Origin of the sequence: Aurantiacibacter spongiae (assembly GCF_003815535.1) — a bacterium.
Lineage (GTDB): Bacteria > Pseudomonadota > Alphaproteobacteria > Sphingomonadales > Sphingomonadaceae > Alteraurantiacibacter > Alteraurantiacibacter spongiae.
Genome location: NZ_RPFZ01000001.1, coordinates 560245 through 788184, shown reverse-complemented (window position 1 = coordinate 788184; position 227940 = coordinate 560245). Strand labels below are relative to the sequence as shown.

Annotated in this window: 220 protein-coding genes, 2 tRNA genes, 4 pseudogenes and 1 riboswitch (2 of these 227 cut by a window edge); of the genes and pseudogenes, 125 read left to right on the top strand and 101 right to left on the bottom strand. The window is 66.7% G+C overall.

From position 1 onward, the window contains the following. From EG799_RS03945 to EG799_RS03930, 4 genes are all read right to left on the bottom strand, one after another. Positions 1 to 453 carry the beginning of a GNAT family N-acetyltransferase gene (locus EG799_RS03945; RefSeq protein WP_234029003.1) on the bottom strand. It extends 717 nt beyond the left edge of the window, so 453 of the gene's 1170 nt are visible here — the first part of the coding sequence; the start codon lies at positions 451 to 453; the stop codon falls past the left edge of the window. A gap of 212 nt (positions 454 to 665) precedes the next feature. Further along, positions 666 to 2813, bottom strand: a complete 2148-nt coding sequence (locus tag EG799_RS03940) for a sodium-translocating pyrophosphatase (RefSeq protein ID WP_123878749.1) — start codon at positions 2811 to 2813, stop codon at positions 666 to 668. Positions 2814 to 2915: 102 nt separating this feature from the next. Then, positions 2916 to 3806, bottom strand: a complete 891-nt coding sequence (thiL, locus tag EG799_RS03935; RefSeq protein ID WP_123878747.1) for a thiamine-phosphate kinase — start codon at positions 3804 to 3806, stop codon at positions 2916 to 2918. A gap of 34 nt (positions 3807 to 3840) precedes the next feature. After that, entirely contained in the window at positions 3841 to 4542 is a 702-nt protein-coding gene (locus tag EG799_RS03930; RefSeq protein ID WP_123878745.1) for an extensin-like domain-containing protein, read from the bottom strand. Positions 4543 to 4731: 189 nt separating this feature from the next. Here EG799_RS03930 and EG799_RS03925 point away from each other — a divergent pair, with 189 nt between their 5' ends. The 3 genes from EG799_RS03925 to EG799_RS03915 all read left to right on the top strand — a co-directional run bounded on the left by EG799_RS03925 (position 4732) and on the right by EG799_RS03915 (position 8711). Next, positions 4732 to 5892, top strand: a complete 1161-nt coding sequence (locus EG799_RS03925) for a phosphoserine transaminase (protein WP_123878743.1) — start codon at positions 4732 to 4734, stop codon at positions 5890 to 5892. Between the two features lie 96 nt (positions 5893 to 5988). Then, entirely contained in the window at positions 5989 to 7572 is a 1584-nt protein-coding gene (gene serA, locus EG799_RS03920; protein ID WP_123878741.1) for a phosphoglycerate dehydrogenase, read from the top strand. A gap of 29 nt (positions 7573 to 7601) precedes the next feature. Then, entirely contained in the window at positions 7602 to 8711 is a 1110-nt protein-coding gene (locus EG799_RS03915) for an ATP phosphoribosyltransferase regulatory subunit (protein WP_123878739.1), read from the top strand. Here the strand turns inward: EG799_RS03915 and EG799_RS03910 are convergent. The 3 genes from EG799_RS03910 to EG799_RS03900 form a co-directional block, all read right to left on the bottom strand. Continuing rightward, complete coding sequence (locus EG799_RS03910; protein ID WP_123878737.1) at positions 8708 to 9823, bottom strand: DUF5694 domain-containing protein; 1116 nt, start codon at positions 9821 to 9823, stop codon at positions 8708 to 8710. The genes EG799_RS03915 and EG799_RS03910 overlap by 4 nt on opposite strands. A gap of 43 nt (positions 9824 to 9866) precedes the next feature. Next, positions 9867 to 10694, bottom strand: a complete 828-nt coding sequence (locus EG799_RS03905; RefSeq protein WP_123878735.1) for an aldo/keto reductase — start codon at positions 10692 to 10694, stop codon at positions 9867 to 9869. Positions 10695 to 10785: 91 nt separating this feature from the next. Next, positions 10786 to 11604: an aldo/keto reductase gene (locus EG799_RS03900; protein WP_123878733.1), complete on the bottom strand. Its 819-nt coding sequence runs from the start codon at positions 11602 to 11604 to the stop codon at positions 10786 to 10788. A 178-nt stretch (positions 11605 to 11782) separates the two neighbouring features. Between EG799_RS03900 and EG799_RS03895 the strand changes: the two genes are divergently transcribed. Both EG799_RS03895 and EG799_RS03890 read left to right on the top strand, forming a co-directional pair. Beyond that, a complete protein-coding gene (locus EG799_RS03895; protein ID WP_123878731.1) occupies positions 11783 to 13075 on the top strand; it encodes an adenylosuccinate synthase in 1293 nt (430 codons plus the stop codon). Between the two features lie 74 nt (positions 13076 to 13149). Beyond that, positions 13150 to 14118, top strand: a complete 969-nt coding sequence (locus EG799_RS03890; RefSeq protein WP_123878729.1) for a helix-turn-helix domain-containing protein — start codon at positions 13150 to 13152, stop codon at positions 14116 to 14118. A gap of 24 nt (positions 14119 to 14142) precedes the next feature. On the opposite strand, the gene EG799_RS03885 is transcribed toward EG799_RS03890, so the two are convergent. Further along, positions 14143 to 15123, bottom strand: a complete 981-nt coding sequence (locus EG799_RS03885; RefSeq protein WP_123878727.1) for an asparaginase — start codon at positions 15121 to 15123, stop codon at positions 14143 to 14145. A 102-nt stretch (positions 15124 to 15225) separates the two neighbouring features. Here EG799_RS03885 and EG799_RS03880 point away from each other — a divergent pair. Next, positions 15226 to 15301 (top strand) — tRNA-Val (locus EG799_RS03880). Between the two features lie 171 nt (positions 15302 to 15472). Here EG799_RS03880 and EG799_RS03875 read toward each other — a convergent pair. Continuing rightward, on the bottom strand, positions 15473 to 16102 hold the full coding sequence (locus EG799_RS03875) for a TlpA family protein disulfide reductase (protein WP_234029002.1): 630 nt from the start codon (positions 16100 to 16102) through the stop codon (positions 15473 to 15475). A 19-nt stretch (positions 16103 to 16121) separates the two neighbouring features. Here EG799_RS03875 and argH point away from each other — a divergent pair, with 19 nt between their 5' ends. From argH to EG799_RS03855, 4 genes are read left to right on the top strand one after another with little or no spacing between them, the layout of a single operon-like run. Further along, positions 16122 to 17498, top strand: coding sequence for an argininosuccinate lyase (argH, locus tag EG799_RS03870; protein WP_123878723.1), 1377 nt, complete (start codon positions 16122 to 16124; stop codon positions 17496 to 17498). Next, a complete protein-coding gene (locus EG799_RS03865) occupies positions 17495 to 17737 on the top strand; it encodes a hypothetical protein (protein ID WP_123878721.1) in 243 nt (80 codons plus the stop codon). The genes argH and EG799_RS03865 overlap by 4 nt, the downstream gene beginning before the upstream one ends. A 7-nt stretch (positions 17738 to 17744) precedes the next feature. Then, the gene (gene lysA, locus EG799_RS03860) at positions 17745 to 19007 is read left to right on the top strand and encodes a diaminopimelate decarboxylase (protein ID WP_123878719.1); all 1263 of its coding nucleotides are present in this window, start codon (positions 17745 to 17747) and stop codon (positions 19005 to 19007) included. Positions 19008 to 19012: 5 nt separating this feature from the next. Continuing rightward, a complete protein-coding gene (locus EG799_RS03855; protein ID WP_234029001.1) occupies positions 19013 to 19792 on the top strand; it encodes a precorrin-2 dehydrogenase/sirohydrochlorin ferrochelatase family protein in 780 nt (259 codons plus the stop codon). Between the two features lie 36 nt (positions 19793 to 19828). Here EG799_RS03855 and ruvX read toward each other — a convergent pair whose 3' ends face one another. The 7 genes from ruvX to pyrE form a co-directional block, all read right to left on the bottom strand. Continuing rightward, positions 19829 to 20335, bottom strand: a complete 507-nt coding sequence (ruvX, locus tag EG799_RS03850) for a Holliday junction resolvase RuvX (protein WP_181950870.1) — start codon at positions 20333 to 20335, stop codon at positions 19829 to 19831. Next, positions 20308 to 21519: a DUF3089 domain-containing protein gene (locus tag EG799_RS03845; protein ID WP_234029000.1), complete on the bottom strand. Its 1212-nt coding sequence runs from the start codon at positions 21517 to 21519 to the stop codon at positions 20308 to 20310. The genes ruvX and EG799_RS03845 overlap by 28 nt, the downstream gene beginning before the upstream one ends. 28 nt (positions 21520 to 21547) lie before the next feature. Next, entirely contained in the window at positions 21548 to 22699 is a 1152-nt protein-coding gene (locus tag EG799_RS03840) for an AI-2E family transporter (protein ID WP_123878715.1), read from the bottom strand. Beyond that, positions 22696 to 23571 carry a signal peptidase I gene (gene lepB / locus EG799_RS03835; RefSeq protein ID WP_123878713.1) on the bottom strand — a complete coding sequence of 292 codons (876 nt, stop codon included), beginning with the start codon at positions 23569 to 23571 and terminating at the stop codon, positions 22696 to 22698. Before lepB ends, EG799_RS03840 begins: the two co-directional genes overlap by 4 nt. Positions 23572 to 23589: 18 nt before the next feature. Next, entirely contained in the window at positions 23590 to 23991 is a 402-nt protein-coding gene (acpS, locus tag EG799_RS03830) for a holo-ACP synthase (RefSeq protein WP_123878711.1), read from the bottom strand. 16 nt (positions 23992 to 24007) lie between these two features. Then, complete coding sequence (locus EG799_RS03825; RefSeq protein WP_123878709.1) at positions 24008 to 24736, bottom strand: pyridoxine 5'-phosphate synthase; 729 nt, start codon at positions 24734 to 24736, stop codon at positions 24008 to 24010. A 116-nt stretch (positions 24737 to 24852) separates the two neighbouring features. Continuing rightward, the gene (gene pyrE / locus EG799_RS03820) at positions 24853 to 25434 is read right to left on the bottom strand and encodes an orotate phosphoribosyltransferase (RefSeq protein ID WP_123878707.1); all 582 of its coding nucleotides are present in this window, start codon (positions 25432 to 25434) and stop codon (positions 24853 to 24855) included. A 199-nt stretch (positions 25435 to 25633) separates the two neighbouring features. Here pyrE and coxB point away from each other — a divergent pair, with 199 nt between their 5' ends. From coxB to EG799_RS03775, 10 genes are all read left to right on the top strand, one after another. Further along, on the top strand, positions 25634 to 26770 hold the full coding sequence (coxB, locus tag EG799_RS03815; RefSeq protein WP_123878705.1) for a cytochrome c oxidase subunit II: 1137 nt from the start codon (positions 25634 to 25636) through the stop codon (positions 26768 to 26770). 63 nt (positions 26771 to 26833) lie between these two features. Further along, on the top strand, positions 26834 to 28549 hold the full coding sequence (gene ctaD, locus EG799_RS03810) for a cytochrome c oxidase subunit I (RefSeq protein WP_123878703.1): 1716 nt from the start codon (positions 26834 to 26836) through the stop codon (positions 28547 to 28549). A 106-nt stretch (positions 28550 to 28655) separates the two neighbouring features. Further along, the gene (locus EG799_RS03805) at positions 28656 to 29567 is read left to right on the top strand and encodes a heme o synthase (RefSeq protein WP_123878701.1); all 912 of its coding nucleotides are present in this window, start codon (positions 28656 to 28658) and stop codon (positions 29565 to 29567) included. Beyond that, positions 29564 to 29689, top strand: a complete 126-nt coding sequence (locus EG799_RS14260; RefSeq protein WP_267900626.1) for a hypothetical protein — start codon at positions 29564 to 29566, stop codon at positions 29687 to 29689. The genes EG799_RS03805 and EG799_RS14260 overlap by 4 nt, the downstream gene beginning before the upstream one ends. After that, complete coding sequence (locus EG799_RS03800; protein WP_123878699.1) at positions 29689 to 30285, top strand: cytochrome c oxidase assembly protein; 597 nt, start codon at positions 29689 to 29691, stop codon at positions 30283 to 30285. Before EG799_RS14260 ends, EG799_RS03800 begins: the two co-directional genes overlap by 1 nt. 63 nt (positions 30286 to 30348) lie before the next feature. After that, on the top strand, positions 30349 to 31179 hold the full coding sequence (locus EG799_RS03795; RefSeq protein ID WP_123878697.1) for a cytochrome c oxidase subunit 3: 831 nt from the start codon (positions 30349 to 30351) through the stop codon (positions 31177 to 31179). Between the two features lie 4 nt (positions 31180 to 31183). Continuing rightward, positions 31184 to 31546, top strand: coding sequence for a DUF983 domain-containing protein (locus EG799_RS03790; protein ID WP_234028999.1), 363 nt, complete (start codon positions 31184 to 31186; stop codon positions 31544 to 31546). After that, complete coding sequence (locus tag EG799_RS03785; RefSeq protein ID WP_123878694.1) at positions 31546 to 32130, top strand: SURF1 family protein; 585 nt, start codon at positions 31546 to 31548, stop codon at positions 32128 to 32130. The genes EG799_RS03790 and EG799_RS03785 overlap by 1 nt, the downstream gene beginning before the upstream one ends. A gap of 130 nt (positions 32131 to 32260) precedes the next feature. Beyond that, positions 32261 to 33661 carry a threonine synthase gene (gene thrC, locus EG799_RS03780; protein WP_123878692.1) on the top strand — a complete coding sequence of 467 codons (1401 nt, stop codon included), beginning with the start codon at positions 32261 to 32263 and terminating at the stop codon, positions 33659 to 33661. Positions 33662 to 33685: 24 nt separating this feature from the next. Beyond that, the gene (locus EG799_RS03775) at positions 33686 to 34594 is read left to right on the top strand and encodes a class I SAM-dependent methyltransferase (protein ID WP_123878690.1); all 909 of its coding nucleotides are present in this window, start codon (positions 33686 to 33688) and stop codon (positions 34592 to 34594) included. Between the two features lie 6 nt (positions 34595 to 34600). Here EG799_RS03775 and EG799_RS03770 read toward each other — a convergent pair whose 3' ends face one another. After that, positions 34601 to 35389 carry a DUF1499 domain-containing protein gene (locus EG799_RS03770; RefSeq protein ID WP_158611004.1) on the bottom strand — a complete coding sequence of 263 codons (789 nt, stop codon included), beginning with the start codon at positions 35387 to 35389 and terminating at the stop codon, positions 34601 to 34603. A gap of 100 nt (positions 35390 to 35489) precedes the next feature. Between EG799_RS03770 and EG799_RS03765 the strand changes: the two genes are divergently transcribed. The 6 genes from EG799_RS03765 (at position 35490) to EG799_RS03740 (ending at position 38395) form a co-directional block, all read left to right on the top strand. Next, positions 35490 to 35858 carry a dihydroneopterin aldolase gene (locus EG799_RS03765; RefSeq protein WP_123878686.1) on the top strand — a complete coding sequence of 123 codons (369 nt, stop codon included), beginning with the start codon at positions 35490 to 35492 and terminating at the stop codon, positions 35856 to 35858. Next, the gene (locus tag EG799_RS03760) at positions 35858 to 36175 is read left to right on the top strand and encodes a Rossmann fold domain-containing protein (protein WP_123878684.1); all 318 of its coding nucleotides are present in this window, start codon (positions 35858 to 35860) and stop codon (positions 36173 to 36175) included. Before EG799_RS03765 ends, EG799_RS03760 begins: the two co-directional genes overlap by 1 nt. Positions 36176 to 36203: 28 nt before the next feature. Beyond that, positions 36204 to 37205 carry a GTP 3',8-cyclase MoaA gene (gene moaA, locus EG799_RS03755; protein ID WP_123878682.1) on the top strand — a complete coding sequence of 334 codons (1002 nt, stop codon included), beginning with the start codon at positions 36204 to 36206 and terminating at the stop codon, positions 37203 to 37205. A gap of 1 nt (position 37206) precedes the next feature. Next, positions 37207 to 37446, top strand: coding sequence for a MoaD/ThiS family protein (locus EG799_RS03750; RefSeq protein WP_123878680.1), 240 nt, complete (start codon positions 37207 to 37209; stop codon positions 37444 to 37446). Position 37447: 1 nt separating this feature from the next. Continuing rightward, positions 37448 to 37897 (top strand): molybdenum cofactor biosynthesis protein MoaE, encoded by a 450-nt coding sequence (locus EG799_RS03745; protein WP_123878678.1) that lies wholly within the window; start codon positions 37448 to 37450, stop codon positions 37895 to 37897. Between the two features lie 63 nt (positions 37898 to 37960). Continuing rightward, a complete protein-coding gene (locus tag EG799_RS03740) occupies positions 37961 to 38395 on the top strand; it encodes a hypothetical protein (RefSeq protein ID WP_123878676.1) in 435 nt (144 codons plus the stop codon). 31 nt (positions 38396 to 38426) lie between these two features. Here EG799_RS03740 and EG799_RS03735 read toward each other — a convergent pair whose 3' ends face one another. Beyond that, positions 38427 to 39110, bottom strand: coding sequence for a Crp/Fnr family transcriptional regulator (locus EG799_RS03735; RefSeq protein ID WP_123878674.1), 684 nt, complete (start codon positions 39108 to 39110; stop codon positions 38427 to 38429). Between the two features lie 10 nt (positions 39111 to 39120). Beyond that, complete coding sequence (locus EG799_RS03730; protein ID WP_123878672.1) at positions 39121 to 39624, bottom strand: hypothetical protein; 504 nt, start codon at positions 39622 to 39624, stop codon at positions 39121 to 39123. A 205-nt stretch (positions 39625 to 39829) separates the two neighbouring features. Between EG799_RS03730 and rplU the strand changes: the two genes are divergently transcribed. The 3 genes from rplU (at position 39830) to EG799_RS03715 (ending at position 41435) form a co-directional block, all read left to right on the top strand. Next, positions 39830 to 40348 (top strand): 50S ribosomal protein L21, encoded by a 519-nt coding sequence (rplU, locus tag EG799_RS03725; protein ID WP_123878670.1) that lies wholly within the window; start codon positions 39830 to 39832, stop codon positions 40346 to 40348. Positions 40349 to 40412: 64 nt separating this feature from the next. Beyond that, positions 40413 to 40682, top strand: a complete 270-nt coding sequence (gene rpmA, locus EG799_RS03720; RefSeq protein WP_123878668.1) for a 50S ribosomal protein L27 — start codon at positions 40413 to 40415, stop codon at positions 40680 to 40682. A 165-nt stretch (positions 40683 to 40847) separates the two neighbouring features. Further along, positions 40848 to 41435: a GNAT family N-acetyltransferase gene (locus tag EG799_RS03715; RefSeq protein WP_181950869.1), complete on the top strand. Its 588-nt coding sequence runs from the start codon at positions 40848 to 40850 to the stop codon at positions 41433 to 41435. A 10-nt stretch (positions 41436 to 41445) separates the two neighbouring features. Here the strand turns inward: EG799_RS03715 and EG799_RS03710 are convergent, their stop codons facing one another. Continuing rightward, positions 41446 to 42327 carry a metal-dependent hydrolase gene (locus EG799_RS03710; RefSeq protein WP_123878666.1) on the bottom strand — a complete coding sequence of 294 codons (882 nt, stop codon included), beginning with the start codon at positions 42325 to 42327 and terminating at the stop codon, positions 41446 to 41448. Positions 42328 to 42379: 52 nt separating this feature from the next. On the opposite strand from EG799_RS03710, the gene EG799_RS03705 reads away from it, so the two are divergent. Then, positions 42380 to 42988, top strand: a complete 609-nt coding sequence (locus EG799_RS03705) for a TetR family transcriptional regulator (RefSeq protein WP_123878664.1) — start codon at positions 42380 to 42382, stop codon at positions 42986 to 42988. Between the two features lie 244 nt (positions 42989 to 43232). On the opposite strand, the gene ygfZ is transcribed toward EG799_RS03705, so the two are convergent. Further along, positions 43233 to 43967 carry a CAF17-like 4Fe-4S cluster assembly/insertion protein YgfZ gene (gene ygfZ, locus EG799_RS03700; protein WP_123878662.1) on the bottom strand — a complete coding sequence of 245 codons (735 nt, stop codon included), beginning with the start codon at positions 43965 to 43967 and terminating at the stop codon, positions 43233 to 43235. Positions 43968 to 44182: 215 nt separating this feature from the next. On the opposite strand from ygfZ, the gene pyrC reads away from it, so the two are divergent. Beyond that, positions 44183 to 45220, top strand: a complete 1038-nt coding sequence (pyrC, locus tag EG799_RS03695; RefSeq protein WP_123878660.1) for a dihydroorotase — start codon at positions 44183 to 44185, stop codon at positions 45218 to 45220. Here the strand turns inward: pyrC and rarD are convergent. From rarD to EG799_RS03680, 3 genes are all read right to left on the bottom strand, one after another. Then, positions 45217 to 46143 (bottom strand): EamA family transporter RarD, encoded by a 927-nt coding sequence (gene rarD / locus EG799_RS03690; RefSeq protein WP_123878658.1) that lies wholly within the window; start codon positions 46141 to 46143, stop codon positions 45217 to 45219. The two genes, pyrC and rarD, sit on opposite strands and share 4 nt — an antisense overlap. Before the next feature lie 243 nt (positions 46144 to 46386). Then, positions 46387 to 47805: a succinylglutamate-semialdehyde dehydrogenase gene (astD, locus tag EG799_RS03685; RefSeq protein WP_181950868.1), complete on the bottom strand. Its 1419-nt coding sequence runs from the start codon at positions 47803 to 47805 to the stop codon at positions 46387 to 46389. Positions 47806 to 47891: 86 nt separating this feature from the next. Then, on the bottom strand, positions 47892 to 49298 hold the full coding sequence (locus tag EG799_RS03680) for a protein adenylyltransferase SelO family protein (protein ID WP_123878654.1): 1407 nt from the start codon (positions 49296 to 49298) through the stop codon (positions 47892 to 47894). A 68-nt stretch (positions 49299 to 49366) separates the two neighbouring features. Between EG799_RS03680 and EG799_RS03675 the strand changes: the two genes are divergently transcribed. The 5 genes from EG799_RS03675 to EG799_RS03655 all read left to right on the top strand — a co-directional run bounded on the left by EG799_RS03675 (position 49367) and on the right by EG799_RS03655 (position 55094). Beyond that, positions 49367 to 50275 (top strand): alpha/beta fold hydrolase, encoded by a 909-nt coding sequence (locus EG799_RS03675; protein ID WP_123878652.1) that lies wholly within the window; start codon positions 49367 to 49369, stop codon positions 50273 to 50275. Continuing rightward, positions 50272 to 51438, top strand: coding sequence for a glycosyltransferase family 4 protein (locus tag EG799_RS03670; protein WP_123878650.1), 1167 nt, complete (start codon positions 50272 to 50274; stop codon positions 51436 to 51438). The genes EG799_RS03675 and EG799_RS03670 overlap by 4 nt, the downstream gene beginning before the upstream one ends. 110 nt (positions 51439 to 51548) lie before the next feature. Continuing rightward, the gene (locus EG799_RS03665) at positions 51549 to 52322 is read left to right on the top strand and encodes a tetratricopeptide repeat protein (RefSeq protein WP_123878648.1); all 774 of its coding nucleotides are present in this window, start codon (positions 51549 to 51551) and stop codon (positions 52320 to 52322) included. An 11-nt stretch (positions 52323 to 52333) separates the two neighbouring features. Then, positions 52334 to 53683, top strand: coding sequence for a PQQ-like beta-propeller repeat protein (locus EG799_RS03660; protein ID WP_123878646.1), 1350 nt, complete (start codon positions 52334 to 52336; stop codon positions 53681 to 53683). Between the two features lie 52 nt (positions 53684 to 53735). Then, the gene (locus EG799_RS03655) at positions 53736 to 55094 is read left to right on the top strand and encodes a methyltransferase family protein (RefSeq protein ID WP_234028998.1); all 1359 of its coding nucleotides are present in this window, start codon (positions 53736 to 53738) and stop codon (positions 55092 to 55094) included. Positions 55095 to 55097: 3 nt separating this feature from the next. Here EG799_RS03655 and ubiA read toward each other — a convergent pair whose 3' ends face one another. After that, a complete protein-coding gene (gene ubiA, locus EG799_RS03650; protein WP_123878644.1) occupies positions 55098 to 56024 on the bottom strand; it encodes a 4-hydroxybenzoate octaprenyltransferase in 927 nt (308 codons plus the stop codon). Positions 56025 to 56063: 39 nt separating this feature from the next. On the opposite strand from ubiA, the gene EG799_RS03645 reads away from it, so the two are divergent. Continuing rightward, complete coding sequence (locus EG799_RS03645; RefSeq protein ID WP_123878642.1) at positions 56064 to 56810, top strand: 16S rRNA (uracil(1498)-N(3))-methyltransferase; 747 nt, start codon at positions 56064 to 56066, stop codon at positions 56808 to 56810. 63 nt (positions 56811 to 56873) lie between these two features. Continuing rightward, positions 56874 to 58259, top strand: coding sequence for a glutamate--cysteine ligase (locus EG799_RS03640; protein WP_123878640.1), 1386 nt, complete (start codon positions 56874 to 56876; stop codon positions 58257 to 58259). Between the two features lie 10 nt (positions 58260 to 58269). Here the strand turns inward: EG799_RS03640 and EG799_RS03635 are convergent, their stop codons facing one another. Further along, positions 58270 to 58659 (bottom strand): VOC family protein, encoded by a 390-nt coding sequence (locus EG799_RS03635; RefSeq protein ID WP_123878638.1) that lies wholly within the window; start codon positions 58657 to 58659, stop codon positions 58270 to 58272. Positions 58660 to 58794: 135 nt separating this feature from the next. Between EG799_RS03635 and soxR the strand changes: the two genes are divergently transcribed. Beyond that, the gene (soxR, locus tag EG799_RS03630; protein WP_123878636.1) at positions 58795 to 59235 is read left to right on the top strand and encodes a redox-sensitive transcriptional activator SoxR; all 441 of its coding nucleotides are present in this window, start codon (positions 58795 to 58797) and stop codon (positions 59233 to 59235) included. Between the two features lie 9 nt (positions 59236 to 59244). On the opposite strand, the gene EG799_RS03625 is transcribed toward soxR, so the two are convergent. The 5 genes from EG799_RS03625 to EG799_RS03605 form a co-directional block, all read right to left on the bottom strand. Next, the gene (locus tag EG799_RS03625) at positions 59245 to 59733 is read right to left on the bottom strand and encodes a hypothetical protein (protein ID WP_123878635.1); all 489 of its coding nucleotides are present in this window, start codon (positions 59731 to 59733) and stop codon (positions 59245 to 59247) included. A 79-nt stretch (positions 59734 to 59812) separates the two neighbouring features. Next, positions 59813 to 63238: an AAA family ATPase gene (locus EG799_RS03620; protein ID WP_123878633.1), complete on the bottom strand. Its 3426-nt coding sequence runs from the start codon at positions 63236 to 63238 to the stop codon at positions 59813 to 59815. 18 nt (positions 63239 to 63256) lie between these two features. Continuing rightward, positions 63257 to 64033: a thioredoxin domain-containing protein gene (locus tag EG799_RS03615; RefSeq protein ID WP_234028997.1), complete on the bottom strand. Its 777-nt coding sequence runs from the start codon at positions 64031 to 64033 to the stop codon at positions 63257 to 63259. A 155-nt stretch (positions 64034 to 64188) separates the two neighbouring features. Next, complete coding sequence (locus EG799_RS03610; protein WP_123878631.1) at positions 64189 to 64899, bottom strand: DsbA family protein; 711 nt, start codon at positions 64897 to 64899, stop codon at positions 64189 to 64191. After that, positions 64896 to 65459 carry a DUF721 domain-containing protein gene (locus EG799_RS03605; protein ID WP_123878629.1) on the bottom strand — a complete coding sequence of 188 codons (564 nt, stop codon included), beginning with the start codon at positions 65457 to 65459 and terminating at the stop codon, positions 64896 to 64898. The genes EG799_RS03610 and EG799_RS03605 overlap by 4 nt, the downstream gene beginning before the upstream one ends. A gap of 29 nt (positions 65460 to 65488) precedes the next feature. Here EG799_RS03605 and EG799_RS03600 point away from each other — a divergent pair, with 29 nt between their 5' ends. Continuing rightward, positions 65489 to 66526, top strand: coding sequence for an A/G-specific adenine glycosylase (locus EG799_RS03600; protein ID WP_123878627.1), 1038 nt, complete (start codon positions 65489 to 65491; stop codon positions 66524 to 66526). On the opposite strand, the gene EG799_RS03595 is transcribed toward EG799_RS03600, so the two are convergent. Further along, a complete protein-coding gene (locus tag EG799_RS03595; protein ID WP_123878625.1) occupies positions 66523 to 66744 on the bottom strand; it encodes a hypothetical protein in 222 nt (73 codons plus the stop codon). The two genes, EG799_RS03600 and EG799_RS03595, sit on opposite strands and share 4 nt — an antisense overlap. A 103-nt stretch (positions 66745 to 66847) precedes the next feature. On the opposite strand from EG799_RS03595, the gene EG799_RS03590 reads away from it, so the two are divergent. Genes EG799_RS03590 through EG799_RS03580 form a run of 3 tightly spaced genes read left to right on the top strand, consistent with a single transcriptional unit; the run spans position 66848 to position 69716 of the window. Beyond that, a complete protein-coding gene (locus tag EG799_RS03590; protein ID WP_123878623.1) occupies positions 66848 to 68173 on the top strand; it encodes a serine hydrolase domain-containing protein in 1326 nt (441 codons plus the stop codon). Between the two features lie 23 nt (positions 68174 to 68196). Continuing rightward, positions 68197 to 69030, top strand: coding sequence for an NAD(+) diphosphatase (nudC, locus tag EG799_RS03585; RefSeq protein ID WP_123878621.1), 834 nt, complete (start codon positions 68197 to 68199; stop codon positions 69028 to 69030). Continuing rightward, positions 69027 to 69716 carry a DsbA family oxidoreductase gene (locus EG799_RS03580; protein WP_123878619.1) on the top strand — a complete coding sequence of 230 codons (690 nt, stop codon included), beginning with the start codon at positions 69027 to 69029 and terminating at the stop codon, positions 69714 to 69716. The genes nudC and EG799_RS03580 overlap by 4 nt, the downstream gene beginning before the upstream one ends. Before the next feature lie 3 nt (positions 69717 to 69719). Here EG799_RS03580 and EG799_RS03575 read toward each other — a convergent pair whose 3' ends face one another. From EG799_RS03575 to EG799_RS03560, 4 genes are all read right to left on the bottom strand, one after another. Further along, on the bottom strand, positions 69720 to 69968 hold the full coding sequence (locus EG799_RS03575) for a hypothetical protein (protein ID WP_123878617.1): 249 nt from the start codon (positions 69966 to 69968) through the stop codon (positions 69720 to 69722). A gap of 139 nt (positions 69969 to 70107) precedes the next feature. Next, positions 70108 to 70518: a DUF4168 domain-containing protein gene (locus tag EG799_RS03570; RefSeq protein WP_123878615.1), complete on the bottom strand. Its 411-nt coding sequence runs from the start codon at positions 70516 to 70518 to the stop codon at positions 70108 to 70110. A gap of 30 nt (positions 70519 to 70548) precedes the next feature. Then, on the bottom strand, positions 70549 to 70899 hold the full coding sequence (locus EG799_RS03565; protein ID WP_123878613.1) for a hypothetical protein: 351 nt from the start codon (positions 70897 to 70899) through the stop codon (positions 70549 to 70551). An 88-nt stretch (positions 70900 to 70987) separates the two neighbouring features. Further along, positions 70988 to 71377 (bottom strand): DUF1489 family protein, encoded by a 390-nt coding sequence (locus EG799_RS03560; RefSeq protein ID WP_123882696.1) that lies wholly within the window; start codon positions 71375 to 71377, stop codon positions 70988 to 70990. Positions 71378 to 71822: 445 nt separating this feature from the next. On the opposite strand from EG799_RS03560, the gene EG799_RS14315 reads away from it, so the two are divergent. Then, positions 71823 to 72245: an endonuclease/exonuclease/phosphatase family protein gene (locus tag EG799_RS14315; protein ID WP_325051122.1), complete on the top strand. Its 423-nt coding sequence runs from the start codon at positions 71823 to 71825 to the stop codon at positions 72243 to 72245. A 176-nt stretch (positions 72246 to 72421) separates the two neighbouring features. On the opposite strand, the gene mgtE is transcribed toward EG799_RS14315, so the two are convergent. Further along, on the bottom strand, positions 72422 to 73840 hold the full coding sequence (gene mgtE / locus EG799_RS03550; protein WP_123878609.1) for a magnesium transporter: 1419 nt from the start codon (positions 73838 to 73840) through the stop codon (positions 72422 to 72424). A 123-nt stretch (positions 73841 to 73963) separates the two neighbouring features. On the opposite strand from mgtE, the gene EG799_RS03545 reads away from it, so the two are divergent. After that, the gene (locus tag EG799_RS03545) at positions 73964 to 74428 is read left to right on the top strand and encodes a peptidylprolyl isomerase (protein WP_123878607.1); all 465 of its coding nucleotides are present in this window, start codon (positions 73964 to 73966) and stop codon (positions 74426 to 74428) included. Between the two features lie 30 nt (positions 74429 to 74458). Here EG799_RS03545 and EG799_RS03540 read toward each other — a convergent pair whose 3' ends face one another. From EG799_RS03540 to EG799_RS03480, 13 genes are all read right to left on the bottom strand, one after another. Continuing rightward, entirely contained in the window at positions 74459 to 75202 is a 744-nt protein-coding gene (locus EG799_RS03540; RefSeq protein WP_123878605.1) for an EcsC family protein, read from the bottom strand. A gap of 56 nt (positions 75203 to 75258) precedes the next feature. After that, positions 75259 to 76137, bottom strand: coding sequence for a LysR substrate-binding domain-containing protein (locus tag EG799_RS03535; RefSeq protein WP_123878603.1), 879 nt, complete (start codon positions 76135 to 76137; stop codon positions 75259 to 75261). Positions 76138 to 76238: 101 nt separating this feature from the next. Then, a complete protein-coding gene (locus tag EG799_RS03530) occupies positions 76239 to 77189 on the bottom strand; it encodes a hemolysin family protein (RefSeq protein ID WP_123878601.1) in 951 nt (316 codons plus the stop codon). A 10-nt stretch (positions 77190 to 77199) separates the two neighbouring features. Further along, positions 77200 to 77712 carry an rRNA maturation RNase YbeY gene (gene ybeY, locus EG799_RS03525; RefSeq protein WP_123878600.1) on the bottom strand — a complete coding sequence of 171 codons (513 nt, stop codon included), beginning with the start codon at positions 77710 to 77712 and terminating at the stop codon, positions 77200 to 77202. A 12-nt stretch (positions 77713 to 77724) separates the two neighbouring features. Beyond that, positions 77725 to 78765, bottom strand: coding sequence for a PhoH family protein (locus EG799_RS03520; protein WP_181950867.1), 1041 nt, complete (start codon positions 78763 to 78765; stop codon positions 77725 to 77727). A 363-nt stretch (positions 78766 to 79128) separates the two neighbouring features. Then, positions 79129 to 80457: a tRNA (N6-isopentenyl adenosine(37)-C2)-methylthiotransferase MiaB gene (gene miaB / locus EG799_RS03515; RefSeq protein WP_123878598.1), complete on the bottom strand. Its 1329-nt coding sequence runs from the start codon at positions 80455 to 80457 to the stop codon at positions 79129 to 79131. 41 nt (positions 80458 to 80498) lie between these two features. Then, positions 80499 to 81353 carry a lysophospholipid acyltransferase family protein gene (locus EG799_RS03510; protein ID WP_234028996.1) on the bottom strand — a complete coding sequence of 285 codons (855 nt, stop codon included), beginning with the start codon at positions 81351 to 81353 and terminating at the stop codon, positions 80499 to 80501. Positions 81354 to 81358: 5 nt separating this feature from the next. Continuing rightward, positions 81359 to 81793, bottom strand: a complete 435-nt coding sequence (locus EG799_RS03505) for a Fur family transcriptional regulator (RefSeq protein ID WP_123882687.1) — start codon at positions 81791 to 81793, stop codon at positions 81359 to 81361. 115 nt (positions 81794 to 81908) lie between these two features. Next, complete coding sequence (locus EG799_RS03500) at positions 81909 to 82346, bottom strand: MucR family transcriptional regulator (RefSeq protein ID WP_123878596.1); 438 nt, start codon at positions 82344 to 82346, stop codon at positions 81909 to 81911. A gap of 171 nt (positions 82347 to 82517) precedes the next feature. Next, the gene (locus EG799_RS03495) at positions 82518 to 82976 is read right to left on the bottom strand and encodes a GNAT family N-acetyltransferase (protein WP_123878594.1); all 459 of its coding nucleotides are present in this window, start codon (positions 82974 to 82976) and stop codon (positions 82518 to 82520) included. Further along, positions 82973 to 83596, bottom strand: a complete 624-nt coding sequence (gene tsaB, locus EG799_RS03490; protein WP_123878592.1) for a tRNA (adenosine(37)-N6)-threonylcarbamoyltransferase complex dimerization subunit type 1 TsaB — start codon at positions 83594 to 83596, stop codon at positions 82973 to 82975. The genes EG799_RS03495 and tsaB overlap by 4 nt, the downstream gene beginning before the upstream one ends. Before the next feature lie 17 nt (positions 83597 to 83613). Then, entirely contained in the window at positions 83614 to 84210 is a 597-nt protein-coding gene (locus EG799_RS03485) for a malonic semialdehyde reductase (RefSeq protein WP_123878590.1), read from the bottom strand. 61 nt (positions 84211 to 84271) lie between these two features. Beyond that, complete coding sequence (locus EG799_RS03480; protein WP_123878588.1) at positions 84272 to 84853, bottom strand: NifU family protein; 582 nt, start codon at positions 84851 to 84853, stop codon at positions 84272 to 84274. A gap of 117 nt (positions 84854 to 84970) precedes the next feature. Here EG799_RS03480 and EG799_RS03475 point away from each other — a divergent pair, with 117 nt between their 5' ends. The 8 genes from EG799_RS03475 to EG799_RS03440 all read left to right on the top strand — a co-directional run bounded on the left by EG799_RS03475 (position 84971) and on the right by EG799_RS03440 (position 100567). Next, the gene (locus tag EG799_RS03475) at positions 84971 to 87895 is read left to right on the top strand and encodes a M16 family metallopeptidase (protein WP_123878586.1); all 2925 of its coding nucleotides are present in this window, start codon (positions 84971 to 84973) and stop codon (positions 87893 to 87895) included. Positions 87896 to 88031: 136 nt separating this feature from the next. Next, positions 88032 to 89411, top strand: a complete 1380-nt coding sequence (locus tag EG799_RS03470) for a class II 3-deoxy-7-phosphoheptulonate synthase (RefSeq protein WP_123878584.1) — start codon at positions 88032 to 88034, stop codon at positions 89409 to 89411. Positions 89412 to 89498: 87 nt separating this feature from the next. After that, positions 89499 to 90755, top strand: coding sequence for an ergothioneine biosynthesis protein EgtB (egtB, locus tag EG799_RS03465; protein WP_123878582.1), 1257 nt, complete (start codon positions 89499 to 89501; stop codon positions 90753 to 90755). 14 nt (positions 90756 to 90769) lie between these two features. Beyond that, complete coding sequence (egtD, locus tag EG799_RS03460; RefSeq protein WP_123878580.1) at positions 90770 to 91756, top strand: L-histidine N(alpha)-methyltransferase; 987 nt, start codon at positions 90770 to 90772, stop codon at positions 91754 to 91756. Beyond that, the gene (locus EG799_RS03455; RefSeq protein ID WP_234028995.1) at positions 91753 to 92688 is read left to right on the top strand and encodes a DUF5996 family protein; all 936 of its coding nucleotides are present in this window, start codon (positions 91753 to 91755) and stop codon (positions 92686 to 92688) included. Before egtD ends, EG799_RS03455 begins: the two co-directional genes overlap by 4 nt. Before the next feature lie 56 nt (positions 92689 to 92744). Next, positions 92745 to 93419 carry a retropepsin-like aspartic protease family protein gene (locus EG799_RS03450; RefSeq protein WP_123878578.1) on the top strand — a complete coding sequence of 225 codons (675 nt, stop codon included), beginning with the start codon at positions 92745 to 92747 and terminating at the stop codon, positions 93417 to 93419. 58 nt (positions 93420 to 93477) lie between these two features. Beyond that, entirely contained in the window at positions 93478 to 94707 is a 1230-nt protein-coding gene (locus EG799_RS03445) for a lipopolysaccharide biosynthesis protein (protein WP_123878576.1), read from the top strand. Between the two features lie 262 nt (positions 94708 to 94969). Next, positions 94970 to 100567: a beta strand repeat-containing protein gene (locus tag EG799_RS03440; RefSeq protein ID WP_123878574.1), complete on the top strand. Its 5598-nt coding sequence runs from the start codon at positions 94970 to 94972 to the stop codon at positions 100565 to 100567. A gap of 4001 nt (positions 100568 to 104568) precedes the next feature. On the opposite strand, the gene EG799_RS03435 is transcribed toward EG799_RS03440, so the two are convergent. From EG799_RS03435 to EG799_RS03420, 5 genes are all read right to left on the bottom strand, one after another. Further along, positions 104569 to 105666, bottom strand: coding sequence for an AraC family transcriptional regulator (locus EG799_RS03435; protein ID WP_123878572.1), 1098 nt, complete (start codon positions 105664 to 105666; stop codon positions 104569 to 104571). Positions 105667 to 105721: 55 nt separating this feature from the next. Then, a complete protein-coding gene (locus EG799_RS03430; protein ID WP_325051095.1) occupies positions 105722 to 106270 on the bottom strand; it encodes an acyl-CoA thioesterase in 549 nt (182 codons plus the stop codon). Positions 106271 to 106278: 8 nt separating this feature from the next. Continuing rightward, entirely contained in the window at positions 106279 to 106536 is a 258-nt protein-coding gene (locus EG799_RS14310; protein ID WP_325051094.1) for an acyl-CoA thioesterase domain-containing protein, read from the bottom strand. 114 nt (positions 106537 to 106650) lie between these two features. Continuing rightward, entirely contained in the window at positions 106651 to 109410 is a 2760-nt protein-coding gene (locus EG799_RS03425; RefSeq protein WP_123878570.1) for a TonB-dependent receptor, read from the bottom strand. A 205-nt stretch (positions 109411 to 109615) separates the two neighbouring features. Further along, positions 109616 to 110848, bottom strand: coding sequence for a serine hydrolase domain-containing protein (locus EG799_RS03420; RefSeq protein WP_123878568.1), 1233 nt, complete (start codon positions 110846 to 110848; stop codon positions 109616 to 109618). A gap of 167 nt (positions 110849 to 111015) precedes the next feature. Between EG799_RS03420 and EG799_RS03415 the strand changes: the two genes are divergently transcribed. Further along, a complete protein-coding gene (locus EG799_RS03415) occupies positions 111016 to 112752 on the top strand; it encodes a class I adenylate-forming enzyme family protein (protein WP_123878566.1) in 1737 nt (578 codons plus the stop codon). A gap of 9 nt (positions 112753 to 112761) precedes the next feature. Here EG799_RS03415 and EG799_RS03410 read toward each other — a convergent pair whose 3' ends face one another. Next, the gene (locus tag EG799_RS03410) at positions 112762 to 113844 is read right to left on the bottom strand and encodes a Zn-dependent alcohol dehydrogenase (protein WP_123878564.1); all 1083 of its coding nucleotides are present in this window, start codon (positions 113842 to 113844) and stop codon (positions 112762 to 112764) included. 167 nt (positions 113845 to 114011) lie between these two features. Between EG799_RS03410 and EG799_RS03405 the strand changes: the two genes are divergently transcribed. From EG799_RS03405 to EG799_RS03390, 4 genes are read left to right on the top strand one after another with little or no spacing between them, the layout of a single operon-like run. Further along, on the top strand, positions 114012 to 115322 hold the full coding sequence (locus EG799_RS03405; protein ID WP_123878562.1) for an acyl-CoA dehydrogenase family protein: 1311 nt from the start codon (positions 114012 to 114014) through the stop codon (positions 115320 to 115322). After that, positions 115319 to 116527: a thiolase family protein gene (locus EG799_RS03400; protein WP_123878560.1), complete on the top strand. Its 1209-nt coding sequence runs from the start codon at positions 115319 to 115321 to the stop codon at positions 116525 to 116527. The genes EG799_RS03405 and EG799_RS03400 overlap by 4 nt, the downstream gene beginning before the upstream one ends. 15 nt (positions 116528 to 116542) lie before the next feature. Continuing rightward, complete coding sequence (locus tag EG799_RS03395; RefSeq protein ID WP_123878558.1) at positions 116543 to 117739, top strand: acyl-CoA dehydrogenase family protein; 1197 nt, start codon at positions 116543 to 116545, stop codon at positions 117737 to 117739. A 4-nt stretch (positions 117740 to 117743) separates the two neighbouring features. Beyond that, positions 117744 to 118829: an acyl-CoA dehydrogenase family protein gene (locus tag EG799_RS03390; protein WP_123878556.1), complete on the top strand. Its 1086-nt coding sequence runs from the start codon at positions 117744 to 117746 to the stop codon at positions 118827 to 118829. Here the strand turns inward: EG799_RS03390 and EG799_RS14305 are convergent. From EG799_RS14305 to EG799_RS03355, 8 genes and pseudogenes are all read right to left on the bottom strand, one after another. Continuing rightward, complete coding sequence (locus EG799_RS14305; RefSeq protein ID WP_325051121.1) at positions 118826 to 119269, bottom strand: class I adenylate-forming enzyme family protein; 444 nt, start codon at positions 119267 to 119269, stop codon at positions 118826 to 118828. The genes EG799_RS03390 and EG799_RS14305 overlap by 4 nt on opposite strands. Before the next feature lie 45 nt (positions 119270 to 119314). Continuing rightward, a pseudogene (locus tag EG799_RS03385) lies at positions 119315 to 120330 on the bottom strand (class I adenylate-forming enzyme family protein); the annotation flags it as partial. Positions 120331 to 120340: 10 nt separating this feature from the next. Next, positions 120341 to 121477 (bottom strand): acyl-CoA dehydrogenase family protein, encoded by a 1137-nt coding sequence (locus tag EG799_RS03380; protein ID WP_123878554.1) that lies wholly within the window; start codon positions 121475 to 121477, stop codon positions 120341 to 120343. Between the two features lies 1 nt (position 121478). Further along, positions 121479 to 122670, bottom strand: a pseudogene (locus EG799_RS03375) (acyl-CoA dehydrogenase family protein). After that, a complete protein-coding gene (locus EG799_RS03370) occupies positions 122663 to 124714 on the bottom strand; it encodes a 3-hydroxyacyl-CoA dehydrogenase NAD-binding domain-containing protein (protein ID WP_123878552.1) in 2052 nt (683 codons plus the stop codon). Before EG799_RS03370 ends, EG799_RS03375 begins: the two are co-directional and overlap by 8 nt. 113 nt (positions 124715 to 124827) lie before the next feature. Further along, on the bottom strand, positions 124828 to 125631 hold the full coding sequence (locus EG799_RS03365; RefSeq protein WP_123878550.1) for an SDR family NAD(P)-dependent oxidoreductase: 804 nt from the start codon (positions 125629 to 125631) through the stop codon (positions 124828 to 124830). Beyond that, positions 125628 to 126404 carry an SDR family NAD(P)-dependent oxidoreductase gene (locus EG799_RS03360; protein WP_123878548.1) on the bottom strand — a complete coding sequence of 259 codons (777 nt, stop codon included), beginning with the start codon at positions 126402 to 126404 and terminating at the stop codon, positions 125628 to 125630. Before EG799_RS03360 ends, EG799_RS03365 begins: the two co-directional genes overlap by 4 nt. 37 nt (positions 126405 to 126441) lie before the next feature. Next, the gene (locus EG799_RS03355; RefSeq protein WP_123878546.1) at positions 126442 to 127488 is read right to left on the bottom strand and encodes a phosphotransferase family protein; all 1047 of its coding nucleotides are present in this window, start codon (positions 127486 to 127488) and stop codon (positions 126442 to 126444) included. 102 nt (positions 127489 to 127590) lie between these two features. Between EG799_RS03355 and EG799_RS03350 the strand changes: the two genes are divergently transcribed. From EG799_RS03350 to EG799_RS03325, 6 genes are all read left to right on the top strand, one after another. Next, positions 127591 to 128859 (top strand): TetR/AcrR family transcriptional regulator, encoded by a 1269-nt coding sequence (locus EG799_RS03350; RefSeq protein ID WP_123878544.1) that lies wholly within the window; start codon positions 127591 to 127593, stop codon positions 128857 to 128859. A gap of 85 nt (positions 128860 to 128944) precedes the next feature. Beyond that, entirely contained in the window at positions 128945 to 129775 is an 831-nt protein-coding gene (locus EG799_RS03345; protein WP_158611002.1) for a tyrosine-protein phosphatase, read from the top strand. Next, a complete protein-coding gene (locus EG799_RS03340; protein ID WP_123878541.1) occupies positions 129776 to 130777 on the top strand; it encodes an NADPH:quinone oxidoreductase family protein in 1002 nt (333 codons plus the stop codon). A gap of 17 nt (positions 130778 to 130794) precedes the next feature. Beyond that, positions 130795 to 131727 carry a hypothetical protein gene (locus EG799_RS03335; protein ID WP_123878539.1) on the top strand — a complete coding sequence of 311 codons (933 nt, stop codon included), beginning with the start codon at positions 130795 to 130797 and terminating at the stop codon, positions 131725 to 131727. Next, complete coding sequence (locus tag EG799_RS03330) at positions 131720 to 132595, top strand: crotonase/enoyl-CoA hydratase family protein (protein ID WP_123878537.1); 876 nt, start codon at positions 131720 to 131722, stop codon at positions 132593 to 132595. Before EG799_RS03335 ends, EG799_RS03330 begins: the two co-directional genes overlap by 8 nt. 169 nt (positions 132596 to 132764) lie before the next feature. After that, positions 132765 to 134060, top strand: coding sequence for a spinster family MFS transporter (locus tag EG799_RS03325; RefSeq protein WP_123878535.1), 1296 nt, complete (start codon positions 132765 to 132767; stop codon positions 134058 to 134060). 18 nt (positions 134061 to 134078) lie between these two features. On the opposite strand, the gene EG799_RS03320 is transcribed toward EG799_RS03325, so the two are convergent. Both EG799_RS03320 and yghU read right to left on the bottom strand, forming a co-directional pair. After that, positions 134079 to 134153 (bottom strand) — tRNA-Gln (locus EG799_RS03320). Between the two features lie 58 nt (positions 134154 to 134211). Continuing rightward, positions 134212 to 135084 (bottom strand): glutathione-dependent disulfide-bond oxidoreductase, encoded by an 873-nt coding sequence (gene yghU / locus EG799_RS03315; protein ID WP_123878533.1) that lies wholly within the window; start codon positions 135082 to 135084, stop codon positions 134212 to 134214. A 136-nt stretch (positions 135085 to 135220) separates the two neighbouring features. Here yghU and EG799_RS03310 point away from each other — a divergent pair, with 136 nt between their 5' ends. The 6 genes from EG799_RS03310 (at position 135221) to EG799_RS03285 (ending at position 143435) form a co-directional block, all read left to right on the top strand. Continuing rightward, complete coding sequence (locus EG799_RS03310; protein ID WP_123878531.1) at positions 135221 to 136240, top strand: DNA topoisomerase IB; 1020 nt, start codon at positions 135221 to 135223, stop codon at positions 136238 to 136240. 112 nt (positions 136241 to 136352) lie between these two features. Then, the gene (locus tag EG799_RS03305; RefSeq protein WP_123878529.1) at positions 136353 to 136802 is read left to right on the top strand and encodes a peptidase associated/transthyretin-like domain-containing protein; all 450 of its coding nucleotides are present in this window, start codon (positions 136353 to 136355) and stop codon (positions 136800 to 136802) included. 93 nt (positions 136803 to 136895) lie between these two features. Then, positions 136896 to 138566 (top strand): dipeptidyl-peptidase 3 family protein, encoded by a 1671-nt coding sequence (locus EG799_RS03300; protein ID WP_123878527.1) that lies wholly within the window; start codon positions 136896 to 136898, stop codon positions 138564 to 138566. Between the two features lie 135 nt (positions 138567 to 138701). After that, on the top strand, positions 138702 to 139145 hold the full coding sequence (locus EG799_RS03295; RefSeq protein WP_123878525.1) for a YdgH/BhsA/McbA family protein: 444 nt from the start codon (positions 138702 to 138704) through the stop codon (positions 139143 to 139145). Between the two features lie 135 nt (positions 139146 to 139280). Next, on the top strand, positions 139281 to 140918 hold the full coding sequence (locus EG799_RS03290; protein ID WP_158611001.1) for a winged helix-turn-helix domain-containing protein: 1638 nt from the start codon (positions 139281 to 139283) through the stop codon (positions 140916 to 140918). A 60-nt stretch (positions 140919 to 140978) separates the two neighbouring features. Further along, positions 140979 to 143435, top strand: a complete 2457-nt coding sequence (locus EG799_RS03285; RefSeq protein WP_123878521.1) for a glycosyl hydrolase 115 family protein — start codon at positions 140979 to 140981, stop codon at positions 143433 to 143435. Between the two features lie 17 nt (positions 143436 to 143452). Here the strand turns inward: EG799_RS03285 and EG799_RS03280 are convergent, their stop codons facing one another. The 4 genes from EG799_RS03280 to EG799_RS03265 all read right to left on the bottom strand — a co-directional run bounded on the left by EG799_RS03280 (position 143453) and on the right by EG799_RS03265 (position 147874). Then, a complete protein-coding gene (locus tag EG799_RS03280; RefSeq protein WP_123878520.1) occupies positions 143453 to 145207 on the bottom strand; it encodes a DUF885 domain-containing protein in 1755 nt (584 codons plus the stop codon). Positions 145208 to 145232: 25 nt separating this feature from the next. Then, complete coding sequence (locus tag EG799_RS03275) at positions 145233 to 146327, bottom strand: branched-chain amino acid aminotransferase (protein WP_123878518.1); 1095 nt, start codon at positions 146325 to 146327, stop codon at positions 145233 to 145235. Positions 146328 to 146756: 429 nt separating this feature from the next. Continuing rightward, positions 146757 to 147353: a hypothetical protein gene (locus EG799_RS03270; protein WP_123878516.1), complete on the bottom strand. Its 597-nt coding sequence runs from the start codon at positions 147351 to 147353 to the stop codon at positions 146757 to 146759. After that, positions 147350 to 147874: a hypothetical protein gene (locus EG799_RS03265; protein ID WP_123878514.1), complete on the bottom strand. Its 525-nt coding sequence runs from the start codon at positions 147872 to 147874 to the stop codon at positions 147350 to 147352. The genes EG799_RS03270 and EG799_RS03265 overlap by 4 nt, the downstream gene beginning before the upstream one ends. A gap of 52 nt (positions 147875 to 147926) precedes the next feature. On the opposite strand from EG799_RS03265, the gene EG799_RS03260 reads away from it, so the two are divergent. From EG799_RS03260 to EG799_RS03235, 6 genes are all read left to right on the top strand, one after another. Further along, a complete protein-coding gene (locus EG799_RS03260) occupies positions 147927 to 148694 on the top strand; it encodes a TlyA family RNA methyltransferase (RefSeq protein ID WP_123878513.1) in 768 nt (255 codons plus the stop codon). 259 nt (positions 148695 to 148953) lie between these two features. Next, complete coding sequence (locus EG799_RS03255) at positions 148954 to 149505, top strand: TspO/MBR family protein (RefSeq protein WP_123878510.1); 552 nt, start codon at positions 148954 to 148956, stop codon at positions 149503 to 149505. Positions 149506 to 149542: 37 nt separating this feature from the next. Further along, a complete protein-coding gene (locus EG799_RS03250) occupies positions 149543 to 149791 on the top strand; it encodes an accessory factor UbiK family protein (protein WP_123878509.1) in 249 nt (82 codons plus the stop codon). A gap of 39 nt (positions 149792 to 149830) precedes the next feature. After that, positions 149831 to 150430 carry a DNA repair protein RecO gene (gene recO / locus EG799_RS03245; protein ID WP_123878507.1) on the top strand — a complete coding sequence of 200 codons (600 nt, stop codon included), beginning with the start codon at positions 149831 to 149833 and terminating at the stop codon, positions 150428 to 150430. 15 nt (positions 150431 to 150445) lie between these two features. Then, positions 150446 to 151504 (top strand): 3-isopropylmalate dehydrogenase, encoded by a 1059-nt coding sequence (gene leuB, locus EG799_RS03240; protein ID WP_123878505.1) that lies wholly within the window; start codon positions 150446 to 150448, stop codon positions 151502 to 151504. Positions 151505 to 151545: 41 nt separating this feature from the next. Next, positions 151546 to 152706 carry a glycosyltransferase family 2 protein gene (locus tag EG799_RS03235; RefSeq protein ID WP_123878503.1) on the top strand — a complete coding sequence of 387 codons (1161 nt, stop codon included), beginning with the start codon at positions 151546 to 151548 and terminating at the stop codon, positions 152704 to 152706. A 16-nt stretch (positions 152707 to 152722) separates the two neighbouring features. On the opposite strand, the gene EG799_RS03230 is transcribed toward EG799_RS03235, so the two are convergent. Beyond that, on the bottom strand, positions 152723 to 153997 hold the full coding sequence (locus EG799_RS03230) for a phospholipid carrier-dependent glycosyltransferase (RefSeq protein WP_123878501.1): 1275 nt from the start codon (positions 153995 to 153997) through the stop codon (positions 152723 to 152725). A gap of 75 nt (positions 153998 to 154072) precedes the next feature. On the opposite strand from EG799_RS03230, the gene EG799_RS03225 reads away from it, so the two are divergent. Together EG799_RS03225 and apaG are read left to right on the top strand one after the other, a co-directional pair. Then, entirely contained in the window at positions 154073 to 155278 is a 1206-nt protein-coding gene (locus EG799_RS03225) for a trans-sulfuration enzyme family protein (RefSeq protein WP_123878499.1), read from the top strand. Positions 155279 to 155376: 98 nt separating this feature from the next. Then, positions 155377 to 155778, top strand: a complete 402-nt coding sequence (gene apaG / locus EG799_RS03220) for a Co2+/Mg2+ efflux protein ApaG (RefSeq protein WP_123882682.1) — start codon at positions 155377 to 155379, stop codon at positions 155776 to 155778. 63 nt (positions 155779 to 155841) lie between these two features. Here apaG and EG799_RS03215 read toward each other — a convergent pair whose 3' ends face one another. After that, a complete protein-coding gene (locus EG799_RS03215; protein ID WP_123878497.1) occupies positions 155842 to 158460 on the bottom strand; it encodes a M14 family zinc carboxypeptidase in 2619 nt (872 codons plus the stop codon). Positions 158461 to 158576: 116 nt separating this feature from the next. Here EG799_RS03215 and EG799_RS03210 point away from each other — a divergent pair, with 116 nt between their 5' ends. From EG799_RS03210 to EG799_RS03030, 37 genes are all read left to right on the top strand, one after another. After that, complete coding sequence (locus EG799_RS03210; RefSeq protein ID WP_123878495.1) at positions 158577 to 159368, top strand: LysR family transcriptional regulator; 792 nt, start codon at positions 158577 to 158579, stop codon at positions 159366 to 159368. A gap of 61 nt (positions 159369 to 159429) precedes the next feature. Beyond that, entirely contained in the window at positions 159430 to 160689 is a 1260-nt protein-coding gene (locus EG799_RS03205) for a PPC domain-containing protein (protein WP_123878493.1), read from the top strand. A 432-nt stretch (positions 160690 to 161121) separates the two neighbouring features. Then, complete coding sequence (gene rpsL / locus EG799_RS03200) at positions 161122 to 161493, top strand: 30S ribosomal protein S12 (RefSeq protein ID WP_123878491.1); 372 nt, start codon at positions 161122 to 161124, stop codon at positions 161491 to 161493. A gap of 137 nt (positions 161494 to 161630) precedes the next feature. After that, entirely contained in the window at positions 161631 to 162101 is a 471-nt protein-coding gene (rpsG, locus tag EG799_RS03195; RefSeq protein WP_123878489.1) for a 30S ribosomal protein S7, read from the top strand. 157 nt (positions 162102 to 162258) lie between these two features. After that, entirely contained in the window at positions 162259 to 164352 is a 2094-nt protein-coding gene (gene fusA / locus EG799_RS03190) for an elongation factor G (RefSeq protein WP_123878487.1), read from the top strand. Between the two features lie 92 nt (positions 164353 to 164444). Further along, complete coding sequence (gene tuf, locus EG799_RS03185) at positions 164445 to 165635, top strand: elongation factor Tu (protein ID WP_123878485.1); 1191 nt, start codon at positions 164445 to 164447, stop codon at positions 165633 to 165635. Positions 165636 to 165941: 306 nt separating this feature from the next. Then, on the top strand, positions 165942 to 166253 hold the full coding sequence (gene rpsJ / locus EG799_RS03180; protein ID WP_010234663.1) for a 30S ribosomal protein S10: 312 nt from the start codon (positions 165942 to 165944) through the stop codon (positions 166251 to 166253). Positions 166254 to 166431: 178 nt separating this feature from the next. After that, the gene (gene rplC / locus EG799_RS03175) at positions 166432 to 167286 is read left to right on the top strand and encodes a 50S ribosomal protein L3 (RefSeq protein WP_123878483.1); all 855 of its coding nucleotides are present in this window, start codon (positions 166432 to 166434) and stop codon (positions 167284 to 167286) included. Positions 167287 to 167288: 2 nt separating this feature from the next. After that, positions 167289 to 167915 carry a 50S ribosomal protein L4 gene (gene rplD, locus EG799_RS03170; protein ID WP_123878482.1) on the top strand — a complete coding sequence of 209 codons (627 nt, stop codon included), beginning with the start codon at positions 167289 to 167291 and terminating at the stop codon, positions 167913 to 167915. Then, positions 167908 to 168222, top strand: a complete 315-nt coding sequence (locus EG799_RS03165; protein WP_123878480.1) for a 50S ribosomal protein L23 — start codon at positions 167908 to 167910, stop codon at positions 168220 to 168222. Before rplD ends, EG799_RS03165 begins: the two co-directional genes overlap by 8 nt. A 4-nt stretch (positions 168223 to 168226) precedes the next feature. Beyond that, positions 168227 to 169063 (top strand): 50S ribosomal protein L2, encoded by an 837-nt coding sequence (rplB, locus tag EG799_RS03160; RefSeq protein WP_123878478.1) that lies wholly within the window; start codon positions 168227 to 168229, stop codon positions 169061 to 169063. A gap of 6 nt (positions 169064 to 169069) precedes the next feature. Next, positions 169070 to 169345 carry a 30S ribosomal protein S19 gene (rpsS, locus tag EG799_RS03155; RefSeq protein ID WP_123878476.1) on the top strand — a complete coding sequence of 92 codons (276 nt, stop codon included), beginning with the start codon at positions 169070 to 169072 and terminating at the stop codon, positions 169343 to 169345. Continuing rightward, positions 169345 to 169725, top strand: a complete 381-nt coding sequence (rplV, locus tag EG799_RS03150; protein ID WP_123878474.1) for a 50S ribosomal protein L22 — start codon at positions 169345 to 169347, stop codon at positions 169723 to 169725. The genes rpsS and rplV overlap by 1 nt, the downstream gene beginning before the upstream one ends. A gap of 1 nt (position 169726) precedes the next feature. Next, complete coding sequence (gene rpsC / locus EG799_RS03145) at positions 169727 to 170422, top strand: 30S ribosomal protein S3 (protein WP_123878472.1); 696 nt, start codon at positions 169727 to 169729, stop codon at positions 170420 to 170422. Between the two features lie 11 nt (positions 170423 to 170433). Further along, positions 170434 to 170871 (top strand): 50S ribosomal protein L16, encoded by a 438-nt coding sequence (gene rplP / locus EG799_RS03140; protein WP_123878470.1) that lies wholly within the window; start codon positions 170434 to 170436, stop codon positions 170869 to 170871. Continuing rightward, positions 170871 to 171098: a 50S ribosomal protein L29 gene (gene rpmC / locus EG799_RS03135; protein WP_325051093.1), complete on the top strand. Its 228-nt coding sequence runs from the start codon at positions 170871 to 170873 to the stop codon at positions 171096 to 171098. The genes rplP and rpmC overlap by 1 nt, the downstream gene beginning before the upstream one ends. Positions 171099 to 171108: 10 nt before the next feature. Beyond that, positions 171109 to 171405 (top strand): 30S ribosomal protein S17, encoded by a 297-nt coding sequence (gene rpsQ, locus EG799_RS03130; protein WP_123878468.1) that lies wholly within the window; start codon positions 171109 to 171111, stop codon positions 171403 to 171405. A gap of 80 nt (positions 171406 to 171485) precedes the next feature. Next, entirely contained in the window at positions 171486 to 171854 is a 369-nt protein-coding gene (rplN, locus tag EG799_RS03125; RefSeq protein WP_123878466.1) for a 50S ribosomal protein L14, read from the top strand. Beyond that, positions 171854 to 172174 carry a 50S ribosomal protein L24 gene (rplX, locus tag EG799_RS03120; RefSeq protein WP_123878463.1) on the top strand — a complete coding sequence of 107 codons (321 nt, stop codon included), beginning with the start codon at positions 171854 to 171856 and terminating at the stop codon, positions 172172 to 172174. The genes rplN and rplX overlap by 1 nt, the downstream gene beginning before the upstream one ends. After that, a complete protein-coding gene (gene rplE, locus EG799_RS03115) occupies positions 172167 to 172769 on the top strand; it encodes a 50S ribosomal protein L5 (RefSeq protein ID WP_123878461.1) in 603 nt (200 codons plus the stop codon). Before rplX ends, rplE begins: the two co-directional genes overlap by 8 nt. 25 nt (positions 172770 to 172794) lie before the next feature. After that, positions 172795 to 173100: a 30S ribosomal protein S14 gene (gene rpsN / locus EG799_RS03110; RefSeq protein WP_123878459.1), complete on the top strand. Its 306-nt coding sequence runs from the start codon at positions 172795 to 172797 to the stop codon at positions 173098 to 173100. A gap of 11 nt (positions 173101 to 173111) precedes the next feature. Beyond that, positions 173112 to 173507, top strand: a complete 396-nt coding sequence (gene rpsH, locus EG799_RS03105; protein WP_123878457.1) for a 30S ribosomal protein S8 — start codon at positions 173112 to 173114, stop codon at positions 173505 to 173507. After that, positions 173507 to 174040 carry a 50S ribosomal protein L6 gene (gene rplF, locus EG799_RS03100; protein ID WP_123878455.1) on the top strand — a complete coding sequence of 178 codons (534 nt, stop codon included), beginning with the start codon at positions 173507 to 173509 and terminating at the stop codon, positions 174038 to 174040. The genes rpsH and rplF overlap by 1 nt, the downstream gene beginning before the upstream one ends. Before the next feature lies 1 nt (position 174041). Beyond that, positions 174042 to 174386, top strand: coding sequence for a 50S ribosomal protein L18 (gene rplR / locus EG799_RS03095; RefSeq protein WP_123878451.1), 345 nt, complete (start codon positions 174042 to 174044; stop codon positions 174384 to 174386). Next, complete coding sequence (gene rpsE, locus EG799_RS14180) at positions 174386 to 175252, top strand: 30S ribosomal protein S5 (protein ID WP_234029178.1); 867 nt, start codon at positions 174386 to 174388, stop codon at positions 175250 to 175252. Before rplR ends, rpsE begins: the two co-directional genes overlap by 1 nt. 4 nt (positions 175253 to 175256) lie before the next feature. Then, complete coding sequence (gene rpmD, locus EG799_RS03085; RefSeq protein ID WP_123878449.1) at positions 175257 to 175442, top strand: 50S ribosomal protein L30; 186 nt, start codon at positions 175257 to 175259, stop codon at positions 175440 to 175442. A gap of 104 nt (positions 175443 to 175546) precedes the next feature. Next, the gene (gene rplO / locus EG799_RS03080; RefSeq protein ID WP_123878447.1) at positions 175547 to 176032 is read left to right on the top strand and encodes a 50S ribosomal protein L15; all 486 of its coding nucleotides are present in this window, start codon (positions 175547 to 175549) and stop codon (positions 176030 to 176032) included. Between the two features lie 100 nt (positions 176033 to 176132). After that, positions 176133 to 177497 carry a preprotein translocase subunit SecY gene (secY, locus tag EG799_RS03075; protein ID WP_123878445.1) on the top strand — a complete coding sequence of 455 codons (1365 nt, stop codon included), beginning with the start codon at positions 176133 to 176135 and terminating at the stop codon, positions 177495 to 177497. Positions 177498 to 177544: 47 nt separating this feature from the next. Beyond that, entirely contained in the window at positions 177545 to 178195 is a 651-nt protein-coding gene (locus EG799_RS03070; protein ID WP_123878443.1) for an adenylate kinase, read from the top strand. Positions 178196 to 178236: 41 nt separating this feature from the next. Next, complete coding sequence (locus tag EG799_RS03065; protein ID WP_123878441.1) at positions 178237 to 178821, top strand: ATPase; 585 nt, start codon at positions 178237 to 178239, stop codon at positions 178819 to 178821. A 295-nt stretch (positions 178822 to 179116) separates the two neighbouring features. Further along, positions 179117 to 179485 carry a 30S ribosomal protein S13 gene (gene rpsM, locus EG799_RS03060; RefSeq protein WP_123878439.1) on the top strand — a complete coding sequence of 123 codons (369 nt, stop codon included), beginning with the start codon at positions 179117 to 179119 and terminating at the stop codon, positions 179483 to 179485. A 66-nt stretch (positions 179486 to 179551) separates the two neighbouring features. Further along, a complete protein-coding gene (gene rpsK / locus EG799_RS03055; protein WP_047003266.1) occupies positions 179552 to 179941 on the top strand; it encodes a 30S ribosomal protein S11 in 390 nt (129 codons plus the stop codon). 119 nt (positions 179942 to 180060) lie between these two features. After that, entirely contained in the window at positions 180061 to 181116 is a 1056-nt protein-coding gene (locus EG799_RS03050; protein ID WP_123878438.1) for a DNA-directed RNA polymerase subunit alpha, read from the top strand. A gap of 81 nt (positions 181117 to 181197) precedes the next feature. Beyond that, a complete protein-coding gene (gene rplQ, locus EG799_RS03045; RefSeq protein ID WP_123878436.1) occupies positions 181198 to 181617 on the top strand; it encodes a 50S ribosomal protein L17 in 420 nt (139 codons plus the stop codon). Positions 181618 to 181687: 70 nt separating this feature from the next. After that, entirely contained in the window at positions 181688 to 183100 is a 1413-nt protein-coding gene (locus EG799_RS03040) for a serine hydrolase domain-containing protein (RefSeq protein ID WP_325051092.1), read from the top strand. A 127-nt stretch (positions 183101 to 183227) separates the two neighbouring features. Next, positions 183228 to 183827, top strand: a complete 600-nt coding sequence (locus tag EG799_RS03035; RefSeq protein WP_123878434.1) for a hypothetical protein — start codon at positions 183228 to 183230, stop codon at positions 183825 to 183827. 100 nt (positions 183828 to 183927) lie between these two features. Beyond that, positions 183928 to 184761 (top strand): hypothetical protein, encoded by an 834-nt coding sequence (locus tag EG799_RS03030; protein WP_234028994.1) that lies wholly within the window; start codon positions 183928 to 183930, stop codon positions 184759 to 184761. A 6-nt stretch (positions 184762 to 184767) separates the two neighbouring features. Here the strand turns inward: EG799_RS03030 and EG799_RS03025 are convergent, their stop codons facing one another. The 12 genes from EG799_RS03025 to EG799_RS02970 all read right to left on the bottom strand — a co-directional run bounded on the left by EG799_RS03025 (position 184768) and on the right by EG799_RS02970 (position 198666). Then, positions 184768 to 185391 carry a trimeric intracellular cation channel family protein gene (locus EG799_RS03025; RefSeq protein ID WP_407641235.1) on the bottom strand — a complete coding sequence of 208 codons (624 nt, stop codon included), beginning with the start codon at positions 185389 to 185391 and terminating at the stop codon, positions 184768 to 184770. Continuing rightward, on the bottom strand, positions 185391 to 186110 hold the full coding sequence (locus EG799_RS03020; protein ID WP_123878432.1) for a PepSY domain-containing protein: 720 nt from the start codon (positions 186108 to 186110) through the stop codon (positions 185391 to 185393). The genes EG799_RS03025 and EG799_RS03020 overlap by 1 nt, the downstream gene beginning before the upstream one ends. Positions 186111 to 186143: 33 nt before the next feature. After that, a complete protein-coding gene (locus EG799_RS03015; protein WP_123878430.1) occupies positions 186144 to 186575 on the bottom strand; it encodes a VOC family protein in 432 nt (143 codons plus the stop codon). Beyond that, positions 186572 to 187390, bottom strand: a complete 819-nt coding sequence (locus EG799_RS03010; protein ID WP_123878428.1) for a hypothetical protein — start codon at positions 187388 to 187390, stop codon at positions 186572 to 186574. The genes EG799_RS03015 and EG799_RS03010 overlap by 4 nt, the downstream gene beginning before the upstream one ends. Further along, positions 187390 to 188802 (bottom strand): dihydrolipoyl dehydrogenase, encoded by a 1413-nt coding sequence (lpdA, locus tag EG799_RS03005; protein ID WP_123878426.1) that lies wholly within the window; start codon positions 188800 to 188802, stop codon positions 187390 to 187392. The genes EG799_RS03010 and lpdA overlap by 1 nt, the downstream gene beginning before the upstream one ends. Positions 188803 to 188895: 93 nt before the next feature. Next, entirely contained in the window at positions 188896 to 190164 is a 1269-nt protein-coding gene (gene odhB / locus EG799_RS03000; RefSeq protein WP_123878424.1) for a 2-oxoglutarate dehydrogenase complex dihydrolipoyllysine-residue succinyltransferase, read from the bottom strand. A 22-nt stretch (positions 190165 to 190186) separates the two neighbouring features. Then, the gene (locus EG799_RS02995; protein WP_123878422.1) at positions 190187 to 193042 is read right to left on the bottom strand and encodes a 2-oxoglutarate dehydrogenase E1 component; all 2856 of its coding nucleotides are present in this window, start codon (positions 193040 to 193042) and stop codon (positions 190187 to 190189) included. A gap of 30 nt (positions 193043 to 193072) precedes the next feature. Next, complete coding sequence (sucD, locus tag EG799_RS02990) at positions 193073 to 193963, bottom strand: succinate--CoA ligase subunit alpha (RefSeq protein WP_123878420.1); 891 nt, start codon at positions 193961 to 193963, stop codon at positions 193073 to 193075. 262 nt (positions 193964 to 194225) lie between these two features. Then, a complete protein-coding gene (gene mdh / locus EG799_RS02985) occupies positions 194226 to 195188 on the bottom strand; it encodes a malate dehydrogenase (protein ID WP_123878418.1) in 963 nt (320 codons plus the stop codon). A 276-nt stretch (positions 195189 to 195464) separates the two neighbouring features. Beyond that, complete coding sequence (locus EG799_RS02980; protein WP_148085428.1) at positions 195465 to 197024, bottom strand: EAL domain-containing protein; 1560 nt, start codon at positions 197022 to 197024, stop codon at positions 195465 to 195467. Between the two features lie 104 nt (positions 197025 to 197128). Further along, entirely contained in the window at positions 197129 to 197482 is a 354-nt protein-coding gene (locus EG799_RS02975; protein WP_234028992.1) for a hypothetical protein, read from the bottom strand. Between the two features lie 101 nt (positions 197483 to 197583). After that, positions 197584 to 198666, bottom strand: a complete 1083-nt coding sequence (locus EG799_RS02970) for a cell wall hydrolase (protein ID WP_234028991.1) — start codon at positions 198664 to 198666, stop codon at positions 197584 to 197586. 116 nt (positions 198667 to 198782) lie between these two features. Next, positions 198783 to 198985: riboswitch (cobalamin riboswitch) on the top strand. Positions 198986 to 199077: 92 nt separating this feature from the next. Here EG799_RS02970 and EG799_RS02965 point away from each other — a divergent pair. Genes EG799_RS02965 through EG799_RS02945 form a run of 5 tightly spaced genes read left to right on the top strand, consistent with a single transcriptional unit; the run spans position 199078 to position 203835 of the window. Next, positions 199078 to 201003, top strand: a complete 1926-nt coding sequence (locus EG799_RS02965; RefSeq protein ID WP_123878412.1) for a TonB-dependent receptor plug domain-containing protein — start codon at positions 199078 to 199080, stop codon at positions 201001 to 201003. Further along, positions 201000 to 201827, top strand: a complete 828-nt coding sequence (locus EG799_RS02960) for an ABC transporter substrate-binding protein (RefSeq protein WP_234028990.1) — start codon at positions 201000 to 201002, stop codon at positions 201825 to 201827. Before EG799_RS02965 ends, EG799_RS02960 begins: the two co-directional genes overlap by 4 nt. After that, positions 201824 to 202786 (top strand): FecCD family ABC transporter permease, encoded by a 963-nt coding sequence (locus EG799_RS02955; protein ID WP_123878410.1) that lies wholly within the window; start codon positions 201824 to 201826, stop codon positions 202784 to 202786. The genes EG799_RS02960 and EG799_RS02955 overlap by 4 nt, the downstream gene beginning before the upstream one ends. After that, positions 202783 to 203541, top strand: a complete 759-nt coding sequence (locus EG799_RS02950; protein ID WP_234028989.1) for an ABC transporter ATP-binding protein — start codon at positions 202783 to 202785, stop codon at positions 203539 to 203541. Before EG799_RS02955 ends, EG799_RS02950 begins: the two co-directional genes overlap by 4 nt. A 3-nt stretch (positions 203542 to 203544) precedes the next feature. Next, positions 203545 to 203835, top strand: coding sequence for a GCN5-related N-acetyltransferase (locus EG799_RS02945; protein ID WP_234028988.1), 291 nt, complete (start codon positions 203545 to 203547; stop codon positions 203833 to 203835). 58 nt (positions 203836 to 203893) lie between these two features. Here the strand turns inward: EG799_RS02945 and EG799_RS02940 are convergent, their stop codons facing one another. From EG799_RS02940 to EG799_RS02920, 5 genes are all read right to left on the bottom strand, one after another. Continuing rightward, positions 203894 to 206113 carry a M3 family metallopeptidase gene (locus EG799_RS02940; RefSeq protein ID WP_123878408.1) on the bottom strand — a complete coding sequence of 740 codons (2220 nt, stop codon included), beginning with the start codon at positions 206111 to 206113 and terminating at the stop codon, positions 203894 to 203896. A gap of 132 nt (positions 206114 to 206245) precedes the next feature. Next, positions 206246 to 206929: a hypothetical protein gene (locus EG799_RS02935; protein ID WP_234028987.1), complete on the bottom strand. Its 684-nt coding sequence runs from the start codon at positions 206927 to 206929 to the stop codon at positions 206246 to 206248. 58 nt (positions 206930 to 206987) lie between these two features. Then, positions 206988 to 207857 carry a lysozyme gene (locus EG799_RS02930; RefSeq protein WP_234028986.1) on the bottom strand — a complete coding sequence of 290 codons (870 nt, stop codon included), beginning with the start codon at positions 207855 to 207857 and terminating at the stop codon, positions 206988 to 206990. A gap of 210 nt (positions 207858 to 208067) precedes the next feature. Next, positions 208068 to 208601 carry an RNA 2',3'-cyclic phosphodiesterase gene (thpR, locus tag EG799_RS02925; protein ID WP_123878406.1) on the bottom strand — a complete coding sequence of 178 codons (534 nt, stop codon included), beginning with the start codon at positions 208599 to 208601 and terminating at the stop codon, positions 208068 to 208070. A gap of 58 nt (positions 208602 to 208659) precedes the next feature. Continuing rightward, positions 208660 to 209808, bottom strand: coding sequence for a GGDEF domain-containing protein (locus tag EG799_RS02920; protein ID WP_123878404.1), 1149 nt, complete (start codon positions 209806 to 209808; stop codon positions 208660 to 208662). A gap of 126 nt (positions 209809 to 209934) precedes the next feature. Between EG799_RS02920 and EG799_RS02915 the strand changes: the two genes are divergently transcribed. Continuing rightward, positions 209935 to 210963, top strand: coding sequence for a hypothetical protein (locus tag EG799_RS02915; RefSeq protein ID WP_123878402.1), 1029 nt, complete (start codon positions 209935 to 209937; stop codon positions 210961 to 210963). Positions 210964 to 211089: 126 nt separating this feature from the next. On the opposite strand, the pseudogene EG799_RS14355 reads toward EG799_RS02915, so the two are convergent. Both EG799_RS14355 and EG799_RS14300 read right to left on the bottom strand, forming a co-directional pair. Further along, positions 211090 to 211152 (bottom strand): annotated as a pseudogene (locus EG799_RS14355) (hypothetical protein); the annotation flags it as partial. Between the two features lie 433 nt (positions 211153 to 211585). Next, positions 211586 to 212209, bottom strand: coding sequence for a hypothetical protein (locus EG799_RS14300; RefSeq protein WP_158611000.1), 624 nt, complete (start codon positions 212207 to 212209; stop codon positions 211586 to 211588). A gap of 185 nt (positions 212210 to 212394) precedes the next feature. Between EG799_RS14300 and uvrA the strand changes: the two genes are divergently transcribed. The 3 genes from uvrA to EG799_RS02890 all read left to right on the top strand — a co-directional run bounded on the left by uvrA (position 212395) and on the right by EG799_RS02890 (position 217419). Next, positions 212395 to 215313: an excinuclease ABC subunit UvrA gene (gene uvrA / locus EG799_RS02900; RefSeq protein ID WP_123878398.1), complete on the top strand. Its 2919-nt coding sequence runs from the start codon at positions 212395 to 212397 to the stop codon at positions 215311 to 215313. 163 nt (positions 215314 to 215476) lie between these two features. Further along, a complete protein-coding gene (locus EG799_RS02895) occupies positions 215477 to 216766 on the top strand; it encodes an AAA family ATPase (protein WP_123878396.1) in 1290 nt (429 codons plus the stop codon). Beyond that, positions 216766 to 217419, top strand: a complete 654-nt coding sequence (locus tag EG799_RS02890) for an RloB family protein (RefSeq protein WP_123878394.1) — start codon at positions 216766 to 216768, stop codon at positions 217417 to 217419. The genes EG799_RS02895 and EG799_RS02890 overlap by 1 nt, the downstream gene beginning before the upstream one ends. 94 nt (positions 217420 to 217513) lie before the next feature. Here EG799_RS02890 and EG799_RS02885 read toward each other — a convergent pair. Further along, a pseudogene (locus EG799_RS02885) lies at positions 217514 to 217732 on the bottom strand (hypothetical protein). Between the two features lie 323 nt (positions 217733 to 218055). Between EG799_RS02885 and EG799_RS02880 the strand changes: the two are divergent. Next, positions 218056 to 219042 (top strand): hypothetical protein, encoded by a 987-nt coding sequence (locus tag EG799_RS02880; protein ID WP_123878391.1) that lies wholly within the window; start codon positions 218056 to 218058, stop codon positions 219040 to 219042. Here EG799_RS02880 and EG799_RS02875 read toward each other — a convergent pair. The 9 genes from EG799_RS02875 to EG799_RS02835 all read right to left on the bottom strand — a co-directional run. Beyond that, positions 219032 to 219622 carry a septal ring lytic transglycosylase RlpA family protein gene (locus tag EG799_RS02875; RefSeq protein ID WP_123878389.1) on the bottom strand — a complete coding sequence of 197 codons (591 nt, stop codon included), beginning with the start codon at positions 219620 to 219622 and terminating at the stop codon, positions 219032 to 219034. The two genes, EG799_RS02880 and EG799_RS02875, sit on opposite strands and share 11 nt — an antisense overlap. A 708-nt stretch (positions 219623 to 220330) precedes the next feature. Next, a complete protein-coding gene (locus tag EG799_RS02870; protein WP_123878387.1) occupies positions 220331 to 221548 on the bottom strand; it encodes an argininosuccinate synthase in 1218 nt (405 codons plus the stop codon). 68 nt (positions 221549 to 221616) lie between these two features. Next, positions 221617 to 222168 (bottom strand): hypothetical protein, encoded by a 552-nt coding sequence (locus tag EG799_RS02865; protein ID WP_234028985.1) that lies wholly within the window; start codon positions 222166 to 222168, stop codon positions 221617 to 221619. Further along, positions 222165 to 223544: an MATE family efflux transporter gene (locus EG799_RS02860; RefSeq protein ID WP_234028984.1), complete on the bottom strand. Its 1380-nt coding sequence runs from the start codon at positions 223542 to 223544 to the stop codon at positions 222165 to 222167. Before EG799_RS02860 ends, EG799_RS02865 begins: the two co-directional genes overlap by 4 nt. A gap of 46 nt (positions 223545 to 223590) precedes the next feature. Continuing rightward, entirely contained in the window at positions 223591 to 224856 is a 1266-nt protein-coding gene (locus EG799_RS02855; RefSeq protein WP_181950866.1) for an SAM-dependent methyltransferase, read from the bottom strand. A 2-nt stretch (positions 224857 to 224858) separates the two neighbouring features. Next, positions 224859 to 226166: an SAM-dependent methyltransferase gene (locus EG799_RS02850; RefSeq protein WP_123878385.1), complete on the bottom strand. Its 1308-nt coding sequence runs from the start codon at positions 226164 to 226166 to the stop codon at positions 224859 to 224861. A gap of 114 nt (positions 226167 to 226280) precedes the next feature. Then, a complete protein-coding gene (locus EG799_RS02845; protein WP_123878383.1) occupies positions 226281 to 227024 on the bottom strand; it encodes a molybdopterin-dependent oxidoreductase in 744 nt (247 codons plus the stop codon). Beyond that, positions 227011 to 227721 carry a cytochrome b/b6 domain-containing protein gene (locus tag EG799_RS02840; RefSeq protein WP_123878381.1) on the bottom strand — a complete coding sequence of 237 codons (711 nt, stop codon included), beginning with the start codon at positions 227719 to 227721 and terminating at the stop codon, positions 227011 to 227013. Before EG799_RS02840 ends, EG799_RS02845 begins: the two co-directional genes overlap by 14 nt. Next, positions 227718 to 227940, bottom strand: the end of a protein-coding gene (locus EG799_RS02835) for an SDR family oxidoreductase (RefSeq protein ID WP_123878379.1). Its footprint extends 533 nt past the window's final position; 223 of the gene's 756 nt are visible here — the last part of the coding sequence; its start codon lies off the right edge, out of view — the gene reads right to left on this strand; its stop codon occupies positions 227718 to 227720. The genes EG799_RS02840 and EG799_RS02835 overlap by 4 nt, the downstream gene beginning before the upstream one ends.

Here is a 227940-nt window from a genome sequence, read left to right as displayed (position 1 = left end):
GGGGCGCATCCGCGTTGCCTTGTCGCACCAGACGAGCAGCTCGCGCCAGAACAGCCGCTCGAACCCGCGCGCCACGAGCGGCAGGCCGAGAAAGCAGTTGGCGTGGCACCAGTTGCGAAGATGCGGCATCGGATAGCCGTAATAGCGCGCCTCGCGCTTCACCGGCATCAGCCCGGCGATCTGACCGTCCACCTCCAGCACCAGCAGCCGGATGCGGGCGGCCGGATCGAAGGCGCGCAGCGAGGGCAGCAGGAACCAGCTTTCGTAGAACGGGTTGGGCTCGACCGCCCATTCCGCCAGCGCATCCCACGCGGCAATGCGATCCGGCCGGTCGAAATCGCGCCAGTCACGCGCCGTCAGCGTCACTGCCGGACCGGCTATCCGGGCGGGCATGGCCGGTCCGGCACGGCCGGCGCGCGCATCGGCGGCGGGGCGGGACATGAACTGGGTCACGGCGTCGTCGTCTTAACCTTCGGTCGGCTGCTGGTCGGGTCTGACGGGCGGAAATCTAGGGCGGGGGCGCCCAAGGAAGGCTTAAGCGGCGTGGTAAAGAAAGCCCTGCCCGAACGGATCCGGGCAGGGCGAGTACCGCCTAAGCGGTTGTTATCGAACGGATGGACGGTCTTCTGCGGAAAGACCTTACCCGGCTCGATTTATGGGGTCGGTCACGCGGCAAGCGAGGCGAGCAGCAGCAGCGCGACGATATTGGTGATCTTGATCATCGGATTGACGGCGGGGCCGGCGGTATCCTTGTAGGGATCGCCCACCGTGTCCCCCGTCACAGCGGCATGGTGGGCATCGCTGCCCTTGCCGCCGTGATTGCCGTCTTCGATGTACTTCTTGGCATTGTCCCACGCGCCGCCGCCCGCCGTCATGCTGAGGGCGACGAACAGGCCGCCCACGATCACGCCCAGCAACAGCGCGCCGAGCGCAGCGAAGCCGTTGGCCGTGCCCGCCACGACGCTGATGACGAAGTAGACGACGATGGGTGCCAGCACCGGCAGCAGGCTGGGAACGATCATCTCCTTGATCGCGGCCTTGGTGACGAGGTCCACCGTGCGGGCGTAATTGGGTCGGCTGGTCCCTGCCATGATGCCCTTGTCGCCGGCGAACTGGTCGCGCACGTCCTTCACCACGTCGCCCGCCGCGCGGCCCACCGCCGTCATGCCCATCGCCCCGAACAGGTAGGGCAGCAGCGCGCCGAGCAGCAGCCCGACGATGACGTAGGGGTTCTCGAGACTGAAATCGACGTCGGTACCGGGGAAGAACTCGGCGAGGTCGGTGGTGTAGGCGGCGAACAGCACCAGCGCGGCGAGGCCGGCGGAGCCGATGGCGTAACCCTTGGTCACCGCCTTGGTGGTGTTGCCGACCGCATCGAGCGCATCGGTCTTTTCCCGAACGCTTTCGTCCAGCCCCGCCATTTCCGCGATGCCGCCGGCATTATCGGTGACGGGACCGTAGGCGTCGAGCGCCACGACCATGCCCGCCAGCGCCAGCATCGACGTTGCCGCATAGGCGATCCCCATCAGGCCGGCGAGCTGGTAGCTCACGACGATGGCGGTCACGATGGCGAGCGTGGGCAGGGCGGTGGATTCGAGACTGATCGCCAGGCCCTGGATCACGTTCGTGCCGTGGCCCGTCTCCGAAGCCTTGGCAATGCTCTTTACCGGGCGGAACGTCGTGCCGGTATAGTATTCGGTGATCCAGATGATGATGCCGGTCAGCGCCAGTCCGATGACCGCGCACCAGAACAGGTCCATGCCGGTAAAGGGCAGGAGCGAGGCCGTGCCTTCCTCCGCGATCGGCGCGGTGGCATCGACGTTGCCGAGGTTCTCCCCCCCGATCACCGCGCCCATGTCGCCGAGCGCGAGCTGCATGACGAGGTAGATCAGGGGGACGGACAGGACGGCGGTGACGATGAAGCCCTTGTACATCGCCCCCATCACGTTCGTGCCCTTGCCGAGCCGCACGAAATAAGTGCCGATGATGCTGGTGACGATGCACGCCCCGCCGATCATCAGCGGCAGCGCCATCATCGGTAGCAGCAGGTCTCCCAGACCCGTGAGCAGCAGGGCGGTGAGCACCATCGTCGCGCCGACGGTGACGACGTAGGTTTCGAACAGGTCGGCGGCCATGCCAGCGCAATCGCCGACATTGTCGCCCACATTGTCCGCGATGACAGCCGGGTTGCGCGGGTCGTCCTCCGGAATCCCGGCCTCGACCTTGCCGACGAGATCGGCGCCGACGTCCGCCGCCTTGGTGAAGATGCCGCCGCCGAGGCGGGCGAAGATGGAGATGAGCGAGGCTCCGAAGGCAAGGGCCACCAGCGCGTCGATCACCGTGCGATCGTTGGCTGCGAGGCCCATCGGGCCGATGAGAACGTAGAAAAACACCGCGATGGCGAGCAGCGCCAGGCCCGCCACCAGCATTCCGGTGATCGCTCCTGCGCGAAAGGCGAGGGTGAGCCCCTGCTGCAAGCCCTTCGTCGCCGCCGCGGCGGTTCTGAGGTTGGAGCGCACCGAGATGTTCATGCCGATGAAGCCGGCGACGCCCGACAGGATCGCGCCGAGCACGAAGCCTACCGCGCTCACCCAGCCCAGGAACACGAAAACCAGCACCGCGACGACGATGCCGACAAGGCCGATGGTGGTGTACTGCCGCTTCAGATAGGCCTGCGCGCCCTCCTGGATGGCGCCGGCGATCTCGCGCATCTTGTCGTTGCCGGAATCGGCACCCAGAACCTGGCGACTGGTGATGAAGCCGTAGACGACGGCCACAAGTCCCAGGACAATAGCGATAAGCACAAGGTTCATGACCCGCTATCCCCTCTTTTCCCATTTTTCGGCCCGGTATTTTCCGGGTCCGCGCAGGGAAGGCTAGCAAAGCCGGGGCGTTCTACAAGAACTAAGCTTGATTTATCCGCGATGATCGTAGCCGAGGCCCGCACGGTTGGCGATCGGTTCCCCATCGACGAACAGCGGTACGAAACCGCGCGGTTCGACGCGGCCGATAGGAGTGGCGGGCACCGGCGGCTTCGCGATACTGGCGGGCAGGGTGAACAGCAGTTCGTAATCGTCGCCCCAGGTCAGGCAATCGTAGCGTCTTGCAGGTGCGGCGACCGGCGCGGCCGCGCTCTGGACGGCGAGGGTGACGCCGCTCGCCTCGGCGAGGCGGAACGCATCGAGCAGCAGGCCGTCCGACACGTCCATCATCGCGGTGACATGCGGGGCGAGCGCGCGGCCCTGGGCTAGGCGAGGCCGGGGACGGCGATAGGCGGAGCTGTCGCCACCGCCGCCGCCGCCCTTGCCCTCCTCACGCAGCGCCTCGAACCCGAGCATTGCCGCGCCCAGCGTGCCGGTTACGAACAGCCCGTCGCCCACCTGCGCGCCGGACCTCGCGGGCACGGGGCGGTGGGTCGCGCGCCCGATGGCAGTCAGGCCGAGCGCGCGTGCGCCCGTGCCCGCCACGGTATCGCCGCCCAGCAACGGCGTATCGAACGCCGCCAGCGCCTCGTGCAACCCCGCCACGAAGCGCGCGTCTCCGGCGCCCAGCATGTGTCCGACGAGCACGCCGAGCGGTTCGGCGCCCTTGGAGGCAAGGTCGGACAGGTTCGTCGCCACCAGCCTGAACGCGACGTCCGCCATGTCCTGCGAGGGGAGATAGTGCGTGCCTTCCACCAGCATGTCGTGCGTCAGCACGAGCGTGGTATCGCCGATATCGAGCACGGCGGCATCGTCGGCCAGTCCCCGCGCGCCGGGATGGAGCGGCAGGGTGCGCAGGGCGGCGATGAAGTCGGCTTCGGTCATGGGTGGCCAGCCCTACAGCGAATCGCCGCGCGCGTCAGCGGCAGTAGGATTCGCCGTCGATCACGCCTTCGACATGCAGGTGATCGTGATGCGCGGCATTGTAGTCCGGGCCCAGCACGGTGTCGAAGCGCTTGCAGGCGCTTTGCTGGACGAGGCGCAGGAACCGGCGTTCCTCGCGGCTGCCGTTCCAGCCGGTCAGCACGTCGACATGGCGCCCGTCCTCCAGCTCGAACCCGCCGATGTCGATGGCCGCGGCGCTGGCATGGGCGCTGCGCCGACCGGTGCCCGCGACGTTGCGGCACGAATAGCTGCCCATGGTTCGCACGCTGGCGAGCGGGGAACCGAACACCGCGCGCGCGGCGCGATCCACGCCGTAGCGTACCCATGCGGCGAAGGCGGTGGAGACGGGGCAGGTGACCGGGCCGAGATTGCTGACAGCGAACTGTCCCCGGTCGCCGGCAAGCGCGCGCATCTGCACGGTACCCAGGTTGGTGCAGCCATCGGAAATGTAGCGATCGGGAAGGGGCGAGAAATCCGCGCCGGCCCGGCCCAGATCGGTCAGGCACTGATTCAGCGCCGGGCGGGCGAGAGCGGCGCTCTGCATGCCTTCGCCGCGGGAAGCGGGGGACGGATCACTGCGATCACCGCCCCCCGACGATCCGGGTACCAGCGAACAGCCTGCCAGGGCGAACGCGGATGCGAGACTGATCGACATGGTTAGGATCGGACTGCGCATCGTGGTTAAATATCATGCACCGGCATTGGTTAACAATCCGTTACCGTCCTCGATCGAAGGCCGGCCGGGCGCACCGGTTACGCGCGCAACCGCATTAGCGTTTGACTCGGGCGTGGAGAGCCCTAGGTGCCGCGTCGGGCCACGCGGTCCCAACGCCGCGCGTGCTCTCTGCAAGGAGAGAATACAGCTATGACTACCCAGCCGATGCTCAAGCCGGAGCGCCCCTTCTTTTCATCCGGACCGACCGCCAAGCCGCCCGTCTGGGCGCCTGACAGGATCGACACGCGCTCGCTCGGCCGCTCGCATCGCAGCAAGTACGCCAAGGGCCGGCTGAAATATGCCATCGACCTGTCGAAGGAATTGCTCGGCGTGCCCGAGGATTACCTCGTCGGCATCATGCCCGCTTCCGACACCGGCGCGCTCGAATGCGCGATGTGGACGATGCTGGGCGCGCGGCCCGCGACCATCGCGGCGTGGGAAAGCTTCGGCAATGTGTGGATCCAGGACGCGGTCAAGCAGCTCAAGCTGTCCGACTGCCAGGTGCTCGATGCCGACTACGGGGAAATACCCGATCTGTCGCAGGTGCCGCAGGACAACGACGTCGTGTTCACCTGGAACGGCACGACCAGCGGTGCGCGCATTCCCGATACGGACTGGCTCGCCGCCGACCGGGCCGGCCTTGCCATCAACGATGCCACCAGCGCCGTCTTCGCACAGGAGATGGACTGGCCCCGGCTCGATGTGACAACCTATAGCTGGCAGAAGGTGATGGGGTCCGAAGCGCAGCACGGCATGATGATCCTCAGCCCGAAGGCGGTGGAGCGGGTCGAGAGCTACGATCCACCCTGGCCACTGCCCAAGCTGTTCCGCATCAAGAAGGGCGGCTCGATCAATACCGGTATCTTCGAAGGCGCGACGATCAACACGCCGTCCATGCTGGCGACCGAGGATTACATCCTGGCGCTGGAATGGGCGAAGTCGATCGGCGGTCGCCAGGCGATGTTCGAGCGGGCCGATGCCAATGCGAAGATCGTCACCGACTGGATCGAGGCGACGCCGTGGCTGAGGAACATGGTCGCCGATCCGGCGCTGCGCACCAATACCGGCGTGTGCATGGTCTTCACCGGCGACTGGTACGAAAGTCTTTCGGCCGAAGACCAGGCGGCGGTTCCCAGGAAGATCACCGCGAAGCTGGAGGAGCTGGACGTGGGATACGATTTCAACGGCTACCGCGACGCGCCCCCCTCCCTCAGGATCTGGTGCGGCGGATCGGTCGAGCAGGAGGACATCCGCCGCCTGCTGCCGTGGATCGAATGGGCCTACGAAAACCTCAAGAGCGGCTCGCTGTAAGCGGCGCCCATCCGGCGAACCCCGGTATCGCGCGCCTCCGGCCAAGACCCCTCTGATCAGATCCCGGCCTTCGGCGGGATGACGAAAGCGAACATCATGACCAAACCCAAGGTACTCATCAGCGACAAGATGGACCCCAACGCCGCCCGCATCTTCGAGGAGCGCGGCTGCGAGGTCGATGTCATCACCGGCAAGACGCCGGAAGAGCTGAAGGCGACGATAGGCCAGTATGACGGCCTCGCCATCCGTTCCTCGACCAAGGTGACGGCCGACATCCTGGAGGCGGCGGACAACCTCAAGGTGATCGGCCGCGCCGGGATCGGCGTCGACAATGTCGACATTCCGGCTGCCTCTGCGAAGGGCGTGGTGGTGATGAACACCCCGTTCGGCAATTCCATCACCACCGCCGAACACGCGATCGCCCTCATCATGGCACTGGCTCGCCAGATCCCTGCGGCCAACGCGCGCACGCAGGCCGGCGAATGGCCCAAGAGCGACTTCATGGGCGTGGAGGTCACGGGCAAGGTGCTGGGGCTGATCGGTGCCGGCAATATCGGCGCGATCGTCGCCAGCCGAGCACTTGGCCTGCGCATGAAGGTGGTCGCCTACGATCCTTTCCTGACGCCGGAACGCGCCATCGAGCTGGGCGTGGAAAAGGTCGATCTGGGCGAATTGCTCGAACGCGCGGACTTCATCACGCTGCACACCCCGCTGACCGACGAGACGCGCAACATCCTCTCGCGCGAGCGGCTGGCGCAGACCAAGCCGGGCGTGCGCATCGTCAACTGCGCGCGCGGCGGACTGGTGGACGAGGCGGCGCTCAAGGACATGCTGGAAAGCGGGCATGTGGCAGGCGCTGCGCTGGACGTGTTCGCCCAGGAACCGGCGAAGGACAGCCCGCTGTTCGGCGCGCCGAACTTCATCTGCACCCCGCATCTGGGTGCCTCGACAACGGAGGCGCAGGTCAATGTCGCGCTTCAGGTGGCCGAGCAGATGAGCGACTATCTGGTCGATGGCGGCGTCACCAACGCTCTCAACATGCCCTCGCTGAGCGCGGAGGAAGCGCCCAAGCTCAAGCCGTACATGGCGCTGGCGGAAAACCTCGGCTCACTGGTGGGGCAGCTGGCGCACGGTGACTTGCCCAAGATCAGCGTGGAGACCGAGGGCGCGGCTGCGGACCTCAACCAGAAGCCCATCGTGGGCGCCGTTCTGGCGGGCCTGATGAAGCGTTATTCGCAAAGCGTGAACATGGTCAACGCGCCCTATCTGGCGAAGGAGCGCGGGATCGAGGTGCGCGAGATCCGCAATTCGCAGCGCGGCGTCTACCAGACGCTCGTACGCGTCACCGTGGCCACCAGCCAGGGCGATCGCAGCGTGGCCGGCACGCTGTTCGGCAACGGCCAGCCGCGTCTCGTCGAGATCTTCGGCATCGGCATCGAGGCGGAGCTGGCGGGCGAGATGCTCTACATCGTCAACGACGACGTGCCCGGCTTCATCGGCCGGGTCGGGTCGCTGATGGGCGAACACGGTATCAATATCGGCACCTTCCATCTCGGTCGCCGCGCGACCGGCGGGGAGGCGGTGATGTTGCTGAGCGTCGACCAGAAGATCCCGCAGGACGTGATCGAGGCGGCCTGTGCGCTGGACGGCGTCAAGGTCGTGCGCGGCCTGAGTTTCTAGTTGCGCCGATCTGGGATAACCGCCGCGCCATGACCGAAACGCAAGACCTCCTCCCCGAAGGTCTCGAGGATCGCCTGCCGCAATCCGCCGCCGCCGCGACGCGGATCGAGCGGGCGATGCTGGAGGCGCTGCGCGCTCACGGCTACGACCGCGTGCGGCCGCCGCTGGTGGAGTTCGAGGCGAGCATGGCGCGGCGGATGGACGGGCTGAGCACGCGCGGCATGTTCCGCTTCGTCGATCCCGCCAGCCTGCGCACGCTGGCGCTGCGCAGCGACATGACCGTGCAGGTCGGGCGCATCGCTGCCACCGGCCTCGTCGATGCGGCTCGCCCGCTGCGCCTCAGCTACGCGGGGCAGGTCGCGCGCATCACCGGGCGGAAGCTGGAACCCCGGCGCGAAAACCTGCAGGTGGGCGCGGAACTGATCGGTCGCGATACGGTCGTGGCGGCGGGGGAGGTGGTGGAACTCGCCATTGCCGCGCTCGAGGCTGCCGGGGCGAAGGGCATCGGCGTCGATTTCACCCTGCCCGACCTGGTCGATACGCTCGCCGACGGCCCCTGGCCGCTCGACGCCGCGGCGCGCGAGCGGGTGCGGCGCGAACTCGATACGAAGGATGCCGGCGGTCTGGTCGAGGCGGGCGGGGAGGCCTACCTTCCACTCATCCACGCCGCCGGCCCGTTCGACGATGCGGCCAGGCGGCTGTCTGCCATCGACGACACCGGCGTATTGGGCTCCCGCATCGCCGCGTTGCGCCAGATCGCCGCGCGGGTGGAGGGCCGGGCGCGCCTGACCCTCGATCCCAGCGAGCGCCACGGCTTCGAATATCAGAGCTGGTTCGGCTTCACGCTCTATGTCGACGGCGTGCGCGGAGAGGTGGGGCGCGGCGGCACCTATTGCATCGGCGGAACCGACGAACCCGCGACCGGCTTTTCGCTCTACCCCGAGGAGTTGATCGAATCGGTGAAGGCCGAAGAAACGCTCGGCGAGCGGATATTCCTGCCGCTCGACCACGACCGCGCTGCCGCCGACAGGCTGCGTGACGAAGGCTGGCGCACGATCGCCGCGCTTGATGAAGACGACGATCCACAGGCGCTGGGATGCACGCACCGGCTCGCCGCGAACGGACCGGAGGCGCTCTAGTCGGCGGCGCCGAGTACAGAACCGAGGTCGGCGGTTTCGACGTCGCTCATCATGGCCAGATACCGCTCGTAATACGGTGCGTGCGATACGCCGACAATGGCGAGCACCCGCTCCCCCGGCTCGGTGATCTCGCGCAGATTGGCCACCATGCGGAGGTTTCGCGTTTCCCAGTAGGCCAGATAGCGGCGGCCGCCGTTCCCGGGCTGCCGGGCGCGGGCGGCCGCGGCGAAATCGGTTCGCATGGCGAGCCGCGCCTGTTCGTCCGAGTTGAGATTGCGATACCAGTCGAGGACCGGCAGTTCGCCGAAGATGACGGCCCGTTCCCATGCTTCGAGCTGCCAGATGCGGTCCTCCAGGGCCGACGACTGCCACGCCGCCTGCACTTCTGCCGCGTACAGCTCGTCATCATCGGTATTCGCCGCCCGGTCGCCGGTATGATCGTCGACCGGGTGGATGCGTTGCAGACCCAGCCGCCGCGCCAGGGCGACGCCGACCACTTCGGTCTCGTTCATGCGATCGCCGCGCCGGACAAGGAAATCCGCCAGCGGTTGCGTCAGCACGGCGTCGGCGTGCCGTTCGGCTTCGGGCAGATAGAGCCATTGCAGATGCACCGATGCGGGCTCGCCGATGGCAAGGAACAGGACGGCGAGGCGGCGGGTTTCGGAAGGCGAGCGGGTCTGCTGCGCCAGCAGCGCCAGCGCCGCTTCCTCCGCCCCGGCTCCGTCCAGCCCGACCGCCTCGCGCGCTGCGGCCGGGTCGGGGCAGTAGTCTTCCGCCGTCCCGGGATAGGCGAAGGCGTAGGCACGAAGGTAGTCGCATTGCGGCCCGGATAGCTGCTCGACAGTGATCCTGCCGGGCACCCAGTCTTGCAGGCGACCGAGCAGCGGGTCGAACCGCGATCTGTCGAAATCCGCCGGGAGCGAGGAAAGATGCGAACTGCCCAGAACGAGCACTTGTGACAGGTCCCCCCGCTCCCGCGCCGCCGCATCGACGATATCGACCGGGTCGCCGTCCTGCGCCGCGGCGCTCGCTGCAAGACAGGCGACGATGCCGATGAACAGCGACTTGGCGGACCGAACCGTGAAACACCTCCGTTTCCGAACGGGTGTCATGGCAGGCTAATACGGTCAAGCCGGAGCGTGCCTGTTCGGGATGTCAGTTGGTGTCGTCGGGATGTTCGCCCATGCGCCCGTTCTCGCTGTCGAGATCGTCGATTGCGGCAACCTGCTCGTCTGTCAGCGAGAGGTCGAGCGCGGCGAGGTTGGCCTCCATGTGGTCCCGGCTGCTGGCCTTCGGAATGGGGGCAAGGCCGTGGTGCAGATGCCAGGCCAGTATGACCGCGGCGCGCGGCGCGCCGGTATCCTCCGCGATGGTCGCAATCGCCTTGTTTTCGAGCAGTTCGCCCTGTCCCAGCGGCGACCAGCTCTGCGTGACGATGCCCATCTCCTGATGCACCGCGCGCAGTTCGCGCTGCTGGAACCGCGGATGCAGTTCGATCTGGTTGACGACCGGCGGCTTGCCCGTCGCATCGGCCAGCCTTTTCAGGTCGTCCTCGCGAAAGTTCGACACCCCGATGGAGCGCGTGCGCCCCTCGCGCTGCATCTCGATCAGGGCCTTCCAGGTATCCACGAACATCTCCCGGTCCGGACATGGCCAGTGGATCAGCGTCATGTCCACGCTATCCGTCCCGAGCCGATCGAGGCTTTCGCCCAGCGCCCCCAGCGCAGAGGCGTAGCCCTGGTCGGTGTTCCAGATCTTCGTGGTCAGCCAGACATGCTCGTCCGTCGCCGCTTGCCGGGCGAGGCCCCTGCCCACGCCTTCCTCGTTGCCGTAGATCGAGGCGGTGTCGATCAGGCGATATCCCGCCTCGACCGCGCGCGTGACGATATCGGCCGCCTCGCCATCCGGTATCTTCCAGGTGCCGAAGCCCAGTTGCGGCATTTCGCGCTTGTCGCTGAGGGTTAGGGTCGGTTGCGGGGGCATGGTGTCTCCTGTCGGTCTGCAAGCGAAAACGCGCGCGGCGCCTATCGTATCCGCGCACGTTCGCCGGTCGGTCGGGATCTGGTGAGGTGGATCAGCCTCCGAAGCTGCCCGGTTCCGGCCCCATCCGGCCATGGGGATCGTCCAGCGCGTCGATCGCGGCCATCTGGTCTTCGGTCAGCACCGTGTCGAGGGCGCGGAAATTGGCCGCGATATGCGCCCTGCTGCTGGCCTTGGGAATGGGGGCGAGGCCGTGTTGCAGATGCCAGGCCAGGATCACGGCGGAGGCCGGTGCGCCCTTCGCCTCGGCGATGGCGTTGATCGCGTCGGCCTGCAGCCCCTCGCCCTGTCCCAGCGGCGACCAGCTCTGCGTGATGATGCCCATGTCCTCGTGAACCTTGCGCAGGTCACGCTGCTGGAAGGACGGGTGCAGTTCGATCTGGTTGATCGCCGGTGTCACGCCGGTCGCGTCCACGATGCGGGCGAGATCCTCCTCGCGGAAATTGGATACGCCGATGGAATGGGCCTTGCCCTGGTCGCGCGCCTCGATCAGCGCCTTCCACGTCTCGACGAACTTGTCCTGCCCGGGACAGGGCCAGTGGATCAGCAGCATGTCGACATGATCGCGGCCGAGCCTCTCCAGGCTTGCGCCCAGCGCCGACAGCGCCTCGTCGTAACCGTGGTCGTCGTTCCACACCTTCGTCTGCAGGAAGATGTCGCTCCATTCCCCGATTCCCTTGCCGACGCCTTCCTCGTTTTCGTACACCGCGGCGGTGTCGATCAGCCAGTAGCCCACGTCTATGGCGGTTTTGACGGGTTCGACGGCATCATCGCCCTTCAGCTTGAAGGTACCGAAGCCCAGCTGCGGAATCCGGCGATCGTCGTTGAGGGTGAGAGTCGGGTAATCGGTCAAAGTTCAATCTCCTTTGGTCGATCAACGGGCGGGCAGGGCGATCTTTCCGGCGCAATTCTTTCCGAACGCCACCCGCCGGGCGTAACGCCCCAGCCGCCGTCCTTGCCGCCGCCATTGCCCTTGCGCCGCGCAGCGCCTAGGGCGCGTGCCGGTTCTCGACGCGATAAGGATCAGCGCATTGGCCAACGTCACCGTGATCGGCGCCCAGTGGGGCGACGAGGGCAAGGGCAAGATCGTCGACTGGCTGGCGACCCGGGCCGATGCCGTCGTCCGGTTCCAGGGCGGGCACAATGCCGGCCACACGCTGGTGGTGGACGGCACCACCTACAAGCTTAGCCTGCTGCCGAGCGGTATCGTCACCGGCACGCTCAGCCTGATCGGCAACGGCGTGGTGCTCGATCCGTGGGCGCTGAAGGCCGAGATCGAGCGGCTCGAGGGGCAGGGCGTGGCCATCAGCGCGACAAATTTCGGCATCGCCGACAATTGCGCCCTTATCCTTCCGCTCCACGGCGAACTGGACGGCCTGCGCGAAGGCGCGGCGGGCAAGGGCAAGATCGGCACGACGAAGCGCGGCATCGGTCCGGCTTACGAGGACAAGGTCGGGCGCCGCGCCATTCGGGTGTGCGACCTTGCCCATCTGGACGATCTCGAAGCCCAGCTGGACCGGTTGTGCGCCCATCACAACGCGTTGCGGGCCGGCTTCGGCGTCGATCCGGTCGACCGGGCGGCGCTGGTCGCCATGCTGCGCGAGATCGCGCCGTTCGTGCTGCAATTCGCGCAGCCGGTGTGGAAGCGCCTGCGCGACGTGCGGGCCGATGGCGCGCGCATCCTGTTCGAGGGCGCGCAGGGCGTGCTGCTCGACGTCGATCACGGCACCTACCCCTTCGTCACCAGCTCCAACACCGTCAGCGGCTCCGTCGCGGCGGGAAGCGGGCTGGGACCGAAGGCGGCGGGCTTCGTGCTCGGCATCGTCAAGGCCTATACCACGCGGGTCGGCAGCGGCCCGTTTCCCACCGAGCTGGAGGACGAGATCGGCCAGCGGCTCGGCGAGCGGGGGCACGAATTCGGCACCGTCACGGCGCGCAAGCGGCGGTGTGGCTGGTTCGATGCGGTACTGGTGCGCCAGTCCTGTGCGATCAGCGGCGTCACCGGCATCGCGCTGACCAAGCTCGACGTGCTCGACGGCTTCGACACGGTAAAGATCTGCACCGGCTACCGGCTCGATGGAAGGGAAATTGACTATCTGCCGTCCAGCACCGTCGAACAGGCGCGGCTGGAACCGGTCTACGAGGAAATGGAGGGCTGGCAGGAGAGCACGGAGGGCGCGCGCAGCTGGGCCGAGCTGCCGGCGCAGGCGATCAAGTATATCCGCCGGATCGAGGAGTTGATCGAGTGCCCTGCCGCCAGCGTCTCGACCAGTCCCGAACGCGACGACACGATCCTCGTGCGCAATCCCTTCGCGGAGACGTGATCGGTTCGCGGGTCTTGACCTGATCTCTCTTTGTTCTACTCTCGTTCCGGTTGGCGATTCGAGAGGAGCAGGGCATGAGTGCGGCGGATTTCTCCTATGGCATGGCCGCGGACAGCGCCGGCCTGCCGTTGTCCGTTTCCATCTATGCCGACCGCGACCCCGTCCTGGACGAGATGCGGGAAGATGTGGAGCAGGCCGGGTTCGACCTGCGGGAAATCGGACCGCTGGCCATGCTGCTCGACGATCACGCGCGACCCCTTGGCGAGCTGGTGGTGATCGATTGTCAGACGCTGGACGGGCATGGCATGGCGGCGCTGTCGCGGCTGGACATGCGGGTGGCCCATGCCGGGGCGCGGCTGATCGTGGCGACATCCATCGACATGCTCGACACCGTGTTCGGCTGCTGCCTCGAATCCGATCCGCAGATCATCGTCGACCCGCGCCGCGCCGACCGTGTCATCGCCCTGGGCCGGGCGCTGGCCGACCGCCCGATCCGCCGCGTGCGCGAACTGGACGAAGATGACCGGCTGACCCTGCTGCGCCTGACGGAGCAGGTCGCTTCCATCGCGCAGCGCCTCGATCGCTTCGGCACGACTGCCGGACGCGGGGCCGATGGCGGGGCGTTTCGTTTCGAAAGTCCGAAGACCGGTTATCGCGCGCAAGGGGATGGCCACGTTCGCAAGTCCCGGCCGCCGCTTCCCGAACCCGCTCTGGTTCGCCAGATCATCGCCCAGCGCCGGGCTAGAACCAGGTTCTTCGATGAGGACCTGTTCGCGGATCCGGCGTGGGACATGCTGCTCGACCTGACCGCGGCGCGGGCCGAACACGCGCGTGTATCCGTGACCTCGCTCTGCATCGCTTCGGGTGTTCCTCCGACGACGGCGCTGCGCTGGATCGGCCAGATGACCCAGGCGGGTCTGTTCGACAGGGTTGAGGACGACACCGACCGCCGCCGTGCCTTCATCCGCCTGTCCGATAGCGCGGCGGACGCCATGGCGCGCTACTTCGCCGCTGTAGGGGCCGCCGCGCCGGCGATGGCGTGATCGCCAGCCGGGGAATCAAGCCCGTCAGCGACGGTCGAAGGCGGCCTGGATGTCCGCCGGATCGGTCACGCCCGAAGCGATGAGCAGTTGCAGCAGGATGCGCGCCTTCGCGGGGCCGAGCGCCCGGGCGGCGACGAAGCGGCTGGCATCGTCCTGCGGTTCGCGGTCGACCAGCCCCTCATCGACCCGCGTCGCGCGCACGACCGGCACGCCCGCCGCGGCGGCTTTCGTCAGCGCCGTTCGCACGGCATCGGGCATGTTGCCCGACCCGAAGCCTGCGAGCACGAGGCCCGCCGCGCCGGCGTTGCGCAATCGCTCGACCTCCGCGGCCCCCATCGCGGCGTAGGCGAACAGGACCGGCACGTAGGGAAACGAATTCGGAAAGACGAAGCGCGCCGGCTCGCCGCTACGGTGCGGCGGTTGCAGCCAGTCGAGCGCGGACGGCGTCGCCAGCGCGACAGGTCCGCGCGGGAAACCGGCAAAGGCGCTGGTCCCCCCGGTGCGGGCCTTGCGCGCGTCGCGGGCCGACAGGACCTGATCGCCCATCACCAGCAGCACGCCTCGCCCGGAGGCTTGCGGATCTGCGGCGACGCGCACGGCGTTGGCGAAATTGCGCAGGCCGTCGCTCCCCACCGCGTCCGCCGCCCGCATGGCGCCCACCAGCACGACGGGTTTCTCCGTCGGCAAGGTGAGGTCGAGAAGAAAGGCGGTTTCCTCCGCCGTGTCCGTGCCGTGGGTGACGATGACGGCGTCTATGGCCGGATCGTTCATCGCTTCGTGCAGCGCCGCGTGCAGCTCACGCCACAGCTCGACGGAGATGTCCTCCGATCCGATATTGGCGATCTGCCGCCCGGTCAGGCACGCCGGAACGCCCAGCTGCGCAAAGGCGGCGAGGAAGTCGGCGATGTCGATCTGGCCGGGGCGGTAATCGGCCCGCACGGCCGAACCGGCTTCACCGGCGATGGTGCCGCCGGTGGCGAGGACAAGGATGGAAGCGTCACGCATTTGCCGCCGCCCCTAGCGCCGCGCGCCACGCAGCGCCAGTCGCACACAGACCCTTTCCTCCCGGCGGCACTTGGGTTAGAGGCCGCGCGGCCTGAAGGATCAGGGCGGTTAGCTCAGTTGGTAGAGCATCTCGTTTACACCGAGAGGGTCGGCGGTTCGAGCCCGTCACCGCCCACCAGTTTCGACTGCACGAGACAGTCCGGGGGACTGTTTCGGGTCGAAACTCCCGAGCGAAGCGAAGGGGACTGCACGAGACAGTCCGGGGGACTGTTTCGGGTCGAAACTCCCGAGCGAAGCGACGAGCCGCACCCCTCGCACCGCCAGGTCCCTCGAAGCGACCCGCGAGCGCTCAGTTCGCGTCGATGTCGTCCTCCTCGATATCGGCGGCGACATCGGTCGCGGCGGCTTCCAGCACCAGCTCGCGCGCCTCCTCGCTCGCCCAGTCATAGCCGCCGATGACCCGCCATACCTCGCGCCCGTCGCTGTCGTAGAGGATGGTGAGCGGCAGCACCGGGCCGCCGCCGTAGGCGCTCGCCAGCGCGTTCTGCGCGTCGATCCATTGCGGAAGGTTCTCCAGGCCACGCTCGGCGAAGAACGGCTCTACCGCGGCCGCCCCGCGAAAGTCCTCGCTCACGGTCAGCACCCGCACCGATTCGCCCAGATCGCCGGCCAGGTCGTCGAGCAGCGGCATCTCGACGACGCAGGGGGCGCACCATGTGGCCCACAGGTTGAGCAGCACCGGCTCGCCCAGCCCGCCGCCAAGATCCAGTCTCTCCCCGGCCGGGTTCGTTACCGTCACCTGCGGCATCTCTTCCCCGGCGAAGCTGCGATCGAGCGTGCCGGTCAGTTCGACAGCTGGGCTTGTCCGCTCCGCAGTCGCGCTTTCTTGCGCCGCTTCGCCGTCCTCTCTATCGCAGGCCCCCAGCAGGCCAAGCGAGACGCAGGCCAGGGCGAGCGGGACGATACGCGGTTTGAGCAAGAACGAATCCTCCAATGCGATGTGGGGCGGCAGATTTGCCGAAGGCCCCTCCGCCATAATGCGCGAGATCAACGCTTCTATCCCGTTCGACAAGGTTTTGTGGGCGCAGGACATCGCCGCGAGCAAGGCGCATGTCGCCATGCTGGCGGCCTGCGACATCGTGAGCGAGGCCGATGCGGAAGCGATCATCGGCGGGCTGGAGCGCATCGCGGAGGAATACGAAACGCAAGGGGTGCCGGAAGACTGGGATCTGGAGGACATCCACATGACCGTGGAAGCGCGCCTCGCCGACCTGATCGGACCGGTCGCGGGCCGCCTGCACACCGCGCGCAGCCGCAACGACCAGGTGGCGACCGATTTCCGCCTGTGGGTGCGCGCCGCAATGGACGAGGCGGTTGCGGGACTGGAGGGGTTGCAGCGTGCGCTCGTCACCCGCGCCGGCGAACATTCCGGCTCCATCATGCCGGGGTTCACCCATCTGCAGACGGCGCAGCCGGTGACGCTCGGCCATCACCTGATGGCCTATGTCGAGATGGCGGCGCGCGACGTCTCGCGCTTTCGCGATGCGCGCGAGCGGCTCAATCGCTGTCCGCTCGGCAGTGCGGCGCTGGCGGGAACGGGCTTTCCCATCGACCGGGAGATGACGGCGCAGGCGCTCGGTTTCGCCGGGCCGACCGCCAACAGCCTCGATTCGGTTTCCGACCGGGACTTCGCGCTCGATTACCTCGCCGCCGCCGCGCAATGCGCGCTGCACCTTTCGCGGCTGGCGGAAGAGTTCGTGATCTGGGCGAGCCAGCCCTTCGGGTTCGTGCGGATGCCCGATGCGCTGAGCACCGGCAGTTCGATCATGCCGCAGAAGAAGAACCCCGACGCGGCGGAACTCGTGCGCGGTCACGCGGGCCGGATAATCGGTTGCCAGACCGCCCTGACGGTGACCATGAAGGGCCTTCCGCTCGCCTATTCGAAGGACATGCAGGACGACAAGCCGCCGGTGTTCGAGGCGGCCGGCCTGCTGCGCCTGTGCATCGCCGCGATCACCGGGATGGTCGAAGGGGCGACCTTCCAGACAGGGCGCATGCGCGCCGCCGCCGAACTGGGATACGCGACCGCCACCGACCTTGCCGACTGGCTGGTGCGGGAAGCGGACATACCCTTTCGCGAAGCTCACCACATCACCGGCGCGGCGGTGAGGCTGGCGGAAGGCCGGGGCGCGGCGCTTGGCGAATTGTCGCTGGCGGACCTGCAGGCCATCGATGCGCGCATCGACGAGCGGGTATTCGCCGCGCTGTCGGTCGAATCGTCGGTCGCGGCGCGTGCCAGCCACGGCGGCACGGCCCCGGCAGAGGTGGAAAAGCGCGTGCACGAGGCGCGCGGGCGACTGGAGATGGACGCATGACGAAAGCGATTGCCGCGCTGGGGCTGGCCCTCGTCCTGACGGGCTGCGCGCAGGAGGCCGAGCTCGTACCCGCGCCGGGCGAGACGCTGCCGCCGCCGCCCTACGGGGCTGCCGATCCGCTGACCGCCGAGGACCTGCTCGAGCTCGACCCGCTCGCCGCGCCCGAGCGCAACGTCGAACTGCGCCGCGAAAGCGAGGAGCGCGAGGAAGACCCGTTCGACCTGCCGCCCCCGAAATAGGTGCGCGATGGATCATTTCCATATCCGCGATGGCCAGATGCATGTCGAGGACGTGCCGCTTTCCCGCCTGGCTGCAGAGGTCGGGACGCCGCTCTACGTCTATTCGCGCGCCACGTTCGAACGCCATGCGCGCGTCTTTCGCGAAGGGCTGGCGGGTCTGGACCGGCCGCCGCAGCTCGCCTTCGCCGTCAAGGCCAACCCCAACCTGGCCGTTCTGGGGCTTCTCCGGCGCGAGGGATACGGTGCCGACGTCGTCTCGGGCGGAGAGCTGGCGCGGGCGCTGAAGGCGGGAATGCCGGCTCCGGATATCGTCTTTTCCGGGGTCGGCAAGACGACGTCCGAATTGCAGCAGGGGCTGGACGCCGGCATCGGCCAGTTCAACATCGAATCGGGCGAGGAAGGGCGCGAGCTGGCCGCCATCGCCGCCGCGCGCGGGCAGGTGGCGCACTGTGCGCTGCGGGTGAACCCCGATGTCGATGCCGGCACACACGACAAGATCTCGACCGGCAGGGCGGATACCAAGTTCGGCGTGCCCATCGGCCACGCGCCTCAACTGTTTGCCGAACTCTCCCGGCTGCCCGGTCTCGACCTGCGCGGGCTGGCCGTGCATATCGGCAGCCAGCTGTCCGAGCTCGATCCGCTCGAGGCAGCCTTCGCCAAGCTGGGCGACATGCTCGCCAAGCTGCGCGGGGCGGGGCACGCGATCACGCACATGGACCTGGGGGGCGGTCTCGGGGTGCCCTACCGCCGGGGAGAGACGCTCCCCGAACCGGCGCAGTACGGCGCGATGGTGGCGCGCGCGACGCGCGGCTGGGACGTGCAGCTGATGTTCGAGCCGGGGCGCGTTATCGCGGGCAATGCCGGCGTGCTGCTGACCCGCGTCATTCGCGTCAAGCGCGGTCTTCACAACCCCTTCGTGATCGTCGATGCCGCGATGAACGATCTCGCCCGCCCGGCGCTCTACGGCGCGTGGCACGATTTCGACGCGGTGAGCCCGACCGGCGAGCGGATGCTGGCGAACATCGTCGGCCCCATCTGCGAGACGGGCGACACCTTCGCCACCGATCGCGAGATCGACGCGCTCGGCCAGGATGATCTCGCCGTGTTCCGCACCGCCGGCGCCTATGGCGCGACGATGGCGTCGAGCTACAACAGCCGCGGCTTCGTGGCCGAGGTGATGGTGGACGGGGCGGACTATGCCGTCGTCGCCGAGCGCATCGCGCCCGATGCCATCGCCGATGCCGAACGCGTGCCGGACTTCCTGCGCTAGACCCCGTGCGCTCTCTTCCCCTCTTCCATCGCATCGCCGGTCAACCGGTGGTGGTGCTCGGCGAGGGGGCGATGGCCGAGCCGAAGCGGCGGCTGGTGGCCCGGGCCGGCGGGCGCGTCGTGACCGACATGCAGAGCGGGATCGACGAGGGTGCGCGGCTGGCCTTCGTCGCGCACGACGATGCCGCGATGTGCGAGGCGGACGCCATCCGGCTGCGCTGCGCCGGCCTGCTGGTGAACGTCGTCGATCGGCCCGATCTGTGCGACTTCACCACGCCGAGCCTGCTGGAGCGCGACCCGGTGCTGATCGCCATCGGTACGAGCGGCGCCTCGGCGGGGCTGGCCAAGCAGTTGCGGTTGCGGCTCGAAACGCTGCTTCCCGCCGATGTCGGACACCTGGCGCAAGCGCTCGAGGCCGCGCGCGGTGCGATCAGATCCCGCTTTCCGCAAATGTCCGCGCGCCGCCGAGCGCTGGACGATGCGCTGGCGGCGGGCGGCCCGCTCGATCCGCTCATGGCCGGCAGCGCCGACCGTATCGGCGAGTGGCTCGGCGGCGCCGCGGAGCCGGAGGGCGAGGGCGTTCACGACTTTACCCTCTCCAGCGACGACCCCGACGACCTGACGCTGCGCCAGGCGCGCCTGCTGGGGGCGGCGGATGCGGTGCTGGCCGATCCGGGCGTGCCCCCCGCCATCCTCGCCCGCGCGCGGGCCGACGCCGCCAGGCTCACCCTGCCTTATCGCGACGAGATGCCGGCGGGGCTGGTGGTCGTGTTGCGCTTGGCGTGACGGGGACCGCGCCTGCCGCACGGATCCTCGACGGCGTCAGAACAGGCCGCCGGCCAGTCGGTCTATCGCGCCCTGCAGGATGATGGCGGCGGCGTGGCTGTCGATCCGCTTGGCCCGTTTTCTCCGGCTGGTATCGGTAGCGATCATGTCGCGCTCCGCCGCGGTGGTGGACCAGCGTTCGTCCCACAGCAGAACCGGCAGGCCGGTGACGGCGATGTTGCGGGCGAACGCGCGGCTCGCCTGCGCCCGCGGACCGGCGCTGCCATCCATATTGAGCGGCAGGCCGATGACGATGCCGCGCACCCGCCGATGGGCGCACAGCGTTTCGATAGCCGCCCGGTCGCGGGCGAACTTGCCCCTCGGCAGGGTCTTGCCCGCGGTCGCGAAGGACCAACCCGCGTCGCAGAAGGCGGTGCCGATGGTCCTGGTGCCAAGATCAAGGCCGAGCAGCGCGCCGCCATCGGGCAGCGCGCCCCGGAAAGCCGCCGCATCCTCGGTGACGACGCCGCCCTCGCTCACGGGGCGGGCCGGCTCTTGCTCCATGCGCGAACGCGGCGCACCACGTCGGCCTGAAGGTCCGCCCAGAACAGCGGAATGTCATAGACGTGGTAATTGTTTCCCGGGAGCGCATAGGGGCCGAGGTCGGGCGGATCGCCGATCAGCAGCAGGCCGATATCGTTGCAGCGCGCGCCTACCGCGCCCTTGACCAGCTCTCCGCTCGACAGGTCGTCCTCCGGCACCAGCGTTCCGCTGTTGGCACCGGCGGGTGCGGAACCGTTGAGCGTGCCGCTGATCGGGTTGACGCACAGGATCGGGCTGCCGCCGCGCGCCTGGCCGTCGAGGCCGGGGGTTGCCGCGTAGCGCGTGAAGAACTGACCCGGCTCGGCCGGCTCGGCGAAGCTCGCCCAGCTCATCACGCACCCGCCCTGGTCCGCCTCGGTGCAGGCGGGAAGGCCGAGCGCGGGCAGATCGTGGTCCAGCGAGACGGGCCAGCCGATCGGATAGGCCATGGCGACCCGCGATTCCAGCGGCGTGCCTGCCACCTTGTCGCGCATCAGGCGCGTTACGTGATAACCGCCCTGGCTGTGTCCGGCGAGGACGATTGGCATGTCCGCGGGTATCGAATCGAGGAAGAAATCGAAGGCTTGCGATACGTCGGCATAGGCAGCGTCGAGCGCCTGCTGCGCCTCGGGCGCGTCGGTCAGGAAGGCGCCGAAGGTGGCCTGGCGGTAGCGCGGCGCCCAGATCTCGCTCGCCTGGTTGAAGGCGCTCGCCATGCCGCGCACCATCAGCCGGGCGCGCGATTGCGATTCCGCGTCATCGAGCGGCGCGTTCCAGTTGCTGCGTTGCAGGTAGCTCGTCGGATGGACGAAGAAGACGGCGAATGCGGGCGGCTCGCTGCCGGGCGGTGACGATGCCCGGTTCGAAGACGAGGGCGAGCGTGAAGGCGCGGGGGAGGGCGACGTCGAGGCCGACGGTGCCGGTGACGGCGATGCGGAAACGAACGGTCCGTCCCCGCGCGCTTCGGGAACGGCGAAGGCGGGTTGCCAGCGCGCCGGGTCGTTCGCGGCCCCCATGCCCGGGCGGCTGAACCACATGGCGGGATCCTGGTAGGCGTTGCTGGCGAGCGGATCCTGCTCGACGAACTCGCTGCTCGGCACCAGCGCGATGGCCGTCAGGTCGTCCGAGAACAGGCGCAGCGCGAACAGCACGCCCAGCGCCAGCACGATCAGGGCGACGATCGTATAGAGAAACTTACGCAGACGCCTTCTCCTGCTTCAGGCGAGGGCCTTCCACTAGATGATCGGAGGCGGGCGATCGCGGATCGTCCTCCCGCTCTTTGTCCTTCGATCGCTGTTCGAGGGCGACCTTGATCATCGCCAGCAGCGGATCGGCGAGCAGCAGGCCGAGGATGCCGAACAGGATGCCCATCACCAGCTGCATTGCCAGGACCAGCGCCGGAGCGAGGTCGACCGTCTTTCGCGCGATCATCGGGACCACGACGTACCCGTCGAAATTCTGAATGAAGAGATAGACGACGATCGTGTAGATGCCCATCTGCGTGCCGCCCGAAAATCCGACCAGCACCATCAGCGCGCCCGACACGATCGCACCGATATTGGGGATGAAGGCGAGCAGGCCGGTCAGCGTGGCGAGGAGGGCCGCCATCGGGATCTGGTCGCCGGTGACGAGGCCGTAGGCCATCAGCGCGACGTAGGTGAATACGCCCTCGAACACCATGCCGACCAGCCGGCCGAACAGCAGGCGGCGCATCGAATAGGCCATCTTGCTCACGGTATCGTGGAAATCCGCCCGGCGCGCGCGCGGCAGCATCCAGGCGACGCCGCGTTCGTAGAGGCGCGGTTCGAGCGCGACGTAGATACCCACGATCACGATCAGCAGAACCGTGGTCAGTCCCCCGAGAATGCCGCCGAGCGCGCGCGTGACGGTGCCGAACCCGCTGATTGCCTGGCCGATCATCCCCTCCACGCTGTCGAGGCTGATGGAAAAGCCCTGTTCGCGCAGCCAGGCGAAGAACGAGCCCGCCTGACCGGCGATGATCGTGGGAAATTGCGCGGCTTCCTGCGATACCGAGGAGCCGGCGTAATAGCCGAGCCAGACGAGAAAGGCGATCGCGAACAGCAGCACCAGCGCGATGCGCGGTCCCCGGCCGATAGGCAGGACGCGGCGCAGCAGGCGCGCGCCGCCGTCGACCAGCGCGGCGAAGACCATCGCGCCGAAGATCACCAGCAGGCTCTGCGAGATGTAGACCGCCAGGGCCAGCAGCCCGATGACCGCCGCCCAGACGAACGCGCGCCACGCCTCGAAGCGCAATTCCGGACTCGATATGCGCGTCGGGCTCGCACCCATCTCGTCGCCCTCCGGCGCGTCGCGCAGCTCGCTCATTCCGGCTCTCCCCTGATTTCCGGGCGCAGGCTGTCCCACGCGCGGCCCGGGCGCAAGCTTTTGATCCAGGTCAGTGGGTTCCAGCTCGCCTGCCCGTCGAGCGAGAAGGTGATGAACTCGGCCCGTCCGCCGATATCCGCGATGGGAACGGGGCCGCCCAGCCCGTTGCCGCCGTCGAGCCGCGAAGGCGCGCGGCTGTCCGCCGAATGATCGCGGTTGTCGCCCATGAGGAACACATGGCCGTCGGGGATGGTGACCGGCCCGTAATTGTCCAGCCCCTGCGTTTCGTGGTCGATGATGAGGTAGCTTGCCCCGTTGGGCAGCGTCTCGCGATAGGTCGGCGGTTCGTAGACCTCGGTTCCGTCCTCCAGCCGCGTGCGGTACGGCTCGAAGATGTCGAGGCACGGGTGCATCTCGCCGAATTGACCGACACAGCTGTTATCGTTGTCGACCGGCAGGCGCACCGGCGGCTCGACCTCCTGCGGAACGGGCTTGCCGTTCAGCACGATCTGCCCGTTCACCACCGCGATCGTGTCGCCCGGCAGACCGACGACCCGCTTGATGTAATCCTCCGCCCGGTCCGGCGGCACGGGAACGACGATATCGCCGTATTCGGGCGTGCCGGGCGCGATGCGCCAGCCGGCGCGCGGCAGGATGTGGAAGCTCGCCGAGACCCAGCTCCAGCCGTAGGGATATTTGCTCACCACCAGCCGGTCCCCCACCAGCAGGTTGGGCACCATGCTGGCGCTGGGAATGTAGAACGGCTTGGCGATGAAGGTGTGGAAGGCCAGCACGGCCAGCAGCATCCAGGCCAGGCCGCGCAGTTCCGCCCACCAGTTGACGGGCGCTTTTTCCTTGGTTTCGTCGGCCATGCGGGGAACGGGTCTTTGCTACGCGGGGTGCGCTTCGAGGATCACGAAGGCCTGCGCCCATGGATGATCGTCGGTGAGGGTGAGGTGAACGGTGACTACGTGGCCGGGCGGAGTGAGTTCCTCCAGCCGCGCCTTCGCGCCGCCGGTCAGAGCCAGGGTGGGCGCGCCCGTCGGGGCGTTCACGACGCCGATGTCCTTCATGAACACGCCCGCCTTGAACCCGGTGCCGACCGCCTTGCTGAACGCCTCCTTCGCCGCGAAACGCTTCGCGTAGGTGCCCGCCCGCGTGTGCGGCCGCCGGGCGACCTTGGCGTTCTCGACGTCGGTGAAGACGCGGTTCGTGAAGCGCGTGCCGAAACGCTCGAGCGAGGCGGCGATGCGCTCGATGTTGCACAGGTCGGAGCCGAGACCGATGATCATGCGACCGGTTCGCCCATCAGCGCGCCTCGTCCATCAGGTCGCGCATCCGCAGCACCGCCGCCTCCAGCCCAACGAACACCGCCTCGCCTATCAGATAGTGCCCGATATTGAGTTCGGCGAGCTGTGGAATGGCGGCGACGGGCTGCACGTTCTCGTAGGTGAGGCCGTGGCCGGCATGCGGCTCGATCCCGTTCTTCGCGGCGAGCGCGGCCATGTCGGCAAGGCGCCTCAGTTCGACGCCGATCTGTTCGCCCGCCGCATGCGCGTATTCGCCCGTATGGAGTTCGACCACCGGCGCGCCGAGCCGGATGGCGGCGTCGATCTGCCGCTCCTCGGGGGCGATGAACAGGCTGACCCTGATGCCCGCATCGCCGAGCCGCGTGACGATGGGGGCAAGCTGGTTGTGCAGCCCCGCGGCATCCAGCCCGCCCTCGGTGGTGCGCTCCTCGCGCTTTTCGGGAACGATGCAGACGGCGTGCGGCTTGTGCGCGAGGGCGATGGCCAGCATCTCCTCCGTCGCGGCCATCTCAAGGTTGAGCGGCAGGTCGGTAGCAGACTGGATGCGTTCGAGGTCGTCGTCGCGGATGTGCCGCCGGTCCTCGCGCAGATGCGCGGTGATGCCGTCCCCGCCGCAGGCCGCGACGATCTCGGCCGCGCGCACGGGATCGGGGTGATCGCCACCGCGCGCGTTGCGAATGGTGGCGACGTGGTCGATATTGACGCCGAGGCGAAGCTTGGAAATCATCGCGCACGCCCCTAGGGCAAGCCTTGCGGCAATTCCAGACGCAAGCCGCGGCGTTCTTGCGGGAACTGGCGAAACGACCGTTCGCCGGGACGCCCAGCCGCCCGTTGCAGGCAATGTCAGACCGCGCGGCTTCCCGGTTTGGTCACGGGAATCATCTCCAGCTCGGAGGGAACTTCGCCTTCGGCATAGGTGGGAAAGTCGAGGCTCACGAGCGGATAGAACGGCACGCCGAGATCGGCGCTGCCGCCGCTGCGGTCGACCAAGGCCACCTCGGCCAGCACCTCGCCACCCTCGCGGGCCACGGCGGCGATGGCCTCGCGGCTGGACAGGCCCGTCGTCACCACGTCCTCCACCATCAGCACTTTCGCGCCCGGTGCGAGCGAAAACCCCCGGCGAAGATGGAACTCGCCCTCGGGCCGTTCGAGAAACATCGCGTCCAGCCCCAGGGCGCGGCCCATCTCGTGCCCGATCACGAGCCCACCCATCGCCGGGCTGACGACCGCGTCGAGCGCCCCGCGAATATCGTCCGGGATCCGGGCCGCGAGCGCCGTCGCAAGCCGCGATGCGCGTGCCGGGTTCATCAGCACCCGCGCGCATTGCAGGTAATGTGCGCTGTGCCGGCCCGAGGAGAGGCGGAAATGCCCCTCCAGCAACGCTCCGCTGGCGCGGAATTCGTCCAGTACCTCGTCGCTTGTCATCAACGCCTCGTGATCCGTTCGATTCGCCGGTTGCCGCGCGCCCGGCCCGATAGCAGAGCGCCACCCGCGGCGGAAAAAAGTCCCTAGGGGCGCTTGAGAGATGGGGCAAGTCGGCGTATAGGCGCGCCCAACGCCCTTGGATAAGGGGGTCGCTTTGGGCCCTTCGTGCCCCGGACAGACACGGAAAGCATCGCTCACCATGAAACTCGGCGCTAACGCCCGCACCCCACTCTCGTTCCTGACGTTGCTGCTCGCGGCGCTGTGCCTGCTGGCCGTGCCGCAGGCCGGTTTCGCGCAGGCGACCGCGGTACAGGACGAATCGGCGGCGAACGTGGCCGACGAAAGCCTGCCGCAGGAAGCCCAGGTCGAAGGGTCGGTATCGGCCGATGCGACGGTCAAGGAGAAGTCCCCCTCCTTCGACTATTACGGTCCCGACATGGTGAAGGGGCAGCCTGAATCGGGCGCCTTCGGCTTCCAGTCGCAACATACCGACGATGGCCTGTTCGCGCTGCGCATGCACAACGCCCTGCTTCTGCCGATCATCGTGGGTATCAGCGTGCTGGTGCTGTTCCTGCTGATGTGGGTGATGTTCCGCTACAACCGCCGCGCCAACACCGTCCCCTCGCGCACCGCCCACAACACGCTGATCGAGGTGCTGTGGACGGTGATCCCGGTGCTGATCCTGGTGGTCATCGCGGTTCCCTCGATCACGCTGCTGGCGCGCCAGTACAAGAGCCCGCCGGACGACGCGATCACCATCAAGGCGAACGGCTACCAGTGGTACTGGGGCTTCGAATATGTCGACAATGGCGGGTTCGAGGTCATCTCGAACATGAAGGACGAAAGCCAGGCGCTGGCCGATGGCGAGCCGCCGCAGCTGGCCGCCGACAACCGCATGGTCGTGCCGGTCGGCGTGCCCCTTCGCATCCAGACCTTCGGGGCCGACGTCATCCACTCGTTCGGCGTGCCCTCGCTGTGGTTCAAGCTCGACGCCGTGCCCGGCCGCATCAACGAACGCCTGCTGACGATCAACGAGCCGGGCATCTATTACGGCCAGTGCATGGAACTGTGCGGCGCGCGTCACGCCTACATGCCGATCGTCATCGAGGCGCGTCCGCTCGACGAATACAACGCCTGGGTCCGCACGCAGCCGGGCGGCATGACCGTGGCCGAGGCGCGCGCCGCCGAGGCTGCCGCCAACGCGCCCGCCACGGCGGAACCGGCGGGCGAGGAGATCGACGCCGAGAGCTCCGGCATACAGGAGCCGGAAAGCAGCGTGCTCGACGCGCCGGGGGCGGGTGAACCGCCGACGCAGGATACCTCGCCGACGACTTGAATACCGCGCGATGCGCGACGACCTTACCGAACATTGACTGATTGAGTGAGTGAAAGCAGACCGATGGCCACGACCGCAGACCAGTTCCAGGCCCACGCCGAAGAGCATCATCACGATGCGGACCACAAGCCGTCCTTCTTCGCGCGCTGGTTCATGTCCACCAACCACAAGGACATCGGCACGCTGTACCTGATCTTCGCGATCATCGCGGGTATCGTGGGCGGGGCGATATCCGGCGCGATGCGCGCCGAACTGCACTATCCCGGCATCCAGCATCTCGGCATGCTGGTGAACTTCCTCGGCGGCGACGGATCTTCCTTCGATCAGCAGGGCCACATGTGGAACGTGCTGATCACCGCGCACGGCCTCATCATGGTGTTCTTCATGGTCATGCCGGCCATGATCGGCGGTTTCGGCAACTGGTTCGTGCCGCTGATGATCGGCGCGCCGGACATGGCGTTTCCGCGGATGAACAACGTGTCGTTCTGGCTGACGGTCGTGGGTTTCTGCTCGCTGCTGTTCTCCATGTTCGTGCCCGGCGGAACGGGCATGGGCGCGGGCACCGGCTGGACGGTCTACGCGCCGCTATCGACAACCGGCTCGGTCGGGCCGGCGGTCGACTTCGCCATCTTCGCGCTGCACCTGGCCGGTGCCGGCTCGATCCTGGGGGCCACCAACTTCATCACCACCATCTTCAACATGCGCGCGCCGGGCATGACGCTGCACAAGATGCCGCTGTTCGTGTGGTCGGTGCTCGTCACCGCGTTCCTGCTGCTGCTGGCGCTGCCGGTGCTGGCCGCGGCCATCACGATGCTGCTGACGGATCGCAATTTCGGCACGACCTTCTTCGACCCGGCGGGCGGCGGCGATCCGGTGCTCTACCAGCACCTGTTCTGGTTCTTCGGGCACCCGGAAGTGTACATCATGATCCTGCCGGGCTTCGGCATGATCAGCCAGATCGTGGCGACCTTCAGCCGCAAGCCGGTGTTCGGCTATCTCGGCATGGCCTATGCCATGGTCGCGATCGGCGTGGTCGGCTTCATCGTGTGGGCGCACCACATGTATACGGTCGGCCTCGACGTGAACACGAAGATGTACTTCACCGCCGCGACGATGGTGATCGCGGTGCCCACCGGCATCAAGATCTTCAGCTGGATCGCGACGATGTGGGGCGGCAGCATCGAGTTCAAGTCGCCGATGGTCTGGGCGCTGGGCTTCATCTTCCTGTTCACCGTGGGTGGCGTCACCGGCGTGGTGCTGGCCAATGGCGGCATCGACGACAATCTGCACGACACCTACTACGTGGTCGCGCACTTCCACTACGTGCTGTCGATGGGCGCGGTGTTCTCGATCTTCGCGGGGTTCTACTACTGGTTCCCGAAGATGAGCGGGCGCTGGCACTCCGAATTCCTCAGCCACGTGCATTTCTGGATGTTCTTCATCGGCGTGAACGTGATCTTCTTCCCGATGCACTTCCTGGGCCTGCAGGGCATGGCGCGCCGTTATCCGGACTACACGCCCGCCTACCAGTACTGGAACGAGATCGCGAGCTGGGGCTACGTCATCATGGCCGCCTCGATGGTCGTGTTCTTCGTCAACATCGCCTACGCGCTGGTGGCCGGCAAGCGGGCGCCTGGCAATTACTGGGGCGAGGGCGCGACGACGCTGGAATGGAGCCTGTCCAGCCCGCCGCCGTTCCACCAGTTCGAGACGCTACCGGTCATCGAGGAGCATCACTCGCATCACAACGCCATCCGCGAGGCGCCAAGGACCGCCTGACGCCGTGCCGCATTCCTCCTCTCGCCGTGGCGGCGGGGGGAGGGCGGCACGCTCGGTTGCGCGGGCCGGACGAGCCCCTTCCGCCGGTGCGGAACGCCAGAGACCAATGACGACACTTGCCCCCACCTCCCTTGCCCTGCCCGCAGACTGGCGCGATTTCCTCTCGCTGACCAAGCCGCGGGTGATGAGCCTGGTGGTCTTCACCGGCCTCGCCGGCCTGCTGGCCGCGCCCGGTGCGATCCATCCTGTGCTCGGCTTCACCGCGATCCTGTGCATCGCCATGGGCGCGGGCGGGGCGGCGGCGCTCAACCAGTGGTGGGAAGCCGATCTCGACGCGCGGATGAAGCGCACGGCCAAACGGCCGCTCCCCTCGGGCCGGATGCGGCGCGAGGATGCGCGCGATTTCGGCCTGTTCCTGTCGGGCGCTTCGGTCATGGTGATGGGGCTGGCGATCCACTGGCTTGCGGCCATCGTGCTGGCCGTGTCGATCGCCTATTACGCGGTGGTCTATACCATCTGGCTCAAGCCGCGCACGCCGCAGAACATCGTCATCGGCGGCGGCGCGGGGGCGTTTCCGCCGCTGATCGGGTGGATCGCCGTGACGGGCGACATCACGCTGATGCCGGTGCTGCTGTTCGCCATCATCTTCATCTGGACGCCCCCGCATTTCTGGGCGCTAGCGCTGTTCGTGAAGACCGATTACGCCGCTGCCGACATCCCGATGATGCCGGTCGTTGCGGGGGAGCGGTCCACCCGCCGGCAGGTGCTGGGCTATTCGCTGCTGCTGTTCGCCACCGCCCTGCTGCCCTGGGCGATCGGCGGCACCGGCGCTATCTACGGCCTTTCCGCGATAGCGCTGTCGGCGATCTTCGTCGCCCTCGCCGTGCCCGTGGGCCTGCGCGAGCGGACCGGGGACGGCGACGGCAGCCAGCCGGAAAAGCGCCTGTTCAAATGGTCGATCCTCTACCTCTTCGTCCTGTTCGGGATGCTCGTGGTCGATCGCATGGTGCTGTCGTGACGCCCGAAGAGGAAGCCGAGTTCAAGCGCCGGCGGGCGACGCGCAACAAGGTCATCGCGCTCGCCCTGTTCGGCCTGGTGATCCTGTTCTACCTCATCACCATCGTCAGGATGGGCGACTGATGGCGAACGCGAGCACACTCGACACGCGCAACCGGCGGACCATGATCTTCGCCTTCCTGGCGGCGCTCGGCATGCTTGGCCTCGGCTATGCCGCGGTGCCGCTGTACCAGCTGTTCTGCCAGGTCACGGGTTTCGGCGGCACGACCCAGCGCGCCAGCGAGGCGGAGGCGGAAACCGCCGCCGCCCTGGCCGCGAGCGCGGGGGGCAGGACCTATTCGATCCGCTTCGATGCGAATGTCGGGCGCGACATGCCGTGGACCTTCCGGCCGGTGCAGGTGACCGATACGATCACCATCGGCCAGCGCGACCTGGCGACCTTCACGGCGAAGAACAATTCCTCGCAACCCGTCACCGGCAACGCCACCTTCAACGTGGAGCCGGAACAGGCGGGCAGGTATTTCAACAAGATCCAGTGTTTCTGCTTCACCGAGCAAACGTTGCAGCCGGGGCAGGAGGTACGCATGCCCGTCCTCTATTACGTCGATCCCGCGGCGCTGGACGATCCCAACATGGACGGCGTGGAGCAGATCACGCTCAGCTACACCTTCCACCGCGCAATCGAGGACGATACCGAGGCGGACACCCCCGCCAGCTAGGCTCTGGACCCCGCGCCTGCGGGGCTCTAAGGGCTGGACCAACCAAGGATTCAGGATACCGACATGGCCGGCGCCAAGAACCACGACTACCACATTCTCGCCCCCGACATCTGGCCCGTGGTCGGCGCCCTGTCCGCGCTGACCTTCACCAGCGGGATGGTGATGTTCATGCATTCCGATTTCTTCGGCGATGCCTGGCATGTCGTCCTCGGCCTGGGCGTCGCCGGCCTGATCGCCACCTTTTTCGGCTGGTTCTCGAAGATCGTTAACGAGGCACAGCGCGGCGATCATACCCCCGTGGTGCAGCTGCACATGCGCTACGGCATGATCCTGTTCATCGCGTCCGAGGTGATGTTCTTCGTCGGCTGGTTCTGGAGCTGGTTCGATTTCTCGCTGTTCCCCAGCGTCATCTCCGACGTGATCGGCGGCATCTGGCCGCCCGAATCGATCGAGGCGGTGATGGATCCGCTCGATCTGCCGCTCCTCAACACGATGATCCTGCTGTGTTCGGGCACCACCGTCACCTGGGCGCATCACTCGCTGGTCCACGGCGATCGCGACGGTCTGAAGAAGGGCCTTTGGCTGACCATCGGGCTGGGCATTCTGTTCAGCGCAATCCAGGCCTACGAATACGCCCACGCCCCGTTCGATTTCGGCGGCAACACCTATTCCAGCGCCTTCTACATGGCGACGGGGTTTCACGGCTTTCACGTGCTGGTGGGCACGATCTTCCTGATCGTCTGCCTGCGCCGCGCCTATGCCGGCCACTTCACCCCGCGCCAGCACTTCGGGTTCGAGGCTGCCGCGTGGTACTGGCACTTCGTCGACGTCGTGTGGCTGTTCCTGTTCATCGTCGTCTATGTCTGGGGCGGCTGGGGCGCCGAAGTCCACTAGGCCGGTGCCCGGCGATCCGGAAACCAGAGAGGGGCAGCCCGCCACGCGCGAAGCTGCCCTTTTCGGTCTGTGCCCGCGCTGCGGCGCGAAGACGCTGTTCGACGGCCTCCTCGCCTTCGCCCCGCGCTGCCGCGCATGCGGCCTCGACTTCGACAGATTCAACGTGGGCGACGGGCCGGCGGCTTTCCTTACGCTGGGCATCGGCACCGTCATCGTCGCCCTGGCGTTATGGTTGCAACTGGCGGTCGAGCCGCCGTGGTGGGTCCACGTCCTCATCTGGCTGCCGCTGACCGTGGCCAGCGTGATCGGCGGCCTGCGCGTAACGAAGGCGTGGCTGCTGGCGAGCGAATACAGGCGCGGCGCGTGATGGCGAAGCAGCGCCGCCGCATCCCCGTCCTGCCGACGATCCTGGTCGTCGCCGCGGCCATCGTCATGGTCGGGCTGGGTGTCTGGCAGTTGCAGCGGCGGGAGGAGAAGGAAGCGCTGATCGCCGCGTCCCGGGCCGCGCTCGCCAGCCCGCGTCCCGTTTCGTGGCAGGCCCTCCTGACCGATCCCGAAGCGGTGCGATATCGCCGGACCGAACTGCCCTGTACCCGGGTGACGGACGAACAGGCCATTGCCGGGCGCAACCGGTCGGGAGAACCGGGCTGGGCACACCGCGTGCGCTGCGCTGTTCCCGGCGGCGATCTCAGCGTGCCGGTCGACATCGGCTGGTCGCGGCGCCCCGATCCGGTCGGCTTCGCGGGCGGCCTCGTCTCCGGCACCGTTGCGCCGGGCGGCCGTGTCGTGGCCGATACCGCGCCCACCGGCCTCGAGCCGCTCGCCCGGCCCGATCCGGCGGACCTGCCCAACAACCACCTGGCTTATGCCGGTCAGTGGTTCTTTTTCGCGCTGACCGCGCTGGTCATCTACGGGCTGACCCTGCGCCGCCGGTGGCGCGAGGGGGACTGACGCGGCCCGGCCCCGCGATGGCTGCCCCGGTAGCCCGGTCGCCGTTCGGCGCGAATGCCGGCGCGGGCAGGCTGAGGTCGCCCATCCGCGCTTGTGCGCAGCGCGAGCGCCCGCTACCCCGCAGCGCGTCATGCATTATGTCTCCACTCGCGGAAGGGCGCGACATCTCGGCTTCGAAGGGGTGACGCTTGCCGGTCTCGCCAGCGACGGCGGGCTGTACGTGCCCGGTCACTGGCCGCGCTTCGGCGAGGACGAGATCGCCGGGATGGCCGGTCTGCCCTACGCCGAACTGGCGGCGCGGGTGATGCGTCCCTTCGTCGAGGGCAGCCTGACCGCGGACGAATTGCGCGACCTGTGCGGCCGGGCCTATGGCCGCTTCAGCCACGACGCCGTGACCCCGCTCGTCCAGCTTGACCAGAGGCAATGGCTGCTCGAGCTGTTTCACGGACCCACGCTCGCCTTCAAGGACGTGGCGCTGCAACTGCTCGGCCAGCTGTTCGAGCATTTCGTGGCGAAGAGCGACGATCACCTTACCATCGTCGGCGCGACCAGCGGCGATACCGGCAGCGCGGCGATCGACGCGGTGGCGGGGCGCGAGCGGATCGACATCGTGATGCTCCACCCAAAAGGCAGGGTCAGCGACGTTCAGCGCCGGCAGATGACCACGGTGCGCGCGCCCAACGTCCACAACGTCGCCATCGACGGCAGCTTCGACGACGCGCAGGCGATCGTGAAGCGCATGTTCGTCGATCGCGGCATGAATTCGCGGTTCCACATCAGCGCGGTCAACTCGATCAACTGGGCGCGGCTGATGGCGCAGATCGTCTATTACTTCGCCGCCGCGCTGCAACTGGGCGCGCCGAACCGCCGCGTGGCGTTCAGCGTGCCGACGGGCAATTTCGGCGATGTGTTCGCCGGCTACGTCGCTGCCCAGATGGGCCTTCCGATCGAGCGGCTGATCGTGGCGACGAACGTCAACGACATCCTCCACCGCGCGCTGTCGAGCGGTGACTATTCGGCCAGCGACGTGACCCCCACCGCCTCGCCCAGCATGGATATCCAGGTGAGTTCGAATTTCGAGCGGCTGCTGTTCGATGCCGGGGGCCGCGACGGGCTGGCGCTGGCGGACCAGATGCACGGCTTCGACGCGGTGCGCGCTATGCAGCTGACCGAGGAACAGCGCCGCGCCGCCGCCGCCCTGTTCCTCAGCGCGCGGGCCGACGCCGACGACATGGGCCGGGCGATGGCATGGGCGCATGAATGCTGCGGAGAGGTGATCGACCCGCATACCGCCATCGGCCTTCACGCCGCGCGGCAGGCGGACCTCGATGACGGGGTGCCCGTCGTGACGCTCGCCACCGCGCATCCGGCGAAGTTTCCCGACGCGGTGGAGCGCGCCACCGGCCTGCGTCCGCCGCTGCCTGCGCGCGTCGGCGACCTGTTCGAGCGCAGCGAGGCGTTCGCGGAACTGCCCGGCACCTACGAGGCGGTGCGCGATTTCGTCGCCGAACGGGCGACCCCGTCCTCGTGATCGATCCGGCCGCGAGCAGGACCGATGGCTGAACTGACGCGCGATCCCGTCGTCATGGAGGGCAGGCCCTGGGCCGATTACGGGCTGGTCGATAGCGGTCACGGGCGCAAGCTCGAACGCTACGGCGCCTACCGCTTCGTTCGTCCCGAACCGCAGGCGCTGTGGTCCCCGCGCCTGCCCGAAAGCGAATGGCGCGCGCATGGCGAATTCGTTCCCGGCAGCGACGAGGACGGCGGCGGGCGCTGGCAGTTTTCCCGCGCCGTTCCCGAAGCGGGCTGGCCGCTCGCCTGGCACGACGTGCGTTTCACCGCGCAATGCACACCCTTCCGCCATCTCGGGTTCTTCCCCGACATGGCGCCGGTATGGGACTGGATGCGCGCCCGCCTGGGCGGGGCTGGCGAAGCGGGCGGGGCGCGCCGCCCGGCGCTCAACCTGTTCGGCTATACCGGCGTTGGCAGCCTCGCGCTGAGCGCCTGCGGGCCGGTCGCCCATGTCGACGCGAGCAAGAAGTCGGTCGCCCAGGCGCGCGATAACGCCGCGCTGTCGGGCATGGACGACAGGCCCGTTCGCTGGCTGGTGGACGATGCCGCCAAGTTCGCCGCGCGAGAGGTGCGGCGGGGCAATCTCTACGACGGCATCATCCTCGATCCGCCCAAGTTCGGTCGCGGTCCGAAGAACGAGACCTGGCGGCTGGAGGAAGGCCTGCCACCGCTCATCGCCGACTGCCGGCGATTGCTCGATGCCGACAGCCGCTTCCTGTTCCTCACCGTCTACGCCGTGCGGATGAGTTCGCTCGCCATCGGCGGCCTGCTGGCGGAAGCCTTTGCCGACATGCCCGGCGTGGTCGAGCACGGCGAGCTGGCCGTGCGTGAGGAAGGGGAGGGCGGACGCCTGCTGCCGACCGCCATCTTCGCCCGCTGGTCCCCCGCCTGATCGCGCTCAGCCGGCCCGTTGCAGGGCGTGGAGGAATTCCTGCACGCGCGCGGCGTTGTAGCCCAGGTCGCTCACGCCGACGCGGCTGACGGAGCGCATGTCCACCCGGCTCGATCCGTCGGCGATGGGCGTCACTTCCACGATCACGTCGTCCATGAAGCGGATGTATCCGGCATAGGCGGTCGCCTCCATGTGCCCCGTCGGCACGTCGTAATAGGCGATGGTCCAGCCGCGATCCTCCGCCAGCGCGCGCGCCTGCGCGAGCACCTGTTCGGGCGGACGGTCGATGACGACGGGCTCGATCATCGGATAGTTCTGGCGGTGGGCGGCGCGCCATTCCTCCATGCTGTCGAACGGGGTGAGGTTGTCGGGACGCAGGGCCAGCGCGACGAATTGCGGCGGATCGTCCACGTCGGTGGTGATGTCGTGCATCGCGGGGGCGCTGGTGCCCGGCTGGATCACGGCGAAATACATGACGATCAGCAGGCCGAGCGAAAGCACCAGCCCCGCCGCCGCCTGCCATACCGGGCGCACCTTGCGCCAGTAACCGATGACAAGCGCGATGGCCGCGACCACCGCCGTCACCAGCGCCGGGAACAGCAGCTTCATGAAGGTGATGAAGCCCCCCAGCTTGTCGACGATGCCGTAACGCGCCAGCGTCAGCGCGACGATGGCCACCACGATGAACAGCAGCGCCCCGCCCAGAGCGAAGGCGCCCATCCACTTGACCACCGGCGAACGCGGCTTCCCGTGCGTTTCTCCGGCGTCGCGGTCGTGTTCGGTCGTTTCTGCCATGCTGCATCGCTCCATCGCTGGTTCGCCGCTGCCCTAGCGTATTGCGCGTCGTCCACAAACGATTGCCTTTGCGCGTTCCCGCTGCAATCAGGATCGTCGCATGGCCGACAGCCTCTATCTCGAACTCGCCGATTTCGTCCACGACGTGCATACCGGCATCTATTCGGAAGAGACGGGCAAGCCGCAACCGCTGCGCTTCACCGTGCGCGCCCGCATGAAGCCGCTGCATCGCTTCGACCCCGAGACGCCGCTGTCCGAATCGAAGAACTACATGGACCTGAAATTCGCGTGTTCCGATGCGCTGGGCGACAGGCACTACAAGCTGATCGAATCGGTGGCGGACCACGTCTGTGAAACGCTGTTCGTGCAGGATGCCCGGATCGAGCAGGTCGAGGTGAAGATCGTGAAGCTGGCCCTGTCCGAGGCGGGAGAGGGCATCGGCATCACCCTGACGCGGGACCGGCCCTGATGGGCGCGGCGCCGGGCGGACAGGACGTATGGGAAGCGCGCGGCCTGCCCGCCGCGCCGCTCGATGCGCTCGCCGCCTTCACCGCCGAACACCTGCCCGCACTGCGCCGACACGGCGGCATCGTGCTGTTCGATCCGGCCGACCATACGCACGACGCCTGGCGCGAGGCGGTGATCGGGGAGCTGGCGCGAGAGGCCGCGCCAGCCCGCGTCAACGCCATCGTGGGAACCGATGAGGAGGGCATTCGGCGGACCGTCGCCTTTCTCGATTCCGCCCCCGGCGTAACCGGACAGGTGCTGGTGGTGGATGGCAATTGATGCGCGCCGCCCCTAGGTTGCATCCTGCATGACCTGTTCCTCTCCCCTCGTCGATGCGTTCGATCGCCGCATATCCTACCTGCGACTGTCGGTGACGGATCGCTGCGACCTGCGCTGCACCTACTGCATGCCCGAACGCATGACCTTCCTGCCCAGGAAGGAGGTGCTGAGCCTGGAGGAACTGCATCGCCTGTCGCTCGCCTTCATCGCGTGCGGCGTCACCAAGATCAGGCTGACGGGCGGGGAGCCGCTGGTCAGGCGCGACATGATGGACTTGGTGCGTGCGCTGGGCCGACAGCTGGGCAGCGGGCTGGAGGAACTCACCCTCACCACCAACGGCACGCGGCTCGCCGCCTTTGCAGGCGATCTGGCGGCCGCGGGCGTGCGGCGCGTGAACGTGTCGCTCGATACGCTCGACGGCGAGCTGTTCTGCCGGCTTTCGCGGCGCGACCGGCTGGACGACGTGCTGCACGGCATCGCCGAGGCGCAGGCGGCGGGGCTGAAGGTGAAGATCAACACCGTGGCGCTGAAGGGGCTGAACGAGGGCGAGATACCGCGCATCATGGAATGGGCGCACGGGCGCGGCCACGACATGACGCTGATCGAGGTGATGCCGCTGGGCGAGGTCGACGGGGAACGGGTCGATCACTACCTGCCCCTGCCCGCCGTGCGCGACAGGCTGGCCGAACGTTTCACGCTGACCGATCTGCCCGACGATACCGGCGGGCCGGCGCGCTATGTCCGGGTTGCGGAGACGGGCGGCAGGCTGGGCCTGATAACCCCGCTTACCAACAATTTCTGCGCCGGCTGCAATCGCATCCGCGTGACCGCGACGGGTCAGCTTTTCGCCTGCCTCGGCGGGGCGGAGCAGGTCGATCTCAGGTCTGCGCTACGCTCCGACGCGCCCGATGCCCGGCTCGCCGACGCGCTCGATACCGCGATGCGGATCAAGCCCGAGCGCCATCACTTCCGCATCGCGGAAGGCGAGGCTCCGGCGCAGCCCCGGCACATGTCGATGACCGGCGGCTGACATGGTCACGGTCTTGTTCATCGGCCGGCTCGCGGACACTGCCGGCGGGTCGGAGCGCGCGGTGGGCGCGCCGCTTCTCTGGGCGGATCTCGACCGCGCCTTCGGGGCGGAACTGGCCGCCGCTCTGCGCGACGAACGGGTGAAGGTGGCGCTGGACGGGGCGGTGCTTGCCGACCGCACCGCGCTCGACGCGGGCGAGGGGGCGGAGGTCGCCTTCCTGCCCCCCGTGTCGGGCGGCTGACATGAAGCGCGATGTCGCCCTGCTCGACACGGGCTTTTCCCCCGGCAAGGCTCTGGGCCTGTTCGCGAAGGCGCATCCGGAGGCCGGGGCCATCGCCAGCTTCGTGGGCAAGGTGCGCCCCGACGGGGACGTGAAGGTGCTCGAACTCAGCCATTACGCGCCGCTGACCCTGCCGGGAATGGACGCGCTGGCCGGGGAGGTGGAGGCGCGCTGGACGCTCGACGGGCTGCTGATGCATCACCGCATCGGCTTCATGCGACCGGGCGCACCCATCGTGCTCGTCGCCGCGGCCGCCCGCCACCGCCGCGACGCCTTCGAGGCGATCGATTTCGCGATGGACCACCTCAAGTCGCGCAGCTGGTTCTGGAAGCGGGAGAAGCGCGCCGATGGCTGGCACTGGATCGAGCCGCGCGCCGCCGATCGCGAAGACGCCGCGCGCTGGGACGTTTGAGCCAGATCAAAGCCGGATGCGGCGAATCGCGGCATACCTTCCCCATCAGGAAGGAGAATTCTCATGGCCGAAAAACTGACCCGCCGGCAGATTGCCGAAGCCGCCACGATCAGCGCGCAGGCACCTCGCCAGCTCCGCAACGCGCCGGTCGATCGCACGTTCGAACTGCCCGGCATTCTCTACGCGGCGACCGTCGGCCTATTTCTCGGCTATGTCGCCATCATGGGGTGGGGCTTCGCCCATCCGGAAATGATCCTGCCGGTAGCGATCTTCGCGATCTTCATCGTCGCCGGGTTTGGCGTACCGGCGATCTGGACACGGTTGGCGCCCGACTCCCCGGCAAGGGCGAAGAGCTGGAGCCGTTTCGTCGCCGAGGGGATCGACACGGCGACCGGCCCGCTGGATGCGAAGGCCGCCAGCGTGCAGGTCGTCATCCTGCCGGTCCTGATCTTCGGATGGGGGGTGGCTGTCGTCTCCATCGCCGCACTCGCCCGGTAACGGTTGCCGGGCGGAGCGGCTGACCGTCCCGTCAGATCGTCTCGCCCAGCCGCGCGGGGTCGATCAGCTCGATCCCGCGCGAACCCGTGCGGCGAAGCGCCCCGTCCCGCTCCAGCCGGGTCAGGGCGCGGCTTACGGTTTCGATGGTGAGCCCCAGCATGTTCGCCATCTCGCCCCGCGTCAGCGGCAGGTCGAACGCGGCTGCCGGGTGACAGGGGGAATCGCTGGCGCCTTCTGCCAGGGCCAGCACCAGCGCCCCCACCTTCGCCACGGCGCTGCGGTTGCTGCCAAGCGCGAGCAGAGCGCGCGCCGCGTGCAGATCTTCCTGCGATCGGCGCAACAGGGCTTCCGCCAGGGCGGGGTGCGCCCTCAGCGCGGACTCCATGTCGCGCCTGGCGAACACGCACAGCCGGCTGTCGGTGAGCGCGACGACATCGTGACCGGCGAATGGCGCGAACAGCTCGCCCGTGAATCCCGCGGGGTGGATCAGCGCCAGGATGCGCTCGTTGCCGTCCGCGTCGTGATGCGTCACCTTGAGGGCGCCGTCCAGCAGCGTGGCGCAGGCCGCATCCGCGTCGCCGGCGGCGAACAGCACCTCGCCCCGCGACAGGCGGCGGGTGCGTCCGGCGCGGGCGAGGGCATCGCGCTCCGCCTCGGTCAGCACCGAACAAGCGGCGCGGTCGCGCACCGGACACGTGGCGCAGGCCAGCGTCACGCGGGCCGCCTCACCGGTCGAGCCGCGCCGCCAGCGCCTCGACCGTGGCGTTCTCCTGCGCGACGAGGGCGTCGATCTCCGCGTGGACAGGGGCGATGCGCGACAGGTCGGTGCCCGAAGTCGCCGCCTCGACGTAGAGGCGATCGAGATCGGCCATCGCCACCAGCGCCTGGCTGCGCCGCGTCTCGAGAGTGCCGAGCGCGACCTGCGCCACCGCCCAGCTCTCGCTTCCCGTAGCGCCGGCGGCATTGACGCGGGCGCGCGCGGTCGGCTCGATCTCCAGGAAGGCGCGGTGCGCCGCGCGCGCGTCGGCAGCGAGCGATTCGAGCCGGTCGAGCGTGGCGGACCGGGGCGGATCGGGCGTGATCGCGGGGGCGGGCGGGGCGTCGAACGCGCCCCCCTCGCGCTCGACGTCGCGGATCGCGAGCGAGGGGTAGGGCCGCTCCGGCCCGGCGCAGGCCGACAGCAGCGCGGCGACGACGAGCAGGGGTGGCAGGAAGCGCGCTTGCATCATACCCCCGTGTCCCTACATCCGGGACGGAGCGCTTTCCAGCGCGGTCTGACCCGGTCGGCGGCCATCTTGCCGTTGACAGCCCCGCGCGACTGGCCTAACGGCAGCGCTCTTTCCGGTGCCCTGTGGGCGCCTTTTTGTCATTGCCGCGGGCAGGCCATCGGGTCGGTTCGCCGGGAAGACACCAGTAGAAACGGATTTGAGCACCATGTTCGCAGTAGTGCGCACGGGCGGCAAGCAGTATCGCGTCGCCGAAGGAGACAAGATCGCGGTCGAGAAGCTGGCGGGCGACGCCGGCGACACGGTGGAGCTGGGCGATGTCCTGCTCGCCGGAGAGGGCGCGGATCTCGCCGACGTGGCGAAGGTGACGGTTTCGGCCGAGATCATCGCCCAGGCCAAGAGCGAGAAGGTCGTCGTCTTCAAGAAGCGTCGCCGGCACAACTATCGCCGCAAGAACGGCCATCGGCAGCAGATGACGCTGCTGCGCATCACCGCGGTCGGCGAAGGCAAGGCTCCGGCGAAGAAGGCTGCCGCCAGGCAGGCGGACGACGCCGACACGGCTGCCGAAATTAAGGACCTGGCGAAGAAGGCCGCGGCGCCCAAGGGGGAAGCCAAGAAGGCCGCGCCGAAGAAGGGCACCAAGGCTACCGAGGAAAAGGCGACCACCACCGCCAGGAAGGCCGCGCCCAAGAAGAAGGCCGCCACCAGTAAGGCCGACGGCGAATAAGCCGGCGGCATTGTGATTTTCCCCGGCCCGTCCGGGTAGCGAAGACGAAACGGAGTACGACGCAATGGCACATAAGAAAGCTGGCGGTTCATCGCGGAACGGTCGCGATTCGGCCGGTCGTCGCCTCGGCGTGAAGAAGTTCGGCAGCGAGCACGTGCTGGCGGGCAACATCATCGTGCGCCAGCGCGGCACCAAGTATTATCCGGGCGCCAATGTCGGCATGGGCAAGGACCACACGCTGTTCGCGCTGGTCGAGGGTCAGGTGCGATTCCACGACGGCAAGCTCGGCCGCAAATACGTCTCGGTCGACGGCATGGCGATCGCCGCCGAATAACCGGACGATCCGATAAAGGGGTCGTCCTGCGGGATGGCCCCTTCCGGTCCTCGATACCGGAAAGCTGGAAGGAGATGGGGCCGCCCCCGTCTCCTTTTTTGCACTCTCCTTCGCAAGATGCCCGTCACATGGCGGCGCTATACGCTTGAGCGAGGAGAGCATGCGATGTTTATGAGAACCCCGAGGCTGCTGCTACGGCCCGCCTGGTCCGAGGACGTGGGCGAGCTGACGGCGGCGATTGCGCACGAATCGGTCGCCCGCATGCTCGCGCGTCTGCCCTGGCCCTATGACGAGGCCGATGCCCACGCCTTCGTGGCGCAGCGGCGCAATCCTCATCTTCCCAGCCTTGTCGTCACCGTGCCCGGGGCGCGCGGTGCGATCGTCGGCGGGGTCGGTCTGCATGACGAGGCGGGCGAGGCGCATGTCGGCTACTGGGTCACGCCCCCCGCATGGGGCTGCGGCATCGCGACCGAAGCGCTGCGGGGTATGGCGGATCTGGCGAAGCTGTGCGGCCATGCCCGCCTCGTCGCCCGGCACGCTATCGACAACCCGGCATCGGGCCGCGTGCTGCGCAACGCCGGCTTTCGTCCGACGGGCCGGACGACGTGCTACAGCAGCCCGGGGCGGGGCGGGAATCCGGTGGCGGCGCCCGAATACGCGCTCGATCTGAGCGCTACCGGCAACCACGAAGCCGGGCAGGACCGAGGCGATCCGGCGAAACCGCGAGGGCGGATGGTGCCGGCGGCGGCGTGAGGCAGGCGCTTCAGCTCGCCGCCGGTTCCATCCGCGCATCGGCAAAACCGCTTCGCGCGAAGCCTTCGTCGTAGCCGGCGATCAGGGCGCGATCGTCGACGTCCCACGGATGGAATCCCGGGCGGAAGAAGGCGAGCCATGCAGGAAACACCCGGCGCAGCAGGCCGGGCCGCGCGACCAGATAGCGCAGCAGCGCCGCCTTGGCGCGCCAACCCGTCAAGCCGTCCTGTTCCAGCAGCGCCAGTGCATCCTGGGACCGGTTCTTGAGGAAGCGGACGCTCGTGCGCAGCATGATGAGCGAGCGAACGCTCCATCGCTTGAAAGCGCTCCAATCGCGCGTGGCGTGAAGCCAGGTGTCGTAGGCGACGCCCTTGTGCTCGATCTCCTCGGCCGCGTGCCATAGCCACAACGCGCGATCCTCCATCGCGTCGGTGGCAATGGAATCGGGGTTGGCGAGAAATTCATGCGCGAACATCGCCGTGAAATGTTCGAGCGCCATGGTGATCGCCAGCTGCACGATGGCCGGCTGGTCGTAGACCTGCTGCACCAGCCGCTCCACCCGCGCGTCGATCGTCGCGGTGTCGTAACCCGCTTCGGCCGCCATCCGGTTGAAGACGAGGTGTTCGCGCGAATGGTTGACCTCCTGCCTGATGAACAGGCGGATTTCCTCGCGCAGCCGCTCCGGCGTGCCCTCGCGATGCGCCTTCACCGCCTCGATGAACATCGCCTCCCCGCGCGGGAAACTGAGCGAGAGGGCGGTGAAGAAAGCGGTGCCGACGATGTCGGTGGTCGAGCGGGCCTTGCCGCGTTGCACGGCGAGATCGCGCGAACCGTTGCGCCCGAAGCGCCGATCGCGCACGGTTATGGGGGGAGTGGTGGTCGCAGTGGTCATGGCGGTATTCCGATGTTACTGTCAGACATGTAAATAGGGGTTGCTTACATTCATGTCAACAAGGAAGCGCCTGTCTCCGGAGGAAAGCCGCGCCGCCGCTCTGGAGGCCGCCCGCGCGTTGCTGATAGAGCAGGGTCCGCAAAGCGTCACGCTGAAGGCCGTGGCGGGGCGGATCGGGCGCACCCACGCCAATCTGCTTCATCACTTCGGATCGGCCGCGGGTTTGCAGAAGGCGCTTGCCGCCCATCTGGCGCAGACCGTGTGCGACGCCATCGGCGATGCCGTGCGTGCCACGCGGGCCGGCATCGGCTCCCCGCGCGAGGTGGTCGACCTGACCTTCGATGCCTTCGGACGGGAGGGCGCGGGCGCGCTGGCGAGCTGGATGCTCGCATCGGGCAACGAGGACGCGCTCGACCCGGTCGTCGAGACGATCCACCAGCTGATCGACGACATCATCCCCGAGGAAGCCGATCACGATTCGCGTCCGCAGGCCGACCGCGCAATTCACGAGATCACCTTCACCCTCGTGCTGATGGCATTGGGCGACGCGCTCCTGGGCGACATGCTGGCCGATTCGCTCGCCGTCGCGCGCTCCAGCGCGCGCGAGCGGGCGGAGGCGATGCTGGTCGCGGCCTTCGTGGAAGCCCGGGAAGGCGCGTGAGGCACGAACCGGCTATCCGGGCAGGCGGACCAGCGGCGATATTCGCGATATTCGCGAGCGGGGTGGCCTGACCTGGGCATCGGAGACCGTGACTTGCGTGTGCACGATGTCGATGAACCGCGGGCCGACCTGATCGCGGCCGCGTCCTTGCCGGCGCGGGCAAGTTTCGAAAAACACCTTGCGGGGTCGGACGGTGTCGTCGGAACGCCGACTTGTCCCGGTAATCGGTCGCGACGGGGGCCGACTATTCCTCTGCCGGTTCGAGCGACATCCATCCGGGCGCCAGCTTCGCCGGAATATCCGCGACGCGCAGGTGATCGACGGCGTAGCCGCGCTCGGGGTAGGCGGCCTTGCGACGCTTCTCATCGCTGCGATCGTAAGGCACGACGAGCAGCCTGCGGTTGACCTTCTGCCGCCAGTTCATGCGGGCGGTGTTCTCCTGCCCGATATAGCAGCCCTTGGAGAAGCTGACGCCGTTGAGATCGACCGCGTTCGTTTCGAGCCACAATATGTCGGCCATTTCGTCCGCGCCTTCGGGCACGCCTGCGGCGAGGCGATGGTCGAGCCAGGCCCCGTCGCCCGCCGCCACGCTGTCGTCCAGCGGCGCGATCCTGCGCCAGCCGAGCGCGGGCAGGCGCGGGTCTGCGGCGAAGCCCTCCCGTTGTGTCGGCGACCAGTAGGCGGCCAGCGTCTCGTCGCGGGCGATGTCCAGCTTGCGGCGCAGGCGGTAGAGCGAAAGACGCCTGGCGAGTTCGTCGGCATGGGCCGCCTCGCATTCCAGCAGCATCGCCTCGCCCTCGCGCCAGACCAGCATGTCCGTCATCGTCTTGCCCTGCGGGGTCAGCAGGGCGGCATAGGCGGGCAGGTCTCCGGTCACGTCATTGGTCAGCAGTCCTTGCAAAAAGGCGGCGGCGTCCTCTCCCTCGGCGGCGGGGGCAACGCGGATGACGGCGCGGTTGGCGAGGCGGGTGGCTGGCATGGTAGAGAAGGTGGCGCGTGGCCCGGGCGAATCAAGTCCTGTCCTACGGGCATGGTCTGTGTCATGGGGCGCGCCATGTCCTCCTGTCGCGCATCCCTTCGATACGGCCGCAAGGCGCCTCCGCGCTCTCCGCACGGCGCGGGCGCGCTTTCGCTTCAGGACACTGTCACACCTGTCACACCTTGCCCCCCGCCGCCCGAACCGACGATGCCCGCATGACCGAAACGCTCACCATCCGCCGCCCCGACGACTGGCATGTCCACCTGCGCGACGGGGCCATGCTGCAAGCGGTCACGCGGCACACGGCGCGCCAGTTCGCCAGGGCCATCGTCATGCCCAACCTCTCGCCCCCCGTGACCAGCGTCGCGGCGGCCCGGGCCTATCGCGAGCGGATCGTGGCGGCGGTGCCCGAAGGCATGGCGTTCGAACCGCTGATGACCTGCTATCTCACCGACGATACGGAGCCGGCACAGGTGCGACGCGGCTTCGCCGACGGCGTGTTCACCGCCGCCAAGCTCTACCCCGCCGGTGCGACGACCAACTCCGCCAATGGCGTGACCGACATCGGCAACATCCGTGCCGTGCTGGAAACGATGGCCGAGATCGGCATGGTGCTGTGCGTCCACGGCGAGGTGACGGATGACGACGTCGACATCTTCGATCGTGAAGCGGTGTTCATCGAGCGTGTGCTTTCCCCGCTCATCGCCGACCTGCCGCAGCTCAAAGTGGTGTTCGAGCATCTGACGAGCGCCGATGGCGTCGCCTTCGTGGAAGGGGCCGGGGTTAACGTGGCGGCCACGATCACGCCGCAGCATCTGCACATCAACCGCAATGCCATGCTGGTCGGCGGGATACGCCCCCATGCCTACTGCCTTCCGGTCGCGAAGCGCGAGGCGCACCGTCTCGCCTTGCGCCGAGCGGCGACGAGCGGATCGACGAAGTTCTTCCTCGGTACCGACAGCGCGCCCCATCCGCGCGAAGCCAAGGAATCGGCCTGCGGCTGCGCCGGCATCTTCAACGCCCCGTTTGCGCTCGAAAGCTACCTGGCCGTGTTCGAGGCCGACGACGCGCTCGAGCGGTTCGAAGGGTTCGCCTCCGAACACGGCCCGCGCTTCTACGGCCTGCCGCTGAACGAAGGGCGGGTGACGTTCCGGCGCGAGCCGGTATCGGTGCCCGAGACGCTCGATGCGGGCGGCACGGCGCTCGTGCCGTTCCACGCGGGCGAGACGCTCGGCTGGCGGCTGGACGGCTAGACCTGCGTGCCCTGCAACGCCTCCATCGCCTGGGGGCGGCGGCGGGCGTTGCGCCAGAGATCCCAGGTAAACAGCGCGATCGCCGCCCAGATCAGCACGAAGCAGACGAGCTGCGCCAGCTTCAGCTCCTCCCCGAACACCGTCAGACCGATGATGAAGATCAGCGTCGGCGAGATGAACTGGAGGAAGCCCACCACAGTGTAGGGCAGCGCGCGCGCGGCGGTGGCGAACAGGATCAGCGGAATCGCGGTGTAGGGTCCGCCAAGCACGATGCCCACGCTCTCCCAGAAGTCGCGGCCCAGCGTGATGCCCGGCCCGGCGATCTCCAGCCAGGCGAAATAGACGAGGACGACCGGCGAGAGGATGATCGCCTCCACCGTCAATCCGACGATGGGGCCGGCATCGACGGTCTTCCTGAGAAGCCCGTAGACCCCGAAGGACGTCGCCAGCGTAATGGTGATCCAGAGGGTCGTGAGCGCCCCGGTCGCCAGCGCGCCGACACCGATCGCGGCCAGGGTGACGGCGACCTTCTGCCGCCCCGTCAGCCGCTCTTTCAGGAACACGCGCGCGAGCAGCATCATGTTCAACGGCAGGACGTAATAGCCGAGGCTGGCGGCGTAGACGTATTCTTGCTGGATCGACCAGACATAGACCAGCCAGTTGACCGCGATAAGCGTGGCCGTCGCGGTCAGCGTCCGCAGCGTGCGCCAGTTGCCGAAGACGCTGCGCAACTCTCCCGCCCGGCCCGTCAGCCAGACGACCGCCAGGCAGATCGGCATGGTCAGGAGAGTACGCCAGGCGACGTATTCGACGGGCGGCACCTTGTGGACCAGCAGCAGGTAGACGGGCATCGAGCCCCAGATCGCATGAGTGCCCAGGCCATAGAGCAGCGCCCTGCCGCGACCGATTTCGGATTGTCTCATCGGCAGCGCGCTAGGCGGGAAGAACCTTGCCAGCAAGCCTTACGTGATGTTGCGGTTCGTTCAGCTTCATGCCGCTATACATGAACCAACAGCTCACGAAAAGAGGAGCGACGACATACTCGAAATCGGTGCGGTCTTCCCTGTTGGATCGCCATCGGTGCGCGGCTTTCCGGGTCGTGTTCTTGAGAGCCGCGTGGAAGGCGCCCGGACCACGGTTCGGGCGCCTTTTTTCCCTTTCCCGGGTCAGGAGCCCCGGAAACCCACCCCGACGCTGGCGCGCGGCTGTTCCATTTCGGTGCTCGTCACGGGATATGCGCAGTAATCCGCAGCGTAGTAGGCCGCCGGCCGGTGATTGCCCGAATAGCCGACCCCGCCGAAGGGCGCGGCGGAGGACGCCCCGTTGGTCGGCCGGTTCCAGTTGACGATACCGGCGCGGATATTGGCCCAGAACCGGCTGTATTGCTGAGGTGAGCCGCCGATGAGCGAAGCCGACAGGCCGAACCGGGTCGCGTTGGCCTCGGCGATGGCCTCGTCGAAATCGTCCATGCGGATAACCTGCAACAGCGGTCCGAACAGCTCCACGTCCGGCCTCTCGGACATGGCCGTCGTATCGATGATGGCGGGGCGCAGGAACGGCAGGTCGTCGTCAGGTCGCTTCATGTGGCTGATCGCCTTGCCACCGTTCGACATCAGGTAGACGAAGCTTTCCACCAGCTGATCGGCGGTGGAGTTGTCGATGACCGGCCCCATGAACGGCTGCGGCTCGTCGAACGGTGCGCCTACGATGATGCGATCGGCCAGCTTCTTAACCGCCTCGACCGCCTCGTCGTACATGGAGGATTTCACGATCAGCCGCCGACCTGCCGTGCAGCGCTGTCCAGCGGTGGTGAAGGCGGACTGGATGATGAGCGCGGCCGCGTCCTCGATCTTCGGGGTATCCCACAGGACGATCGGGTTGTTGCCGCCCATCTCCAGCGCGACGATCTTTCCCGGATCGGTGGCGAGCTTGCGGTTGATCGCGATGCCGACCTGCGCGCTGCCGGTGAACAGAACCCCGTCCACCCCGTCATGCGCGACCAGCGCCTTGCCCTCGTCGGGCCCGCCGATCAGGATCTGCACGATGGCCGAGGGGATGCCGGCGCGCTGGAACAGCGAAATCAGTTTTTCGCCCACCGCCGGGGTTTTTTCCGACGGTTTGAGGATGATCGCATTGCCCGCGATCAGGGCGGGAATGATATGGCCGTTGGGCAGGTGCGCGGGGAAATTGTACGGCCCCAGCACCGCCATGACCCCGTGCGGCTTGTGGCGCAGCGCCGCGGTGCCCTGCAACGCGCTGTCGAGCTTTCGCTGGCCGGTTCGGTCGGCATAGGCCCGCACGGAAATTTCCACCTTGCCGATCACCGCCTCGACCTCGGTGCGCGCTTCCCACAGCGGCTTGCCCGTCTCCCTCGCGATCAGCGTGGCGAACTCCTCCTGGTCCTTGCGGACCTCGTTGGCGAAGCGTCGCACCAGCTCGATCCGCTTGGCGAGCGGCTGCGCCGCCCAGGCGGGCCAGGCGCGGCGGGCGCGGTCGACCGTCTCGTCCACATCGCCGTGGGGTGCGCGCCACAATTCGGTGCCGGTGGCCGGTTCGTATGAGATCAGTTCCTGGGTCTTGGACAAGCGGTTCGGACCTTCGTTAATGGTTTCTCTCTGACGCCCTTAGAGGCAGTAGGCATTCCGCGCAAAACCGGCGTTACCGGAAAAGGTTAAGACGGGCTGGACAGGCCGCGCGGGCGAGGCGGTTTCCCGAGCGCCTGCCCCAAGTGCCTGATCGCAGCGATCTTCTGGTCGAGCGGTTCCCAATCGTCGCGCCGGTCGATGGCGTCCCAGATGGTTTCGACCTCGTCAATCAGCAGGGATACCGGGGCCGCGTCCGACCATTCGGATTGGTGATCATCTCCGGGCGCATGATCGGCGAGCGCCTCTGCCAGAAATCCGCCCGCGTTATGGCCACCGCGATGGCGAGCGAAGAATTCGTCGGGCCCGATACCCTCCTGCCGCATTGTCCGCTCGCCCGCCTCGACCAGCTCGGCATCCGCTTCAGGCCCGCGCGACGCGACGCCGAGGCGCCAGCAGAAGCGCCGCGTCATGGCTTCGCCGTAGAGCGGGCCGAACCGCTCCAGCGCGGCGATCAGCGGCGCCGACTCCGCAAGCGGGCGCAGGGCGATGGCCAACTGGCCGAGGTTCCAGCGGATCGCCTCGGGCTGGCGGCCGAAGGCGTAGAGGCCGGTATGATCGAAATAGGCCGCGGTGAAACCCGGTTCCCACCGGGGCAGCCAGCGCCACGGACCGTAATCGAAGCTTTCCCCGGTGATGTTCATGTTGTCGGTGTTGAGCACACCGTGGACGAAGCCTGCGACCATGTAGCTGGCCGCGAGGTCGGCCAGTCGCTCGCTCGCCTGATGCATGAGCACGATGGCCGGATTGTCGCGATCGGGTGCATCGGGCGGCGGTGGCGGGCCGGGGTAGGTGGTGATGCAATAGTCGACCAGCGCCCGAAGATGGTCCTCTTCGCCCAGCGCGGTGAGCCGCTGAAAGCTGCCGATACGGATGTGGCCGTGACTTAGCCGGACCAGCACGGCGGAGCGGGTGGGGCTGGGTTCGTCGCTGCGCTGCAGTTCCTCACCCGTCTCGATGACGGACAAGGTCTTCGAAGTGTTGACGCCCAGCGCCTCCAGCATTTCGGTCGCGAGGATCTCGCGAACCGCGCCTTTCAGCGTGAGCCGCCCGTCGCCTGCGCGGCTGTAGGGCGTGGTGCCGCTTCCCTTCGTCCCGCAGTCGAGCAGACGGTCCGCACCGTCGCGCATCTGCGCGAACAGGAAGCCGCGACCGTCGCCGAGGTCGGGGTTGTAGGTGCGAAACTGATGCCCGTGATAGCGCAGGGCGAGCGGTTGCGGGAGATTTTCGGGAAGCGGTTCGAACTGCCCGAAATGGCGCACCCACGCCTCGTCAGAGAGTGCCGCGAGACCGATCGCCCCGGCCCAGCGCGCGTTGCGGAAGCGCAGCGTCGTTTTGGGAAACGATGCCGCCGAGACCGGATCGGCAAGGAATCGCGCGACCTTGGTGATTTGGGGATCGGCGCGGTACGGGGCGGGTTGCGGTTCTTCGCGCATCCTATCAATAGTGGCCCGCGAACCGCCCCGCCGCAAGGCCGGGGTCTTGCAAACACAAGGGGTTGCTCGTGGGCGAAGCCGCCTATTCCGACGAAAGCTGGCAGAGCGCGGACGGGCTGACGCTGCACTACCGCGATTATCCGGGCCGGGATGACCGTCCGCCGATCCTGTGTATTCCGGGCCTGACGCGCAACGCCCGCGATTTCGAGCCGGTGGCGGATGCCTTCGCCGGCGAGTGGCGCGTCATCGCCTGTGAACTGCGCGGCCGCGGGGACAGCGATTACGCGCGCGATTCGGCAAGCTACACGCCCGCGCATTATGTCGAGGACATTGCCGCCCTGTTCGACGCGGCGGGGCTGGACCGCGTGGTGGCGATCGGCACGTCGCTGGGCGGGCTGGTCACGATGATGACCGCTGCGGGCGACCCCCGCCGCTTCGCCGCCGTCGTGCTCAACGACGTCGGTCCGCATATCGAGGAGGACGGGCTTGCCCGCATCCGCGATCAGGTCGGGCAGGGGCGCAGCTATCCGACCTGGATCCACGCGGCCTGGTCGCTGAAGGAAGCCTCGGACAAGACGCATCCGGATTACGAGATCGCCGACTGGCTGCGGCTCGCCAAGCGCCTGATGTGCGTGGGCGGCAACGGACGCATCGCCTACGATTACGACATGAAGATCGCCGATCCCTTCGCGCGCGATGGCGACGGCGACGGTGACGACGAAGGTGGCGATCGTGCCGCCGCCGCGAGCGGGGCGGCAACGGACATATGGCCGGTGTTCCGTGCCCTGCGCGGTCGGCCGGTGCTGGCCCTGCGCGGCGAATTGTCCGATCTCGTTTCGCCCGCCACCTTTCGGCGGATGCAGGAGGAAATGCCCGACATGGATGCCGTGACCGTACCGCGTGTCGGCCATGCCCCCACGCTGGAGGAACCGGTGGCGCAGGACGCCATCGCCCGCCTGCTGGCGCGCGTCGCATGAGCGGCAGGCGCACCCGCCCCAGGATCCTCCACCTGCATTCGACCTTCGACGCGGGCGGCAAGGAGCTGCGCACCGTTCGCCTGATCAATGCCTGGGGGAAGGAGGTCGATCACGCCATCGTCAGCGGCGATCTGGAAAAGCGGGGCGCGGCGCACATGATCGGCAAGGGGCCGAAGATATCCTGGCCCCGGTTCCCGGCGCTTCAGGGCAAGCCGACGCCCGGCAGGCTGAAGGCGCTGGCGCAGGCGATGGCGGGATACGATCTCATCTGCACCTACAACTGGGGCGCGATCGACGCGGCGATGGCGCATACGGTGTTCGCCGATGCTTTCAGCCTCGCCCCGCTCGTCCATCATGAGGATGGCTTCAACGAGGACGAGGCGAAGCGGCTGAAACGAAGGCGCAACTGGTATCGCCGTATCGCGCTGGGCCGGGCGGCGGCGCTGGTGGTGCCTTCCAGGACGCTGGAGGACATCGCTCTCAGGGTCTGGGACCAGCCGCGCAGCCGCGTGCGCCTGATTCCCAATGGCATCGACACCCGTGCCTTCGCCGCGCCACCCAAACGCGACGTCTTTCCCGGCCTGCTCAAGCACAAGGACGAGTTCTGGATAGGATCGCTCGCGGGCCTGCGCGCGGTCAAGCAGCAGGGCGTGCTCGTGCGCGCGATGGAATGGCAGGACGAGGACTGGCACCTCGTCATTGCCGGCGACGGGCCAGAGCGCGGCGCGCTTCTGGCCGAGGCCGAGGCGCGGGGCGTGGAAGACCGCGTGCATCTGCCCGGCTTCGTCGCGGAACCGCAGAAGGCGGTCGGCCTGTTCGACATCTTCGCGCTCTCCAGTCAGTCGGAGCAGTTTCCCATTTCCGTGGTTGAGGCGATGGCGGCGGGTCTTCCCGTCGTGGCCCCGCGGGTGGGCGACATCGCCAGCATGGTGGCGAGCGACAACGGCCCCTTTCTGGTCGATCCCGGCAACGAGCGCGAGCTGGCGCGGGCTCTCACCCGGCTCGCCTCCGACCCGGAGGCCCGCAGGCGTATCGGCAGGGCCAACCGCGACAAGGCCCGCGAGGAGTTCGACGAGCGCCGCATGATCGAACGCTACCGGGCCCTCTACTGGGGCCTGATGCAGAAGTATCCGCGCGAGGCGGCGCCGGCCGGCAAGGCTTAAGCGGGCGTTCACGGGCGCGGGGACAGGCACGCCGACAGGAATTGAAAAGCCGCGCCCATCCGCTATGGACGCAGCCGCAATCCTGCCTGACCAGACGCTAGACGAGATCCGTGGCCCTTCAACCCACTCCCCCCAACCCACCCGCCAAGCGCGATGCCGAACAGGACATGTTCATGCGCGAGGTGGACGAGGCCGTCCGCCACGACGAGGTGGGCAATTTCGCCAGGAAATACGGATGGCCCCTCGGCATCGCCCTTGTCGTCGCGCTGGCCGCTTTCGGCGGCTGGCTGTTCTGGCAGGATCGCAGCGAAGGCGATCTCGAGGGGCGTTCCGAACAGATCGTGCAGGCGATCGACGAACTGGACGCCGGCAATCCCGATCAGGCCGATCGGGAACTGGCCGCTCTGGCGGATGGAGAGGGCGGCGCAGCCGTCACCGCCACCATGCTGCGTGCGGGGATCGCCGCCGAGGCGGGACGCGGCGAGGACGCGGCGCGGATGTACGATGCGGTGGCCGGTAACGGCGACGTGCCGGAGGAACTGCGCAATGTCGCGGCGATCCGCTCTGTCACCGCGCGTTTCGATCAGCTCGATCCGCAGGAAGTCATCGATCGGCTCGGCCCGCTGGCGAGCGCCGGCAATGATTTCTTCGGCAGCGCCGGGGAACTGGTCGCTCACGCCTATCTGAAGCAGGGCAAGGAAGATCAGGCCGGCCCGCTTTTCGCGCAGCTGGCAAAGGACGAGGACGTGCCCGAAACGATTCGTTTCCGCGCGCGCCAGATGGCCGGATCGCTCGGCTATGATGCGATCGATGACGTCGACGCGCTGCTGGAGGATTTCCGCGAACAGCAACCGCGTGGCGGCTCCGCGCAGCTGGTCGAATGAGAACTGGACCCATGACGAAAATCACACGCTTTCCCCGCATCCTTCTCGCCGCCGCAATGCCGGCCCTTGCGCTGGGCGCATGCAGTGGGGGTATCTTCGGCGGCGGGGGCGGCAAGGAATCGACGCCCACGCTGGGCGAACGCGAACCGATCCTGTCGCGCATCGCGACCGAAATCGTCGCCGACCCGGCCCTGGCGGACGTGGCGGTGGTGCTCCCGACGCCGGAAACGAACGCCGCCTGGCCGCAGGCCGGTGGCAACGCGGCCAAGGTCGCCGGGCACCTCACCTTGTCGGCGACACCCGCTCGCGCCTGGAGCGCGCGGATCGAGGGGACGACGAAGACCCGCCGCCTCGCCGCCGCGCCCGTCGTGGCCGACGGCAAGCTGTTCGTCGTCGATACCGCCGCTGTCGTTCATGCCTTCGATGCAGCCACCGGCGCGCGGTTATGGCAGCACCGGATCGAGGTATCGGGCGACTTGCGCGATGCCACGTTCGGCGGCGGGGCGAGCTATTCGGACGGGCGCGTCTACGTCACCAACGGCGTGGGCGACGTGGTCGCGCTCGATGCCGGTAGCGGTGCGGAAATCTGGCGCGTCAAGCCCGCCGGTCCGCTGCGCGGCGCGCCCACCGTCGCCTTCAACGACGTGTTCGTGATGACGCAGGACAACCAGATCTTCGCCCTTTCGGCCGAGGATGGCGGCATCGTCTGGCAGAAGGCCGCCGCGTCGGGGCAGTCCGGCGTCTTCGGCGTCGCCGCGCCTGCCGCCGGCCAGGGCACCGTGATCGCCGGCTATTCGAGCGGCGAACTGGTTGCCTACCGTTACGAGAACGGCCGCGAATTGTGGTCCGACGCGCTGGCGCGGACCTCCATATCGACTCAGGTCGGAACGCTGACGGACGTCGATGCCGATCCGATCATCGACAATGGCCGCGTCTATGCGCTCGGCCAGGGCGGTCGCATGGCGGCTTACGAATTGCTGACCGGACAGCGAATCTGGGAACTGACGCTGGCTGGCATCTCCACGCCCACCGTGGTCGGTGAATGGGTCTTCACCCTGACCGACGACGCGCGCATCCTCGCCATTCAGCGCAATACCGGACGCATCCGCTGGATGACGCAGCTCCAGCAATGGCGCAACGAGGACAAGAAGACGGGGCTCGTCTTCTGGACAGGACCGGTGCTGGCCAGCAACCGGTTGTGGATCGCCAGCAGCCGCGGAGCGGTGAAATCGGTCGACGTGATGACCGGCGACGTCGCCGACTTCGCCGAACTTGACGACGGCGTCTCGCTGCCCCCTGTCGTGGCGAACGGCACGCTCTACATCCTCGACGACGGCGGCAACATCACCGCCTGGCGCTGAGACGGGCGCGGGCGTTACCGCGGTCTTAACCCCCGGGGGTTAGGGCACGTGCGTGACAAGCGCGCGCGATCCTGCCGAATCGGGGCCACCGGCCAGCGATGTCAGTGCGACGGTCGGCCTGGTCGGCCTCGCTACGCTGCTCTCCTGGATCCTGTTCGCCCGAAGCTGGCCCGACATCGCCGCCGCCTTTGGCTATATGGAAACGCGTGGCCGGCTATCGGGGCCCAATTCCGCCCTGCTGGCGATGATCCTTGCCGGGCTGGCAATGGCCGCCTGGTCGGTTCTCGTCGAAAAGGTCCATCGCAACCCCTCCACCGGCCTCGACTGGAACCGGCGGGCACCGCTGTCCGATACGCTGGGCATATCGACCACCAAGATTGCCGGCCTGTGGGCGACCTGGGCGGCGATCGGCGCCTTCTACGCCATCGCCCGCTGGTACTGGGACGGCCCGTATCTGTTCGCCATGCAGGTGATTGGTGCGGCGGCGGTGCCGCTGTTCGTGCTGAGCGTGCCCTATGTCGTCTGGATCGACCGCGTCATGCGCGAGCCGCGCGATGCGGCGTGGCATTTCGGTGCCATGCTGCTGGGGCGCGGCGGCTGGGACGGCGCCCGGGTGAAGAAGCACTGGCGCGCCTGGGCGATCAAGGGGTTTTTCACCGCTTTCATGGTCTCCATCCTGCCGCCCGGTTTCGCGACCGTGGTGGAGGCCGACCTGGTGTCCATCGCCGGCGACCCGGTGCGCGTGGGGGGAACGCTGTTCGCCCTCCTATTCGTGATCGACGTGCAGATCGGCACGGTCGGCTACCTTCTCACCATGCGCCCGCTCGACGCGCATATCCGCTCGGGCAATCCCTTCCTCGGCGGCTGGCTGGCGGCGCTGATGTGCTATCCGCCCTTCGTCTATGGCCTGATGGGACAGGGCGGGGCGATCCAGTACGAATACAACACCGCCGACTGGGCCTACTGGCTCGGCGGCCATACCGCGCTGCTGTGGCTTTGGGCTGCCCTGCTGGCGGGGCTGACCGCTATCTACGCCTGGGCGACGGTGGCCTTCGGCATCCGCTTTTCCAATCTCACCTACCGCGGGGTCGTCACCAACGGTCCCTACCGTTACTCGCGCCATCCTGCCTATCTGTCGAAGAACCTGTTCTGGTGGCTGAGCGCCATGCCCTTCCTGGTGACGAGCGGGTCCGTCACGGACGCGGTACGCAACACGGTGTTCCTCGCGCTTGTAAGCGGGATTTACTACTGGCGCGCCCGGACGGAAGAGGCGCACCTGCTCTTCGAGGACGGCAAGTATCGCGCCTATTACGACTGGATGCAAGAAAACGGCGTAGTGACGGCGCGTCTCGCTCGCCTTTTCTCGCGCGCGGCGCCGCGCCGCGCCTGGCAGACCGAACCGGCGGAGTAGCTTTCACGCCGCCGCATTGCCGACGACAAAGCACGCGGCTGCAACCAGCGCTCCGGCAAAGCGGTTGGAGCGGAAGCGGTGCAGCGGATTGGCCGGATCGCTGCCGTCCAGCGTCGCCACCTGCCAGAACAGGTGCCCGGCCGCCGGCAGGATGGCGAGAAGCGCGAGCGCGTCCCTGCGCAGCAGCCAGAAGGCCAGCGCCCACAACAGCACCGACGCGGTGTAGAACAGCGCCACGCCGGCCCTGACCCGTCCGCCCAGTCGCAGCGCGCTCGATCGGATACCGACCAGCGCATCGTCCTCCCGGTCCTGCATGGCGTAGATGGTGTCGTATCCCACGCACCAGAAGAACGCCCCGGCGTAGAGCGCGCCGACCACGTCCCACCGGTCCGCCCTCAGCGTGGTCCACCCGGTCAGCGCTCCCCAGGTGAAAACGAGGCCGAGCCACGCCTGCGGCCACCAGGTTATGCGCTTCATGTAGGGGTAGGCCGCGACCAAGGCGAGGCTCGCCAGGGCAACGACCTGCGCCTGCCAGCGTAGCTGGAACAGGACGACCAGGCCGACGAGGCTGAGGGCGAAAAGCCACAGCCAGGCGGCCTTTCTGCTCACACGGCCGCTTGCCACCGGACGGCTTGCGGTGCGTGCCACCTTCCGGTCCAGCTCGGCATCGACGATGTCGTTGTAGACGCAGCCCGCCCCGCGCATGGCCACTGCGCCCAGGAGCAACCAGAGGACGAGCGCGTGTTGCAGACCCGCACCCGTCAGCCACACGCCCCACGCGCATGGCCAGAACAAGAGCCACCAGCCGATCGGCCGGTCGAACCGCGCCAGCAGCGCGAAATCGCGAAACGGCTGCGGCAGGCGCCCGGCCAGGCTGCGATGCTGGCTGTCGGGCGTGACTGTCTCGTTTCCGGCGGTTTCGGGCGGCATGGCTTGCCTGTTAGCGGCGATGCCCCCAAGTGCCTAGCCATGCCCGCCACCCCCGCCTGGCCCCCGCGCTCCACGCCGCGCCTGTTCATCGAGGATCGGTTGGCGCCCGGTGCGCGGATCGAACTCGACAAGGCGCAGACCCGCTACCTCACCACGGTCATGCGGCGGCAGGAGGGCGATCCGGTCCGGGTGTTCGACGATGCGACCGGCGATTACGTGGCGCGAATCGTCCAGGCGGGCGGGGCGCGCTGCACGCTGGAGGTCGAAGAGAAGCTGGCCGGGCGCGAACAGGTGCCCGATCTGTGGCTGTGCGCCGCGCCCGTTCACAAGGACAATTTCGCGCTGGTCGCGGAAAAGGCGTCCGAACTGGGCGTTCGGCGCCTGCTGCCGGTCGTCACGCAGCGGTGCCAGCACGCCCGCGTCAACGAGGACCGTCTGCGCAAGCGGATGATCGAGGCGGCGGAACAATGCGAGCGCAGCGCCCTGCCGAAACTCGGCGCGACGCAGAAGCTGGCCGCCTTGCTGGGCCGCTGGCCGGCGGATCGTACGCTGTTCGTCTGCGACGAGACCGGCGGTGCGCCCGCCGCGCGGGCGTTTGCCGACATATCTGGCCCCGCGGCTATCCTGATCGGTCCCGAAGGCGGTTTCGCGCCCGAGGAACGCGAGGCCATCCTCGCTTTGCCGCAATCGCGCGGCATTGCGCTCGGTCCGCGGATCCTGCGCGCCGAAACCGCCGCCATCGCCGCGGTTTCGCTCTGGATGGGCGCCGCCGGCGACTGGACCTGACCGGCGCCAGGCCATGAAGATTGCGGGTGGCGGAATGAAACCGATGCGCTATGCGCGGGCTCCATGAGCACGCGCAAGGCAAGCGAAAGGGAAGAGCCGCGGATAGAAAGCCGCGAGCAATTGGTTGCGCCGATGGCCGACGGGGCAAAGCCGCGCGAGGCATGGCGCATCGGGACCGAACACGAAAAGCTCGTCTATCGCAGCGAGGATCACCACGCCCCATCCTACCGCGAGGAGGGGGGGATCCGTGACATTCTGCTGTCGATGCAGCAATTCGGCTGGGAGCCGGTGATAGAGGATGGCCCCGACGGCACGCCCGATGTCATCGCCATGACCGGGCAGGACGGCACGATCAGCCTGGAACCCGCCGGGCAGCTCGAACTGTCGGGCGCGCCGCTGGAAAACCTTCACCAGACCTGCGCCGAGACGGGGCGCCACCTCGAACAGGTGAAGAGCATCGGGCGCGAATGGGACATCGGCTTTCTCGGTCTCGGCATGTGGCCGGACAAGGCGCGGTGCGATCTGCCCGTCATGCCGAAGCAGCGCTATGCCATCATGATGAACCACATGCCGCGCGTCGGTACGCTGGGCCTCGACATGATGCTGCGCACCTGTACCATTCAGGTTAATCTGGACTACTCGTCAGAGGCGGATATGGCGAAGAAGTTTCGCACCGGCCTCGCCCTGCAACCGCTTGCCACGGCCCTGTTCGCCAATTCGCCGTTCACCGAGGGCAAGCCCAACGGCTTCCTCTCCTACCGCAGCCATATCTGGTCCGACACCGACCCGCAACGCACCGGCATGTTGCCGTTCGTGTTCGACGGTGATTTCGGCTACGAACGCTATGTCGACTACATGCTCGACGTGCCGATGTATTTCGTCTTCCGCGACGGCAAGTACATCGATGCCGCCGGGCAGAGTTTCCGCGATTTCCTGAAAGGTGAGCTGCCGGCGCTGCCAGGCGAGCTGCCCACCCCCAGCGACTGGGTCGACCACCTATCCACCGCCTTTCCCGAGGTCCGGCTCAAGAGCTTCCTGGAAATGCGCGGTGCCGATGGCGGGCCGTGGAACCGCATCTGCGCGTTGCCGGCGTTCTGGGTGGGCCTGCTCTACGACGATGGCGCGCTCGATGCCGCGTGGGATCTCGTCAAGGGATGGAGCATGGAAGAGCGCGAACACCTGCGCAATGCCGTACCCGCACAGGCGCTCGACGCACCGCTCCCGCGCGGGGGAACCCTGCGCGATCTGGCCCGGCACGTTCTCGACATCGCTCATCGCGGGCTCGTCGCGCGCGACCGTCGCAACACCATGGGCGACAATGAAAGCGGCTTCCTCGAACCGCTGATGGAGATCGTGGAAAGCGGCAAGGTGCCGGCCCAGCGCCTGCTCGATAAGTATCACGGACCGTGGAACGGCGACATTTCACGCATTTACGAAGAAAGCTTCTGACCGGTTCGGGTCAGGCATAGCTGACCACCTCGAACTCGATCCCGTCCCAGTCGAGGAAGTAGAATGTGCGCGGGCCGGGCGCGTAGCGGCCCTGTCCGAAGGGCCGAAGGCCGGCATCGCGCACCACGCGTTCCGCAGCGTCGAGATCGTCGACCTGCAGGCCGACATGGTTCATCGGACGGCCCTTGCGCTGTCCCGAATGGTCCGCCCCGTCCGACCACAGCGCCAGGTAGTCGTCATGAGTTCCGACATGCGCGAATTCACCGCGTACGCCGTGGGCATCGCGCAGGCGCAAGCGCCATCCGAGGAGGCGTTCGAACAGCGCGATCGACCGGTCGAGGTCGCTCACGGTCAGGTTCACATGTTCGATACGGCCCCGCGGCCCGGTGGGATCAGTCATCAGCTGGTCCTTCCAAATCGTTGCTTCGAAAGATGATTCACCCGCCCTCCAGGTGCCGGCGCGAATCATCGTTTGCCCATGGTGCAACCTCAAGCTAAGTTGAGGTCAAGCATACGTGAAAAGCGGACAGCATGGATGGCCCTGGCCAGCTTCATCTCGATCGGTGATCTTTCGCGTCGTACCGGCGTTGCCGTCTCCGCCCTCCGGTTCTACGAGGAAAAAGGGTTGCTTCAGCCGATCCGCACCAGCGGCAATCAGCGTCGCTACCTGCGCGGCGACATCCGGCGGGTCAGTTTCATTCTCATCGCGCAGAAGCTGGGTCTGGGTCTCGCCGAGATCGAGGAGAAGCTTGCCGACCTGCCGGAAAGACGCAATCCGACGCTGGCGGACTGGCAGAAGATCAGCCGCGCCATGCGCGCACGGATCGACGAACGCATCACGCTTCTGAACCGCACACGCAACCAGCTCGATCAGTGCATCGGCTGCGGTTGCCTCAGCCTTCAGAAATGTCAGCTCTACAACAAGGATGACCGGCTCGGCCTCAAAGGACCGGGCCCGCGCGCGGTGCTCGACTAGGGCGCGCCTCTAGACCTCCCGCCCCGGGGTGACCCGTTTAACCACCCGGCGCAGGGTCAGGTAGGTGACGCTGACCGTTGTCGCCAGGAGGGCGATGACCAGCACGCTGGCGGCGAACAGCCCGTTGTAGAGCGTGGAGTACCAGTCGGTCGGCAGCTTCTCGAACTTGCCCACCGGCATGACGAAGGCAAGCAGCACCAGCAGGCTGATCATCAGCGAACAGGTGGCGAGCTTGGCGATGACGTCGACGCATCGGTACGTGACGGTGTCGAAATCCGCGTCGAGCTTGGGCAGCATGCCGATCAGCGTAAGCATCAGCGCCAGCGTGGTCGCCGAGGCGGTCGCCGTCGCCGAACCGAGATAGAGACCCGCGTTGGCGAGCGCCTTCAGCAGGTCGGCGGCTTCGGCAGCGCCGTAGATCGATCCGATGGCAGTGCGCGCCCCCCATCCGATCAGGCAAGTCAGAACGAATATGGCAATCGGTGTCTTTTTCGGCATCACGCGTCATACGCACATGCCCGGGAACCGGGTCCGGCGACTTGATCAAGATTAACGAATATTCCGCCGAGCAAGACGGCTACTCGGCTGCGAGCAATTCCTCCGCCCCGCCCAGGTCGACGCTGACGAGGCGGGACACGCCGCGCTCCACCATCGTGACACCGAACAGCCGGTGCATCCGGCTCATCGTGACGGCGTTGTGCGTGACGATCAGATAGCGCGTCTTCGTATCGCGGTTCATCGCGTCGAGCAGATCGCAGAAGCGTTCGATATTGGCATCGTCCAGCGGTGCATCGACTTCGTCCAGCACGCAGATTGGTGCCGGATTGGTAAGAAACAACCCGAAGATAAGTGCCGTAGCGGTTAGCGCCTGTTCGCCTCCCGAAAGCAGGCTGAGCGATTGCAGCCGCTTGCCGGGAGGTTGTGCGAAGATTTCGAGGCCGGCCTCCAGGGGATCGTCCGAATCGACCAGTGCCAGATGCGCCTGCCCCCCGTCGAACAGCCGCGCAAAAAGGCGCCGGAAATGATCGTTCACCTCCTCGAATGCGGCGCGCAGCCGTTCGCGGCCCTCGCGGTTGAGATTGCCGATGGACCCGCGCAACCGACTGACCGCCTCGGCCAGTTCGGCCTGCTCGGCGGCGCTGGCACCGTGTTCCTCCTCGATCCTGGCCAGTTCGTCCGCGGCGACCAGGTTGACCGGCCCGATCCGTTCCCGGCTGGCGACAAGCCGGTCCATTTCCTCGCTCTCGAGGCCGGCATTGCGCACCGCCCCTTCTTCGAAGCCGAAGGTGCCGGGCAGCATTGAGGGCGGGGTCCGGAAGCGTTCGCCCGATATGCGGGCCATTTCCTCGCGCCGGGTTTCCTCGTTTTCCGCTCGCGTCGCCAGCGCGGCGCGGCGCTCCCGGGCGGTGGAAAGTGCTTCGTTGAGCTCCGCGAGCGCCTCGTCCGCTTCGCGCGCCAGCACGCTCGCCTGCGCAACGGCGGTTTCGGCCTTCGCCAGTTCGTCGCCCAGGCGCGCGCGGGTCGCTTCGCCGTCTTCGATCTCGCGCATCAGGCCAGCAGGCCTGGCGGCAATGACGGCGCGTTCCCCGGCGATCTCCTCGAAGCGGGCGGACATTCCCGCAAGGCGCCGGGCGGCGTCCCCGGCGCGGCCTTGCCACCCCTTGATGTCCGCGCGTTGCGTCGCCACCCGTTCGCGCGCGACGGCGAGTGCCTGATCATGCGCGGCGAGCGTAGCGGCGGCGGACTGAACCGCCTCGCGCATGGCCTCGTTCCTGTTCCTGGCGGTTTCCAGCGCGGCCCGGCCAGCTTCGGGATCGGGTAGCTCGCCGCGCCTCGCTTCCGCCGTTGCCAATTCCTCCGTGGCAGTCGCGCGCCGGGTGGCGAGATCGGCTTCGGCAAGATCCAGTTCCTCGCGCCGCGTCGCCAGCCGGTCGCGCCGCGCTTCCGCCTGATCGAGCGTGCGCAGCGCCTGCCGTTCGGCCTCCGCCGCCTCGTTCACTGCCCGCTCGCGCGCGACCAGATCGCGCTGCGAGTCCGAAAGAGCGTTCTGCGCTGCTTCCTGCTCTCCTGCCGCCTGCTCTGCGGCCGAGCGCAAGGTCGGCAAGGCCTTCTCCAGTTCGACCAGGCGGTTGTCGCGTTCCAGCCGGGCCGCCTCCGCCGCCCCCTCGCCGCGCGCGACGAAACCGTCCCAGCGGCGCAGCAGCCCGTCGGTCGTCACCAGCCATTCGCCGGGTGCGAGGCTGCGCCCGTCATCGACATCCGCGACATGCACCAGCGCCAGCCGGGCGGCGAGTTGCGGGGGCGCGTCGCGCAGGTGATCGGCCAGGGTATCGGCGACGGGAGAGGGTGGCGGCGCGCCGGTCCAGAAGCGGCCGTCTTCCGCATCCTCAGGCGAGCCGAGCACAGCCTTCGCATCGCGCCCCAGCACTGCGGCGAGAGCGCGCTCGTACCCGGGCCGGGCGGCGACGGAATCGAGCGCCTGCGACCGGCCACCGCGTCCCGCCTGCTGTTTCGCGCGCGCCTGTCGGTCGCGGTCGAGCGCCTGGAATTCGCGTTCGACACCCGCCAGTTCGGCGCGCGCGGCGGATAGCGCGGACGCGGCCTCGTCGCGGGCGGCGGCGAGGTCTTGCCGGCGTGCGCGTTCGCTTTCGAGTTGCCCACGCAGGGCGGCGAGGCGAGCACCGGCCTCCTGCACCGCCCCCACGGCTATCGTCACATCCTCGTCCGGATCGGTTTCACCCAGCAGGGCTTCGCGCTGCCCGGCGATACGGCGGGCCTCGCCCTCCAGCCGGTCGAGCCGCATCCGGGCCTGCGCGATTTCGGCTTCGGCCACGCGCCACTCGGCCTCGACGCCGGCATTGTCCGCCGTCGCGCGGGCCAGCGCCAGCTCCGCCGCGCGACCGGCACGTTCGGCCGCCTCGACCTGCGCCGCGATCCCGGGCCGCGCGTCCTCGTCGGCCTCCAGCGCCTTCGCTCCCTCGGCGAGCGAGCGCTCGAGCGCGGCGAGGGCATCGGCGGCGTCGCGCGTCATCCGGTCGGCATCGACCTTGTCCTCCTCCAGCCGGGCCTTCTGCCGGTCGAGATCGGCAAGCCGCTCCTCCGCCGCCTCGAGCTGGCTGGCGAGCGCGGCCATGCGGTGCCCGTGCGCGCTGGCATCGTCCCGTCGGTCCGCCAGGTCGTCGCGCAACTGCGCGAGATCTTGCGCCAGGGCATGCTGGGCGCGCTGCGCTTCCTTGGCCTTGTCCTGCGCCGCGGCCACTTCGGTATCCGCCGCCTTCGCCTCGGCCCGCGCCGCTTCCGCCGCAGCCGCGGCATCGCGCCAACGGGCGTAGAGCAGCCGTGCTTCGGCCACGCGGATCTGATCGGACAGGGCGGTGTAGCGCTCCGCCTGCCGGGCCTGCCGCCGCAGCGAGGCCATCTGGCTGTCGAGGCCCGCCATCAGGTCTTCCAGGCGCGCGAGGTTCGCTTCCGTCTGGCGAAGCTTGCTCTCCGCGTCGCGGCGGCGAACGTGGAGGCCCGCAATACCCGCCGCCTCTTCCAGCATCATGCGCCGTTCGGCGGGTTTGGCGGCGATCACCTGCGCGATCTTGCCCTGGCTGACCAGCGCGGGCGAATGCGCGCCGGTCGCCGCGTCGGCGAAGATCAGCGAGACGTCCTTCGCCCGCACGTCGCGCCCATTGACCCGGTAGGCGCTGCCCGCGCCGCGTTCTATCCGGCGGGTAACGTCGAGCGGTTCGCCCTCGTCATCGACCGCATGCAGCACGACCTCGGCGAAGTCGCGCGGCGGCCGATTGGCGGTGCCGGCGAAGATCACGTCTTCCATCCCGCCCGAGCGCAAGGACTTGGGCGAGTTTTCCGCCATCACCCAGCGGATCGCCTCGAGCAGGTTGGACTTGCCGCACCCGTTCGGCCCGACGACGCCCGTCAGGCCGGGTTCGATGCGCAGATCGGCGGGTTCGACGAAGCTCTTGAAGCCGCTCAGCCTAAGCTTGCGGATCTCCATCGCCGGCCCGCCGCCGCCTCAGCTATCCCGCGCGCCGGCGCGTTGCAGGGCGGCCTCCACCTGCGTCCAGGTGCTGGTGCCGGGGGTGGTCTCCAGCTCTCGCCCGTTGAGGAAGAAGGTCGGCGTCCCGCCCACGTTCTGCGCGTCGGCGGCGTTCTGCGTCACCTCCGCCAGCCGGTCGGCAGCGGCGGTATCGCTGAGGCAGGCCTGCGCCTGGTCCCGGCTGATGCCGCGGGCCGCGAACCAGTCCAGCGTACCCGAAACCTCGGCCAGGGCGGGCAGGCGGCGTTCGGGCGGCAGGCTGTTCGCCTGTTCCAGCGCCGCCTGGTTGTCGGTCTGGAAGACATAGGCGCGCTCGTCATGCAGCTTCGCCCAGATCTGGTCGGCCAGCGGAACGGCGGCGGTCGGGTCCGCGCATTCGAGCATCCGGGTGAGCACCAGATCGGGAACGCCGTGGATGAGGAAGCTGCGCAGTTCGTAGCTGACCCGGCCGGTGTCCACGTAGTCCTGCATCAGGGGCGTGGATCCCTCGGCGCTGAAGGCGGCGCAGCCCGGGCAGGTCAGCGAACCGTATTCGACCAGCTTGATCGGCGCATCGGGGTTGCCGACCAGCCAGCCGCCTTCCTCAGTCCGCGAGACGGTATCGGTCCATGCCTGGCCCGCCGGGGCCGGTACGGCGGCGACGGGATCGCCCGAAACCGCGTCGGCGGTGGCGGCGTCGTCCGCGCAGGCGGCGAGGGCCAGCACGAGCGGGGCGGCGAGGGCGGCGGTAAGGATGCGGCGCGTATTCATCATGTCACTCGTGTTCCGTTGCAGTCTGACGGGCCCCGGCGCCCGAACCTGCCGTGCCGGTCGATTAGACCGCCGGGGCAGGCGTTTGGGAAGCGCCGGGGGCCGGGAAACGGCGCTTTTGCACAGGCTTTTCCCCTTTTGCAAAGGGATCGGCGGGTTCAGTCGCCGACGGCGGAGAGCTCGGCGCTGAATGGCATCGGTGAACCGAGCGCGTTTTCCAGCGCCGGCCAGCCATACACCCCGTCGAGCAGCTTGCCGTTCAGGACGAAGCTGGGCGTTCCCTGCACGCCGTATTCGGCCGCGTTCGCCGCCGATTCGTCCACGATCGCCTGCGCCCGCGCGCTGTCCGACAGGCACTGATCGATCTCGCTGGCGGAATACCCCCGCCTCTCCATCAGTTCGTCGAGATCGAGATCGGCCGCAATCGCCTTCATCCGCGAGGCGATCGGGCCGGAATACCAGCGGTTCCTCTGCGCCTGCGTGGCGGCGCGTGCCTTGCCCATCCATTCGTCCTGGGAGAGGAGCAGCGCCCGGTGATTGTCGAAGAACCTGTCGTCCGGGCCACACTCGGCAAGCAGGATGGCGGCAACGTCGATGACGTGGTGAACCTGCTGGCGCACCTCGATATTGGCGCGCCCTTCATGGATCAGCAGGTACCGCAGCCCCGCCTCCGATTCGCGGGCGAAGGCGGCACAGTGCGGGCAGGTATAGCTGTTGAATTCGATCAGTTCGATGGGCGCTTCGGGATTGCCGACACGGTATCCCTTGGCCGTCGTCTCGTACTCGGCATTCCAGTTCTGCGCCGCTGCGGGGCCGGCCGCGAAGGGCGCGGCTGCCATCAGTGCGGCGGTGACGATCCGCTTCATCATTGCTTGTCCTCTTTCGACGCGATCGACTGCGCCAGCGATTGCAGCACGGCGCGCAATTCCGGGTCCCCGATATCGCGCAGGCTTTCCCCCAATTCCATCGGAATCGGCTTGAGCGAAGGCGGCGCCTCGCGCTTCGCCACAGCAGGATCGGCCTTAACCGCGCCTTGCCGCATCTTGACCTTCGCCACCGCCTTGTAGCCGAAGAATCGGTTCACCCGCTCGATTATCTCGGGAATGACGTGCTGGATCAGCGGCGCGTGGGCGGGTAGCACGACAAGCTGGAGAATGCCGTCGCTCTTCTCGCCCGGCGGAAAGCGGATGCTTTCGGGCGCGCAAACGCGGGCATGGCGCGCGCCCACGATTTCCGGCCAGCGGGTGACGACGCTCGACTGCACGAATCCGAAGCGGCGAAAGGCCGCGCGCCCGATTTGCGGGACCAGGTCCGCCACGGGGCGCGCAGGTCCGCCGCGCGGGCGTTCGTAGGGTCTCGCCCTGCCTTTCGCGCCCTTTCCGGTGGCGGCGCGCGTCTTCCCCGGTTTCGCTGCATCGTCGCGTTCCATGTCGTCGCCGCCCATGCCATAGCGCGGGCATGGAGGATAGGGTCGCTCCGCTGCTTCTCGACTGGTATGCGCGCCATGCCCGCGACCTGCCCTGGCGCACCCCGCCCGGTATCGGGGAACGCCCCGATCCCTACCGCGTATGGTTGTCGGAAGTCATGCTGCAACAGACCACGACGGCGGCGGTCGCCCCGTATTTCGCGAAGTTCACCCTGCGCTGGCCAACGGTCGAGGCGCTGGCGGCGGCGGACGAGGCGGACATCATGGCCGAATGGGCGGGGCTGGGGTATTATTCGCGTGCTCGCAATCTGGTGAAGGCGGCGCGGGCCGTGGCGGAGCGCGGCGGCTTTCCCGATACCGAGCGCGAATTGCGCGAATTGCCGGGGCTTGGTGCCTATACCGCCGCAGCGGTCGCCGCCATCGCTTTCGATCGGCGGGCGGTGGTGGTCGATGCGAATGTCGAGCGTGTGGTGGCCCGGCTGTTCGCCATCGAGGATCCGCTACCCGGCGCGCGCAAGGCAATCCGCGAGGCAACCGATGCGATCACGCCGGCGGAGCGGGCCGGCGATTTCGCGCAAGGCATGATGGATCTGGGCGCAACGATCTGCACCGCGCGCGATGCGCGGTGCCTGCTGTGTCCGCTCTCGGCCCTGTGTCGCGGGCGAGCGGAAGGCGATCCACTGCGCCTTCCGGTCAAGCCGGCGAAGAAGGCGAAGCCGCGCCGCAGCGGAACTGCCTTCTGGATCGAGCGCGACGGCGCGGTGTGGCTGGTGCGCCGGGCGGGGCGCGGAATGCTCGGCGGAATGCGCGCCCTGCCCGACGATGGCTGGAGCGCCCGGCGCGACGGGGAAGACGACCCCCCGGTCGCCGGCGCCTGGAAGGCGGGCGGCGTCGTGCGTCACGGTTTCACCCATTTCGATCTCGAACTCGGGGTGGCGATCCATGCCGGGGACGGGGTTCCCACGGGCGAGGGCGAATGGTGGCCGGTCGGGCAACTGGAAGAGGCCGGACTGCCCACCCTGTTCGCCAGGGCGGCGCAGCTCGTGCTGGCGATGCGCGAGGGTGTCTAGAACACCCCTCCGCCCAGCAGCAGCCGGATCACCGCAATGGCCAGGATCACGAGGTTGAAATTGCGTCCGCTGCGCTTGCTCGACAGCTGACCCAGGACGATGCCGACGGCGATGACCGGCAGCGCCAGCCAGTTGCCGATGCCAAGAAACGGAATCTGCGACGGGATGACGATGATCAGCGACAGCAGCCCGGTGAGGATCGAGAGGACGTTCAGCATGTGTATGCGTTAGGTAAGACACGGCAAGCGTGCAAGCCGCGCCTTGTTCACCCTTTGCGCGCCGGTTAAGTCGCAGAATGAAACGAAATCAGACGAGAACGTTATGACCTCCGCCATTTCCCACGCCTTGTCCCGCCGTTCGCTCATCCGGGGCGGCGCGCTGCTGGGGGCGGGCGCGATTGCCGGATTGCCGCTGGCCGGCGCCGCGCTGGCGCAGGACGCTTCGGGGCGCTGGCCGGCGGTGGCGCGCATGGTTGGTGCCTATGTCGACAACCGCCGCGTGTCGGGCATGGTCGCGACGATGGGTTTCGGGCAGGCGCGCGCGGACACGATCGCGCGCGGGACGAAGACCTTTGCCGGAGACGATCCGGTCGGCCCGGACAGCCTGTTCCGCATCTATTCGATGACCAAGCCGATCACCGGCATGGCGGCGATGATGTGCATCGACGACGGGTTGATGGCGCTCGACCAGCCCCTGTACGAGATCATCCCCGCCTTTCGCACGATGCGCGTGCAGAAGCGCTATGACGGGCCGATCACGGCGGATAATCTGGAACCGGCACGGCGCCCCATCACCATCCGCCACCTGCTGACGCACACCGCCGGCCTTGCCTACGGTATCATCCAGAGCGGACCCATCCGCGAGGCTTATAGCCGTCGCGGGCTGGTGCCGGGGCAGGTAAGCCGGCTGGAACTGGCACAGGCGATCATGGGCGGCACCCCGACCGACAGCCTCGCCGATTTCGCGCAAGGCGTCGCGGAGATGCCGCTCGTCTACCAGCCCGGCACCAGATGGAGCTATTCGGTCGCGCTCGACGTGATGGGCCGGGTGATCGAGGTCGTCTCCGGCCAGGACTTCGACGCCTTCCTGCGGCAGCGCATCTTCGATCCGGCGGGCATGACAAGCACCTGGTTCCGCGTGCCGCGTGGCGAGGCGGGGCGGCTGACGGGCAATTACTTCCTCATGGGCGGCTTTCCCATCCCGCTCGACATGCCCCGCAATTCGGTCTTCCTCGACGAGCCGGCCTTTCCCGCGGGCGGGGCGGGGCTGGTCTCCTCCCCTTCGGATTACGACCGCTTCCTCAGAATGCTGGCGGGTTACGGGGAAATCGACGGGCGCCGCGTGATGAGCGAGGCGGCGGTGCGCATGGGCACGCGCGACCTGTTCCCTGATACGCTCGCGACCAATGGCGGCTTTACGAGCAACGGGCTGACCTTCGGCTTCGGTGCCGGCGGCCTCGTCGGCAAGGGCGACGCGGAAGGGCTGTACGGCTGGTTCGGCGCGGCGGGAACGAGCGGCCTCGTCAACATGCGCCGCGCGCTGCGACACAATCTGATGACGCAGTACATGCCCGCGGAAGCCTACCCGACGCAGAGCGAATTTCCGCAGGCCGTCGCCCGCGACGCGGCCCGGCTCTTGCAGTCTTGAACATTCCCTTCACCGCGGCCGGTATGGACCGGGACGATCACGCGCGCGCCAGTCCGGAGGCGCTCGCCCGTTACGCCGCGAGAAGCGACGCGCGCGTGCTTGCGATGGATGGCCTCGCCCCGCTGCTGGGCGCGGACGGCCGGTTGCGGCGCGATCCGATGGGTGGGGAGGGCGGCGATCTCGCCTTCCTGGGTCTCGAAAACGGGGCGCCGCTGTTCGTCGCGCTGCCTGATCTCGCCGAGCAGGACCGCTGGGCCGGACGGCAGGCGATGGGGCACCTTTCGCCTGCCGAGCTTGCGCTGTTCGGCGGCGCGCGCGCCCTGGTAGACTGGCACGCCCGTCATGGTTTCTGCGCCAATTGCGGCGGCGCGACCCGTCTTGCCAAGGGCGGGTGGGAACGCGATTGCGAACGCTGCGGAGCGATGCACTTTCCCCGCACCGATCCGGTCGCGATAATGCTGGTGGAGCAAGATGGTGCGCTGCTGCTGGGACGACAGGAGCGGTTTCCGCCGCGCAGCTATTCCGCGCTCGCCGGCTTCGTGGAGCCGGGTGAGAGCCTGGAGGAAGCCGTTGCGCGCGAAGTGATGGAGGAAGCGGGCATCGCCGTTCGCGACGTCAGCTACGTCGCCAGCCAGCCCTGGCCGTTCCCCTCGCAATTGATGCTGGGATGTCATGCCCTTGCGGACAGCCGCGAACTGACGATCGACACCACCGAACTGGAGGACGCGCGCTGGTTTACCCGGGCCGAGGTCGCCGAGGCGGTGGAGCGCGGACAGGACGCGACCGGCTTCGTCCCCCCGCCGCGCATCGCCATCGCCCATTCCCTGCTACGCCGCTGGCTGGAGACGCATTCGTGAAAACGCCCGTCATCATCGATATCTGGTCCGACGTCATGTGCCCCTGGTGCGTCATCGGCTACCGTGCGTTGATCCGTGGCATCGAGCAGGGCGACCTGGCTATCGAACCGACGATCCGCTGGATGCCGTTCGAACTCAACCCGGATACCCCGCCGCAGGGCTGGTCGCAGGCCGATCACGTGCGCGAGGTTTACGGGCGCGGGCCGGACGATCTTGAGCGGATGCGTGGCGAGATCGCCGAAGTCGCGAGGCAACTGGGCTTCCCGATGGACTATGCGGGGAAGGGCGAGGCGCCCGAACCGATGATGCGCAACAGCTTCGCCGCGCACTGCCTTTTGCGTCATGCGCTCCGGACCGGCGGACCGGACGCGCAGACGCGGCTGGCCGAGGCGCTGTTCGCGGCGCACTTTCAGCAGCGCCTCGATGTGGCGGACACGAGCGTGCTGCTCGACATCGCGCAGGATGCCGGGATCGAGCGGACCGAAGCCGCTGCGGCGCTGGAGGACGAGACGCTCGCCGCCACCGTCCGCGCGGAAGAGGAAAAAGGCCGGAACAGCGGGATCACCGCCGTTCCGACCTTCATCGTCAATGGCAAATATGTGGTGCAGGGCGCGCAGGCGCCCGCCGCCTATGCCGAGGCGTTGCGGCAGGTCGTCGATCTGGAAACCGGCGACACTACCTGCTGACGATCAGGCGTCGTCACGCGAGTTCTGGATCGCCTCGCGGGTTTTCGGTCCCTTCTTCGCATCCTGCGCGGGATTGTCGCTCCCGACCTCCGGCTCCCGGTTGTCGGGGTCGGTCGCACGATTGGCTTCGCCGCGGGTGCCCACGTCCTTGGGAACCTGGCCGCCCGAGCGGCTCTGCTGCGAAGGGGTTGCGGTTTCGCTCATCGAATCGATCAGGTCGTTGTCCGGATGGCGGCTCTGGCGTTCGGGCATGTGTCTTTCTCCTTTGCGAAATCAACGGGACAGACCGGCGCCCGTTCCATCGCGCAGCCGGGCGACGCGCATGCGAAAACGCGCCCCGCCGCATGTCGGCGAGGCGCGCCTCTGTCCTGTTTCTCGAATCAGCGAGGGGTCACTCGGCCTGCGTCGCTCCGGCGCGGGCCATGATCTCGGCCTGCACACGCTGTTGCAGTTCGGGCTGCTGCCCGATCGCCTGCGCCAGCGACATGAACCGCTGCGGGTCCATACCCTTGCCGCCGATCGCGTTCATGACTATCGCAATCTTCTCGTCGTCGGGCAGCGAATCGTCGATCTCCAGGTTCTGCATGTCCATCGCGATGGTCACGAAGGTCGCCACCTCCTCGTCGGAGACGCTCGCCGGATCCACCGGAGAGGGTGCAAGCTGTGCGTCGAGACCGGACATACCCGCGCCGGAACCGTCTTCTTCAACGGGGGCGGTGGTGGACGAATCCTGCGCCCGGGCCGCCGGCGACAGCGCCAGCGTGCCGAGAGCAAGACACGAAGTAGCAAGCAAAGCCTTCATCGCGCGACCTTTCCGAATAGAGTGCGGGCGTCAGCCTTGCGCCTGGCCGAGCTGGTTGACAAGCTCCGCCTGCGCGCGCTGCTGCAATTCGGGACTGGCGTTGATCGCCTGGGCCACGGCGCTGAACCGGGCAAGTTCGAAACCGGCATCCTGGATGACCTGAATCATCGCCGCCTGCTTCTGCTGGTCGGTCATCGTCGTATCGTTCTCCATCGCCTTGCCCTGCATGACGACGGTGACGAACTTCGCGATCTCCGCGTCGGTCACGCTGGACGGATCGGCCGCGGGCGGCGCCTGAGCGGGGGTTTCCTGCGCGGCGACCGGGGCGGCAAGCGCGAGCGGCGCGACGGCGGCGAGGGCAATGGCGGCAAATGTCTTCATGTATTCAAGCCTTTCGTGGGCGCCGTTTGTGGCGACCCGCGTTCGTGTGAGTAAAGATGATCGGATTACGCTGACCTTTACAGCATCCTCAGATCAAACCCAACCGTTGCAGTTTTCCGGCGAGCCGACCGGGAATCACGTCGCCCGGATCCTCGCCCTCCTCCAGATCGCGCGGCGGTTCTCCCTTCAGGTAGCGCCAGCCCTGATGCGCCCGCTTGGGACGCGGCGTGACGCGGATCAGGCGCGGCTCCAGCTCGATGAACCAGCGCCCGTTGTCCTGCTGGCGAAAGCCGGTGATCGGACTGCGCGCGACGAGGTTGTGCTCGTGTATCCAGAACAGCGACCCGCCGACGCATTCCTCCCAGCGGGTCGGACGATAGCGCGTGTTCACGTCGATGCGCTGGCGATTGTCGAACCATTTCTGGATGTCGCCATAGGTTTGCGCACCGAACGCGATCTTGGTCAGGTTGAGCGGCATGATGGCGTGCAAGATGGGGAGCGGGCGGCCGATTGCGAGTGAGGGGGGCGTATCCATGCCGTCGCGGGCGACGGGACCATCGTCGCGCTTACCATCAAGCAACGGAACACAGTCGCGCCAAGCGTCTTGAATCATGACATAGGTTAGGGAGCGGAACAGGCAAGCTCGTGAAGAAGTTTGGAATCGTCCTTGCGCTTGTCGCGGCGCTGATGCTCGTCGCCGTTCTGATATCGCTCGTTCCCAGCGATGCGTGGTTCATCCGAACCGTCGATCTGGTGCGCGAACCGTTCTCCTACGCGGCGGCCATCCTGCTATTTGTTTCGCTGCTGGCCAGAGGATGGCAACGCTGGACCTTTATTGCCATGTTTGCGCCACCCCCGGCCCCACGCATTCGGGATGGTCTTCGCGACCGATCTGCCGGTTCTCAAATCGGCGATGATCGACAATACCTATCGCGATACGCCTGCGCTCTACGCGACCCTGCGGCCCGGCGGCTCGCCACCGCTCGAATTCATCGGCCTCCACCCGAAGCCGCCTCTGCCCCGGTGGAATACCCAAGCTGCGCGACGAGAATATCGTCAATGCCGGCATCCAGACTCCGGACCGCCTGCCCGATGCGTTCGTCATGGGCGATTTCAACGACGTGCGCTGGTCCCGCACCACCACGACGTTCCGCGAAATGGGAGACTGGCCCGATCCGCGGCTCGGGCGCGGGACCTTCCCGACCTTTCCTTCGGACCATCTGTGGCTGGGCTGGCCGCTCGATCAGATCATGGTGAAAGGCGCGCTGGACCTGCGATCCTTCGAGGTGTTGCCGGATGATGGTTCAGATCACCGCGCGATGCTCGCCGTTCTCTGCGCGCCCTGAAGCCGGGGCGCGACTGCGCGCTTTCCTACACCCGGCCGCGCACGCACACCGCCCGCCATGCACGATCGTCCCTTCCACCCGGGATATTCCGCCGATTTCCCCGCTTCGCCGGGCACGGCGGTTTTGCGCCTCAGGACACTGTCACACCTGTCACACCTTGTCCGGAAAGCGGACCGTCAGGCGTTGACCAGCCCGCTTGCGACGGCAAGCCCGAGAAAGGCGAAGAAGCCCATCGAATCGGTGATCATGGTGACGAACACGCTCGAAGCCACGGCCGGGTCCTGGTTCATCCGGTCGAACGCGACAGGCACCAACACGCCGGCCATGCCCGAGATGATGATGTTGACCACCATGGCCGCCGCGATCACGCCGCCCAGCGCGGGCGAGAAGATGGCCCCCACCGCCAGGCCGATCAGCACGGCGATGGTCGCACCGTTCATCAGCGCCACGCGCAGTTCGCGCCACAGGATGCGGCGGGTGTTGGACCTGGTCAGCTGGTTCATGGCGATGGCGCGCACGGTCACCGCCATGGTCTGCGTTCCGGCATTGCCGCCGATGCTGGCGACGATGGGCATGAGGACGGCGAGAGCGACGAGCTGCTCGATCGCGGCGCCGAAGGCCGCGATGATGGCGCTGGCGACGACGGCGGTGCCGAGGTTCGCGATCAGCCAGCGCACCCGGGCCGAGTACGCGTCGCGTAGCGGCTCGTTGATGTCGCCTTCGCCCGCGCCCGAAAGCAGCAGCGTGTCCTCGCCCGCTTCCTCCGAGATGATGTGAACGATGTCGTCCACCGTCAGTTGTCCGACCAGCCGGCCGCTTTCGTCGGTGACGGCAGCGGAAATGAGCGCGTACTTCTGGAACCGCAGCGCCACCTCTTCCTGGTCCATGTCGACCGGAATCAGCGTCTGGTCGCGCTTCATCACGTCGGTCAGGGCAACGTGGCGCGGGGTGCGCATGATCCATGACAGCTGGCAGGTGCCGATGGGATGGAAGCGCGCGTCGACCACGAACACCTCCCAGAACTCGGTCGGCAGGTCGTCCGCCTGGCGCAGATAGTCAATGAGGTCGCCCACCGTCAGATGCTCTGGTACCGCCACCAGTTCCCGCTGCATGAGCCGGCCCGCGCTCTCCTCCGGAAAGGCGAGCGCGGCGGTGATGACGGCGCGGTTCTCCGGATCGAGCTCGGCGAGGATGGAGCGCTGATGCGGCTCGTCGAGATCCTCGATCAGCTGGACGGCATCGTCGGTGTCGAGCTGTCCCGCGATGTCGGCGACGGCGCCGGGGGCGAGATCCTCGACCATGTCCTCGCGTACGTAGTCGTTGAGCTCGGCGATGACCTCGCTGCTCATGAGGTCGGTGATGGCAGCCGCGAGGTGGCGGCGCTCGTCCCGGTCCAGCAGTTCGAACAGGTCGGCGATGTCGGCGGGGTGCAGCGGCTCGACCAGTTCGTAGGTCCGCCCGGTATCCCCCTCTTCCAGAGAGCTGCGCACGTCGTCGACGAAATCGGGCTTCAGCCGGTTCTCCTCGTCCAGTTCCGCCCCGCTTTCGCGCACCTCGACGGGCTCTTCGCGTTCCTGGAGATCGGTATCGGCCATGCCGCCCGCTCTATCCCCGGCGCGGGTAAAAGCAAGCGGGCGCGCGGAAGGCTTGGCGTGACATTGCGCCTCTCCGGCCTATATCGGCCCCATCCGGAACCAACCGAACAGGAGACCTACCGTATGGCCGATCAGAAACTGACCTTCACCCTCGATTGCGGAGACGGCAAGGGTGGCGACGTCGTGATCAAGCTGCGCGACGATCTCGCGCCCAATCACGTCGCGCGCATCACCGAACTGGCGAAGGACGGCTTCTACGACGGCGTGACCTTCCATCGCGTGATCGCAGGATTCATGGCGCAGGGCGGCGATCCGACCGGCACCGGCATGAGCGGATCGGACAAGCCGAACCTGAAGCAGGAATTCAGCGACGCTCCGCACACTCGCGGGGTCTGCTCGATGGCTCGTACGCAGGATCCCGACAGCGCCAATTCGCAGTTCTTCATCTGCCTTGACGACGCGCGCTTTCTCGACCGCCAGTACACCGTCTGGGGCGAGGTGGAGAGTGGCATGGACCATGTCGACGCGCTGCCGAAGGGCGAGCCGCCGGCCAATCCCGGCAAGATCACCAAGGCCAGCGTGGGCTGATGGGCAGGGGCGCCGCACCGGCGCCCCTTTCTACGCGGAAGCGTCGATCACGTCTTCGTGCCGCTTGAGCCACCGCGCCTGGTAGCCGAAACGGGCCGCCTTCGACACGTCGCTCTGGAAAGACGAGTTGACCGCCGCCCCGACCGCAGAACCGATGACGGGTACGACCATTCCCAACCGGTTGCGAAGCGAGGCAAGGGCGAGCGCGCGAGAAACGCGCTCCACGACCTGATCAACCAGCGGCTTGGCCGCGTTCGGGTCGACATGGCGCAGCGAACCGTCCTCGGCGATACTCGCCTCCAGTGCGTCCATGCGCCGCCGCCGCTCCTCGCGATCGTTGAGGGTGGCCAGTTCGAGGATCTGCATGCGGAACATCCGCTCCTCGGCTCCCCTGTCGCTGAAGCCGTAGGCGACCCCGGTATCGCGCACGTTGCGCAGGGCGATGGCGATGGTGCCGGGGATATCGAGCGACGCGGTCAGGGCACCGCCGAAACCGGCAGCGGCGCCGGATGCGCCATTCACCGTGCGTGCGATCCGTTCGATCCGCTTCGCCGCGCTCCGGGCCGCATCCGCATCGGCCGGATCGTGGTTCAGCTCGGTCAGCGGCGGAGCGCCCACCGCCGTATCGATCCCCTCGACGATTTTCTGCACCGGCCACTTCGGCACTGCGCCGGCGAGCGCCGAGCCAACAGGATGGGTCAGCCGCTCGATGCCCCGCCCGAGCCATGACGGTTTGCTCCGGCGATAGCGTTGCTGGTCGCGGCGAATATCCATAGCCTGTCTCCTCTCGTATGACGTGAGGGTGAAATGGGTGGTTGCCCGGAGCGTTCCTATAGGCCGGCGCCCTGGAGCCAATCATGGAAGATCCGTACGGGACGTGCCTCCAGATCTCCGGGTCGACAGATGAAGTAATAGGAATACGGGCTTTCCACGCGCACGTCGAAAAGACGGGCGAGCCGCTGATCGTTGTTCCGCGCCAGGTGATCGTCGTGCATGATGGCGATGCCGATACCCTGCGCCGCCGCCTCGAGGATGAGCTGTCCGGAATCGTAATGATCAACGGCCGAGGGCTGCAGGTGCGCCATGCCGACAGCCCGCTTCCACGCATCGAAGCTCTTGGGCATGTCGGTGTGGACGAGGAAGGTCTGCTTCGACAGCGCCTCGCGGTCGGGATCGACACCCAGATCGTCCACCAGCTTCCGGTTGGCGATGGCGTGGACCGTGTTCTGATCGAGTTGCAGCGAGTGAAAGGCCGGGTCGGGCCGATCGGTCAGCGTGATCGCTGCATCGAGCGTGTCGCCCACCCTGTCGACCAGATGCGGCCCGGTGTCGATGTCGAGATGGAGCCGCGGATGGGCGCTGCGCAGTTCGTTGAGGCGCGGAAACAGACGCTGCGTTCCGAACAACGGCATGACTCCGAGCCGGAGGCGCAGGGTCTGGAGGTTCTCGCTCTGCGATTCGACCGCCGCGGCCAACGCTTCCAGATGCGGGGCTACCGATTCGTAGAACGCACGGCCCTCATCGGTCAGGCGCATGGTCTGGCCGCTGCGACTGAAGAGCTTGCGACCGGTGAACTCCTCGAGATTGCTGATCCGGCGCGACAGGGCGGAGGGGCTTAGACCGAGTTCGCCTGCCGCGGCGCGGGCAGACCCGAGCCGAACCACTCGAATGAAGGCCTCAAGGGCACGAAGGGGAGGAAGACGGCGCATGAATTACCGGGTTTGTCGCCGGGCGGAACGACGGTGTCGAGCGAAAAGCGAGCCTGTCACTGTCCATGCTGCAACGCAACACAGAACCGTGCGGTTCCGCTTCAAGCCTCGTCGTCCGGTTCCTCTGACCGCGGTCGATGCAGGCGCAAACGGGTTACGTGGGTCTCGTCGCCGGCGGTGACCTCCATGCGCCAGCCGCTCGGATGGGTCAGGACGGTGCCGGCCTGCGGGACTTCCTCGGCCAGCACGAAGGCAAGACCGCCAAGCGTATCGACCGGTTCCTCGATCTCCGCCAGCTGCGGGTCGCCGACCTTCTCGGCCACGTCGTCGAGTTCGGCGCGGGCATCGGCATCCCAGACGCCCTCGGCGATCTCGACCAGCTGGTCGATCGGCGCCTCGTCGTGCTCGTCCTCGATCTCGCCGACGATCTCCTCGACCAGATCCTCGATAGTGATGATGCCGTCGGTGCCGGAAAACTCGTCCACCACGACGGCGAGATGGGTGCGGCGTGCGCGCATGTCCGCCAGAACGTCCAGCGCGCCGCGCGCCTGCGGCACGTACAGCGGCTGCCGCATCAACACCGTCCAGTCCTGCGGCGGGGGATCGTCGCTGGCGAGATAGGCGAACACGTCCTTGATGTGCATCATGCCGATTACGTCGTCGAGCTGTTCGCGATAGACGGGCATGCGCGAATGACCGTGTTCCGCGAACAGCGCGACCATTTCGTCCCATCCGATCGCGGCGTTGATGGCGACGATTTCCTTGCGCGGGATGGCGACATCGTCGGCATCGTGTTCGCTGAAATGCAGCAGGTTGCGCAGCATCGTCAGTTCCACGGCGGACATGTCGTCCGTCGCCGGGTCGTGCGGGCCGGCGTTGCGCGCGGCTTCGCCCTCATGCTCGTCGATGGCTTCCTCCAGCTGCGCGCGCAGGCTGGTGTCGCCCGGTTCCTCGAACAGGCCGCGGATCACGTTCCACAATCCGCCGCCGCTGCTACTACTGCCGTCGCCGTCGGTACTGGACGAGCCGTCCGGTTTGTCGCTGTCGGGCATCGCCCCTTGTCTATCCCTTGTCATGGTCGGTGTCGCGGTCGGTCGCGCTATATGGGTCCGCTACCCCCATGGACGCAAGCGCCTTCACTTCGAGCCGCTCCATTGCCTCGGCATCGGTCTCGCCGGTCTCGTGATCGTGGCCAGCGAGGTGGAGAAAGCCGTGCACCACGAGGTGCGCGGCATGGTCGGCCAGCGCGATGCCCTTTGCCGCCGCTTCGCGCGCGCAGGTCTCATACGCGAGCGCGATGTCGCCGAGCATCTGGGGCGGACCTTCATGCGGGTCCAGATGAATCAGATCGACGCGCTCGACCATGGGGAAGCTGAGCACGTTGGTCGGCCTGTCCTTGTCACGCCATTCGCGGTTCAGGTCGCGGACCCTTTTGTCGGAGGTGAACAGCAGGCTGGCGACAAGGCGCGGATTGGCGAGTTCGGGCGCGACCGCAGCCGCTGCGGCGGCCGCGCGTTCCGCAAGATCGGACCAGTCGCCGTCCGGCCAGCCCTCGATGTCGATTTCCAGGTCCACGATCAGCAGGCGTCAGGGCTGGGCATTCTCGCCCTCGTAAGCCTCCACGATCCGGCCCACGATCGGGTGGCGAACCACGTCGGCGGCGGTGAAGCGGGTCACGCCGATGCCGTCCACGCCCTCCAGCCGGCCGACGGCATCGGCGAGGCCGCTCATCCGGTCGCCGCCGGGAATGTCCACCTGTTTCGGATCTCCGCAAATCACCATCCGGCTGTTCTGGCCGAAGCGGGTGAGGAACATCTTCATCTGTTCCTTCGTGGTGTTCTGCGCCTCGTCCAGGATGACGAAGGCATCGGACAGGGTGCGCCCGCGCATGAAGGCGATGGGCGCGATCTCGATCTCGCCGCTGGCGATCCGGCGGTCCACCTGTTCGGGCGGCATGCAGTCGTAGAGCGCGTCGTAGAGCGGGCGCAGATACGGATCGACCTTTTCCTTCATGTCGCCGGGCAGGAAGCCCAGCCGCTCCCCCGCTTCGACCGCCGGGCGCGACAGGATCAGGCGTTGCACGCTGCCGGTAATGAGCTGGCTTACCGCCTGTGCCACGGCGAGGTAGGTCTTGCCCGTCCCGGCCGGGCCGAGCGCGAAGATCACGTCGGTCTTGGCCAGCAGGTGCATGTAATCGGCCTGATGCGCGCTGCGCGGGGCGATGGTCTTCTTGCGCGTGCGGATCATGATCGGCGGGGTTTTCGCGTCGCCGGTTATGATCCCTTCCAGCGTCGGTTCGTTCGACATGGCGATGAGCGTTTCGATCTCGCCCGCATCCATGTCCTGACCGGTCAGCAGCCGTTCGTGCATCTTGAGCAGCACCTCGCGCGCCCGTGCGACCTCGTCTTCCGGGCCTTCTATGGAAACGGTGTTCCCCCGTGCCGCGATGAACACGCCGAGGCGGTTTTCCAGCTGGACGAGGTTGGCGTCGAATTCGCCGAACAGGGCGCCGAGCACGGCTTCCTCGTCGAAGGCGACTTCCGTGCGGGCGCGCTGCGAGGCGATGTTGCGTTCGGGCGCGTAGGGGGCGGACCGGTGCTGTCCGTCACGGGTCTTGTTGCGAGCCAATCGAGTCCTTTCGTTCGAGCGTCGATCCCAAAGATAAGTCCTCGGCCCATGCTGGCAAGTCGCCCTGCCGCGAGCGCGGGGGATACTGGCGCAAGGCGGGGCCGGCCGGTCTGCCCGCCTTGGAAAGGGTGACGAAGTTGACAGTGGCGTCAATTTCCAAGAGGACCAAAAACTTATGGTATATCAGTAGCTTAAAGGCTATTCCGGGTGCGAAGTTGACGATTACGGCCGTGCGGGGAAAAAAAGCGCGGCCAGGGCGGACGGGGCGTGTCTGCATCGCTCTGCCCGGCCCGGGCGGCGTAGGAAAGTGAAACGGGTGTCGCAGCGATCCGGAAACCGCCGCGGTGGCGATACGCTTGCCTGTCAGACGCGCACTGCGCGCAGCGAGTTCGGGCCGGCATCCGCCAGCCTGACGCGCACGATGTCACCGATGGCCGCATCGCCTTCGAAGAAGACCGATTGCAGCCAGGGCGACTTGCCGAGCCATTGGCCGTCGCGCTTGCCTCGCCGCTCCACCAGCACATCGCATGTCCTGCCCACGCTCGCTTCGTTGAAGGCCAACTGATCGCGGTTGAGGCGGGCCTGAAGCCGCTGCAGCCGCTCGTCCATCACCTCTCTCGCGACCTGGGCGTCCATCGTGGCGGCAGGCGTGCCGGGGCGGGGCGAATATTTGAAACTGAACGCCTGCGCGTAGCCGACTGCGTCCACCAGTTTCAGCGTGTCTTCGAATTCGGCTTCCGTCTCTCCCGGAAAGCCGACGATGAAATCGCCGCTGAGCGCGATGTCGGGACGCGCGGCGCGGAACCGGTCGAGCAGGTTCAGATAGCCTTCGGCGGTGTGGCTGCGGTTCATCGCCTTGAGCACGCGGTCGTTGCCGCTCTGCACCGGCAGGTGGAGATAGGGCATCAGCTTGTCCACCTCGCCATGCGCGGCGATCAGCGCGTCGGTCATGTCCGCCGGATGGCTGGTGGTGTAGCGTATCCGCGCCAGATCGGACAGCTTCGCCAGTTCGCGCACCAGTCCGTCCAGGCCTACCGCGTGACCCGCACCGTCCTCCCCGCTCCAGGCATTGACGTTCTGACCCAGCAGCGTGATCTCGCGCGCCCCGGCATCGACCAGCCGCTTCGCCTCTTCCACCAGATCGGCGAAGGGGCGGGAGATTTCCGCCCCGCGCGTATAGGGCACCACACAATAGGTGCAGAACTTGTCGCACCCTTCCTGCACCGTGAGGAACGCTATCGGCGCGACCTTGCGACGGCGGGGCAGGGCGGCGAACTTGGCGTCTTCCGGCATGTCGGTGTCGGTGCTGCGCCGGCCGGCCAGCGCATGGTCCAGCATGGCGGGCAGGCGGTGATAGGCCTGCGGGCCGACGACCATGCCCACCGCCGGGGCGCGCGCCATGATCTCCTCGCCCTCCGCCTGCGCCACGCAGCCGGCGACCGCGATCATCGGTTCCCTGCCGGCCTCGCGCCCGCGCTTGACCAGCCGGCCGATGTCGGAATAGACCTTCTCCGTCGCCTTCTCGCGGATGTGGCAGGTATTGAGCACCACCAGATCCGCTTCCTCGCCATCGGGGGCAGGGGCGATGCCCTGTTCGGCCAGCAGTTCGGCCATGCGCTCGCCATCGTAGACGTTCATCTGGCAGCCGAAGCTCTTGACCCTGTAGGTCCGGGGTTTCTCGCGTTTGTGCATGGGCGCGCCCGTTAGCTGATTTCCAGGCGCCTTTGAACCCTTCAGGACGGTTCGCCACCCTTTGGCGTGTAGCGCACCGGATCGACCGCATGGCGATATTCGCGCAACGGTTTGCCCAGCGTTTCCAGCAATTTCGCCTCGATAGCCTCGCGCGCCCGCGCGCCGATCGCCTTGCGGCCGCGATAATCTTCTGGCGAGAACGGTTCGAGATAATGGATCGTCACCGGGAAGCTGCCCCGGCGCGACAGGATGCGCCTGGCGTTATCCACCCCGCTTTCATTGCCCGTCCAGCCGATCTCCTCGGCCACGTCGCCGTAATCGATCAGCACCGGCTGCACCATCACGCCCGGCGGCGGTGGTTCGAGCAGCTTGAGCATGGAGGTCTTGAACGGCAGCAGCGATTGCCCGTCCGTCGTGGTGCCTTCGGGAAAGATGGTGACGGACCAGTTGTCGGCCATCGCTTCGCGCACGGCGTTGATCTGGCTGGCGACGTCCATGCGCGCCTCGCGCTTGACGTAGACGGTGCGGTTCAGCCCTGCCAGCCAGCCGACCAGCGGCGCCCTTTCCAGTTCGGCCTTGGCGACGAAGGCGGTCCCGCTTGCCCCGGCCTCGGCCAGGATATCGAGCCAGCTCAGGTGATTGGACAGGAAGACCACATCGCGCCGCAGGGGCGTGCCGATCTTGCGCACCCGCGCGCCGCATATGCGCGCCGCCCAGCCGAGAAACAGCTTGGGAAACGGCGAGCCGTAGGCGAACAGCCGATAGACGTAATGCGCCGGCACGCAGGTGAGGATCGCCAGCAGCAGCAGGATCGAGCGCCCCGTCAGCCGCAACCACCCTGCCGGGGTCAGCGGCGGACTGTCGCCGGCGTCGATGGCGGCACGCTCCGGCGTCACGCGGCCTAGCCCTTGCTGTCGCGCTCGCGGTCCATCCGCACGGCATACAACTCCATGCGGTGATCGACGAGGCGGTATCCCAGCTTCTCGGCGATCTGCCGTTGCAGCGCTTCGAGTTCCGGATCGACGAATTCGACGACCTTGCCCGTCTCGACGTCGATCAGGTGATCGTGATGCGCCTCGGGCGCGGCCTCGTACCGGGCGCGGCCGTCGCCGAAATCGTGCCGGTCGAGTATGCCCGCTTCCTCGAACAGGCGCACGGTTCGATAGACGGTGGCGATGGAGATTTTCGGATCGATCGCGCTGGCGCGCTCGTGCAGCTTTTCCACGTCGGGATGGTCGTCGCTTTCCGACAGGACCTTGGCGATGATGCGCCGCTGCTCGGTAATGCGCAGGCCGCGTTCGGCGCACAGGGCTTCGAGGTCTATTCGCTGATGCACTGTCGTCCCCATCGAAAAAAGGTGGCTGTTGCCGAAACGCAAAACGCCCCGTCAGCCATAGGGCGACGGGGCGCGTTGCTCAAGCACCGCCCCGGGGCGGCACCGGAAGGGTTGTTCAGCCCTCCGCCTTGCGCCGCCCGCGTTTCTGGCCGGGCTTGCGACCAAGACCGATCTTCTTGGCCAGTTCGCGCCGCTTCTCGGCGTAATCGGGCGCGACCATCGGGTAGTCGGCGGGCAGGTTCCAGCGGTCTCGATATTCCTCCGGCGTCATCCCGTGATCGGTCATCAGGTGACGCTTGAGCATCTTCATCTTCTTGCCGTCTTCCAGGCACACGAGGTGGTCGTTCTTCACCGATGCACGCACGGTGACGGCGGGTTCGGGGCGTTCCTCTTCCCGCGCGGCGGTGCCGAGGCCGGACAACGCCCCGTGGACCTTCTCGATCAGCGAGGGAAGGGCGTCCACGTCGACATTGTTATTGGAAACATGCGCGGTGACGATATCGGCGGTCAGCGTAATCATCATCTCGTTCATGTCGTTTTCGGAAGTGTCCATCAAAGCCTCTGATAAATTGTATTGACCCGTTATTGTCCGGACTTCGATAGGACCGAACTCGATTGCATCTGGACCTGAAACACCGGTGTCACAAGAGGGAAGGCGTCGCCTGTCGCAAATAAAGCATTATCGAACACGAAACGGGCTGACAATGACCGATTGAAGAACCGATCAAACGTCCGTCTTGGCAAAAGTAATGGCATCGACCGGTCCGCCAATCGCCCCCCGGTAATAGCCGCGTCGCCTGCCGACCGGCTCGAAACCGAAGCGGCGATAAAGGCGCTCCGCCGGGTTGCCGTCCCGCATTTCGAGGAACAGGCGCGTGCAGCCGCGGCCCGCCGCCTCGGCGATGAAGCGGTGCATGAGGCCGCTGGCGATGCCGGCACCGCGCGCGTCGGGACGGACCGCGATCAGAAGCAATTCCTCCTCGTCCGCGGCGTGTCGGGTGAGGGCGAACCCGGTAGCGCGCGACGGATCGAAGGCAGCGCCATCGGTAATGCCGGCGAGCAGATAGTGCGTGCTGGGCATGATCAGCGCGTCGGACACCTGCCGCCGGTTCCACGCCTCGCCGTAGCGATGCTCGAAGCTCGCTTCCATCACGGCCATGATCGCATCGACCGGATCGCTCATGCGCGGGCCTTGGGCGGGATTGCGTCGGGCCCGCGTCCGTAGATCGGGGCGAGATCGCGCGTAAGGTGATCCTCGCCCAGCGCGAGACAATGCCGCGCGTCGGGCAGCAGATCGAGCGTGGTGCGCTCGCCGCCGGTCAGGCGGGCCAGCTCGGCGGCGCGGTTCCCGGCGACGAGATGGTGGCGACAGGCCTCGCCCGCCGCTTCGGGAGCGAGCGAGCGCGCCGCGTCCTGTGCGGATGCGTCGCCGCCGAAGTTCTGCACGAAGAATTCGCCGTGACCCCCGTTCATGCACACGCTGACGGGCTGGCCCGGCCGCTCCGCCCGCGCCATCGCGGCGACGAGCGCCAGCGTCGGATAGCCCAGCACCGCGATGCGCCAGGCCAGCCCCAGCGCCCGCGCCGCCGCGAGGCCGATGCGCACGCCGGTGAAGCTGCCTGGCCCGAGCGATACGAGGATCCGGTCGGCGCGCCCCTTGTCCGGCAGTTCGGCGATCATCGGGACAAGCCGTTCGGCATGACCGCGGCCGAGTATCGCGAACCGCCCGTCCACGAGCATGCGCCCGTCGAACAGGGCGACCGAACAGGCCTCCGTCGCGCAATCTATGGCAAGGGTCTTCACCCGACCCCCCTAGCGGGTCAGGTCAGGCGATTGAAGCGGTCGAATTCGGGCCGAGGGCTACGATCGAAGATGGTCGAACGGTCGCCATAGCCGATGGAACACAACCAGTCGGCCCGGTAGTTGGGCTGATCGGCGAAGAATTCCCTCGTCGTGCCGTCCTGGTCGAAACCCGACATCGGCCCGCAATCGAGACCGAGCGCGCGCGCCGCGATCATCAGATAGGCGCCCTGCAAAGCGGAATTGCGAAAGGCGCTCTCGCGCCGGGCATCACGGTCCCCCTCGAACCAGCTCCTGGCATCGGCATGCGGGAACAGCCAGGGCAGATGCTCGTGGAAATCGAGATCGTACCCGATGATGACGCACACCGGCGCGGTCAGGATCTTGTCCCTGTTGCCTTCCGAGGCGTGCTTCGCCAGCCGTTCCTTCGCGTCCTGCGACTTGCACCACACGAACCGCGCGGGCTGCTGGTTGGCGGAGGTCGGGCCCATCTTGGCGAGTTCGTAGATTGCCTTGATCTGGTCGTCCGTCACCTCCTTGTCGTGCCAGCCATTGAAGCTGCGCGCGTCGCGGAAGATGAGGTCGAGAGCGTCTGCGGAAAGCGTGTCGGTCGTCATGAAAGCCTTTCGTCGGGGCGGGTCACTGGGGCGGGCCGTCTTCGGGCGCGGCGGCGCAAGGTCAGGCGGCGCGCACTTCCTTCACCTCGGGAACGTAGTGCTTGAGCAGCCCCTCGATGCCGTGCTTCAGCGTGGCGGTGGAACTCGGACAGCCAGAGCACGCACCCTGCATGGCGAGGAACACCACCCCGTCGCGAAAACCGCGATAGCGGATGTCGCCGCCGTCGCTGGCGACGGCCGGGCGCACGCGCGTCTCGATCAGATCCTTGATCTGGACGACGATATCCTCCGTCCCCTCATCGTCGCCGATGTCGCTTTCGGCCACCTCGGGCGGGACGGCGATGCCGTTGCCCTGCGGGCCGGCGAAAAGCGGCGCTTCGGACACGAAATGGTCGAGCAGCACGGCGACGACCTGCGGCTTCAGCGTGGGCCATTCGCTGGCCGACGCGGCCGTGACGGAGACGAAATCGCCGCCGAAGAACACGCCCGTCACCTCTCCCGTATCGAACAGCGCCTGCGCCAGCGGGCTCGCCTCGGCCTCCTCCGGCGTGGCGAAATCGCGGGTGCCGGACGGCATGACCTGCCGGCCGGGCAGGAATTTCAGGGTCGCGGGATTGGGCGTGGTCTCGGTTTCTATGAACATGACCGCCGATGTAGGGTCGGGGCGGGCCGCCGGCAAGGCGGGGTTGGCGGTGCCGGGCAAAGCCTTTCTTGCCCGCCATTCACTGTCCCTTCATTCCCCGCTGCCCTAAGGGGCACCATGACATTCTTTTCGCGCGCGGCCTGCGCCTTTCTTCCGCTTTTCCTCCTTGCGCCCGTTCCGGCGCTCGCGCAGTCCCCCTGCACCCTGCAGGCGACCCCGGCGGACACGCCGCAATACGCGATGCCGGACGACCCGTGGATCTACCGCGGGACGGACATTCCCGTGGACGAGAAATGGCTGTTCGGCGAGCTCCCCAACGGAGTGCGTTATGCCGTGCGGCAGAACAACGTGCCGCCGTGCCAGATGAGCCTGCGCATCGCCATAGACGCCGGATCGCTGAACGAGGGCGACGACGAGCGCGGCTTCGCCCACCTGGTCGAGCACCTCACCTTCCGCCAGTCGCGCGATTTCGGGCCGGGGGAGGCAATCCCGCATTTCCAGCGGCTGGGTGCGTCGCTCGGCAGCGATACGAACGCCATCACCAGCCCGACGCAGACGGTCTACAAGCTCGATCTGCCCAACGCCAACCGCGCCACGCTGGATGAAAGCATCGGCCTGTTCGCCGGCATGGTGATCGCGCCGACCCTGTCGAGCGACAATCTCGCTGCGGACGTGCCCATCGTGCTGTCGGAACGGCGCGAGCAGGCCGGTCCGTCGCGCCGCATCCAGGACCAGACGACGCAGATCCTCTATGCCGGGCAGCGCCTTGCCGAACGCCTCCCCATCGGCACGGTCGATTCGCTCGAAGGCGCGACGCAGGGATCGGTGCGCGCGTTTCACGACCGCTGGTATCGCCCTGAAAATGCCGTCGTCGTGCTGGTCGGCGATGCCGACGAGAAGGTGCTGGCGGCCATGGTCGAGAAGCACTTTGCCGACTGGCAGGTGGACGGGTCGGTCACGCCCGCGCCCGATTTCGGCGACCCCGTCGCCCCCGCCGGGGCAGACCCCGCCAATCCCGTGGGCGAGGTATCGGTGATCGTCGAGCCGGGGCAGCCGCGCGGCTTCACCTATGCCGTGCTGCGTCCGTGGGTGCAGATCGTCGACAACCTCGAATACAATCGTCAGAACCTGCTGCGTTCGGTCGCGGCGGCGGTGGTCAATCGCCGTCTGGAAACCCAGGCGCGCAGCGGCGGCAGCTATCTCTACGCGCAGATCGGGCAGGACAAGATCAGCCGCAGCGTGGACGGCACCTTCGTCCAGTTCGCGCCCATCAGCGAGGACTGGGAGGCCGCCCTTGCCGAAGTGCGCGGAGTGATCGCGGATGCGTTGCAGCAACCGCCCAGCCAGGCCGAGATCGACCAGGCCGTCGCGCAGTTCGACGTGGCCTTCGTCGATTCGGTCGAGCAGTCGCGCATCCAGGCGGGCAGCGCGCTCGCCGACCAGGTGGTGCAGGCCGTCGACATTCGCGAGGCCATCGCCAGTCCCGAGACGTTTCTTGACGTGTTCCGCTCCATCGCCCCGCGCTTCACCCCGGAACAGGTGCTGGAAGCGACGCGCGAACTGTTCAGCGGGGAGGTGATCCGCGCCGCCTATCTGACTCCCGAACCGGGCGAGGCGGACGTGGCGCAGTTGCGCGCCGCCTTGCAGACCCCCGTCACCGCCAGCGCGCTCGCCCGTGACGATGCCGAGGCGATCGACTTCGCCGATCTGCCGGCCATCGGCGCGCCCGCTTCGCCAGCCGTGATCGAGCCGCTGGGCGTGTTCGACATCGAGCGGCTCACCTTTCCCAACGGCGTGCGTGCGCTGATCTGGGATCGCAACAACGAACCCGGCCGCGTCACCGTGCGCGTGCGCTTCGGCGCGGGGTGGCAGGGCTTCGCGCCGGACGAGGGCGTGTATGCGCAGATGGGTCCGCTGGCGCTGGTCAATTCCGGCGTCGGGCCGCTCGACCAGAACGATCTCGACCGTATCGCGGCCGGCAGCAAGCTGGGCTTCGAATTCTCGATCGACGACGGCACCTTCGTCTTCCAGGGGCTGACGCGGCAGGAGGATCTGGAAAACCAGCTTTACCTGTTCGCGGCGAAACTGGCGATGCCCGGCTGGGACGCCGCCCCGTTCGAGCGGGCGAAGGCCAGTGCGAAGATCGCCTATAACAGCTATGCCCGCGATCCGGGCGGGGTGCTCAACCGCGATCTGGACTGGCTGCTGCGCGATCGCGATCCGCGCTTCGCCACCGCCACCCCGGCACAGCTCGATGCCGCCACGCCGGACCAGTTCCGCGAGGTCTGGAGCCGCCTTCTGAGCCAGGGACCGGTGGAGGTCGACGTGTTCGGCGACATCGACCGGCAGGCGACGATCGATGCGCTGTCGCGTACGTTCGGTGCGCTCGACCAGCGCGAGCCTCTGCCCGCATCCGTCACGAGCCGCCAGATGGCCTTCCCCGAAGATACGAGCGAGCCGGTCACGCTCACCTTCGATGGCGATACCGACCAGGGCGCCGCCGTGGTCGCCTGGGAAACGGGCGCGGGTTCGGCCGGACTTCCGGAAAGCCGCAAGCTCTATCTGCTTTCGCAGATCTTCTCCAACCGCCTGATCGACGGACTGCGCGAACGGGCCGGTGCCGCCTATTCGCCGATGGTCAGCTCGAGCTGGCCGCTCGACGTCGATAGCGGGGGGCTGACCTTCGCCCTGGTGCAGATCGACCCGTCATTGCTGCCCGCCTTCTACGACGAGGCGGCGGAAATTGCCGCAGACCTCGCCGCGAACGGGCCGAGCCCGGACGAGCTGGCGCTCGTGCAGGAGCCGATCCGCCAGTATTTGAACCGGGCGCAGACCGGGCATACGTTCTGGCTCAACCAGCTGGAGGGCGCGGCCTTCGATGCGAACCGGGTGACGAACATCCGCACCATCTGGTCCGACTATGACGAGGCGAGCGTCGCGGAAATGCAGGCGCTGGCGAAAAAATACTTCGCCGGAACGCAGCCGCTGCGGGTATCGGTCGTTCCCGCCGAGGGGGCCGGGACGGCGGCGGCGGGGCGCTGAGCGCGGGCACGGACGTTTCGCAAGTAACCTTTGGCTTTGCAGAAGCGAGGCTGTAGCGTCCGGCCTTTCCCCGCATTCATCGGTTTACTGGCCTTCACCGCGGGGGAGGGCCGTTGACGGAACGGTATGGGTTGACGTGGCACAGGATTGGACACCGCAGAGCTGGCAGCACGATCGCTTCATCGCCAGGCATCTCCCGCAATACGAGGACGCGGACGCGCTGGCCGAGGTGGAAGCGACGCTGGCCGGTTTCCCTCCGCTGGTTTTCGCCGGAGAGGCGCGTAACCTGAAGGCCCAGCTGGCCGAGGTCGCGGCCGGCGACGCCTTTCTGCTTCAGGGCGGCGACTGCGCCGAAAGCTTCGCCGAATTCTCTCCCAATTCGATCCGCGACACCTTCCGCGTCATCCTGCAGATGGCTGCCGTCCTGACCTTCGCCAGCAAGATGCCGGTGGTAAAGGTGGGCCGCATGGCGGGCCAGTTCGCCAAGCCGAGAAGCGCGCAGACCGAAACGCGCGGCGAGGTGACGCTGCCCAGCTATTTCGGCGACAACGTCAACGGCATCGACTTCACGCCCGAAGCGCGGCGCAACGATCCCGCGCGCATGGTGCGCGCCTACAGCCAGGCGGCGGCGACGCTCAACCTGCTGCGCGCCTTTGCCGGCGGAGGGTATGCCAACCTGCGGCAGGTGCATCGCTGGACGCTCGATTTCATGGGCCGTTCACCGTGGTTCGAGCGCTTCCAGTCCATCGCCGACCGCATCGGCGAAGCCCTGGATTTCATGGAGGCGTGCGGCGTCGATATCGAGAACGATCCGCATCTCAAGGCGACCAGCTTCTATACCAGCCACGAGGCGCTGTTGCTGCCCTACGAACAGGCCATGACGCGGCAGGATTCGCTGACCGGCGACTGGTTCGACACCAGCGCGCACATGCTGTGGATCGGGGACCGTACCCGGTTCGAGAACAGCGCGCATGTCGAGTTCCTGCGCGGGGTGAACAATCCCGTCGGGGTGAAATGCGGGCCGAGCCTCGAACCCGATGTGCTGCTCGGCCTGCTCGACACGCTCAACCCGTCGCGAGAGGCGGGGCGCATTACCCTCATCAGCCGTTTCGGGCACGAGAAGGTCGAGGCTGGCCTGCCGCCGCTGGTGCGCGCGGTGACGCGCGAAGGGCATCCGGTGGTGTGGAGCTGCGACCCCATGCACGGCAATGTCGTCAAGTCCGAAAGCGGTTACAAGACGCGCCCCTTCGACCGCATCCTGTCCGAAGTGCGCGGCTTCTTCGCCGTCCACCGGGCGGAAGGCACCCATGCCGGCGGCATCCATGTCGAAATGACGGGGCAGGACGTGACCGAATGTACCGGCGGGGCCGTGGCGATTACCGACGAAGGGCTGGCCGACCGCTATCACACCCATTGCGACCCCCGGCTCAACGCCGCGCAATCGCTCGAACTTTCGTTCCTGCTCGCCGAAATGCTCAACCTCGAACTGGCGGAGGGGAGCAAGGCGGCGGCCTGACCGGCCGGGCCATTGCCGCTTTGACGGGAACCCGAAGGCCTGCCATTGGTCGGTTCGGCACACACCGCTCGCCAGGGGAGAGGCCCGTTGTCTCGCACCGAAGCCCGAACAACACTCGCCCTTCCCGACCGGGGAGAACCGCTCGCCGACCGGTTCCGCGCCACCCGTTCGCTGACCGAGAGCCTTCTGGAACCGCTGAGCGAGGCGGATGCGATCATCCAGTCGATGGAGGATGCCAGCCCGGCCAAATGGCATGCCGCGCACACCACCTGGTTCTGGGAAACCTTCCTGCTGCGCGATCACCTGCCCGGATACCGACTGTTCGACGAAGTCTATCCGTTTCTCTTCAACTCCTATTACGAAGCCGAGGGGGATCGCATCGCGCGCGGTCGGCGCGGCCTGATCTCGCGCCCGTCGCTGGCCGAGATCCTTGGCTGGCGCGCGCATGTGAACGAGGCGATGGACAAGCTCCTGCCCGACCCGGCCCATGCCGATCTCATCCGTCTCGGCATCGCGCACGAGGAGCAGCATATCGAATTGCTGCTGACCGACATCAAGCACGGTTTTTCCATGAACGCCCTCGGTCCCGCAATGTGGGATGCCCCCGCGTGCCGCCAGCCGGCGCAGTGCGAAGGCTGGCTGGAACATCCCGGCGGCATTGCCCGCATCGGCCACCAGTCGGATGGCTTCGCCTTCGACAACGAAGGCCCGGCGCACCGCGCGCTGCTCGAACCCTTCGCGCTGTCGCGGCGGCTGGTGACGAACGGGGAGTGGGACGATTTCATTTCCGACGGCGGATATGACGATCATCGCCTGTGGCTGTCCGATGGCTGGGAATGGGTGAAACGCGAAGGGATCGCCGCGCCCCTCTACTGGCGCGAGGGAGAGCAGTTCACCCATGCCGGCTGGCGCGAGCGCGATCCGGATGCGCCCGTCGCCCATATCAGCTATTTCGAGGCGGATGCCTTCGCCAGCTGGGCGGGCGCGCGGTTGCCGACGGAGTTCGAATGGGAGGCCATCGCCCGCGGGCAGGACCACCCCGGTTTCGACAGTCTCGCCGGCAACCAGCTGAACGAGGCCGCACCGCCCCTGCCTGCCGGCACGGGGGAGCTGTTCGGGGATTGCTGGCAATTCACGCAGTCGGCCTACCTGCCCTATCCTCGCTTCCGCCCGGCCAAGGGCGCGGTGGGCGAGTACAACGGCAAGTTCATGGCGGGGCAATGGGTGCTGAAAGGCGCCAGTTGCGCCACGGTGCGCGGTCATTCGCGGCCCAGCTACCGCAATTTCTTCTATCCGCAGCAACGCTGGCAATTCACCGGGCTGCGGCTCGCCCAGGATCGGTAGGACAGGGACCGTCAATGGCCAATTCGGAAGGTATCAAGCTCGTCGACCTGGACGAGGACGGAATCGACCGCGCGTTTCGCGACGGCGTGCTGGAGGGGCTGTCGCAGCCGCAGAAGGCAATACCGGCACGCTGGCTCTACGATGATGCCGGTTCGCAGCTGTTCGAGGACATCACCGCCGTTCCGGAATACTATCCGACCCGCGCGGAACGCGAGATTCTGGAGGAACGGGGCGAGGACTTTGCCCGGCTGATCGGTCCGGGACGCGCGGTGGTGGAATTCGGATCGGGGTCTTCGGTCAAGACGCCGCTCGTGCTCCGGGCGATCGAGCCCGGTGCCTATGTCCCGCTCGACATCGCCGGGGATTTCCTGCGCGCCGCCGCCGCCGACCTGTCGGCGAAGTTTCCCGGCCTGCCGGTCTACCCGGTCGAGGCCGACTTCACCCGCAAGGTCGAACTGCCCGCCGAAGTCGCGGGAATGAACAAGCTGGGCTTCTTTCCCGGCTCCACCATAGGCAATATGGTTCCGCGCACCGCGGTCGATCTGCTGCGTTCGATGCGCGATACGCTGGGCGACGGGGCGATGCTGCTGATTGGCATGGATCTCATCAAGGATGTCGCCACGCTGGAGGCGGCCTACGACGATGCGGGCGGGGTGACGGCCGATTTCAACCGCAATCTTCTAACCCGCATCAACCGTGAACTGGAGGGCACGATTCCGGTCGAGGCGTTCCGGCACGAGGCGCGGTGGAGCGACCTGTATGCGCGGGTCGAGATGCATCTGGTCGCCGAAGAGGATGTCGCCTTCTCGGTTTGCGGACGCGGTTTCGCCATGAAGAGCGGCGAAAGCATCCATACCGAAAACAGCCACAAATTCGATCGGCGCAGTGCCAATACCCTGCTGCTGGCAGGGCGCTGGACGCCGGTGGAGCGCTGGACCGACGCGGAGGGGCGCTTCTCCCTCATCCTGGCGCGTGCCGCCACGCCTCGCGGCGCACCGTGACACCCTGGCCGGCTCTCGATTACGTAGCCGACAGGCATACGATCGAGACGTGCCACATGATGCTCCAGCTGATCGGCAAACTGCCGACCCGGCTGCTACCCTGGGAAAACCACGGCTGGCACGTCGCGCTGCGTGTCGTACCTCGCGGGTTCGTCACGCGGCCCATGCCGGCGGAGGACGGGCGGCAGTTCACGGCGGGGCTGGACATGCGGGAGGGCGCGATCGTCGTCGAATGTTCCGATTCCAGCCGCTTTGCCATCTCCCTGGCCGGGCGCAGCGTCGCGGCGGTGCATTGCGACCTGGCGGACGGTCTCGACCGCCTGGCGCTGCCCGCGCCGGTGCATGGTGGTCCGAACGAGATCGAAGCCGCGATACCCTTCGCGCGCGATACGATGGAGCGCGAATGGAATGCCGACGCGGCCCGGCGCCTGCACGGGGCCTTCATATCGGCCGATGGCGTGTTCACGACGTTCCGCTCGCTCTTTCTTGGCAAGTCCTCTCCCAGCCACCTGTTCTGGGGCGCCTTCGACATCGCCGTGACGCGCTTTTCCGGACGCCGCGCGCCGGTCCATCCGGGCGGGTTTCCCAACCTGCCCGACGCCGTCACCCGGGACGCTTACAGTCACGAGGTCATCAGCGCCGGTTTCTGCCCCGGCGGCAACGGCATGACCGAGGCGGCCTTCTATACCTATGCCTATCCTTCACCCGCGGGGATCGCCGCGACGACGGTGCGCCCGGCGCACGCCCGCTGGCACGAGGGGCTGGGCGAATTCGTCCTGCCCTACGCCGCGGTAGCGACTTCGAACGATCCGGCAGAAGCGCTGATGGCGTTCCTGCAATCGACCTACGGCGCCTGTGCCGAGATGCTGGACTGGCCCGCCGACCTCACAATCTCCGCGCCCGCCATCGGCTCCCCGGCGCAAGAGGTTTGAGGACAGCGAAAATCCATTCATCGCCAAGTCGATCCGCCGCGCCTATATAACCGGACATGGACTTCGCACCCGTCTGGGACCAGCTGGCGCATTCGATCCGGGAGATTCCGCGCTCCGGACTGCTGATGGCAGCCATCGCCGCGATGGCGATGGGTATCCTCGGCAGCTTCCTGCTGCCGCGCGTGCCCGCCCTGGGCAGGTTGCTGAGGCTCGGCAGCACGCTCGGGCTGATGGCCGTGCTGCTGCTCGTCGTGCTGCAACTCTCGCGCCTCGATCCGCGCTTTTCGCTCGCAGTGCCCGAACTCGGCTTGCCGGAACAGGTGGTCGAGGGCGGGGAGACGCGCATCCCCCTCTCGCGCGACGGGCATTACTGGCTGGAGGCGGAGGTCAACGGTCACCGCACCAGCTTCCTTGTCGATACCGGCGCGACGCTGACCGCCGTATCCGATCGTACCGCGGCCGCCGCCGGGCTCGAAGCGCGCGAGAGCGGCCTGCCCATCCGCCTGCAGACGGCGAACGGCGCGGTGGCGGCGAAGATGACGAATATCGACGAACTGCGTTTCGGCAATGTCGCGGCGCGCGGTCTGGATGCGGTAATCGCGCCGGGGCTGGGCGATACGAACGTGCTCGGGATGAACCTGCTCAGCCGCCTCGCTTCGGTTCGCATCGAGCAGGGCGAGCTGATTCTCGTGCCCAACAACCCGCAACCCACGCTGGACATCGCCGACTGACGCTGCGACCGGTGGCGGCGCTTTACAAGGGCCGCCCCTAGCGGGCAGGGGCAAACGCATGATCCGCCGCGCTCTCACCAACACCGGCTGGCTGATGGGCGCGCGCGGAGTGAACGCGGTACTCAGCCTGATCTACCTGGCGATGGCGACGCGTGCACTGGGCGTGCAGGGTTTCGGCACCTTCGTCATCATCTTCACCTTCGCGCAGCTGATCGTCGGCTTTACCTCGTTCCAGACATGGCAGGCGATCATCCGCTGGGGTCAGGGGGAGGAGGGACGGCGCAGCGCTACCGGTTATGCGCTCGCTCTCGACACGCTGACGATAGTCACAGGGACGCTGGTGGCGGGGCTGGTACTCGGTTTCGCGGGGGAGTGGCTGCCCATTCCGCGGGGGCTGCGATGGGAAAGCTTCTGGTTCACCCTCGCCTATCTGCTTGCCATCCGCTCCACCCCCACCGGACTGCTGCGCCTGCATGACCGGTACGGCCGCGGGGCGATCGCCGATTCGACCATGTCGATAGTGCGCGTCGCCGGGGCGGGGCTGCTGATCCTGACCGCGCCGACGATAGAAGGGTTCCTTCTGGTGTGGGCTGTCGCCGAACTCGCGACGGCGGGAATGTACTGGCTGCTGGCCGCGCGGACCGAAGCGATATTCTGGCAGCGATTTTCCCTCACTCGCCTGCCGCAGGCGGAGCCGGACGCATGGCGTTTCGTCGCGGGAACGAGCCTGACCGCCATGCTGTCCATCTCCAGCCGGCAGTTGCTCGTCCTGCTGGTCGGCACTTTCGGCGGGGCGGCGATGGCCGGCATCTACCGCGTGGCGGCACAGTTGGGAGAAGGCTTGCTGCGCCTTGCCCAGGCGCTGTTGCGCGCCGTCTATCCCGAGCTGGTGCGCAACCCAAAGCAGGCGCGGCTCCTCGCGGCGCGCATCACCCGCATCGCCATGCTGACGGGTGCGGCCACTGTGGCGCTCGCCTGGCTGGGGGGCGAATGGCTGATCCGGGCGATCGCGGGGGAAACCTATCTTTCGGCCTGGTGGCCGATGCTCATTCTGTCGGCGGCGGCGGCGATGGAACTGGCGGGGGCGAGCCTCGAGGCGCTGCTGGTCGCGCGGGGCAGGGCCATCACCAACTTCGTGCTGCGCGGCGTGCCGACTGTAGCCGCCCTTTGCGCCCTGCCCTGGCTGGTCGGGCATTATGGCGCGACGGGCGCGGCGCTGGCGGTCCTGGGATCAAGCGTGCTGAGTGTGAGCGGATTCATCCTTGCCAATCGCCGCGCGGCGGCCTGACAGGACTAGTCCGCACCCGCTTCGCGGCACGCACAGGCAGCGCGACGGTTCCCGGGCGCGGGTGCGAACATGCGTTTTTGAGACGGAATCGAAAGCGCCCCGGCCCCGGCGGATTAGGATTCGAACCACGGCCTTAAGGGGTTGGGGGGAATCTGGATCAATGCGCAATCGTCTGTCGCTTCGTGCCGCACTGGCTTGCTCGTGCGCTTTCATTCCTTTGTCAGGGGCGCAGGCCCAGGATACCGGCGCGTCGGGACCGACGATGGATGTGCTGACAGGCACGATCGAGGTATCGCGGCAAGTCCTCGTCCCGCCTCCCGAACTGCCCGATTACCTGTTCGGTGACATGATCAGCCTGCGCGAAAGCGGTTACGGCGAGGCGCAGCCATTGCGCGACGTCCGCAATGACGGCGAGATCGTCGCCTCTCTCAAGGCTCTCGGCATCCTGACGCAGACGTCCGCCGCGTTCGACCCCTCGAACCCAGATGCCTCGACCTTCCTTCACACGCGGGCAAGCGGAATCGAGACCAATGCCGCACCGGTCGTCACGATCGTCAACGACGCAAGGATCACCGTCGATTCGCAGGTGAGCCTCGCAATCGCGGGCTCGACGGCGATCTCCTCCATTGCCGGCGCCGATCTGTCGGCGCTCGCCATAGCCAACGCCTTCGGCATTCGGCGCGGATCGCTTTACGATCCGTCATACGCCTTCGTCAGGGATGGCGAGGAGCTCTACCCGGTCCAGGTCGCCACCATCAACGCCGGCAACATCAGCGTTTCTACCGCTGCTGCCGCCACGCTGGGACAGGTCGACCTGGTTGCCCGGGTCGGAACCACCGCCGTCGATACTGGCGCACGGACGCGCGCCTTCGGTATCGCCGGTCATTCCCGCTTCGACGATTTCGTCCTCAACAACGGCTCGATCACGGTGACCGGCGAGGCCATTGCCCGGCGCGGATCCGGCTCGAACACCGCGCTGGACGGCGGGGCGTCGGATGCGAGTGTCAGCGCCGATGCAAGGGTAATCGGCGTCGACGGACTTGGCGGAAACGACTACCTCGACAATTCGGGACTGATCACGGCCGCGTCCCGGGCAAGCGTCGAGAGCGTCTACGTGGCGCTTGCCATCGGCCAGTATTCCGGCTCCGCGGCCAGCCTCGACCCCGTCGCCCTGGCGGTCGGGATGGCCGGGGGCAGGGGCAACGATACCCTGTCGAACGGCGGGATCGTCAGCGTCAGCGCCGCGACCTCCCGGACAAATACGCGCGGCAGCGTCTCGCTGTTCGATCTTTCCATCATCGACGCAGCTGTCAGTTCGGCGCCCGCGGCGACCGAGGACCGCGCGGTGCAGGCGCAGGCCATCGTCCTGGACGGCGGGGCGGGCGCGGACAGGGTTACTGCCGGGGAAGGTTCGCTCTCTCAATTCACCGCGGACGCCGACGCTCTTTCCGTTTCGGTAGACGCCGGATTTGCCGGTATCCCGGCTTCGCTGACCGTTCTCGGCAACCCGCAGGAACGCCTGTTCGATTTCGACACGCGCGCAGCCGCGATGGGGGCGGGTTTTGCGGGCGGGCTCGGTGCGGACGAGCTGCTGAACGGCGGCACGCTCGAAGGCAGCGTCCACGCCTCGGCCAACCAGACGGGAATCAGCGTCAGCCTGCCCGGCGCGCTGATGGGCGGACTGGGCGACGTGCTGGGGGCCATCCCCGATTTCAGCACCGTCGGCGCGGCAGCTATCGCCGACGCTCGGTTCACCGCCATGACGGGCGACGGGGGTAACGACATCGTCGCCAATACCGGCGCCATCGACGTCGCCGGGAAGGCGGAAGCGCTGGCGATAGCTGCCTCGATCGCCATACCCGACGTCCCCGGCGACGTGCCTTCCACCGGTCTTGCCGCGGTCGACGCAAGCGTCGCGGCGCGCATCGCCGGGGAAGGACTGGCCGGGGGCACTGGCGACGACAGCGTCGTGAATGGCGGCCCCCTTTCGCTAGCCGGCGCAGCCGAGGCCGAGGCCTGGAACGCCAGTTTCAACGCGATGGTCCAGAAGTCCGGATCGCTCAACGCGGTCTTCATGCGCGGGGACGCCAGCGCAACGGGTGCCATGCTGGGACTGGACGGTGGGACCGGCGACGACAGCGTTACGAATGACGCCGTAATCGCGATGAACGGCACCGCCAGCGCGTCGCAGAACGGCCTTTCGGTCGCCTTCAATGCGGGCAATTACGGCGGCGCCAACGCCACTGCCCTGCAACTCGGCGCCGACGCGGACTTCGCATTTACGGGTATGGCCGGCGGCGAGGGCAGCGATGTCCTGACGAATACCGGCGAGCTCGACCTGACGAGCGCCGCGACCGCGGAAGCGAACAGCCTGACCCTCAACGGCACGGCGAGCAACGGCATCTCCGTTTCCGGGGTGGCCCTGCAGGCCGGGGCGCGCGCGGGCGCCGCGTCCTGGGGCATGGCCGGCGGTTCGCCGGGCGGTGCCTCGATCGGGGAGGAGGATTACCTCCTCAACGCTGGCGGGCTGACCAGTTCGGCGCGGGCGGATGCCGCGACCCGTTCGCTCGCCATCGTGCTCGCGGGGAGCAAGGGCGGGGCGAGCGGCGGTATTGCCGGGAGCGACATGTCCGCCGATGCGCGCTCGCAGGCAATCGGTCTTTACGCCAACGCGGGAAGCTCGCGCATTGTGAACGATGGGATCGTGCTGACCCAGGCGGGGGCCGGATCCGTCGTGGAAGGGCTGGGCCTCAACCTCGCGTTGGATACCGCAGGGGGCGGGGCGGGAACGGCGAACGTCGCGAGCAGCCGCTCCCACGCCGCAACCGGTGCCACCGCAATCCAGCTGGACGGGGAGGGGAGCATAGGCGGTGCCGGCTCGATCACCGCGCTCTCCAACGCGACGGCGAAACTGGATGCGGTGCAGTTCGCGGCGGCGCTGGGGCAGGGTCCGGCCATTGCAGCGACGCTGACCGATGCCTCGAGCGTAGCCGAGGCCGACGCCGCCGGCATCCGAGCGGCTTCGGCCTCCCCGACCTCGATCGACCAGGGCGCCACGTCCGCTCTTGCCAACGCGATCGCCGACAGCTCCGCGATGGATTTCGGCGTATCCTATTCCGCCCAGACCGCTGCCGTCTCCGCAACGCTGGGTCGCAGCGAGACGAGCGCGCGGGCCGACGGGCGCGGGGTGATATCGGCTGGCCAGCCGGTCGATTACCGGCAGGGCAGGCAGACCACTGTTCGTGCAGGGGCGCGGGCGACACAGTTTTCCGGTGCCTTCTCGCTCAACGTATCCAATATGACGAGCATCGGGGCGTCGCTGCTCGACGCTTCCACGATCTCTGCGGCGACGGGGGCGGGCATCGACTTCGGGGATGGGAGCGACACCGTCGCGCTGTCCGCGCGCACGGACGTCGCCGCCGATGCGAAGACGCGATCGAGCGTTCTTCGGGCGGGGATGGGCTACAGCCAGTCGGCCATGGCGGGGCAGGTCTCGGCAGCGCGGATCGGGGCCAGTGCGGATGCGTCCGCCACGGGGGTCGCCACCGGCGGCGGCGATGACAGATTGACGGCAGATGCGCTCGCCGATCTGGTCATCGACAGCCACGCGGACAGTGGTTTCACACTGATCGATGCGAAGATCAACGCCTCGACCGGCGGGTTCGCCGGATCGGTGACGCTGGCTGATTCGAGCAACCGCGCGCTCGCAAGCGGTGGCGGCTACAGCCTCGGGGCCGGCGACGACACGCTCGCCAGCGCCGCCTACGCCAGCGCCCGCGCGGACGCCGTGGCCGAGACGCTGGGGATCAGCGCCTCGGTCGATTTCTCGACGCAGGGCGCGGCGGCAGGGCTGGTCCTGATGCGTGCCGGGACCGACGCCGACGCGCTCGCCATCTCCGCCAGCGGCGGGGCGGGCAGCGATACGCTCGCCCTGTACGGTGTCGTGGCGGACGCGTCGGCCCGGTCGAGCGGCACCTCGGCCACCCTATCGCTTGCCATTGCCGCCGAAGGCGCGAGCCTGTCGCTTACCGGAATCGATCTCGGAGTGGATGCTACGGCCACGGCCGTCGGCATCGCCGGTGACGAATGGATGTCGGAGGGGGAGGCGCCCTCGCCCGGGGATGATGACGATATCATCACGACGGTCGCTGACTCCGCCGCGCTCGCCGATGCCCATGCCAGCGGGCTGGCTGTCGCCCTGTCGGTGCCGGTCAGTTACGTTCCGCTCGGCGCGGCGCTGATCGACGCGAACGTCGCCGCGCAGGCGGTGGCCACGGGCATCGACGCGGGCGGTGGCAACGACGCGGTAACGCTGGATGGCGGCATCGCCGCCCTGGCTGGCGCGACATCTTCCGGAACGAGCATCGCCTTTACCCTGGCGGGTGCGTCGCTCGGCGATCTGTCCGTTACCGCCGGTGCCGATGCCGCCGCCGTACGTCTCGGCAGCGGGAACGACACCTTGCTCGCCACCGGCGTGGTGAACAGCGGGGCAACGGCTACCCTGTCGGGACTGTCCATCGCCGCCAACCTGGGCGGCGGGGCGATCTCCGCGTTCGATCAGATCGCGGACGCGGCGACTATCGGTATCGATGCGGGGGAGGGCGACGACGCAGTACTCGTCGATACGATCTCCACCGCCGCCCTGACCCGTTCGGGCGCCGGCAATTTCGCGATCAACCTGGTCGGCGCTGCCTTGCCCGACACGGCCGTCAGCCTGCGCAGCCGCAGCGGCGGTGTTGCTGGTGGCGGCGGCAACGACACGATCGGGATCACCGGCGGGATGGAATCCTCGTCCCTCGCGCAGTCGGACAGCCTGACCGTGTCGGCCACGCTCGCGGGGGCAGCCGCCGCCGCGAGCGGCGTGACGCTCGAATCCGCTGCGTTCGGGGTCGATGGCGGCGATGGCAACGACAGCGTCGAAGTAAGCGGCGGGATCGTCGCGGCGAGGGCAGACATGACGGGCGCCAGTGCCGCCGCGTCGCTGGCAGGGTACAGTTCGAGCCGCTTCGATGCGGTGGCCTCGGCACGGAGCGTCGGCGTCGAAGGGGGCATGGGCGACGACTATCTGTCATCCACCGGATATCTGCAGACCAACGCCGACGCTCTCGTCGGGGGCGAGAACATCGCGATCGGCCTGCTCGGCGAGGGCCGGGGGGCCATGACCATGAACGCGGTGGCCGATGCGACCGGTCTTCGGGGCGGCGAGGGCGCTGATCTGTTTGCGCAGACGGGCTTCCTAACGACCACGGCAACGGCTGGATCGTCTTCCCGCTCGCTTGCGATCCAGCTCGCCGGCAACCAGCCTTCCTCGGCCCAGGCTCGCAACACCGCCGTGGCGGTCGGGGTGGATGGCGGCGAAGGCAACGACGTCGCATCGCTGCGCGTTGTCGGAGTTTCGGCGACGGCCACGGGATCGGCTTCGGGAATGCGCTTCCAGCTCGCCGGAAATGCGCGTTCGAACTTCGACGTCGCGGCAGACGCCCGGGCCATCGGCGTGGACATGGGGCTGGACGACGATTTCCTCCGCGTCGGACTGGTCCAGGCTATTGCCACCAGCGATGTCGCCACCGCCGACGGCGGTTACCAGCTCGTCGGCAACCAGAACTCCGATGTTCGCATCGCATCGCATCGCGGGCGGAGGCGAGTGCGGTGCGGCTCGGCTCGGGGAACGACACGCTCGACATGCCCTACGGCCTGGCGCTGCGCGCAAACGCGACGGCCAGGGGCGGGGCGTCGAATTCCTCCATGCAGCTTGCCGGCAGGACGGGGGTGCAATCCGAAATCGCGACGTTCGCCATCGCTACCGGCCTCGATGCGGGCAGCGGCGAGGATGTGCTCTCGCTATCCGGAGCCGATGTGAGCGCGCTCGCCTCCAATGCCTTCCTCTCCTCGAGCGTCCAGGGCATCGGTTCGGGAGAGGCCAGCCAGCGTCTCGTCGCGCGCGCCGTGGGTCTGGGCGTAACGACGGGGTCGGGGGAAGACCGGCTCTACGCACAGGACGCGATTACCGCCTTGGCAACCGCTCAGACGACGCAGGACGGGTCGAACATCTCGGTAATCGGGGCAAGTTCCACCGACCCGCAACTGGGGTCCAGCGCGTCCGCCACGGGGCTTGACCTCGGTTCGGGCACAGACCGGGCCAGCGTCGACGAGGTCAGCGTTACCGCCCTCGCCGAAAACGCGTCCACCAATTCCAGTACGACGATCGCCGGCGCTTCGGCGGGCACGCTGCGTTCCGGGACCCAAAGCGAAGCGCTCGGCGTCTCGGCGGGACAGGGCAACGATGCCCTGCTGGTTCGCGGCACCTTGCAGGTCAACGCCTCGGCGAAGCAGAATGCCGGACAAGCCTCGCTCACCGTGCTGGGAAGCGGCAGCACCGCGATGGTGTTGTCGGGCCGGGCGTCGGCGCTGGGCGTCGATGGCGGAACCGGCGACGATTTCGTCATGCTCGACGGTGACGTGTCGGTGAAGGCCTATGGCGAGGCGGTCACGCAATCGGGCAGCACCCTCGCCCTCGGCGGTGTCTCCAGCCGCTTCGGCCTGGAAGGCACTGCCGAGGCGACGGGTTTCCGCGATACGGGCGGATACAACATCGCGATGGCGAACGGATTGCTCAGTGTTCTGTCCGATACCTATGTCCGGCCCAGCGGTTCGCTCGCTTCGGGTGCCGGCGCCTCGGCTTTCGATGCGCGGTCTTCGGTCACCAGCATTGCCCGGGGCATGATCGCCTCGGGTGGCGAAGCCTCGATCCTTGCCGCGAACGGCGGCCTCTCGGTAACGGCGCACAATTCGCTGATCGGCACGAACCAGTCCTCTCAGGGGATCGGTCAGCAGGAAGGTCGCGGCTATGCAGAGGGCAGCGCGAACGCCACTGGTCTGGAAACGGGCGACGGCCAGGACCTGCTGGGACTTGGCGGGGCGGGGACGGTTACGGCGGATAACGAGGTGCGCGCCTATTCCAGCGCGACGCAGGGGTTCATCTATTCCACCGGCAACATGACGGCGAGCGCCGTCGCAACGGGCTCGGCGGCCGGAATGGTCGGCAACGGCGGATCGGATGACTTCGTTCTTAGTGCCGGGCTTCAGGTGGAAACCAAGGGGGAGGCGCATGGCAGCGCCTCGGTCAACGGAAGCCTGCTGGCGACCTTCAGCGGATTGAAGACGACTGCCTTTTCGGTGGCGTCGGCGGATTACGGCCATCAGAACGCGATCGGCATCGACGCGGGAACCGGCGACGACCGGGTCCTGCTCAACGCCGATCTGACCGCGCTGACCACCGGCACCGCGCGCAGTTTCGCCTATGCCGACGGCGATGGCCTGGTCAATGCGCCGGGACGCACGGAGGCCTATGCCTCTATCTCCGGGGTCGGCACGACGGGCGTGGACCTGGGCGACGGCGCGAACACGCTCGTCAACAACGAACTGCTCACCGCACACGCCTCCCCCGACATCGACATCACCTCCGATGCCGATGGCGACGGGGCCTCGAGCGCGACCGCGGTGATCTTCACCTATGCCAACGCCATCGCGGCGCATGGCGTATTCGGCGGGGACGGCGGCAACCGGGTGTTCAACGGCGCTGCGGGTCACATCACGGGCTATGCGCAGCCCTACGTCAAGCTTTACGCACACGGGGGGCACCGCGATGCCAGTCCGACCGTCGCGGCGCGATCCTTCGTTCGGACCGAAGCGAATGACCTGCGCGCTTACGGTGTCGCGACCGGTTCGGCCGCGGATCTGGTGGTCAACGACGGATTGATTCGCGGCGATCTCACCGTATCCCACGACATCACGATCCGCGCGCAATCCTCGGGCCTTGCCGCGGCGACGCTTGACCTGGGCTTTTCCAGTAACGGCATCGCCTATGGTGTGGCGATGGGCGGCGGAAACGACGTGCTGGTGAACGATGGCGATATTGTCGCCAGCGCGACGCCGATCTTCAGCATGGACATATACCGCGAACCTTCCTCGAAGATGGGCGACGAGTATTTCTCCGCCAACCTGCGTTTCCTCGCCTACGGGGTGGACATGGGCGATGGTGACGATCTGCTGATCAATAGCGGGACCATCACGGCCGGCGTGGCGCGCGATCGCTATGCGGGTTACGGCACGGTGGCCGTTGGCGACTTCCTTCGGACCGACAGTGCCGCGATCGACATGGGATTCGGCGACGATACACTTGTCCTGCTCGATGGCTCGGTGATCAACGGCGATGTTCGGCTCGGCGATGGCAGCGACACGTTCTATCTTTCGGGCCATTCGACGCTCGAATCGGGCACCGTTTACGGAGGACAGCCGAACTTCGATGTGCGTGACGACACGGTCTATTTCGACGGAGAGGGCAGCTTCACTCTCGCCGATTACCCTCTGGAGCCGATCATGCGGGGCTTCGACCGGGGATACAAGACGGGCGCGGGGACGTTCGCCGTGCAGAACCTCGGCACGTTCCGCGAATTGAACCTGTTCGAAGGCACCCTTTACACAAACCGGTACAGTTTCGATCGCGGGGGTGTCCTGCGCACCCTGCTCGATCCCGCCAGCGGGATGGCTGGAAATCTGGAAGTCATCGGCAATGTTACGCTTACCGGCAATCTCGAAGCCTACGCTCTGCCGGGCATCTACGGCAACGGCCAGCGTTTCGACGTCGTCGCCACGCCCGAATTCGGAATCGTCAAGGGTGCCTTCACCACGATCACGCTGCCCGAACCCACACAATTGCTGAGCTTCGGGTGGGAACAGCACAGCAAGGTCTTCAGTATCGTCGCGCATGTGAAGCCGCTGCGCTCGAGCGCAGACCTGTCGCCGCTGGATGCCTCGCTTGCGAATTTCCTCGACGGAGTCGCGACCTACACGACGGGCGAGCTGCGCAACCGCATCATGACGTGGCAGATGGCACCGACCGGCACCGATTTCACGGCCGACATCCGGGCGCTGAATCCCATGAACTACGTGGCGCTCTCCTCGCCGGCGGCGGGTGCCTCGTCGGCGATCGACGCCGCCATCGCCGATCGCCAGTCGCGACTGTCACCGGCTTTTGCGAACGGCCCGCGAACCCCGAACCTGCGCGAACAGAGCGCCCCGGCGGGCGGGGGTGCGATAGCCTTCTGGCAGGCGACCCCGTCGAGCGTCTCGGGCCTGGTCGAGGGAAGCGGCGCCAGCGGCCTCGAATTCCGCCGGGACGGCTCGCTGTTCGGTATCGCCATGCAACAATCGGCCGATCTGGCGCGCAAGTCCGCCCGGCCCGACTTGCAATTCGCGCTCTATGGCAGCCTTCCGGCCCCCGGAGATACGCGTCTCGCTTTCGGCGCAAGCCTCGGCACCACTCACGGTATCGCCGCCGCCCCGTTCGGAGCGAGCGAGATCAGCGCACGGGATCGGTCGGTCGGTCTTTCCTGGACCGGTGCGTTCGATGCGCTGGGAGGAACGGCGGCGTGGTCAGCCGGTCTTTCCTACCGCGCGTTCCGGCAGGATGCAGCCCGCTTCGAGGCGGGCGGTATAGAGATGAACGTGAGCGGTTTCGATCAGGATCGGATGCAGGGAAGTCTCGGCATACGACAGGGCTGGACTCTCGATGGCGGACACGATTTCCATTTCGCGCCCTATCTGTCCGCTCGCGTGCAGCAACGCGTGTTCCTGCGCGGCGGCGCGGCGCGGATTGACCTTGCCGATCTCGATTCCGCGATGCGTCTCCCCACGGATCAGGAACAGGCCGTCCGCACCAGCGGCGTCGTCGGTGCGGGAATAGGTCTTGCGAGGGGCGATCGCTTCCGCATCGATGCGGGGATCGAACGCGACCTGGCCCTGCCGCCCGGTTGGGGCGATACTGCAAGCCTTGGTATCACCTTCGACTGGTAGACCGGATCAGACAGGCGGGCGAGCGCGAAAGGTTGCGCCCCAGCGCTGGACCCGGCGTTCGGCGATGAGCGTGCCCTTCAACAGGTCGGACTTCTCGTTCCGGGCGAATGCGCGCGGGCTGATTCCGAAGCGCTGGGTGAACACCGTGGTGAAATAGGAAGCGCTGGAAAACCCCAGATCGAGTGCGAGATCGGTAATCCGCGTTTCGGGATACATCGACAGTCTTCGCCGCGCTTCCAGCAACCGCTGCGCGGTGATGACCGACTGGATACCCAGACCCGCTTCCTTGAATGAGCGATAGAGGCTGGCCCGCGACATGCCGTTGACGCGGGCGATCTTGGCAGGGTCGATGTCGGGATCGTCGAGATTGCTGCCGATGTAGTCGAGTACCCGGGCAACCACGTCAGTGTGCGGCTTGTCGCCGAGCATGACTTCCCTTGCATCCAGCACACCTGCAAGGATCACGATAAGCGCATCGCCCACCGCCATGCCGGCCGCGTCGTGCCGCACGAGCGACAGCACGTAATCGCGCAGAACCGCGCCGCCGCTGTCCGCAAGAACCTCCCCGTGCAGGCCGCTCAGCACCGTTCCGTGCAGCTCCAGCCGGCGGCGCGGCACGTTGACGACGGTGAGATGGTCGTCCGGCGTCAGCAGGCGTACGGCCTGCGTGCGGTCCATCAGCACGATTTCGCCCGCCGCCATCGTCCGTTCGCGATCGAGGAAGCGACCCGACCAGGCGCCGCTCATGCTGAAGGCGAAACAGATGTCGTCCAGACCATCGCTTCTCGCCCGTTCGGCGTCGCGGTCGAACAGGGAGGAGGTGTGCTGACCGGAGTGCATGAACACTTCGCCGAAGGCGCGCGCGGCCAGCTGCGCTGCGAAGGGGCGTTCGTCTCCCTCCCGGCGGCGCACGTCGAAAATGTCGGAGATAACGGTGCGATAGGTGTCGAAAGCCAGTTGCGCAGAAGGGTAGTCGGCGCTGTCGTACCGGGCCACGTTGGGCTTCTGCATCGCATTCTCCCGGTTGCGCGAACGCGGGACGTCCGGCGTCGGCGCAGGGTAGCGGGTTTCGAACCGATGCGTAAGCCCGACGACAGAATGCATCCATCCGTGTTTCCTCCTGGGGCAACCGGACGGGCGGCCTTGCGTCGAAAGTCGGTCAACGCGGCCGGCGCCGCATCAGATTTTCCTGTGCCACGGTTGCGACCAGACCGCCTCCGGTGTCGAAGAAATGACCGCGGTTAAGCCCGCGCGCACCGCCCGCCCACGGGCTTTCGGTGGCGTAGAGGTGCCAGCGCGAAAAGTCCGGCGAGGCGTGAAACCACATCGCGTGGTCTAGACTTGCGACCTGCATGCTCGCATCGCCGGGCCTCACACCATGCGGCAGAAGCGCGTTGCGCAGGAACAGCATGTCGGAGGCGTAGGTCAGCGCGGCGCGCTGCATTCGCGGGTCGGTGGGACTATCCTCGCGGCTGCGCATCCAGCAGCCCGATCTGGGGGCGTGGGGCAGGTCGGCGAAAAGCGAGCGTATATCGAGCGGAGCGACCTCGACCGGCCTGTCGGACAGGCGACCGATGATGGGAAGGGCGGAGAAATCTTCCTGCCGGGCGATCCATTCCTGCATCGCGGCCAGCGCGCTTTCGGCAGTGTCGGCAGGCGGCGGCTCGACGGAGTGGGTGAAGCCATCCTCGATTACGTGCGAGGACACCGTCATCGTCAGGATGGGCGTGTCCCCTGCGACGCCTCGATACGCTTTTTCGCGAAGCTGCGCCCCTCGACGAGGGTAGTCACGTCATAACGGGTCGGCGCGGCGGTCGCACCCGGTTCGAGGAAGTAGGCGTGCAGCGAATGCGGGGCTCGCTGTCCGCTCTCGGCGAGTTCGGCCGCCAGCAGCGCCTGCGCCAGTGCGTGCCCCCCGAACATGCGCGGTCCGATGCCGGGGCCGGGCGGTCCGATCCAGCTCGCATCGTCCACGCGTTCGAGATCGAGTAACTCGGCGAAAGTGATTTCAGGTCTCCGGATGGCAGGAAAAAGGGGGCCGGAGCGCTGACCCCGACCCCCCTTTGTCGGATATTCGTTCGCTTTGGCTCAGAACCGCCCGCGCACGGTCACGCCATAGGTCCGCGGTTCGGCAAGATAGGCCGAATAGGTCTGCTGCGGCGCGACGAAAGGCGTATTGAAGGCCACCTGCGTGTAGTCTTCGTCAAGCAGGTTGTTCGCCCACAGTTCGATCCCCCAGGCGCGGTCCGGCCCGGTCAGGCCGATGCGGCCGTTGATCAGCGCGTAGGCCTTCTGTTCCTTGCCGTAGAGCAGGTCGGAGCCGGTATTGTAGTCGCTCGTCATGCGGGCGTTGAAGAACACCAGTCCGCTGAGGCCCGAATTGCCGATCGGCGGCGTCCAGCTGATAGAGGTGGTGGCTGCGATCTCGGGCGCATTCGAGAGGTTGTCACCCGGCAACAAGCGTAGCGCAGGGTCGAGCGGCGTTCCGTTGTCGCCGCCGATCAGATTGTCCTCGTAACTGGTATCCGCATAGGTCAGGCCAACGGTCGCGGTCAGATCGGGCATCGGGGTGATCGTCGTTTCGAATTCCACACCCTGCGCGATGACGCCGGGCTGCACATCGTCGGGCGAACAATCGCCCGTCGCCGCGCTCGCGTCCATGTCCGCCCCGCCCAGGTCCGATCCGCAGGAATTGATGTTCTGCACCAGGAAGACCGAGCCATTGAACGTGTTTAGCTGGAAGTTCGTGAATTCCTGGCGGAACGCGGCAACACTGGCCGAGAAACGGCGGGTGGAATACTTGAAGCCCAGCTCGAACGCATCGACCGTTTCTTCCTCGAACTGCAGGTTGGCAGGGTCGATCGCGTTGACGTTGAACAGAACCGGGTTTGCCAGGGCCGAGCGGTCGAGATTGTAGCCGCCGGCCTTGTAGCCCCGCGAATAGCTGGCGTAGAACAGCGTCTCGGGTGTCGGCTGGTAGGACAGCACGGCGGTTCCGGTCAGCTGATCCTCGTCGCGCGAATCGGTCAGCGTTACGCCATCGAGCTCGGACGTCGAATTGCCCTGGCACGACAGCGCCAGCAGGCCGCCTGCCAGGCCCGCAAGCGAGGGCACCTGCAACAGCGGTGACAGCAGCGCCCGGTTGGCCGGACAGAAAACGTTGTCATTGCCGAAGGCGGCGCTGAAATCCTTGGTCTCGTTCGTGTAACGCAGGCCTAGCGTCAGATCGAGCTTGTCGGTCAGATGGACGATGTTGTGCGTGAACAGGGCGAAATTCTTGCTTTCCTGGTCATACACATCGCCGGTGCTGCCACGATCCGTGACCTGCGCCAGGTTGTTGATACCGGCGATGATCAGCGGCGTCGCCGCTCCGAACGCGCCCGCCCCGCCATTGGCGAATTGCAGTGCGGCGATGTTGGGACCGAAGCAATTGCCCGCCGCCGGGTTCACCAGCAGGGGATTGATGGCCAGCGCGATGCGGCAGTTGGCGAAGGTACCATACTGCGTTCCGAACCGCAGGTTGTCCTGCACGCGCAGTTGCTCGTCGGCGTAATAGCCTCCGACCAGCCAGTCGAGACGATCGTTGAAGAGAGTGCCGTTCAGCCGGAGTTCCTGCGTGAAGGTATCGAACGCGCGGGCGCCGCCGAATTCGTTGGGCGCGCGGTAGAGGAGATCGACCTGGGTGTAATCGGTATCCGATCCCTGGAAGTTGGAATATTCGCGATAGGCCGTGATCGAGGACAGGCTGACATTCCCGAAATCCCAGTTCAGTTCGCCCGAGATGCCGTAATCCTCCGTCTCGCCTTCGTAGCTGCGACCCGCCGTCACGAAGATGTCGCGGTCGAAGGTGCTCTGGGAGAGCGCACGCGGATCCTGGCCTAGACCGAGCAGGACCGGGATGATCGGATTGCTCGTGCTCGTGAGCGCGGGGCCGCTGGGATATTCGAAGGAATCGAGCCCGGGGCTGATCCTCGCCAAGGGGGCAAAATCGGGCTGGACGAAAGTCGCCGCGCAGCACGCTTCCTCTTTCTTCGAATAGTCGGCCACCAGGCGGAAGCTGACGTCCGGGTTGGGTTCGAACAGGGCCTGAGCGCGGATCAGGTAGCGGTCGCGATTGTTGATGTCGGTATCGTTCACGACGTCGTGGTAAAAGCCGTCGCGCTTGAAATAGACGCCGTCGACCCGCGTGGCGATGGTGTCGCCCAGCGGGAGGTTCACGCCGGCCTCGACGCGGACCGCATCGTAATTGCCGTAGGTAAAGGCGCCGTAGCCCGACAGGTCGAATTCGGGCGGCGCGGTGTAGATGCTGATAAGGCCGGCAGAGGAGTTGCGTCCGCCCAGCGTTCCTTGCGGTCCGCGCAGGATCTCCACCCGGTCTACCGGGCCCAGTTCGCTCAACGCATTGCCGGAGCGCGACCGGTACACGCCATCGATGAACACCGCGACCGAGCTTTCGAGACCCGGATTGTCGCCCACCGTGCCGATGCCGCGAATACGCGCGGAGCCATTCGCCTCATTACCCGTCGATGAAACGAGGAGCGACGGGGCGAGCTGATTGAGCTCGCGGATGTCGGTGGTGCCCGATTGCTCGAGCAGTTCGCCCGATACGGCGGACACGGCAATGGGAACGTCCGCCAGCGACTGCGCGCGGCCCTGCGCGGTGACGACGATCACGCCCGGCTCCTGCGTCTGGGGAACGGGCGGCTCCTCGGGTTCCTCGATATCGCCCTGTTCGGCCAGATTGCCCTGTTGCGCGGGAGTCTGCTGGGCGTGGGCGGCGGCCGGGACGCAGGCAAGCGCGCCGGCAAGGGCACCATAGGCAATGGACTGGCGGAATACCGATTTCATGAAACTCTCCGTCGACAACCGTTTTTATGCGGAGAGTATGCCCGTCGTGGTTCCCTGCGATCGTCTTCCCGCTGCCAGGCGGGGCAAGGATATCCAGTAGTGACAACCTCTCCTGCTTCTGCTTTTTGTGAATCCTTGTGCGTTCTCGATCCCCGTTACGCAAGCAATTTGAAAGACCGGTATCCTTTTCCGGACAGATCGCTTGTCAAGCGTGGCTTTCCGACAACGCCGCGTAGATCATGGTCTTCAACTGGCGGCGCAGCGGGTAGATGTTCGAAGGGTAGAGCTGCGTCATGAACACCATCGTCACGCGCTCGACCGGATCGACGAAGAATGCGGTCGAGAACGCCCCGCCCCAGTAATACTCGCCGCGGCTGGCCGGCATCAGCGTCGCCACCGGATCGATCACGCAGGCAAATCCGAGGCCGAAACCGGTTCCCGCATTGCTTGCCTCGGAAAACAGCGCGTCGCTCACCGCCGTCAGGTCCGCTCCCCCGGGAAGGTGGTTCGCAGTCATCAGTGCCAGGGTCTTGGGCGCTATGATGCGCCGGCCGTCCAGGGCGCCGCGCTGGAGGAGCATCGTGCAGAAGCGATGGTAGTCCTCGATCGAACTCGCCAGTCCGCCGCCGCCGCTGTGAAAGCCGGCGGGCGTGAAATGGGCGCTATGCGTCCCGCGTTCGATCAGGCTGGGCTTTCCGTTCGGCGACCACGCCCAGTTATCGCTCAGCCGCGCGCGCGACCCATCGGGCAGGTCGAATCCCGTATCGTCCATGCCGAGCGGTCCGAAGATGTGATCGCGAAAATAATCTCCCAGCTTCTGCCCGCTCAACCGCTCCACCGCGACCCCCAACACATCGGTCGCGACCGAGTAGGTCCAGCGTTCGCCGGGTGCGTGCTGAAGCGGCAATTTCGCCAGCCGCGCGACATAATCGTCTGACGACAGGTTACGCGGCAGGTCCAGGTTTGCCTCCCGGTAGGCGGCATCGACGTTGGTGCGGTTCTGCAGGCCGTAGGTAAGGCCGGCTGTATGCGTCAGCAGGTCGACGAAGCGGATCGGCCGGGCCGGCGTGGTCGGAGCGAAGGGAATGGACCCGCCGCCCCCGGAATAGACGCCGGGCGATGCAAATTCGGGCAGCACGCGGGAGATCGGATCGTCCAGCGCCACCTTGCACTGTTCCACCAGTTGCATGAACGCGATGGAGGTGACGGGTTTGGTCATCGAGGCAATTCGGAACAGCGCATCCTCGCGCAACGGATCGCCCGCCTCGTTCTGGACGCCCGCCCGGTGGCGATATACGGGCTTGCCATCGCGCGCGACGAGTATTTGCGTATTGGGTAGCCGACCGCTTCCGACATAGGCCTTTTCCAGAAACGCGCCGATCCGTTCGAGTCGGTCGCCGTCGAAGCCGAGGTCGGCTGGATCGGTCAGGTCCGGCATCGTCAAAGCATCTCCCTTTGTTTCGCATACCCTGCGTTCCGCATTACCCTACCGCTAATTCCCCGTTAGGCAAACGCGTCATACCGCTTTTTCGAAAAGGGTCGTTGCCGCTTGCGCGATCGCATCGGTTTCGCCTATCGTCGTCCGGATAAAGAGCTGGAGAGACGATGCAGACGAAAACGGACGTCGCCGCGGGCTGGACCCCGCCGGCTGGCTGGCCCGCCATGAGCCGCGACGAGGTTCGCGACCTGTTGACCGGGCCGGGCCAACCCTTCGAAATGGAAACTGTGGCGATCGACGGCCGCGAAACCCGGGTCTGGAAGAACGCGCCGCCATCGCTGCGCGCCATCGCCAACATGGGGCGCGAACACGGCGACCGGCTCGCCATCGTCTATGAGGAAGAGCGCGTGACCTTCGACGCATGGTTTCGCGCCACCGCGGCACTGGCCCACCATCTGCGGAAGCGAGGTATCGGCAAGGGCGACCGGGTCGCGCTCGCGATGCGCAATCTTCCCGAATGGCCCGTCGCCTTCTTTGCCATCACCAGCCTCGGCGCGATCTGCGTACCGCTCAACGCCTGGTGGTCGGCGGACGAACTCGCTTTCGCGCTGTCCGATTCGGGGAGCAAGGCGCTCGTCTGCGATCACGAGCGGTGGGAACGGATCGCGGAGGTGCGGGACGGGCTGGCGGCGCTCGAGACGTGCATCGTTTCTCGCGCCGAGGAGGAATCGGAAGGCACTGAGCGTCTCGAGGACATCCTGGGTAAGAGCAACGCTTGGATCGATCTGAACGATCATGATCTACCCGAAGCGGATATCGCGCCCGACGACGAGGCGACGATCTTCTACACCAGCGGCACGACGGGTGCGCCCAAGGGTTCGCTCGGGACGCATCGCAACATCTGCACCAACGTGCTGTCGAGCACCTACAACCTCGCCTTCGCGCCCCTGCGCCGCGGGGAAGAACCGCCCGAACCCACGCAGAAGACCATCCTGCTGGTCATTCCGCTGTTTCACGTCACCGCCTGCTCGGCGGCGATGGTCGGCTATTTCGTCTCCGGCCATACGATGGTGTTCATGCACCACTGGGAACCCGAGGAAGCCTTTCGCGTCATCGAGCGCGAAAAGGTCAATATGACGGGCGGAGTGCCCACGATTGCCTGGCAGCTGCTGGACCATCCCGCGCGTTGCGACCACGATCTCTCCAGCCTCGAGATGATAACCTACGGGGGTGCGCCGGCCGCACCTGAACTCGTTCGCCGGATCGAGCAGACCTTTGGCGCCGCGCCGGGCAGCGGCTGGGGCATGACCGAGACCATGGCAACGGTGACGGGCCATGTCTCGGAGGATTATCTCAACCGTCCCGACAGCTGCGGCCCCCCTGTTGCGGTCGCCGACCTGAAGATAATGTCGGAGGATGGGCAGCGCGAACTGCCTACCGGCGAGGTCGGCGAATTGTGGGCGCGCGGGCCGATGGTGGCGAAAGGCTACTGGAACCGGCCCGACGCCACCGAGCAGACCTTCGTCGATGGATGGGTGCGGACCGGCGACCTGGCGCGTCTCGACGAGGAAGGCTTCTGCTTCATCGTCGACCGCGCGAAGGACATGGTCATCCGGGGCGGGGAGAACATCCATTCTTCCGAGGTCGAGAACGTCCTGTACGAACACCCCGCCGTGACCGACGCCGCGGTAATCGGACTGCCGCATCGCCAGCTGGGTGAAGAACCTGCGGCGGTGGTTCACCTCGCGGCCGGCACCCACGCCACCGAAGGGGAATTGCAGACCTGGGTCGGCGAACGGCTGGCCCATTTCAAGGTGCCCGTGCGCGTCGTCTTCACCGATACGACGCTGCCGCGCAACGCCAACGGCAAGATCCTGAAGAAGGAGCTGACGAGCCTGTTCTGACCGGCGAACCTAGTCGAAGGTGATGACCGAGCGCGCTATGGTGCCGGTCTTCATCTCGTCGAACGCCTCGTTCACCTGCGCAAGGTCGATCCGGCGGGAAATCAGTTCGTCCAGTTTCAGCCTGCCATCCATGTAGAAATCGACAAGGCGCGGAATGTCGACGGGAAACTGGTTCGATCCCATCATCGACCCGCGCAACTGCTTTTCCTGCAACAGTTCGTAGCCGTTCAGGCTGATCTTCTGCCCGACGGGGATCATCCCGATCACCGTCGCGATACCGCGCCGCCGAAGCATCCTGAACGCATCGCCTGCCGTCTCGGCGAGGCCGATCGCCTCGAATGCGTGGTCGACGCCGCCGCCGGTCAGGCCGAGAACCTTTTTCCATACCTCGCCTTCGGACGCATCGATGAAGTCGGTCGCGCCGAAATCGCGGGCGAGCTGCTCCTTGCCGGCCACCCGGTCGATGGCGATGATCCGCCCCGCGCCGGCGATCTGCGCGGCGTTGATCGTGGCAAGGCCCACTCCGCCGCAACCGATCACCGCGACGCTCTGCCCCGGCCGGACCTCCGCCGTGCGTACGACCGAGCCATAGGCGGTGATCGTCGCGCAGCCCAGCAGCGCCGCCCGGTCGAGCGGCATGTCCTTCCTGATGGCCACGCAGGCGTTCTCGTGAACCAGCAATTGCTCCGCGAAGGCGGACAGGTTGAGGAACTGGCCCATCGGTTGCTCGCGGTTGCCGAGACGGGGGTCGGCGTCCTTCTCGCGCTGGGTATCGGGTTCGTTGCACAGCGACAGGTGGCCGCCGACGCAGAACTCGCAGTGACCGCAAAAAGCCGAAAGGCAGGTGACGACGTGATCGCCGGGGTTCACCGTCCGGACTTCCGAGCCGACCTGTTCCACCACGCCGGCGCATTCGTGGCCGAGCACGCTGGGCAGGGGAGTGGGGTAGTGCCCCTCGACGAAATGCAGGTCCGAATGGCACACGCCGGTAGCGGCGGCGCGGATCAGCACCTCGTGCGGACCGGGCTTCGAGATGGCGACCTCCTCGATCTGCAGCGGCTCGTTCACCGCGCGCATTACTGCTGCTTTCATGTCATGCTCCTTGCCTCGTGCTGCGACTCGCCTGATCGCGAAAACGGCTCGATTTGCCAAGCGATCTTTGCGAATCTCGAAAAACGCGTATGTAGACAAAACCCGCGAAAGCGTGCATTTCGAAGGTGCTTCGAAATATCGGTGCCGGCGGAAGGAGAGGAAGGCGAGTGGACTTCGGATTGAGCGAACGGCAGCGCGACATGCGTGATCGCGTAAGGGCCTTCATCGACGACAGGATACGTCCGCGCACGGGCGACTACGCCGCGGCGGCCAGGGCCGCAGATGAATCGGGGGACCGCTGGCAACCCAACCCGGTGATCGAGGAGCTGAAGCCCGCCGCGCGCGAGGCGGGCCTGTGGAACCTGTTCATGCCACCCCATTCCGGGCAGGATCACGTCGACGACAGCTTCGTCTTCGAAGGCCGGCAGCTCACCAACCTCGAATACGCGCTGTGCGCGGAGGAGATGGGACGCGTGTCCTGGGCGAGCGAGGTGTTCAACTGCTCCGCCCCCGATACCGGCAACATGGAGGTACTTCATCGCTACGGCACGCGCGCGCAGAAGGACCGCTGGCTGACGCCGCTGATGAACGGCGAAATCCGCAGCGCCTTTCTGATGACGGAGCCCGACGTCGCCTCTTCCGACGCGACGAACATTCAAGCGAGCATTATCCGCGACGGCGACGAATACGTCATAAACGGACGCAAATGGTGGAGCAGCGGGGCGGGCGATCCGCGGTGCGAGATCGCCATCTGCATGGGCAAGTCCGATCCCGATGGCTCACGCCACGGAAGCCAGTCGATGATCCTGTTGCCGATGGACAGCAGGGGCGTGACGGTGAAACGGGTGCTGACCGTTTACGGGTACGACCACGCTCCGCACGGCCACGCCGAAATCTCGCTAGACGACGTCCGCGTGCCGGCCACGAACATGCTGCTGGGGGAAGGACGCGGTTTCGAAATCGCACAGGGCCGGCTCGGCCCCGGCCGGATCCATCATTGCATGCGCACGATCGGCGTGGCGGAAGAAGCGCTCGAGGCGATGTGCCGCAGGCTCGCCAGCCGTGTCGCCTTCGGCAAGTACATCTACCAGCATTCGGTCTGGGAAGAACGCATCGCGCGTGCGCGTATCGATATCGAGATGAGCCGCCTGCTCTGTCTCAAGGCCGCGGATGTGATGGACCGCGAAGGCAACAAGGCCGCAAAGGACGAGATCGCGATGATCAAGGTGCAGGCGCCGAACATGGCGCTGGGTGTTCTCGACAACGCCATTCAGGCGCATGGTGGGGGCGGGGTGAGCCAGGATCACGACCTGGCCGCCGCGTGGGCCAGCATGCGCACGCTGCGTTTCGCCGACGGACCCGACGAGGTTCACGCGCGCGCCATCGCCCGTAGCGAGATGGGCAAGTACACCGACCTCAAGGCGAAAGCCGGACAAGCGCGCGGGCCCGTGCCGAGCGGAACAGGAGCGAACCAATGACCCGCGAAGCCGCAATCGTCTCGACCGCGCGCACGCCCATCGGCAAGGCGCATCGCGGTGCCTTCAACGCCACCATGCCCGACAGGCTGGCCGCCCACGTCGTCGACGCTGCACTCGATCGGGCCGGGGTCGACCCCGAACGGATCGAGGACTTCTACTACGGCACCGGCAACCAGTACGGCCCGCAATTCTACAACATCGCCCGGATGAGCGTGTTCTCGAGCCGCTTGCCGCAAAGCGTCCCCGGCGTTTCGCTCGACCGCAAGTGCGCCTCGGGTCTCACGACCGTCGCGCTGGCTGCGCGCTCCATCATGGCGGGCGATGCCGACGTGCTGCTGGCGGGCGGCGGCGAGTCCGTCTCGCTCACCATGGTTCCGGGCATCGTCGGCGAGGGATGGCGCTCTCCCAATGTGCTGGAGCATGAGCCCGATGCCTACATGGCCATGATCGAGACGGCCGAGATCGTGGCCGAACGTTACGGCGTGACGCGCGAGGCGCAGGACCGCTTCGCCGCTGAAAGCCAGCAGCGTGCGGCTGCCGCCACCGAGGCCGGACGGCTGGCAGAAGAGATCGTGCCGCTCACCACGGAAAAAGTGTTGCGTGCAAAGGACGGCTCCGAAGCGGGACGCGAGACGGTGACGCTGACAGCGGATGAGGGCATCCGTCCAGAGACGACCTACGAGGCCCTGGCCGGCCTCAAGCCGGTTTTCAAGAACGGTGCGAAGGTACAGGAAGGCAGCAACATCACCGCCGGCAATGCGAGTCAGCTTTCCGATGGCGCGGCGGCGCAGGTGCTGATGGACCGCGCCACGGCGCAAGCGGAGGGACGGGAGGTTCTGGGCATCTTCCGCGGCTTCCAGGCGGCCGGTTGCGCTCCCGACGAAATGGGCATCGGCCCGGTCTTCGCCATCCCCAAACTGCTTGACCGGGCGGGCCTGTCCGTCGCCGATATCGGGCTGTGGGAAATCAACGAGGCGTTCGCCAGCCAGGCGCTCTACTGCCGCGACCGGCTCGGCATCGATCCCGAGAAGCTGAACGTCAACGGCGGGGCCATCGCCATCGGTCATCCCTTCGGCATGACGGGATCGCGGCTGGTCGGCAGCATTCTTCTCGAAGCACGGCGACGCGGGGAGCGCTTCGCCGTGGTATCCATGTGCGTGGCGGGCGGCATGGGAGCCGCCGGCCTGTTCGAAATCCCCTCCTGATCAAAGAGGCGTGCGATGAATCTGGAATACACCGAAGACGAAAAGGCTTTCCGCGAGGAAGTCCGTCAGTTCCTCAAGGACAAGTTGCCCAGTCGGCTGTCGGACAAGGTGCGCACCGGCAAGCGGCTGACCAAGGAAGACATGGAGGAATGGCATGCCATCCTTAACGAAAAGGGCTGGCTCGCCCCCCATTGGCCCGAGGAATATGGCGGGACCGACTGGTCGGTAATGCAGAAGTTCATCTTCGAGACCGAGGCCGCCCAGGCGCATGCCCCGCGCATCGTGCCCTTCGGCCTGTCGATGCTTGCGCCCGTTCTCATCAAGTATGGCAGCGAGGAACAGCGGCGCCACTACCTGCCGCGCATTCTCGACGGCACCGACTGGTGGTGCCAGGGGTATTCGGAACCCGGAGCGGGTTCCGACCTTGCCAGTCTCAAGACAAGCGCGGTGCGCGAGGGCGATCACTACGTCGTCAACGGACAGAAGACCTGGACAACGCTGGGTCAGCACGCCGACTGGATCTTCTGTCTGGTGCGCACCGATTCCAGCGGCAAGAAGCAGGAGGGCATCTCCTTCCTCCTGATCGACATGGACAGCCCCGGCATCGAGGTGCGCCCGATCAAGCTGCTCGACGGAGACGAAGAGGTCAACGAGGTGTTCTTCACCGACGTGAAGGTGCCGGTCGAGAACCTCGTGGGGGAAGAGAACAAGGGCTGGACCTACGCCAAGTACCTGTTGACCTACGAGCGCACCAACATTGCGGGGATCGGCGCGTCGATGGCGGCGCTCGAACAGCTGAAGGAGGTCGCCCGGACCACAAACCGCAATGGCAGGCCGCTGATCGAGGATCCGCTGTTCGCACAGCGCCTGGCGAAGCTGGAAATCGATCTCGAGAACATGAAGACCACCAATCTCCGGGTGCTAGACGCCGCGGGGAAGGGCGGGGCGCCCACGGCGGAAAGCTCCATGCTGAAGATTCGCGGCACCGAAATCCGCCAGGAAATCGGCAGCCTGATGCGCCGCGCGGCCGGTCGCTACGCCCAGCCATTCGTGTCCGAAAGCATGGACGAGGGGTACAACGGCGCGCCGATCGGTCCGGAATGGACCGGCTCGGCCTCCCCGCACTATTTCAACATGCGCAAGCTTTCGATCTTCGGCGGCTCCAACGAGGTGCAGCGCGAGATCATCACCAAGGCGATTCTGGAGCTTTAATTCGATGGATTTTGCAATTGGCGAAGACCGGCAGATGCTGGCCGACACCATGAAGCGGTTCTTCGCGAACACGCTGGGTTGGGAAAAGCGGCTCAAGGTGATCGAGACCGATAGCGGCTTCGACCGGGGCGTATGGAACGAGATGGCGGAACTGGGTGTGCTCGGCGCCCTGTTTCCGGAGAGCGCAGGGGGCTTCGGCGGGGGCGCGTTCGATATCGGAACGGTGTTCGGCGAAGTCGGTCGGGCGATTGCCACAGGTCCGTTCATCGGTACCCTGATGGCCGGCCGACTGCTGGCGGCCGCAGGGGAAACGGACACGCTGGAAAGCGTCATTTCCGGCGAGAAGATCGTCACCTACGCGCATGCCCCGGCGCACGACCCGCAAACCGGTGCCGAAACGAATGTCACCGCCACGAGATCGGGCGACGGCTGGACGCTCGACGGCGCGAAGGGCGTCGTCGATTATCTCGGTGCGGCAGACTGGGTGGTCGTTACCGCGAACACGGATGACGGACAGCGGGCCTTTCTGCTCGAATCCGGTGCCGAGGGCGTCGAAGTGCTCGACTACAAGCTGGTCGATGGCGGATCGGGCGGCGAGTTGCGATTGACGGGCGCCAGCGCAGTTGCATTGAGCGGCATCGGCGATAGCGAGATTGCCGCCGCCCGCGCGGCCGGAATCGTCGCCCTGACATGGGAAGGTGTCGCGGTGATGGACGAGCTTCGCGACCAGACGCTCGACTACATGCGCACGCGCAAGCAGTTCGGCGTTCCGATCGGCAAGTTCCAGGCTCTTCAGCACCGCATGGCGACTTTGGCGCTGGAAATCGAACAGGCCCGCTCCGCCGCGATCAACGCCGCCGCCCATCTGGACGAACCGGATCGCGACCGCTTCGCTGCGGCGGCGAAATACACGCTCGGCAGGGTCGGATCACTGGCGGCGGAAGAAGCGATCCAGATTCATGGCGGCATCGGCATGACGTGGGAGTTGCCACTGTCGCACTATGCGAAGCGCATGGTGATGCTCGGACACATGCTCGGCGACGAGGACGAGCATCTGGCCCGTTACATGCAATTGATGCGCGCTGCCTAGGGCTTCGCCCCGTAGCGTTCGGCAAGGACGCGTTTGAGCACCTTGCCGATACTGCTGCGCGGCAGTTCCTCGACCACGACCACATCGTGCAGGCGTTGGGTCTTACCCAGACGCGCGTTTGCGCGCGCGAGGATGGCTGCGCCGTCGGCGTCCTGGTTGAGTACCACGAAGCCCACCGGCGTTTCGCCCCACCTTTCCGATGGGACGCCAACCACCGAAGCCTCGATCACTCCCGTCTCCTTCAGCAATTCGGCCTCGAGATCGGAGGGGTAGATATTGAAGCCGCCAGAAATGACGACATCTTTCGCACGGCCTATCAATTCGAGAAAGCCGTCCACGTCGAAGCGTCCGATATCGCCATGCCGGATAAAGCGGCGACCGTCCGCATCATGCCATTCCGCCTGGCGGGTGGCGTCGGGTCGCCCGTGGTATCCGCGCATCATGCCGGCGGACCGACCGACAACTTCTCCCGTTTCGCCGTGCGCCACTTCTTTTCCGTTGGCGTCTATCAGCCGAATGTCGTGGCCTTCGGCGGGCCCGCCGACCGTATGCAGCTTATCGGGATGATCGTCGGCGAACAGCAGGCAGGTGCCACCGCCCTCGGTCATGCCGTAGATCTCCACCAGCCGGCCGGGCAGCGATCGACAACCTGTGCCTTGAGAGCCGCCGGAAAAGGGGCCGACGTGCTGGTTTTCACGCGGAAGGCGGACAGATCGAACCGATCGAAATCGGGTAACGCCATCAGCCGGTCGTATTGTACGGGAACCAGCGCGGCATGGGTCGCGCCGTGCCGTTCGGCCAGCCGGCAGAACTCGCGTGCATCGAAGCGCGCCATCAGCACTACCTTCCCGCCACCCGCCAGCGCGGGCAGGAAGGCGACGAGCGTGTTATTCGAATAGAGCGGTGTCGAGATCAGCGTTACCGCATCGCGCCCGTATCCGAAGGCCGATGCCCGTTCGATATGCGCCGCCCGCATGGCGTGATCCTGCACAATCCCCTTGGGCGTACCGGTCGTTCCCGACGAATAGATGAGATTGAAAGCGTCATCGGGAGCAATGACAACGGGTTCGGGCGACGTGCCGACGGGGGCGAGCCATTCCTCCAGCCGGTCGAATGTGACCATCCCGGTCTTCGCCTGCGCGTCTTCGCCAAGAGCGTCACCAGCGTCTCGGTCCGCGAACAGAAGCCGCGCGCCGCTATCGGCGATCATGGCATCCAGCGCTTCGGAGGTGGCCGAAGCCGTCAACGGCGTCGCCACCGCGCCGATGGCAACCGCCGCGCAGAACACGGCGGCATACGAGATGCTGTTACGACCGAGAATGGCGACGCGGTCGCCCCTGGCGATCCCCTCGCGCTGCATCGCCGCGCCGATCCGGTCGATCAGGTCGCCCAGCGCTCGCCAGGTGAGCGTCTCGATATCATCCGATATCGCTGGCTCATCCGGTATCTCCCGCGCGTGGCGGCGAAGGGTCGTGCCGAAATCCGCGAATGCAGGAGCCATCGCCCAGCGATCAGTATCCGGCCATCTGAGCCAGACGGTCGGCGTGAAAATCGCTGTCGCCGTAAAGTTCGGCGAGAACGCGCTGGCGTTTCATGAAGAAGCCGACATCGTATTCGTCGGTCATGCCGATCCCGCCGTGCATCTGCACCGCCTCGCGCACGGCCAGGCCGCTGGCCATTCCGCTCATCGCCTTGGCGACCGAGACGTCGCGATCGGCATCCTTGCTGCCGGAATCGAGCGATTGCTGCGCCTTGAGTACCGCGGCGCGCGCAATCTCCATCTCGGAATAAAGATGGGCGGCGCGGTGCTGCAGGGCCTGGTAGCTGCCGATGGCGCGGCCGAACTGCTTGCGCTGCTTGATGTAGTCGAGCGTCATCGCGCTCGCCCCTTCGGCCACACCGACCATTTCCGACGATGCGCCAGCCCGCACGCAGGCGAGAACGCGGGTCAGCACCGTTCGTCCATCATCGACTTCGCCGATTACGGCCCCGCCGTCGAGTTCGACGCCGTCGAGTTCGATACGCGCGGCAAAACTGCTGTCGGTCAACCTGTGAGCTTCGACGCTGACGCCGGGCACCGTGCGGGGCAGGGCGAACAGTGTGACGCCGTTCTCGTCAGCCGCATCGCCGGCTGTGCGGGCGGAGACGATCAGCAGATCCGCCTCCTGGCCAAAGGGGACGAATTGCTTGGTGCCCGACAGGCGGAAACCGTTGCCATGCCGCTCTGCCCGCAGCGCCACGGATTGCGGACGGTGCCGAGCGGCTTCGTCGAACGCCAGGGCGGCGACGCTGGTTCCAGCGACGATTCCCGGAAGCCACGCCTGCTTCAGACCGCTGTCGCCATGACGCAGCGCCTCCACCGCGCCGATCGCCGTGCCGATGAAGGGCGAGGGGGTGAGATTGCGACCGATTTCTTCCAGCACGATGCCGGCTTCGACATGCCCCAGCCCAAGCCCGCCATCGGCCTCGTCGACAAGTACGCCGGTAAAACCCATTTCGCCGAACTGGCGCCACAGGTCGCGGCTGAATCCAGCCGGATCGTCGGCATCGCGAAGCCTGCGTAGGTGCGAGACCGGAGCCTGCTCTGCCATGAACGGGCGAACGGTGTCGACCAGCGTTTCCTGATCGTCGTCCAGGAAGAGCGGCATCTCAGACCTCCGGCAATTCGAGGATGCGCTTGGCGATGATATTGAGCTGGATTTCAGACGTGCCGCCCTCGATCGAGTTCGCCTTCGTTCGCAGCCAGGCCCGCGCGGCCTTGCCGCCGCCACTCGCCGCGCTGTCCCACTCCAGCGCATCGCTGCCACCCACCGCCATCAGCAATTCATGGCGATCCTTGTTCAGTTCCGTACCGGCATATTTCATCATGGAAGGCTGCGCGGGATGAATCTTTCCCGCCTTGAGCTGGTCGATGAAACGCTCGCTCATCGCGGCAAAAGCGTGGGCGCGAACCTCGTGCATCGCGATCCGGCCGCGCAGCACAGGATCGTCGAGCCGCCCCTGTTCGTCCACGCCTGTCTTCTGCAGCGCGTAGTCGGACAGCGACGGTCCGAGCCCGCGTCCGCCCATCCCCGAAATCATCTCGCGCTCGTGACCGAGGAGGTACTTCGCAACGCTCCACCCGTCATTGATCTCGCCCAGAACCTGATCCCTGGGCACTTTCACGTCGTCGAAAAAGGTTTCGCAGAACGGCGAGGCACCGCTGATGAGACGGATGGGCCTGGTCGAGACGCCATCCGATTCCATGTCGAACAGAAGGAAGGAAATGCCGCCCTGCTTGCGTTCCGGATCGGTGCGGACGAGACAGAAAATCCAGTCCGCCTGATCGGCATAACTGGTCCACACCTTCTGTCCGTTGACAAGAAAATGGTCGCCCTTGTCCTCGGCCCGGGTTTGCAGGCTGGCAAGGTCGGAGCCGGCATTGGGTTCGGAATATCCCTGACACCAGCGAATTTCTCCGCGGGCGATTTTGCTCAGATGTTCGCGCTTCTGTTCTTCGGTCCCGTATTTCAGCAGCGCCGGGCCAAGCATGGATATGCCGAAGCTTTGCAACGGAACACGGCAACCGAGCGCCGCCATTTCCTGCTTCAGCACTTTGGCTTGCGCAGGCGAAAGGCCGCCGCCGCCATATTCCTCCGGCCAGTCGGGGACCGTCCAGCCCCGCTCTGCCATGAACTCCAGCCATCGCTTCTGCGCGTCGCTGCTGAAAGAGAAGTTTCGCCCCCCCCCAGCAAATGTCGTCCTCACTGCGCATGGGCTTGCGCATTTCTGGCGGGCAATTGGCTTCAAGCCATGCGCTTGCATCCCGGCGGAAGTCTTCCAGCGCGGCGGACTCAGTCATTGAAGCCTTCGCCCTTCGCAGCCTTTTCGCGCAGCAAAGTGCTGATTTCGCGATCTTCCATCGTCCCTTCGTAACGCTCGAGACCGGCCAGGATCCTGTCCAGTCCGATGGTATCGGCCCAGAACATCGGACCGCCGGTGTAAGGAGGCCAGCCATAGCCGTTGACCCATACGGTATCGATGTCGCCCGCGCGCTGGGCGATGCCTTCCTCGAGGATCAGCGCCCCTTCGTTCACCATCGGGTAGAGCAACCGTTCGCGAATTTCCTCTTCAGAAATATCGCGCTGTTCCTTGCCGGATCTGGAGGCGAAGTCGCGAATGACCTCGTTTACTTCTTCCGACGGAGCTCGCCGCCGATTCTCGTCATAATCGTAGAACCCCTTGCCGGTTTTCTGCCCACGCCGACCACGTTCGCAGAGCACGTCGCGAATGGTGGAACTGTCGGATTCGTCCTCTTTCCATCCAAGGTCCAGTCCGGCGAGATCAGCCATCTGGAACGGTCCCATCGGAAAGCCGAATTCGAGCAATACGCGGTCGATCTGGTCGGGCAGGGCGCCCTCCATCAACATGGCGTTGGCCTGTTCCTGCCGCACGGCGAGCATGCGGTTGCCGATGAAACCGTGGCACACGCCTGACACCACCGCTACCTTGCCGATCTTCTTGGCAAGATCCATCGCCGTCACCAGGACTTGCGGGCTGGTCTTGTCGCCGCGAACGACCTCCAGCAAACGCATGATATTGGCGGGAGAGAAGAAGTGCAGGCCGAGCACGTTTTCCGGCCGCGATGTGCAGGCAGCGATTTCGTTCACGTCGAGATAGCTGGTGTTCGAAGCCATGATCGCATCGGGCTTGCAGATCTCATCGAGCCTGCCGAACACTTCCTTCTTGATCTCCATCAGTTCGAAGACGGCCTCGATCACGAGGTCGCAATCGGCGAAGTCCCGATAGTCGAGCGAGGTCGTCAGATGGCCCATCGCCGCGTCCACCTGCTCGGTAGTCATGCGCCCCTTTCGCGCGGTCGCGTCGTAATTCTTGCGAATGATGCCGACGCCCCGGTCGAGCGCATCCTGTTTCCGTTCGACGATGGTGACGTCGTAGCCGGCGGACAGGAAGTTCATGGCGATCCCGCCACCCATCGTACCCGCGCCGATAATCCCGACCTTGCGCACCGGTAGAGGCCGCACGTCCTTGGCCAGACCATCGATCTTGCCCGCCTGCCGTTCTGCGAAGAACACGTGGCGCAACGCTTTCGACTGGGTGCCGGAAACCAGTTCGATGAAGAATTCGCGCTCCTTCGCGATGCCTTCCTCGTAGGGAAGCTCGGTCGCCAGCTTTACCGCCTGGATGCACTTTTCAGGCGCTTCCTGGCCCCTCAGACGACGCGCGTGCTTTTCGCGAAAATCGTCGAATACGTCAGGATCGGTATCGGAAATCTTGTCCGTCCGGCGACTGGAAACGGGGTGTTCGTCGCGTTCGGCTACCTCCCGGGCGAAGGCTATGGCCTCCTCACGCAGCTTCTCTGGTTCGACGACGCGATCTACCAGGCCGATGCTTTCCGCCTTCTTCGCGGAGATCGGGTTGCCGGTAACGATGATCGGTAGCGCCTGTTCGACCCCGACGACGCGGGGCAGGCGCTGCGTGCCGCCGGCACCGGGCAGGATACCGATTTTCACCTCGGGCAGTCCGATCTTGGCCGAGGGCACAGCAATCCGGTAATGGCACCCCAGCGCAATCTCGCACCCGCCGCCCAGCGCCGTGCCGTTCAACGCGATGACGACCGGCTTCGCGAGCGTCTCTATACTGTCGATCAGATCGGGGAGGGAAGGATCGACGGGGGCAGAGTTGAATTCGGTGATGTCCGCGCCTCCGGAAAACATCCGGCCTTCGGCCCTGATCACCACGGCGCGAATTTCGTCGCTCTCCCCCGCTTCCTCGATGGCGGCGGCCATTTGCTGGCGCACCTCGGCGGAAAAGGCGTTGACTGGCGGATTGTCCAGGGAGACGACGAGAACGTCTCCCTCGCGCCGGGTGGTGACTTTCGACATGCTCGCTCCCGTTGATGGTGTTGGTCGCAACCGCGCCGACCGGCGCCTTGCGCGACTCCGTTGCGGGTAGCTCTATTGCATACCGGTTTTTCAGACAAGACGCATGCTAAGCGTTACCGACGCGGCTCGCCGGGAGGCCGGTTGACAGGGTGCGACGTTGACAGGCCGCCGTCGACGGGGATGGTCTGGCCGTTGATGTAGCTCGCCGCGTCGGAGGCGAGGAACAGCGCGGTGGCGGCGATCTCTTCCGGTTCGCCGCCGCGGCCCATCGGATTGAGCGCGCCGATCCGGTCCTCCAGCCCCTTGGCGCGAGCATTGTCGTAGAGGGGGCGGGTCATGCCGGTCTCGATCAGGCCCGGAGCGATGCCGTTGACCCTCACGCCCGTGCCGGCAAGCTGCTGCGCCGCCGTCTGCACGAGGTTGACCACGCCCGCCTTGGAAGCGGAATAGGGCGCGGGTCCGGCGCCCGACCGCAATCCGGCGACGGACGCGGTGCAGACGATCGCTCCGCCGCCCGACCGCTCTATCGCGGGCGCGCCGTGCTTCACGGCCAGGAACGGACCGATCAGATTGACGCGCAGCACTTCCATCCAGTTGGCCGCATCGCTGTCGAAGAAGCCGCCGCGCGCGTTTCCGGTGATGCCGGCATTGGCGAAGAGCACGTGGAGCGCACCGAACTCGTCCTGCGCGCGGTCGATCAGCGCGGCGATATCCGCCTCTTCCCCCGCGTCGCCCGTCACCGCCACGCTTTGTCCGCCGGCATCGCGGATGGCGTCCGCCGTGCCGGACACGTCCTGCTCCCGGTCGAACACGATGGTTTTCGCCCCCTCCCGCGCGAACAGCAGGGCGCTCGCCCGCCCGATCCCGGATGCCGCGCCCGTGACGATGGCGACCTTGCTGGCGAGCTGCCCGCTCACAGGCCGACGCCGATGGTGACGCCGCCGTCGATCACCATCATCTGGCCCGTCATCCAGGCACCCGCCTCGCTGGCGAGATAGACGGCGGCCCCGGCGATGTCGCGCGGTTCGCCAAGCCGCTTGAGCGGCGTCATGGCCGCCGTCCGGTCGTGCATCTTCGGGTCTTCCCACAGCGCCCGGGCAAAGTCGGTCTTGACCACGCCGGGGGCGATGGCGTTGATGCGGATGTTGTCCTTGCCCGCCTCGATCGCATAGTTGCGCACCAGCTGGAAATCGGCGGCCTTGGAGATGTTATAGGCGCCGATCGTCGCCGATCCCTTCAGACCGCCGATGCTGGAGACGACGACGATCGCCCCGCCGCCGGCCTTGCGCATGTCGGGCAGGGCAAGCTGCACCAGCCAGTGATTGGACAGCACGTTGTTGTCGAGGATCTTGCGGAACTGCTCGTCGCTGATGCCGTCCATCGATCCGTAATAGGGGTTGCTGGCCGCATTGCAGATGAGGATGCCGATCGGTCCCAGTTGCCGGTGGGTTTCGTCGACGAGGTTTTCCAGCGCGGCCTTGTCCGAGATGCTGGCCGCGATGGCGACGGCACGGCTGTCACCGTGCTTCGCGTTGATCGCTGCGGCCACCTCTTCGCAGGAATCCTGCTTGCGGCTGGAGATGACGACGCGCGCGCCATGATCCGCCAGTTCCTCCGCGATGGCGCGCCCTATTCCGCGCGAGGATCCGGTGATAACGGCAATTTTGCCCGTGCAATCGAATAGCGACATTGCGGTGATACTCCCTGGAATGAAGGGGCCACGCGCGTCAGGCGCCGGCCTGCCGTGCGAAAACCAGCGCCTGCCGTGCAAGCGGTTCGACCATGGCGGCCTTGGCCTTGGCATCCTTGCTCGAAGCGTTGCCGTCGATGATCCGCTTCTTGATGCCCTGAAGGATGCCGACGAGACGGAACAGGTTGTAGGCGAAATACCAGTTCATCCCGGGCACTGCGTCGCGGCCCGTCGCCGTGCAGTAGCGCTGCGTGATCTCCTCCAGCGTAGGGATGCCCAGATCATGCAGGTCCAGCCCGCCCAGTTGCGCGTTCGCGCCGGTGCGAGGAAGCGCCCAGTTCATCGCCAGGTAGGTGAAGTCCGCCAGCGGATCGCCGAGCGTAGAGAGCTCCCAGTCGAGAATGGCGCGAACCTGCGGCGCGCGGGGTGCGAAGATAAGGTTGTCGATGCGGTAGTCGCCGTGGATTATCGCCACCCGCTCCTGTTCGGGGAGGGTCGCCGGCAACCATTCGATCAATTCCTCTACCGCCGGCAGGTCGTCGGTCTGCGAGGCGCGATACTGCTTCGTCCAGCGGCCGACCTGACGCTCGAAATAATTGCCCGGGGCCCCGTAGTCCGAAAGACCCGCCTGGTCCGGATCGACCGAATGAAGGTCGGCCAGGGCATCGACCATCGCCAGGTAGATCGCGCGGCGTTCGGCGGCGTCGCAATCCGGCAGGGCTCCGTCCCAGAAGGTGCGCCCCTCGACAATGTCCATGACGTAGAACGGAGCGCCGATGATCGCGTCGTCTTCGCACAGGGCGAACGGCCTTGCGACCGGCAGCCCCAGCGGATGGAGGGCGTCGATCAGGCGATATTCGCGCTCGACCGCGTGGGCCGACGGCAGAATCGGACCGAAGGGCTTGCGCCGAAGGACGTAATAGCGGCCGTCCAGCCTCATGCGATAGGTCGGATTGGACTGTCCGCCGGGGAATTTGATGAGGGACAGGTCTTGGCCGGCAACGTCCATGTTTCGTCCCAGCCAAGCGCTCAGCCGCTCGCCATCGAGATCGGCGAAAGGTCCGGTGCTGGGGGCATTCGTCATGGGTTTCTCCGGCCTGATGTTGGATACCATAGTTTCAAAACTCCGCGACGCACAACCCGAAACATCCTTGGCGAGGCGGGCGCTTTGGGGCATGGGTGGCGGATGATCGACCTACCAGGGAGCGTTCCGGAGAAGTCGGAAAAGCCGGCACGGCGCATGCGGTACGAGCGTAAGCGCGACGCGCTGCTGGACGCGGCGACCGAACTCATCAACGATCGCGGAGCCAAGGGCACGACCCTGCAGGCCGTGTCGCAGGCCGTGGAACTCAGCACCACCAGCGTCACCTATTATTTCCCGCGCAAGGACGTGCTGGCCGCCGCCGTGTTCGAGCGCGCGATCGAACGGCTGCAGGACATGGTGGAGGAAGCCGCGAGCGAGGCAACCCCGCGGGAGCGGGTGCGGCGGCTGCTCGAACTGCATGTCGCGTTGCGGGCCGACGTCATTCGCGGAACCGGCGTGCCCATCGCGACCCTGTCGGAAGTCCGCACGCTCGACGACGCCATTCGCGAGCCGCTGCTGCGCCAGTATGTCGGGCTGTTTCGCGCCACGCGGGAGCTGTTCGGCGATTTCCCCGACCGGCACAAACCGCTGATGACGGCGCGGACGCATCTGTTGCAGGAGACGATCTACTGGCTGCCTGTCTGGATCAGCCGATACCCGATCGACGAGTTCGCGCGCGTTCACGAGAGCCTGTTCGACCTGTTCGAGGCCGGGATCGCCCCTGCCGGCGCGACCTGGGATCCGGTCGGCCTGCCGGACGACGCCGATGGCGAGCCCATGGGCGGGGATGATCCGGGTCCGCCCAATTTCCTGGGCGTTGCGACCCGGCTCATCAATGAAAGCGGTTATCGCGGGGCTTCCGTCCTGCGCATCGTCGACGAACTGAAGGTCACCAAGGGCAGTTTCTACCACCATCTCGACGCCAAGGACGATCTGGTTCTCGAATGCTTTCGCCGCAGCTTCCGCCGCATCTCGGCGGTGCAGCGCGCGGCGGCCGAGGCGGGGCGAAACCAGTGGGAGCACCTCGTCGCGACGATGGCCTACCTGATGAACCTGCAGTTCGAAGCGACTTCGCCGCTCACCCGTTCTTCCGCGTTGCAGGCATTGCCGCAGGCGGTTCGCGCCGAAGTGGTGGCACGATCCGACCGGACTGCGCTGCGTTATGGCGGAACGCTTGTGGAAGGCGCGCGCGAGGGTACCATCCGGCTGGTCGATCCCAACATTGCCAGCCAGACAATCACCGCCATGCTCAATTCCGCCTACGATCTGCGCAAGTGGGCGAGCGGGATGGAGCGTGAGCGAGCGGTTCGACTCTACGCCTCCTGCCTGACGCGCGGACTTTTCGCCGACCCCGACGAGATCATGGCCTAGCCACACCGATCGTTCGAATACTGCGCTGCCCAGAAGGGACGCGCGCTTGACCTGTCGTTCGAAAAGCGGGATGCGAGGGACCGGAATGACACTTCGCGACGAAGACAGGCTGCGCATCGTGACGCTGGAAGGGGCGGGCAATTTCCGTGATTTCGGCGGTTACCGGACACAAGGCGGCCGGCGCGTGGCGACAGGCCGGCTCTACCGCGCCAACCGCCTGTCGCACCTGACCCCGCGGGATATCGCGGCGCTTGACGCGCGCGGCATCACCACGATATTCGATCTGAGAAGCGTGCGCGAACGCGAAGCCGATCCGACCGCATGGACCGGCGAGCATCTGACCGCGCATAGCTGGCCGCCGGGCCACAAGCGCCGCCTTGTCGACATGGCGCGCGACTATCCGCAGACGGCAGCGGGCGCGCGCGCGCTGATGCTGGATTTCTACGGCGAACTGCCGCTGACGCTGGGCCATGCCTTCGGGGCGATCATCACCCGGATTGCGGCGGGGGCGGTGCCGTGCGTCATTCACTGTTCGGCGGGAAAGGACCGGACCGGGATGGCCGCGGCACTGGTGCTGGCGGCCCTTGGCGTCCCGCGCGAGACGATCCTGGACGATTACGCGATGACCGATCGCATCGTCGCCAGCGCTGACGACATGGCCCGCTCGATCTTCACGGGGAGACGGGGCGGCGAGCGGGCGCAGGGCACGATGCAGTCGGAATTTCCCGAAGAGATGATCGCGGTCATGCTGTCCGCGCGGCCCGAATTTCTCGAAAGCGCCTTTGCCGGGATCGAGCGTGCGCATGGCGGGCTGGACGAATATCTGGAGGCTATTGGCGTCACCGATGCCATGCGGGAAAACCTGACCCGCCTGCTCCTCGAACCGCCCCTTTCGCCACTATCGGAGACCGCCTGAATGAAAGCCCTTCTGTCGACCGCCCCGGGCGGTCCCGAAACGCTCGAACTGACCGAGACCGATGCGCCATCGCCGGGCCGGGGGCAGCTGGCGGTTCGCGTCCTCGCCTGCGCGATCAACTATCCCGACGTGCTCATCATCGAGGACAAGTATCAGGTGAAGCCGCCGCGCCCCTTCGCGCCCGGCGCGGAGATCGCCGGCGAGGTCGTCCAGACAGGAGAGGGCGTGACCGGCTGGAGCGAGGGCGACCGGCTGATCGCCGTGACCGGCTTCGGCGGACTGGCGGAACGGATCGTGGTGGATGCGCAGCGCGCCTTCCGGCTGCCCGAGGGCCGTGATCCGGTGGAAGGTGCCGCGCTGCTGATGACCTACGCCACCACCATCCACGCGCTCGTCGACCGGGGCGAGCTGGGCGAGGGGCAGACGCTGCTGGTCCTGGGCGCGGCGGGCGGCGTGGGGCTGGCCGCGGTCGAGATCGGCAAGGCGCTGGGCGCGCGCGTCGTCGCCGCGGTTTCCACCGGGGACAAGGCGAAGGCCGCGCGCGAGGCGGGCGCGGACGAGACGCTGATCTATCCGCGCGCGCCGTTCGACAAGGACCAGTCGAAGGCGTTGTCAGACGAGTTCAAGGCGGCGGTCGGCAAGGGCGGGGCGGACGTCATCTACGATCCGGTCGGCGGCGATTACTGCGAACCGGCGCTGCGATCCATCGGTTGGGAGGGGCGCTATCTCGTGGTCGGTTTCCCGGCCGGCATCCCCCGGCTTCCGCTCAATTTGACGCTGCTCAAGAGCTGCGACGTGCGCGGGGTGTTCTGGGGCGGGTTCGTGATGCGCGATCCGGCCGCCAATGCCGCCCATGTCGAGCAACTGATGCGGTGGTGGGAGGGCGGCACGATCACTCCGCGTATCGACCGCACCTGGCCCCTCGCCGAAGGTGGAGAGGCGATCCGCTGGCTGGCCGAGCGCAAGGCGGTGGGCAAGGTCGTCGTCACGGTCGGCGAGTAGGCCGAAGGAGCGCGCGCATGACCGGTTTCGATACCCCCATCACCCGCGACGGAACCAGCCTCGTCGGCCCGTGGCGTCGCCCGCGGCAGATGCTCGATCGGCAATCGGTTTCGGGAGAGGCGTCGATTCACGACGACAACACGGCGCGAAAGCTCGGCTTTTCCGGCGGCACCATCGAGGGACCGACCCATTTTTCCCAGTTCGAACCGCTGGCCGAGGTTTTGTGGGGAGAGGAATGGCGCAAAACCGGCTGCATTTCCGCGCATTACCGCGCTCCGGTCTTCGAAGGCGAGGCCGTGCGCGCCATCGCGACGCCCGATCCCGCCCGAGACGATTTCGCCCTCTTGCACATGGAAAAGGAGGACGGCACGCAAGTGCTGACCGGGTCGGCGTCGGTGGGCCGCGATGCGCCGCGTGGCGCCCTGCGTCAGCGCCTCGGCGGACTTGATCCGCTCGAGGAGCCGGTGCTGATGCGCGACGTGCCGGTGGGCGCGCGCACGGCGCGCGTTCCGGTCACGATGGACCGCGATACCCCGATGGGCGCGCTCTACCCGTTCAGCCTGGCCGACAAGCTCGCCGTCATTACCGAGTACGCCGAGCGGTTCGAGCGCGAATTGCCGTTCGAGATGATCTCCGTCCTCGCCAACGCCAAGGCGGACGTCGAACCCTTCGCGGTGCGCCGTCCCAGCGTGGGCCTGTTCGCAGACCAGGAAATCCGCCTGATCGACGGTCCGCTGGCTGTCGGGCAACGCTACGAGATCGAGCGCGAGGTCATCGCGCGCAGCGGCAGTCGCAGGACCGAGTCGCTCTGGATCGAGAGTCGCATCCACCGCGCCGGCGAGGCGGAGACGGTCGCGGTCATGCTGCTCAATGTTGCAACCCTGAAGGCGAGTTATCCGGCCTATGACCAGGAGGCCCGGGATCTATATGGAAAGGACAGGAATGGCTGACTTCGAGACACTCGATCTGGAAATTGCCGACGGGCTGGCGGTCGCGACCTTCAACCGGCCCGACCAGATGAACACCTTCAACCCGGCAATGGTCGCCGACCTGCTCGCGCTGTTCGACCGGACCGATGAAGATGACGCGGTTCGCGCCGTTATCCTCACCGGTTCCGGCCGCGCCTTCTGCGCCGGCGCCGATCTGGGCGCAGGGGGCGAGACCTTCGACTACGACGCGCGCGCGTCCGAGATGGGCGGCCCGCATGAGGGCGGGGTGCATCGCGACAGCGGCGGCGTCGTGACGCTGCGCATCTTCCGCAGTCTGAAGCCGGTGCTTGCCGCATCGAACGGGGCGGCGGTGGGCATCGGCGCGACGATGCAACTGCCGATGGACTGGCGGATGGGGGCGCAGGATTCGCGCTACGGCTTCGTGTTTTCGCGGCGCGGTGTGACGCCCGAGGCCTGCTCGGCCTGGTTCCTGCCTCGTCTGGTCGGCATGTCCCGGGCGCTCGACTGGACCTATTCGGGCCGCGTGTTCGGCGCGGAGGAGGCGCTTGCCGCCGGATTGGTGCAGTCCCTCCATCCGGCAGATGCTCTGCTCGACGCGGCAAAGGAGAAGGCGCTGGAAATGACCGCCTCCTCTGCCCCGGTGTCAGTGGCGCTGTCGCGGCAGATGCTGTGGCAGGGGCTGACCATGAACCACCCGATGGACATGCACCGCGTCGACAGCCGTGTGTTCGCCGCGCGCGGCCGCGCGCAGGATGCCCGCGAAGGCATCCTCGCCTTCCGCGAGAAGCGCGACGCCGACTATCCGAACCGCGTCTCCACGGACATGCCGGACGTGTTTCCGTGGGCGGAGGAACCACCCTTCCGCTGACACGGCAGATATCCCGCGCCGCCTGTCGGCCCGTATCCCGCCCGGAAGCGCGACGGCGATGGGGCGACCTTTCTTTCGATCGGGCGCGGAAGGCTTGCCCCGCTGCCGCGTTCGTGCATACCGTGCTTTCAGCGACAGCGGCAATCGCCGCGCCCGCGGGGAGAGGACGATGATCGACGCCACCGCCGCCGCGCGGCCTTCCGCCCAGCCGGTGCGCGCCTTGCCGGCCAACGCCCACCTCGTGCTGGCCATGCTGCTGCTGGTCTACATCTTCAATTTTCTCGACCGCATGATGCTGTCGATCCTCGCGGCCCCGATCCAGGCCGATCTCGGCCTGTCGGACAGCGAGATGGGTCTGCTGGGAGGACTGGCTTTCGCGGTGCTCTATTCGACGCTGGCCGTGCCGCTGTCCGCGCTCGCCGATCGAACCAGCCGCAGCGCGGTCATCACCGTGAGTCTGCTGTTCTGGAGTGCGTTCACCGCGCTTTGCGGAGTGGCCCAGAATTTCTGGCAGATCTTCCTCGCCCGCGTCGGCGTCGGCGTGGGGGAGGCGGGCGGCGTCGCCCCGAGCTACGCCATGATCGCCGACTATTTCCCTCCGCGCCGTCGCTCCATCGCGCTGGCGATATACTCGCTCGGCGTACCCGTTGGTTCGGCCATCGGCGTTCTGGGCGGCGGATACATCGCTTCCACCATCGACTGGCGCGTTGCCTTCTTCGTGATGGGCGGAGCGGGACTTCTGATCGCGCCGCTGTTCCGCATGACGGTAAAGGACGTCCCCCGGACCGATGACGCCGATACTGCGGGCAGAAGCGGACAGTCCATCGCCGCGGTCGCGCGGATTCTCGCGGCCAAACCGTCCTTCGGGTTCATGGCTTTCGGTGCGGCGACGAGTTCCGCGCTCGGCTACGGCATCGGTTTCTGGATGCCGAGTTTCCTGCTGCGCTCCTTCGGTCTGTCGCTGATCGACGCATCGCTGTTCATGGGCGGGGTGTTACTGATCGGCGGGGTCACGGGGATGCTGGCGGGGGGCGCGCTGGGTGATCGCATGGGTGCGCGCAAGGCATGGTATCCGCGCCTGCCGGCGATCGCCTTCTTCGTCGGCACGCCGCTGATGTTCCTCGGAGTGACGACCGACAGCGTGCTGCTCGCCTTCGTCCTGTTCCTGATACCGCAGGGCCTCAACTACGTCTGGTTCGGTCCGGTTCTGACGGCGGTGCAGCATCTGGTCGAACCGCAGGCGCGCGCAACGGCTTCGGCCCTGTTCCTGCTCATCAATAACCTCATCGGCCTCGGCGGCGGCATTTACGCGCTGGGCGCGCTCTCGGACCTGCTCGGACCGATCTATGGCGACGAATCGCTGCGCATGTCGATCCAGTGGGCGCTGCCGGCCTATCTCGTTGCCGGCGGGCTGATGCTGCTCGCCACGCGCACGATCGCGTCCGACTGGGTCGAGGAAGCCTGACGGGGCAAGCGGGCCGCCTGGCTGGGGTGGCAGGGATCGAACCTGCGAATGCCGGTACCAAAAACCGGTGCCTTACCACTTGGCTACACCCCAGCAGGTGCGCGCTCGTATAACGACCAGCGCCCGCCGCGCAAGTCGCACCTATACCCGTTCAGGCGTCGACCCGCTTGCGGACGGGATCGAACAGCGTGCGATCCTCGACCCGGTCGAAATCGGCCGGCGAATGGCGTTCCCTCATGGTCTTCGAATTGACCAGCCGCCCGCGGATGACGGCCGGGCGGGCATCGATCTCCTCGATCCAGCGACCGACATTCTCGTTCTCGCGAAGTTGCAGGAACCTGTCCGACCCCTTGTAGGCGCCATGCCAGAGCGCGGAAAGCCACGGATAGGCGGCGATGTCGGCGATGGTGTATTCATCGCCAGCCAGATACCGCGTCCTGGCCAGCTGCATGTCGGCGACGGAAAACTGTCGCTTGGTTTCCATGGCGTAGCGGTCGATCGGATATTTCATCGGATGCGGCGCGTAGTTGTAGAAATGGCCAAAACCGCCGCCGATGAAAGGGGCGCCGCCGATTTGCCACATCAACCAGCTCAGTGTTTCGGCGCGTGCGGACCGATCGCTCGGGAGCAGGGCATCGAAAGTTTCCGCCAGGTGCAGCAGGATGGCCCCGCTTTCGAAGACACGGAATTCGGTCTCCCCCGACCGGTCGACCAAGGCAGGGATCTTGGAGTTGGGATTGATGGCGACGAAGCCCGATCCGAACTGATCGGCTTCGCCGATGTCGATCATCCACGCGTCGTATTCGGCCCCCTCGTGGCCCGCCTCGAGCAGTTCCTCGAACATGATCGAGGCCTTCTGCCCATTGGGAGTGGCGAGCGAATAGAGCTGGAACGGGTGCTGCCCGACCGGCAATTCCTTTTCGTGCCGCGATCCGGCGGTGGGCCGGTTGATGCTGGCAAACTGGCCCCCATTCGCCTCGTCCTGGGTCCAGATTTCGGGCGGGGTATAGGTGATGTCGGCCATTGCGGGGGTCTTTCTCGTGACGCTTCGTACGGGACGCGGACATGGCGATGCTGTCCCCGCGCGGCAAGTATCGGGATGGCACCGCCTTTCGTCCATGAGCGGAACCGCGTGGCATATCAGGCCGTTACCGCCCATCATGGCCACCCGCCCTTCGCAGCTGATCTACGTCGATGACGATCTTCCCGGCATTACCCGCAAGGGTGCCGGCAGGGGGTGGGCCTATTACGATCCGCAAGGCAAGCTCATCACCGACCAAGCGGAAAGGAAGCGGCTGAACGCGATCGCCTTGCCGCCCGCCTATACAGACGCATGGTTCTGCCCCGCGCCCAACGGGCATATCCTGGCCACCGGCGTCGATGGTCGCGGACGCAAGCAGTATCGGTATCACCCGCAATTCCGCGCCGCGCGCGAAAGCGAGAAGTTCGACGCCTGCCTCGTTTTCGGCAAGCTGCTGCCGCTCGTTCGCAAGCGTGTGGAACAGGACATGCGATCAACCAGGCCAACGCGCGAACGGGCCATCGCCAGCGTCGTGCGCCTGCTCGATCTCGGCGCGATCAGGGTCGGCAATACCAGCTATGCGAAATCCAACCGGAGCTTCGGCGCCACGACGCTGCAACGCCGCCATGCAGAACTGACCGGCACGACGCTATGCCTGCGCTATGTCGGGAAGGGCGGAAAACAGCGCGAGGTCGTCCTGTCCGACAGTGCTTTGGCAACATGCGTGAAGAAGATGCAGGATCTGCCGGGCCAGCACCTGTTCCAGTGGATTGACGAGGGTGGCATCGCGCAGGACGTCAGTTCCTCCAACGTCAACGCCTATCTGTGCGAGACGATGGGCGATCATTTCACAGCCAAGAACTTTCGCACTTGGCACGCCAGCGTCATGGCCTTCCGCACGCTGGGGGAGGCGCGCGAGACGCTGACTTTGAAGGCGGTGCTGGAAAAGGTTGCCGATTATCTCGGCAACACGCCTGCCGTCACCCGGCGAAGCTACGTCCATCCCGCCGTGATCGACCTCGTCGGCAAGCAACAGGATTGGCGCGAGGCGCTGCGACTCCCGCGCGTGACGCAATATCTCAATCGCTGGGAACGCGGGTTGATCGCCATGCTGGAAGACAGCCCCGCAGCCGAGGAATTCCTCGCCGATGCCGCCTGACGCTTCGCCGTTCCGGGCGAATGGAGTCACACAAATGTAACGAGAGGGTGCTTGGGGCCGACAATCGCTTGCGGATCGTCCGCATCATTCGCGAATCGACGGACCTGTCCCAATGAAGTTGCTTGCGCCTGCCGCCCTTCTTGCCTCGATGTCTGTAGCCGGTGCGGCGCAGGCCGGCGATGTCGCGGGCAAGGTATACGGCGCGGACGCGTTGCCGCGGGGCGGCGTGGCGGTTTCGCTCCCCGACCTCGATCGAACGACGCGCACGGCTACCGATGGCAGTTATCGTTTCGATGGTGTGCCTGCGGGAAGCCTCGTCGTCGCCGTCGCGGCCTCTGCCGACGCGGTACAGCGCGCCCGTGTCGACGTGCCCGAAACGGGCGAAGCGAGGCGCGATGTGTTCCTCTATTCCGCCAGGGTGATCGGCTCCGTTCGGGACGGCGGCGATCCGCTCGTCAACGCGCTGGCGGAACGCAGCATGGCGAGCGCCTGGGATGCGGCCAGTGCGATGGTCGCCGACGCCGCGCCGACTGCCTGGCGCTGGCGCGATTCGGACGGCTGACCGGAAAGCTGTCGATCTCGCTTGTTGCGGGTTCAGGCTTGGGCGCGTAGTCCGGCGAACAGGTTTCACCTGTTTCGAACGTCAGGATTGTCCATGCGCCATATCGTCCGCACCCTCATTCCCGCGACCCTGCTGCTGTCGGCCTGCGCGCCGATGACGGCGGACCAGGGCGTTGCCTCCACCGCCGGCACCGAAGGTTACGACATGCTCGCGAGCCGCGCGAAGATCGCGGATGTGCGGATTGCGCCCGATACCTCCTTCCTCAGCCCGGAGGAGCGGCAAGTGGTCAACAAGCTCATTCAGGCGAGCGAGTTGATGAATGACATCTACCTGCGCCAACGCGGCAGCGACCTTCCGCAGATGCGCGCCCGGATCGCGGCGAGCGGCGATACCGATACGCTCGACATGTTCGACCGCAATTTCGGCCCGTGGGATGCGGTGGACGAACTCCACCCCTTCTACGGCGACACCGAAATGCCCGAAGGCGCGGGCTTCTATCCGACAGACCTCACGCGCGACGAATTCGACGCGTATCTTGAAGCGCATCCCGGCCAGCGCGATGCGCTGACGAGCCCCTACACCGTCGTAAGGCGCGACGGGCAGGGAGGCCTTGTCGCCGTGCCCTATTCGCAGGAATACGCCGAGTTCCTGCGTCCGGCCGCACGATTGCTGCGAGAGGCGGCGGCGATCACCACCAATCCCAGCCTGAAGCGCTTCCTGTCGCTGCGCGCCGATGCCTTCCTGTCGGACGATTATTTCGAAAGCGAGATGGCCTGGATGGACCTGGCCGACACGCCCATCGAAGTCGCGATCGGCCCCTACGAAGTCTATACCGACCGCCTCTACGGCACCAAGACCGCCTTCGAGAGTTTCGTGACGCTGCGCAATCCGGAAGAGAGTGCCGCGCTGCGCCGCTATGTCGGATATCTGCGCGACATGGAGGGCAATCTGCCCATCGAGGACCGCTACAAGAACTTCTCGCGCGGGTTCGAAAGCCCGATCTCGGTCGCCGACCAGGTGCAGGGCGGCGGCGACAACGTGCCCGGTGTGCAGACCATCGCCTTCAACCTCCCCAATGACGAGCGCGTGCGCGAGGCCAAGGGGGCGAAGAAGGTAATTCTCGCGAACGTGCTGGGCGCCAAGTTCGACCGTATCCTCGAACCGATGGCGACGCTGGTTCTCGCCCCCGATCAGGCCGGCCTCGTCAGCCGCCGCTACATGGAACTGAACACCCTGTTCCACGAATTGTCCCATTCGCTCGGGCCGGGCACGATTCAGAAGAACGGCGGCGAAACCACCGTGCAGGCCGAATTGCGCGACCAGTATTCGGCACTGGAAGAGAGCAAGGCCGACGTGATGGGGATCTGGAACATCCTCTACATGATGGAACGCGGCGAGCTTCCCGTGGCGGAAAAGAGCGAACTGTGGGCGACCTACATGACCGGCCTCTTCCGCTCGATGCGGTTTGGTATCGAAGAAGCGCACGGCAAGGGTGCGGCGGCGCAATACGGCTTTCTGCTTGACCACGGGGCGTTTCGCTTCGATCCCGCGAGCGATCATTACATCGTGGACGAGGCGAAGATGGAAAGCGGCATCGAGGCATTGCTGCGCACCGAATTGATGTTGCAGGCGACGGGCGATTATGCCGGCACGCAGGCTTTCTTCGATCGCTACGCGAAGCTGGATAGCCACGCCCGCAACACCATTGCGCGAATGGATTCCATCCCCGTCGATATCCGCCCCATCTATCCCGAAAGCATCTGACCGGGCCGCGCCGCGGCGCGCCGCCCGCACGCGCCATCGTAATTCCATCATGTTCCCGTCAGGACTCGGTCCTCTCGCAGCCCGTAAGCAGACGGCCGCGGGAGGGATTGGTCCCGCGCGAATAGGGGATTAGCGATGAAGATGATCAGATGTGCCGTGGCCGCGATCGCGCTCTCGGTGGCCGTTCCCGGTGCCGTCGCCGCGCAGGACATTCCGATGGTGCCCGGCGAATATGTCGAGGTTGCGGGGATCGAGATCGCCGATGGCCATACGCTCGATTACGTCAACTACCTGGCCGGACAATACCGCCGCGAACTCGATTTCGCGGTCGAGCGCGGATATATCTCGTCATACGAGGTTCTGTTCAACGAATATCCGCGGCAAGGCGAACCCGACATGTATCTCGTCACGCGGTACGAGACCGTGCCGAACGCCGAGGAATCCATGCGGCAGATGCGCGAACGGCAGGAATATCTGCAACGCAATCTTGCCCAGCTTGAAGCCGAGTCCGGCGAAAGAGCGACGTATCGCACGGTGATGTTCAGCCAGCTGTTGCGGAAATACGAATACGCGAACTGATCGCACCCGGCCGACGGGAGCGGGGGTGGCCGGCGCTTAGCGACCCGACGCCGGTCACCCTTAAGCGGTATGGACTCGAACCTGATTAAGGTTAACACTTGCCGGCAAGGGGGACACCATGCCGGCAGCCACCTCATGATGCACGGGCCTCGGCGCAGCGAAGCGTTGTCGCCCCCGCATGACGCGCCCCCGTGCTCGCTCGACCTTTCCAACTGCGCCGTCGGGGCGTTCCGTCTGCATCCCGCGCGCAACGCGGTGACGCTGGACGGTACGGAATTCGGCATCGAGCCGCTCGTCATGGATGTTCTGTGCTACCTCGTTCAGCGCGCCGGCGAGGTCGTCACGCGGGAGGAGATCATCGACCATGTCTGGCTCGACCGGCCCTGCGGCGACGAAAGCCTAACCCGCGCCATTGCGATGCTGCGCCGCACCTTCCGCAAGGACGAAAGCGCAACCGACTATATCCGCACCGTCTGGAAGCGCGGTTATGCGCTGGAGGCGCCGGTCCGGGTGCGACGGGCCGCTTCGCCCGCGACGGCCAGCATTGCCGATGCGCTGGTCCACCCGTTCGTCACTGATTATTCGGTTGCCGTACTGCCCTTCGCAAGCATGTCGGCGACACCGACGGACGCTTTCCTCGCCGATGGCATTACCCGCGACCTGACGATGCTGCTGAGCCGCGTGCCGCGCCTGCGCGTGGCGGCTTTTTCTTCCGTGCAGACCGTTGGCGAGGGGGACGTTCGCCTGCCCGATCTGACGGAACGGCTACAGGTCCGTTACGCGGTCACCGGTTCGATCGCGCGCAACGGCGACAATTTCCAGTTGCGCGCGGCGCTGATGGACGGTGCCGACGATGCGCAACTGTGGGCGCAGCGCTTCGACGCTCCGCTCGCGCAGTTCTACGCGGTCCAGGACCGCATCGTGCTCGACGTTTCGAGTTCGCTGTCGAGCGCGCTGCAACTCGCTCACGCTGTCGCGCTGAAGGGTCGCCGGCCGTTCCAGCTTAACGCCTACCAGCTCGTCCAGCGGGCTGAAATGCTGCGATTGAACTACAACCGCGAGACAGCCGGGGAGATCGTCGACCTGCTCGAGCGCGCGCTCGATTGCGATCGCGCGGATGGCGCGGTCCACGCGGCGCTGGCGGTACAGCATACGCAGAACGTCACCAGCCGCTTCGTCGACAATCCGGCGGAAACCTTCTCGCTCGCCAAGTCCTATCTCGGCGAGGCGCTGGCTCTCTCGCCCGACGATCCGGAGGTCTTGGCCGCGGCGGGTATCACCGCCAGCATGATGGGCAACGCCCGTCGTGCGGTTCGCTTCCTGACGCGAGCGGTGGAACGCGATCCGAACAATCCGCACACCCTGGCGGTGCTCGGATGGCAGCACTGCTGGCTGACCGGCGATGCGGATGGCGTGGCGATGATCCGTACCGCGGAGGAACGCGCGCCCCATCACCCCCGCTTCGCGTTGTGGGCGCATTATCGCGGACATGCCGAATTGCGGCTGGGGCGGGTGGAAGAGGCGATAACCGCCTACGAGGAGGGACAGCGGCGCAACCCCCACTACAGTCTCAACCTCGTGACGCTGGCGGCGGCCCTGGCCAATGCCGGGCGCGAGCAGGAAGCGCGCAGGGCGATTGCGGACCTTCGCCAGGTCGCGCCCGAATACCGCGCCGCCGATTACGAAGCGCTGGTGAGGCGCATGGTGTACTGGTTCGGGGAAAGCCCCACCGGGGAGGAGATGATCGCAGCGGTGCGCGGCATCGGCCTCTGACCGGGAGCGCAAGTCTCTACGGTCTGGCGAGTGGCACCGCTTCGTGATAGCGCTACCATGATGAGAGAGGATTCTTGCCGCTTCGCCTGGCGTACGCTGTTGCTCGCGCTGTTCCTGGCCGTGATTGCGCGGCCCGCCTGGGCATGCGAAGACGCCTTGACCCCGTGCGAGGATACAGGCTTCGTCCTTGCTACGCGGGCTGCCCCCACGCGCGTCCTGGTCGATGCGCAGGCGCCATCCCCGGTCCGCCACGCCGCCGCCGCCTTCGCGCGGGATACGGGCCGCGTGACGGGGACCGACGGGACCGTCATCGAGGAGGCCGGCGCGGCGCGCGGGCCGCTGGTAATCGTCGGGACGCTCGACAGTCCGGCCATCACGGCATTGATCGCACGCGGCGCGCTGGACGTTTCCTCGGTACGCGGCCGGTGGGAAGGCTATCTCCAGACGGTCGTGGACGATCCCGTTCCGGGCATCGACAGCGCACTGGTGATTGCGGGCAACGATCCGCGCGGCGTGGTGTTCGGTCTCTACGACCTTTCCGAACGCATCGGCGTATCCCCCTGGCACTGGTGGGCAGATGTGCCGGTAACGCGGCGCGAGACAGTGCGCCTCGCACCCGGAACGCGCAGCGATGCCCCCGCAGTGCGCTATCGCGGGTTCTTCATCAACGACGAGGACCCCGCCTTCGGCAACTGGGCGCGCGAGCAGTTCGGCGGCATCAACGCCGCGGCTTACGAACGGGTCTTTGATCTGCTGCTACGCCTGAAAGGCAATTATCTGTGGCCCGCCATGTGGGGCAAGTCGCTGGCGGAGGACGACCCGGCCACCTTGTCGCTGGCCGCCGACATGGGTGTCGTGCTGGGCACGAGCCACCATGAGCCGCTGACACGCGCGCATGTCGAGTGGGAGCGCGCGAAGGAAGCCGGCGAGGCGTCGGGCGAATGGAATTACGCCACCAACGCTGCCACCCTGCAGGATTTCTGGCGCGCCGGGATGGAACGGTTCGTCGACAGCGGCGCGCCGGGTGTCGTCACGATCGGCATGCGCGGGGATGGCGACGAAGCGATGAGCGAGGATACCGCCATCCCGCTGCTCGAACAGGTGGTGGCGGACCAGCGCGCCATTATCGCGCAAACCACGGGCCGGCCCGCAGCCGAGACGCCGCAGGTGTGGGCGCTCTACAAGGAGGTGCAGGACTATTACGATCAGGGGATGCAGGTGCCAGCCGACGTCACCTTGCTGTTCTCCGACGACAACTGGGGCCAGATCCGCCGCCTGCCCGATCCCGCCGCCGCGCCGCGCGAGGGTGGATACGGGGTGTATTATCATTTCGACTATGTCGGCGGACCGCGCAGCTACAAATGGATCGACACGATCCAGAACGGCAAGACCTGGCAGCAGATGGACCTCGCCTGGCAGCGCGGCGCCCGCGAGCTGTGGATCGTCAACGTGGGCGACATCAAGCCGGCCGAACTTCCCCTCGATTTCTTTCTCGAAATGGCCTGGAACCCGCCCGCCATGACGCTCGACCGTCTGGCCGACTACGACCGCGAATGGGCCCGCCAGCAATTCGGGTCCGAACATGCGGACGAGATCGGCGAGATCCTTGGCGAATACGCGCGTCTGGTTTCGCGCCGCAAGCCCGAACTGCTCGGTGCCGAGGTGCTACGCGATCCGGAATCTCGCCAGATCGCCGCCGCGTTCGCTACCCTTCGCGACCGGGTGATCGCCCTGCGTCCCCGGATCGCAGAAGCGGCACGGCCTGCATTCTACGAACTGGTCGAGCACCGCGTGCTGGCGGTGGCCAATCTCTACCAGATGTATCTCGCCGCCGCCGATGGTGACGATGAGGCAATCGGTTGGGCCATGCTGAACGACGAGGCCGCGACGAACAGGTACCACCGGTTGCTTGATGGCAAGTGGAACCACATGATGAGCCAGACCCATATCGGCTATACCGACTGGGACGATCCGGACACGAACATCCGGCCGGTCGCTCTGCAGCCGGATGTCGCGGAGCGAGCGACGGCAGCCGGTTCGCTGGTCACGCCCGCCGCAAGCATCGTCGGCTCTTCCAAGAACGAAGACCTCGCCTGGCACGCCATTCCCCATCTCGGCAGTCATGGCACGGCGCTCGCCGTTCTGCCGCAGGGGCGACCCGCCACCACGCCCGCCGATGCGATCTTCGCCGAATATTCGCTCGACGTGCCGCGTGCCGGGGAGTGGACGCTGGCCGTCAATCTCGCGCCCACGCTCGACACCCTAGGGGACGACGGGCTGCGGTTGGGGTTGCAGATCGACGATGGGCCGGTGATCGAACGCCGCTTCCTGCTCGAGCCCAATAACGGCGTGACCGATACGCCCGCGCGCGCCGCATGGGCCGAGGCGGTCACAGCGAACGAAGTCACGCTCGCCCAGCCGCTCGGACACCGACCCGCCGGGCCGGTGCGCGTTCGCATCTACCGCATCGACGACAATGTGGTGCTGGACGAACTGGTGCTGCGCCCGGCCGAATAGGGTAACGTCGCTCGCGGTTATCCGCCCGCCGCAGCGGCGCGCTGCGCCGGGATGAATTCGTCCTCCACGGCAGCCGTCAGCAACTCTATGGGCAAGGCGCCCTGACCGACCAGGAAATCGTTGAACGCCTGCTGGTCGAACGCGTCACCCAGCGCCAGTTCGGTCGCGATCCGCAGGTCGATGAGCTGCGAATATCCGTAATAATAGCTTCCCGCCTGTCCCGGCATCCGGAAGGTGTACCGGTCCAGTTCCTGTTTCACCGCCGCATCCGAGAACCGCGCTTCCTCAGACAGGATCTCCCGCGCGCGATCGACATCGATCTCACCCAGATTGAGCATCGGATCGAGCATGGCGCGACTGGCGCGCAGCAGACGGCTCTGCAGGCCGGTCAATTGTCCTTCGATCGGCAGGAAGGGCAGGATTTCCGCCTCTGCATAGAGCGCCCAGCCTTCCACGTTCACGCTGTTGAAGGCGTAGAGGATACGCGCCTGGCTGACGCCGCGCGCGACCATCTGCGCGAATTGCAGTTCGTGACCGGGCCGTGCCTCGTGCGCGCTTACGAACCAGGCAGCGGCGGGGTAGTTGAAATCATCGAACCGCGCGCCCGGGCCGGCCGAGGGGTCGCCCGTTGTCAGAACGAAGGTGCCCTGTTCGCCGGTATTTCCGATCAGCCGCGGCGGACGCATATGCGGCGCCGGACTGGCGGCGTTCTCCGCTTCCGTGCCCAACCGCATGGAAACAGGGTAGTCAGGCAGCGTGACGATATGTTCGCGCGCGACGATCTCCTCGATTTGCCGGCCGACGTCGCGGTAGAAGTCTTCCAGCTCGCTTTGCGGCACGGGATCGGCTTTCAACCGTGCGATGACGCTGGGATAGTCCGTTTCCTCGAAACCGAATTTCGCCGCTACCAGCGGGGCGAGCGCTTCCATCTGCTGACGGGTTTCGTAGAAACCGCGCCGTGCGCGGGCGATCAGCTGCTGCGGCGGCAGGTCGATGCCCACCTGCTTCAGGTTCAGTGCGTAGAGTTCGGGCGGCAGGCGGTAATCGTCACGCGCGGCAGGCAGTACCGTCTTGCGCTCCCAGGCGGCGTAGTCGGTCAGTTGCGTTTCGATCGTATCGAGGGCTTCGGGCGCGTCGATCTGGTAGCGCTGGAACAGGTCGCGGATGCCGGTGATCAGTTGCGGCACGCGGTCGATCGCCTGCTCGACCTGTTGCCGGTAGGGACCGACCTTGCCCGGACCCATGCTGTCTGCGAAACGCGCCCTGGCCTGCGCGGTCAGGGGCTCGCCGCCGTCCAGACCGGCATAGGCGCGCAGCAGGTCAGCCGCGCTGCCCCGTCGGTCCGCGCCGACCTGATCGTCAAGCAGCGCCCCGATATTGCCGAACACCATGTTCGGTACGTCCGTCCAGTCGATCAACAGTCGGTCGGCGGTGCGGATATACTCGTTCTCGTCCTCGAGCGAGTCGATGAGGATTTCCAGATCCTGTCGCAGATTGGCATCTTCGGCCCCGGCGAGCGCCGTCTGCAACCGGGCGATCTCCGCCTCGTTCGCCGCCAGCCTGCGCGCCGTGCGGTCCGCGGTCAATTCGGTCGCAACGCCGTCGAACTGGACCAGCCCGACCTGCGCGGCGTTTTCCGGCGCGAACTCGGCCTGCATCTCCAGCACTTCGCCCGAATAGGCATTGCTGCGCTCGATCCAGTCCTGCGCGTGGGCGGAAAGGGGGGTGAGGGCGGTCAGGCCAAGAAGGCCCGCGGTTAGCAATCTCTTCATGTGATTTCCCTTTCCGCTTACGCGTTCAGTCCAGTCGCATGACCCATCCATGCGTGTCTTCTACCGTGCCGCGCTGAATGCCGACCAGCCTGTCGCGCAGCTTCGTGGTAAGCTGTCCCGGTCCGCCCGAGCCGATGGTGAAGTTTCCATCGCGGCCCGCGACCTTGCCAACCGCGGTCACCACCGCCGCCGTACCGCAAGCGAAGGTCTCGGTCAGCCGGCCGCTTGCCGCATCCTCTTTCCAGGAATCGAGGCTGTAGCGCTCCTCGCGAACTCCCAGCCCCTCTTCGCGCGCGAGGGTGATGATCGAATCCCGGGTGATGCCGGGCAGGATCGTACCGGTCAGCGGCGGGGTGACGAGCGTGCCGTCGTCGAATACGAAGAACAGGTTCATCCCGCCCAGTTCCTCGATCCACTTGCGCTCTACCGCGTCGAGGAAGACGACCTGGTCATGTCCCTGCGCAAAGGCCTCTCCGGTCGGCACGAGGCTGGCAGCGTAATTGCCTCCGCACTTCGCCTCTCCGGTTCCACCGGGCGCGGCGCGGGTGTATTCGCTGACCCATACGCTCACCGCCGGTGCGCCGGACTTGAAGTAGTTGCCCGCCGGGCTGAGGATGACGAGGAACTTGTATTTCTTCGCCGGCCGCACGCCCAGAAAATGCTCGTTGGCGAACATGAACGGGCGGATGTAGAGCGAGCCTCCCTCGACCTTGGGAAACCAGTCGGAGTCTTTCAGTACCACCTGCCTGACCGCTTCCACGAAGACATCCTCGGGCAGTTCGGGCATGGCGAGGCGGCGGGCCGAGCGGTTGAGACGCGCGGCGTTCTGATCGGGCCGGAACAGCGCCATCGTCCCGTCGGTCAGGCGATAGGCTTTCAGACCTTCGAAGATTTCCTGCGCGTAGTGCAACACGCTGGCGGCGGGATCGAGCGTGATCGGTTCACGCGGGCCGAGTGTCGCGCCGTGCCAGCCTTCGCCTTCGTCCCAGTCGATCGAAATCATGTGATCGGTAAAGACCGTGCCGAAACCCGGATCGGCAATCGCCTGTTCCCGCGTGGCGCCGGGTACGGGCGCGGGATGCGGCAGATGCGCGATGTCGATTGCAGGCGCGTCGGTCATGTGTCGTGTCTCTCCTCGGCGTGCCCGATTAGGCGGGGGCGGGGGGAGAGGCAAGGGCGCAGTCGGGTCGTCCCGCATCGTGCCCTCAGGCCCGAAAATGAGAAGGGCGGCCCCGCCTAGCGAGAACCGCCCTTCGCATGGTCAGCGGTCAGTGGACCGCCTCTGCTAAAGCCATACGGCAAGGAAAGCTTACCGAATATGCTCCGCAAGGGTCATCACCGACCTCCCTGCTGAACCATGAGACATCGGATCACCTCCTTTCGCGCTTTTGAAGCCAAGACCCGGGCGTTTCATCGGCGGGCCAAGACCCGCGTTCACCGCTGGCCTTGACTGCATGTTTGAATCGGGACGTCCTACTTTTCAAGAGCGGAAAAGGGATTTTTCAACCGGTGTCTCGCATGTGCTCGCCTGACCGGGAGCGAACGGCGATCATCCCTGATCCCGGCAATCCTCAACCACCCGCGTGATCTCCGGATAGGCTGGGACGTAGATCGTGTCGGTGCCGGTCACCTCCAGCGCGAAGCGGCCCTTCGAAAACGCGATGGCGTCGAGCAGCGGATCGCTCGCGGCCAGTTGCGCCACCAGCAGCGGTGCGCGGCTCTGCACGGGTCCCGCCGTCAGCACCTGATCGCGCGTTTCCGTGCGCACCGTCATGTCGACCTGACCGGCGGCGTTGCCCTTGCGGCCGATGCTGACCCGCCGTGTCGCGAGGTCGCATGCCATGATGAGCGCGATCCCCTCCGGCGATCGGTCGGTACCGAACACCGCCATTGTCTGTCCGGGTTCTGCGACGTAGCTCCAGTCACCCGGCGTCGCGGGGTAGTCCATCCAGTTGTCGAAGCTCGGCGTCGGAATGCGCACCGGTGCCGCTTCGGGCCGGGCGACGGTCGGCGCGGGGGTCGGGGCAGGCGTGGGCTCCGGCGCGGGCGGCACGCAGCCTGTCAGCGCCAGCGTTCCGGCGATGACGGCCAGCGAGGTGAGGCGAACCGGTTTTGCGGCGTGGCGGAGGAAGGGGGTTTGGCTCAAGAACATGCATCCAATACGCGGGAAATGCCCGAATGTGTCGGGAACTGGCTTTTTTGTCCGGCGGGGTCGGTCAGCACGATGCTCTGCCCCGGCATCGTCATGGCGCGGACGACGGGCGCGCTAGGCGACAGGCGGGCCTCGAGTTCGGGAAGCTGGCCGTCGCGCGGTACCATGTCGAGGCGCGCCGCCTCGCGTCCGGCGTCGATGCGCCAGGCCTCTGGCGCGCTCGCGTCGGAGGCCAAGGCGAGGGTGAGGGTGTTCGTCGCCCGGTCGCAGGCAATCGTCAGGTGCGCTTCGGTCTGCGCCTCTCCGTAGAGAGCCATGGCACCGCCGGCATCCTCCTTCACCTGCCACGATCCCGCTTCGTAGGCGGTGCCGTCCGGCGCCCGGGTCGGCGTGGGGGCGGTGGTCAGAACCGGTTCGGGCGCGCTGGCGACATCGTCCGCCGGCTCGTCCGAGCGGTTGCAGGCGGCCAGCAGGGCGAGGCCCGTCAACACCGTCGTCCTGTTCAGTACGCGCATGAAAGCCACTCCCCACTGGTAAGGTCCGTTCGCGCATCCTATCGCGGCGCGCATGGCGCAGCGCAAGCCTTCCCGCATCCGGATCGACCATCTGCTCGTCGAGCGCGGGGAGGCGGAGAGCCGTACCCGCGCGCAGGCGCTGGTGATGGCGGGGCTGGTCTTTGCCGGTCCATCGCCCGAGAGGCTGGAGCGGATCGCCAAGCCGGGCCAGCAGATCGCCGAGGGCTGGCAGGTCGAGGTGCGCGGACGCGACCACCCCTGGGTCGGGCGCGGCGGGGTGAAGCTGGATCACGCGATCGACGCGTTCGGCCTCGATCCGAGCGGAGCCGTGGCGATGGACATCGGCAGTTCGACGGGCGGCTTCACGCAGGTCCTGCTGCATCGCGGCGCCGCCCACGTCTACGCCGTCGATGTCGGCACCAACCAGCTTGCGTGGTCGTTGCGGCAGGATGCGCGCGTCACCGTGCTCGAACAGACCAACGCCCGCGCGCTGACGCGGGCGCAGATCGACCGGGCCTGCGACTGGGTGGTGTGCGATGCGAGCTTCATCGGTCTTGCCAAGGTGCTGGAGGTGCCGCTGGCGCTGGCCGCGCCCGATTGCCGGCTGGTGGCGCTCGTCAAGCCGCAGTTCGAGGTCCGCAAGGGCGAGGTCGGCAAGGGCGGCATCGTGCGCGATCCAGCCCTGCGCGACCGCGTCTGTGCGGAGGTGACCGCCTGGCTGGAAGCGGATGGCTGGCGGATCGAGGGGCTGATCGAGAGCCCGATCACGGGCACGCAGGGCAATGTCGAGTTCCTCGTCAACGCGCGCCGGGGCGGGTGAGCGGGGCAAGGTGTGACAGGTGTGACAGTGTCCTGAAGCGAAACCGGCGCTGGGCATTTCGAGCGCGCAATCGGGGGAGTGGAAGAGGTCGTGCGAGCGATCATGGCGTTGCCCTAGGAAAGCCCGCGCGATGTAGGAAAGCCGAGCCGAAGAGGCCCGTTCGGGGATGCCTGCCCCTCCGCCCGCCTTGCGCGCCGCACGCTCCCCCGCCAAGAATGCACGCCGGGGCCGCGAATCGGTCCGACCGGGTGGAGCACGCATGAATCGTCTCGCATCGCCGTCGCAACTGCGTGCCAGCATGATCCGCTGGGCGCTGTTCGTGGTGCCAACGGTGATGCTGCTCGGCTTCCTCGCCGGGCGGATCGGCGGCGACGCGAGTTCGCCCTGGTTCCAGTCGCTCGCGAAGCCCGCGACCTTCCCGCCGCCCGTCACTTTCGGCATCGTGTGGACGGTCCTCTATTTCATGATCGGCCTCGCCTTCGCGCTGGTGTGCGCGGCGTGGGGATCGCGCATGAGGAAATGGGCGATCCTCGCTTTCCTCATCCACTTCGCGTTCAACCTGGCCTGGTCGCCGACCTTCTTCGGCGCCCACGACATGCGCGCGGCGCTCGGTATCGTGATCGCGATGGACGTGACCGGCATCGTCGCGACCTGGCTGTTCTTCCGCGTGCGCAAATGGTCCGGCTGGCTGATGCTGCCCTACCTGGCGTGGATAGCCTTCGCGACGCTGCTGACCTGGCAGTTCATCGAGGCCAACCCCGACGGCGGCCGCGAGGCGGAGAGCGGCGCGGTGCAGCGTTTCGAGCTGTGATATTGAAGCGGTCCGCCGCAAACCCCAAGTGAGAGCCATGCAAAGCGAAAACCCCCTGATCGCCGATTTCGTCAAACTCGCCAATTCGGCTGCCGGCACGCTTGCCGGCATGAGCCGGGAGGCCCGCGATACCGCGCGCGAGCGGATGAGGGAGGCGATGGGCGGCCTCGATTTCGTCAGCCGGGAAGAGTTCGACGCGGTCAAGGACATGGCGGCAATGGCGCGCGAACGGGTGGAGGTTCTCGAAGCGCGAATTGCCGCGCTGGACGCGAAGACGAGCGACTGATACCCGTTCCGCCGGAGGGGATGCGCCCGGGCCCCTGACATGCATGTCCGCGCCCCTGCCATACTCGTCGCCGCCCGCCAGCATGGCGAGACGGCCGTGGTCGCCCGCTTCCTGACGCGCGACTTCGGGCTGGTCGCCGGTTATGTCGCGGGAGGGCGCGGCAGGCGGCTGCGCCCGCTGGTCATTCCCGGAAACCTGCTCGATCTGCAACTGGCGGCGAGGTCCGACAGCCAGCTTCCCTTCGCGAAGATCGAACTGGTCGAAAGCCGCGGCCCTTGGCTCGCGGAACCGCTGCCCGCCGCGGCCATCGCGTGGGTCTGCGCGTTGACCGCCGCCACGCTGCCCGAACGCCAGCCCTACGCCCCCGTGCACGACGCACTCGAAGCGACGCTTTCGGCGATCTGCCATGCCCCCTCCGCGCGCGGCTGGGCCGGAGCGTTGGCGGGATACGAGATCCTGCTGCTGCGCGAACTGGGCTATGGCGGGGCGGGCGCGCGGCCGACGGGCGATCTCGCGCAGATCGTGGCGGTGATGGACACGGTGGAGGCGGCTATCGACCACTACCTGCTTGCCGACCGCCGGGCCGATGTTATGTCCGCCCGCCGGCGCCTGCGCGCGCTGCTGGGAAGGATGGCCTGACATGAAGATCCCGACGTGAAGATCGCCCTGTTCGCCGGTGACGGCATCGGTCCCGAAATCATGGCCGAGGCGCGCCGCGTGCTCGATGCGCTCGACCTTCCCGGACTCGTCCTGTTCGAAGGCGACGTGGGCGGGGCCGCCTGGCGCGCGCACGGCCATCCGCTGCCGCCCGAGACGCTGGAGATGGCGCGTGCCGCGGACGCGGTGCTGTTCGGCGCGGTGGGCGATCCGGAATGCGATTCGCTGGAACGCCGCCTGCGCCCCGAACAGGCCATTCTCGGCCTGCGCAGGGAACTGGACCTGTTCGCCAATCTGCGCCCAGCGACGATGTTCGAGGGGCTGGAAGACCTTTCCGCCCTGCGCCCCGAGATCGCCCGCACCATCGATCTGCTGATTGTGCGGGAACTGAACGGGGACGTCTATTTCGGGGAGAAGGGCACCCGCACCCTGCCCGACGGGCGGCGGCAGGGCCACGATCTGATGTCCTATGCCGAGGACGAGGTGCGTCGCATCGCCCACGTCGCCTTTCGCGCGGCGCAGGGCCGCAAGGGGCGGTTGACGAGCGTGGACAAGGCCAATGTCCTCGAGACGAGCCAGCTGTGGCGCGACGTCGTGATCGACGTCGCCGCCGGGTATCCCGACGTCGCGCTGACCCACCTTTACGTCGACAACGCCGCGATGCAGCTGGTGCGCGATCCCGGACAGTTCGACGTAATGGTGACGGGCAATCTGTTCGGCGACATCCTTTCCGACCAGGCGAGCATGTGCGTCGGCTCCATCGGCCTCCTGGCGAGCGCGGCGCTGGGCGCCGGGCGGACCCGGTTCGGGACCAGGGGCCTGTACGAACCCATCCACGGCAGCGCCCCAGACATCGCCGGGCGGGGGATCGCGAACCCCATGGCGATGATCCTCAGCCTGGCCATGCTGCTGCGCCACTCGCTCGGGCGCGAGGCGGACGCGCGGCGGATCGAACGCGCCGTGGCGCGCGCGCTGGCCGATGGGGTGAAGGCCGCGGACCTCGGCGGTTCGGCGGACACGCGGGCCATCGGCGACGCGGTTCTGGCCCGCCTGTGATTTACCTTATGGTTAAGATTGCCCTGTAACCGCGCTAGGCGATGGACATGACGCATTCGCAATTCCAGTCGCAGGGTGTGGCCGCCGCCCCGCAGGCGCAATCGAGCGCGCCGCTCGAACTGGCGATCGTGCTGCCCACGCTCAACGAGCACGACAACATCGCGCCGATGGTGCGGCGGCTGGAGGACGCGCTCGGCCCGACTGGATGGGAGGCGGTGTTCGTGGACGACAATTCGTCCGACGGCACGGCCGAGGAAGCGCGCCGCATCGCCCAGGCCGATCCCCGCATCCGCGTGATCCAGCGCATCGGCCGGCGCGGGCTGGCGAGCGCGGCGATCGAGGGCATGTGCGCCACCGCCGCGCCCTTCGTCGCGGTGATGGACGCCGATCATCAGCACGATCCGGCGCTGCTGGCCGATATGCTCGCGGCGGTCAGGTCGGGGGGATACGATCTCGCCTATGCCAGCCGCTTCGCCGAGGGTGGCAATGCCGACGGGCTGTCGAGCAAGGGGCGCGAAACCGGCAGCCGCGTCGCCAACGCGCTCGCCCGCAAGCTGACGGGCAGCGAGCTGACCGACGCGATGAGCGGATTCTTCCTGCTGCGCAGCGAGCAGTTGCGCGCGCAGGCCGACAAGCTTTCGGGCATCGGCTTCAAGATCATGCTCGACATCCTCGCGACGGCGGAGCCGCGCATGAAGGTAAAGGAATTCCCGTTGAAATTCGCAACCCGCCTCAGCGGCGAAAGCAAGCTCGACCACGGCGTGATCCTCGATTTCGTCGGCGGTCTGGCGGAACGCTGGTTCGGCCGCTTCGTGCCCGCCCGCTTCGTTCTGTTCGGCCTCGTCGGCGGGCTGGGCGTGATCGTCCACATGAGCGTGCTGGCCGCGATCTACTGGCCCGATTCCATCGGTTTCGGCTGGGCGCAGGCCATTGCGACGATGGTGGCGATGACGTTCAACTTCTGGCTCAACAACCTTCTCACCTATCGCGACAAGAAGCTGGCCGGGGCGGACGGGCTGTTCTGGGGCTGGCTGAAATTCTGCGGATCGTGTGCCGTGGGCGCCTTCGCCAACGTCGCGGTGGCGACCGTGCTGGAAGAACAGGGCTTCGTCTGGTGGGGCGCCGCGCTGGTCGGCGTGGCCATCGCCTCGGTGTGGAATTACGCCTTGTCGAGCAAGTTCGTCTGGGGCCGCTTCCGGTAGGCGCGGGCGCCGCGCCCTAGCGCCAGCTCGTCAGCCACGCCCAGCGCAGGAACGCCTGGCCGTTCTCCAGCGGGGCGGCGGTCAGGATCGGATACCAGTAGGCGAACGCCGCGACGGCTCCGAGCACGACCAGCCCCGGCCCGATCAGCCGACCGCGCCGCATCAGCCGGTCGCAGCCCAGCGCCAGCGCGGCGGAAAGGAACATGCCGGGCAGGAAATAGTGGAAGTAGAACTGCACCGCCTTCGGCGCGACGACCCACAGCGCGAGGCTGGCTGCGTAGAGGATGGCGACGGCCGCGCAATCGCGTCGCCGCTCCTTCCATCCGCTCCACGCGCACCAGGCGAGGGCGGGAAGCCCCGCCAGCATCGTCACCGGATTGCCGATCAGCATGACGCCGCGCATCGCGCCGTCCACGTTCTCGTAGAGATACCAGATCGCCCGCCAGTTCGCGACCCATTGCGGCCAGTTGGACTGGTATGGGTGCGGTTCGGGCACCTGCTCCTGCAACCCCAGCATCTCCATGTGGAGCGAGATCATGCCGACCGGATCGCCGGGGAGCCGGTCGAACCAGAGATAGGGCGCGAAGGTCAGGGCGTAGACCGCCAGCGGCACCGCGCCGAGCCAGATCGCCGCTTCGGCCAGGCTCATGCCGCCAACGGGTGCACCGCGCACGGAGCGGACCGGGCGACGGCGGCGGGCGGACAGGCGGACCGCCGCGAAGGCGAGACCGGGCAGCACGGCGACCGGTACGGCGTTCCATTTCGACGCCATCGCGCAGCCCAGCGCCACGCCGGCGATGGCGAGGCGCCAGCGCGCCGTCTCGTTCTCGCGCAGCGCGCCCGCGCACATCCACAAGGCGAGCATGGTGAAGCTCACCATGAAGATGTCGAGCATGGCGATCCGCGCATGCACGAACAGCAGGAAATTGGTGGCCACGAACACGCCGGTCAGCACGCTGGCGGTGCGGGTGCCGCTGGCCAGCCACATCGCGCGCATGGCGGCAAGCAGGGCCAGCGTGCCGAAGGCGAGGCTCATGATCCGCCAGCCGAGCGGCCCGTCCCCGAACAGCGAGATGCCGAGCGCGATCAGTTCCTTGCCGAGCGGCGGATGCTCGAGATTTTCGGCGCTGCCCAGGGTGAGGAAGGTGCGCGCGGCGGGGAGGTAATGCACCTCGTCGAAGAACGGCGCCCCGGGCGTGGTCAGGCGCACCGAGGCCAGCAGCACGAAGGCGAGCGCGACCACGCAGTTCCAGCCGAACGGATCGCGGGGGTGGACGGGCGCCGTGCTCATGCGCGGGCGGCGATAGGGGGGCGGCGCGCGAAGGGCAATTGGCAAAAGCGGGCAGTCTGCCTAAACGCGGGCGGCATGAAGAACACCACCGGCACCGATCGCTCCGTCACCCGCAACTGGCGCCCCGCCACGAAAGCGGTGCGCGCCGGCACGTGGCGATCGGAACATGGCGAGACGAGCGAGGCGCTGTTCCTCACCAGCGGCTATTCCTACGACGATGCCGCCACCGTTGCCGCGCGGTTCGCCGGCGAGGCGGAGGGCATGACCTATTCGCGCCTGCAGAACCCCACCGTCGCCATGGCGGAGGAGCGGATCGCGATGCTGGAAGGTGCCGACGGCTGCCGCATGCAGGCGAGCGGCATGGCGGCGATGACCACGGCGCTGCTGTGCCAGCTGGAAGCGGGCGACCACGTCGTCGCCGCGCGCGCCGCCTTCGGGTCGTGCCGCTGGCTGGTGGACAATCTGCTGCCCAAATTCGGCATCGCCACCACGGTGATCGACGCGCGCGACAATGACGCCTGGGAACGCGCGATCCGGCCCGAAACCAGGGTCTTCTTCTTCGAGACGCCGGCCAATCCGACGATGGACGTCGCCGATCTCACCCATATCTGCGCGCTGGCGAAGGCGCACGGCATCACCACCGTGGTCGACAACGCCTTCGCCACGAGCGCTCTGCAACGCCCGATGGAATTCGGCGCGGACGTGGTCGCCTACTCCGCCACGAAGCTGATGGACGGGCAGGGCCGGGTGCTGGCGGGCGCGGTGTGCGGCAGCGAGGAATGGATCGCGGAAACGCTGCTTCCCTTCCAGCGCAATACCGGCCCCAACTGTTCCCCGTTCAACGCCTGGCTGGTGCTGAAGGGGCTGGAGACGCTGGAACTGCGCGCGCACCGGCAGAGCGCCAATTCGCTGAGGGTCGCCGCCGCGATCGAGGGCCGCGTGGACCGGATGCTCCACCCCGGCCTTCCCAGCCATCCGCAGCACGATCTGGCGGCCCGGCAGATGGGTGCGTTCGGCCCGATCTTCTCCTTCGTGGTGGACGGGCGCGAGCGCGCCCATGCCATTCTCGATGCGCTGCAACTGGTCGACATCTCCAACAATATCGGCGATTCCAAGTCGCTGATGTGCCATCCGGCCAGCACCACCCACGCCGGCCTGTCGGACGAGGCGCGCGCCGAGATGGGCGTGGCGGAGGGGATGCTAAGGATCAATATCGGCCTGGAGGATCCCGAGGACGTGATCGAGGATCTGGACCGGGCGCTGGCCGCCGCCGGGCTGTAGGCCGGACCGGGAAACCGCCCCTTCGCGGGGCGTTCGTCGGATCGCCCCTTGCGGGCGCGCGTTCAGCCGCTACCTTGGGCCGCATGGTCACAGAAGCCATCAATTCGCTGTTCCAGCATGTCGCCATCACCGCGGGGATCACCGTGCGGGTGGCAGTGAACTTCATGCCCGAACAATCGCGCACCGGGGCGGGGCGCTGGTTCTGGGTCTATCATATCAGGCTGGAAAACCACCGCGACGACACCGTGCAGCTGCGTACCCGGCACTGGCGCATCACCGATTCGAACGGTATGGTGAACATCGTCGACGGAGAGGGCGTCGTCGGCGAATCGCCGGTGCTGTCGCCGGGACAGACGCATGATTACGTCTCCGGCTGCGAACTGACGACGCATCGCGGCACGATGGAAGGCTTCTACACCTTCGCCCATGCCGACGGCACGCTGTTCGAGGTGGCGATCCCCTTCTTTCCGCTTGCCGCTCCCGCAGAAGAGGCCGACTAACGTCCGCCCGCGCGCTGCGCGCGGCACCTGCGATCCGGTCGGTGAGCCTGCCCGTCCCGCCCCTTACCGAACCCGCGCCGGGGCCACGATGACCGCGTTCGCCAGCAACAGGTCCAGCCCGTCGAGATAGCCGCGAACCGCGGGATCCTGCGCGAACCCGATGGCAAGCCCGGTCCCGGTCGCCTGCGCGATCATGTAGGGCTTGAACGCCATCTGCCGCCGGTTCTCGTCCCACACGTAACCGCTCGCCACCAGATTGTCCGGCCCGGCATAACGGATCACGTTGGTTCCATCGGTCAGCGTCAGCGGGGTCAGGATCAGCGATCCGTCGGCGAACACCGTCGGGCCGGTCTCGCTATAGCCCGCGGCGAGGAAGCTCTCGCCATCTGCGAGCGTGTTCAGCAGCGCGCCCGGCAGCGTGTCGGGCCGGCGGCTGTCGTCGAGGATGGCGGCGCGGTAGTCCGCCTCGCTTTCCAGCGCGACGCCCGGTGCGGTGTCGCCCTCCGCCCCGTCGCCGGCGTCGCTTTCCGGCCCGGTCGCTTCGCCGCCGAGCACGGTTTCGGGCCGGGTGGCGAACAACGCATCCTCGCCGCTCGCCAGCATTGCCAGCGATCCGCCATAGGCCAGCAGCACGCCGCCGTCGCGCACGAAGCGGGCAAGCGCGGCGCGCCCGCCATCGCCCAGCGCGGCGGCGGGCGCGCCCTCGGGCATGATGACGACGTCGAAATCGCGCAGTGACGCGCGCCCCACCGTGCCGGTGCGGATCGGCGCGACGGGCAGTCCGAATCGCTGTTCGAGCACGTAGCGCGTCGCCCCGGCGGAAACCGGGGAGATACCCTCGTCCCACAGCATCGCCACGCGCGGCGCGCCCAGCAGGCGGAAGCTGTCGCTGCCGAGGTTGGGACCGCTGTCGACCCAGCCGGAGGCGAGCGGAACCGTCTCCGCCCCGATGTCCCGAGCCAGTGCGACCAGCGCGGAAAGGTCGCCGTCATTGTCGGCATTGGTAAAGACTACCGTGCCGCGCCCGAAGTCCCGCCCGTCAGCGGTGAAGACGGTATCGGTCGCGCGCCCTTTCAGTCCGGCGCGCAGGGCGCAGGCGACGAGCTGCACCTGTCCGCTGTCGGTCCACGGCACCGCCAGGCCGAACGCGCCGGCGGGCCGGGCGAGGGCGGGAATGGCCGCGTCGGGCGCCAGCGCCTGCCCGCTGCCGGCAGAGCCGCACTGGCGCACGTCCAGCCCGCTCATCAGGCCGACCGACCAAGCGGTCGTGTCGTAGATCTCGTGCGGCAGGTCGTTTGCGCGTCGGGTTTCCTGCCCGGCGATGAAGTCCGCCGGCAATTCCACGTCCGTATCGAGCAGGCTGCGGATCAGCCGCCCCTGCGGCTGGTCGAGGCCGACCGAGAGGTAGCCGGCCGGATAGCTGCGACCGCAGGCCCTGGCCGCGCCCGCGACCCGGCCCACGCGGATGCCCTGCGCGGCAAGGCGCCGGCCCAGCGCCTCGGCATTCCAGCGCCTCTGGCCAAGATCGATGACAAACGCGCCGCTGTCCCGCGCGCCCGTTCGGTAGGCGGCATAATCGGACAGGAAGCTGGCGGCATTGCGCGCCACCGTCTCGGCCGTGGCCAGCGAGGTGGCGAAATGGTTGCGCACTCCCTCGCCGTAGGTCAGCACCCCGCCGTCGCTGCGATCCCAGACGAGGCCGCGCGCGCTCGACTGTTCGAAGGTCATGCCGATCGCGCCGTTCAGCGTGGGCCAGGTGTCGCCGTAGCCCGGATAGAAGGCGTCGAAGATCTCGCGCGTGAAATAGGGCACGCCCAGCGCATCGAGGCGGGCGGCGTTGGCGCGGCCCAGCATGTCCTGCCGGGCGCGCTGCGCGGGGGTGATGAACGGGCTGAACGGTTCGGCGTTGGGCGGGAAGAAATAGCTGTCGTCACCGCCCATCTCGTGCGCGTCGACATACACCACCGGGTGCCACTCGCTCACCGCCGCGACCTTGCCGCGCGTTTCGGGCTGGGTCAGGGCGAACCAGTCGCGGTTGAGATCGAACAGGTAGTGGTTGAACCGCCCTCCCGGCCAGGGCTGGTCGTGCCCGGCGGTGTAGCGATCCCCCGACGGGGCGAGGCCGAGCTGCTGGTAGTACGAATTGACGAACCGGGCCCGCCCGTCGGGGTTCTGGCTCGGGTCGATGATGACGACGCTGTTCGCCAGGATGGTGTCGACCGCCGGATCGCCCTCGGCCGCCAGCAGGTGATAGGCGAGGGCGAGCGCGGCGTCGGAGGAGCTGATCTCGTCCCCGTGGACGCCGTAGCTCAGCCAGGTGACGGGCAGGCTGTCGGCGTCCGGCGCGCCGCCATTGGCGATCCGCTGCATGTCCGCCTTGATCGCGTCGATTCGCGCCATGTTGGCCGCGCTGGTGACGATGGCATAGATCAGCGGGCGTCCTTCCCAGCTTACCGCGTACTGGACGATCCGCATCCGCCCTGGCGCGGCCTGTTCGAGCGCGCGCATGTAGGCGAGGATCGCGTCGGGGCGACTGATCTGTTCGCCCGGCGCGTATCCCGAGACCTGTTCAAGCGTGGGGATGGCGGGATCGTACGGTCCCTCCAGCAGGCCGTCCTGCGCCGCGGCGGGCGGGGCGAGACACAACAGACAGGCCAGAAGGCCGGACAACAGGCGCAGCATGAATGGAAATTCCCGACTGGTATGAGCCGCTGCACTGGTGCGGCCTCGCGCGCGGGCGGTCAAGCGCGCATCTTGCCGTTCCCCCGTCCGCGCCATAAAGGCGCAGCGCCAGAGCCATGAAACGCACCCACCTTCCCCTCAATGCCCTGCGCGTCCTCGATGCCGCTGCCCGGCATCTCAGCTTCACCCGCGCGGCGGACGAGCTGGCGGTGACGCCTGCGGCGGTAGGGCAGCAGATCCGCGCGCTGGAGGATGTGCTGGGCGTCGTGCTGTTTCGCCGCACCTCGCGCGGGCTGGAACTCACGAGCGAGGCGGAGGCGGGACTGGACACGCTGCGCGAGGGGTTCCTGCGCTTCGAGGAAAGCGTGCAGGCGATGCAGGCCGGGCAGAGCTCGTCGCGCTACGCCATCGCCGCGCCGCGTGAATTCACCGCCCAGTGGCTGGCCCCGCGCCTCGCCACGTTCCGCGCGGACCGGCCCGAGGTCCGCTTCCAGCTGACCGCCGATGGCGAGGCCGACTTCACCGAGGCCAATCTCGACCTCGCGGTGCGCTTCGTGGAGGGGCCGGGCGACATGGAGGGCGTGCAGCTCGCCCCCGGAGAACGGGTGAGCGTCACCGCCGACGCGGACGCGCCGGGCGACTGGATCGAGTGGCCCGGCTTCGCCCTGCCCGAGGGCGAGCGGGTGGCGATGGGGGTCGCCGATGCCGGGCAGGCGCTCGCCTGCGCGCTGGCCGGGCTGGGCCGCGCCATCCTGCCGCTGCCGCTTGCAGCTGGGGCGCTTGCGGAAGGGCGGCTGGTGTCGCTCGGAGAGGCCGAACCGTGCCGCCGCGCCTACTGGCTGGTCGCCCCGCGCCCGCAATGGCGGCAGGCCAAGGTGCGCGCGCTGGCGGATTTCCTCGGTCGGTGAGCCAGGCGATTGTCTTGCCGCGCCGCCCGCAATAATCTGCGCGCGACAAGGGGGTACGACAATGCGATTCTCCAACACCACGCGCCTGTTTCTCGCCGCCGCCGCCTGCGCCGCCCTGCTGCCGCACGTCGCGCTCGCGCAGGTGCGCGACCTCGATGCCGAACCGAGCGACGTGCGCGTCTATCAGGGCGAGGTGGACGGCGCGGCGGAACGCTTCGTCGTGTCGATCCCGGCCGGCGCCATCATGCAGATCGACGTCATCGGCCGCGACGATTTCGATCCCGTCCTGCGCGTGAAGGACGCCGCCAGCGGCGAGCTGATCGACGAGGATGACGATGGCGGCGACGATCTCAATTCGCGCCTGCGCATTCCCGGGGAGGGCGGGCGACGCATCGCCATCGAGGTGGACAGTTACGAAGGGGAATACGCCGCCGATACCGAAACCTATGGCGGTCCGTTCGACCTGCGGCTGACCACCAGCACCTACTCCCCGCCCGTAACCCGCCCCATCGCCTATGGCGGGCGCGCGACCGGCACGATCGACGGCGCGGAGGAACTCTACGCCATCGAGGGGGAGGCGGGGCAGATGGTGGAAATCGCGCTGCTGGCCGAGAGCGACGGGCTCGATCCCTATCTGGCTTTGCGCGATCCGAGTGGCGAAACCGCCCTGATGGACGATGATGGCGGGCAGGAGCTGAACTCCGCCCTGCGCTACGTCTTTCCCGAAAGCGGCACATACACCATCGTCGCGACCGGCTATAACGGAAGCACGGGCGATTACGTCCTGCGCGTTCGCGAGCGGCGCCAGCCGGCGGCGCAACTGCCGCAGCAGGTGATCGGCCTCGACGATCCGGCCACCGGCGAACTCGCCGATTCGGCGACGGACCAGACGCTCATCCCCGCCAGCATCACCTATCGGCTGAGCGAGGAGGCCAAGGCCGCGATCGTGGCGGGCGGTGCGGGCGAGCGAGCCATCACCGTCCACATGAACGCCAGCGATGGCGGCGACCCCGACTTCGGCAGCAGCATCGATCCCTATCTTGAGGTCGGCTTCGATACGCCGATGGGCTTTTCCGTACTGGATACGGATGATGATGGCGCCGGCAATCTCGATGCGCTGTTGCCGATCGACCTGTCCGGCGTGACGGACGCGCCCCGCTGGCTCGACGACCTGCGCATCCGCGCGACCGGCCTGAGCGGTACGTCGGGCCCCTACACGCTCACCGTCACGCAGGGGCTGGAGGAGCGGGTCGACCCGGCGGACGCGCTGGAGGAACAGGCGGACATGATGGAAACCATGTCGGTTGACGAGGAAATGTAGCCGGCGCCTCCCCGCTGGCCGGCCCCGCCCGGGCGTGACTGCCCTTGACCGGCATGCAAATCAGGCATAAGGGCGCACCCAACCCGGCGGGCCTCGCCCTGTCGCGGTTGAATAGAGCTGAACATTGCCGGTCATCGTCCCGGAGCTCCTCGCATCAGCAAGGGGCTCCTTTGTTTTCGGGGCGGCCGTCAGAGTAACCCGGTGCCGCGTGCTGCCGGGTGGAGCGTTTCAGGCTCGTGCCATGCGGCCGCCCTTGCGGCGGCGCTCCGGGATCCCATGCGGATCGCGAATGGCACGGCCCCGATACATTCCATCCGGCGCCTCGGGCGCCACGACACGGGTCCGGGGTGATCCATACCCCCTCCGCCGCTCCGTACGGGGCGGCGCGGAGGCGGGATGCCGCCCCTGGCCAGCAACAAGGTGAAGATCCCAATGCCGACTATCAACCAGCTGGTCCGCAAGGGCCGCGATCCCATCAAGGCCAAGAGCAAGGTGCCCGCGATGGAGCAGAACCCGCAGAAGCGCGGTGTCTGCACGCGTGTCTACACGACCACTCCGAAGAAGCCGAACTCGGCGCTGCGCAAGGTCGCCAAGGTGCGCCTGACCAACCAGCGCGAGGTCATCGCCTACATCCCGGGCGAGGGGCACAACCTGCAGGAACACTCCGTGGTGCTGATCCGCGGCGGGCGTGTGCGCGACCTTCCGGGTGTGCGCTACCACGTGCTGCGCGGCGTGCTCGACACGCAGGGCGTGAAGGACCGCCGCCAGTCCCGTTCGAAGTACGGCGCCAAGCGTCCGAAGTAAGGTTTAGCGCGGCGGCGGCCCGCTCCCCCACCCTGTCACCCCTGCGAGGGTGGAATTCGGGTGGCCGGGTGGGGGAGCGGGCCGGTGCCGCAGGACGCTCACGGATGTGAGCGACCACTCCGAAGGAGTTTAGAGATATGTCACGTCGTCGTCGTCCCGAGAAGCGGGAAATCCTGCCCGATCCCAAGTTCGGGGATCAGGTGCTGTCGAAGTTCATGAACAACCTCATGCTGGACGGGAAGAAGGCCGTTGCCGAGGGCATCGTCTATTCCGCGCTCGACACGGTCGAGCAGCGGGCGAAGGCCGATCCGGTGCAGCTGTTTCACGATGCGCTGAACAACGTCGCGCCCGCCGTGGAAGTGCGCAGCCGCCGCGTGGGCGGCGCGACCTATCAGGTGCCGGTGGAGGTCCGTCCCGAACGGGCCCAGGCGCTGGCTATCCGCTGGCTCATTTCCGCCGCCCGCGGCCGGGCCGAAACCACCATGAGCGCGCGCCTTTCGGCCGAGCTGATGGATGCCGCCAACAATCGCGGCAATGCGGTCAAGAAGCGCGAGGACACGCACCGCATGGCCGACGCCAACCGCGCCTTCTCGCACTATCGCTGGTAAGGGACTGCGCGGCCTGCGCCTTTCGTCGGACCGTGTCGAGCGCCAGCGAGACACGGTCCGGCGGCGGCGCGCGGGCCGGCTGCCTTTAACCGGTCACATACGTCACTATATCGGGCGCGGCACACCGCACCCCGCACAAACCGACTAAGGAATTATCATGGCCCGCGACTATCCGCTGGAGCGCTATCGCAATATCGGCATCATGGCGCATATCGACGCCGGCAAGACCACGACGACCGAGCGCATCCTCTATTACACCGGCAAGTCCTACAAGATCGGCGAAGTGCACGACGGTGCCGCGACGATGGACTGGATGGAGCAGGAGCAGGAGCGCGGGATCACCATCACCTCCGCCGCGACGACGACCTTCTGGTCGGCCGATGACGGCAAGGGCGAAAAGCACCGCATCAACATCATCGACACGCCCGGCCACGTCGACTTCACCATCGAGGTCGAGCGGTCCTTGCGCGTGCTGGACGGCGCGGTCGCCGTGTTCGACGGGGTTGCCGGCGTGGAGCCGCAGTCCGAGACGGTGTGGCGCCAGGCGGACAAGTACAAGGTTCCGCGGATGTGCTTCATCAACAAGCTCGATCGTACCGGGGCCGACTTCTACTACTGCGTGCAGTCGATCATCGACCGCCTCGGCGCGACCCCGCTGGTGCTGTACCTGCCGATCGGTGCGGAAAGCGACCTCAAGGGCGTCGTCGACCTCGTCAACGATCGCGGGATCGTCTGGGAGGACGAGAACCTGGGTGCCGACTTCCACTACGTCGACATTCCCGACGATCTGAAGGACAAGGCCGCCGAATACCGCGAGAAGCTGATCGAGACCGTCGTCGAGCTGGACGACGAGGCGATGGAGAAGTTCTTCGAGGGCGAGATGCCCGACACCGCCAAGCTCAAGGCGCTCATTCGCAAGGGCACGCTGGACCAGGCGTTCGTGCCGGTGCTGTGCGGCTCCGCGTTCAAGAACAAGGGCGTGCAGCCCCTGCTCGACGCGGTGGTCGACTACATGCCGTCCCCGCTCGACGTGCCCGCGATCCGCGGCGTGAAGCCTGAATCGGAGGAGGAGGATACCCGTCCCTCCAGCGACGAGGCGCCGTTCGCCGCGCTGGCGTTCAAGATCATGAACGACCCGTTCGTCGGCTCGCTGACCTTTACGCGCATCTATTCGGGCAAGCTGTCCAAGGGCACCGTGCTCAACAGCGTGAAGGACAAGAAGGAAAAGATCGGCCGCATGCTGCTGATGCATTCCAACAACCGCGAGGACATCGATGAGGGCTTCGCCGGCGACATCGTCGCCATCGCGGGCCTCAAGGAGACGACCACGGGCGACACGCTGTGCGCCCCGAACGCGCCGATCATCCTCGAGCGGATGGAGTTCCCCGATCCCGTGATCGAGCTGTCGGTCGAGCCCAAGACCAAGGCCGACCAGGAGAAGATGGGCGTCGCGCTCAACCGCCTCGCGGCGGAGGATCCGTCCTTCCGCGTCACCACCGACCACGAGAGCGGTCAGACGATCATCAAGGGCATGGGCGAGCTTCACCTCGACATCCTGGTCGATCGCATGAAGCGCGAGTTCAAGGTGGAGGCCAATGTCGGTGCGCCGCAGGTGGCCTACCGCGAATCGCTCGGCCGCGAGGTCGAGGTGACCTACACGCACAAGAAGCAATCGGGTGGCTCGGGCCAGTTCGGCGAAGCGAAGGTGCGCGTGATCCCCGGCGAACGCGGGCAGGGCATCATCTTCGACGATCAGGTGAAGGGCGGCAACATTCCGCGCGAATACATCCCGAGCGTCGAGAAGGGCATGCGCGAGCAGGCCGAGAGCGGCTACCTGGTCGGCTTCCCGATCATCGACTTCACCATCGAGCTGCTCGACGGCAAATATCACGACGTCGACTCGAGCACGGTCGCCTTCGAGATCACCGGTCGCGGCGCGATGCGCGAGGCGGCCGAGCGGGCCGGCATCAAGCTGCTGGAGCCGGTGATGAAGGTCGAGGTCGTCACGCCCGAGGAATATCTCGGCGACGTGATCGGCGACCTCAACTCCCGTCGCGGCCAGATCCAGGGCACCGATTCCCGCGGCAACGCGCAGGTGGTCGAGGCCCATGTGCCGCTCGCCAACATGTTCGGCTACGTGAACGAGTTGCGGTCCTTCTCGCAGGGCCGCGCGCAGTACACGATGCAGTTCTCCCACTACGACGAAGTGCCAGCGAATGTGGCGCAGGAGGTCAAGGAGAAGCTTGCCTAAGGCGAGCGATGCAGCTAGGGGCGGCGCCTGTTTCGGCGGGTGCCGACTCTCTCCCCGCAGAGATTCAATCTTAGACAGAGGTTAAGAGTACAATGGCGAAGGAAAAATTCGAGCGGAACAAGCCGCACTGCAATATCGGCACCATCGGTCACGTCGACCACGGCAAGACCACGCTGACGGCTGCGATCACCAAGGTCATGGCGGAAACCTACGGCGGCTCGGCCGTCGACTTCGCCAACATCGACAAGGCGCCCGAAGAGCGTGAGCGCGGCATCACCATCTCGACCGCGCACGTCGAGTACGAGACCGACAAGCGTCACTACGCGCACGTCGATTGCCCGGGCCACGCCGACTACGTGAAGAACATGATCACCGGTGCCGCCCAGATGGACGGCGCGATCCTGGTCGTGAACGCCGCCGACGGCCCCATGCCGCAGACCCGCGAGCACATCCTGCTCGCCCGTCAGGTCGGCGTGCCGGCGCTGGTGGTGTATCTCAACAAGGTCGATCAGGTCGACGACGAGGAAATCCTCGAGCTGGTCGAACTGGAAGTGCGCGAGCTGCTGTCCAGCTACGATTTCGACGGCGACAACATTCCGATCGTCAAGGGTTCGGCGCTGGCCGCCCTCGAAGGTCGCGACGACGAGATCGGCAAGAACTCGATCATCGAGCTGATGAATGCCGTCGACGAGCACATCCCGCAGCCCGAGCGCCCGGTCGACCAGGCGTTCCTGATGCCAATCGAGGACGTGTTCTCGATCTCCGGTCGCGGCACCGTCGTCACCGGCCGTGTCGAGACCGGCGTGGTGAACGTGGGTGACGAAGTCGAGATCGTCGGCATCAAGGACACGCAGAAGACCACCGTCACCGGTGTCGAGATGTTCCGCAAGCTGCTCGACCGCGGCGAGGCCGGCGACAACATCGGCGCGCTGATCCGCGGCATCGGCCGCGAGGACGTGGAGCGCGGCCAGGTCCTGGCGAAGCCGGGTTCGGTCACGCCGCACACCGACTTCTCCGCCGAGGTCTATGTCCTGTCGAAGGACGAGGGCGGCCGTCACACGCCGTTCTTCGCCAACTACCGTCCGCAGTTCTACTTCCGCACGACCGACGTGACGGGCGAAGTGGTCCTGCCGGAAGGCACCGAGATGGTGATGCCGGGCGACAACGTGACGATCGACGTCAAGCTGATCGCACCGATCGCCATGGACGAAGGTCTGCGCTTCGCGATCCGCGAAGGCGGCCGCACCGTCGGCTCGGGCGTGGTGTCGAAGATCACCAAGTAATCTTCGCATCGCGCGCACGGTAACGGGCCCGCCCCTCGCACAGAGGGGCGGGCCCTTGCCTTTTGTCGAGGGCGCTGTTCCGGCTTGCCGGCACGAGTGAATGCCCCGGCGAAAAATCCCGCAAATCGGGGTTGTCAGCCGGGCAGCTCATCCGTATACGCGCCCTCACAGATGGAGATTCGTCTCCGTCGCAACGAATTTCAGCAAAGGCCGCCCGTTTCCGGGAAACCGGGTCAAGCGGGGCGGGCCTTTTGTTTTTGTGGATCGGCAACGATCCATTGGCTCTTTCGCATCGGTAGTTGGAACATGGACGCACAGAATATCCGTATTCGCCTCAAGGCCTTCGATCACCGCGTGCTCGACCAGGCGACTGGCGAGATCGCGGACACCGCCCGCCGCACGGGCGCCCTTATTCGTGGTCCCATTCCTCTTCCGACGCGTATCGAGAAGTTCACCGTGAACCGCGGCCCGCACATCGACAAGAAGTCGCGCGAGCAGTTCGAGGTGCGCACCTACAAGCGGTTGCTCGACATCGTGCAGCCGAACGCCCAGACGGTCGACGCGCTGATGAAGCTCGATCTGGCCGCGGGCGTGAACGTGGAGATCAAGCTCGCGTAGGCGGGCGATCCACGACCAAGCAGAGATACCGCCGGGCAACCGCCCGGGCCGCGTCTCCCGTCTCGTTTCCCGCCTGCGGGAAGCACTTTCAGCCCGGACGGGCGACGCATGACAATTCGGGCTGAGCATGCACCGGCGGGAATGGTCCCCCGGTGCCTCTGTGTAAGGAGTCAGGATCATGCGCAGTGGCGTGATCGCGAAAAAAGTCGGGATGACCCGCCTGTTCCAGGAGGATGGCCGCCACGTGCCGGTCACCGTCCTGTCGCTGGAAGGGTGCCAGGTCACCGCAAACCGCACGGCCGATCGCGACGGCTACTTCTCGGTCCAGGTTGGTGCCGGTGAAGCCAAGCAGAAGAACGTCAACAAGCCGCAGCGCGAGGCCTTCGCCAAGGCCGAGGTCGGCCTGAAGCAGAAGGTCGCCGAATTCCGCGTCGACGACGCGGACGGCCTCCTGCCTGTCGGCGCGACGATCACCGCCGATCACTTCATCGCCGGTCAGATGGTCGATGTCACCGGTCACACGGTCGGCAAGGGCTTTGCCGGTCCGATGAAGCGCTGGGGCTTCGGTGGTCTGCGCGCCACGCACGGCGTGTCGATCAGCCACCGTTCGCACGGCTCGACCGGCAACCGCCAGGATCCGGGCAAGGTCTTCAAGAACAAGAAGATGGCCGGTCACATGGGCGACCGTCAGCGCACGCAGCAGAACCTCGAGGTCGTCCGCACCGATTCCGCGCGGGGCCTGATCTTCGTGAAGGGGTCCGTCCCCGGATCCAAGAACGGCTGGCTGATGGTGCGCGACGCCGTGAAGGTGCCGCTGCCCGAAGGCGTGCCGTTCCCGGGCGCCATGCGCCGCAACGCCGACGAGACCCGGTCCGACGAACAGGATGCCGGCCTGGTCGAGAGCGATGCCGCGCACAAGGTCAACCCCGAGATTTCGCCCGAGCAGCAGGCCAAGCTGCTTCAGCAACAGGATGCAGGCGCAGGCACCGAAAGCGGTACGCCGGCGGCCGATCCGAGCACGAAGGAGTCCTGATCGTGAAGGTCAAGGTCCAGAACATCGACGGCTCCAAGGGGTCGGGCGACATCGAACTGAGCGATGACGTGTTCGGCGTGGAGCCGCGCGCGGACATCCTGCACCGGGTCGTCACCTGGCAGCTGGAAAACCGGCGCGGCACGGCGCGTCCGACGCGCGAGCGTTCCGACGTGAACCGCACCGGCAAGAAGTGGGGCCGCCAGAAGGGGTCGGGCGGCGCCCGTCACGGCGACCGTGGCGCCCCGATCTTCATCGGCGGCGGCAAGGCCCACGGCGCCCGCAAGCGCGACTTCGAGCAGCAGCTCAACAAGAAGGTCCGTGCGCTCGGCCTGAAGATGGCGCTCTCCAGCAAGGCGAAGGACGGTCTCGTGATCGTCGATTCGCTGGAACTGAAGGACGCCAAGACGAAGGCGCTGAAGGGTCACTTCGACACGAACGGATGGAACGGCAAGGTGCTGGTGATCGACGGCGAGACCGTTGACGACGGTTTCCGCAAGGCCGCCGGCAACCTGCCGGGCGTGGACGTGCTGCCCGCGGTGGGCGCGAACGTCTACGACATCCTTAACCACGACACGCTGGTCCTGACCAAGGACGCGGTCGAAAAGCTGGAGGCGCGCTTCAATGGCTAAGAAGCAGGACAAGGACGCGCGTCACTACGACGTTATCCTCGCACCCCACATCACCGAGAAGTCCACGCTCCTGAGCGAGAACAACGCGGTGGTGTTCAAGGTGCCGGGCGATGCCACCAAGCCGCAGATCAAGGAAGCCGTCGAGGCCCTGTTCGAGCGCAAGGTGAAAAGCGTCAACACGATCGTGATGAAGGGCAAGTCCAAGCGCTGGCGCGGCAAGCCCTACAAGCGGACTGACCAGAAGAAGGCGATCGTGACCCTGCAAGAGGGTCAGGATCCGATCGACATCACCGAAGGGGTGGGCTGATCCGATGGCACTGAAGAATTACAAACCCACCAGCCCGGCCCGCCGCGGCCTGGTCCTGGTCGACAAGACGAACCTCCACAAGGGCGGTCCGGTCAAGTCGCTGACCAAGGGCCTGACCAAGTCGGGCGGCCGCAACAACAAGGGTCACGTGACCTCGCGCGGCATCGGTGGCGGCAACAAGCAGAAGTACCGCTTCATCGACTTCAAGCGTCGCAAGTGGGACATGGAAGCCACCGTGGAGCGGATCGAGTACGATCCCAACCGCACGGCGTTCATCGCGCTCATCAAGTACACCGATGGCGAGCTGGCCTACATCCTGGCGCCGAACCGTCTTGCGCCCGGCGACAAGGTGGTCGCGGGCGAGAAGGTCGACACGAAGCCGGGCAACGCGATGCTGCTGGGCCAGATGCCGGTCGGCACCATCATCCACAACGTGGAGATGAAGCCGGGCAAGGGCGGGCAGATCGCGCGTTCGGCAGGCACCTACGTGCAGCTCGTCGGTCGTGACCGCGGCATGGTGATCGTGCGCCTGAACAGCGGCGAGCAGCGGTATCTGCGCGCCGATTGCATGGGCACGGTCGGCGCGGTGTCGAACCCCGACAACCAGAACCAGAACCTGGGCAAGGCCGGGCGCAAGCGCCACATGGGTCGCAAGCCCCTGACCCGCGGCGTCGCCAAGAACCCGGTCGATCACCCGCACGGCGGCGGCGAGGGCCGCACCAGCGGCGGTCGTCACCCGGTCACTCCGTGGGGCAAGCCGACCAAGGGCGCCCGCACCCGCAAGAACAAGCAGACCGACAAGATGATCATCCGGTCGCGTCACGCGAAAAAGAAGAGGTAAGAGAGAATGGCACGTTCCGTCTGGAAAGGTCCGTTCGTCGATCTTCACCTGCTGAAGAAGGCGCAGGACGCGCAGGAAGCGAACAATTCGAAGCCGATCAAGACCTGGTCGCGGCGCTCGACGATCCTCCCGGATTTCGTCGGCCTGACCTTCAGCGTCTACAATGGCCAGAAGTTCATCCCCGTCTCGGTCAACGAGGAAATGGTCGGCCACAAGCTCGGCGAGTTTGCGCCCACGCGCAGCTTCCCGGGTCATGCCGCCGACAAGAAGGGCAAGCGATAATGGGCAAGGCAAAGTCTCCCCGCCGCGTCGGCGAAAACGAGGCGCTGGCCGTCGGCACCACGATCCGTGGGTCGGCGCAGAAGCTGAACCTCGTCGCGCAGCTGATCCGCGGCAAGAAGGCGGAAGAGGCGATGAACATCCTCGCCTTCTCCAAGCGCGCGATGGCCCGCGATGCGAGCAAGGTGCTCGCCTCCGCCATCGCCAACGCCGAGAACAATCACGACCTGGACGTGGACGCGCTCGTGGTGGCCGAGGCCAGCGTTGGCAAGTCCATCACCATGAAGCGTTTCGCGACGCGCGGGCGTGGCAAGTCCACGCGCATCCTCAAGCCGTTCAGCCGGCTGAGGATCGTCGTTCGCGAGCAGGAAGAAGAGGCTTAAGATGGGTCACAAGAGCAATCCGATCGGCCTGCGCCTGCAGATCAACCGCACCTGGGACAGCCGCTGGTACGCCGAGGGCGGCGAATATGCGCGGCTGCTGAAAGAGGATATCGAGATCCGCAAGCACATCGTCGAGAGCCTGCCGCAGGCAGCGATCTCGAAGGTGGTGATCGAGCGTCCGGCGAAGCTGTGCCGCATCTCGATCTACGCCGCGCGTCCCGGTGTCATTATCGGCAAGAAGGGCGCGGATATCGAGAAGCTGCGCACCAAGCTCGCGACGATGACCGAGAGCGAGGTCAAGCTCAACATCGTCGAGATCCGCAAGCCCGAGATCGACGCCAAGCTCGTCGCGCAGGGCATCGCCGACCAGCTGGTGCGCCGCGTGGCGTTCCGCCGGGCGATGAAGCGCGCCATGCAGTCCGCCATGCGCCTGGGTGCCGAAGGCATCAAGATCATGTGCGGCGGCCGTCTGGGCGGCGCCGAGATCGCGCGCGTGGAGCAGTATCGCGAGGGCCGCGTTCCGCTGCATACGCTGCGCGCCAACATCGACTATGCCGAAGCCGAGGCGAAGACCGCCTACGGCATCATCGGCATCAAGGTCTGGGTCTTCAAGGGCGAGATCCTGGGTCACGATCCCATGTCGCAGGACCGGCTGATGATGGAAGCGCAGACTTCCGGCGTCCGTCCGGCCCGCTGAGGTAGAGTACCATGTTGCAACCGAAGAAAACCAAGTATCGCAAGGCCTTCAAGGGCAAGATCCACGGCAACGCCCGCGGCGGTACGACGCTGAATTTCGGCTCCTACGGCCTCAAGGCGCTGGAGCCGGAGCGTATCACCGCGCGCCAGATCGAGGCCGCCCGCCGGGCGATCACGCGCCACATCAAGCGTCAGGGACGCCTGTGGATCCGCGTGTTCCCCGACGTGCCGGTGTCGAAGAAGCCCGCCGAAGTCCGCCAGGGCAAGGGCAAGGGCTCGGTCGAATACTGGGCCGCGCGCGTGAAGCCCGGCCGCATCCTGTTCGAACTGGACGGCGTTGCCGGCCCGCTCGCTGCCGAGGCGTTCAGCCGCGCGGCGATGAAGCTGCCGATCAAGACCAAGGTCGTTGCGCGCTTCGGCGACAGCTCCCACCTCGGCGGAGAGAATTGATGGCCAGGAACAGCACCTCGATGGAAGACCTACGCACGAAGAGCGACGATCAGCTCACCCAGCAGCTGACCGATCTCAAGCGCGAGCAGTTCAACCTGCGCTTCCAGGCCGCGACCAACCAGCTCGAGCGCCCCGACCGCGTTCGCGAGGTCCGTCGCACCATCGCGCAGATCAAGACGTTGCAGACCGAGCGCGCCAGCGCCGCTGCGGCCGAAGCCAAGGCTTAAGGAGTAGACCATGCCCAAGCGCGTACTGATCGGGACCGTCACCTCCGACAAGACCGACAAGACCGTGACCGTGAAGGTCGAACGCAAGGTGAAGCACCCGCTCTACGGGAAGATCATCCGTCGTTCGAAGAACTATCACGCGCATGACGAGAGCAACGAATATGTCGTCGGCGACACCGTCCGCATCGAGGAGACCAAGCCGTTCTCCAAGACCAAGACGTGGCAGGTGACCGATCGCCTGGTGGCGAGCAAGGGCACCGCGCTGGAGGCCGACATCGATGTCGAGGCGGCGACGCCGGGCAACTGAGCCCGCGCGCGGACCAACAAGTTTGACGTAGGAACTGCCGGGCGGATGTCCCGGCAAGCCAGTGAGAAGGAAACGGATCGATGATCCAGATGCAATCCAATCTCGACGTCGCGGACAACAGCGGCGCGAAGCGCGTCCAGTGCATCAAGGTGCTGGGCGGGTCCAAGCGGCGCACGGCGTCCGTCGGCGACGTGATCGTGGTTTCCGTGAAGGAAGCCCAGCCGCGCGCCCGCGTGAAGAAGGGCGACGTCCACCGCGCCGTTATCGTGCGGACGCGCAAGGACGTGCGCCGTCCCGACGGCAGCGTGATCCGCTTCGACAGCAACGCCGCGGTCCTGGTCAACAAGACCGAGGAACCGATCGGCACGCGTATCTTCGGCCCTGTCGTTCGCGAACTGCGCGGCAAGGGCTTCATGAAGATCATCTCGCTGGCTCCGGAGGTCATCTGATGGCAGGTGCGAAAATCAAGAAGGGCGACCAGGTCGTCGTGCTGTCCGGCCGCGACAAGGGCCAAACCGGCACGGTCAGCCAGGTCATGCCCAAGGAAGGCAAGGTCGTGGTCGAGGGGGTCAACGTGATGACCCGTCACCGCAAGCCTTCGCAGACCAATCCGCAGGGCGGCATCGACCGCGTCGCCGCTCCGATGGCGATGGCCAAGGTCGCCGTCGCCGATCCCAAGGACGGCAAGCCCACCCGCGTCCGCTTCGAGGAGCGCGACGGCAAGAAGGTGCGCGTCGCCGTCAAGTCCGGGGAGACGATCGATGGCTGAAGCAAGCTACACACCGCGCCTGAAGCAGCGCTATACCGACGAGATCGCCAAGGCGATGACCGACAAGTTCGGTTACAAGAACGCACTCGAAGTGCCCCGGCTCGAGAAGATCACGCTCAACATGGGCGTGGGCGAGGCGAGCCAGGACAAGAAGAAGGTGCAGACCGCGGCCGAGGAAATGCAGGCGATCGCCGGGCAGAAGCCCGTCATCACCAAGGCCAAGAAGTCCATCGCTCAGTTCAAGCTGCGCGAAGGCATGCCGATCGGCGCCAAGGTTACGCTGCGCCGCGACCGCATGTACGAATTCCTCGACCGCCTGGTCACGATCGCCATGCCCCGCATCCGCGACTTTCGCGGGCTGAATGCGAAGAGCTTCGATGGCCACGGCAATTACGCCATGGGCATCAAGGAGCAGATCATCTTTCCCGAGATCTCCTACGACAAGATCGAGAAGGTCCGGGGCATGGATATCATCGTGACCACCACCGCAAAGACCGACGAGGAAGCGCGCGAGCTGCTGCGCCTGTTCGGTTTCCCGTTCCCGGCTCCCGAGTCCTCCGAGACGAAGGCCGAAGAAGAAAAGGCGGCGGCGTAGGCCGTCCCAGGAGAGCTTAAGTCCAATGGCGAAACTGAGTTCCATCAACAAGAACGAGAAGCGCAAGCGTCTCGTCAAGAAGTACGCGGCGAAATACGCCAGGCTGAAGGCGATCGCAGACGACGAATCGCTGGACGATGGCGAGCGTCTGATCGCGCGCCTGAAGATGGCCGAGATCCCGCGTAACGCGAACCCCACCCGTGTGCGCAACCGCTGCACCACCACCGGCCGCCCGCGCGGCTACTACCGCAAGTTCGGGCTCAACCGCATCGAACTCCGCGATCTTGCCAACAAGGGCATGATCCCGGGCGTGATCAAGTCGAGCTGGTGAGGATCTGACGAATGGCTATGACCGATCCCCTGGGTGACATGCTCACCCGCATCCGCAACGGCCAGCAGGCGAAGAAGAATTCCGTCCTGTCGCCGGCGTCCAAGCTGCGTGCGAACGTCCTCGAAGTGCTCCAGCGCGAAGGCTACATCCGTGGCTATTCCGAGGACGGTTCGGGCCGGCATCCGGCGCTGCGGATCGAACTGAAGTATTTCGAAGGCGAACCCGCGATCAAATATGTCGCGCGCGTTTCCAAGCCCGGCCGCCGCGTCTATTCGGGATCGAAGGATCTGCCGAGCGTGCGCAACGGCCTTGGCATCACCATCGTGTCGACGCCGGCGGGCGTGCTCTCGGACAACGAGGCGCGCAGCCAGAACGTCGGCGGCGAAGTGCTCGCGGAGGTGTTCTGATGAGCCGCATTGGTAAAAGGCCGGTCGCGATCCCGAGCGGGGTCGAGGCCAAGATCGACAACGGCCAGCTGTCCGTGAAGGGTCCGAAGGGCACCCTGACGATGGGCCTGTCCGACGCCGTGGACTACAAGGTCGAGGGCGACGCGATCAACGTGCAGCCCGCCAACGACACGCAGAAGGCCCGCGCCTTCTGGGGCATGCAGCGCACGCTGGTGCAGAACCTGGTCGATGGCGTGACCGATGGCTTCACCAAGGTGCTCGAGATCAGCGGCGTCGGCTACCGTGCGCAGGCGCAGGGCAAGACCCTGAAGCTGCAGCTCGGCTACAGCCACGACATCGACCTGACCGTGCCCGAGGGGCTGGAGGTCAAGACCCCGGACCAGACGACGGTCGAGATTTCCGGCATCGACAAGCAGAAGGTCGGCCAGTTCGCCGCCGAGATCCGCGAGATGCGCAAGCCCGAACCCTACAAGGGCAAGGGTGTGAAGTACCGCGGCGAGTACATCTTCCGCAAGGAAGGGAAGAAGAAGTAAGATGGCAAAGCTTTCCCTCTTTGAACGCCGCCGCCGCCGGGTGCGCACCGCGCTCCGCAAGCGGTCGGGCGACAAGCCCCGCCTGTCCGTGCACCGCACCGGCAAGCACATCTACGCCCAGGTCATCGACGATGCCGAAGGGCGCACCGTGGCCGCCGCCAACACGCTCGGCAACGACAAGTCCGGCGCGAATGTCGAGGCCGCGGCGCAGGTCGGCAAGGACATCGCCGCCGCCGCCAAGAAGGCGGGCGTGACGACCGTCGTGTTCGATCGCGGCGGGTTCCTGTTCCATGGCCGCGTCAAGGCGCTGGCCGATGCCGCGCGCGAAGGCGGGCTGGAGTTCTGATTATGGCAGACGAAAACAACACCGAGAACACCACGGACACGCCCGAGGCGGCCGCCGCCAAGGCGAATGCCGAGGTGACGGCCACCAACGAGGGCAGCACGCCCACGCCGACCACCGCTTCGACCGAGGCTTTCGAAAACCAGTCGCCCGCCCAGGCTGACGAGGGCCAGCCGCGCACGCGTTCCGATGCGCGCGGCGGCAACGAGCGCGGCGGACGCGACGGCGGTGGCCGTGGCGGCCGCGGTGGCGGCCGTGACGATCGCGGCGGGCGCGGTCGTGGGCGCGGCGGGCGCGACGATCGTCGCGGTGGCCGGGGCGACGACGATGGCGAGGAGCTGATCGAGAAGCTCGTCCACATCAACCGCGTCGCCAAGGTGGTGAAGGGCGGCAAGCGCTTCGGTTTCGCCGCGCTGGTCGTGGTGGGCGACGGCAAGGGCCGCGTCGGCTTCGGCAAGGGCAAGGCCCGCGAGGTGCCCGAGGCGATCAACAAGGCGACCGCCGCCGCCAAGAAGCACATGATCCGCGTTCCACTCAAGGAAGGCCGCACGCTGCACCATGACGGGCGCGGTCACTTCGGCGCGGGCAAGGTCAACGTGCGGTCGGCTCCGGCCGGTACCGGCATCATCGCCGGCGGCCCGATGCGTGCCGTGTTCGAGAGCCTGGGCGTCGCCGACGTGGTGACCAAGTCGATCGGCACGTCCAACCCCTACAACATGATCCGCGCGACGTTCGACGCGCTGACCAACCAGAGCTCGCCCAAGTCGGTGGCCCAGCGTCGCGGCAAGAAGGTCGCCGATCTGCTGGGTCGCGGGGGCCAGGTGAGCGAGGCGGAGGCCGAGGCCGAAGCCGCGGCTGTGGTGGAGTAAGACAATGGCCGACAGCAAGACCATCAAGATCAAGCAGGTGGGTTCGCCCATCCGCCGTCCGAAGGATCAGCGCAAGATCCTCATCGGCCTGGGCCTCAACAAGATGCACAAGGTCGTCGAGGTGAAGGACACGCCCGAAGTGCGCGGCGCCATCGCCAAGGTGCCGCACATGGTCCGGGTCGTCGACTGAACGGGTTTCGGACCGAGTGTATCGATTGACGGGGGCGGCCTGCTGATATAGCGGGCCGCTCTCTTCCATTTCAGCGCGAACAACAGCGAAAGCGAGTGCAGACTATGAAACTCAACGAACTCCGCGACAATCCTGGTGCCCGCAAGGACCGTATCCGCGTGGGCCGGGGCATCGGCTCGGGCAAGGGCAAGACCGCCGGCCGCGGCCAGAAGGGTCAGAAGAGCCGCGAAGGCGTTGCCATCAAGGGCTTCGAAGGCGGCCAGATGCCGCTTCACATGCGGCTGCCGAAGCGCGGCTTCAACAACCCGTTCGGCAAGGACTACGCCCACGTCAATATCGGCCAGGTGCAGCAGCTGATCGACGAAGGCAAGCTCGACGCCGGGAACACCGTCGACCACGCCGCGCTCCAGGCCGCAGGCGTGGCGCGCGGCGGCAAGGACGGCGTGCGTCTGCTGGGCAAGGGCGAGATCTCGGCCAAGGTCGCCTTCAAGGTCGCCGGCGCCAGCAAGGGCGCGGTCGAGGCGGTCGAGAAGGCCGGCGGTTCGGTCGAGCAGACCGCTCCCAACAAGGACAAGGCTTCGGCCGAATAACAAACGGGCGGCGCGGGTTCGACAACGGGCCCGCGCCTCCCTATCTACCTCTCCTGAGCCGGGAGGGACCGGCGCCCATTTCGCAGGATATACGTTTGGTATGGCATCGCGCGCCGACAATATCGCGAGCAATCTGAGCCTCGCAAACTTCAGCAAGGCGACAGAGCTTCGCCAGCGCATCTGGTTCACCATCGGTGCGCTGATCGTCTTCCGGTTCCTCAGCTTCGTGCCGCTTCCGGGTGTCAATCCGCTGATCCTGTCCTCGCTCTACGACCAGACGCGCGGCGGCATCCTCGACATGTTCAACATGTTCTCCGGCGGATCGCTGGAGCGCATGAGCCTGATCGCGCTGGGCGTCATGCCCTACATCACCGCCTCCATCGTCATCCAGCTGGCTGCGTCGCTGCATCCCTCGCTGATGGCGCTGAAGAAGGAAGGCGAGGCGGGGCGCAAGAAGCTCAACCAGTACACCCGCTACGGCACCGTGTTCCTGTGCGCGATCCAGGGGTATTTCCTCGCTTCGGGGCTGGAGGCCTACGGCGCGTCGAGCGGGTTGCAGGCCGTGGTCGATCCGGGGCTGACCTTCCGCATCGTGTCGGTCATCAACCTGGTCGGCGGGACCATGTTCCTCCTGTGGCTGGGCGAGCAGATCACCAGCCGCGGCATCGGCAACGGCGTCTCGCTCATTATCATGGCGGGTATCGTCGCCCAGTTCCCGACCTTCACGGTCAACCTCGTCGAAGGCGGCCGCACGGGTGCCATCAGCGGCGTGGTGATCGGCGGACTGATCGTGATGATGGTCCTGCTCATCCTCGGGATCTGCTTCATGGAGCGGGCGCAGCGCCGGCTGCTGATCCAGTATCCCAAGCGCGCCATGCAGCGCGGGGGAATGCAGGCGGATCGGTCGCACCTGCCGTTGAAGCTCAACACCGCGGGCGTCATCCCGCCGATCTTCGCCAGCTCGCTGCTGCTGCTGCCGCTCACCATCACGCAGTTCGCCGGCAATTCGATCGACCCCACGAGCACCATGGGCAGCTTCGTCCAGACGCTGAACCAGTATCTCGCCCACGGGCAGCCGCTCTACATGCTGCTCTATGCCACCGGCATCATCTTCTTCTGCTTCTTCTATACCGCGGTCGTCTTCAATCCGGAGGACACGGCCGAGAACCTCAAGAAGAACGGCGGGTTCATCCCCGGCATCCGACCTGGCAAGCGAACCGCGGACTATCTCGATTACGTCCTCACGCGTATCACCGTGGTCGGTGCGATCTATCTGACGATCGTGTGCGTCGTGCCCGAATGGGGCATTGCGCAGACGGGGCTCCCGCTGTTCCTCGGCGGCACCAGCCTGCTCATCGTGGTCAACGTCACGGTGGACACGATCAGCCAGATTCAGTCGCACCTGTTGGCACATCAGTATGGCGACCTTATCAAGAAGGCGAAGCTGAAGGGGCGGATGCGCTAGGGCCGTAATTCGCGCTTCGCGATCCAAGGGGAGATCACGAGAGCACCATGAACATCATCCTTCTCGGACCTCCGGGCGCAGGCAAGGGCACGCAGGCCAACCTGCTCGTCGAGCATCACGGCATGAAGCAGCTCTCCACTGGCGACATGCTTCGCGCTGCCGTCAAGGCGCAGACCCCCGTCGGTCTCAAGGCGAAGGCGATCATGGATGCAGGAGAGCTGGTTTCCGACGAGATCGTGTCCGCGCTGATCGACGCCGAACTCGTGGCGATGGATGACGGCACCGGCGCGATATTCGACGGCTATCCCCGCACCGCGCCGCAGGCGCACGCGCTCGACGACATCCTCGCCCGGCACGACCGCACGCTCGACCACGTGATCGAGCTGGAAGTGGACGAAGATGCGCTGGTCGAGCGGATCTGCGGGCGTTACACCTGCGCCAATTGCGGCGAGGGCTATCATCAGCAATTCAAGCAGCCGAAGGTCGCCGGCGTGTGCGACAAGTGCGGCAGCACCGAATTCAAGCACCGGCCCGACGACAACGAGGAGACGGTGCGCAAGCGGATGGAGGAATACCGGGCCAAGACCGCGCCGATCCTGCCCATCTACGAGGAGCGCGGGATCGTCTCGCGGGTGGACGGCATGGCCCCTATCGACGAGGTGACGAAAGCCATCGACAAGGTGCTGGCCTCGGGCTGAACAGCGCGGTAGCCTGTTTCCCTTCGAGGGGGAGATGGTCCGTGGTCCTTCGCAAGTTGCCGGTGCTGCCTGCCGTGCTCGCCCTTTCGGTGCCGGCAACGCCAGTGCGCGCGGAGGTCGTCGAGGCGTCCGATGGCGGTTTCGCCACCAGGTCCGAAGCTGTCGTGCGGCTCCCTCGTGACGATGTTTGGCTTATCCTCAAGGAGCCGGCGCGGTGGTGGAACGGCGCCCATAGCTGGTCGGCGGACGCGGGCAATCTCTCGCTCGACGCGCGAGCGGGCGGCTGCTTCTGCGAAGCGCTGCCCAACCGCGGTTCCGTGGAACACGCGCGCGTCATCAACGCGGCGCCGGGCGCGATGCTGCGGATGAAGGGCGCGCTCGGCCCGTTGCGGGCCGAGCCGGTGGACGGCGTGCTTACCGTGATGCTCGAGCCGACCGGGGAGGACACGCGGATCGTCTGGACCTATGTCGTAGGTGGCTATTCTCGCATTTCGTTCGAACAGGTCGCGCCGGCGGTCGCCGGGGTCATGGCGGAGCAGTTGGCGCGCCTTGTCAATCTCATCGAGCGCGGCAGTCCGCATCGCGGGCGCGGCAACGCGGATGGCGGGGATCTGGCGTCCTTTTGACTAGCGTCGCGAGCGGCGCTATAGGCAGTGTCATCGGACCGTAACGGTCCCGCGGGCAGCGGATCTACCGCCGGCTCGCCCTGCCTGTTGACGAACCCTTGACGCTTGGGGCGAATCACCCTATCTGCGCCACCTATTCGTCCAATCGGAAATTCCTGCGGATACAAGGCGGCGCGTCATGTCGTTCGCCATGCGCGGCAAGTCCGGGCGGTCGATGCGCACTAGCGATGAGATAGGGGGCGCCCCTTCCCGCCGGGAAGATCAGGCAGTCCACCTGTGGAGCATGGAGAATTAAGTGGCTCGTATTGCCGGGGTAAACATCCCCACCAACAAGCGCGTGATCGTCGCGCTCACCTACATTCACGGGATCGGCCCGACCACGGCGAAGACCATCGCCGAGAAGCTGGGCATCGACCCGTCGCGCCGGGTCCAGGATCTCACCGATGCGGAGGTCCTTCAGATACGCGAGACGATCGACGCGGACTATCAGGTGGAAGGCGACCTGCGCCGCGACACCGCGATGAACATCAAGCGCCTGATGGATCTCGCCTGCTACCGCGGGCTGCGCCATCGCAAGGGCTTGCCCGTTCGCGGTCAGCGCACCCATACCAACGCCCGCACCCGCAAGGGCAAGGCGAAGCCGATCGCCGGCAAGAAGAAGTAAGCGCGCGCGGGGCGTCGTGCCTCGCGACGGCTTTTTCTTACCCCACGATATTCAAAGGAATTTCCCATGGCACGCGAACCCGGTCGGATCAGGCGGCGCGACAAGAAGAACATCTCCAGCGGCGTCGCGCATGTGAACGCCAGCTTCAACAACACCATGATCACCATCACCGATGCCCAGGGCAACGCCATCAGCTGGTCGAGCGCCGGCATGATGGGGTTCAAGGGCAGCCGCAAGTCCACGCCCTACGCCGCGCAGGTCGCTGCCGACGATGCGGGCAAGAAGGCCGCCGAACACGGCGTGCGCACTCTCGAGGTGGAGATCAAGGGGCCGGGCTCGGGCCGCGAGAGCGCGCTGCGCGCCCTGCAGGCGGTGGGGTTCACCATCACCTCGATCCGCGACGTCACGCCGATCCCGCATAACGGCGTGCGGCCGTCCAAGCGCCGCCGCGTCTGATCGAAGCCTGCCGCGTCTGGCATCCGGCCAGGCGCAACCACAGTCATTCGCATCAGCCGCGGCGCTTCACGAAGAAGCGTCGCGGCTGTTGCGCCAGAAAAACGCCTTAGGGGAAGTCCATGTCCGTCAACACGAAGAACTGGCAGGAACTGAAGAAGCCCAATTCTCTCGATATCAAGGAAGGCGGTGACAAGAAGCGCAAGGCCACCTTCGTCGCCGAACCGCTGGAGCGCGGCTACGGCCTGACGCTCGGCAACGCGCTGCGCCGCGTCCTCCTCGCCAGCCTTCAGGGCGCGGCCATCACCTCGATCAAGATCGAGAACGTGCTGCACGAATTCTCCTCGCTCGCCGGCGTGCGCGAGGATGTGACCGACATCGTCCTGAACGTGAAGCAGATCGCGCTCAAGATGGAGGGCGAAGGCCCCAAGCGCCTGCAGCTTTCGGCCACCGGTCCCGGTGAGGTGAAGGCAGGCGACATCGCGGTGTCCGGCGACATCGAGGTGCTGAACAAGGATCTGGTGCTGTGCCACCTGGACGATGGTGCCACGCTCAACATGGAACTGACGGCCGACACCGGCAGCGGCTATGTCCCCGCGGTGCAGAACCGTCCGGCGGACGCGCCGATCGGCCTGATCCCCGTCGACAGCCTGTATTCGCCGATCAAGCAGGTCAGCTACAAGGTCGAGAATGCGCGCGTCGGGCAGGAGCTCGACTACGACAAGCTCAACCTCACCATCGAGACCGACGGCACGATCACGCCGGAAGACGCGGTAGCCTATGCCGCGCGCATCCTGCAGGACCAGCTGACGCTGTTCGTCCACTTCGAGGAAGGCATCCCGCAGCCGCAGAGCGCCATGATCGGCGTCGCCGCGCAGCCGGAGGAAAGCGACACCAACCAGCTCAACCGCTACCTGCTGAAGAAGGTGGACGAGCTGGAACTGTCGGTGCGTTCGGCCAACTGCCTCAAGAACGACAACATCATCTATATCGGCGATCTGGTCCAGAAGACCGAGGCGGAGATGCTGCGCACGCCGAATTTCGGTCGCAAGTCGCTGAACGAGATTAAGGAAGTGCTCTCCAGCATGGGGCTGCGGCTGGGCATGGACATCCCCGGATGGCCGCCCGAGAACATCGAGGAAATGGCCAAGAAGCTCGAACAGGAGCTGCTCGGCTGAACGGGTTCCGGCGGCGCGCCCCAAGCGCCGCCAGCACTGGGCTGCCGTAAGACGGGCCCTTTTCGAACGGAGTGAATTACGATGCGTCACGGTATCAAGGGCCGCAAGCTTTCCCGCAAGAGCCAGCACCGCACGGCGATGTTCCGCAACATGGCGGCTGCGCTGATCAAGCACGAACAGATCACCACCACGGTCGCCAAGGCCAAGGAACTGCGCCCCTACGTGGAAAAGCTCATCACGCTGGCGAAGCGTGGCGGCCTGTCGAACCGGCGCCTGGCCCACGCCCGGCTGATGGACGACGCGCAACTCGCCAAGCTGTTCGACACGCTTGCCGATCGCTATTCCGATCGCAATGGCGGTTACACCCGTATTATCAAGGCCGGCATTCGTGCCAGCGACGCCGTGCCCATCGCCGTCATCGAACTCGTCGACCGTGACGAGGACGCAAAGGGGCAGGACAGCGGCCCGGTGATGACCGAGGACGAATACGAGGACGCCTGAGACGCATCCGCATCAGACACGCGAGGGGCCGGCAGGAACGATCCGCCGGCCCTTTTCTTTTGCACTGGCGGTGTCCAGACTGCGCTCCATGATCCGACCCTTCACGCTCGCCACCGTCGTCGCGCTGTCGCTTGCCCCCTCCGCCGCGGCATGGGCCCAGTCGCTCTCGCAGGCCGACCTTCAGACCCGCTACGACCGAGCGCTGGCGGCGGGCTACAAGGCGATGATGCTGTGCAGCGCCATCGCCAATGCGGAGCGCAACGGCACGACCCGCTCGCCCGACAGCGTCATCGCATGGGAGCTGGCCGGCATTCAGGAACCGCTGGACGACATCGTGGGTGAACTGCCGTTCGAGATCGAGCGGGGAGAGGGTCGGGGCGCGCAGCTCCGCTCGGTCCGCGTGCGCTGGACCGACGACATGCCCCCGCGCATCGCCGCGCACGATTCGCAAAGGGGATGTTCTATCGAACCGATCGGGTGGGTTCCCGGCCCGGTTACGACCGTGCGGCAGCAGCGGGAGCCCGCGCCGCTGCATGTCGTCGCGCCTCGTGGCAGCGCCCTGTCGTCTGCGCTCGACCGGGCCTTCCATTCACCCGCGACAGACGGATCGCCGCGCACGACGGCGGTTCTTGTCACGCGCGGCGGCGAGATAATTGGGGAAAGATATGCCGAAGGATTTGATCCGCGCACGCCGCAGCGTACCTGGTCGGTGGCCAAGAGCATTGCTGCGACCCTGATCGGCGCCGCCGTGCAGCGCGGCGAGGCGGACGTCAATTCCCCGGCCGGCCTCGGCAGCGGATACCAGGATGGGCTGCGGGGGCAGATCACCATAGACAATGCGCTGCGCATGGCGTCGGGTCGGTACAGCGATACGCCGGGCAATCGGACCGATCCGCTCTATTTCGGCGGGTCGACGGTGGAAGAGGTCGCGCTCGACTGGCCCGTGGTCGACCGGCCGGGCAGCCATTTCCGCTACGCCAACAACGATACGCTGGCCGCCGTCGCGGCGATCGCCGATACGTTTGCGGATCACCCGCCTTCGGCGCTGTTCGCGGCGCTCGGCATGGACGACACCGTTGCCGAAACCGACTGGCAGGGCAATTACGTCCTTTCGAGCCAGGTCTGGTCCACCGCGCGGGACCTTGCGAAGCTAGGCCAGCTCTATCTCGATGACGGCGTGACGCGCGAGGGAACCCGCATCCTGCCCCGGGGCTGGGTGGAATACGTCTCCAGCCCCACGGGTCCGCAGCCGGGCGGAGATTACGGCTACGGGGCAGGATGGTGGATCATGTCGGGCATGGCCGGGATCCCCGATGATGCCTTCGCCGCACGCGGCAATCGCGGTCAGTTCATCGTGGTCGTCCCCAGCCGCGATGTCGTCATCGTCCGGCGCGGGGAGGATCCGGCTGGCGGTCCGGGCTTCGATCTGGAGGCTTTCACGCGCGACGTTCTCGCCACGCTTGCGGAAACCGATTCAGATTAAGAGCGTTAAACCTGAACGATAGCTAACCCGCGAGTTCAGCACGATCACACGCGCGGGCCGGTACAACAGGGGCACAGGTGGCGAAATGCCGCCCTCGATACGAAACCTCTCGTTCAGGAGACGCCCAATGAAAACCTTTTCCAAAGCTCTCGGCAAGGGGACGATGGCAAGCCTCGCGGCAGGCGCGATGGCGCTGGCATCGGCCTCTCCCGCCGCAGCGCAGGGACGCTACGACCGCTACGACCGCGACCACGACGGCATTTCCGCCGGCGAGGTGATCGCCGGCGCGGTGATCCTCGGTGGCCTCGCCGCCATCCTGAGCAGCGGCAACAACGACCGCTACGACCGCGATTATCGTTACGGCACACGTGGCTACGGCTACGATCGCGGCGGGTACAACCAGTACGGTTCGCGCCAGGCCGTTGAGCAGTGCGTGCGTACCGCAGAGGCGGAGGCGCAGCGCTATCTCGGCACCCGCGCCGAGGTGTATGAAATTCGCGATGTCGACCGCGAGCGCAACGGCTATGAGGTGAAGGGTCGCATCGCCGTGCAGGAAGGCTATGGCCGTTACGACCGGCGCGACCGCTACGGTCGTTACGATCGCCGGGGGTACGGCAATTACCGCCGCGGCTACAACAACCGTGGATGGGACGAGGGCCGCTTCGAATGCGACGTGCGCTACGGCCGTATCACCGACCTCGATTTCAGCGGCATTCGCGGGCTGTAGTCCGCTCCGGCTCCACGTATGACGACAGGGCGGTTCAGGCTTGTTTCAGTCTGGACCGCCTAGCCATGTCCACCCGCATTCTCCTGTCAGGACGATCGCCATGGTTCGCAAGTTCCTTCCCTCTCTCACCGCTATTGCGGCGGCCCTGTCGCTGACCGCCGTTCCGGTTCGCGCGGCCGAGCTTCCGGTTGCTTCTCCCGCGGCAGCGGGCGTGGCCGATCCCGGCGTGCAGGCGCAGTTCCGCTATGGCGGATACGGGCGCTACGATCGCTATCGCCGCCATCGCGGCGGGGTGGATGCGGGCGACGTCGTGGCCGGCGTGCTGGTGCTCGGCACCATCGCCGCCATCGCCAGCGCCGCGGGCAACCGCGACCGCGACCGGTACGAATACCGCGACCGTGACCGTTATCCTCCGCGCGACGACGGCAACTATTACCGCCGCGGGGGATGGCAGGGCGAAAGCGACTATGGCAGCGACGGGATGGACCGCGCCGTCGACATGTGCGTCGCCGAGGTCGAGAGCCGTCTCGTCGGGAGCGTCGACGAGGCTCGCCGGACTGCCGATGGCTGGCATGTCGCGGGACAGATGCGCGATGGCGAAGGCTGGCGCTGCTGGATCGACAATGACGGCCGCGTGCAGTCCGTCGACCGCGCCGCCGCCCGCTATGCCCCGTCCGATGATGTCGCCGTCTATCCGGGCGTGCCCGATCCGGGACAGCTCGACGACGAGGTCTATGCCCGCGCCCGCGCGGCGCAGACCACGCCGGCGGACCGGGCCTACAGCTACGATGGCGATCGTGGCTACGGTGCCGCGCAGCCGGATCGGGACTATGGCTCCGATCCGCAACCCGCTTATCCGGGCGGCCCCCTGCCGGGCGAGGAGGGGTATGACGATGGCGCCGATGGCTATACCACTGCGCGCGCGGGGCAGTAGGGCCGCTCAGCCCTCCTTCGCATAGGCGGGGAGTTCGATCCGCCATATCATCGCCGCGCCGCGCAGGGCAAACCCGGCCAGGGCGGCGATCGCCATGGCGGGCGTCTGCTGCACGCCGGTCAGGATCAGCACGCCGCACAGCGCCGCGGCCACGGCGGCGGCGGTGACGTAGAGTTCGGGGCGCATGAGGATGGATGGCACACCCGCGATCACGTCGCGGATGATGCCCCCGACGCAGCCGGTGACGATGCCGAGGATGATCGCGGCGAGGGGAGTGACCTCGAACGCCAGCGCCTTGGCCGTGCCCAGCGTGCTGAACGCCGCGAGGCCGGCGGCGTCGGCCCATTCCAGCCAGTGTCCCTCCCACCATCTGCGCGGCGTGTACCAGGCGAGCAGGGCCACCGCCAGGATCACCGGCGCGACCCAGAAATCGCGCAACCAGAAGGCCGGCACGCCGATCAGCGCATCGCGCACCGATCCGCCGCCCACGCCCGTCAACAGCGCGAAGAAGGCGCAGGTGACGAAGGTCTGGTTGAGCCGCGCCGCCATCAGCGCCCCCGACAGCGCGAAGACCGCCGTTCCGCCCAGGTCGAGCAGCGGCGGCAGGGCGGGTGTGGCGGGCAGGGCGATCACGCTGCCGTGCCCTTCGCCCCGGGACGCGCCCGGCGGCGGCGGAACATCAGCACGCAACCGAGCAGCGACCCGGCAACACCCAGCGTCGCGAACAGGATGAGCACGGGATGGCTGGTATCCTCGCGCGATTGCAGATCCATGATGTGCAGCCCCCACATGACATCGAACACCCTCCAGAACCGGGTGCGGACAGCGGCGATCTTTCCGGTTCGGGCGTCGACGTATACATGAGCGCCGTCCTCCAGCGCCACCTGCCACACGGGCACGGAGCGCCGGAAATCGAACGGCGGATCGTCAGCGGGAAAGCGCCGGACGCTCTCGACCCTGTCGCCCCCTACGATGCGCTCGGCCACCATTCGGCGCATCCAGTCCTCGTCGATCGGTGACAGCGGTGCGCCGGTGGAGTCGGCGGCGTAGCGCTCGATCTCGCCGTGCGCCGTGGTCAGGAACCAGACGGGCCGCCCGTCCTGCATGGCGACGCGCATCTCGGTGTAGCCGGCGCCCCCATTCGCCGGAAAGGGCAGGGGGGCGGGGTTGCCGGGAGGCAGCAGCGCGGCGGAAACTTCCTTTCGCAGCTGGTCGCCGTGGACGTATTCGATCGGCCGCGCGACCATGACGAGACCGGTCACGGTCCACATCAGGATCGGCAGGCCGACCAGCCAGCCGAGCCAGACATGCCACTTCGCGAAGCGGCGCATAGTGCGTTGGTGTCCCATCAGCGCGGCCCTAGCGTCGCGGGCGGGGTCGCACTAGTGTGCTGCGAACAGATTGGAACGATCGGCGAAGGCCTTCATCTCGATGGCGTTTCCGCTGGGATCGCGGAAGAACATCGTCGCCTGTTCGCCCGGCTGCCCCTCGAACCGGATATGCGGTTCGATATCGAAGGCGATACCTGCCGCCGTCAGCCGGTCGGCCAGCGTTTTCCACGCCTCCATGTCGAGCACGACCCCGAAATGGGGCACCGGAACGTCGTGCCCGTCCACCCGATTGCTGCCGCGCGCGCCATCGGCGATGACGCCGGGTGCCTGATGGGCGACGATCTGGTGGCCGTAGAAGTCGAAATCGACCCAGTCCTCGGCGTTGCGACCCTCCGCGCAGCCCATCGTTTCGCCCCAGAACCGGCGCGCGGCCGCGATGTCGTGAACGGGGAAGGCAATGTGGAAGGGCGGTAGATCGGTCATCTCTGGGGTATCCCGTGCAATCCTAGGGCAAGGCCGAAGCCGAGTATGGGCGCGGCGCCGTAACCGATCAACGGGGTCGGATAGGTCGACATCAGCGACGCGACGGTAAAACCGAACAACGTGCCGGCCAGCGCGAACCGCTTCGTGCGATCGAAGGGAATCGCGTTCAGCAACAGGACGAAGCTGGCCACCAGCGCGGCGGCCAGGGCGAGTGCGGCCAGAACGTTGGCGAACAGGGTATCGACCACCACCCGCTCCACGAACGGCGTCACCGGCACCTCTCCTCGCAGCGCCATCGCGATGGATGCGAAGAAACCGAGCGCGCAGACCGCGCCGACGCGCCAGTCTTTCGTCACGTGGTAGATACCGACGCCGGCGAAGGTGAGGGCGAACCCCGTCGCCGCGTCGGGTTGCAGCCATGCCGCGAGCAGCGGCGCGAGCAACAGGAACGGCGCCAGCGGGCGGTTGCGCGCCGCCAGCATGGCGAAGGCCGGGACCGTCAGCATCCCGGTATGGATGGCTAGCGAGCCGAGCGGGAACCAGCGCCGCACCGCATGGCCATCGGCCGATTGCACCACGGGCCCGACCCATACCGCGGCCAGCATGGCAGCGAGCATCGCCAGCGCCAGGATGTGCCGGCTGGACGAGGTATGCGGTCCCTGTCCGATCATCACCCAGAGGCCGGCGAGGACGAGCGCTCCGATATTGACGAGCGGCCAGGACGCGGGCGCCCCCGCAAGCGCCATCCACGCTGCCCCCGTCAGGACCGGGATCGCGAGCGCCAGCAACGACGGGACGCGATCCCCTGCCGGCATCAGATGTGAATGGCCTGTCCTTGGATACCCATCGCCGCTTCCTTGATCGCCTCGGCGTGCGTGGGGTGCGCGTGGCAGGTGTAGGCGATGTCCTCGCTCGTCGCGCCGAATTCCATGCCGAGCGCGGCCTCGGCGATCATCGTGCCGGCAACCGAGGCGATCGCCCACACGCCCAGCACGCGGTCGGTTTCGGCATCGGCGACGATCTTCACGAGGCCTTCGGGCTCGTGATTGGTCTTGGCGCGGCTGTTCGCCATCATGGGGAACTTGCTGACTTTCACCGCCTTCCTGTCGCCGCCGGCGGCCTCGACCGCTTCTTCCTGCGTCAGGCCGACGCCGGCGATCTCGGGCCAGGTATAGACGACGCTGGGGATGACGTCGTGGTTCACGATTCCGGTCTGCCCGGCGATGTTCTCGGCCACGGCGATGCCCTCGTCCTCCGCCTTGTGCGCCAGCATCGGGCCGGGGATGACATCGCCGATGGCCCAGACGCCATCGACTGTCGTGCGGAAGTCGTGGTCCGTCTCGATCTGTCCGCGCTTGTTGGTCTCCAGACCGATGGCTTCGAGACCCAGCCCGTCGGTGTTCGGCCGCCGGCCGATGGATACGAGCACGCAGTCCGCCTCCATCGTCTCGGCCTCGCCGCCGGCGGCCGGTTCCATCGTCAGCGTGGCGGTCTTGCCCTTGACGGTCACGCCCGTGACCTTGGTCGACAGCCTGAAGTCGATGCCCTGCTTCTTGAAGATCTTGCGCGCTTCCTTGCGGATGTCGCCGTCCATCCCGGGCAGCACCTCGTCGAGGAATTCGATGCAGGTCACGTCCGCACCCAGGCGACGCCATACGCTGCCCAGTTCGAGCCCGATCACGCCCGCGCCGATGACGACCATCTTCTTCGGCACTTGCTTCAGTTCGAGCGCACCGGTGGAATCGACCACCACCTGCTTGTCGTTGTCGATCTCGACATTGGGCAAGGGCGTGACGGAGGAGCCGGTGGCGATCACGATGTTTGTCGCCGTGACCGTCTCCTCGCCGATCCGGACGGTATGCGCGTCCTGAAATTCGGCGTAGCCCTTCTTCCAGTCGACCTTGTTCTTCTTGAACAGAAATTCGATGCCCTTGGTCAGGCTGCCGACCGCGTCGAGCCGCTGGTCGTGCATCTTGGGAAGGTTGAGCCTGGGCGTCACCTCGATGCCCATCTCGGCCATCTTGCCGTTGGCGGCGGCATCGAAATATTCGCTGGCGTGCAGCATCGCCTTGGACGGAATGCACCCGACATTGAGGCAGGTGCCGCCCAGCGTCTCGCGCCCTTCGGCGCAGGCGGTCTTCAATCCCAGCTGCGCCGCGCGGATCGCCGCGACGTAGCCGCCGGGTCCGGCACCGATGACGAGGACGTCGTAGTCGTGTTCAGCCATTGTTTCGTCATTCCGGCGAAGGCCGGAATCTCCCTCAGCAAAGTCGCGCCCGGCGGCACGAGGCTCCGGCATGCGCCGGGGCACTGGTGAAAATTACAGGTCGATCAGCATCCGCATCGGATCCTCGATCGCTTCCTTCATGATCTTGAGCGCGGTCACTGCCTCGCGCCCGTCGATGATGCGGTGGTCGTATGACAGGGCGAGGTACATCATCGGACGCACGACGACCTCGCCGTTCACGGCCACGGGGCGGTCCTCGATGCGGTGGAGGCCGAGAACGGCGCTCTGCGGCGGGTTGATGATCGGCGTGGACATCAGCGATCCGAACACGCCGCCATTGGAGATGGTGAAGGTTCCGCCCTTCATGTCCTCCATCGTCAGTTCGCCATCCCTGGCGCGCTTGCCGTAGTCGGCGATGGCAAGCTCCACCTCGGCGAAGCTCATCTGGTCGACGCTGCGCACGACCGGAACGACGAGGCCGTTGGGCGCGCTGACCGCGACCGAGATATCGACGAAATCGTGATAAACGATCTCGTCGCCGTCGATTTGCGCGTTGACGGCGGGCACGTCCTTCAGCGCGAGGCACGCGGCCTTGGCGAAGAAGGACATGAAGCCCAGCTTGATTCCGTGCTTTTTGGCGAACACGTCCTTGTAGGCTTCGCGCGCCTCGATCACGGCGGTCATGTCGCAATCGTTGAAGGTGGTGAGCAGCGCAGCCTCTTCCTGCGCGCCCTTCAGCCGCTTGGCGATGGTCTGGCGCATGCGCGTCATCTTCACCCGTTCGACCCGGCGTTCGCCCTTTGCCGACGGGGCGGGGGCGGGGGAAGGAGAGGGGGCGGGGGTCGGTGCGGGTGAACTGCTGCCCTTCGCCTTCGCCGCATTGAGCACGTCTTCCTTGGTCAGCCGTCCGTCCTTGCCGGTGCCTTTCACCGTCGTCGGATCCACGCCGTGTTCCAGCACCGCGCGGCGCACGGCGGGCGACATGGTGACAGATCCGTCGCCCGATTTCTCGTCGGGCAGGTTCGCGATTTCTTCCTCGCTCGCGGTATCGGCCTTGCCAGCATCGCCCTTCGCCGCGGCCGGGGCCGGGGCCGGGGCCGGGGAGGACTTGGCGGCGGCGCCGTCGCCTTCCTCGATCCTCGCGATGACGGAGCCGACCTCGACCGTGTCGCCCAGCTCGACGGTGAATTCACCGATGATGCCGGCCACGGGCGAGGGGACTTCGACCGCCACCTTGTCGGTTTCCAGGCTGGCGATCGGCTCGTCGGCGGCAACGGCCTCGCCGGGCTGCTTCAGCCATTCGCCGACCGTCGCCTCGGTGACGGATTCGCCCAGCGTGGGCACTTTGACTTCGGTTGCCATCGGTAATGCGTCCTCGGAATTGTCAGGTCTTGGCGCGGGCGTTGCGCTCGGCATTGGTCTTGCCGCGACTGGAAAGGCCCAGCGCGACGGAGACGAGCGCCTCCTGCTGCGCCTGGTGGCGGCTGGCGAATCCCGTCGCGGGCGAGGCGGCGTCCTCGCGCCCGGCATAGCGGGGGCGCATCCCCTCGTGCCCGGCGGCGGTGAGCGCCTTCTCGATCCGGCTCTCTACGAAGAACCACGCGCCCATGTTCTGCGGTTCCTCCTGACACCAGATCACCTCTTCCAGGTTGCTCATCCGCGCCAGCCGTACGGCCAGCGGATCGCCGGGGAAGGGGTAGAGCTGCTCGATCCGCACGATGGATACGTCGTCCACCTGCTCGTCCTCGCGCTTCTCCATGAGGTCGTAGGCGACCTTGCCCGAACACAGCACGAGCCGGCGCACCTTGTCGTCCGCCACGTCGACCGGGTCGGACAGGATGCGCTTGAAATGCGTCTCTCCGGTGAAGTCGCTGGCCGGGCTCTTGGCCATCGGATGCCGCAGCAGGCTCTTGGGGCTCATGATGATGAGCGGCTTGCGGAACGGGCGCAGCATTTGCCGGCGCAGGACATGGAAGTAATTGGCCGGGCTGGTGATGTTGCACACCTGCAGATTGTCGTTCGCGCACAATTGCAGGAACCGTTCGAGCCGCGCGGAGGAGTGTTCCGGACCCTGCCCCTCGTACCCGTGGGGCAGCAGCATGACCAGCCCGTTGGCGCGCATCCACTTCACCTCGCCCGCGGCGATGAACTGATCGATCATCACCTGTGCGCCGTTGGCGAAATCGCCGAACTGCGCCTCCCACAGCACCAGCGTCTTGGGGTCGGCGAGGGCGAAACCGTATTCGAAACCGAGGATGCCGAACTCGCTCAGCGTCGAATCGTACACCTCGAACTTGCCGTGCGGCAGGGTGGCGAGGGGAATGTACTTCTTCTCATCCTCCTGATCGATCCAGGTCGCGTGCCGCTGGCTGAACGTGCCGCGCGCCGAATCCTGCCCCGACAGGCGCACGCCGAAGCCCTCGGTTACCAGGCTGCCGAAGGCGAGAGCCTCGGCCGTGGCCCAGTCGAACCCTTCGCCCTTCTCGAACATCTCGCGCTTGGCGTCGATCACCCGCTTGAGCGTCCGGTGGATCTTGTGATCGTCCGGAACGGTGGTCAGCGTGCGACCAAGGCTGTCGAACAGCTTCTTCTCGATCGCGGTCTGCGCGTTGCGGCGCGCGGTTTCGGGGTCGGCGGGCTTGTGCAGGCCCGACCAGCGCCCGGCGAACCACTCGATGTCGTTCGGCTTGAAGCTCTTGGCCGCCTCGAACTCCTCGTCGAGATGGGCGATGAACTCGTCGCGGGCGGCGGGGGCGGTACCCGGATCGATCACGCCCTGTTCCAGCAGCCTGTCCGAATACAGCTGCGACACGCGCGGATGACCCTTGATCTGCGCATACATCAGCGGCTGGGTGAAGCTCGGCTCGTCACCCTCGTTATGGCCGAAGCGGCGATAGCACCACATGTCGATCACGATGTCGCGCTTGAATCGCTGGCGGTATTCGATCGCCAGCTTGCAGGCGAAGGTCACGGCTTCCGGATCATCGCCGTTCACGTGCAGGATCGGCGCCTGCACGCCTTTCGCTACGTCGCTGGGATAGGGCGAGGAGCGCGCGAATTGCGGGCTGGTGGTGAAGCCGATCTGGTTGTTGATGACGAAGTGGATGCACCCGCCGGTGGAATAGCCGCGCACGCCGGACAGGCCGAAACATTCCCACACCACGCCCTGCCCGGCGAAGGCGGCGTCGCCGTGGATCAGCACCGGCAGCACCGTCTCGTGCCGGTCGAGATCGTCGCGGAACGCCTGCTGGGCGCGCGTCTTGCCCAGCACGACGGGGTTGACCGCCTCCAGGTGGGAGGGGTTGGGAACCAGGCTCATATGCACCTTGATGCCGTCGAACTCGCGATCGGTGCTGGTGCCGAGGTGGTATTTCACATCGCCCGATCCGCCCACGTCGTCGGGGTTGGCGCTGCCGCCGGAAAACTCGTGGAAGATGACCTTGTAGGGCTTGGCCATCACGTTCGCGAGCACGTTCAGCCGCCCGCGATGCGCCATGCCGTAGATGATCTCGCGCACGCCGGTCGCCCCGCCATACTTGATGACCGCTTCCAGCGCCGGGATCATCGCCTCGCCGCCGTCGAGACCGAAGCGCTTGGTGCCGACATATTTCTTGGCCAGGTACTTCTCGTATTCCTCGCCCCGGATCACCGCCTGGAGAATGGCGCGCTTGCCTTCGGGGGTGAACTCGATGACCTTGTCCGGCCCCTCGAACCGCTCCTGCAGGAAGCGGCGCTCCTCCACGTCGGAGATGTGCATGTATTCGAGGCCGACGTTACCGCAGTAATTGGCCCGCAGCGTCTCCACCAGCTTGACCGGCGTGACCCATTCGAAATCGAGCACGCCGCCGACATAGACCTCGCGCTCCAGCGCGTCGCCGGTGAAACCGTGATACTCCAGCGTCAGGTCGGCGGGCAGCTCGCGCTGGGACAGGCCGAGCGGATCGAGGTCGGCGGCCAGGTGCCCGCGCACCCGGTAGGAGCGGATGAGCATCATGGCGCGGTTGGAATCGTCCGCGGCCTGGACGACCCGCGCCTGGTCGATGGATTTGCCCGCGCGCTGCGCCGCTTCGGTGACGATGGACATCATCGCCGTCGGATCGAGCGCCTGCGTCAGGTCGTCCGCCGCATCGGCGAACGGGTCGGCGTCCATCGGCCAGCGCGGATTGGCCCAGCTCGGCCCCTGCTGCCCATCGCCCTGATGCGGCAGCTCGGGAAGGAAATCGCGCGGTTCTTTACCCATGTGTCCTACCTCTCGCGGGGGGAGGCCCTTCTATGCGAGCTCTTTGAGCAGGGCGTCGAGCGTGGTGCCCAGTTCGCTCGGCGATTGCGCGACGCGGATGCCGGCATCTTCCAGCGCCGCGATCTTGTCGTCCGCGCCGCCGCTGCCGCCCTGCACGATGGCGCCGGCATGGCCCATGCGGCGGCCCGGGGGCGCGGTGCGTCCGGCGATGAAGCCGACCATCGGCTTGCGCCGGCCCTTGGCAGCCTCTTCCTTGATGAAGGCGGCGGCCTCTTCCTCGGCGCTGCCCCCGATCTCGCCGATCATGATGATCGACTTGGTGGCGTCGTCGTCCAGGAACAGGTCGAGCACGTCGATGAAATTGGTGCCGTTCACCGGATCGCCGCCGATGCCGACCGCGGTCGTCTGGCCAAGGCCCACCTGCGTGGTCTGGTGCACCGCCTCGTAAGTCAGTGTGCCGGAGCGGCTGACGACACCGACCGTGCCTTCGGAGAAGATGGAGCCGGGCATGATGCCGATCTTGCATTCGCCGGGCGTCAGCACGCCAGGGCAGTTGGGGCCGATCAGGCGGCTCTTGCTGCCCGACAGGGCACGCTTCACCTTGACCATGTCGAGCACCGGAATGCCTTCGGTAATGGCGACGATCAGCTCCACCTCGGCGTCGATGGCCTCCAGGATCGAGTCCGCGGCGAACGGCGGCGGGACATAGATGACAGAGGCCGTCGCGCCCGTCTCCTTAACCGCCTCGCGCACCGTGTCGTAGACGGGCAGGCCGATATGCTGAGTGCCGCCCTTGCCGGGCGTGACGCCGGCGACCATCTTGGTACCGTAATCGAGCGCCTGCTGCGTGTGGAAGGTGCCGGTGTCACCGGTCATCCCCTGCGTGATGACCTTGGTGGATTTGTTTACGAGGATGCTCATATCTTTTGGTCCCAGTATTTGGCTCTCGAACGTGGATCAAACAAAATTACAAATGCGCATACCCAACCGAAGAAAAAGTAGAAGAAAAGCGCGGCTAAGTATGGATGAGGGTAATTTACACTCGGTCTGAGACAAAAAATTCCTGCAATTATTATCCAAAACAGAAATACTATTAAAGTAAGCCATCGCCGATGAAGGAACCACGTCAGGCTGGGTAATGCGCCCAATGCTACGATGCCTAGAACGAGTAGAAGATCCAGCATTAAGTCAGCGAGCTATCCAGCCCCTTGCACGCCTCCAGCAATTCCTCGACCGCGTCCGTGCTGACCTTGAGGTTGCTCTTCTCCTCGTCGGACAGGTCTATCTCGATCACCTCTTCCGTGCCGCCCGCGCCGATCACGGTAGGGACGCCGACATACAACCCGTCGAGGCCGTATTTGCCCTCGACATAGCTGGCGCAGGGCAGGACGCGCTTCTGGTCGCCCAGATACGCCTCGGCCATGGCGATCGCGCTGGTGGCGGGGGCGTAGTAGGCCGAGCCATTACCCAGCAGGCCGACGATCTCGCCGCCGCCCTTGCGCGTGCGGTCGACGATTGCGTCGATGCGATCCTCGCTCACGCCCTTGATCTTCGCGAAATCCTTTACCGGGATGCCGTTGATCGTGGTGTAGCTGGTGACGGGCACCATCGTGTCGCCGTGGCCGCCCAGCACGAAGGCGTTGACGTCCTTCACGCTGACGTCGAACTCCCACGCCAAGAAGGTTGCGAAGCGCGCGCTATCGAGCACGCCCGCCATGCCGACCACCTTGTTGTGCGGCAGGCCGCTGAACTCGCGCAGCGCCCAGACCATCGCGTCCAACGGGTTGGTGATGCAGATCACGAAGGCGTCAGGCGCGTTTGCCTTGATGCCTTCGCCCACCTGCTTCATCACCTTGAGGTTGATGCCGAGCAGATCGTCGCGGCTCATCCCCGGCTTGCGCGGCACGCCGGCGGTGACGATGATGACGTCCGCACCGGCGATGTCGGCATAATCGTTGGTGCCGGTGATCCTGGCGTCGAAGCCCTCCACAGGGCCGCACTGCGACAGGTCGAGCGCCTTGCCCTGTGGCATCCCCTCGGCGATGTCGAACAGGACGATGTCGCCCATTTCCTTCTTCGCGGCGAGATGGGCGAGGGTGCCGCCGATCATGCCGGAGCCGATGAGTGCGATTATCTTGCGGGCCATAACGGGTCTGCCGGTCCTTCCTCGTGTCGGGCGCATCGTGTTCAGCCGACCCGTGGCGGAGCCGGCCGGCGGTACCCATGCGCCCCGTGACTACAGGTGCGTCCGCCGGGTTTCGCCCGCCGCCCTAGGATGGCGTCCGGACCATTGCAACAGCCAATCCGCCGCCATTTTCGCTAACAGTTCGCAATAGCAAAAACTGGACCGGAAAAGCCGGCAAGTCCCTATCAGACGCAGCACTGCGCCGCACGTTCCCGTGCCCGTGGCGGGTCGCCGGGATCAGCTAGCCAGTCGCGGACGATGGGCGGGGTCGGCCAGCACGCGAAGCGCATTCGCTTCGCGCAGGAGCGGCAGGACCTGCGCGTGCGTCATCTCCCCGCCGCAATGGCGACCCTGCCCGATCGTGCAGCCCATCCGGCGCAGCGCCGCATACCGGGCGGCCGTGTCCACGCCGGTCGCCAGGATTTCGAGCGCCGCGTCGTGTTTCCGCGCCGCCGCAATTCGCGAGGCAGCCTCGCCGCACTCGGAAAGGACGCGGCCATCGACTTTGAGGACGCCGATCGACCACCGGCGGGCGGGCCATGCGGCCTGCGTGCTGCCCGTCGCCTCGTCGAGAGCGAAGGTCACGCCCGCCTGCTCCATCGCGGAGAGGAATGCGGCCGTATCGTCGCCGCGGAACACGCGCTCTGTCAGGTTCAAACGCAACCGTCCGGCGTCGAGACCGTTGGCGCCGAGCGTCGCCAGCATCGCGATAGCGGCGCCGGGGGCGGCGATGTGGACCGGCGACGGCGTGATCGCCAGGCCGACGCGCCCGGGCCATCGGGTTGCCGTCCGCGCCGCTTCGGCGATCAGCCCGTTGTCCAGCGCGCCGACCAGGCCGCTCTCCTCGGCGACGGGCACGAAGTCGTCCGCCGCCACCTCGCCGTGTGTCGGATGCAGCCAGCGCAGCGAGGCCTCGAAAGTGCGAATGCGTCCGCTTGCGAGATCGACTTCGGGGGCGAACCGGATCGCCAGCTCTCCGCGCTGGATCGCGCCGCGCAGGTCCGCCTCCAGGTCGCGCCTTTGGGCCGCGGCGCGAACCATCGTCCTGTCGTGAAAGCAGATACGCCCGGGACCGCCGCGCCGCGCGTGATAGAGCGCCATGTCCGCCGCCTGCATCAGGGTGTCGAGCGTTCCCGCGTCGTCGGGGAACAGCGCTGCGCCGATTGCCGCGGGATGACGCACGCGGTATCCGGATATCCGCATGGGAGCGGCAAGACCGTCCCCCAGAACGCGCGACAGCCGCTGCGCCGCGTGGCGGTCGGAACACGGCGCGGCGACCGCGAACGGTCCTCCCTCGAACCGGGCGAGCGCGCTGTCGGCGGGAAGCGCGGCGGTGAGACGAGCGGCCGCCTCGCGCAGCACCTTGTCCGCGGCCTCCTCGCCCAGCCGGTCGGCGGTTTCCCGCAAGCGCGGCAGGTCGAGCCGGAAGACGGCCAGCTTGCGGCCCGGCGGCGTGCGCGCCAGCAGCGCGGGAAGGGCGTGGGCGAAGCCGATGCGATTGAGGCACCCGGTTACGGGATCGTGGCGAACCTCCTCGCGCAGCGCCTCGAGCCCGGCGCGGCTTTCTTCCAGCAAGGCGATCCGCTCGCCGAGTTGCGCCAGCATGGTGGCGAGGATGCCGGCCAGTCCGAGGAAGAGGCAAGGCGCCACGACGGCCACGAGCAGCGCGCCTGTCCCGTGCGTGAGGAGACCGGCGGCAAGCAGGGGGATGAGTACGGCGAGCAGCGACAGGTGCACGCGGCGTGCGGCGGGCCTGCCTGACATGTGCCGTGTCGTCTTGTCGATGAAGTTGAACACTGCCTGCTCCCCGGTCCGGAGGGCATGCCTAGGAAGATGCGATCAAGCAGTGGTTAAACAAATATCCGCATTTTGCCGTAAGTGGCTGGTCGATAATGGTAAAGTCAGGCGAGGCGCGCCAGCTCGTCGAGGCGGGAGGCCATCGCGCCGTCGAGCGCCCGGCACACTTCCAGCCACCAGCGATAGCCGCGCGCATCGCCGCCCCTCCGGGCTGCCACGGCCTGCCGCCGGGCCTGATCCGCGGCTTCCACGCCATGCTGCGCGAACAGGCGCAGCGCGGCGTAGCGGTAGCGCTCCGCCAGCAGTCCCGCGGAACCGGCCGCATTGTCGTTCGCCGCTCCGCCCAGGGAAAACCGGCGGGCGAGCGCGCGCGGCATGCGGGTCCGCAGGCGATGATCGGCGGCGGCGAAGCGGATGGACATGGCAAACCCCTGTTCTGTCGCGGGACGGGCCGCCATCGACCCGCCGCGAACGGCCCTAGGGGCGGGCACGCTAAGACGGGGTTTGCCGGAATGGTTTCCGAAGCGTTGTGGCCGGCGCGTGCCCTCGTCGAGCGCGCTCAGGGGCGGTCTTTCCAGCGACCACTATTCGCGTATTGCGCGCGCACGGTGCCGCCGGCGGGCAGGTTGTCCGGCTGCGCGCCAGCTCGCTCTTCTGCCGGAGCCGGAGCGATCGCAGCGGCGGGAGCGCCGGTGCCCGGCTCGAATCCACCTGACCCCCGGTCGGTAATTGCCGGCGCGGCGACCGGAGCGTGCAACGGGTCGGGGGCCGGGCCATAGTTCGCATCGCGCCCCGGCACCGGCTCGGCCCCGCCGTAGCGGCCGGTGAAGGCAGCGGCGAAACCGGCCGCTCCCGGCCAGCGATAGAATATGTGCGCGCCGATGACCGCCGTGCGTTGCAGGCTCGGCGCCCAGTAGGGATGCACGGCCAGCGTATGATAGTGGGTCGAGGTGCCGACCGGGGCATAGACCGCGCCCGCCAGCGCCTCGCGCGCTACGCGCGAAGCTCTCGCCCACGCCGCGCGTGCTCTGCCCCGGGCCAGCGATCCGTCGCAGGTGAAGGTGAACTGGCACCCGGTCGCCCGGTTCGATCCCTGAAACACCACGCCGCACACATTGGATGGCCAGGCGGGATGCGCGACCCGGTTCAGCACCACCTGAGCGACGGCGCGTTGTCCGGCGTCCGATTCGCTCGCCGCCTCGTAATAGACGGCCATCGCCAGGCATTCCTGCGCGCGGACCCGGTCGAGGGCGGTTCCCGCCATGCGCAGGGGGGCGACGCTCATGAGGGGAGCGAGGGGAGTGTCCGCAGCGCCGGGCGCGGCAAGGCCGGCTTCGCCCCCTGCCGACGCGCGGGTTGGCCGGAAGCGTGCTGCATCCGGCGCGGGCACGGGCGTATCCTCGAGGTAGTAGAAGGCGGAACCGGGAAAGCTCTCTCCCGCGATCTCGAACCCCATCGGCCGTGCGACGGGGGATCTCGCCCCGGCGCTTTCCGGCGCGCCCGGCGCGGCGAGGGCGGGCACGGCGAAGGCCACCGCCAGGACGCCGGCACGCTTCAGCAGCGCGGCACGGTGGTGGGACGCGGCGACGAGGGCGCGGCGAGCGAATCCGGCGAGGCGGGCGGAGAGGGGGCGATCCGGCACGCCTGCCATCTAGAGCGTAAGAACCGCGCGGACACCCGGCGCCGCGCGGCTGTCCCGAAGGGGGACGGCATCGCCCCCGCGCCTTCCCCATTGCCTCGGGCGGGCCGTGCGCCTATCGGCTGCAACGAGTCACGGGTTGTCCGCGCCCGCCGCCTGGCGGGCCGGACCGAAGAGGGAAGCGGGTGCGATACCCGCGCTGCCCCCGCAACTGTGACCGGGGAGCGATCCCGCCAGGTGCCACTGTCCCCCGAGGGGCGGGAAGGCGGCGGGAAAGCGTCGATCCGGGAGCCAGGAGACCTGCCGGTGACTGTCGTTCGGCTGCGGGCGGGGTGTACCGGCGGCCAGCGGAAAGTGCGCCCCCGCGCGTGCCCTCCGTCAGAAACGGCAAGTTCGCTTTTGACCGGAGGAAACGTGCGCAAATATCTGATTCTCGGGGCATCCGCCCTCTCGCTGGCCGTGCCCGCCGCGGCACAGGATGCTGGCTCTCCGTGCGAGGACGTGGCCAGCGCATCCGGCTTCTGTCCCACGCCGGAGGACACCATCACCGTTACCGCCACCGGCACGCGCACCAGCGTCGATGCCACGGGGCAGGCGGTGACCGTGCTGGGCCGCAACGAGATCGTCAGCCTGCAGACGCCCGATCTCACCCGCGTGCTGGAGCGCGTTCCCGGCCTCACCGTCACGCGCAACGGCGGGGTTGGCGGCTTTACCGGGGTCCGCCTGCGCGGCTCGGAAGCGGAACAGGTGCTGGTCATCGTGGACGGCGTGCGCGTGGCCGATCCGGCCTCGCCCGCAGGCGGATACGATTTCGGCAATCTCCTGGCGAGCGACATCGACAAGCTCGACGTGCTGCGCGGGTCCAACTCGACAATCTGGGGTTCGGACGCCGTCGGCGGCGTGATCCTGGCGAGCACCTTGCAGCGGACCGGGCTGGATGCGAGCGCCCAATACGGATCGGACGACACGTTCAGCGGACGGCTGGCCGGCGGCCTGTCCGATGCCGATACCGGTTATATCGGCGCGTCGGCGACCTATTTCGGCACGGACGGTTTTTCCGCCGCCGCGGCCGGCACGGAACCCGACGGGTTCGAGCAATGGGCGCTGAACGGCCATGCGCGCTACTATTTCTCCGACCAATTCGAGCTGTTCGCCCGCGCCCGTTACGCCGAGGGTGAACTGGACATCGACGGGACACCGCCGCCGCTCTACGCGCTCGCCGACACGCCGGAATATCAGGACACGCGCCATCTGGCCGCCTCTGCCGGCGCGGTTTACGACACCGGGCCGCTGTTCCTGCAAGGTGCCTACAGCTTCGCCGATACCGCGCGCGACAATTACGATCCCGCGTCGGGCGACGCGCCCACCTTCACCAGCGACGGACGCTCGGACAGGGTGGAGGTGCGCGGCGAATGGCGTCCGTTCGGCCCGCTGCTCGTCAATTTCGGGGCGGAAAACGAGTGGACCAGCTACCGCACCGCCTACGACGCGGGCGAGGAGACCCGCATCTTCGGCGCGTATGCGCAGGGCGGCATCGAATGGCGCGGCATCAACGCGCATCTGGGGGCGCGTTTCACCGATCACGCCGATTTCGGCAGCGCGGTCAGCTTCGGCGGCGATGCCAGCTATGGCCTCGGCGATGGCTGGCGCGTCCGGGCGAGCGTGGGCGAGGGGTTCAAGGCGCCGAGCCTGTTCCAGCTCTATAGCGATTACGGCAATCTCGCCTTGCAGCCGGAGGAAAGCACCAGCGTCGATGTCGGCCTCGCCTACGGCACGCGGGCGCTGGAAGGCACGGACACATACGCCGCGCTCACCCTGTTCCGCCGGGATACGGACGACCAGATCGCCTTCGTCAGCTGTTTCGGGCGCACCGACGCCATCTGCGAGGACCGGCCCTTCGGCACCTACGAGAATGTCGGGCGCACCCGCGCGCAGGGAATCGAGTTCGAAAGCTGGGTGCGTGCCGGGTCCGGGGTGACACTGGGCGCACTCTACGCCTTCACCGATACCGAAAACCGTTCGCCCGGAAGCGCCGAGGCGGGCAATCGCCTTGCCCGCCGCCCGCGCTTCGCCGCGACATTCACCGGCGAATGGACGCCCCTCGCGCGGCTCACGCTGGGCGCGGATCTGCGCATCGTCACCGCCAGTTTCGACGACGCGGCGAACACCGTGCGGCTGGACGGATACGAAACGCTGGCCCTGCGCGCGGCGCTGGGCCTGACCGAGCGCGTGCAGGTGTTCGGGCGGGTAGAGAATGTCTGGGACGAGGACTACCAGACGGCCGCCGGCTATGCCACGCAAGGCAGGGCCGTGCATGTCGGCGCGCGGCTGGCGCTGTGAGCCGCGGCGGCGTACGGGCGCTGTTCGCGGCGCTGGCGCTGTGGCTTGGCGGTTGCGCTGCCGCTCCCGCATCGGCCCCCGCTGCGCCCGGCGCACCCACCATCGTCAGCCTCAACCCCTGCGCCGACGCGATACTGGCACAGGTCGCCGCGCCGGCGCAGGTGCTGGCGCTGTCGCATTACAGTCACGATCCCGCCGCGAGTTCGCTGCCGCAGTCCGTCGCGCGTCGCTACCGGGTGACGGGCGGCACGGCTGAGGAAGTCATCGCGCTGGCGCCCGATCTGGTGGTGGCCGACAGCTTTCTTCCCCCCGCCACACGCGCGGCGCTGGAGCGCGCGGGCATCCGTATCGAGACGGTCGGCATGGTTTCCACCCTTGCCGAGAGCGAGGCTCAGGTGCGCGCGCTGGCGCGGGTGGCGGGCCATCCTGCCGCCGGGGATTCGCTCGTGGCACGGATCGAGGCTGCCTGGGACGATTACGCAAGGCCGGGCAGGAAACTGCGCACCTTGCTGTGGCAGCAGGGCGGCATCGTGCCGGGCGAGGCGACGCTGGCCGCCGCGATGCTCGAACACGCCGGCTTCGCCAGCCATTCCGCTGCGCGGGGGCTGGGACAGGGTGCCTATCTGCCGCTCGAGGAAGTGCTCGCCGATCCGCCCGAACTGGTCCTTGTGACCGGAGACGAGCGGGCGCTGACCCATCCGGCGCTGCGTGCGCGCGGGGATATCGCCTGGCGGCATCTCGACCCCTCGCTGCTTTATTGCGGCGGACCGACGATCCCGCGCGCGCTGGCGCGGCTGGCTGCGATCCGGGACGAGCTTTCGTGAACCGGGCCGTCAGCGTGTTCGGCGTCGCTCTGCTGGTGGCGCTGCCGCTCAGCCTGCTGGCCGGGCGCGTGTGGGTCGATCCGGCGACCACGCCCAATGCCGTCCCCATCCTCGCCGAACTGCGCCTGCCGCGCGCGGTCCTGGCGCTGATCGTCGGTGGAGGGCTGGGCGCGGCGGGGGCGGCGATGCAGGGCTATCTGCGCAATCCGCTCGCCGATCCGGGCCTGTTCGGCATCGCGCCTGGCGCCGCCTTCGGGGCGGTCATGGCGCTTTATGTCGGCGTCGCGACTGCGGTGCTGCTGCCGGCCTTCGCCCTCTCCGGAGCGGCGGGGGCGATGGCGCTGCTCGCACTGATCGCCGGGCGCACGAGCAGCCCGGCGAACGGCATCGCCCTGTTCACGCTGGCGGGCATGATGATCGCCAGCCTCGCTGGCGCGTTCACCAGCCTCGCCATCAGCCTTGCGCCCAACGCCTTCGCGATGAGCGCCATCGTCACCTGGCTGATGGGCGCGCTGACCGACCGCAGCTGGCACGACGTGGTGCTGTCCGCGCCGCTGACGCTTGCGGGCGTGGCGCTGCTATGGCGCGCGGGCGCGGCGCTCGATGCGCTGACGCTGGGCGAGGATGCCGCCCGCTCGCTTGGCATGGAGCCCTCGCGGCTGCGCTGGCTGATGGTGCTCGGCACCGGCCTGACCGTCGGCAGCGGCGTGGCGGTGGCGGGGATCATCGGTTTCGTCGGGCTGATCGTGCCCCACCTGGTGCGACCGCTGACCGATCGCCGCCCCAGCGCGCTGATCGTGCCGAGCGCGCTGGCCGGGGCGTTGCTGGTGCTGGTGGCCGACGTCGTCTGCCGCGTCCTGCCGCTGGTCACGGAATTGCGGCTCGGTATCGCCCTCAGCCTGATCGGCGCCCCGTTCTTCCTCTGGTTGCTGCTGCGCATGCGCCGGGGGCTGGCGTGAACACGCCCGGCGGCGAGGAGGGCCTGGCGGCGAGCGGCGTGACCGTCGCAGGGCGCCTGCACGACCTTTCCGCCCGGCTTCGCCACGGCACCATCACCGCCATCTGCGGCCCCAACGGAGCGGGCAAGAGCACGCTGCTGTCGTGCCTTGCAGGCCTGCTCGATCCCGACACGGGCGGCGTGAAACTGAGCGGCGAGCTGCTGGACGAAATGCCACCGCGTGCCCGCGCCCGCCGGCTCGGCTACCTTCCGCAATCGGGCGAGGTGGCGTGGGACGTGACCGTCGCCGCGCTGGTCGCGCTAGGGCGGCTGCCGCAAGGCGACGCGCGCTCCGACGCGGGACGCGCCGCCATCGGCGCCGCCCTCGCCGCGACCGACCTTCACAGCTTCACCGGTCGACGCGTCCTGACGCTTTCGGGCGGAGAGAAGGCGCGCGTGCTGCTCGCCCGCGTGCTCGCGGGGGAACCGGACTGGATCCTCGCCGACGAGCCGCTCGCCGCGCTCGACCTGGCGCACCAGCTCGCCATGCTGCGCGTGCTGCGCCGACAGGCGGAGCGCGGTGCGGGGGTGGTGCTGGTGCTCCACGACCTCGCGCTCGCCATGAACCATGCCGACCGCGTGCTGGTGCTGGACGCGGGACACCTGGCGGCGGACGGCGCACCCGACCGGGCGCTCTCGGCTTCGACCATCGCGCAGGTCTGGCAGGTCGGCGCCCGCTGGATCGGGGAACCCGGCGCCCGCGCGCTCGTCACCTGAAGCGTGAGCGAGCGTGACGAACTCGAGGCGCGCTGGTTCGCCCTGACGCGCGAGGACATGCCGGCCGCGGCACGGGCGCGGAGCTGGCCGGTTCGCCTCGATCACTGCTTCCAGCGGATCCTGCTCGACAATGCGGCGGGGCAAGCCTGGCGCGAGGCGATCGCGCCGCCCGCCTACCGCAACGCGCCGGACGCGCTGCTGGCGAAGGCGGTGCGCCTGGGCGAGGCAGCGCTGGCGGGGGAGGCGGATCTCGCCGAGCTCAACCACCGCTCGCTGGCGATGCGCGGCAAATGACAAGAGGCCGGAACCACGCAGGTTCCGGCCCCCTTTTGAAGCGTTCTCAACCGGAGCTTTACTCCGCGCCTTCCGCCCCGTTCACCGCGTTGACGGTATCGTCTTCCGGGATCAGCCCGCGCGCTTCCAGCATCGGTTCGACCTGCGGATCGTGGCCGGTGAAGTCGCGGAACATGACGGCGTAGGGCTTGGAATGGCCCTGGCCGAGGAAGGTCGCCCGGATGCGGTCGCCCATCGCCCGGCTCATGCCGCCATTGTTCTCGACATAGCTGTAGGCGTCGTGCGCCAGCATCTCGGTCCAGGTATAGGCGTAATACCCCGCCGAATAGCCGTGGACGAAGATATGCCGGAAATACGGCGTGCGATAGCGCGGCGGCACCAGATCGGTGCGCAGCCCCATCTCGGACAGCGCGTTCTGCTCGAAGCCGAGGATGTCGTTGACCTCGGTGCCCGGCGGGATCGAGTGCCAGTCCATGTCGAGCAGCGAGGCGGCGATGATCTCGCCGAAGGCGTGCCCCTGGTTGAACTTGCCCGCCCGGTCGATCGCCTCGACCATTTCGGCCGGGATCACCTCGCCCGTCTGCCAGTGCTTCGCGTAGTTGCGCAGCACCTCGGGATCGGCGGCGAAGCCTTCATGGAACTGGCTGGGAAATTCGACCCAGTCGCGCGCCGTGTTGGTGCCCGACAGCGAGGAGTATTCCTGATCCGCGAACATGCCGTGCAGCGCATGACCGAATTCGTGGAACATGGTGGTCACGTTGTCCCACGTCGCCAGCGCCGGCTCGCCATCGGCGGGCGGCACGATGTTGAGCGTGTTGGAGATGACCGGCTTCATGCCCAGCAGACGGCTCTGCTCGATGAAGTTGTTCATCCACGCGCCGCCCGACTTGTTCTCCCGCGCGAAGGGATCGAAGTAGAACAGGGCCAGCTCCGACCCGTCCTTGTCATAGACGGTGTAGGTGCTGATGGAATCGTCGTAGACGGGGATGTCGTCGCGCTTCTCGAAGGTCAGGCCGTACAGCTTGTTGGCCATGTAGAAGACGCCGTCCTCCAGCACCTTGTCGACCACGAAGTACTGCTTGATCTCCTCGTTATCGAGGGCGTAGCGCTCCTGCCGCACCTTGGCCGCGTAATAGGGCCAGTCCCACGGCTGCAGCTCGAACGTAGCGCCGTCCTCCTCGGCCCGCGCCTGGAGCAGCGCCGCCTCGCGGTCCTGCGTGGCGCGCAGCGCCGGCACCATCTCGCGCATGAAGCCGATCGCGGTTTCCGGGGAATCGGCGAAGCGATCGTACATCTGCCAGGTGGCGTAATCGTCCACGCCGAACAGGCCGGCGATGCGGGTGCGCAGCGCGATGGTCTCGCGGATGGCGTCCATGGTCGAGTTCTCGCCCGACTGGTTGCGGTTCCAGCTCGCCTTGAACAGCCGTTCGCGCACATCGCGATTGTCGAGCTGTTCCAGCATCGGCTGGTTGGTCGTGTTGGTGAGCGTCAGCACATATTTGCCGTCCAGCCCCTTCTCGGCGGCGGCATCGGCGGCGGCGGCGATCTGCCCGTCGGTGAGACCGGCCAGCTCCGCGCGCGTGTCGACGGTGATCGACGCGGCGGCCGAACCGTCGGTAATGTCCTGCGAGATCTGCGAGGAAAGGGTCGAGAGCCGCTCGTTGATCTGGCGCAGTTCGGCCTGCTTGGCCGCGTCCAGCAGCGCGCCCGAATGCACGAAGTCGGCGTAGGTCGTCTCCAGCAGCATGGCGTCCTCGGGCGTCATGCTCATGGCGGCGCGGTTGTCGTACACCGCCTTCACCCGGGCGAACAGGTCCGGGTTGAGGTAGATGGAATCGCTCATCGAGGCGATCTGCGGGGCCAGCGCCTCGTCCGCCGCGGCGAGCGTGTCGTTGATGTTCGCGCTCACCAGCTGGCCGAACGCCGCGTAGGAACGGTTGAAGACGCCGCCGGCGCGTTCCATCGCGACAATGGTGTTGTCGAAGGTCGGCGGGTTGGGATTGTGGGCGATCGCGTCGATCTCGGCAAGCTGGATGCCGATCGCCTCCTCGATGATCGGCTGCCATTCCTCGTCGGAGATCCGGTCGAATTGCGGGGCGTGGAACGGCAGGTCGGAAGGCTGTGCGAAGACGCTGGTGGCCTGCGGAATGGCGGGATCGTAGGCGACGGGCGCGGGCATGGCGGATCCGGTTTCCATATCGCCCTCGGGCATGGTGGTGGTGCAGGCGGTGGCGAGGGCGGCGAGCATCGTGCCGGCCAGCAGGCGCTTGGTGTTCATGCGGATGGATGTCCTCGAAGTCAGCTGTGATGGCGAAGAACGGTCCGCGGACGGGACCGTTTCAGTTGCAACCTGTAACCTTGCACAACCAATCTGCCAAGACGCTGAACGAGACCGGGAAGTGGGCCGCGATCAGACGGTTACGCCCGCCGCTTCCGGCTTCTCGGCCGCTCGGCGCGCGGCGGCGATCGCCTCGGACAGCGCCTGCCGGTTGACGGTGACGAGGCGTGGCCTCCCGCCACGCCGATCCGCGACCATCCATACCGAGCCGAGCCGGAAGAAGGCGCCCTCGTCCGGCACCACGGTCATGTCCTCCAGCCTGAGCTGTGTCATCATGTCGAGCATTTCGGGCGAGAACACCTCGTCGAACCCCGCATCGACCAGTTCGCTTTCGCTCACGTCGCGCCGGTTGCCCTCGGCATCGATATATTGCAGCGGAATGTCGAGTTCGCGCAGCAGGGCCGCGCGGTCGTTCCCTGCCGCGGCGGCGCGGATGGCGCCGAGAGCATCCTCGAACTGGCTGGCGCTGGTTCCCGTCGCGCAGGAGATGGCGCCGCCGTCCACGGTGTCGTTCGCCCGGTCGAACGCCCGGTCCGGACGATCCTGGCCGTCCCAGATCACCATCAGGCAATCCCTTTCCGCCTGTTGCTGCGGCGGCGTCAGGGATTGCAGCGCCAGATCGTTGGTCGTCCGTTCGACAACCGTCGCGCTTTCGTTCGAACATCCGGCAACGAGACCGGCAAGGGCCAGCACCGCCGCCGTGCCGATAGCGACGGCGGGGTTGGAACGGGATGGATCGGTTGGTCGGGCGGTCATCGTTCGGTTAGTGGCGGTACTGCGCCGCGTTGCAGGGTTCGTTTTCGAAACGCGCCGGTCAGGTGCTTACCTGGCCGTAGGAATCGACGGTCGCGGCGCGCGGATCGTCATAGGACGCGTCCATGAAGATCGACTGCCGCCTCTCGCTCCTGAACACCAGGCCGCGCGCTTCCTCCCCGCCCGCGTGGTGATATTGCAGTTCGTCGGCAATGCCGTCGTAATCGCGCACCATGATCGCGTCGTTGAGCTTGGGACTCTTGTCGGGGGTCACGTTGCCTTCGCCGACATTATAGACAAGATCGACCAGCGCATCGAATTCGTGCTGGTATAGCGGCAGATCGCGCGCCAGTCGGCGGACGCCCTCCTCCGCCTTTTCAAGATCGCTGTCGAGGAAGTCGAGGGCGTCTTCGTAGGTGATGCGGTCGCCGACGCTCAGCCCGTCCTCGGGCGTGACCAGGTGCCCCACGCCCACGGTCGGATACCCGGCAACGTCGCGATAGACGGTCAGCCGGACGCCCTCTTCCTCCGCCAGCGCTTCCTTCATGGTGTCGCTGACCTTCAGTTTCTCGGCGTCCATGCGAACCTGCGATGCGTCGAGCATCCTTACGGCCTTGGTCGGCGTCTGGTTGTCGACCGCCGCGGTGTTGAGGCCCATGACCGCGGCCGACATGGCGACCGCTGCCTTGCGCTTGCGCATACGCCCGCCAAGGCTACGGCCCCTGCCGGACTTGCGCTTCTTGCGCATGGCGGACTTGAACTCGCCCACCATCTGGCTGCGCATCCAGTTGACGGCGGGGGCAAGCTCTTCCTGTGTTCTGGGGTTGATCGGCCGCTCGCGCAGGGGCGGATGGGTCGATTCCTCTCTTCGTCGTCGCAGCGCGGCGTCGGCCCGTTCGGGCTTCGCGGTCGTCTGGGTTGAAGTCGGCATGTTTGTCCTGTTCGTAATTACGAGGGCAGGCCGCCATGGGTATTCGTCGTGAACGGCTCCTGCCGGGTATTTCGGCTTTCACTCATTCAACGGGCGGGGGGAGGGCAAAGGTCCGCCATTCGTCCGATGGGACAAACGGCCCATGCGACAGCGCTTGACAGACGAAGATTTGTCCCGGCCTCGTGAAACTATCGAATATTGCGCGGTAAACTACGGAAACTTATGCAATTCCTCGTAAACCGCGCCATTGGGCGTCAGGTCGCTTTCGAATAGCGAGACGTGGTCTGCCCGCCATGTCCGGGGTGCAAGATCGCCATGCGCCGCCAGCCATGGTCCGACCGGCGCGCTGCCCGAATTGAGCCGCGCCAGGGTGACGTGCGGCACGAACTTGCGCGTTTCCGGCGGGCAACCGGCCCGGCGGCATGCCCGTTCCACCCGTTCCTGCAAGGCCAGGAGATCCAGGGAAGCCTCGCCGCGCGCCCAGATCGCCCGGGCGCGCCCCTTGCGTTCGAAATGGCCGACCCCCGCCAGACGCACCTCGAACGGATCGAAGTGCAGCCGCGAGAGGACGGTGCAAATATCCTCGAACTGCGCCCGATCGACCTCGCCGATGAAGCGCAGCGTCAGATGCAGATTGTCGGCGTCCTGCCAGCGCGCGCCGGGCAGCCCTTCCATGGTGTCGAGCAGCGTATCGGCGACATCCTCGGGCGGGCGCAGGGCGACGAACAGGCGATGGCGCGACATCGCGCGAAGGTGGGGAGCGTGCCCGCGGCGGGCAAGGCCGTGACCGTCCCCGCGCGGTTCAGGCGGCTTCCACCACCCGGTCGCGCCCGGCCGCCTTGGCCCGGTACAGCGCCTCGTCCGCACGGTCGAGCACCAGCGGCAGCGCTTCGCCCGGCCTCATGGGGGCAAGGCCCACGCTGGCGGGCGTGGCGTGATCGGCAACGTCCAGCTCGGGCGGGATCATCGCGATGCGGGCGCGCAGCGCTTCCGCGGCGAGCTGGGCCATCGCGCGGCCGGCGCGGGCGATTGCGAGCGCGAATTCCTCTCCGCCCAGCCGCACCGCGCTGTGACCTTCGCCCGGCAGGTCGCGCAGCGTATCGCGCATCGCGTCGCCGACCCCTGCAAGGACCCGGTCGCCCGTAGCATGGCCGAAGCGGTCGTTGATCGTCTTGAAGTGATCGAGGTCCACCGCCAGCAGCCACCCGGCCTCCGGGTAACTGCCATCCGCCTCGCACCCGTTCTCGAAGAAGGCGCGGCGGTTGAGCAGCCCCGTCAGCGGATCGCGCATGGAGAGGAACTCGGCATGGGCGAGGGCGTCGGCCAGATCTTCGCCCAGGTGGCGGTTTTCCACCAGCGCCTCGGCCATCGCCCGGCTCTGATTGGCCGACCCCAGGGCGTAGGCGACCATGCCCATCGCCAGGGCGAGGGCGGACAGGACGATGGCGCTGTCGATGGTGCCGGGGCCGAACACCAGCCCGATGGCGAGGGTGGCGACGAAACTGCCGACGAAGCCCGCAAGGATCTTCGGCAACGGTCCGAGCATCGCGCAGATGAGGCTCACACCCACCACGCAGATGCCCAGGATCACGAGCGCGAACGGCTCGCTTTCCAGCCGCCGCAGCACCGGCCACAGCAACAGCGCCCAACTCGCCCCCGCCAGCGACAGGCTGAGCGCGACGCGGCGAAGCTGGTCGTCATAGGGGCGCGCGTCGGCCAGCCGCCGCCGCAGGCGGATCGCGGTGAGGCGGGTCGTGGCGATGGCGAGCAGGCGTAGCGCCAGCGGCAGGACGAACGCACCCGCGCCCGCCTGGAACAAGGCGGCGATGCAGCAGCCGAGCCAGCCGATCAGGTTGGCGGGTAGCGAGGCCCGCTCGACCTGCGCCAGCGCACTGACGATCTCGCGCCGCACCTCGGCCCGCCAGCGTTCGTCCCGCACCACCGTATCCACCAGCCATTCCCGTCCGTCGATCCCCGATACGTCGTCATAGTCCGCAAGGCGTTAAGAGCGGGTGGACGGCCCGCCCGGCGCATCGCCCCTTGATCGGGCCGCCCCGCCTTGCGAAGGGTGGCGCGCATGGCGCCTTCCATACAGCCCGCTCCGGCGCAACTGGCGGCCGATCCCGCCTGGTTGCCCCATGCCCTCGACCTGGCCGCGCGGCGGGTGCGTTTCCTGCGCCTGCCGCGCGAGACGCTGGGTGAGCGCACCTTCCTGCACGAGCGCCAGCCGGCATCGCCCGACGAGGAAGCGAGCGCGAGCTTCGCCGAAGTCGCGGAAATGAACGTGGCGAGCGGCCCGGTGCATTTCCTCTTCCACACCGCCTTCTGCCGCTCCACCCTGCTCGCCCGCGCGCTGGACGTGCCGGGGGTGTCGGTGGGCCTCAGCGAGCCGGGCATACTCGGCGCCCTGGTGAGCGCCGGGGGGGAGGCGCCGGAGCTGCTGGCGCCGGTCCTCGATCTGCTTTCGCGACCTCATGCACCCGGCGAAGTGGTGGTGGTAAAGCCCACCAACCATGCCAACGCGCTCATTCCCGCGATCATGCAGGCGCGCCCCGATGCCAGGGCGGTGCTGATGACGAGCGGCCTCGAACCCTTCCTCGCGGCGGTCGCGCGCAAGGGGCTGATAGGGCGGCGCTGGGGCCGCATGCTGTATCTGGAGCTGCAGGGTTATGCGCCGATGGATTTCGGCATGGACGCCCGCGAACAATACGCGATGACCGACATGCAGGCGGCGGGCCTCGCCTGGTTCATGGGCCAGCGCTGGCTGGCGATGCAGCTCGACGGCCCGGCGGGCGGGCGGATGCGGACCCTGGACGGGGACGCCTTCGCCGCCGACAGCGCCGGAACGCTGTGCGCGCTGGCCGGGTTTCTCGACCTGTCGCTGGAGGAGGAAGATGCACGGCGCATCGCCGGTGGCCCGCTGTTCGCCAGCCACGCCAAGTCGGGCGAAGCCTATGACGCCGCCCGCCTCGCCGCCGATGCGCGGGCCGACAGCGCCATCGTGCGCGAGGAGATCGCGCAGGTTGCCCGGTGGGTCGGCATGATCACGCAGCAGGCGGGGCTGGCGCTCCCGGTAACGCGCCGCGCGCCCCTGCTCGAAAGGTAGCGTGACCGCACAAGGGCCACGGTCCTCGGCGTCGATGTCGATCCGGTTGCGCGCGACGTCGCCGATGGTGACGGCGAGATCGGCACGGTTCTGCGCGACTTCATCGTTGGTGGCGGCGAGCTGCGCGCCGTTGACGGCATCGCTCGATCCGGCGGCGACGGTTCCGGCGGCGACATTGGTAACGCGCACCGTATCGCCGCTCGCGCCGACGAAGGCGCGGCGGCGACATTGGTAACGCGCACCGTATCGCCGCTCGCGCCGACGAAGGCGACCGTATCGGTCGGGGTGGCGGAGCGCGTTCCGTCATCCTCGACATAGGTGACCGGGACGTTCGCCACCTGCGTGCGGATCTGCGTGATCGCGGTCGTGTTGCCGGTCACGCGGGCGTCGATGGCGACGATATCGCCCTCGGCGACGTCCACCCGGTCGCCCAGCGAGACAATATCTCCCGTATTGACGGACACGCGGGTATCGAGGTTGGCGATATCGCCGGTATTGGTGGTCACGCGGTTATCCAGGTTGACGATATCCCCGGTGTTGATCGCAACCTGCGAGCCGATAGTCGCCACGTCGCCCTCGACATTCGTGATCCGGTTGCCGAGACTGACGATATTTCCCTCGTTCACCGCCACGCGCCCGTCGAGAGCGGCGATGTCGCCTTCGGCACCGAGAGACGTTCGTTGGTCGTGAACAATTGCGAACCGTTGACGGCCTCGCCCAAGGTGGCGCTCACTTCGCCCGCCGCCACATTGGCGGTGGTGGTGCCGCCCGCGCCGTCCAGCGTGATACCGGTGCGGCTGGCATCGTCGTATAGGACGGCGAGCGGATTGCCGCCGCCGGTGCCGATGGCCGCTATGGCGTCCGCATTGGCCTGGATGGCGATGGTGTTAACGTCCACCTGTTCGCTCACCGCGAACAGCTGCGAGCCGTTGACCGCGTCGCTCGACGTCGCGCTGACACTGCCGTCCAGCACGTTGGTCAACAGCGTTCCGCCGCTGCCGGAAAAGACGACGAGCGCCTGCGCCGGATCGGAATACTGGACGGAATTGTCCGCCGTCGTCGCGACCGCGGCAATGGCGTCGAGCGCGCCCCGCACCTGTCCGACCGTCGCCGCGTCCGTGGCCCCGGTCCCGGGAGCGACATTCGTGATCTGGCGCAGATTCCCCGCGCGCCCGATCGAAACTGTCCCGACCGAGTCGTAGGTGCCCGCCAGGCCCGGTGCGTCACCGTTTTCGACGATTATCAATTGTTGTTCACTTTCGATAAGTTCAGGCGCAGTCGTTACGATACGACCTTTTTTCCGTCGTCGGTGCGCCGGCGTCACGGACTTGCACCGCAGGCCGCGGTCCCCATTTTACGCGTTCGCTCGCCGCGCCGTTCGTCTGGCGCGGGCGTCTTGACATACGCGAACATTACCGGAACACGCCCCGTATGGCCCTTAGCAAAATCTCCGTCCGCGGCGCGCGCGAGCACAATCTCAAGGGCGTCGATATCGACCTGCCGCGCGACGCGCTCATCGTCATCACCGGTCTTTCGGGCAGCGGCAAGTCGAGCCTTGCCTTCGACACGATCTATGCCGAGGGGCAGCGCCGCTATGTCGAGAGCCTGTCGGCCTATGCGCGCCAGTTCCTGGAGATGATGCAGAAGCCCGATGTCGAGCATATCGACGGCCTCTCGCCCGCCATCTCGATCGAGCAGAAGACCACGTCGCGCAATCCGCGCTCGACCGTTGCCACCGTTACCGAGATCTACGACTACATGCGCCTGCTATGGGCGCGCGTCGGCGTGCCCTACTCGCCCGCCACCGGACTGCCGATCGAGGCGCAGACCGTCTCCAACATGGTCGACAGGGTGATGGCGCTGCCCGAGGGGACGCGCCTCTATCTGCTCGCGCCGGTCGTGCGCGGGCGCAAGGGTGAGTACCGCAAGGAAATCGCCGAGTGGCAGAAGGCCGGCTTCACCCGCGTGCGCGTCGACGGGGAGACGTATGCCATCGAGGATGCGCCCGCGCTCGACAAGAAGTTCAAGCACGACATCGAGGTGGTCGTGGATCGCCTCGCCGTGAAGGACGGTATCGAGACGCGGCTCGCCGACAGTTTCGAGACCGCGCTCAAGCTGGCCGAGGGGCTGGCCTATGTCGATCTTGCCGACGGCGCCGTGCCCGGGCGCGAGGCGGAGGGCGAGGGGGCCGACGCGAAGGGCGGCGCGATGAAGGGGGCGGGGCTGCCGGCCAACCGCATCGTCTTTTCCGAAAAGTTCGCCTGTCCCGTCTCCGGCTTCACCATCGAGGAGATCGAACCGCGCCTGTTCAGCTTCAACGCGCCGCAGGGGGCCTGCCCGACCTGCGACGGCATCGGCGAGAAGCAGCTGTTCGATCCGCGCCTCGTGGTGCCCAACGAAGACCTCAGCCTGAAGAAGGGCGCGGTGGTGCCGTGGGCGAAATCCAACCCGCCATCGCCCTATTACATGCAGGTGCTGGGCAGCCTGGCGAAGGAATACGATTTCGACCTGACGACGCCGTGGAAGGATCTGGGTGCCGCAAACCAGGACATCATCCTGCACGGCACGAAGGGCAAGCGCGTGCCGCTCACCTTCAAGGACGGGCGCAAGGCCTACACCGTCAACAAGCCGTTCGAGGGGGTGATCGGCAATCTCAACCGCCGCATGGCGCAGACCGAAAGCGCCTGGATGCAGGAGGAGCTGGCCAGGTTCCAGACCGCCCAGCCGTGCGAGACCTGCGGCGGCGCCCGCCTCAACGAGAAGGCGCGCGCGGTGAAGATCCCCGCCGCCGGTGGCCCGACCGACATCAGCCGCCCCACGCGCCTGTCGGTCAGCGATGCGCTGGCCTGGTTCACCGACCTGCCCACGCACCTGACCGATCAGCAGAACCAGATCGCCAGGGCCATTCTGAAGGAGATCGTGGAGCGGCTGGGCTTCCTCGACAATGTCGGACTCGATTACCTCAACCTCGACCGCACCTCCGGCACCCTCAGCGGCGGGGAGAGCCAGCGCATCCGCCTCGCCAGCCAGATCGGCAGCGGGTTGTCGGGCGTGCTCTACGTGCTCGACGAGCCCAGCATCGGCCTCCACCAACGCGACAACGACCGGCTGCTCGAAACCCTCAAGCGGCTGCGCGACCTCGGCAATACCGTGATCGTGGTGGAGCATGACGAGGACGCCATCCGCCAGGCCGATCACGTGGTCGATCTCGGCCCCGGCGCCGGCGTGCGCGGGGGCGAGGTGGTGGCGCAGGGCACGCTCAAGCAGGTGCTCAAGTCCAGGCGGTCGCTCACCGCCGCCTACCTCACCGGCCGGCGAGAGATCGCCGTGCCCGCCACCCGCCGCAAGGGCAACGGGCACCAGCTCACCGTCCACGGCGCGCGCGAGAACAACCTCAAGGACGTTACCGCCAGCCTGCCGCTGGGCACCTTCACGTGCATCACCGGCGTCTCCGGCTCGGGCAAGTCGAGCTTCACCATCGACACGCTCTATGCCGAGGCGGCGCGGCAGCTGAACGGCGCGCGCGTGGTGTCGGGCGCGCACGACAAAGTGACCGGCCTCGAATATTGCGACAAGGTGATCGAGATCGACCAGTCGCCCATCGGCCGCACCCCGCGATCGAACCCGGCGACCTATACCGGCGCCTTCACCCAGATCCGCGACTGGTTCGCCGGTCTGCCCGAGGCGCAGGCGCGCGGGTACAAGCCGGGTCGTTTCAGCTTCAACGTCAAGGGCGGACGGTGCGAGGCATGCCAGGGCGACGGCCTGATCAAGATCGAGATGCACTTCCTGCCCGACGTGTACGTGACGTGCGAGGAATGCGGCGGCAAGCGCTACAACCGGGAGACGCTGGAGGTCCGCTTCAAGGGGATGAGCATCGCCGACGTGCTCGACATGACGATCGAGGACGCGGAAGGCTTCTTCAAGGCCGTCCCCCCCATCCGCGACAAGATGCACATGCTGAACGAGGTCGGGCTGGGCTACGTCAAGGTCGGCCAGCAGGCGACCACGCTATCTGGCGGAGAGGCGCAGCGCGTGAAACTGGCCAAGGAACTGTCGAAGCGCAGCACCGGGCAGACGCTGTACATCCTCGACGAACCGACCACCGGCCTGCATTTCGAGGACGTGCGCAAGCTGCTGGAAGTGCTGCACCGGCTGGTGGACCAGGGGAACAGCGTAGTGGTGATCGAGCACAACCTCGACGTAATCAAGACCGCCGACTGGCTGCTCGACCTCGGCCCGGATGGCGGTGTTCGTGGGGGTGAGGTTGTCGCCGAGGGTACGCCGGAGGAGGTTGCGGAGGTCGAGGCGAGTTGGACGGGGCGGTATCTGGCGCCGATGTTGGGGTGAGAACCTGCGGGCTGATTTGGGGGTAAGTGCTTGAACGTTTATGGCCATAACATGGTCAAGAATTCGCTCATTTGAGATCGCTTGGAAAATCAGCTTCCTTTCTCGCTCAACCTGATCTAAGGCTAATTTCGCACAGAACGTGCAGAAATAGATTGGAAACCGGATGCTTTTAGAGTTTGAGCTTGAGAACGAAGGCTCGTTTGCGGATTCCTCAACGCTGTCATTGATAGCATCAAAATTGAAGGAAGAGAGCGAAGGGTCAGTTCGAAGGATTGGGCCGCCGGCTGAACTCGACGTGCTAACGTCAGCCATCGTCCTAGGGAAGAACGGAAGCGGTAAGAGTTCCTTTATCGATGCTTTGAAATTTGTCGGTCAGTTCGTGCGGTCGTCTGCAATCGATGATGGTGCTGACGCAGTGCTTCCATACGACCCCAACCTCCTAATGGAGGGCTTTGATGAAAAGCCTACATTTTTCCGTGTTTTGTTTTCAGTCGCGGGAGTGGTCTATAACTTCGGATTTTCTCATGATGCTGAGAAAATCATGGAAGAGTTTCTCGAAGTTGCAGATAAATCTTCTCGCTTTCGAAAACTTTACGAGAGGAATTGGAGCGAAGAATTGAGTGAGTATGAGTACTCGTTCGGAGAGGCTCTCACTGGGACGCGGCGTGTTTGGGCCGATAACACGCGAAAAAATGCCTTATACTTGTCTACAGCGAATCAGCTCAACTCTCAGGATCTAAAAGAGCCATACACATGGTTGACGAAATTTCTCAGGAACGCGTCAATCGGCACGACAGGTAAGCGATATACGATCGTCCGTTGCCGAGAAGAGAAAGCGTTTAGAGAAAAGGTCGTTAGTTTCCTTCAGTCGATGGACGTAAATGTTGTCGATCTTGAATTTCGGGAAGACGAATTCGACGATACCGTCTTAGAGAAGACTTTTTCGAGAGAATTTCTCGAAAAAATGAAAGATCAAATTGGACCTCGAAAAGATGAAAAGAACTATCAAGTATTTTTCAAGAAGAAAACTGATACCGGGGATATAACCGAATTCCCGCTATCTCGCGAGTCAACTGGAACGAGGGCTCTTTTCTGTCTGGCTGGGCCGCTTTTTGATGTCCTTGAGAATGGGTACTGCCTCTTAGTTGATGAATTGAACACGAGTCTTCACCCTCTTGTTGTTAAATTCCTGATTGAAATATTCGGCGATGAGAAGATTAATAAAAAGAACGCACAGCTCTTATTTACGTCTCACGATGTGAGTGTATTGCGAGAATCGGTCCTGCGACGTGATCAAGTTTGGTTCATAGAACATGACGGAACCTCCTCATTAATCGTCCCGTTGTCCGATTATTCGCCTAGAAAGAAAGAGGCTCTGGAGAAGGGCTATTTGTCAGGTAGGTATGGCGGCGTTCCAGCGGTTGCGACAACGTTCCTAAGGTATTTGGCATAATGGGTCGCCGACGGAAGGACGTCAGAGCTATCAAAAGGCGGCGCGCGACGCGCGAGCCGAAGCGTTCAATCCTTATTGTTTGCGAAGGGGAAAAGACTGAGCCAAATTACTTTACCTTCTTCAAGCAGAAGCTTCGGTTGGCAAATGTAAATCTCCAAATTTGTGGTGAAGAATGCGGATCAGACCCTTTGTCTGTTGTTGAATTCGGCGAATCTAAGTTGAAAAAGGATGTCTCTATCGATGATTGCTTTTGTGTTATTGATCGTGACGGTCATGACACTCAAAGGTTCAATTCTGCCAAAAGCAAGGCTGCTTCACTTAATGGGAAGTCTAAGTCTCGACAGTTTAAGCTGTTCATATCTGATCCCTGTATCGAGTATTGGTTCATTCTCCATTTTGAATTTTCGCGAACTCCATTTGTGCGCGAGGGACAGAAATCCCGCGGAAAGGTGGCATTAGATCGTTTGCGGCAACTCTGGCCGGAGTACGAGAAAGGGTTAAAATCGCCTGGATGCCATCTTGAAGAAAGGGTAGAAGTGGCAGTCAAGAACGCCGAAAAGGCTCTCGCTGATGCGGAGTTAACTGGTGAAATGAATCCCTCGACTACTGTTCATTTATTAATACGAGAGTTGCATGATGGAAACATAAGTTGAATTCAGTTTAATTTCAACACTAGTGTTTTCTAAAGTCTCCAACCCAATCTGAGTCTGTTCTCGGTTCCATTAACCACAGACAGTTCATCGGATCTTACCCAGCACACCCGACGTCCACCCTCCCACGCCCCATCGCCCAGTTCCCCTGCATTCGCACCTTGGGGTTGGGCGCGCACCAGACTTCTCCGTTTTCGTCCAGCGCTGTCACCCAGATCAGGTGGTGTTCGGGGCCGTAGTCGATCACCGCGACGGCTCAGCCCTTGCCCTTGTCGATGATCGTCACGGGCAGGGGCGGGTTGAGTTGGGTAGGCATGGGGTGGGTCTGGTCGGTTTGGTGGGGACGCGAGATCGCAACGCGGGCGGCGCGAACAGGCATCGACTTGCTATTTGCCAAACGGATGGCGGCACGGGTGCCAAGGTCGGCCGCTTTATCCTCGTTCATCATCGCGGACTTGATCCCGTGTCCCGCTGCCATTGCTGATCGCCGGAGAGAAGCGAGACCCTGGCTCGGTTCGCAATTGGGTCCGCCTCCTAAGCCACTCCGCTCGCCCGGCCCGACCCGACGCCCCTTTCCTACACCCCCCGCTCCCTGCTCCCCTGCGCGGTTCTCTGAACCCTTGCGAGGAGCGCTCCGTCATGTCCGCCTACGATCCCCGTCATCTCGTCACCCTCTCGCCCGATCAGGCCGCTGAGCTCGATCCGGCGCCGGTGCATCGCTCGCCCGCCGGGCAGCCGGTCGCGCTCGATCCTGCGCGGATGGCGGCGTTTCTCGAAAGCCTGCAGATCATGGGCAACGTCTCCATCGCCTGTTCGCGCGCCGGGGTGGCGCGGCAGACGGCGTACCGGGCGCGGCGGCGGGTGACAGGCTTCGCCCGGGCGTGGGATGCGGCGCTGGTGGCGGCGCGGGTCCATGCCGAAAGCGAGCTGGCGGACCGGGCGATCAACGGGGTGGAGGAAAAGGTGTTCTACCACGGGGAGGAGGTCGGCTCGCGCCGCCGCTACGACGCGCGGCTGCTGCTCGCCCACCTGGCGCGGCTCGACCGGATGGCGGAGCGGGCCGATCTGGCCGACACGCTCGCCCGGCTCGACGACGTGGTCGAGGCGCTCCACGCCGGGCAGGACCCGGCCGAGGCGCTGGCGGCTCCGGCGGACGGTGCGGTGGGTGCGGAGGTCGGGGACGGTGCGGGCGATGCGGGGGAGGGCGCCGCGGCGGGCGCGCGGGACGGGGGCGCGGACTGTGCTCAGGACCCTGTCACACCTGTGCCACCTTGCCCCGACTGCGGCGGCGCGTGCGACGATCCGGACGCCAGGCTGACGCATGCCGACTGCCAGTGGATCGGCTACCGGCTCGACCGCGCGGCCGCCGCCCGCCCCGCCGATGCGCCGACCCTGGACGAACTCGCCGACGGGTTCGACGACCGCCTGGTGCTGGAGATGGTGCAGCTCCACGCCTGGGAGGCGGGGCTGGCCGAGTGGTGGCTGGTCACCGGGTGGGACGCGCTCGAGACGGCGCTGGAGGAGGCCGGGGAGGCGGACGTGCAGCCCGGACCCGGAGAGGCGGAAGCGGAGGCGGAAGCCGAGGCGGCGGGCGAGGCCTGCGCCCCGCGGCCCGTCAGCTCGTGATCAGCTCCAGCTTCACCGATCCGCTGCCGGCGCGCACGATGCCCACCTGCTCCGCCGCGCTGCGCGACAGGTCGATCACCCGCCCGCCGTGGAACGGGCCGCGGTCGTTGATGCGCACGATGACGGAGTTGCCGTTGCGCGGGTTCGTCACCCTGACGCGGCTGCCGAAGGGCAGGGTCCGATGCGCGGCGGTGAGGTCGGAGGGGTCGAACCGCTCTCCGCTGGCGGTGGGCCGGCCGGCGAAGCGCGCGCCGTAGTAGGAGGCGACGCCGGTGCCCAGGTCGCGCGTGGCAGGCTCTGCCGGCTCGATCGTGTCGAGATCGACGGCGTGGTCGGGCAGGTCGACGTCGGCAGGCGTGTCGAAGGCGCTGAACGCCTCCTCGAACTGCGCCTGCTCGCTCGGCACGAAGATGGCGCCATGCCGGGTGGGTGCCCCGTCGGCGTCGGCGGTGGAGACGAACTCGACCTGCGCCTTGGTGGCGGATTCGGCGTGCCCCGCACCGGTCGCGGCCAGAGCGGCGACAACGGCAAAGGCAGCCAGCGAACGGCGCGCGGCGCCGATGGTGGTATTCCCGTCCATGGGAAGGGCAGATACAGGGGGTCGGTTGCGAATCCCACCCAAGGGGCGGTGGGTAGCCGCAGGACTCGCTCGCTTCGTCGCGGAATGAGGCGCAAATGCGGCGAACGGATTGGTGAACACAACGCGCGGGGGTGGAAGCCGGTTCCCCCGTTCGTCGCAATGCGATTCGGGACGCCGCAACGGAAATGGGGCCGGCATCGCTGCCGACCCCACTCTCACCGACGTGTGGATCTCACCCCGAAGGGCAGGATGCTTGACGCCTGGCGTGTCCTCCCTGGCCCGAAGGCCCGGGAGTATGTCGCCCGGCGCTCGCGCCGGTGCCGGAACTGGCGCCTCGATCGCCGTGGAACGCGAACGACCCGCAGCCGATCCGGCAGCCTGTTCCGAAACCGGGGCTTTCCTACACACCTCGGGGCAGTCAGGTGGACAGCAAGCTGTTCACGACTCGTCCGTCGGTGATGTCGTCAGGCTCCGGCCTCTAGTCGTTCGCAGGTTCGGTCTTCGCTCCTTCGTGACCGGCAGGCGGTCCGTTCGTGGCGATCCGTTTCCTCCGATCGACGCAAGCAGGATGCGACGGCGGGGCGAGTCGGCGCAACGGGTCAAGCGATCACTTATCCACTTTCCCCCGATTTCGCGGTGGACAGCGGTGGACAAGTCAACAGCCCGGCGTTTCGCGCGAAACCAATAGGCAGAAAGAAGATGGACAGGTCAGCCGCGGTCCCGTCTGGCGAGCAGGCGCAGGCGCAGGGCGTTCAACTTGATGAAGCCCGCCGCGTCCTTCTGGTCGTAGGCGCCGGCATCATCCTCGAAGGTGACATGCGCTTGCGAATAGAGGGTATTGGGCGACTTCCTGCCGACGACCCAGACATTGCCCTTGTAGAGCTTCAGCCGGACGGTTCCGTTGACGCTCTGCTGGCTGAGGTCGATCGCCGCTTGCAGCATCTCGCGTTCGGGGCTGAACCAGAAGCCGTTGTAGATGAGCTCCGCATAGCGCGGCATCAGTTCGTCCTTGAGGTGCGCGGCCCCGCGGTCCAGCGTGATCTGCTCGATGCCGCGATGGGCGCGGGCGTAGATCTCGCCGCCCGGCGTCTCGTACATGCCGCGGCTCTTCATGCCGACGAAGCGGTTCTCGACGAGGTCGAGGCGGCCGATGCCGTGCCTGCGACCCAGATCGTTGAGCGCGGCGAGCAGTTCGGCGGGGGACAGGCGCTCTGCGTTGAGGGATACGCCATCGCCGCATTCGAAACCGATCTCGATCGTCTCCGGCGTGTCGGGCGCATCTTGGGGATCGACCGTGCGGGAATAGACGTAGTCCGGCGTTTCCTCCCACGGATCCTCGAGCACCTTGCCTTCCGACGAGGTGTGCAGGAGATTGGCATCGGTGGAGAAAGGACTGTCACCGCGCTTGTCCTTCGGTACCTGGATCTGATGAGCCTCGGCCCAGTCGACCAGGGCGGTGCGGCTCGTCAGATTCCACTCGCGCCACGGGGCGATGACGGTGATATCGGGGTCCAGGGCGTAGGCCGACAGTTCGAAACGGACCTGGTCGTTGCCCTTGCCGGTGGCACCGTGGGCGATTGCATCGGCACCCGTTTCGCGGGCGATCTCGACCAGCCGTTTGGAAATCAGCGGGCGCGCGATGCTTGTGCCGAGCAGGTAGTCGCCCTCGTAGCGTGCGTTGGCGCGCATCATCGGGAAGACGAAGTCGCGGGCGAACTCCTCGCGCAGATCCTCGATGAAGATGTGCTCGGCAGGTATGCCCATTGCGCGGGCCTTGGCCCGGGCGGGTTCGATCTCCTCCCCCTGGCCCAGATCCGCGGTGAAGGTGACGACCTCCAGCCCCCTCTCGACCATCAGCCACTTGGCGATGACGCTGGTATCGAGACCGCCCGAATAGGCGAGGACGACGCGGCTAATATCGGGCATCAGGAAGCGCTTTCGACTGTCGGAGGCATGGGGAAGCGCCCTCTAGCAGCGCCGCCCCCGGCGGGCAATCAGTCGATCTCGCGCGCGTGCAGTTGCGGGTTCCGGCGGATCACGTAGTTGAGCCAGGCCTTCGGGCGGCGCAGGTATTCGGACGGCACATCGGCGCGCAGGCCGACGAGCTGGGCAATGCGGGCGACGAAATGAATGCAATTGCGTTCGTCGAGGTCGTAATACTTGCCCGGATAGTCGCGCCAGGCGATGACCTCGGCGCGCAGGCGGCGGTAGGTGGCATCGGATACTGTGACCGTGAAGTGGCGGTTGGTGTCGGCGATCGTCTCCGGCGTTTCGGTCAGGATCATGTGCGCGGCGGGGCCGGACATGATCGCTTCTGCCGAATTGCGCGCGCTGAAGCCGAAATTCTCGTCAATCCGAGTGCCGTCGTCGAGCGTTCCGCGCATGACAACGAAAGTATGGGGATAACGGCCCCACAGGACCGAGCCGTTGAACGAATGGAAGCTGACATCGACCTCGGCCTGCGCCGGGGCAGCCATGACCAGCGTCGCAAGGGCAAGGAGGAGGGCGGTCCACAAGCGGGCGAGGCGTTTTGCGAAGGGTGTCATGGCTGGTCTCGTGCTGGCGTGCCCCGATGTTGGCGGGAGGGAGTTGGCGGACTGTCCAGATATTGAAGCAGATCAGGCAGATACAGCGCAAGCCCGCCGGCGCGCAACAGGTAGCTTGTCAGGAAGGCGATCCATACCCCCCAGTTTCCGAACGGACGCAACAGCCAGTCCAGCGCGATGTAAAGGACGGTCGCCCCCACCCCCGCCACGCGAAGCGCCTTGCCGCGGGTTGCGCCGATGAACACGCCATCTAGCATCCAGCTCGGCATTCCGACGAGCGGAACCAGAGCCGCGAATGGCAGGAACCGGCGCGCGAGCTGCCGAACGTCGGCATCAGTCGTTAGCGCTCCGATGATCAGATCACCCGCCAGCCAGAAGACGAGCGCCAGAACCAGGCCACTTAGCGCGGAGAACTCGGCGGTAAGGCGGGCGGCGCGTAAGAACCGGGCCTTGTCGCGTTGTCCCACGGCCTGCCCGACGCGCTCCTCGGCGGTGAAAGCGAAGGCGTCGAGGACGAAGGCGGAGAAATTGACGAACTGCAACAGCACATGGTTCGCTGCCAGCGAGGCCGCGCCAAGACGCGCGCCTGCATTGGCGAACCAGGTGAACAGCACGAGCAGGGCGATGGTGCGGATCATGATGTCGCGATTGACCGCGAACAGTTCGATGAGCCGTTCACGGTCCATCAGGGCTGCCCGCGGGGTGCGACGCACGAGGGCGAGGATACCGCCGCCCGCTACCCGGCCCACGATCAGGATGCCGAGCGCGAAGGCGAGCCACTCCGCGCAGGCCGTGCCGAGGCCGACGCCGAATGCCCCGAGATGCAAGCCCCACACGAAACCTACGTCGAGTGCGATGTTGGCGAGGTTCATGACGATCTGCAGCGTCAGCGCAGCGCGTGTGCGGCCAAGACCGAGTAGCCAGCCATTGACGGCGTAAACCGCAAGGGCGGCAGGCGCGCCGATGAAACGGCCCTGCATGTACCCGCTCGCGCTTGCATCGACGCCGTCGGAGCCGGACATGATAGCGAGCGCTGCTCTTGTAATGGGCCAGTTCAAGGCGAGCAGCACCAGTCCGAACCCGAAACCGACCACCAGCGCGCGCAGGAGCAACGCCTCGACCTCCTGCCGGTTGTTCGATCCACTCGCCTGCGCCGTCAGCCCGGTCATGCCCATGCGCAGGAAGCCGAAGGTCCAGAACACCAGCGTCACGACGGTCGCGCCCAGCGCCACTCCGGCCAGCCCGACGGCATCCCCCGTCCGCCCGATGACGGCGGTATCGACGATCCCGACAAGCGGCACCGAAGCCTGTCCCAGCATGATGGGCCATGCCTGCGCGAAGACGGCCGGGCGGTTGAGGGGGCGGGGCGGGTTCACCGGCCGGGGCATTGCGCGAACTGCGCGCGGGGTGCAACCGGACCGGTCAGGCTTCCAGCAGACGCCGTTCCGCGCCGGCCATGTAGTCGCGCGTCAGCGGGAGGGCGGTGCGTTCGCGGGCGAACTGGATCTGGTAGTTGCACATGCTGCCATGCTCGAAAACGGTTGCCGCACCCGCCAGGTAGAACGTCCACAACCGGAAGAAGCGTTCGTCGAACATCGCGACGATGGCGTCGCGGTTCGCCAGCACGTTGTCATACCAGGCACGGATCGTGCGGGCGTAGTGCAGACGCAGCGTCTCCACATCGGTGGCGATCAGGCGGACCTTCTCGCTCGCTTCGACCGTCTCGCTGAGAGCAGGGATGTAGCCGCCGGGAAAGATCCACTTGTCGGTAAAGGCGTCGGTGCGGCCCGGCGAGCCCATGCGCCCGATTGTATGGACCAGCGCGGCCCCGTGCGGCTCGAGCATCTGCGCGATGCAGCGGAAATATGTCTCGAACTGGGGGGCGCCAACATGCTCGAACATGCCCACCGACACGATCCTGTCGAAGGTCGCACCGCTCTTCGCAAGATCACGGTAATCGACAAGCTCGAAGGTCACGCGGCCCGCGACGCCCGCCTGCGCGGCGCGCTGCCGGGCGAGGGCAAGCTGTTCTTCGGACAGGGTGACGCCGAGCACGCGCACGTCCGCGCGCTGCACGAGGAAAATCGCCATCCCTCCCCAGCCGCAACCGATATCGAGGACGTGGTTGCCGGGCTCGAGGTTCAACTTGGCGGCAATATGCGCAAGCTTCGCTTCCTGGGCCTGTGCCAGCGTCATGTCCTCGCCGAAGCGCGCGGTGTCCCAGTATGCGCAGCTGTACTGCATGTGCTCGGCATCGAGCATCAGGTGATAAAGCTCGTTCCCGATGTCGTAGTGATGCGCCACGTTCTTGCGCGAACTGCCCGGCTTGTTGAGGCTGCGCAGGCCGACGGAGATACGGTTGCGCAAGCGGCGCGGCAGGCTCGGCTCGCCGAGGTCAGCCCTGTCTTCCCAGCGATTGTTCGCCCGTGCCAGCGAGACGAGGTCCATGATGTCGCCACGTTCGACGACGATGCGTCCGTCCATATAGGCCTCGCCCGCGCCCAGGCGGGGGTCCAGCAGCAGATCGCGAGGCACGTTCGCGTCGATGAAACGCACGGCCACGTCGGGAAAGCCCTGTGTCGCCCTGCCGAAACTGCGCGTCCTACCGTCGGCATAGGTCACGTCCAGCGTACCGCGTTTGATCATCCGCGAGAGCAGACGATCGATGACCTTGTCACTCACAGCCATGTCTATTCCGCCGCATCCTCCACTGCCGGATCGAGGTGCCATCGTGGCGCTTCGTCCAGTCCCCGCAATCGTTCGCTTTCCTCGTAGATGAACTCCCCGGTCATGGGGATGGCAGCGCGATTCTTCACGTAGATGATCTGCCAGTTCACCATCGTGCCATGACGGAAGCTCTGCTCCGCCCCGGCGAAGTAGAACAACCACATCCGGTAGAATTCCTCGTCATACAGCTCGACCAGTTCGTCCCGGTGCATTTTGGTTCGCGCGTACCATTCCTGAAGCGTGTGGCTGTAATGGAACCGCATCGCCTCCACATCCATCACCTGCCAGCCGTTCTTCTCGCTTTCGGTCACGAGTTCGGAAAGAGCGGGGATATATCCGCCGGGGAAGATGTACTTGCGCGTCCAGGCATCGGTGAAGCCGGGCGGCCCTGCCCGTCCGCAGCAATGGCTGAGCATGACGCCGCCCGGGGCCAGCAGATCGTGCGTCTTGGCGTAGAACTGCGGATAGTGCGGCGTTCCGACATGTTCCAGCAGGCCCACCGAACTGATCCGGTCGAACTGCCCTTCGATGTCGCGGTAGTCCATCAGCTCGAACCGGACCTTGTCCTCCACACCGGCTTCCCTCGCCCGTTCGCGGCAGAACGCGATCTGGTCCTCTGCCAGCGCCACGCCGAGGACTTCGCAGCCGTAATGGCGATTGAGGTAGAGGGCGAAGCCGCCCCAGCCACAGCCGATGTCGAGGACACGCAGCGGACGGTCAAGTTCGCGCGCCTGCTGCATGTACATCTTGGCGGCGAGATGCGCCTTCTTGTCGAGCTGCGCCTTTTCGAGACTGTTATCGACGTCCCGGTAATAGGCCATCGTGTACTGCCGGTCCTCGTCGAGGAACAGTTCGTACAGGCGCCGGGTCAGGTTGTAGGTGTGTTCCGCGTTCTTGCGCGCTTTTCCGCGCAGGTTGACCGAGTCCACCTTGGCGATGGCCTTCTGCAAACCCTTGCGCAGCGGACCTTGCGGCTTCAGCGTCTCGTCGCCCAGCCGCTTGGCGTTCATGGTAACGAACAGCACCATGTCGCGAATATCGTAGGGCTCCTCGACCACCAGCCAGCCCCACATGTAGGCTTCGCCGGCGCCGACTTGCGGATAGCGGGCGATGTGGCTGGCGGCCCTGGGGTGGGTGAAGCGCACGTGCATGGGGCCGTGCTCCATGCCCTCGTCGCCCGGGCCGTAGGCGTAATCGGTCCCGTCGTAATCGGTGACGAGCAGCTGGCCGTGATGAATGATACGCTTGAGGAACTTGTCGAGCAGCCACATGAATGCGGGTTCTCCGATAGGGAACTGATGGCAGGGCGTTTGGGGGAGGGGGTTGCCGGCTGTCAATCGCACCGGGTCGTTTGATGCAAAGACGGCCCCGGCCAGGGGGGCGCGTCATATACCCGCATACCATTGATAGCCGGAGCGATCCTCCCAGTAACCGCCATGCCCGCCCTCGATATCTTCGAGGCTGGCGACCGCCTCGATTCCCGTCAGGTATTTCGCGTGCTTGTACCCCAGCTGTCGCTCCAGCCTGAGCCGGAGCGGAGCGCCGTTGCGGACGGGAAGGGGGCGGCCGTTCAACCGGTGCGCGACGATCGTCTGCGGATGGTAGGCATCTGCCATGTCGCAGCTTTCGTAATAGCGTGCGCCGCCCAGGGTGTCGGCGCAGTGAAACACGACGTATCGCGCACCCTCCTCCACGCGCACAGCGTCGAGGATGCGCGAAAGCTGCGGACCGGTCCACTGGCCGATGGCACTCCAGCCTTCCACGCAATCGTGCCGCGTTATCTGGGTGCGCTGGGGAAGACCCCGGATATCGTCCATCGACAGAACCAGCGGATTGGCGACGAGACCGCCGACCGCGAGCTGCCAGTCGGCGAAGCCGCTCGCCTGCGCGGCGGCATAGGCCGGTCCGTCAACGCTGGTCGAGCCATTGCCGCGAAAGTAGGGGGAGATGTCGGTAACGTCGTATTCGGGCGCCATCTCGATCCGGCCGAAACCCAGCGCGCGGTGCAGCCCGCGATGCCAGCTTTCCGCGCCATCGACCAGGCCCTGAAACGCACCGGTATCGCCGATCTTCTTGCAACCGGCCAGCATCGCCGCGCTCGCCGTGAGAAGGAAGTTACGCCGCCGCATCGCTCTGCTCCGGGTTGTCGCGGTCTTCGCTGCCGCCGCCGATCATAGCCTTCAGCTGCCAGATCGGTCCCGACAAGAGGACGAGGGCGATATGCGCGACGAAAAAGCCGAACAGCGCCCACGCCGTCATGAAGTGGATCGAACGCGCGCTTTGCCGTCCGCCGAAGATGTCTGTGAGGAAGGGCCAGGCCGCCTCCATTCCTGGGCTCATCGCCATGCCGGTCGCGATCATCAGCGGGATCATCCCGAAGATCACGGCGGCGTAGCTGATCTTCTGCAACACGTTGTACTTGCCCCGGCCGTGATCGAAATCGAGGCGCAGGTGGTGCCGGATGTCGGCGGCGATGCTGGCAGGGCGCCATTCGCGTGCACGCGCGAACAGGTCGCGGGTCATGTGACCGTTGATAGCTGCCGCGATCAGGAAGGCCAGTAACGAGAAGGCGAGGACGATACTGAAAACCACGTGCCAGTCGCGCGCGGCGGCAAGGCTGTAATAGCCGGGAATCGTTGCCCAGCCGGGAAAGTCGATGACGGCCAGCCAGGCCTGTTGCGGCATGAAGCCCCATTCCCCCCAGTAGAGAAAGGGATGCGCGTTGGAGATGTTCAGCCCGCTCATGAACAGCACGATCAGCGCCAGGGCGTTCGTCCAGTGCCACAGGCGGGTAGAGAGCGCGTGGCGCTGTCCCGGACGGCTCATGCCCCGCTTCCCCGTGCGAGATAGATGACGTCGCGGTTCTGATCGAGCAGGTGCTGGCCGGAATCGACGAACAGGTTCTGTCCGTTCGCCAGTGGCCCCTCGGCCAGGAAAACGGCCGCCTCGGCGACTTCCTCGGGCCAGGTGCGTCGTTCCAGCAGGTTCAGCCGGTGCGACCGCTCCGCCTCCTCCTGCGACTGATCGTGGCTGGCGAGAATGGCA

Coding starts and splice junctions, on each gene's coding strand:
- rplN (WP_123878466.1), top strand. CDS start 171,486: ATGATCCAGATGCAATCCAATCTCGACGTCGCGGACAACAGCGGCGCG.
- mgtE (WP_123878609.1), bottom strand. CDS start 73,840: ATGGCCGATACCGATCTCCAGGAACGCGAAGAGCCCGTCGAGGTGCGC.
- rplC (WP_123878483.1), top strand. CDS start 166,432: ATGCGCAGTGGCGTGATCGCGAAAAAAGTCGGGATGACCCGCCTGTTC.
- EG799_RS03575 (WP_123878617.1), bottom strand. CDS start 69,968: ATGCCCGAACGCCAGAGCCGCCATCCGGACAACGACCTGATCGATTCG.
- EG799_RS03825 (WP_123878709.1), bottom strand. CDS start 24,736: ATGATTTCCAAGCTTCGCCTCGGCGTCAATATCGACCACGTCGCCACC.
- EG799_RS03565 (WP_123878613.1), bottom strand. CDS start 70,899: ATGAAGACATTTGCCGCCATTGCCCTCGCCGCCGTCGCGCCGCTCGCG.
- rpsQ (WP_123878468.1), top strand. CDS start 171,109: ATGCCCAAGCGCGTACTGATCGGGACCGTCACCTCCGACAAGACCGAC.
- EG799_RS03030 (WP_234028994.1), top strand. CDS start 183,928: ATGGTTCGCAAGTTCCTTCCCTCTCTCACCGCTATTGCGGCGGCCCTG.
- rplB (WP_123878478.1), top strand. CDS start 168,227: ATGGCACTGAAGAATTACAAACCCACCAGCCCGGCCCGCCGCGGCCTG.
- EG799_RS03605 (WP_123878629.1), bottom strand. CDS start 65,459: ATGGAACGCGACGATGCAGCGAAACCGGGGAAGACGCGCGCCGCCACC.
- rpsS (WP_123878476.1), top strand. CDS start 169,070: ATGGCACGTTCCGTCTGGAAAGGTCCGTTCGTCGATCTTCACCTGCTG.
- rplV (WP_123878474.1), top strand. CDS start 169,345: ATGGGCAAGGCAAAGTCTCCCCGCCGCGTCGGCGAAAACGAGGCGCTG.
- EG799_RS03225 (WP_123878499.1), top strand. CDS start 154,073: ATGAAGAACACCACCGGCACCGATCGCTCCGTCACCCGCAACTGGCGC.
- EG799_RS03035 (WP_123878434.1), top strand. CDS start 183,228: ATGAAAACCTTTTCCAAAGCTCTCGGCAAGGGGACGATGGCAAGCCTC.
- EG799_RS02895 (WP_123878396.1), top strand. CDS start 215,477: ATGCTTTTAGAGTTTGAGCTTGAGAACGAAGGCTCGTTTGCGGATTCC.
- yghU (WP_123878533.1), bottom strand. CDS start 135,084: ATGGCCGACATCACCTATACCCCGCCCGAAATCTGGACCCAGGACGAG.
- EG799_RS03350 (WP_123878544.1), top strand. CDS start 127,591: ATGATCGACCTACCAGGGAGCGTTCCGGAGAAGTCGGAAAAGCCGGCA.
- EG799_RS03480 (WP_123878588.1), bottom strand. CDS start 84,853: ATGTTCATAGAAACCGAGACCACGCCCAATCCCGCGACCCTGAAATTC.
- rplF (WP_123878455.1), top strand. CDS start 173,507: ATGAGCCGCATTGGTAAAAGGCCGGTCGCGATCCCGAGCGGGGTCGAG.
- EG799_RS14305 (WP_325051121.1), bottom strand. CDS start 119,269: ATGCGCGGATACCACGGGCGACCCGACGCCACCCGCCAGGCGGAATGG.
- EG799_RS03670 (WP_123878650.1), top strand. CDS start 50,272: ATGAGCGGCAGGCGCACCCGCCCCAGGATCCTCCACCTGCATTCGACC.
- EG799_RS03660 (WP_123878646.1), top strand. CDS start 52,334: ATGACGAAAATCACACGCTTTCCCCGCATCCTTCTCGCCGCCGCAATG.
- EG799_RS03710 (WP_123878666.1), bottom strand. CDS start 42,327: ATGACCACTGCGACCACCACTCCCCCCATAACCGTGCGCGATCGGCGC.
- EG799_RS03745 (WP_123878678.1), top strand. CDS start 37,448: ATGAAGCGCGATGTCGCCCTGCTCGACACGGGCTTTTCCCCCGGCAAG.
- EG799_RS02850 (WP_123878385.1), bottom strand. CDS start 226,166: ATGTGGCTGCTCGACAAGTTCCTCAAGCGTATCATTCATCACGGCCAG.
- EG799_RS03485 (WP_123878590.1), bottom strand. CDS start 84,210: ATGACGACCGACACGCTTTCCGCAGACGCTCTCGACCTCATCTTCCGC.
- EG799_RS03785 (WP_123878694.1), top strand. CDS start 31,546: ATGGCGAAGCAGCGCCGCCGCATCCCCGTCCTGCCGACGATCCTGGTC.
- EG799_RS03730 (WP_123878672.1), bottom strand. CDS start 39,624: ATGATGCAAGCGCGCTTCCTGCCACCCCTGCTCGTCGTCGCCGCGCTG.
- EG799_RS03285 (WP_123878521.1), top strand. CDS start 140,979: ATGAGAGAGGATTCTTGCCGCTTCGCCTGGCGTACGCTGTTGCTCGCG.
- fusA (WP_123878487.1), top strand. CDS start 162,259: ATGGCCCGCGACTATCCGCTGGAGCGCTATCGCAATATCGGCATCATG.
- EG799_RS02870 (WP_123878387.1), bottom strand. CDS start 221,548: ATGCCCGATATTAGCCGCGTCGTCCTCGCCTATTCGGGCGGTCTCGAT.
- EG799_RS02915 (WP_123878402.1), top strand. CDS start 209,935: ATGGCGCCTTCCATACAGCCCGCTCCGGCGCAACTGGCGGCCGATCCC.
- EG799_RS03435 (WP_123878572.1), bottom strand. CDS start 105,666: ATGCATTCTGTCGTCGGGCTTACGCATCGGTTCGAAACCCGCTACCCT.
- EG799_RS03865 (WP_123878721.1), top strand. CDS start 17,495: ATGACGAAAGCGATTGCCGCGCTGGGGCTGGCCCTCGTCCTGACGGGC.
- EG799_RS03335 (WP_123878539.1), top strand. CDS start 130,795: ATGACCGGTTTCGATACCCCCATCACCCGCGACGGAACCAGCCTCGTC.
- EG799_RS02855 (WP_181950866.1), bottom strand. CDS start 224,856: ATGGCTGTGAGTGACAAGGTCATCGATCGTCTGCTCTCGCGGATGATC.
- EG799_RS03010 (WP_123878428.1), bottom strand. CDS start 187,390: ATGCCGGCAGGGGATCGCGTCCCGTCGTTGCTGGCGCTCGCGATCCCG.
- EG799_RS02935 (WP_234028987.1), bottom strand. CDS start 206,929: ATGACCGCCCGACCAACCGATCCATCCCGTTCCAACCCCGCCGTCGCT.
- EG799_RS03020 (WP_123878432.1), bottom strand. CDS start 186,110: ATGGGACACCAACGCACTATGCGCCGCTTCGCGAAGTGGCATGTCTGG.
- EG799_RS03050 (WP_123878438.1), top strand. CDS start 180,061: ATGTCCGTCAACACGAAGAACTGGCAGGAACTGAAGAAGCCCAATTCT.
- EG799_RS03415 (WP_123878566.1), top strand. CDS start 111,016: ATGCAGACGAAAACGGACGTCGCCGCGGGCTGGACCCCGCCGGCTGGC.
- odhB (WP_123878424.1), bottom strand. CDS start 190,164: ATGGCAACCGAAGTCAAAGTGCCCACGCTGGGCGAATCCGTCACCGAG.
- EG799_RS03210 (WP_123878495.1), top strand. CDS start 158,577: ATGAAACGCACCCACCTTCCCCTCAATGCCCTGCGCGTCCTCGATGCC.
- EG799_RS03165 (WP_123878480.1), top strand. CDS start 167,908: ATGGCTAAGAAGCAGGACAAGGACGCGCGTCACTACGACGTTATCCTC.
- thpR (WP_123878406.1), bottom strand. CDS start 208,601: ATGTCGCGCCATCGCCTGTTCGTCGCCCTGCGCCCGCCCGAGGATGTC.
- mdh (WP_123878418.1), bottom strand. CDS start 195,188: ATGGCCCGCAAGATAATCGCACTCATCGGCTCCGGCATGATCGGCGGC.
- EG799_RS02930 (WP_234028986.1), bottom strand. CDS start 207,857: ATGCCGACTTCAACCCAGACGACCGCGAAGCCCGAACGGGCCGACGCC.
- EG799_RS03325 (WP_123878535.1), top strand. CDS start 132,765: ATGATCGACGCCACCGCCGCCGCGCGGCCTTCCGCCCAGCCGGTGCGC.
- EG799_RS03915 (WP_123878739.1), top strand. CDS start 7,602: ATGACCGAAACGCAAGACCTCCTCCCCGAAGGTCTCGAGGATCGCCTG.
- EG799_RS03380 (WP_123878554.1), bottom strand. CDS start 121,477: ATGCCGCTCTTCCTGGACGACGATCAGGAAACGCTGGTCGACACCGTT.
- EG799_RS03840 (WP_123878715.1), bottom strand. CDS start 22,699: ATGAGCGAGCTGCGCGACGCGCCGGAGGGCGACGAGATGGGTGCGAGC.
- EG799_RS03590 (WP_123878623.1), top strand. CDS start 66,848: ATGACCTCCGCCATTTCCCACGCCTTGTCCCGCCGTTCGCTCATCCGG.
- EG799_RS03425 (WP_123878570.1), bottom strand. CDS start 109,410: ATGAAATCGGTATTCCGCCAGTCCATTGCCTATGGTGCCCTTGCCGGC.
- EG799_RS03295 (WP_123878525.1), top strand. CDS start 138,702: ATGAAGATGATCAGATGTGCCGTGGCCGCGATCGCGCTCTCGGTGGCC.
- EG799_RS03265 (WP_123878514.1), bottom strand. CDS start 147,874: ATGCGCGTACTGAACAGGACGACGGTGTTGACGGGCCTCGCCCTGCTG.
- rplE (WP_123878461.1), top strand. CDS start 172,167: ATGGCTGAAGCAAGCTACACACCGCGCCTGAAGCAGCGCTATACCGAC.
- EG799_RS03805 (WP_123878701.1), top strand. CDS start 28,656: ATGACGACACTTGCCCCCACCTCCCTTGCCCTGCCCGCAGACTGGCGC.
- EG799_RS02880 (WP_123878391.1), top strand. CDS start 218,056: ATGTCCGCCTACGATCCCCGTCATCTCGTCACCCTCTCGCCCGATCAG.
- EG799_RS03495 (WP_123878594.1), bottom strand. CDS start 82,976: ATGAGCGATCCGGTCGATGCGATCATGGCCGTGATGGAAGCGAGCTTC.
- miaB (WP_123878598.1), bottom strand. CDS start 80,457: ATGCACAAACGCGAGAAACCCCGGACCTACAGGGTCAAGAGCTTCGGC.
- EG799_RS03330 (WP_123878537.1), top strand. CDS start 131,720: ATGGCTGACTTCGAGACACTCGATCTGGAAATTGCCGACGGGCTGGCG.
- EG799_RS03260 (WP_123878513.1), top strand. CDS start 147,927: ATGGCGCAGCGCAAGCCTTCCCGCATCCGGATCGACCATCTGCTCGTC.
- EG799_RS03645 (WP_123878642.1), top strand. CDS start 56,064: ATGCCCGCCACCCCCGCCTGGCCCCCGCGCTCCACGCCGCGCCTGTTC.
- EG799_RS03765 (WP_123878686.1), top strand. CDS start 35,490: ATGGCCGACAGCCTCTATCTCGAACTCGCCGATTTCGTCCACGACGTG.
- EG799_RS03290 (WP_158611001.1), top strand. CDS start 139,281: ATGATGCACGGGCCTCGGCGCAGCGAAGCGTTGTCGCCCCCGCATGAC.
- EG799_RS03560 (WP_123882696.1), bottom strand. CDS start 71,377: ATGCCGCTCAACCTGACCAAGATCGCGTTCGGTGCGCAAACCTATGGC.
- EG799_RS03800 (WP_123878699.1), top strand. CDS start 29,689: ATGGCGAACGCGAGCACACTCGACACGCGCAACCGGCGGACCATGATC.
- EG799_RS03760 (WP_123878684.1), top strand. CDS start 35,858: ATGGGCGCGGCGCCGGGCGGACAGGACGTATGGGAAGCGCGCGGCCTG.
- EG799_RS03370 (WP_123878552.1), bottom strand. CDS start 124,714: ATGTCGAAAGTCACCACCCGGCGCGAGGGAGACGTTCTCGTCGTCTCC.
- EG799_RS03305 (WP_123878529.1), top strand. CDS start 136,353: ATGAAGTTGCTTGCGCCTGCCGCCCTTCTTGCCTCGATGTCTGTAGCC.
- EG799_RS03545 (WP_123878607.1), top strand. CDS start 73,964: ATGGCCGATCAGAAACTGACCTTCACCCTCGATTGCGGAGACGGCAAG.
- EG799_RS03680 (WP_123878654.1), bottom strand. CDS start 49,298: ATGCGCGAAGAACCGCAACCCGCCCCGTACCGCGCCGATCCCCAAATC.
- tuf (WP_123878485.1), top strand. CDS start 164,445: ATGGCGAAGGAAAAATTCGAGCGGAACAAGCCGCACTGCAATATCGGC.
- coxB (WP_123878705.1), top strand. CDS start 25,634: ATGAAACTCGGCGCTAACGCCCGCACCCCACTCTCGTTCCTGACGTTG.
- EG799_RS03750 (WP_123878680.1), top strand. CDS start 37,207: ATGGTCACGGTCTTGTTCATCGGCCGGCTCGCGGACACTGCCGGCGGG.
- EG799_RS02865 (WP_234028985.1), bottom strand. CDS start 222,168: ATGACACCCTTCGCAAAACGCCTCGCCCGCTTGTGGACCGCCCTCCTC.
- rpsJ (WP_010234663.1), top strand. CDS start 165,942: ATGGACGCACAGAATATCCGTATTCGCCTCAAGGCCTTCGATCACCGC.
- EG799_RS03390 (WP_123878556.1), top strand. CDS start 117,744: ATGGATTTTGCAATTGGCGAAGACCGGCAGATGCTGGCCGACACCATG.
- ygfZ (WP_123878662.1), bottom strand. CDS start 43,967: ATGCCAGCCACCCGCCTCGCCAACCGCGCCGTCATCCGCGTTGCCCCC.
- sucD (WP_123878420.1), bottom strand. CDS start 193,963: ATGAGCATCCTCGTAAACAAATCCACCAAGGTCATCACGCAGGGGATG.
- EG799_RS03770 (WP_158611004.1), bottom strand. CDS start 35,389: ATGGCAGAAACGACCGAACACGACCGCGACGCCGGAGAAACGCACGGG.
- EG799_RS03280 (WP_123878520.1), bottom strand. CDS start 145,207: ATGAAGAGATTGCTAACCGCGGGCCTTCTTGGCCTGACCGCCCTCACC.
- EG799_RS03450 (WP_123878578.1), top strand. CDS start 92,745: ATGGACTTCGCACCCGTCTGGGACCAGCTGGCGCATTCGATCCGGGAG.
- EG799_RS03255 (WP_123878510.1), top strand. CDS start 148,954: ATGAATCGTCTCGCATCGCCGTCGCAACTGCGTGCCAGCATGATCCGC.
- rplU (WP_123878670.1), top strand. CDS start 39,830: ATGTTCGCAGTAGTGCGCACGGGCGGCAAGCAGTATCGCGTCGCCGAA.
- rpmC (WP_325051093.1), top strand. CDS start 170,871: ATGGCCAGGAACAGCACCTCGATGGAAGACCTACGCACGAAGAGCGAC.
- rpsN (WP_123878459.1), top strand. CDS start 172,795: ATGGCGAAACTGAGTTCCATCAACAAGAACGAGAAGCGCAAGCGTCTC.
- rplR (WP_123878451.1), top strand. CDS start 174,042: ATGGCAAAGCTTTCCCTCTTTGAACGCCGCCGCCGCCGGGTGCGCACC.
- EG799_RS03625 (WP_123878635.1), bottom strand. CDS start 59,733: ATGCCGAAAAAGACACCGATTGCCATATTCGTTCTGACTTGCCTGATC.
- secY (WP_123878445.1), top strand. CDS start 176,133: ATGGCATCGCGCGCCGACAATATCGCGAGCAATCTGAGCCTCGCAAAC.
- EG799_RS03070 (WP_123878443.1), top strand. CDS start 177,545: ATGAACATCATCCTTCTCGGACCTCCGGGCGCAGGCAAGGGCACGCAG.
- rpsL (WP_123878491.1), top strand. CDS start 161,122: ATGCCGACTATCAACCAGCTGGTCCGCAAGGGCCGCGATCCCATCAAG.
- EG799_RS03570 (WP_123878615.1), bottom strand. CDS start 70,518: ATGAAGGCTTTGCTTGCTACTTCGTGTCTTGCTCTCGGCACGCTGGCG.
- EG799_RS03410 (WP_123878564.1), bottom strand. CDS start 113,844: ATGAAAGCAGCAGTAATGCGCGCGGTGAACGAGCCGCTGCAGATCGAG.
- argH (WP_123878723.1), top strand. CDS start 16,122: ATGTGGGGCGGCAGATTTGCCGAAGGCCCCTCCGCCATAATGCGCGAG.
- EG799_RS03205 (WP_123878493.1), top strand. CDS start 159,430: ATGCGATTCTCCAACACCACGCGCCTGTTTCTCGCCGCCGCCGCCTGC.
- EG799_RS03795 (WP_123878697.1), top strand. CDS start 30,349: ATGGCCGGCGCCAAGAACCACGACTACCACATTCTCGCCCCCGACATC.
- EG799_RS02890 (WP_123878394.1), top strand. CDS start 216,766: ATGGGTCGCCGACGGAAGGACGTCAGAGCTATCAAAAGGCGGCGCGCG.
- EG799_RS03475 (WP_123878586.1), top strand. CDS start 84,971: ATGACATTCTTTTCGCGCGCGGCCTGCGCCTTTCTTCCGCTTTTCCTC.
- EG799_RS03930 (WP_123878745.1), bottom strand. CDS start 4,542: ATGCGCAGTCCGATCCTAACCATGTCGATCAGTCTCGCATCCGCGTTC.
- serA (WP_123878741.1), top strand. CDS start 5,989: ATGACCAAACCCAAGGTACTCATCAGCGACAAGATGGACCCCAACGCC.
- rpsH (WP_123878457.1), top strand. CDS start 173,112: ATGGCTATGACCGATCCCCTGGGTGACATGCTCACCCGCATCCGCAAC.
- ubiA (WP_123878644.1), bottom strand. CDS start 56,024: ATGCCGCCCGAAACCGCCGGAAACGAGACAGTCACGCCCGACAGCCAG.
- pyrC (WP_123878660.1), top strand. CDS start 44,183: ATGACCGAAACGCTCACCATCCGCCGCCCCGACGACTGGCATGTCCAC.
- rpsG (WP_123878489.1), top strand. CDS start 161,631: ATGTCACGTCGTCGTCGTCCCGAGAAGCGGGAAATCCTGCCCGATCCC.
- EG799_RS03595 (WP_123878625.1), bottom strand. CDS start 66,744: ATGCTGAACGTCCTCTCGATCCTCACCGGGCTGCTGTCGCTGATCATC.
- lpdA (WP_123878426.1), bottom strand. CDS start 188,802: ATGGCTGAACACGACTACGACGTCCTCGTCATCGGTGCCGGACCCGGC.
- EG799_RS03360 (WP_123878548.1), bottom strand. CDS start 126,404: ATGTCGCTATTCGATTGCACGGGCAAAATTGCCGTTATCACCGGATCC.
- EG799_RS02875 (WP_123878389.1), bottom strand. CDS start 219,622: ATGGACGGGAATACCACCATCGGCGCCGCGCGCCGTTCGCTGGCTGCC.
- pyrE (WP_123878707.1), bottom strand. CDS start 25,434: ATGACAAGCGACGAGGTACTGGACGAATTCCGCGCCAGCGGAGCGTTG.
- EG799_RS02845 (WP_123878383.1), bottom strand. CDS start 227,024: ATGCGGCGGCGTAACTTCCTTCTCACGGCGAGCGCGGCGATGCTGGCC.
- lysA (WP_123878719.1), top strand. CDS start 17,745: ATGGATCATTTCCATATCCGCGATGGCCAGATGCATGTCGAGGACGTG.
- egtD (WP_123878580.1), top strand. CDS start 90,770: ATGGCCAATTCGGAAGGTATCAAGCTCGTCGACCTGGACGAGGACGGA.
- EG799_RS02840 (WP_123878381.1), bottom strand. CDS start 227,721: ATGAGCCGTCCGGGACAGCGCCACGCGCTCTCTACCCGCCTGTGGCAC.
- EG799_RS03740 (WP_123878676.1), top strand. CDS start 37,961: ATGGCCGAAAAACTGACCCGCCGGCAGATTGCCGAAGCCGCCACGATC.
- EG799_RS03885 (WP_123878727.1), bottom strand. CDS start 15,123: ATGCGTGACGCTTCCATCCTTGTCCTCGCCACCGGCGGCACCATCGCC.
- EG799_RS03355 (WP_123878546.1), bottom strand. CDS start 127,488: ATGACGAATGCCCCCAGCACCGGACCTTTCGCCGATCTCGATGGCGAG.
- EG799_RS03910 (WP_123878737.1), bottom strand. CDS start 9,823: ATGACACCCGTTCGGAAACGGAGGTGTTTCACGGTTCGGTCCGCCAAG.
- EG799_RS03440 (WP_123878574.1), top strand. CDS start 94,970: ATGGATGTGCTGACAGGCACGATCGAGGTATCGCGGCAAGTCCTCGTC.
- EG799_RS02995 (WP_123878422.1), bottom strand. CDS start 193,042: ATGGGTAAAGAACCGCGCGATTTCCTTCCCGAGCTGCCGCATCAGGGC.
- EG799_RS03600 (WP_123878627.1), top strand. CDS start 65,489: ATGGAGGATAGGGTCGCTCCGCTGCTTCTCGACTGGTATGCGCGCCAT.
- EG799_RS03300 (WP_123878527.1), top strand. CDS start 136,896: ATGCGCCATATCGTCCGCACCCTCATTCCCGCGACCCTGCTGCTGTCG.
- rplO (WP_123878447.1), top strand. CDS start 175,547: ATGAAACTCAACGAACTCCGCGACAATCCTGGTGCCCGCAAGGACCGT.
- thiL (WP_123878747.1), bottom strand. CDS start 3,806: ATGACCGAAGCCGACTTCATCGCCGCCCTGCGCACCCTGCCGCTCCAT.
- lepB (WP_123878713.1), bottom strand. CDS start 23,571: ATGGCCGACGAAACCAAGGAAAAAGCGCCCGTCAACTGGTGGGCGGAA.
- rplQ (WP_123878436.1), top strand. CDS start 181,198: ATGCGTCACGGTATCAAGGGCCGCAAGCTTTCCCGCAAGAGCCAGCAC.
- rpmD (WP_123878449.1), top strand. CDS start 175,257: ATGGCCGACAGCAAGACCATCAAGATCAAGCAGGTGGGTTCGCCCATC.
- EG799_RS03250 (WP_123878509.1), top strand. CDS start 149,543: ATGCAAAGCGAAAACCCCCTGATCGCCGATTTCGTCAAACTCGCCAAT.
- rpmA (WP_123878668.1), top strand. CDS start 40,413: ATGGCACATAAGAAAGCTGGCGGTTCATCGCGGAACGGTCGCGATTCG.
- EG799_RS02975 (WP_234028992.1), bottom strand. CDS start 197,482: ATGGCGGCCCGTCCCGCGACAGAACAGGGGTTTGCCATGTCCATCCGC.
- EG799_RS03705 (WP_123878664.1), top strand. CDS start 42,380: ATGTCAACAAGGAAGCGCCTGTCTCCGGAGGAAAGCCGCGCCGCCGCT.
- EG799_RS03715 (WP_181950869.1), top strand. CDS start 40,848: ATGTTTATGAGAACCCCGAGGCTGCTGCTACGGCCCGCCTGGTCCGAG.
- rpsK (WP_047003266.1), top strand. CDS start 179,552: ATGGCACGCGAACCCGGTCGGATCAGGCGGCGCGACAAGAAGAACATC.
- uvrA (WP_123878398.1), top strand. CDS start 212,395: ATGGCCCTTAGCAAAATCTCCGTCCGCGGCGCGCGCGAGCACAATCTC.
- rplP (WP_123878470.1), top strand. CDS start 170,434: ATGTTGCAACCGAAGAAAACCAAGTATCGCAAGGCCTTCAAGGGCAAG.
- rarD (WP_123878658.1), bottom strand. CDS start 46,143: ATGAGACAATCCGAAATCGGTCGCGGCAGGGCGCTGCTCTATGGCCTG.
- EG799_RS03275 (WP_123878518.1), bottom strand. CDS start 146,327: ATGACCGACGCGCCTGCAATCGACATCGCGCATCTGCCGCATCCCGCG.
- EG799_RS03340 (WP_123878541.1), top strand. CDS start 129,776: ATGAAAGCCCTTCTGTCGACCGCCCCGGGCGGTCCCGAAACGCTCGAA.
- EG799_RS03775 (WP_123878690.1), top strand. CDS start 33,686: ATGGCTGAACTGACGCGCGATCCCGTCGTCATGGAGGGCAGGCCCTGG.
- EG799_RS03890 (WP_123878729.1), top strand. CDS start 13,150: ATGAGTGCGGCGGATTTCTCCTATGGCATGGCCGCGGACAGCGCCGGC.
- rpsC (WP_123878472.1), top strand. CDS start 169,727: ATGGGTCACAAGAGCAATCCGATCGGCCTGCGCCTGCAGATCAACCGC.
- soxR (WP_123878636.1), top strand. CDS start 58,795: ATGGCCCTGGCCAGCTTCATCTCGATCGGTGATCTTTCGCGTCGTACC.
- EG799_RS03615 (WP_234028997.1), bottom strand. CDS start 64,033: ATGATGAATACGCGCCGCATCCTTACCGCCGCCCTCGCCGCCCCGCTC.
- EG799_RS03635 (WP_123878638.1), bottom strand. CDS start 58,659: ATGACTGATCCCACCGGGCCGCGGGGCCGTATCGAACATGTGAACCTG.
- EG799_RS03620 (WP_123878633.1), bottom strand. CDS start 63,238: ATGGAGATCCGCAAGCTTAGGCTGAGCGGCTTCAAGAGCTTCGTCGAA.
- EG799_RS03640 (WP_123878640.1), top strand. CDS start 56,874: ATGAGCACGCGCAAGGCAAGCGAAAGGGAAGAGCCGCGGATAGAAAGC.
- EG799_RS03540 (WP_123878605.1), bottom strand. CDS start 75,202: ATGGATATTCGCCGCGACCAGCAACGCTATCGCCGGAGCAAACCGTCA.
- EG799_RS03015 (WP_123878430.1), bottom strand. CDS start 186,575: ATGACCGATCTACCGCCCTTCCACATTGCCTTCCCCGTTCACGACATC.
- EG799_RS03530 (WP_123878601.1), bottom strand. CDS start 77,189: ATGCCCGACAGCGACAAACCGGACGGCTCGTCCAGTACCGACGGCGAC.
- EG799_RS03445 (WP_123878576.1), top strand. CDS start 93,478: ATGATCCGCCGCGCTCTCACCAACACCGGCTGGCTGATGGGCGCGCGC.
- nudC (WP_123878621.1), top strand. CDS start 68,197: ATGGACCGGGACGATCACGCGCGCGCCAGTCCGGAGGCGCTCGCCCGT.
- EG799_RS02940 (WP_123878408.1), bottom strand. CDS start 206,113: ATGAACACCAAGCGCCTGCTGGCCGGCACGATGCTCGCCGCCCTCGCC.
- EG799_RS03230 (WP_123878501.1), bottom strand. CDS start 153,997: ATGAGCACGGCGCCCGTCCACCCCCGCGATCCGTTCGGCTGGAACTGC.
- moaA (WP_123878682.1), top strand. CDS start 36,204: ATGACCTGTTCCTCTCCCCTCGTCGATGCGTTCGATCGCCGCATATCC.
- rplX (WP_123878463.1), top strand. CDS start 171,854: ATGGCAGGTGCGAAAATCAAGAAGGGCGACCAGGTCGTCGTGCTGTCC.
- EG799_RS03420 (WP_123878568.1), bottom strand. CDS start 110,848: ATGCCGGACCTGACCGATCCAGCCGACCTCGGCTTCGACGGCGACCGA.
- EG799_RS03610 (WP_123878631.1), bottom strand. CDS start 64,899: ATGATGAAGCGGATCGTCACCGCCGCACTGATGGCAGCCGCGCCCTTC.
- EG799_RS03925 (WP_123878743.1), top strand. CDS start 4,732: ATGACTACCCAGCCGATGCTCAAGCCGGAGCGCCCCTTCTTTTCATCC.
- EG799_RS03215 (WP_123878497.1), bottom strand. CDS start 158,460: ATGCTGCGCCTGTTGTCCGGCCTTCTGGCCTGTCTGTTGTGTCTCGCC.
- EG799_RS03940 (WP_123878749.1), bottom strand. CDS start 2,813: ATGAACCTTGTGCTTATCGCTATTGTCCTGGGACTTGTGGCCGTCGTC.
- EG799_RS03500 (WP_123878596.1), bottom strand. CDS start 82,346: ATGGACACTTCCGAAAACGACATGAACGAGATGATGATTACGCTGACC.
- ctaD (WP_123878703.1), top strand. CDS start 26,834: ATGGCCACGACCGCAGACCAGTTCCAGGCCCACGCCGAAGAGCATCAT.
- ruvX (WP_181950870.1), bottom strand. CDS start 20,335: ATGGAGCAAGAGCCGGCCCGCCCCGTGAGCGAGGGCGGCGTCGTCACC.
- EG799_RS03905 (WP_123878735.1), bottom strand. CDS start 10,694: ATGCCCCCGCAACCGACCCTAACCCTCAGCGACAAGCGCGAAATGCCG.
- thrC (WP_123878692.1), top strand. CDS start 32,261: ATGCATTATGTCTCCACTCGCGGAAGGGCGCGACATCTCGGCTTCGAA.
- EG799_RS03310 (WP_123878531.1), top strand. CDS start 135,221: ATGGCCACCCGCCCTTCGCAGCTGATCTACGTCGATGACGATCTTCCC.
- acpS (WP_123878711.1), bottom strand. CDS start 23,991: ATGATCATCGGTCTCGGCTCCGACCTGTGCAACATCGAGCGCATCGCC.
- EG799_RS03345 (WP_158611002.1), top strand. CDS start 128,945: ATGACACTTCGCGACGAAGACAGGCTGCGCATCGTGACGCTGGAAGGG.
- EG799_RS03400 (WP_123878560.1), top strand. CDS start 115,319: ATGACCCGCGAAGCCGCAATCGTCTCGACCGCGCGCACGCCCATCGGC.
- EG799_RS03535 (WP_123878603.1), bottom strand. CDS start 76,137: ATGCGCCGTCTTCCTCCCCTTCGTGCCCTTGAGGCCTTCATTCGAGTG.
- EG799_RS03395 (WP_123878558.1), top strand. CDS start 116,543: ATGAATCTGGAATACACCGAAGACGAAAAGGCTTTCCGCGAGGAAGTC.
- recO (WP_123878507.1), top strand. CDS start 149,831: ATGCATGTCCGCGCCCCTGCCATACTCGTCGCCGCCCGCCAGCATGGC.
- EG799_RS03235 (WP_123878503.1), top strand. CDS start 151,546: ATGGACATGACGCATTCGCAATTCCAGTCGCAGGGTGTGGCCGCCGCC.